Annotated in this window: 210 protein-coding genes and 2 pseudogenes (2 of these 212 cut by a window edge); 109 read left to right on the forward strand and 103 right to left on the reverse strand. The window is 71.8% G+C overall.

Annotated features, from left to right (window positions below; translation table 11 throughout):
* Positions 1 to 1,655, reverse strand: partial view of an ATP-binding protein gene (locus ABZ404_RS09030; RefSeq protein WP_358832113.1) — the 5' portion only. 349 nt of this gene lie to the left of the window's left edge; 1,655 of the gene's 2,004 nt are visible here — the first part of the coding sequence; its start codon is at positions 1,653 to 1,655; its stop codon lies off the left edge, out of view.
* Positions 1,656 to 2,112: 457 nt separating this feature from the next.
* Between ABZ404_RS09030 and ABZ404_RS09035 the strand changes: the two genes are divergently transcribed.
* Both ABZ404_RS09035 and ABZ404_RS09040 read left to right on the forward strand, forming a co-directional pair.
* Positions 2,113 to 3,249 carry an NAD(P)/FAD-dependent oxidoreductase gene (locus ABZ404_RS09035; RefSeq protein WP_358832112.1) on the forward strand — a complete coding sequence of 379 codons (1,137 nt, stop codon included), beginning with the start codon at positions 2,113 to 2,115 and terminating at the stop codon, positions 3,247 to 3,249.
* A gap of 217 nt (positions 3,250 to 3,466) precedes the next feature.
* The gene (locus ABZ404_RS09040; protein WP_358832111.1) at positions 3,467 to 3,973 is read left to right on the forward strand and encodes a MarR family transcriptional regulator; all 507 of its coding nucleotides are present in this window, start codon (positions 3,467 to 3,469) and stop codon (positions 3,971 to 3,973) included.
* Positions 3,974 to 4,004: 31 nt separating this feature from the next.
* Here ABZ404_RS09040 and ABZ404_RS09045 read toward each other — a convergent pair whose 3' ends face one another.
* From ABZ404_RS09045 to ABZ404_RS09070, 6 genes are all read right to left on the reverse strand, one after another.
* Entirely contained in the window at positions 4,005 to 5,813 is a 1,809-nt protein-coding gene (locus ABZ404_RS09045; protein ID WP_358832110.1) for a GAF domain-containing SpoIIE family protein phosphatase, read from the reverse strand.
* Entirely contained in the window at positions 5,810 to 6,880 is a 1,071-nt protein-coding gene (locus tag ABZ404_RS09050; RefSeq protein ID WP_358832109.1) for an ATP-binding SpoIIE family protein phosphatase, read from the reverse strand. Before ABZ404_RS09050 ends, ABZ404_RS09045 begins: the two co-directional genes overlap by 4 nt.
* Positions 6,877 to 7,326 (reverse strand): anti-sigma regulatory factor, encoded by a 450-nt coding sequence (locus ABZ404_RS09055; protein WP_358832108.1) that lies wholly within the window; start codon positions 7,324 to 7,326, stop codon positions 6,877 to 6,879. Before ABZ404_RS09055 ends, ABZ404_RS09050 begins: the two co-directional genes overlap by 4 nt.
* Positions 7,323 to 7,730 (reverse strand): STAS domain-containing protein, encoded by a 408-nt coding sequence (locus ABZ404_RS09060; RefSeq protein ID WP_358832107.1) that lies wholly within the window; start codon positions 7,728 to 7,730, stop codon positions 7,323 to 7,325. Before ABZ404_RS09060 ends, ABZ404_RS09055 begins: the two co-directional genes overlap by 4 nt.
* Positions 7,727 to 8,626, reverse strand: coding sequence for an STAS domain-containing protein (locus ABZ404_RS09065; protein ID WP_358832106.1), 900 nt, complete (start codon positions 8,624 to 8,626; stop codon positions 7,727 to 7,729). The genes ABZ404_RS09060 and ABZ404_RS09065 overlap by 4 nt, the downstream gene beginning before the upstream one ends.
* A gap of 145 nt (positions 8,627 to 8,771) precedes the next feature.
* Entirely contained in the window at positions 8,772 to 9,926 is a 1,155-nt protein-coding gene (locus ABZ404_RS09070) for a PP2C family protein-serine/threonine phosphatase (protein WP_358832105.1), read from the reverse strand.
* Positions 9,927 to 10,085: 159 nt separating this feature from the next.
* Here ABZ404_RS09070 and ABZ404_RS09075 point away from each other — a divergent pair, with 159 nt between their 5' ends.
* Together ABZ404_RS09075 and ABZ404_RS09080 are read left to right on the forward strand one after the other, a co-directional pair.
* Positions 10,086 to 10,571, forward strand: coding sequence for a MarR family transcriptional regulator (locus tag ABZ404_RS09075; RefSeq protein ID WP_358832104.1), 486 nt, complete (start codon positions 10,086 to 10,088; stop codon positions 10,569 to 10,571).
* A 421-nt stretch (positions 10,572 to 10,992) separates the two neighbouring features.
* Positions 10,993 to 11,457, forward strand: a complete 465-nt coding sequence (locus ABZ404_RS09080) for a hypothetical protein (protein ID WP_358832103.1) — start codon at positions 10,993 to 10,995, stop codon at positions 11,455 to 11,457.
* A 76-nt stretch (positions 11,458 to 11,533) separates the two neighbouring features.
* Here the strand turns inward: ABZ404_RS09080 and ABZ404_RS09085 are convergent, their stop codons facing one another.
* A complete protein-coding gene (locus ABZ404_RS09085; RefSeq protein WP_358832102.1) occupies positions 11,534 to 11,956 on the reverse strand; it encodes a MarR family transcriptional regulator in 423 nt (140 codons plus the stop codon).
* Between the two features lie 179 nt (positions 11,957 to 12,135).
* Between ABZ404_RS09085 and eno the strand changes: the two genes are divergently transcribed.
* The gene (eno, locus tag ABZ404_RS09090; protein ID WP_358832101.1) at positions 12,136 to 13,413 is read left to right on the forward strand and encodes a phosphopyruvate hydratase; all 1,278 of its coding nucleotides are present in this window, start codon (positions 12,136 to 12,138) and stop codon (positions 13,411 to 13,413) included.
* A gap of 106 nt (positions 13,414 to 13,519) precedes the next feature.
* Here eno and ABZ404_RS09095 read toward each other — a convergent pair whose 3' ends face one another.
* Both ABZ404_RS09095 and ABZ404_RS09100 read right to left on the reverse strand, forming a co-directional pair.
* Positions 13,520 to 13,693 (reverse strand): CsbD family protein, encoded by a 174-nt coding sequence (locus ABZ404_RS09095; RefSeq protein ID WP_358832100.1) that lies wholly within the window; start codon positions 13,691 to 13,693, stop codon positions 13,520 to 13,522.
* Positions 13,694 to 13,864: 171 nt separating this feature from the next.
* On the reverse strand, positions 13,865 to 15,763 hold the full coding sequence (locus tag ABZ404_RS09100) for an NAD-binding lipoprotein (protein WP_358832099.1): 1,899 nt from the start codon (positions 15,761 to 15,763) through the stop codon (positions 13,865 to 13,867).
* Positions 15,764 to 16,065: 302 nt separating this feature from the next.
* Here ABZ404_RS09100 and ABZ404_RS09105 point away from each other — a divergent pair, with 302 nt between their 5' ends.
* Positions 16,066 to 18,060 carry an FAD-dependent oxidoreductase gene (locus ABZ404_RS09105; protein ID WP_358832098.1) on the forward strand — a complete coding sequence of 665 codons (1,995 nt, stop codon included), beginning with the start codon at positions 16,066 to 16,068 and terminating at the stop codon, positions 18,058 to 18,060.
* Between the two features lie 36 nt (positions 18,061 to 18,096).
* Here the strand turns inward: ABZ404_RS09105 and ABZ404_RS09110 are convergent, their stop codons facing one another.
* Positions 18,097 to 18,777, reverse strand: a complete 681-nt coding sequence (locus tag ABZ404_RS09110) for an adenosylcobinamide amidohydrolase (protein ID WP_358832097.1) — start codon at positions 18,775 to 18,777, stop codon at positions 18,097 to 18,099.
* Between the two features lie 106 nt (positions 18,778 to 18,883).
* Positions 18,884 to 19,705: an NmrA family NAD(P)-binding protein gene (locus ABZ404_RS09115; RefSeq protein ID WP_358832096.1), complete on the reverse strand. Its 822-nt coding sequence runs from the start codon at positions 19,703 to 19,705 to the stop codon at positions 18,884 to 18,886.
* A gap of 88 nt (positions 19,706 to 19,793) precedes the next feature.
* On the opposite strand from ABZ404_RS09115, the gene ABZ404_RS09120 reads away from it, so the two are divergent.
* A complete protein-coding gene (locus ABZ404_RS09120; protein ID WP_358832095.1) occupies positions 19,794 to 20,216 on the forward strand; it encodes a helix-turn-helix domain-containing protein in 423 nt (140 codons plus the stop codon).
* A 40-nt stretch (positions 20,217 to 20,256) separates the two neighbouring features.
* Here ABZ404_RS09120 and ABZ404_RS09125 read toward each other — a convergent pair whose 3' ends face one another.
* On the reverse strand, positions 20,257 to 20,835 hold the full coding sequence (locus ABZ404_RS09125; RefSeq protein WP_358832094.1) for an NIPSNAP family protein: 579 nt from the start codon (positions 20,833 to 20,835) through the stop codon (positions 20,257 to 20,259).
* Positions 20,832 to 21,317, reverse strand: a complete 486-nt coding sequence (locus ABZ404_RS09130; protein ID WP_358832093.1) for a hypothetical protein — start codon at positions 21,315 to 21,317, stop codon at positions 20,832 to 20,834. The genes ABZ404_RS09125 and ABZ404_RS09130 overlap by 4 nt, the downstream gene beginning before the upstream one ends.
* A 63-nt stretch (positions 21,318 to 21,380) precedes the next feature.
* Here ABZ404_RS09130 and ABZ404_RS09135 point away from each other — a divergent pair, with 63 nt between their 5' ends.
* From ABZ404_RS09135 to ABZ404_RS09145, 3 genes are all read left to right on the forward strand, one after another.
* Complete coding sequence (locus ABZ404_RS09135; protein ID WP_358832092.1) at positions 21,381 to 22,310, forward strand: YafY family protein; 930 nt, start codon at positions 21,381 to 21,383, stop codon at positions 22,308 to 22,310.
* A 177-nt stretch (positions 22,311 to 22,487) separates the two neighbouring features.
* Positions 22,488 to 22,739 (forward strand): hypothetical protein, encoded by a 252-nt coding sequence (locus ABZ404_RS09140; protein ID WP_358832091.1) that lies wholly within the window; start codon positions 22,488 to 22,490, stop codon positions 22,737 to 22,739.
* Between the two features lie 663 nt (positions 22,740 to 23,402).
* Entirely contained in the window at positions 23,403 to 23,867 is a 465-nt protein-coding gene (locus ABZ404_RS09145) for a hypothetical protein (protein WP_358832090.1), read from the forward strand.
* Here the strand turns inward: ABZ404_RS09145 and ABZ404_RS09150 are convergent.
* The 3 genes from ABZ404_RS09150 to ABZ404_RS09160 all read right to left on the reverse strand — a co-directional run bounded on the left by ABZ404_RS09150 (position 23,782) and on the right by ABZ404_RS09160 (position 26,245).
* Positions 23,782 to 24,540, reverse strand: a complete 759-nt coding sequence (locus ABZ404_RS09150; protein WP_358832089.1) for a hypothetical protein — start codon at positions 24,538 to 24,540, stop codon at positions 23,782 to 23,784. The two genes, ABZ404_RS09145 and ABZ404_RS09150, sit on opposite strands and share 86 nt — an antisense overlap.
* A gap of 227 nt (positions 24,541 to 24,767) precedes the next feature.
* A complete protein-coding gene (locus ABZ404_RS09155) occupies positions 24,768 to 25,625 on the reverse strand; it encodes an alpha/beta hydrolase (RefSeq protein ID WP_358832088.1) in 858 nt (285 codons plus the stop codon).
* Positions 25,622 to 26,245 carry a TetR/AcrR family transcriptional regulator gene (locus tag ABZ404_RS09160; protein ID WP_358832087.1) on the reverse strand — a complete coding sequence of 208 codons (624 nt, stop codon included), beginning with the start codon at positions 26,243 to 26,245 and terminating at the stop codon, positions 25,622 to 25,624. The genes ABZ404_RS09155 and ABZ404_RS09160 overlap by 4 nt, the downstream gene beginning before the upstream one ends.
* 155 nt (positions 26,246 to 26,400) lie before the next feature.
* Between ABZ404_RS09160 and ABZ404_RS09165 the strand changes: the two genes are divergently transcribed.
* On the forward strand, positions 26,401 to 27,072 hold the full coding sequence (locus ABZ404_RS09165; protein WP_358832086.1) for a GNAT family N-acetyltransferase: 672 nt from the start codon (positions 26,401 to 26,403) through the stop codon (positions 27,070 to 27,072).
* Here ABZ404_RS09165 and ABZ404_RS09170 read toward each other — a convergent pair.
* On the reverse strand, positions 27,029 to 27,355 hold the full coding sequence (locus tag ABZ404_RS09170) for a MerR family transcriptional regulator (RefSeq protein ID WP_358832085.1): 327 nt from the start codon (positions 27,353 to 27,355) through the stop codon (positions 27,029 to 27,031). The genes ABZ404_RS09165 and ABZ404_RS09170 overlap by 44 nt on opposite strands.
* Positions 27,356 to 28,098: 743 nt before the next feature.
* On the opposite strand from ABZ404_RS09170, the gene ABZ404_RS09175 reads away from it, so the two are divergent.
* Complete coding sequence (locus ABZ404_RS09175) at positions 28,099 to 28,536, forward strand: Hsp20/alpha crystallin family protein (RefSeq protein ID WP_358832084.1); 438 nt, start codon at positions 28,099 to 28,101, stop codon at positions 28,534 to 28,536.
* 99 nt (positions 28,537 to 28,635) lie between these two features.
* Positions 28,636 to 29,043: a DUF2267 domain-containing protein gene (locus ABZ404_RS09180; RefSeq protein WP_358832128.1), complete on the forward strand. Its 408-nt coding sequence runs from the start codon at positions 28,636 to 28,638 to the stop codon at positions 29,041 to 29,043.
* A 76-nt stretch (positions 29,044 to 29,119) separates the two neighbouring features.
* On the opposite strand, the gene ABZ404_RS09185 is transcribed toward ABZ404_RS09180, so the two are convergent.
* The 3 genes from ABZ404_RS09185 to ABZ404_RS09195 are packed head-to-tail and all read right to left on the reverse strand — an operon-like array spanning position 29,120 to position 30,692.
* A complete protein-coding gene (locus ABZ404_RS09185; RefSeq protein ID WP_358832083.1) occupies positions 29,120 to 29,539 on the reverse strand; it encodes an arsenate reductase ArsC in 420 nt (139 codons plus the stop codon).
* Positions 29,539 to 30,309 (reverse strand): aquaporin, encoded by a 771-nt coding sequence (locus tag ABZ404_RS09190; RefSeq protein WP_358832127.1) that lies wholly within the window; start codon positions 30,307 to 30,309, stop codon positions 29,539 to 29,541. The genes ABZ404_RS09185 and ABZ404_RS09190 overlap by 1 nt, the downstream gene beginning before the upstream one ends.
* Positions 30,310 to 30,311: 2 nt before the next feature.
* The gene (locus tag ABZ404_RS09195) at positions 30,312 to 30,692 is read right to left on the reverse strand and encodes a metalloregulator ArsR/SmtB family transcription factor (RefSeq protein ID WP_358832082.1); all 381 of its coding nucleotides are present in this window, start codon (positions 30,690 to 30,692) and stop codon (positions 30,312 to 30,314) included.
* 91 nt (positions 30,693 to 30,783) lie between these two features.
* Between ABZ404_RS09195 and ABZ404_RS09200 the strand changes: the two genes are divergently transcribed.
* From ABZ404_RS09200 to ABZ404_RS09215, 4 genes are all read left to right on the forward strand, one after another.
* Positions 30,784 to 31,290: an ArsI/CadI family heavy metal resistance metalloenzyme gene (locus ABZ404_RS09200; protein WP_358832081.1), complete on the forward strand. Its 507-nt coding sequence runs from the start codon at positions 30,784 to 30,786 to the stop codon at positions 31,288 to 31,290.
* Positions 31,291 to 31,727: 437 nt separating this feature from the next.
* The gene (locus ABZ404_RS09205) at positions 31,728 to 33,878 is read left to right on the forward strand and encodes a glycoside hydrolase family 9 protein (RefSeq protein ID WP_358832080.1); all 2,151 of its coding nucleotides are present in this window, start codon (positions 31,728 to 31,730) and stop codon (positions 33,876 to 33,878) included.
* A 198-nt stretch (positions 33,879 to 34,076) separates the two neighbouring features.
* Positions 34,077 to 35,378, forward strand: a complete 1,302-nt coding sequence (locus ABZ404_RS09210) for an MFS transporter (protein ID WP_358836402.1) — start codon at positions 34,077 to 34,079, stop codon at positions 35,376 to 35,378.
* 138 nt (positions 35,379 to 35,516) lie between these two features.
* On the forward strand, positions 35,517 to 36,071 hold the full coding sequence (locus ABZ404_RS09215) for a DM13 domain-containing protein (RefSeq protein ID WP_358836401.1): 555 nt from the start codon (positions 35,517 to 35,519) through the stop codon (positions 36,069 to 36,071).
* A 117-nt stretch (positions 36,072 to 36,188) separates the two neighbouring features.
* On the opposite strand, the gene ABZ404_RS09220 is transcribed toward ABZ404_RS09215, so the two are convergent.
* Positions 36,189 to 37,178, reverse strand: coding sequence for a magnesium and cobalt transport protein CorA (locus tag ABZ404_RS09220; RefSeq protein WP_358836400.1), 990 nt, complete (start codon positions 37,176 to 37,178; stop codon positions 36,189 to 36,191).
* A gap of 127 nt (positions 37,179 to 37,305) precedes the next feature.
* Positions 37,306 to 37,752 carry an ATP-binding protein gene (locus ABZ404_RS09225; protein WP_358836399.1) on the reverse strand — a complete coding sequence of 149 codons (447 nt, stop codon included), beginning with the start codon at positions 37,750 to 37,752 and terminating at the stop codon, positions 37,306 to 37,308.
* A 218-nt stretch (positions 37,753 to 37,970) separates the two neighbouring features.
* On the opposite strand from ABZ404_RS09225, the gene ABZ404_RS09230 reads away from it, so the two are divergent.
* From ABZ404_RS09230 to ABZ404_RS09265, 8 genes are all read left to right on the forward strand, one after another.
* Positions 37,971 to 38,336: an STAS domain-containing protein gene (locus tag ABZ404_RS09230; RefSeq protein ID WP_358836398.1), complete on the forward strand. Its 366-nt coding sequence runs from the start codon at positions 37,971 to 37,973 to the stop codon at positions 38,334 to 38,336.
* Positions 38,337 to 38,413: 77 nt separating this feature from the next.
* Positions 38,414 to 39,475, forward strand: a complete 1,062-nt coding sequence (locus ABZ404_RS09235) for a YihY/virulence factor BrkB family protein (protein ID WP_358836397.1) — start codon at positions 38,414 to 38,416, stop codon at positions 39,473 to 39,475.
* A gap of 55 nt (positions 39,476 to 39,530) precedes the next feature.
* On the forward strand, positions 39,531 to 40,082 hold the full coding sequence (locus ABZ404_RS09240) for a phosphatase PAP2 family protein (protein ID WP_358836396.1): 552 nt from the start codon (positions 39,531 to 39,533) through the stop codon (positions 40,080 to 40,082).
* 346 nt (positions 40,083 to 40,428) lie between these two features.
* Complete coding sequence (locus ABZ404_RS09245) at positions 40,429 to 40,905, forward strand: hypothetical protein (protein ID WP_358836395.1); 477 nt, start codon at positions 40,429 to 40,431, stop codon at positions 40,903 to 40,905.
* A 603-nt stretch (positions 40,906 to 41,508) separates the two neighbouring features.
* Positions 41,509 to 42,372 (forward strand): SGNH/GDSL hydrolase family protein, encoded by an 864-nt coding sequence (locus ABZ404_RS09250; RefSeq protein WP_358836394.1) that lies wholly within the window; start codon positions 41,509 to 41,511, stop codon positions 42,370 to 42,372.
* A 468-nt stretch (positions 42,373 to 42,840) separates the two neighbouring features.
* Complete coding sequence (gene rph / locus ABZ404_RS09255; RefSeq protein WP_358990298.1) at positions 42,841 to 45,438, forward strand: rifamycin-inactivating phosphotransferase; 2,598 nt, start codon at positions 42,841 to 42,843, stop codon at positions 45,436 to 45,438.
* A 152-nt stretch (positions 45,439 to 45,590) separates the two neighbouring features.
* Complete coding sequence (locus ABZ404_RS09260) at positions 45,591 to 46,244, forward strand: lipoprotein (protein ID WP_358835003.1); 654 nt, start codon at positions 45,591 to 45,593, stop codon at positions 46,242 to 46,244.
* A gap of 161 nt (positions 46,245 to 46,405) precedes the next feature.
* Complete coding sequence (locus ABZ404_RS09265; RefSeq protein WP_358835002.1) at positions 46,406 to 46,792, forward strand: VOC family protein; 387 nt, start codon at positions 46,406 to 46,408, stop codon at positions 46,790 to 46,792.
* A gap of 129 nt (positions 46,793 to 46,921) precedes the next feature.
* Here the strand turns inward: ABZ404_RS09265 and ABZ404_RS09270 are convergent, their stop codons facing one another.
* On the reverse strand, positions 46,922 to 47,668 hold the full coding sequence (locus ABZ404_RS09270; RefSeq protein WP_358835001.1) for a ZIP family zinc transporter: 747 nt from the start codon (positions 47,666 to 47,668) through the stop codon (positions 46,922 to 46,924).
* A gap of 306 nt (positions 47,669 to 47,974) precedes the next feature.
* Here ABZ404_RS09270 and ABZ404_RS09275 point away from each other — a divergent pair, with 306 nt between their 5' ends.
* The 3 genes from ABZ404_RS09275 to ABZ404_RS09285 all read left to right on the forward strand — a co-directional run bounded on the left by ABZ404_RS09275 (position 47,975) and on the right by ABZ404_RS09285 (position 52,122).
* Entirely contained in the window at positions 47,975 to 48,412 is a 438-nt protein-coding gene (locus tag ABZ404_RS09275) for an ATP-binding protein (protein WP_358835000.1), read from the forward strand.
* Positions 48,413 to 48,733: 321 nt separating this feature from the next.
* On the forward strand, positions 48,734 to 49,030 hold the full coding sequence (locus ABZ404_RS09280; protein WP_358834999.1) for a trypco2 family protein: 297 nt from the start codon (positions 48,734 to 48,736) through the stop codon (positions 49,028 to 49,030).
* A gap of 53 nt (positions 49,031 to 49,083) precedes the next feature.
* A complete protein-coding gene (locus tag ABZ404_RS09285; RefSeq protein WP_358834998.1) occupies positions 49,084 to 52,122 on the forward strand; it encodes a tetratricopeptide repeat protein in 3,039 nt (1,012 codons plus the stop codon).
* Between the two features lie 48 nt (positions 52,123 to 52,170).
* On the opposite strand, the gene ABZ404_RS09290 is transcribed toward ABZ404_RS09285, so the two are convergent.
* Positions 52,171 to 52,494 (reverse strand): 4a-hydroxytetrahydrobiopterin dehydratase, encoded by a 324-nt coding sequence (locus ABZ404_RS09290; RefSeq protein ID WP_358834997.1) that lies wholly within the window; start codon positions 52,492 to 52,494, stop codon positions 52,171 to 52,173.
* A gap of 208 nt (positions 52,495 to 52,702) precedes the next feature.
* On the opposite strand from ABZ404_RS09290, the gene ABZ404_RS09295 reads away from it, so the two are divergent.
* From ABZ404_RS09295 to gap, 13 genes are all read left to right on the forward strand, one after another.
* Positions 52,703 to 53,188, forward strand: a complete 486-nt coding sequence (locus tag ABZ404_RS09295) for a hypothetical protein (protein ID WP_358834996.1) — start codon at positions 52,703 to 52,705, stop codon at positions 53,186 to 53,188.
* On the forward strand, positions 53,182 to 53,517 hold the full coding sequence (locus tag ABZ404_RS09300; protein WP_358834995.1) for a hypothetical protein: 336 nt from the start codon (positions 53,182 to 53,184) through the stop codon (positions 53,515 to 53,517). Before ABZ404_RS09295 ends, ABZ404_RS09300 begins: the two co-directional genes overlap by 7 nt.
* Positions 53,518 to 53,524: 7 nt before the next feature.
* Positions 53,525 to 53,863, forward strand: coding sequence for a DUF4288 domain-containing protein (locus ABZ404_RS09305; protein ID WP_358834994.1), 339 nt, complete (start codon positions 53,525 to 53,527; stop codon positions 53,861 to 53,863).
* A 174-nt stretch (positions 53,864 to 54,037) separates the two neighbouring features.
* Positions 54,038 to 55,027, forward strand: a complete 990-nt coding sequence (locus ABZ404_RS09310; RefSeq protein ID WP_358834993.1) for an esterase family protein — start codon at positions 54,038 to 54,040, stop codon at positions 55,025 to 55,027.
* Between the two features lie 14 nt (positions 55,028 to 55,041).
* A complete protein-coding gene (locus tag ABZ404_RS09315; RefSeq protein WP_358834992.1) occupies positions 55,042 to 56,586 on the forward strand; it encodes a peptidoglycan DD-metalloendopeptidase family protein in 1,545 nt (514 codons plus the stop codon).
* 11 nt (positions 56,587 to 56,597) lie between these two features.
* Entirely contained in the window at positions 56,598 to 58,064 is a 1,467-nt protein-coding gene (locus tag ABZ404_RS09320; protein WP_358834991.1) for a transglycosylase SLT domain-containing protein, read from the forward strand.
* Positions 58,065 to 58,094: 30 nt separating this feature from the next.
* Entirely contained in the window at positions 58,095 to 60,104 is a 2,010-nt protein-coding gene (locus ABZ404_RS09325) for a family 43 glycosylhydrolase (RefSeq protein ID WP_358990302.1), read from the forward strand.
* A gap of 162 nt (positions 60,105 to 60,266) precedes the next feature.
* Complete coding sequence (locus tag ABZ404_RS09330; RefSeq protein WP_358834989.1) at positions 60,267 to 61,046, forward strand: serine/threonine protein kinase; 780 nt, start codon at positions 60,267 to 60,269, stop codon at positions 61,044 to 61,046.
* A gap of 9 nt (positions 61,047 to 61,055) precedes the next feature.
* On the forward strand, positions 61,056 to 62,510 hold the full coding sequence (locus tag ABZ404_RS09335; protein WP_358990305.1) for a serine/threonine-protein kinase: 1,455 nt from the start codon (positions 61,056 to 61,058) through the stop codon (positions 62,508 to 62,510).
* A gap of 83 nt (positions 62,511 to 62,593) precedes the next feature.
* On the forward strand, positions 62,594 to 63,016 hold the full coding sequence (locus tag ABZ404_RS09340) for a DUF6003 family protein (RefSeq protein WP_358837491.1): 423 nt from the start codon (positions 62,594 to 62,596) through the stop codon (positions 63,014 to 63,016).
* Between the two features lie 179 nt (positions 63,017 to 63,195).
* Entirely contained in the window at positions 63,196 to 64,005 is an 810-nt protein-coding gene (locus tag ABZ404_RS09345) for an SDR family oxidoreductase (protein WP_358837490.1), read from the forward strand.
* A gap of 207 nt (positions 64,006 to 64,212) precedes the next feature.
* Complete coding sequence (locus tag ABZ404_RS09350) at positions 64,213 to 65,172, forward strand: helix-turn-helix domain-containing protein (protein WP_358837489.1); 960 nt, start codon at positions 64,213 to 64,215, stop codon at positions 65,170 to 65,172.
* A gap of 139 nt (positions 65,173 to 65,311) precedes the next feature.
* Positions 65,312 to 66,310 (forward strand): type I glyceraldehyde-3-phosphate dehydrogenase, encoded by a 999-nt coding sequence (gap, locus tag ABZ404_RS09355; RefSeq protein WP_358837488.1) that lies wholly within the window; start codon positions 65,312 to 65,314, stop codon positions 66,308 to 66,310.
* Positions 66,311 to 66,401: 91 nt separating this feature from the next.
* Here gap and ABZ404_RS09360 read toward each other — a convergent pair whose 3' ends face one another.
* Entirely contained in the window at positions 66,402 to 67,199 is a 798-nt protein-coding gene (locus tag ABZ404_RS09360) for a UbiA family prenyltransferase (RefSeq protein ID WP_358831623.1), read from the reverse strand.
* A gap of 304 nt (positions 67,200 to 67,503) precedes the next feature.
* Between ABZ404_RS09360 and ABZ404_RS09365 the strand changes: the two genes are divergently transcribed.
* Together ABZ404_RS09365 and ABZ404_RS09370 are read left to right on the forward strand one after the other, a co-directional pair.
* A complete protein-coding gene (locus ABZ404_RS09365; RefSeq protein ID WP_358831622.1) occupies positions 67,504 to 68,040 on the forward strand; it encodes an isoprenylcysteine carboxyl methyltransferase family protein in 537 nt (178 codons plus the stop codon).
* On the forward strand, positions 68,037 to 69,065 hold the full coding sequence (locus ABZ404_RS09370; protein ID WP_358831621.1) for an NAD(P)/FAD-dependent oxidoreductase: 1,029 nt from the start codon (positions 68,037 to 68,039) through the stop codon (positions 69,063 to 69,065). The genes ABZ404_RS09365 and ABZ404_RS09370 overlap by 4 nt, the downstream gene beginning before the upstream one ends.
* Before the next feature lie 9 nt (positions 69,066 to 69,074).
* On the opposite strand, the gene ABZ404_RS09375 is transcribed toward ABZ404_RS09370, so the two are convergent.
* The 4 genes from ABZ404_RS09375 to ctaD form a co-directional block, all read right to left on the reverse strand.
* Entirely contained in the window at positions 69,075 to 69,794 is a 720-nt protein-coding gene (locus tag ABZ404_RS09375; protein WP_358831620.1) for a DUF2071 domain-containing protein, read from the reverse strand.
* A gap of 155 nt (positions 69,795 to 69,949) precedes the next feature.
* Entirely contained in the window at positions 69,950 to 70,543 is a 594-nt protein-coding gene (locus tag ABZ404_RS09380) for a hemerythrin domain-containing protein (protein WP_358831619.1), read from the reverse strand.
* A gap of 10 nt (positions 70,544 to 70,553) precedes the next feature.
* Positions 70,554 to 71,753: a hypothetical protein gene (locus ABZ404_RS09385; RefSeq protein WP_358831618.1), complete on the reverse strand. Its 1,200-nt coding sequence runs from the start codon at positions 71,751 to 71,753 to the stop codon at positions 70,554 to 70,556.
* Positions 71,754 to 71,864: 111 nt separating this feature from the next.
* Positions 71,865 to 73,589 carry a cytochrome c oxidase subunit I gene (gene ctaD, locus ABZ404_RS09390; protein WP_358831617.1) on the reverse strand — a complete coding sequence of 575 codons (1,725 nt, stop codon included), beginning with the start codon at positions 73,587 to 73,589 and terminating at the stop codon, positions 71,865 to 71,867.
* 287 nt (positions 73,590 to 73,876) lie between these two features.
* On the opposite strand from ctaD, the gene ABZ404_RS09395 reads away from it, so the two are divergent.
* Complete coding sequence (locus tag ABZ404_RS09395; RefSeq protein ID WP_358831616.1) at positions 73,877 to 74,350, forward strand: DUF1360 domain-containing protein; 474 nt, start codon at positions 73,877 to 73,879, stop codon at positions 74,348 to 74,350.
* A 32-nt stretch (positions 74,351 to 74,382) separates the two neighbouring features.
* On the opposite strand, the gene ABZ404_RS09400 is transcribed toward ABZ404_RS09395, so the two are convergent.
* Both ABZ404_RS09400 and ABZ404_RS09405 read right to left on the reverse strand, forming a co-directional pair.
* A complete protein-coding gene (locus ABZ404_RS09400; protein WP_358831615.1) occupies positions 74,383 to 74,832 on the reverse strand; it encodes a DUF6098 family protein in 450 nt (149 codons plus the stop codon).
* Positions 74,833 to 74,852: 20 nt separating this feature from the next.
* On the reverse strand, positions 74,853 to 75,080 hold the full coding sequence (locus ABZ404_RS09405) for a DUF5133 domain-containing protein (protein WP_358831614.1): 228 nt from the start codon (positions 75,078 to 75,080) through the stop codon (positions 74,853 to 74,855).
* A gap of 285 nt (positions 75,081 to 75,365) precedes the next feature.
* On the opposite strand from ABZ404_RS09405, the gene ABZ404_RS09410 reads away from it, so the two are divergent.
* Complete coding sequence (locus ABZ404_RS09410; protein WP_358831613.1) at positions 75,366 to 75,818, forward strand: SRPBCC family protein; 453 nt, start codon at positions 75,366 to 75,368, stop codon at positions 75,816 to 75,818.
* Positions 75,811 to 77,400, forward strand: a complete 1,590-nt coding sequence (locus ABZ404_RS09415) for an NAD(P)/FAD-dependent oxidoreductase (protein WP_358831612.1) — start codon at positions 75,811 to 75,813, stop codon at positions 77,398 to 77,400. The genes ABZ404_RS09410 and ABZ404_RS09415 overlap by 8 nt, the downstream gene beginning before the upstream one ends.
* A 34-nt stretch (positions 77,401 to 77,434) precedes the next feature.
* On the opposite strand, the gene ABZ404_RS09420 is transcribed toward ABZ404_RS09415, so the two are convergent.
* The gene (locus ABZ404_RS09420) at positions 77,435 to 77,980 is read right to left on the reverse strand and encodes a hypothetical protein (protein WP_358831611.1); all 546 of its coding nucleotides are present in this window, start codon (positions 77,978 to 77,980) and stop codon (positions 77,435 to 77,437) included.
* Positions 77,981 to 78,153: 173 nt separating this feature from the next.
* Between ABZ404_RS09420 and ABZ404_RS09425 the strand changes: the two genes are divergently transcribed.
* From ABZ404_RS09425 to ABZ404_RS09435, 3 genes are all read left to right on the forward strand, one after another.
* A complete protein-coding gene (locus tag ABZ404_RS09425) occupies positions 78,154 to 78,528 on the forward strand; it encodes a PadR family transcriptional regulator (RefSeq protein WP_358831610.1) in 375 nt (124 codons plus the stop codon).
* Positions 78,525 to 79,583, forward strand: a complete 1,059-nt coding sequence (locus tag ABZ404_RS09430; protein WP_358831609.1) for a hypothetical protein — start codon at positions 78,525 to 78,527, stop codon at positions 79,581 to 79,583. The genes ABZ404_RS09425 and ABZ404_RS09430 overlap by 4 nt, the downstream gene beginning before the upstream one ends.
* 124 nt (positions 79,584 to 79,707) lie before the next feature.
* A complete protein-coding gene (locus ABZ404_RS09435; protein WP_358831608.1) occupies positions 79,708 to 80,241 on the forward strand; it encodes a phospholipase A2 in 534 nt (177 codons plus the stop codon).
* A gap of 50 nt (positions 80,242 to 80,291) precedes the next feature.
* On the opposite strand, the gene ABZ404_RS09440 is transcribed toward ABZ404_RS09435, so the two are convergent.
* From ABZ404_RS09440 to ABZ404_RS09540, 21 genes are all read right to left on the reverse strand, one after another.
* Positions 80,292 to 83,849, reverse strand: a complete 3,558-nt coding sequence (locus tag ABZ404_RS09440; protein ID WP_358831607.1) for a glycosyltransferase — start codon at positions 83,847 to 83,849, stop codon at positions 80,292 to 80,294.
* 120 nt (positions 83,850 to 83,969) lie between these two features.
* On the reverse strand, positions 83,970 to 84,584 hold the full coding sequence (locus ABZ404_RS09445; protein WP_358831606.1) for a dihydrofolate reductase family protein: 615 nt from the start codon (positions 84,582 to 84,584) through the stop codon (positions 83,970 to 83,972).
* A gap of 123 nt (positions 84,585 to 84,707) precedes the next feature.
* Complete coding sequence (locus tag ABZ404_RS09450) at positions 84,708 to 85,079, reverse strand: phosphopantetheine-binding protein (protein WP_358831605.1); 372 nt, start codon at positions 85,077 to 85,079, stop codon at positions 84,708 to 84,710.
* A 218-nt stretch (positions 85,080 to 85,297) separates the two neighbouring features.
* Positions 85,298 to 88,540 carry an amino acid adenylation domain-containing protein gene (locus tag ABZ404_RS09455; RefSeq protein WP_358831604.1) on the reverse strand — a complete coding sequence of 1,081 codons (3,243 nt, stop codon included), beginning with the start codon at positions 88,538 to 88,540 and terminating at the stop codon, positions 85,298 to 85,300.
* On the reverse strand, positions 88,537 to 89,583 hold the full coding sequence (locus ABZ404_RS09460; RefSeq protein WP_358831603.1) for an alcohol dehydrogenase catalytic domain-containing protein: 1,047 nt from the start codon (positions 89,581 to 89,583) through the stop codon (positions 88,537 to 88,539). Before ABZ404_RS09460 ends, ABZ404_RS09455 begins: the two co-directional genes overlap by 4 nt.
* On the reverse strand, positions 89,580 to 90,950 hold the full coding sequence (locus ABZ404_RS09465; RefSeq protein WP_358831602.1) for a condensation domain-containing protein: 1,371 nt from the start codon (positions 90,948 to 90,950) through the stop codon (positions 89,580 to 89,582). Before ABZ404_RS09465 ends, ABZ404_RS09460 begins: the two co-directional genes overlap by 4 nt.
* Positions 90,947 to 91,762, reverse strand: a complete 816-nt coding sequence (locus tag ABZ404_RS09470; protein ID WP_358831601.1) for a methyltransferase domain-containing protein — start codon at positions 91,760 to 91,762, stop codon at positions 90,947 to 90,949. Before ABZ404_RS09470 ends, ABZ404_RS09465 begins: the two co-directional genes overlap by 4 nt.
* Before the next feature lie 7 nt (positions 91,763 to 91,769).
* Entirely contained in the window at positions 91,770 to 92,633 is an 864-nt protein-coding gene (locus tag ABZ404_RS09475) for an amidohydrolase family protein (protein WP_358831600.1), read from the reverse strand.
* Positions 92,630 to 94,552, reverse strand: a complete 1,923-nt coding sequence (locus ABZ404_RS09480; RefSeq protein ID WP_358831599.1) for a beta-galactosidase trimerization domain-containing protein — start codon at positions 94,550 to 94,552, stop codon at positions 92,630 to 92,632. The genes ABZ404_RS09475 and ABZ404_RS09480 overlap by 4 nt, the downstream gene beginning before the upstream one ends.
* Positions 94,534 to 95,685 (reverse strand): DegT/DnrJ/EryC1/StrS aminotransferase family protein, encoded by a 1,152-nt coding sequence (locus ABZ404_RS09485; RefSeq protein ID WP_358831598.1) that lies wholly within the window; start codon positions 95,683 to 95,685, stop codon positions 94,534 to 94,536. The genes ABZ404_RS09480 and ABZ404_RS09485 overlap by 19 nt, the downstream gene beginning before the upstream one ends.
* On the reverse strand, positions 95,682 to 96,440 hold the full coding sequence (locus tag ABZ404_RS09490; RefSeq protein ID WP_358831597.1) for a nucleotidyltransferase family protein: 759 nt from the start codon (positions 96,438 to 96,440) through the stop codon (positions 95,682 to 95,684). The genes ABZ404_RS09485 and ABZ404_RS09490 overlap by 4 nt, the downstream gene beginning before the upstream one ends.
* A gap of 14 nt (positions 96,441 to 96,454) precedes the next feature.
* Positions 96,455 to 97,495 carry a glycosyltransferase family 4 protein gene (locus tag ABZ404_RS09495; protein WP_358990308.1) on the reverse strand — a complete coding sequence of 347 codons (1,041 nt, stop codon included), beginning with the start codon at positions 97,493 to 97,495 and terminating at the stop codon, positions 96,455 to 96,457.
* Positions 97,496 to 97,515: 20 nt separating this feature from the next.
* On the reverse strand, positions 97,516 to 98,508 hold the full coding sequence (locus tag ABZ404_RS09500; protein ID WP_358831595.1) for an NAD-dependent epimerase/dehydratase family protein: 993 nt from the start codon (positions 98,506 to 98,508) through the stop codon (positions 97,516 to 97,518).
* Positions 98,501 to 99,814, reverse strand: a complete 1,314-nt coding sequence (locus tag ABZ404_RS09505) for a nucleotide sugar dehydrogenase (protein WP_358831594.1) — start codon at positions 99,812 to 99,814, stop codon at positions 98,501 to 98,503. The genes ABZ404_RS09500 and ABZ404_RS09505 overlap by 8 nt, the downstream gene beginning before the upstream one ends.
* Positions 99,815 to 99,860: 46 nt before the next feature.
* Positions 99,861 to 100,994, reverse strand: coding sequence for a hypothetical protein (locus ABZ404_RS09510; RefSeq protein ID WP_358831593.1), 1,134 nt, complete (start codon positions 100,992 to 100,994; stop codon positions 99,861 to 99,863).
* Between the two features lie 23 nt (positions 100,995 to 101,017).
* Complete coding sequence (locus ABZ404_RS09515) at positions 101,018 to 101,809, reverse strand: creatininase family protein (RefSeq protein ID WP_358831592.1); 792 nt, start codon at positions 101,807 to 101,809, stop codon at positions 101,018 to 101,020.
* Complete coding sequence (locus ABZ404_RS09520) at positions 101,772 to 102,731, reverse strand: glutamate synthase-related protein (RefSeq protein ID WP_358831591.1); 960 nt, start codon at positions 102,729 to 102,731, stop codon at positions 101,772 to 101,774. The genes ABZ404_RS09515 and ABZ404_RS09520 overlap by 38 nt, the downstream gene beginning before the upstream one ends.
* Entirely contained in the window at positions 102,728 to 103,276 is a 549-nt protein-coding gene (locus tag ABZ404_RS09525; RefSeq protein WP_358831590.1) for a nucleoside 2-deoxyribosyltransferase, read from the reverse strand. Before ABZ404_RS09525 ends, ABZ404_RS09520 begins: the two co-directional genes overlap by 4 nt.
* Positions 103,273 to 104,679 (reverse strand): aldehyde dehydrogenase family protein, encoded by a 1,407-nt coding sequence (locus ABZ404_RS09530; protein ID WP_358831589.1) that lies wholly within the window; start codon positions 104,677 to 104,679, stop codon positions 103,273 to 103,275. The genes ABZ404_RS09525 and ABZ404_RS09530 overlap by 4 nt, the downstream gene beginning before the upstream one ends.
* A gap of 132 nt (positions 104,680 to 104,811) precedes the next feature.
* Complete coding sequence (locus ABZ404_RS09535) at positions 104,812 to 106,167, reverse strand: condensation domain-containing protein (RefSeq protein ID WP_358990311.1); 1,356 nt, start codon at positions 106,165 to 106,167, stop codon at positions 104,812 to 104,814.
* Positions 106,168 to 106,477: 310 nt separating this feature from the next.
* Positions 106,478 to 107,302 carry a LuxR C-terminal-related transcriptional regulator gene (locus ABZ404_RS09540; protein WP_358831588.1) on the reverse strand — a complete coding sequence of 275 codons (825 nt, stop codon included), beginning with the start codon at positions 107,300 to 107,302 and terminating at the stop codon, positions 106,478 to 106,480.
* 593 nt (positions 107,303 to 107,895) lie between these two features.
* Here ABZ404_RS09540 and ABZ404_RS09545 point away from each other — a divergent pair.
* The 4 genes from ABZ404_RS09545 to ABZ404_RS09560 all read left to right on the forward strand — a co-directional run bounded on the left by ABZ404_RS09545 (position 107,896) and on the right by ABZ404_RS09560 (position 113,804).
* Positions 107,896 to 109,746, forward strand: coding sequence for an ABC transporter ATP-binding protein (locus ABZ404_RS09545; protein WP_358831587.1), 1,851 nt, complete (start codon positions 107,896 to 107,898; stop codon positions 109,744 to 109,746).
* Positions 109,746 to 111,626 (forward strand): ABC transporter ATP-binding protein, encoded by a 1,881-nt coding sequence (locus ABZ404_RS09550; RefSeq protein ID WP_358831586.1) that lies wholly within the window; start codon positions 109,746 to 109,748, stop codon positions 111,624 to 111,626. Before ABZ404_RS09545 ends, ABZ404_RS09550 begins: the two co-directional genes overlap by 1 nt.
* Complete coding sequence (locus ABZ404_RS09555) at positions 111,610 to 113,166, forward strand: class I adenylate-forming enzyme family protein (protein ID WP_358831585.1); 1,557 nt, start codon at positions 111,610 to 111,612, stop codon at positions 113,164 to 113,166. Before ABZ404_RS09550 ends, ABZ404_RS09555 begins: the two co-directional genes overlap by 17 nt.
* 137 nt (positions 113,167 to 113,303) lie before the next feature.
* The gene (locus ABZ404_RS09560) at positions 113,304 to 113,804 is read left to right on the forward strand and encodes a VOC family protein (protein ID WP_358831584.1); all 501 of its coding nucleotides are present in this window, start codon (positions 113,304 to 113,306) and stop codon (positions 113,802 to 113,804) included.
* 21 nt (positions 113,805 to 113,825) lie between these two features.
* Here ABZ404_RS09560 and ABZ404_RS09565 read toward each other — a convergent pair whose 3' ends face one another.
* The 5 genes and pseudogenes from ABZ404_RS09565 to ABZ404_RS09585 all read right to left on the reverse strand — a co-directional run bounded on the left by ABZ404_RS09565 (position 113,826) and on the right by ABZ404_RS09585 (position 117,513).
* Positions 113,826 to 114,254 (reverse strand): DUF3592 domain-containing protein, encoded by a 429-nt coding sequence (locus ABZ404_RS09565; RefSeq protein ID WP_358831583.1) that lies wholly within the window; start codon positions 114,252 to 114,254, stop codon positions 113,826 to 113,828.
* A 131-nt stretch (positions 114,255 to 114,385) separates the two neighbouring features.
* Positions 114,386 to 115,299 (reverse strand): annotated as a pseudogene (locus ABZ404_RS09570) (aminoglycoside phosphotransferase family protein).
* Between the two features lie 137 nt (positions 115,300 to 115,436).
* Positions 115,437 to 115,994: a GNAT family N-acetyltransferase gene (locus ABZ404_RS09575; RefSeq protein ID WP_358831582.1), complete on the reverse strand. Its 558-nt coding sequence runs from the start codon at positions 115,992 to 115,994 to the stop codon at positions 115,437 to 115,439.
* A 254-nt stretch (positions 115,995 to 116,248) separates the two neighbouring features.
* The gene (locus tag ABZ404_RS09580; protein ID WP_358831581.1) at positions 116,249 to 117,286 is read right to left on the reverse strand and encodes a serine hydrolase domain-containing protein; all 1,038 of its coding nucleotides are present in this window, start codon (positions 117,284 to 117,286) and stop codon (positions 116,249 to 116,251) included.
* On the reverse strand, positions 117,283 to 117,513 hold the full coding sequence (locus ABZ404_RS09585) for a hypothetical protein (RefSeq protein WP_358831580.1): 231 nt from the start codon (positions 117,511 to 117,513) through the stop codon (positions 117,283 to 117,285). The genes ABZ404_RS09580 and ABZ404_RS09585 overlap by 4 nt, the downstream gene beginning before the upstream one ends.
* A 192-nt stretch (positions 117,514 to 117,705) precedes the next feature.
* On the opposite strand from ABZ404_RS09585, the gene ABZ404_RS09590 reads away from it, so the two are divergent.
* Entirely contained in the window at positions 117,706 to 118,515 is an 810-nt protein-coding gene (locus ABZ404_RS09590) for an alpha/beta hydrolase (RefSeq protein ID WP_358831579.1), read from the forward strand.
* A gap of 64 nt (positions 118,516 to 118,579) precedes the next feature.
* Here ABZ404_RS09590 and ABZ404_RS09595 read toward each other — a convergent pair whose 3' ends face one another.
* A complete protein-coding gene (locus ABZ404_RS09595) occupies positions 118,580 to 119,410 on the reverse strand; it encodes a rhomboid family intramembrane serine protease (RefSeq protein WP_358831578.1) in 831 nt (276 codons plus the stop codon).
* Positions 119,411 to 119,686: 276 nt separating this feature from the next.
* Between ABZ404_RS09595 and ABZ404_RS09600 the strand changes: the two genes are divergently transcribed.
* The 4 genes from ABZ404_RS09600 to ABZ404_RS09615 all read left to right on the forward strand — a co-directional run bounded on the left by ABZ404_RS09600 (position 119,687) and on the right by ABZ404_RS09615 (position 123,276).
* A complete protein-coding gene (locus ABZ404_RS09600; RefSeq protein ID WP_358831577.1) occupies positions 119,687 to 120,217 on the forward strand; it encodes a hypothetical protein in 531 nt (176 codons plus the stop codon).
* A 185-nt stretch (positions 120,218 to 120,402) separates the two neighbouring features.
* Entirely contained in the window at positions 120,403 to 121,746 is a 1,344-nt protein-coding gene (locus tag ABZ404_RS09605) for a polysaccharide lyase family 1 protein (protein WP_358831576.1), read from the forward strand.
* Positions 121,747 to 121,942: 196 nt separating this feature from the next.
* The gene (locus tag ABZ404_RS09610; RefSeq protein ID WP_358831575.1) at positions 121,943 to 122,467 is read left to right on the forward strand and encodes a SigE family RNA polymerase sigma factor; all 525 of its coding nucleotides are present in this window, start codon (positions 121,943 to 121,945) and stop codon (positions 122,465 to 122,467) included.
* On the forward strand, positions 122,467 to 123,276 hold the full coding sequence (locus ABZ404_RS09615) for a hypothetical protein (protein ID WP_358990314.1): 810 nt from the start codon (positions 122,467 to 122,469) through the stop codon (positions 123,274 to 123,276). Before ABZ404_RS09610 ends, ABZ404_RS09615 begins: the two co-directional genes overlap by 1 nt.
* A gap of 123 nt (positions 123,277 to 123,399) precedes the next feature.
* On the opposite strand, the gene ABZ404_RS09620 is transcribed toward ABZ404_RS09615, so the two are convergent.
* The 4 genes from ABZ404_RS09620 to ABZ404_RS09635 all read right to left on the reverse strand — a co-directional run bounded on the left by ABZ404_RS09620 (position 123,400) and on the right by ABZ404_RS09635 (position 129,444).
* Positions 123,400 to 125,475, reverse strand: coding sequence for a pectinesterase family protein (locus ABZ404_RS09620; protein WP_358831573.1), 2,076 nt, complete (start codon positions 125,473 to 125,475; stop codon positions 123,400 to 123,402).
* A 95-nt stretch (positions 125,476 to 125,570) separates the two neighbouring features.
* On the reverse strand, positions 125,571 to 126,971 hold the full coding sequence (locus tag ABZ404_RS09625) for an amino acid permease (protein ID WP_358831572.1): 1,401 nt from the start codon (positions 126,969 to 126,971) through the stop codon (positions 125,571 to 125,573).
* Positions 126,972 to 127,137: 166 nt separating this feature from the next.
* Positions 127,138 to 128,589 (reverse strand): amidase, encoded by a 1,452-nt coding sequence (locus ABZ404_RS09630; RefSeq protein WP_358831571.1) that lies wholly within the window; start codon positions 128,587 to 128,589, stop codon positions 127,138 to 127,140.
* 81 nt (positions 128,590 to 128,670) lie between these two features.
* Positions 128,671 to 129,444, reverse strand: coding sequence for a polysaccharide deacetylase family protein (locus tag ABZ404_RS09635; protein WP_358831570.1), 774 nt, complete (start codon positions 129,442 to 129,444; stop codon positions 128,671 to 128,673).
* Between the two features lie 507 nt (positions 129,445 to 129,951).
* Here ABZ404_RS09635 and ABZ404_RS09640 point away from each other — a divergent pair.
* A complete protein-coding gene (locus tag ABZ404_RS09640; protein WP_358831569.1) occupies positions 129,952 to 131,601 on the forward strand; it encodes a SpoIIE family protein phosphatase in 1,650 nt (549 codons plus the stop codon).
* A gap of 37 nt (positions 131,602 to 131,638) precedes the next feature.
* Here ABZ404_RS09640 and ABZ404_RS09645 read toward each other — a convergent pair whose 3' ends face one another.
* Positions 131,639 to 132,667, reverse strand: a complete 1,029-nt coding sequence (locus tag ABZ404_RS09645) for an NlpC/P60 family protein (protein ID WP_358831568.1) — start codon at positions 132,665 to 132,667, stop codon at positions 131,639 to 131,641.
* Positions 132,668 to 133,035: 368 nt separating this feature from the next.
* Here ABZ404_RS09645 and ABZ404_RS09650 point away from each other — a divergent pair, with 368 nt between their 5' ends.
* The 3 genes from ABZ404_RS09650 to ABZ404_RS09660 all read left to right on the forward strand — a co-directional run bounded on the left by ABZ404_RS09650 (position 133,036) and on the right by ABZ404_RS09660 (position 136,095).
* Positions 133,036 to 133,488 (forward strand): hypothetical protein, encoded by a 453-nt coding sequence (locus tag ABZ404_RS09650; RefSeq protein WP_358831567.1) that lies wholly within the window; start codon positions 133,036 to 133,038, stop codon positions 133,486 to 133,488.
* A gap of 67 nt (positions 133,489 to 133,555) precedes the next feature.
* The gene (locus ABZ404_RS09655) at positions 133,556 to 135,556 is read left to right on the forward strand and encodes a DUF6571 family protein (RefSeq protein ID WP_358831566.1); all 2,001 of its coding nucleotides are present in this window, start codon (positions 133,556 to 133,558) and stop codon (positions 135,554 to 135,556) included.
* Complete coding sequence (locus tag ABZ404_RS09660) at positions 135,553 to 136,095, forward strand: hypothetical protein (protein WP_358831565.1); 543 nt, start codon at positions 135,553 to 135,555, stop codon at positions 136,093 to 136,095. Before ABZ404_RS09655 ends, ABZ404_RS09660 begins: the two co-directional genes overlap by 4 nt.
* 31 nt (positions 136,096 to 136,126) lie before the next feature.
* Here the strand turns inward: ABZ404_RS09660 and ABZ404_RS09665 are convergent, their stop codons facing one another.
* A complete protein-coding gene (locus ABZ404_RS09665) occupies positions 136,127 to 136,399 on the reverse strand; it encodes a hypothetical protein (protein ID WP_358831564.1) in 273 nt (90 codons plus the stop codon).
* Positions 136,399 to 136,632, reverse strand: a complete 234-nt coding sequence (locus ABZ404_RS09670) for a hypothetical protein (protein WP_358831563.1) — start codon at positions 136,630 to 136,632, stop codon at positions 136,399 to 136,401. The genes ABZ404_RS09665 and ABZ404_RS09670 overlap by 1 nt, the downstream gene beginning before the upstream one ends.
* Positions 136,633 to 136,795: 163 nt before the next feature.
* On the opposite strand from ABZ404_RS09670, the gene ABZ404_RS09675 reads away from it, so the two are divergent.
* Positions 136,796 to 137,056, forward strand: coding sequence for a hypothetical protein (locus ABZ404_RS09675; RefSeq protein WP_358831562.1), 261 nt, complete (start codon positions 136,796 to 136,798; stop codon positions 137,054 to 137,056).
* Positions 137,057 to 137,179: 123 nt separating this feature from the next.
* A complete protein-coding gene (locus ABZ404_RS09680) occupies positions 137,180 to 137,668 on the forward strand; it encodes a hypothetical protein (protein ID WP_358831624.1) in 489 nt (162 codons plus the stop codon).
* Between the two features lie 56 nt (positions 137,669 to 137,724).
* Here ABZ404_RS09680 and bla read toward each other — a convergent pair whose 3' ends face one another.
* Positions 137,725 to 138,657: a class A beta-lactamase gene (bla, locus tag ABZ404_RS09685; RefSeq protein WP_358831561.1), complete on the reverse strand. Its 933-nt coding sequence runs from the start codon at positions 138,655 to 138,657 to the stop codon at positions 137,725 to 137,727.
* Between the two features lie 350 nt (positions 138,658 to 139,007).
* Between bla and ABZ404_RS09690 the strand changes: the two genes are divergently transcribed.
* Complete coding sequence (locus ABZ404_RS09690) at positions 139,008 to 139,697, forward strand: antibiotic biosynthesis monooxygenase family protein (RefSeq protein WP_358831560.1); 690 nt, start codon at positions 139,008 to 139,010, stop codon at positions 139,695 to 139,697.
* A gap of 258 nt (positions 139,698 to 139,955) precedes the next feature.
* Here ABZ404_RS09690 and ABZ404_RS09695 read toward each other — a convergent pair whose 3' ends face one another.
* A complete protein-coding gene (locus tag ABZ404_RS09695; protein ID WP_358831559.1) occupies positions 139,956 to 140,819 on the reverse strand; it encodes a LysR family transcriptional regulator in 864 nt (287 codons plus the stop codon).
* A gap of 161 nt (positions 140,820 to 140,980) precedes the next feature.
* Here ABZ404_RS09695 and ABZ404_RS09700 point away from each other — a divergent pair, with 161 nt between their 5' ends.
* Positions 140,981 to 141,580: a short chain dehydrogenase gene (locus tag ABZ404_RS09700; protein WP_358831558.1), complete on the forward strand. Its 600-nt coding sequence runs from the start codon at positions 140,981 to 140,983 to the stop codon at positions 141,578 to 141,580.
* 227 nt (positions 141,581 to 141,807) lie between these two features.
* Here the strand turns inward: ABZ404_RS09700 and lanL are convergent, their stop codons facing one another.
* The gene (gene lanL / locus ABZ404_RS09705) at positions 141,808 to 144,564 is read right to left on the reverse strand and encodes a class IV lanthionine synthetase LanL (RefSeq protein ID WP_358990317.1); all 2,757 of its coding nucleotides are present in this window, start codon (positions 144,562 to 144,564) and stop codon (positions 141,808 to 141,810) included.
* A 12-nt stretch (positions 144,565 to 144,576) separates the two neighbouring features.
* Positions 144,577 to 144,738, reverse strand: a complete 162-nt coding sequence (locus ABZ404_RS09710; RefSeq protein ID WP_358830830.1) for an SflA family class IV lanthipeptide — start codon at positions 144,736 to 144,738, stop codon at positions 144,577 to 144,579.
* A gap of 253 nt (positions 144,739 to 144,991) precedes the next feature.
* Between ABZ404_RS09710 and ABZ404_RS09715 the strand changes: the two genes are divergently transcribed.
* Positions 144,992 to 146,302, forward strand: coding sequence for an MFS transporter (locus ABZ404_RS09715; protein ID WP_358830831.1), 1,311 nt, complete (start codon positions 144,992 to 144,994; stop codon positions 146,300 to 146,302).
* A gap of 146 nt (positions 146,303 to 146,448) precedes the next feature.
* Positions 146,449 to 147,348 carry an NAD-dependent protein deacetylase gene (locus ABZ404_RS09720; RefSeq protein ID WP_358830832.1) on the forward strand — a complete coding sequence of 300 codons (900 nt, stop codon included), beginning with the start codon at positions 146,449 to 146,451 and terminating at the stop codon, positions 147,346 to 147,348.
* Between the two features lie 58 nt (positions 147,349 to 147,406).
* Here the strand turns inward: ABZ404_RS09720 and ABZ404_RS09725 are convergent, their stop codons facing one another.
* The 4 genes from ABZ404_RS09725 to ABZ404_RS09740 all read right to left on the reverse strand — a co-directional run bounded on the left by ABZ404_RS09725 (position 147,407) and on the right by ABZ404_RS09740 (position 149,241).
* Positions 147,407 to 147,790, reverse strand: coding sequence for a tautomerase family protein (locus tag ABZ404_RS09725; RefSeq protein WP_358830833.1), 384 nt, complete (start codon positions 147,788 to 147,790; stop codon positions 147,407 to 147,409).
* Between the two features lie 182 nt (positions 147,791 to 147,972).
* Positions 147,973 to 148,707, reverse strand: coding sequence for a VOC family protein (locus ABZ404_RS09730; protein ID WP_358830834.1), 735 nt, complete (start codon positions 148,705 to 148,707; stop codon positions 147,973 to 147,975).
* Between the two features lie 127 nt (positions 148,708 to 148,834).
* Positions 148,835 to 149,041 (reverse strand): hypothetical protein, encoded by a 207-nt coding sequence (locus ABZ404_RS09735; RefSeq protein WP_358830835.1) that lies wholly within the window; start codon positions 149,039 to 149,041, stop codon positions 148,835 to 148,837.
* Complete coding sequence (locus tag ABZ404_RS09740; protein WP_358830836.1) at positions 149,038 to 149,241, reverse strand: hypothetical protein; 204 nt, start codon at positions 149,239 to 149,241, stop codon at positions 149,038 to 149,040. Before ABZ404_RS09740 ends, ABZ404_RS09735 begins: the two co-directional genes overlap by 4 nt.
* 60 nt (positions 149,242 to 149,301) lie before the next feature.
* On the opposite strand from ABZ404_RS09740, the gene ABZ404_RS09745 reads away from it, so the two are divergent.
* Positions 149,302 to 149,529, forward strand: coding sequence for a hypothetical protein (locus tag ABZ404_RS09745; protein WP_358830837.1), 228 nt, complete (start codon positions 149,302 to 149,304; stop codon positions 149,527 to 149,529).
* A gap of 220 nt (positions 149,530 to 149,749) precedes the next feature.
* Here ABZ404_RS09745 and ABZ404_RS09750 read toward each other — a convergent pair whose 3' ends face one another.
* The 6 genes from ABZ404_RS09750 to ABZ404_RS09775 form a co-directional block, all read right to left on the reverse strand.
* On the reverse strand, positions 149,750 to 150,166 hold the full coding sequence (locus ABZ404_RS09750; protein ID WP_358830838.1) for a hypothetical protein: 417 nt from the start codon (positions 150,164 to 150,166) through the stop codon (positions 149,750 to 149,752).
* A gap of 283 nt (positions 150,167 to 150,449) precedes the next feature.
* Entirely contained in the window at positions 150,450 to 152,975 is a 2,526-nt protein-coding gene (locus tag ABZ404_RS09755) for a collagenase (RefSeq protein WP_358830839.1), read from the reverse strand.
* 409 nt (positions 152,976 to 153,384) lie between these two features.
* A complete protein-coding gene (locus ABZ404_RS09760; RefSeq protein WP_358830840.1) occupies positions 153,385 to 153,948 on the reverse strand; it encodes a CGNR zinc finger domain-containing protein in 564 nt (187 codons plus the stop codon).
* A gap of 67 nt (positions 153,949 to 154,015) precedes the next feature.
* A complete protein-coding gene (locus ABZ404_RS09765; protein WP_358830841.1) occupies positions 154,016 to 154,210 on the reverse strand; it encodes a hypothetical protein in 195 nt (64 codons plus the stop codon).
* A gap of 233 nt (positions 154,211 to 154,443) precedes the next feature.
* Positions 154,444 to 155,196 (reverse strand): VOC family protein, encoded by a 753-nt coding sequence (locus ABZ404_RS09770; protein WP_358830938.1) that lies wholly within the window; start codon positions 155,194 to 155,196, stop codon positions 154,444 to 154,446.
* A 199-nt stretch (positions 155,197 to 155,395) separates the two neighbouring features.
* Positions 155,396 to 156,328: a hypothetical protein gene (locus tag ABZ404_RS09775; protein WP_358830842.1), complete on the reverse strand. Its 933-nt coding sequence runs from the start codon at positions 156,326 to 156,328 to the stop codon at positions 155,396 to 155,398.
* 283 nt (positions 156,329 to 156,611) lie between these two features.
* On the opposite strand from ABZ404_RS09775, the gene ABZ404_RS09780 reads away from it, so the two are divergent.
* Both ABZ404_RS09780 and ABZ404_RS09785 read left to right on the forward strand, forming a co-directional pair.
* The gene (locus tag ABZ404_RS09780; protein WP_358830843.1) at positions 156,612 to 158,750 is read left to right on the forward strand and encodes a M4 family metallopeptidase; all 2,139 of its coding nucleotides are present in this window, start codon (positions 156,612 to 156,614) and stop codon (positions 158,748 to 158,750) included.
* Between the two features lie 228 nt (positions 158,751 to 158,978).
* Positions 158,979 to 159,626 (forward strand): anthrone oxygenase family protein, encoded by a 648-nt coding sequence (locus tag ABZ404_RS09785; RefSeq protein ID WP_358830844.1) that lies wholly within the window; start codon positions 158,979 to 158,981, stop codon positions 159,624 to 159,626.
* 119 nt (positions 159,627 to 159,745) lie between these two features.
* Here the strand turns inward: ABZ404_RS09785 and ABZ404_RS09790 are convergent, their stop codons facing one another.
* Positions 159,746 to 160,786: a vWA domain-containing protein gene (locus tag ABZ404_RS09790; protein WP_358830845.1), complete on the reverse strand. Its 1,041-nt coding sequence runs from the start codon at positions 160,784 to 160,786 to the stop codon at positions 159,746 to 159,748.
* 104 nt (positions 160,787 to 160,890) lie between these two features.
* Entirely contained in the window at positions 160,891 to 162,735 is a 1,845-nt protein-coding gene (locus ABZ404_RS09795; protein ID WP_358830846.1) for a sugar-binding protein, read from the reverse strand.
* 204 nt (positions 162,736 to 162,939) lie between these two features.
* Here ABZ404_RS09795 and ABZ404_RS09800 point away from each other — a divergent pair, with 204 nt between their 5' ends.
* Positions 162,940 to 163,551, forward strand: a complete 612-nt coding sequence (locus tag ABZ404_RS09800) for a hypothetical protein (protein ID WP_358830847.1) — start codon at positions 162,940 to 162,942, stop codon at positions 163,549 to 163,551.
* A gap of 225 nt (positions 163,552 to 163,776) precedes the next feature.
* Here ABZ404_RS09800 and ABZ404_RS09805 read toward each other — a convergent pair whose 3' ends face one another.
* Entirely contained in the window at positions 163,777 to 164,781 is a 1,005-nt protein-coding gene (locus ABZ404_RS09805) for a DUF3068 domain-containing protein (RefSeq protein WP_358830848.1), read from the reverse strand.
* A gap of 187 nt (positions 164,782 to 164,968) precedes the next feature.
* On the opposite strand from ABZ404_RS09805, the gene ABZ404_RS09810 reads away from it, so the two are divergent.
* The 8 genes from ABZ404_RS09810 to ABZ404_RS09845 all read left to right on the forward strand — a co-directional run bounded on the left by ABZ404_RS09810 (position 164,969) and on the right by ABZ404_RS09845 (position 172,510).
* Positions 164,969 to 165,133 (forward strand): hypothetical protein, encoded by a 165-nt coding sequence (locus ABZ404_RS09810; protein WP_358830849.1) that lies wholly within the window; start codon positions 164,969 to 164,971, stop codon positions 165,131 to 165,133.
* A gap of 47 nt (positions 165,134 to 165,180) precedes the next feature.
* Positions 165,181 to 166,353, forward strand: a complete 1,173-nt coding sequence (locus ABZ404_RS09815; protein WP_358830850.1) for a helix-turn-helix domain-containing protein — start codon at positions 165,181 to 165,183, stop codon at positions 166,351 to 166,353.
* A 103-nt stretch (positions 166,354 to 166,456) separates the two neighbouring features.
* Positions 166,457 to 167,500 carry a YihY/virulence factor BrkB family protein gene (locus ABZ404_RS09820; protein ID WP_358830851.1) on the forward strand — a complete coding sequence of 348 codons (1,044 nt, stop codon included), beginning with the start codon at positions 166,457 to 166,459 and terminating at the stop codon, positions 167,498 to 167,500.
* Between the two features lie 433 nt (positions 167,501 to 167,933).
* Positions 167,934 to 168,044: a keywimysin-related RiPP gene (locus ABZ404_RS09825; protein ID WP_358830852.1), complete on the forward strand. Its 111-nt coding sequence runs from the start codon at positions 167,934 to 167,936 to the stop codon at positions 168,042 to 168,044.
* Positions 168,045 to 168,071: 27 nt separating this feature from the next.
* Positions 168,072 to 169,928 (forward strand): lasso peptide isopeptide bond-forming cyclase, encoded by a 1,857-nt coding sequence (locus ABZ404_RS09830; protein WP_358830853.1) that lies wholly within the window; start codon positions 168,072 to 168,074, stop codon positions 169,926 to 169,928.
* 25 nt (positions 169,929 to 169,953) lie between these two features.
* The gene (locus ABZ404_RS09835) at positions 169,954 to 170,208 is read left to right on the forward strand and encodes a lasso peptide biosynthesis PqqD family chaperone (protein ID WP_358830854.1); all 255 of its coding nucleotides are present in this window, start codon (positions 169,954 to 169,956) and stop codon (positions 170,206 to 170,208) included.
* A complete protein-coding gene (locus ABZ404_RS09840) occupies positions 170,205 to 170,639 on the forward strand; it encodes a lasso peptide biosynthesis B2 protein (protein ID WP_358830855.1) in 435 nt (144 codons plus the stop codon). Before ABZ404_RS09835 ends, ABZ404_RS09840 begins: the two co-directional genes overlap by 4 nt.
* Entirely contained in the window at positions 170,636 to 172,510 is a 1,875-nt protein-coding gene (locus tag ABZ404_RS09845) for an ABC transporter ATP-binding protein (protein WP_358830856.1), read from the forward strand. The genes ABZ404_RS09840 and ABZ404_RS09845 overlap by 4 nt, the downstream gene beginning before the upstream one ends.
* 64 nt (positions 172,511 to 172,574) lie before the next feature.
* On the opposite strand, the gene ligD is transcribed toward ABZ404_RS09845, so the two are convergent.
* Positions 172,575 to 173,486, reverse strand: a complete 912-nt coding sequence (gene ligD, locus ABZ404_RS09850; RefSeq protein WP_358830857.1) for a non-homologous end-joining DNA ligase — start codon at positions 173,484 to 173,486, stop codon at positions 172,575 to 172,577.
* 73 nt (positions 173,487 to 173,559) lie between these two features.
* Entirely contained in the window at positions 173,560 to 174,198 is a 639-nt protein-coding gene (locus ABZ404_RS09855) for a DNA polymerase ligase N-terminal domain-containing protein (protein ID WP_358830858.1), read from the reverse strand.
* 372 nt (positions 174,199 to 174,570) lie between these two features.
* Here ABZ404_RS09855 and ABZ404_RS09860 point away from each other — a divergent pair, with 372 nt between their 5' ends.
* Both ABZ404_RS09860 and ABZ404_RS09865 read left to right on the forward strand, forming a co-directional pair.
* Entirely contained in the window at positions 174,571 to 176,076 is a 1,506-nt protein-coding gene (locus tag ABZ404_RS09860; protein WP_358830859.1) for a PHB depolymerase family esterase, read from the forward strand.
* A gap of 101 nt (positions 176,077 to 176,177) precedes the next feature.
* Positions 176,178 to 177,479 carry a MalY/PatB family protein gene (locus tag ABZ404_RS09865; RefSeq protein ID WP_358830860.1) on the forward strand — a complete coding sequence of 434 codons (1,302 nt, stop codon included), beginning with the start codon at positions 176,178 to 176,180 and terminating at the stop codon, positions 177,477 to 177,479.
* Positions 177,480 to 177,512: 33 nt separating this feature from the next.
* Here the strand turns inward: ABZ404_RS09865 and ABZ404_RS09870 are convergent, their stop codons facing one another.
* On the reverse strand, positions 177,513 to 177,635 hold the full coding sequence (locus ABZ404_RS09870; RefSeq protein WP_358830861.1) for a hypothetical protein: 123 nt from the start codon (positions 177,633 to 177,635) through the stop codon (positions 177,513 to 177,515).
* A gap of 204 nt (positions 177,636 to 177,839) precedes the next feature.
* Here ABZ404_RS09870 and ABZ404_RS09875 point away from each other — a divergent pair, with 204 nt between their 5' ends.
* Both ABZ404_RS09875 and ABZ404_RS09880 read left to right on the forward strand, forming a co-directional pair.
* On the forward strand, positions 177,840 to 178,619 hold the full coding sequence (locus ABZ404_RS09875; protein ID WP_358830862.1) for a methyltransferase domain-containing protein: 780 nt from the start codon (positions 177,840 to 177,842) through the stop codon (positions 178,617 to 178,619).
* A 146-nt stretch (positions 178,620 to 178,765) separates the two neighbouring features.
* A complete protein-coding gene (locus ABZ404_RS09880) occupies positions 178,766 to 179,230 on the forward strand; it encodes a hypothetical protein (RefSeq protein WP_358830863.1) in 465 nt (154 codons plus the stop codon).
* Between the two features lie 95 nt (positions 179,231 to 179,325).
* Here the strand turns inward: ABZ404_RS09880 and ABZ404_RS09885 are convergent, their stop codons facing one another.
* Entirely contained in the window at positions 179,326 to 180,234 is a 909-nt protein-coding gene (locus ABZ404_RS09885; RefSeq protein ID WP_358830864.1) for a hypothetical protein, read from the reverse strand.
* Positions 180,235 to 180,708: 474 nt separating this feature from the next.
* On the opposite strand from ABZ404_RS09885, the gene ABZ404_RS09890 reads away from it, so the two are divergent.
* Complete coding sequence (locus ABZ404_RS09890) at positions 180,709 to 181,470, forward strand: class I SAM-dependent methyltransferase (protein ID WP_358830939.1); 762 nt, start codon at positions 180,709 to 180,711, stop codon at positions 181,468 to 181,470.
* A 40-nt stretch (positions 181,471 to 181,510) separates the two neighbouring features.
* On the opposite strand, the gene ABZ404_RS09895 is transcribed toward ABZ404_RS09890, so the two are convergent.
* Positions 181,511 to 182,140 carry a LysE family translocator gene (locus ABZ404_RS09895; RefSeq protein ID WP_358830865.1) on the reverse strand — a complete coding sequence of 210 codons (630 nt, stop codon included), beginning with the start codon at positions 182,138 to 182,140 and terminating at the stop codon, positions 181,511 to 181,513.
* 111 nt (positions 182,141 to 182,251) lie between these two features.
* Here ABZ404_RS09895 and ABZ404_RS09900 point away from each other — a divergent pair, with 111 nt between their 5' ends.
* Entirely contained in the window at positions 182,252 to 182,704 is a 453-nt protein-coding gene (locus tag ABZ404_RS09900; RefSeq protein ID WP_358830866.1) for an Lrp/AsnC family transcriptional regulator, read from the forward strand.
* A 41-nt stretch (positions 182,705 to 182,745) separates the two neighbouring features.
* Here the strand turns inward: ABZ404_RS09900 and ABZ404_RS09905 are convergent, their stop codons facing one another.
* Positions 182,746 to 185,490 (reverse strand): discoidin domain-containing protein, encoded by a 2,745-nt coding sequence (locus ABZ404_RS09905; RefSeq protein WP_358830867.1) that lies wholly within the window; start codon positions 185,488 to 185,490, stop codon positions 182,746 to 182,748.
* A gap of 241 nt (positions 185,491 to 185,731) precedes the next feature.
* Between ABZ404_RS09905 and ABZ404_RS09910 the strand changes: the two genes are divergently transcribed.
* Entirely contained in the window at positions 185,732 to 186,517 is a 786-nt protein-coding gene (locus ABZ404_RS09910) for a maleylpyruvate isomerase family mycothiol-dependent enzyme (protein ID WP_358830868.1), read from the forward strand.
* 112 nt (positions 186,518 to 186,629) lie between these two features.
* Here ABZ404_RS09910 and ABZ404_RS09915 read toward each other — a convergent pair whose 3' ends face one another.
* A complete protein-coding gene (locus ABZ404_RS09915; protein ID WP_358830869.1) occupies positions 186,630 to 187,298 on the reverse strand; it encodes an O-methyltransferase in 669 nt (222 codons plus the stop codon).
* A gap of 98 nt (positions 187,299 to 187,396) precedes the next feature.
* Positions 187,397 to 188,176 (reverse strand): NAD(P)H-dependent oxidoreductase, encoded by a 780-nt coding sequence (locus ABZ404_RS09920; protein WP_358830870.1) that lies wholly within the window; start codon positions 188,174 to 188,176, stop codon positions 187,397 to 187,399.
* A gap of 159 nt (positions 188,177 to 188,335) precedes the next feature.
* On the opposite strand from ABZ404_RS09920, the gene ABZ404_RS09925 reads away from it, so the two are divergent.
* Complete coding sequence (locus ABZ404_RS09925; RefSeq protein ID WP_358830871.1) at positions 188,336 to 189,205, forward strand: helix-turn-helix transcriptional regulator; 870 nt, start codon at positions 188,336 to 188,338, stop codon at positions 189,203 to 189,205.
* 131 nt (positions 189,206 to 189,336) lie between these two features.
* Here the strand turns inward: ABZ404_RS09925 and ABZ404_RS09930 are convergent, their stop codons facing one another.
* Positions 189,337 to 189,555 carry a hypothetical protein gene (locus ABZ404_RS09930; protein ID WP_358830872.1) on the reverse strand — a complete coding sequence of 73 codons (219 nt, stop codon included), beginning with the start codon at positions 189,553 to 189,555 and terminating at the stop codon, positions 189,337 to 189,339.
* Between the two features lie 166 nt (positions 189,556 to 189,721).
* Here ABZ404_RS09930 and ABZ404_RS09935 point away from each other — a divergent pair, with 166 nt between their 5' ends.
* The 5 genes from ABZ404_RS09935 (at position 189,722) to ABZ404_RS09955 (ending at position 193,822) form a co-directional block, all read left to right on the forward strand.
* Positions 189,722 to 190,267: a sigma-70 family RNA polymerase sigma factor gene (locus ABZ404_RS09935; protein ID WP_358830873.1), complete on the forward strand. Its 546-nt coding sequence runs from the start codon at positions 189,722 to 189,724 to the stop codon at positions 190,265 to 190,267.
* Between the two features lie 21 nt (positions 190,268 to 190,288).
* The gene (locus ABZ404_RS09940; RefSeq protein WP_358830874.1) at positions 190,289 to 191,041 is read left to right on the forward strand and encodes a hypothetical protein; all 753 of its coding nucleotides are present in this window, start codon (positions 190,289 to 190,291) and stop codon (positions 191,039 to 191,041) included.
* A gap of 88 nt (positions 191,042 to 191,129) precedes the next feature.
* Positions 191,130 to 192,161 (forward strand): ROK family protein, encoded by a 1,032-nt coding sequence (locus ABZ404_RS09945; protein ID WP_358830875.1) that lies wholly within the window; start codon positions 191,130 to 191,132, stop codon positions 192,159 to 192,161.
* A gap of 18 nt (positions 192,162 to 192,179) precedes the next feature.
* Positions 192,180 to 193,148: an ROK family protein gene (locus tag ABZ404_RS09950; RefSeq protein ID WP_358830876.1), complete on the forward strand. Its 969-nt coding sequence runs from the start codon at positions 192,180 to 192,182 to the stop codon at positions 193,146 to 193,148.
* A 206-nt stretch (positions 193,149 to 193,354) separates the two neighbouring features.
* Positions 193,355 to 193,822, forward strand: coding sequence for a hypothetical protein (locus ABZ404_RS09955; RefSeq protein ID WP_358830877.1), 468 nt, complete (start codon positions 193,355 to 193,357; stop codon positions 193,820 to 193,822).
* A gap of 141 nt (positions 193,823 to 193,963) precedes the next feature.
* Here ABZ404_RS09955 and ABZ404_RS09960 read toward each other — a convergent pair whose 3' ends face one another.
* Positions 193,964 to 195,376, reverse strand: a complete 1,413-nt coding sequence (locus ABZ404_RS09960) for a family 2B encapsulin nanocompartment shell protein (protein WP_358830878.1) — start codon at positions 195,374 to 195,376, stop codon at positions 193,964 to 193,966.
* Between the two features lie 684 nt (positions 195,377 to 196,060).
* Between ABZ404_RS09960 and ABZ404_RS09965 the strand changes: the two genes are divergently transcribed.
* The gene (locus ABZ404_RS09965) at positions 196,061 to 197,347 is read left to right on the forward strand and encodes a family 2 encapsulin nanocompartment cargo protein terpene cyclase (protein WP_358830879.1); all 1,287 of its coding nucleotides are present in this window, start codon (positions 196,061 to 196,063) and stop codon (positions 197,345 to 197,347) included.
* A gap of 15 nt (positions 197,348 to 197,362) precedes the next feature.
* Positions 197,363 to 198,238 carry a geranyl diphosphate 2-C-methyltransferase gene (locus ABZ404_RS09970; RefSeq protein ID WP_358830880.1) on the forward strand — a complete coding sequence of 292 codons (876 nt, stop codon included), beginning with the start codon at positions 197,363 to 197,365 and terminating at the stop codon, positions 198,236 to 198,238.
* Between the two features lie 96 nt (positions 198,239 to 198,334).
* Here the strand turns inward: ABZ404_RS09970 and ABZ404_RS09975 are convergent, their stop codons facing one another.
* Both ABZ404_RS09975 and ABZ404_RS09980 read right to left on the reverse strand, forming a co-directional pair.
* Positions 198,335 to 199,234 (reverse strand): methyltransferase domain-containing protein, encoded by a 900-nt coding sequence (locus ABZ404_RS09975; protein ID WP_358830881.1) that lies wholly within the window; start codon positions 199,232 to 199,234, stop codon positions 198,335 to 198,337.
* A 307-nt stretch (positions 199,235 to 199,541) separates the two neighbouring features.
* Complete coding sequence (locus ABZ404_RS09980; RefSeq protein ID WP_358830882.1) at positions 199,542 to 200,492, reverse strand: MerR family transcriptional regulator; 951 nt, start codon at positions 200,490 to 200,492, stop codon at positions 199,542 to 199,544.
* Positions 200,493 to 200,630: 138 nt separating this feature from the next.
* On the opposite strand from ABZ404_RS09980, the gene ABZ404_RS09985 reads away from it, so the two are divergent.
* A complete protein-coding gene (locus tag ABZ404_RS09985) occupies positions 200,631 to 202,154 on the forward strand; it encodes an alpha/beta fold hydrolase (protein ID WP_358830883.1) in 1,524 nt (507 codons plus the stop codon).
* A gap of 107 nt (positions 202,155 to 202,261) precedes the next feature.
* Here ABZ404_RS09985 and ABZ404_RS09990 read toward each other — a convergent pair.
* A pseudogene (locus ABZ404_RS09990) lies at positions 202,262 to 204,070 on the reverse strand (glycoside hydrolase family 3 protein); the annotation flags it as partial.
* A gap of 549 nt (positions 204,071 to 204,619) precedes the next feature.
* The gene (locus ABZ404_RS09995) at positions 204,620 to 205,450 is read right to left on the reverse strand and encodes a LysR family transcriptional regulator (protein WP_358830884.1); all 831 of its coding nucleotides are present in this window, start codon (positions 205,448 to 205,450) and stop codon (positions 204,620 to 204,622) included.
* A 138-nt stretch (positions 205,451 to 205,588) separates the two neighbouring features.
* Between ABZ404_RS09995 and ABZ404_RS10000 the strand changes: the two genes are divergently transcribed.
* Positions 205,589 to 206,284 (forward strand): SDR family NAD(P)-dependent oxidoreductase, encoded by a 696-nt coding sequence (locus ABZ404_RS10000; protein WP_358830885.1) that lies wholly within the window; start codon positions 205,589 to 205,591, stop codon positions 206,282 to 206,284.
* Positions 206,285 to 206,333: 49 nt separating this feature from the next.
* Here ABZ404_RS10000 and ABZ404_RS10005 read toward each other — a convergent pair whose 3' ends face one another.
* Positions 206,334 to 208,724: a phosphoketolase family protein gene (locus tag ABZ404_RS10005; RefSeq protein ID WP_358830886.1), complete on the reverse strand. Its 2,391-nt coding sequence runs from the start codon at positions 208,722 to 208,724 to the stop codon at positions 206,334 to 206,336.
* A 472-nt stretch (positions 208,725 to 209,196) separates the two neighbouring features.
* Here ABZ404_RS10005 and ABZ404_RS10010 point away from each other — a divergent pair, with 472 nt between their 5' ends.
* Positions 209,197 to 209,661, forward strand: coding sequence for a cyclic nucleotide-binding domain-containing protein (locus ABZ404_RS10010; protein ID WP_358830887.1), 465 nt, complete (start codon positions 209,197 to 209,199; stop codon positions 209,659 to 209,661).
* 43 nt (positions 209,662 to 209,704) lie between these two features.
* Here the strand turns inward: ABZ404_RS10010 and ABZ404_RS10015 are convergent, their stop codons facing one another.
* From ABZ404_RS10015 to ABZ404_RS10025, 3 genes are all read right to left on the reverse strand, one after another.
* A complete protein-coding gene (locus tag ABZ404_RS10015) occupies positions 209,705 to 210,277 on the reverse strand; it encodes a dihydrofolate reductase family protein (protein ID WP_358830888.1) in 573 nt (190 codons plus the stop codon).
* A 254-nt stretch (positions 210,278 to 210,531) separates the two neighbouring features.
* The gene (locus ABZ404_RS10020) at positions 210,532 to 211,374 is read right to left on the reverse strand and encodes a pectate lyase (RefSeq protein WP_358830889.1); all 843 of its coding nucleotides are present in this window, start codon (positions 211,372 to 211,374) and stop codon (positions 210,532 to 210,534) included.
* 59 nt (positions 211,375 to 211,433) lie between these two features.
* Positions 211,434 to 212,432, reverse strand: a complete 999-nt coding sequence (locus tag ABZ404_RS10025) for a polysaccharide lyase family 1 protein (RefSeq protein ID WP_358830890.1) — start codon at positions 212,430 to 212,432, stop codon at positions 211,434 to 211,436.
* 374 nt (positions 212,433 to 212,806) lie between these two features.
* Between ABZ404_RS10025 and ABZ404_RS10030 the strand changes: the two genes are divergently transcribed.
* The 11 genes from ABZ404_RS10030 (at position 212,807) to ABZ404_RS10080 (ending at position 225,236) form a co-directional block, all read left to right on the forward strand.
* Positions 212,807 to 213,460: a GntR family transcriptional regulator gene (locus tag ABZ404_RS10030; RefSeq protein ID WP_358830891.1), complete on the forward strand. Its 654-nt coding sequence runs from the start codon at positions 212,807 to 212,809 to the stop codon at positions 213,458 to 213,460.
* A complete protein-coding gene (locus ABZ404_RS10035; RefSeq protein WP_358830892.1) occupies positions 213,457 to 214,383 on the forward strand; it encodes a dihydrodipicolinate synthase family protein in 927 nt (308 codons plus the stop codon). The genes ABZ404_RS10030 and ABZ404_RS10035 overlap by 4 nt, the downstream gene beginning before the upstream one ends.
* A complete protein-coding gene (araD, locus tag ABZ404_RS10040) occupies positions 214,380 to 216,146 on the forward strand; it encodes an L-arabinonate dehydratase (protein WP_358830893.1) in 1,767 nt (588 codons plus the stop codon). Before ABZ404_RS10035 ends, araD begins: the two co-directional genes overlap by 4 nt.
* A gap of 104 nt (positions 216,147 to 216,250) precedes the next feature.
* The gene (locus ABZ404_RS10045) at positions 216,251 to 217,195 is read left to right on the forward strand and encodes a sugar ABC transporter permease (RefSeq protein WP_358830894.1); all 945 of its coding nucleotides are present in this window, start codon (positions 216,251 to 216,253) and stop codon (positions 217,193 to 217,195) included.
* 32 nt (positions 217,196 to 217,227) lie between these two features.
* A complete protein-coding gene (locus ABZ404_RS10050) occupies positions 217,228 to 218,097 on the forward strand; it encodes a carbohydrate ABC transporter permease (protein WP_358830940.1) in 870 nt (289 codons plus the stop codon).
* A complete protein-coding gene (locus ABZ404_RS10055; RefSeq protein WP_358830895.1) occupies positions 218,094 to 219,296 on the forward strand; it encodes a Gfo/Idh/MocA family oxidoreductase in 1,203 nt (400 codons plus the stop codon). Before ABZ404_RS10050 ends, ABZ404_RS10055 begins: the two co-directional genes overlap by 4 nt.
* Entirely contained in the window at positions 219,293 to 220,165 is an 873-nt protein-coding gene (locus ABZ404_RS10060) for a PmoA family protein (protein WP_358830896.1), read from the forward strand. The genes ABZ404_RS10055 and ABZ404_RS10060 overlap by 4 nt, the downstream gene beginning before the upstream one ends.
* The gene (locus tag ABZ404_RS10065; protein WP_358830897.1) at positions 220,162 to 221,700 is read left to right on the forward strand and encodes a family 43 glycosylhydrolase; all 1,539 of its coding nucleotides are present in this window, start codon (positions 220,162 to 220,164) and stop codon (positions 221,698 to 221,700) included. Before ABZ404_RS10060 ends, ABZ404_RS10065 begins: the two co-directional genes overlap by 4 nt.
* Positions 221,701 to 221,735: 35 nt before the next feature.
* Positions 221,736 to 223,091 carry a sugar ABC transporter substrate-binding protein gene (locus tag ABZ404_RS10070; protein ID WP_358830898.1) on the forward strand — a complete coding sequence of 452 codons (1,356 nt, stop codon included), beginning with the start codon at positions 221,736 to 221,738 and terminating at the stop codon, positions 223,089 to 223,091.
* Positions 223,088 to 223,897: a rhamnogalacturonan acetylesterase gene (locus tag ABZ404_RS10075; RefSeq protein ID WP_358830899.1), complete on the forward strand. Its 810-nt coding sequence runs from the start codon at positions 223,088 to 223,090 to the stop codon at positions 223,895 to 223,897. The genes ABZ404_RS10070 and ABZ404_RS10075 overlap by 4 nt, the downstream gene beginning before the upstream one ends.
* 28 nt (positions 223,898 to 223,925) lie before the next feature.
* Positions 223,926 to 225,236, forward strand: a complete 1,311-nt coding sequence (locus tag ABZ404_RS10080; protein WP_358830900.1) for a pectate lyase — start codon at positions 223,926 to 223,928, stop codon at positions 225,234 to 225,236.
* A gap of 78 nt (positions 225,237 to 225,314) precedes the next feature.
* On the opposite strand, the gene ABZ404_RS10085 is transcribed toward ABZ404_RS10080, so the two are convergent.
* On the reverse strand, positions 225,315 to 225,863 hold the 3' portion of the coding sequence (locus tag ABZ404_RS10085; RefSeq protein ID WP_358830901.1) for a glycoside hydrolase family 48 protein. 2,370 nt of this gene lie beyond the right edge of the window; 549 of the gene's 2,919 nt are visible here — the last part of the coding sequence; the start codon falls outside the window, past its right edge; the stop codon is at positions 225,315 to 225,317.

Genomic DNA, 225,863 nt, shown 5'->3' on the forward strand with positions numbered 1-225,863 from the left:
CAGAGTTGGGCGCACCACTGCTCGGGGGTGTCCTGCTCGAAGGCCGCGTCCAGGTGGGCCGAGGCAGCGGGCAGGTCGCCGGCGGCCAGGGCGTGGTAGGCCGCCAGGTCCGGCTCGCCCCGTGCCTCCGCCTCCGCGCGCAGCCCGGTGTGCAGGGCGGCCGGGTCCGCCACGGTGTTCAGGAGCAGGCGGCGCAGGAGGGGGTGCGGGGTGCCCGGGGGGCCGTCGGTGAGCGGGGCGCCGGTGTCGAGGTGCATGGTGCGCAGCCGGTCCCTGGTGAAGGCGTGGAACTCCTGGCCGAGGTGGGCCCTGGCCTCGATCTCGGACTGCAGCCAGTGGGCGACGGTGGCCTGGGCGAGGTCCGGTGCGGCGGCGGCCCTGGCCAGTGCGCCGCGCAGCCCCTGCGGCGGGTCGATGGGCAGCAGCCGGTCCAGGAGGGCGGTGCTGAACTGGCCCATCGGCTCCAGGATGCGGCGCAGCCGTTCCTCCCAGGGCTCCGTGGGCTCGCCCCCGTGCAGCGCGGCCAGGACACGGGCGGTCGCCTCGGGCTGCCCGCGGGTGATCTCGTATACCGCCCAGCCGAGCCACCGCGCTCCCGCGTGGCTGCGGGGCGGGGGCGCGGTGGCGGACTGGAAGACGTCCTTGGCCTGCTGCTCCACCTCGCCGCGGGTCAGGTCGCGCAGCCGGCCGATCCGCAGACCGGCCGTCACCTCCTGCGGGGCGAAGGCCGTGCCCGGCGGCCAGGGGACCGGATAGCCGTCGGCCGCGTACTGCCAACCGAAGTCGACGTCCTGAAGCGCCTTCGGGTAGCTGCCCGCCATGGCCACGGTGACCAGCGGGTCGTGGTCGGTGGTCCGGCGCTCCTGGACGAGCAGGCGCAGCACCTCGCCGCCGAGTTGGTTGTCGGCGTTGTCCAGCAGGACCAGGCAGCGGACCGCCCATCCCTTCCTGGTGTAGCAGCGGCGCAGTTCCTGGAGGAAGAGGCCGCAGACGATGCGTTCGGTGGTGGCTCGGTCCTCCGGGGCGGTGCCGTGGTAGGCGTGGTTGAGCTCGACGAGGATGTCCAGGGCCGAGGCGACGGCGGAGGCCCGCCGGATCCGGGAGAGCCTGCGGAGCATCTGGCCGTGCCGCAGCACCCGTTCGATGGTGGGCAGCACCCGGAACAGTTCCGTGAACGGGGACGGCAGCCCGGCCATGGACCCCGCCGCCTGGCCGACCTGGATGATGTGGGGCAGCCAGGCCGACGGCGGCCCGGACAGCTCCTGAGCCAGCTGCCGGCGGGCCACCGCCCGGTCCTGGGTGTCGAGTTCGAGTGCGAGCGCCGCGCACATCAGGTGGAAGGCGGGCAGGGATATGCGCGGTACGTGCTTCTTGCGCGGCTCGAGGCCATAGGCGAGCGCCCGCAGGACGTCGACCGGCCGCTGCTCGTGGCGGGCCAGTTCGGCCAGGTCGAGCCGGACCACCGGGCCCGCCGCCGCCCAGGTGCCGAGCGCCCGGAGCAGGGTCGTCTTGCCGCTGCCACGCGGGCCGAGCAGCAGCGTGACCGGGTGCTGCTCGGCCGCGCGGCCGCCGCCCTCGCCGGGCAGCAACTGCGCCTCGACATACCCCTGCACCAGCCGGTCGCGCTCGGACTGCCCCGCCCACTCCCGCGGCATCGGCCCCCCCTACCCCACGGTTGGGTACCACCACGGTGTGGTACCAGCGGAGGATCAATATCCCTGGGGCGTATGGGGGTTGCAAGGGCTGCCGGTAATTCCGGACGAACGGGAGAGGGAGACCGGTCGCGCCCGGTGCCTTCCTGCGGGGCAGCCGGCCGGGGGGTAGTGGGGCGGCCGGTCGTAGGGTAGGGGAGGCGGGGCGGTCAGTCCTTGGTAGCGACTTCTTCACCCGTGGTGGTGACTCATTGGGGTGAGCGACTGCCGGCGCCCGTCGATGCCCTGTCGGTGCCGTGTCGGTGGTTTGTCGATGGCCGGGGGGACATTTGGTCGTGGCCGGCGCCTGGCCACGACGACATCGGCGCCGGCAGCTCGACTTCCCGACTCCCTGGAGCGGTTGGCCCGGTATGACCGACCGGGCGCACGCCCCGGAGTCCACGCTCACGGAGGACCCCAGATGACCACCGACATCACCATCATCGGCGCCGGACTCGGCGGCCTCACGCTCGCCCGCGTCCTGCATGTCCACGGGATACCGGCCACGGTCTACGAGGCGGAGCCCTCCCCGGCCGCGCGCTCGCAGGGCGGCATGCTCGACATCCACGACTACAACGGACAACTCGCTCTCCAAGCCGCCTCCTTGATGGACGAGTTCAGCGCGATCATCATCGAAGGCCGGCAGGCGATGAGGGTCCTCGAACCGGACGGGACCGTCGTGCTGGACCAGGCCGACGACGGCACAGGGGGACGTCCCGAGGTGCAGCGCGGTGAACTGCGCCAGATCCTGCTCGACTCGCTCCCGCCCGGCACCGTCCGGTGGGGGCGGAAGGTCACCGGCAGCCGCACCCGCGGCGACGGGCGTCACGAGGTGACGTTCACCGACGGCACCACGGTGGTCAGCGGTCTGCTGGTCGGCGCGGACGGCGCCTGGTCACGGATCCGGCCGCTGCTCTCCTCCGCCACGCCCGAGTACATCGGCAAGTCGGTCGTCGAGACCTACCTGTTCCACGCCGACACCCGCCACCCCACAGCCGCCAGAACCGTCGGTGGCGGCGCGATGATCGCGCACGCGCCGGGCCGGGAGATCTTCGCCCACCGGGAGAAGGACGACACCCTGCACGCCTACGTGGGGGTGTCCGAACCGCAGGAGTGGTTCGCCGCCGTCGACTTCACCGATGCCGCCGCGGCCACCGCACGTATCGCACAGGAATTCGACGGCTGGGCGCCGGAGCTCACCTCACTGATCACCGACAGCGACACCGCGCCCGTCCTGCGGCCCCTCTACGCACTGCCGACCGGGCACCGGTGGGAGCGGGTGCCCGGGGTGACCCTCCTCGGTGACGCCGCACACCTCTCGGCCCCGAACGGCGAAGGCGCCAACGTGGCCATGCTCGACGGTGCCGAACTCGCCGAAGCCCTCGCCGTACATCCCGACGACATCGAGACCGCGCTCACCGTGTACGAACGGGCTCTGTTTCGCCGCAGCGCCGAGGCGGGCCGCTTCACACACGCCGAAGGAAACGCGAGTGACGCCGACCACAACGCGGTCGGCGACCTGATCGCCGCCTACACCCGGGAGGGTCAGACCCCGTGACTCCTGTGCCGCGGCCGCCCCGCGCGTCGGGCGGACCGGCGTCGGCCGGGCCACGGCTCTGCCCGCGTTATCGCACGCCCGCCCGGGGTAGGTGAGGATCGCTGGGCAAAAGAGGCAGAGATCCGCCCCGAGGCGGCTTGCGCGTCGGTGCTTCGGGTAGGGCGTCTGAATGAGCGGGACATCCGCGCAGCCCGGAGATTACTGAAAGAGACGCGTTGTGACCCATCTCGGCGGCCCCGGCGACGACGCTGCGAAGGGAGCGGACGACGGCGCTGATGCCGTCGCCCGGGACATCGCTGATGCCGTGGACCAGCTGACCAGCCTGTGGTCACTGGCCGCCCACGAGGCTCCCGTACGGCTGTCCCTGCACCAGTTGCGGGCCCTGCGCGTCCTCCAGGCGGCCCCGGAGCTGAACCTGACGGGGCTGGCGGACCGGCTGGACATAGGGCTGCCCACCGCCAGCCGCCTCTGCGACCGGTTGGAGGCGGCCGGCCTGCTGGAGCGGACGCTTCATCCGCACAGCCGTCGCGAGGTACGGCTGAGCCTCACCCCGCACGGCGGACACGTGTTGCGGGACGTGGCCGACCGGCGGATCCAGGCGCTGGTGGACGCGCTGGAGCAGATGACCCGCGCCGAACGTCTGGCCCTCAGTCGCGGACTGCGTGCCTTCCTCGCCGTACGGGACGTCACACGGGCGCGCCCGGACGATTCGGAGCACGCCTAGCCGAGCACGGAAGGCGCTGGTGCGCCGGGGCTCACCAGCGTCCGCCCTCCCCGCCGGCGGCTTCCACGCCGGCGGGCCGTGTGCGGGGTGCGGGCACTGCGCAGCCCATGGCCGCCGGCCCGTCGACACGGGTGTGGCACAGCAGCAGGCATACGTCGTCGTCGCGTTCGGAGTCGCGCAGCATCGGCTCCAGCAGGGTTTCGGCCGCCGCGTCCAGGTCCTGTCGCAGGTCCGTGGGGGCCAGCGAGGCCAGGGCCCGGGTGAGACGGTCGATGCCGACGTCGATGCCCGCGCTGCGCCGCTCGACCAGCCCGTCCGTGTACAGGGCGAGCGTCGAGCCGGGCGGCAGGTGGGCGGTGTGGTCCTGGTACTCGTACGCCATCGGGATACCGAGCATGATCCCGGGGCGGGAGTCCAGGATCCGTACCGACCCGTCGGGGGCGCGCACGACCGGGGGCGGGTGTCCGGCGGCGGCCCACACGATGTGGGGGTCGCCGGGGCGGAAACGGACGACGGCGGCCGTGGCGTACAGCTCGGGCTGTAGGTGGCGGAGCATGCCGTGCAGCCGGGTGAGGATCCGGCCGGGCCCGTCGCCTTCGAAGGCGTAGGCGCGCAGGGCGGTGCGCAGCTGCCCCATCATGACGGCCGCGCGCAGACCGTGGCCGGTGACGTCGCCGATGACGGCCAGCAGACTGCCGTCGGGCTGGAGGAAGGCGTCGTACCAGTCGCCGCCGATGTTCAGGCCGTGGGTGGCGGGCAGATAGCGGGCGGCGAGGTGGAGGTGGGAGCCGGCGGGCAGGTCGGTGAGCTGGGCGCGCTGGAGTGCTTCGGCGGTGTCGCGGTGCTGTTCGTAGCGGCGGGCGTTGTCCAGGGCGGTCGCGGTGCGGCGGGCGAGTTCGACGAGCATGACGCTCTCGTCGGGTGCGAAGCGGCGGTCGGCGGTAAGGATGAGCACGCCCAGGAGCCGGCGCGCGGTGAGGGGGATGCACAGCACCGCCTGGGCGGGGGCCAGGGCCGAGGGCGGCAGGTCGTCTACGCCGGGCAGGGCGCCGGGGTGGGCGGCGGCGTGTTGCGGCCGGCCGGTGCGGGCCGCGGCGACCGCGGCGGCCGGGTGGTGGTCGTGGTGCGGGGTGTGCTCGTCCTCGTCGAAGAGCCAGACGTCGACGCGGGCGGCGTAGCCGGGGACGAGCAGGTCGGGCAGGCGGCCCAGGATGTCCTCGTGGTCGAGGGAGGCGGTCACGGCGTCGCTGGCGTCGGCCAGGAACGTCAGCAGGCGTCGGGCGTTCTCCGCCTCCGCCCGGGCGGCCTGTTCGGCGGCCAGGAGGTCCTTCTGGACGAGGGCCGCGGCCTCCAGGTCGGCGTGGATCGCCACGACGCCCTGATTGGTCTGGTGCAGTTCCTCGCGGTGGAAGGCGAGCAGGCTCTCCGCCTCCTCCAGCCGGTCCAGGAGAGCGGCGGTGTCCTCGTCGGAGGCCAGGACCGCCTCGGCGAAGGCGTCGTCGTCCAGGGACGTGGGGTGCGCGTGGGAGAGGCGCGGGGTTTCGGCGCAGTCGAGCGAGCGCTGCCAGGGCGCGCCGTCGCCCTGCTGGTGACCGGCCGGACGGAGCGTGATCCGCAGGCGCGGCCGGTGCCCGGGCGCGGGCCGCGGTGCCTGGACGAGCAGTTCCCAGACACCGCCCTGGCCGAGGCAGTGGCGCAGGTGGGCGGCGAGGTCGGTCAGGAAGCGCGCACGCCGGAGCGGGGGCGCGCCGGCGTCCACCGCCAGGCGGGCCAGTGCCACCCGGGCGCGGGCCGCGTCCTGGGCCGAGGTGATCTTCCAGAGGTCAGTGGTGTCGGTCATGGTCGCCTGTCCGGCGGTCGGGGGGCCAGTACGGCCACGCTGGTGTCGTCGCGCAAGGGGCTGGCGGCGCTGCCGGCGTCCCGCAGGATGGCCGCGGCCACCACCGCCGGGTCGTGGGTGAGCAGGTGGGGGTCGTGCGGCGGTGTCCAGCGGCTGGGCAGACCGTCGCTGTGCAGGACGAGGAGGCTGTCGGGCTGCCACGGCACCTGGTGTACGGGCACGGTGGCCGGGCGCTGGGCGCCGACGATGCCGGGACGGGACAGGAGCGGGCGCCAGGTGCCCGCGGTGTACAGGCGGGCGCCGATGTTGCCGATCCCGGCGAAGGACAACTGGAGCTGGTCCAGGTCCAGTCGGGCCACCGCGACGGCCGCGCCGCGGGTGGGTCGCAGCGCGGTGTCCAGGCGGCGCAGGAGGTCGGCGGGCGGCAGATGGGCGCTCGTGCGCAGTTCCCGGGTCGCGGTGGTGGAGGCCCGTGCGGCTTCGGGGCCGTGGCCGAGCCCGTCGGCGAGCAGCAGGGTCAGATGCGTGTCGGAGCGTGCCCAGTGCCAGGCGTCGCCGGAGCAATCCGCCTCCGCCAGGGGGACGTTGATCCCGCCCGCCCTCAGCCGGAGTGCACGCCGGTCGTCCTCCGGGGGCGTCGGCCGGGGCAGGTCGCCGATCCGGGCGACCGCGACCGTCCCGCGTCCGGGGGTGCTGTGCAGGTCGAAGTCGTCGGATATGCGCCGGCACGTGCCCAGTCCGGCACCGAGGGACGACGGGCTGGTGGTGTGGCCGTCGGCCAGGGCGGCCGCGACGTCGGGGATGCCCCGGCCATGGTCCAGGGACACCATCTGTACCAGGGGTTCGCCCGGCGCTGCCGAGGTGTCCACGCCGTCGACCACGCTGATCGTGATGCGGCCGCCGCCCGCGTGCTTGAGGAGGTTGGTCGCCAGCTCGGTGGCCACCAGGGCGGCGGCCGCGGTGCGGCGCGGCGCGAGCCCCGCCCGGGCGCAGGCGGCCTCGGCGGCGACCCGTACGTCCCGCACCCGGGTCGAGTCCTGCACGGGGATGTCCCACACCCGGCTCATTCCGGTCCCGTCCGCGGCCGGGCCATGGGCGTGGCCCAGGCGATGACGGTGACGGTGGTGCCCTGGCCCGGGCGGCTGTCGATGGTGAACTCCTGCACGAGGCGTTTGGCTCCGCTCAGCCCCAGGCCCAGGCCGCCGCCGGAGGTGTAGCCGTCGGTCATCGCCTGTTCCAGGTCGCGGATGCCGGGTCCGGAGTCGGAGAAGGTCACCCGCAGCCCGCGTACGGGACCGCCGGTCAGCGGGGTCACCTCCGCGTGGCCGCCGCCCCCGTGGATGAGGGTGTTGCGGGCCAGCTCACTGGCCGCGGTCACCAGCTTGGTCTGCTGCACGAGTCCGAAGCCGAGTTCGGCCGCCGCCTGCCGCACCTCCTGCCTGACCCAGGCCAGGTCCGCGTCCGAGCCGATCGGCAGGCAGGTGGTGCCGGTGTGGCGGGAGGCGTGCGTCACGCGTCCTCCCCCACGGGCAGGGCGGTCGCCGGGTCGTGCCCCAGCAGGGCCAGGGCGCGCTCGACGTCCAGGGCGGTCGCCAGACCGGGCAGGGTCAGTCCGAGCTCGACCAGCGTGATGGCCACGGCGGGACGCATCCCCGCCAGCACGGTCCGCGCCGCGAGGAGGCGGGCGCTGGAGGCGATCTCGGCCAGGACCCGGCCCAGGAACGAGTCGACGAACTCCACTCCGGACAGGTCGATCACCACGCCGGTCACCGGACTGCGGGCGATGCGCTCGGTGAGGTCGTGCTGGAGCTGCTCGGCCGCCCCGTCGTACAGCTCGCCGTGGAGCGTGACCAGGAGGAGACTGCCCAGAGCCAGGACCGGCACCTGAGCCGAGGAGCCCACGGGCGGTCCGTTCATCGCAGGCTCGCTCCACCGGGTGTGCCGCCGCTGACGGCGACGCCCTGTTGGCGCAGCGCGTAGGCCAGCGCGTCGGCGAGGGTGGCGTGGGTGACGACGGTGCCGAGGTCGATGCCGAGGTGGACGATGGTCTGCGCGATGGCCGGCCGGATACCGGACACCAGGCATTCGGCGCCCATCAGGCGGGCCGCCGCCACCGTCTTCATCAGGTGCTGGGCCACCAGGGAGTCGACGGTGGCCACGCCGGTGATGTCGAGGATGGCGTACCGGGCCCGCTGCGCGACGATGGCGTCCAGCAGGTTCTCCATCACGACCTGGCTGCGCGCGCTGTCGAGGGTCCCGATCAGCGGAACCGCGACGACGCTCTCCCACAACTGGATGACGGGCGTGGCGACTTCCATCAGCTGCTGGCGCTGCCGCTCGATCAGCTCCTGCCCGGAGCTGAGGGCCGTCTCCATCACCACCAGGCGCAGTGTGCCCATGAGTACGGCCAGCGCCAGCGCGCACTGCTGCGCCTCTTCGCCGGAGGGATCCTCGAACTCCTCGCGCAGCAGGGCGGCGACGGGGTCACGCAGCGCCGCGACCTCGTCGGCGATCTGCGCGGCGGTGGCTCCCGTACGCGTCAGGGAGGCGGCCATCCGCTGGAGCTGTTCGCGTACGGAGTCGAAGCCGGGCGCCATGATGTCCTCCAGGCGCCGGGAGGCGGCCACCGTGGACAGCGCGTCCACGACGGCCTTGCCCGCTTCCACGGCCTCGTCACGGGACAGGGTGAACACCGTGCGGAACAGGGCCGCGTCGGCCCACCGCTGGGCGATCTGCTCCTGCCGGCGCTCGAGGAAGTCGGCTGTCTGCTTCGCCGCCGACTCCTGGGCCGCGTCCTGTTCCGACACCCGCATACGTCTCCTTCGTGCTCCGGGGCTCTTCGGCCCGCCGCACGGCAGACCTTCCGACAATTGTTGCCGCATGACAAACATTAGCGGCGGGGTGCGGCGCGAACAACCGTGTGATCGCCGCCGGCCGCGCCCGGCCGGGAGAGCCCGGTCACGTCGACCGCCCCCGCCAGTCCAGACAGATCACCAGCGCGTCGTCGTTCGGCGTGGGGTCGCCGCGGTAGCCGGCCAACTCGCGCAGGATGGCCCGGGGTACCTCGGCCGCCGGCAGCAGACGGGTCGCCGTGATCGCCCGGGAGAGGGCAGCACTCCCGTACGTCTCACCGGCCGGCGAGGCGACCGAGTACACCCCGTCACTCACGAAGATGAACCGGTCCCCCGGCTCGGCCCGGAAATCCTGGGCCACATAGTCGGTCTCCTCGAACATGCCCAGCGGAAGCTGCGCCTCGAACTGGACACGTTCCACCACCCCGTCGCGCAGCCGCAGCATCTGCGGCGAACCGGCGTCCACCACCCGCGCCCGGCCCGTGGCGAGGTCGAAGTCGAACATGAGCACCGACAGGTAGCAGCGCCCCCGGTAGTGGGCGTAGACCGCCTGGTCGGCGAGGGCGGCCTGGTCGGCGAGCGCGATCCCCGCCCGCCGGGCGTTGCGCAGGGCGTTGACGGCGAGGTTCGTCAGCAGGGAGGCCTCTATCCCCTCCCCCATGCCGTTGGAGACGTACAACATGAACCGGTCGGCCGTCGCCGACCAGTCGAAGTTGTCGCCGAAGATCCCGTACGCCGGCTCCAACTGCGCACCCAGCTCGTACTCAGGGCGCGCGCAGGACCGGCCCGGCAGGAGCTGCCACTGCATCTCCGCGGCCAGGGTGAGCCGGTCCTTGCGCCGCGCCTGCAAGTACAGATCGGTGTCCCGCTCGGCGACGATCACCTCGTGCCCGAGCATCTCCGCGATCTGCGTCAGCTCCGTCAGGCAGTCGGCGACCGGCTCCCGGCTCGCGTACGCCACCGTCAGCACCCCGAGCCGGTCGCCGCGCACGGTGACGGGCAGGTGCACCCGCACCGGGCCGCCGTCCGGCCCCTCGATGAAGGGCTCCTGGGCGCCGAAGGCCCGGCCGGCCGGGCTGTTGTACACCGACACCGGCGCCAGGGTGTGCGGAAGCACAGACACCGGCTGGAGCACCGACAGGCCGTAGTCGGCCATGAAGAGCTCGACGGAGTCCGCCGCGTACTGCTCGATCAGCACACGACGGACAGCGTCGAGCACCTCGTGGGGCGCCGCCGTGCGCAAAGCACGCTCTGCTGCCATATATCTGTTCACGATGGAAATCACCAATCCTTTACCGGAAGGTCATGTACCGCTCTCAAGCGGCGTAGCCGTCCGGTTCGACCACGCCGGTAGTGCCACGGCATCCGCGCCGACGCCCGCGCCTAGTAGGCTGGCAGCCGTCCCAGTGCCTGCGAGAGTGTGACCGTGACCGACTTCCGCCCCCGCCCCGTGCCGAACGAGGTCGCGCGCGTGACCTCCACGGCCGCGGAGCTGCTGGAAGTCCTGTGGGGCAGAGCCTCCACGGCACCGGCGTCCGCGTCCCAGCTGCGCGTCCTGCTCATCCTGGAGCACAACAGCGGCATCAACCTGCGCACCCTCGCCGACTTCCTGGCCTCCACCCCGCCCTCGACGAGCCGCCTGTGCGACCGTCTCCAGGCCGCGGGCTTCGTGGAGCGCGAAGTGAGCTCGGTCGACCGGCGCGAGGTGCGCCTGCACCTCAGCGGCCGGGGCCAGGCCTTCATCACCGATCTGCGGGCCCGCCGGGAACAAGCCGTACAGGCAGTCCTCGAACAGATGCCGATCGCCGAGCGGGCCGCACTGCTGCGGGGTCTGGAGGCGTTCTGCGTCGCAGCGGAGGCGCAGATGCACGACGGCTCCGCGGACTCCGACAGCCGCACGGCCTGAGCGCCGTAGGGCAGCGCGACATCCCTGATCACCGCCGACTGCCGACGATCAGCGCACGGAACGGCGTCCGCCCACCGGAACATTCCAGGTCCTTTCCCGTGCACGGTCCGCACGGCCTCTTGGTTGCCTTCCTCCACAGTTGCCAGAAGGCAACTATTCACTCTCCGCCACTCTCTCACACGGCGTTCGTGTACCCCCTGTCGCCACACGCCTTACCCCCTGTGGGCAAGATCTCGTGGCGAGACGGGGGGCGCGAAGGTGCGCCAGGCGCACAACAACGGCGCGGACCAGGCCTGTTGCGCGGCCCGGTGACCGACTGCGCCGTGCGTCTTGTCCGCGTGGCCGACGGCTGCCATCGTCGGAACCGGCACCGCCCGGCATCAGGGCCCGGGTGGGGAGAAACGGGGGAAACGAGATGAAGATGCCCGAAAGGCGGAAGCCGAGGCCGAGGGCGTTCGTGCTGGGGATCCTCGTGGTGCTCGCGAGCCTGCTGCAAGCACCCGCGGCGTCCGCGAGCGACACCGCGGCCGCTCCTCCGGGCTACGGCGGACCGTTCAGCTCCTGCCCCGGCCAGACATGGAAGACGGTGACCCTGCGTAACGGAACCAGGGAGCTGGGGTACATGCAGATCTGGTACTCCGGCAGCTACAAGGGAGGCACCTACTGTGCACGGGCTGGCGAGTCGATCTCCGGCGCGCACCACATGGAGATCGTCGTCCGCCGCGGGGACTGGCAGACGTCCTGGTCCGACTCGGGCACCTACAACGACTATGCCGGGTACATCGACGTGTACGGCGCCGCGACCAAGTGCGTCCACTTCTTCGGACGGGTCACGGTGAACGGGGTGAACTACGAGCGGACTTGGCTGACCCCCGAGTGCCTGTGACGCCGGCCGCCGGGGACGCCCGCCAGCCGCGCGCCCCGCGCCACCAGGCCGCTTGCCGCCCGGTACGCGGGCTCCCCTAGTGCGCCGCGAGCCTCTCCACCAGCCCGACCGCCCGCGCCAGTGCCTCCCGCTCCTCCGCCGTCAGCTCCGCCTCGATCGCCCGCGCGAGCCAGTCCGCCCGACGCCCCCGCGCCTCCGCCAGCAGCGCCTCACCCGCGGAGGAGAGCTCGACCAGACTCTTGCGGCCGTCGGTGGGGTGCGCGCGGCGCGTGATCATCCCCTGCTCCATGAGCAGTCCGACGGCCCGGGCCATGGACTGCGGGCGCACCCGCTGATCCGCCGCCAGTTCGCTGGTCGTCATCGCACCGCTGCGGTCCAGCGCACCGAGAACGGCCACCTGGCCGAGCGGCATCTGGTCCTCGAGCTTCACGCGCCGCGTGAGCTTGCCGATCGCGGTGCGCAGTTCGGCCGCGACGGCAGTGGATTCCGGAAGGGGCATACCCGATTTTACCGCAGCCCGGCTGCGCAGTCTTCCTGCACACCTGAACTGAACAGCACAACTGCACAGGGAGACTGAACAGCCAAACTGCACAGCACTGCTGTAGAGTCGCGGATGCCGGGTTCAGCGCCACCGTCGCCGCAGCCGAACCCCGGCACGCGACAACGGGAAGGCTCCCCATGACCGCCATCACCTCCGTCACCGGCCGCCGCGTCCTCGACAGCAGGGGCAACCCCACCGTCGAGGTGGACGTGGAACTGGCGGACGGATCCATCGGCCGCGCCGCGGTCCCCTCCGGCGCTTCGACCGGCGCCCGCGAGGCCGTCGAACTCCGCGACGGCGACCCGGCCCGCTGGCACGGCAAGGGCGTCGACCGCGCGGTGCACCACGTCAACACGGAACTCGCGGAGGCCGTCACCGGACGCGAGGCCGAGGACCAGGCCGGGCTCGACGCGGCCCTCGTCACCACGGACGGCACCCCCACCAAGTCCCGGCTCGGCGCCAACGCGCTCCTCGGGGTGTCCCTGGCCGCCGCCAAGGCCGCCGCCGCGGCCCACCGCCTGCCGCTCTACCGCTACCTCGGCGGCTCCGGCGCGCGGCTGCTGCCCGTACCGATGATGAACATCGTCAACGGGGGTGCCCACGCCGACAATCCGCTGGACTTCCAGGAGTTCATGATCGCCCCGATCGGCGCGGAGACCTTCGCCGAGGCCGTACGAATGGGGTCCGAGATCTTCCACACCCTGCGGCGCGACCTGCTGGCCGCCGGGCACTCCACGGGAGTGGGCGACGAGGGTGGTTTCGCCCCCGCCCTGCGCACCGCGGAGGAAGCCCTCGACTTCGTGGTGACCGCCGTCGAGCGCACGGGATACCGGCCCGGGACGGACATCGGACTGGTCATGGATCCGGCGTCCTCCGAGTTCTTCCGCGACGGCGTCTACGACTACACCGGGGAAGGAGTGCGGCGTACGCCCGCCGAGCACGCCGACTACCTGGTCAAGCTGATCGACGCCTATCCGATCGTGTCGATCGAGGACCCGATGGCCGAGGACGACCTGGCGGGGTGGCGGGACCTGACCGCGCGGGTCGGTGCGCGCTGCCAGCTCACCGGTGACGACGTGTTCTGCACGAACGAGACCCTCCTTCGCGAGGGCATCGCCTCCGGCGTCGCCAACTCGGTCCTGGTCAAGGTCAACCAGATCGGCACCCTCACGGAGGCTCTGGCCACCGTCGACGCCGCCCACCGGGCCGGCTACACCGTCGTCATGTCGCACCGCTCGGGCGAGACGGAGGACACCACGATCGCCGACCTCGCGGTGGCCACCGGGTGCGGCCAGATCAAGACCGGCTCCCTGTCCCGCTCCGACCGCACCGCCAAGTACAACCAGCTCATCCGTATCGAGGAGCAGTTGGGCGGCGGTGCCCAGTATGCGGGCGCGGAGGCGCTGCGCCGCTAGCGACGGGGAACGCGACCCGGCCCCCGGCCCCGCGAGGGGGTCGGGGGCCGGGCGCTACAAGAGACGCCTGCCGTGCGGCCGTGCAACCGTCCGGCGGTCTGGCCGTTTAGTGGCGGAACGCGTCCTTCGTCTTCTCCTTGGCCTGGCGGGCATCGCCCTTGGCCTGGTCGGCACGGCCTTCGGCGGTCATGCGTTCGTTGCCGACCGCGCGGCCGAGAGCCTCCTTGGCCTTGCCCTTGGCCTGCTCGACGTGCGCCTTGGTCTTCTGCTCGCCCGACATCGGGGACCTCCTCGTAAAGTACCGGTTTGGTCGTGACAGGCTCCTGCTCGCTTCCTCCGGCCTCAAACCCCTGGGGTGGGAGGGACGGATGACAGCCACCCGCGGCGCCCGGCCGCGGGCGCGGTGACTGTCTCTGAGCGCCCGCAGGCCGAAGCCCGTCGACGGCGTCCGTCACTCCTTGCTGACGACGACCACTTCGTCCCTGGCCCCCCAGGAGCGCCGCTCGTCCTTGGGCGGGTTGATCCGCACGCCGTACCCCAGACGCGTCGACGAGCCGTCGTGGCTCCGGTATCCGATGGCGCATTCACCGCGCAGCCGTGCCGCCGCCACGACGGTGGCGAAGGACGTCTCCAGGCCCGGCCGTACGTAGTCGGGGGCCGGCCGCAGGCGTACCCCGGTGCCGTCGGCGGAGAACAGTTCCTCGAACACCGCTGCCAGATGCCGGTTCTGGGAGATCTGCGCCATGAGCAGGCCGATGAGCTTGCCGCTGATGATCACATCGGCGCCGGGGTTGATGGGTGCCAGCGCGCGGTTGCGGTCGTCGACCAGTTCGGTGACGACCGGCAGTTCGCGTCCGGTGATTTCCTCCAACTGCCGCAGCAGCAGAAGCGTCACGAGCGTACGGTTGTCGGGGTCGTCCGGCGGCGCTCCCGGGGCGGGGTCCTGGCCGAGCACGATGATGCTGTCGTAGGAGTGGACGTCCAGGCGTTCCAGGGTTTCGGGACGGGTGATGTCCGCGTCGTGCAGGGCCACGGTCAGATTGGTGCCGCTGCGCGCGTCTGCCTCGTCCACCTGCCGGGCTGTCGCTCCGCCGCCCCCGGTCACCACGTCGATGGCCGATCCGGGCCGGGCACAGCGGCGCAGTTGCTCGACCAGGAGCGGCGCTCGGCGGTTCCAGCCCAGCAGGAGCACCCGCTCCGCTCGTGCGGGTGTCGACGGGCCGGAGGCGATCGCCGCCTCCTCGACCGAACGCGCGCAGTCGTCCAGCACGGTCGTGTCGTCGTCACGGGAGATGACGATGAGCAGGTCGTCGGGAGCGAGCGGCGTCTGCGGGGGCGGATTCAGCAGCGGGGTGTTGTCTCGTATGACCCCGACGACGCTTGACGTCCGGAAGGACAGCAGTGCGTCGCCGAACGTGCGGCCGGTGAGGCTGGGCTCGTCGACCAGGTAGAACTCGTCGCCGGCGAAGTCGATGAGTTCCTGGTGGACGAGGGAGAGCCCGGGGCGGCGGGCGGCCTGGACGATCAGCCGGGCGGTGATGGTGTCGCTCTCCAGGACGACGCCGTCCGGCCCGGCGGCCAGACGGGCGGCCAGGCGGTACCGGTCGTCCCGGACGGCGGCGACGACGGGTGGACGGGTCTTCTCCCCGGCCAGGGCGGCCCTGAGTGCCAGCAGTGTCTTGACCACCTCGGGGTCCGCTTCGGGTTCGTCATGGGGCAGCACCAGCACGACGTCGGCCGTGACCGCGCTCGTCAGGGCGAGCACCGCCGGGTCGGTGGGTGGACCGCTGCGGCAGATCAGCCGCGTATGCCCGAAGGGGCCCACCTTCGTCTTCAGGGCCTCCTCCATCGCGCTCTTGTCCCGGTCGGCGAGCACCACCACGGCCGCACGCCGCTGGTTCGCGTTGGCCGCCACCAGCTCACTCACCACGGTGAACACCTGCTCCGACCACCCGAGGACCACGGCGTGCCCCTGTTCGAGCACGGTGGAACGGCCCCGTCGCAGCGCGTTGAGCCGTTCCGTGAGGGTCGCCGTGATCAGGCTGACGAGGGTCGAGACGTACAGCAGGGCGACCAGGGCGAGCAGCACCGACAGGGCCACCCGCAGCGGCCTGCCCGTGGCGCCCCCCAGCCGCAGCGTCTCCCCGGTGACATGCCACACCTGCACCAGCCGGTCCTTCAGGGACGCCGGCGCGTGCGGGTCGGTCCACACCATGACCGCGCTGGCGGGGACGACGATGGCCAGACACAGCACGGCCATCCAGCCGACCAGGGCGACGGCGCCGCGGGTCAGCGTGCTGTCGAACCAGTACCGGGCCCGTTCCGCCAGCCGCGTACGCCGCTGCGCCACGCTTGTCCCTCCGTCGCCCCGCTCTCTCGGGCGGCCGTCTCGGCGCCGGGTACGGGATGCGCCGCGCGGGCTCGCTGGAGAGGGCGGATGTGGATATGCCTATGGCAGTGTGCGGGATCGATCGCGGCGGCGGCCCCGGATCGCTCGGCATTCACCCCTTCGGGTCTGCGGACCGGCCCTCCGGCCTCTCCCTTGACGGGCCGGCTGCCGCGACGTCAGGCTTTGTCGCCGCGTCGCTCCTTCGAGTCAATGCCGCTGTATGTGCGGGTCACCGGCCACGACAGCCGTTACAAATGGGCGCCATGACTGAAGATCACGCGGTGCGCTCAGAGGGCGGTCTCTCCCGGCGGAGCTTCGCGGCGGTGGCCGGCACGGCCACGGTCGCGACGGCCCTCACCGGCTCGGCCGCCGCGGCCCCGCCGACAGCGGACACTCCGGCCCGGGGCCATGGCGCCGACTTCGAGCGGTGCCTCGCCGTCGCTCGCGCCCTGCTCGTCCTGGACTCCGACGACCACCCTCTCGTCCCGCGCTACCAGCACGTCCTCCGTGAGGGCCTGCCCGCTCAGCGGCGCACCGGCCCCAAGAACGTCCTGGTCGTCGGCGCCGGGCCCGCCGGGCTGGTCACCGCCTGGCTGCTGAAGCGGGCGGGGCACCGGGTGACCATCCTGGAGGCCAACGGCAACCGCGTCGGCGGACGCGTCAAGACCTTCCGCACGGGCGGCCACGAACACGCCGAGCAGCCCTTCGCCGATCCCCGCCAGTACGCCGAGGCGGGCGCGATGCGCCTGCCCGGCAGCCACACGCTGGTGATGGAGCTGATCGACCGGTTCGGCCTGAAGAAGCGCCCGTTCCACTACGTCGACATCGACCACGAGGGGCGTCCCGCCAACCGCACCTGGATCCACGTCAACGGCATCCGTATGCGGCGCGCCGACTACGCCCGCGCGCCCCGGCGCATCAACCGGTCCTTCGGCGTCCCCCAGGCGCACTGGGACACCCCCGCCGCGGCCATCCTGCGCTCCGTACTCGACCCGGTGCGCAACGAGTTCAGCTACCTCGGCCGTGACGGCAAGCGCGTCGAGAAGCCGCTCCCGGAGCGGTTGCGGGGCTGGGCGCGCGTGGTGCAGCGGTTCGGCGACTGGTCGATGTTCCGCTTCCTGACCGAGCACGCGGGCTTCGACGAGCGGACCATCGACCTGATCGGCACCGTGGAGAACCTCACCTCACGGCTGCCGCTGTCCTTCATCCACAGTTTCATCGGCTCCTCCCTGATCAGCCCCGACACACCCTTCTACGAGCTGGAGGGCGGCACGGCCGTACTGCCGGACGCCCTTCTGAAGCGCGTGCGCGACGACGTGCGGTTCGACCGCCGGGTCACGCGCATCGAGTACCACCACGCCGACCGTTCCTCGCCGGACGCCGGGCACGTGCGGGGCAAGGGCCCGCGGGTGTGGATGGACACCGTGTCCGAGGGCCGCGACGGTCCCGTCGTCCGCGAGCAGTTCACCGCGGACGCCGCCGTGGTCACGGTGCCGTTCGCCGGACTGCGCCACGTGCAGATCGACCCGCCCATGTCGTACGCCAAACGCCGCGCGGTCTGCGAACTCCACTACGACAGCGCGACCAAGGTCCTGCTGGAGTTCAGCCGCCGGTGGTGGGAGTTCGACGAGGCCGACTGGAAGCGCGAGCTGCGCGCGATCGATGCCGGCCTGTACGACGACTACCGCACCGGCCGCGCCGTCGCGGACGGCAGTCTGCTCGGCGCCCACCCCTCCGTCCCCGGCGGCCACATCACCGCGGACCAGCGCACCCACTACGCCGCCAACCGCGCGGTGGTGCGGGACCAGCCGGAGGCGGTCGACGTCGTGGGCGGCGGCTCGGTGTCGGACAACGCCAACCGCTTCATGTTCCACCCCTCCCACCCGGTCCCCCACAGCGCCGGAGGGGTGGTCCTGGCCTCCTACAGCTGGTCGGACGACGCACGGCGCTGGGACGCCCTGGACGACGAGGCGCGCTACCCGTACGCCCTGTGCGGTCTCCAGCAGGTCTACGGGCAGCGCATCGAGGTCTTCTACACCGGCGCGGGCCGTACGCAGAGCTGGGCGCGCGACCCGTACGCCTTCGGCGAGGCGTCCGTGCTCCTGCCCGGGCAGCACACGGAGTTGCTGCCCTGCATCCCCCTGCCCGAAGGGCCGTTGCACTTCGCCGGGGACCACACGTCCGTCAAGCCGGCCTGGATCGAGGGAGCCGTGGAGTCCGCCGTGCGTGCCTCCTTGGAGGTCCACACCGGGGGATGACGGCAGGCTCGTGCCTGCCGGGCGCAGGTCCCGCGCTCATGGCATCGGTGCGGCGGCCCCGCGTACGGCTTGGTGGACAGCGCGGGCCAGGCGGGCGCCCCACAGTGAGCGCGGGCCGGCGAAGGCGTGCACCTCCGCCCCGTCCACGGGCGACCGGGCGGCGACGCACACGGCGTCCGTGGGGGTGCCCGAGCAGTCGTAGCCGGTGTCGAGCAGGGCCTGCACCTTGGCTTCGGTGGCCGTGGCCACGGCGTTGACCAGCGCCGCGTCGGTCATGGCCACCGGAAGCGCGACCACGATGTTGATCGTGCCGGGCCGCGGGGTCACGGCTGGGGCCGGCGTCGCCGCGGCCGCCCAGCCGCGTACTCCGAGGCCCGCGGTGGCCACCGCGTCCACCCCCTCGTCGTCCCCGTGACCGTACGCCCGGACGTCGGCGGCCGTCATCAGCCCGACCCCCGGCCCGCGGGCGCCCGCCTGATGGGCCAGCTCGGCGAGGTGGCGGTCGGGGTCGCGGCGCCGATAGCCGTGGGACACCTGGGCGTTGAGGACCCAGGAGCGTTCCCCGATACCGCCGCCGAGCACCGCGCTGCTGATCATCCGCCAGCCGTCACCGGCCCGCCACAGCAGGCCGTGCAGTCGTTCACCGTCCTCGAAGCGGGACAGCTGCCGCACCGGCAGGGCTCCGGCGGCGGGTCGTGGCGGAACAACGGCGGTCACGGACGCGTACTCCTCACGGGGGCGGAAACCGCTTGATCGTACGTGGCCCTGCCCACGCCGCCCCGGGCCAGGGGCAGGGGCGGGTGCCGCCGTGCCGTCGGCGCCGCTACACGCTCAGGTGCGGCCTGGCAGCGGACGCGGCCGCGTGAGCCGTCGTCAGTGGATTGCGGGGCGCTCGGCCGAGGAGATCGGTGAGGTCGGGTGCGGTGCCGTCCAGGAAGCCGTGCCGGATACTGGTGGCGATCGAGGCGAGCATCGGCGGCTGGAACGGCAGCAGCCCCGGCGTGTCCTCAAGGAGCCTGCGCCGGTACTCGCCGAGGCTGATGGGCCTGTGGGTGACGCCGAGCGCGTCGGCCACCTGCCCGGCCGTGATCGGCGTGCCGACGAGGTCGTGGACGCGTCCGCGATGGGGCGTAGGGTCCGACGCCACAACCGCCGCGGCCTCCGCCAGGTCCTCGCGCGCTACCGCGGCCAGGGCGCCGTCCCCGAACGCGGACTCCACACCGTCACCGGCCCACATCAGCAAACCGCCGAAGAGTTCGGCGTACAGGCCGTTGCGCAGGATCGTCCACGGCAAGCCGCTCTGCCGCACCAGGTGTTCGGTCGCGCGGTGCGCGAGAGCGAAACCGAGGTGGTCGCCGGCGGTGGTCAGGCTCGTGTAGACGACGTGGCCGACGCCGTCACGCACGGCGGCGTCCAGGACCGCCGCGTGCCGGGCGACGACCTGGTCGTCCTCTCCGTAACCGGCGGAGACGAGCACCAGAGTCGACACTCCGGTGAGGTCGAGGCCGGCCCGGTCGTCGAAGTCCACACGCCGCATGCCCTCGCCCGGCACCCGGCTGCCGCCCACCGCGAGAGCGCCACGGGTGTGCAACGCCGCGAGCGTGGCCGAGCCGAGGTTCCCGTTCGCTCCGGTCACCAAAATCATGATCGATCACAGTCTTCCGTCGTCGTGCCCACCAGTGACTACGCTTGATCCTCGGACGCACGCCAACCGGCCACAAGAAGGCAGTTCGATGTCACTCACGCACACCGGGGTAACCACCACCGCCGCCGAACTCGACCCGTGCGGAAGCGAAGACCACCCCGACTGCGGCATCCGCGATCTCCTGGACCGCATCGGTGACAAGTGGTCGGTGCTCGTGATCGTCGAACTCGCCGGCGGGCCGCGTCGCTTCCGTGAACTCCAGCGCGCCATCGACGGCATCTCCCAGCGCATGCTCACCCTCACCGTGCGCAGGCTCGAACGCGACGGTCTTGTGCTGCGCACCGTGTACCCCACGGTCCCGGCCCAGGTCGACTACCGTCTGACCGAGACCGGGGCGGGCCTGACCCACCTGGTCAAGGCGCTCGCCGACTGGTCCCTCGCCCACCGCCCCGTCATCGCCGAGGCTCGGCACGCCTACGACCAGGCGCATCCCGACCACGACATCCACTGAGGCGGGCAGGTGTCCCCCGGACCCGGTGCGTGGGGGTTCCTCACCCCGCCCGTCGCATGACGGCGTACGGCCAGGGCCGCACGGGTTCCAGCCGCAGCCGCCGGACCGGCCAGGGCGGGGTCTCGGCCGGGCCGAACCAGACCCGGACGTCCTCCCTAACCCGGACGGGCAACAGGGGGTAGTCGTTCTCGGCGTGCTCCGTGCGGTGCAGTGCGTGACCCGGTTCCAGACGCAGGGCCGCGTACGTGTCGAAGGCAGCCGGGTCGGACGGGTGGCAGATGGTCGCGACCACCTCGCTGGTGTCCGGCGGCGGGGCGAAACCGGGGCCGCGCAGCAGCAGGACGTCATCACTGTCGATCATGGTGGCGTTGGCCGCGTCACGGTGCTCCCGCCAGACGGGGCCGGTGTAGAACGCCTCCAGTGCGCGTCGGCGGTGCGCCATGTCGGGGAAGGCACGCAGCCACACGAAACGGTCCGGGTCGTCGAGGTCGCGGAATCGGCCGCCCACGGTGATGCCGACCGCCTGCTGACCGGTCACGAAGGCGCGCTCGAACAGCTCGATCAGGGTCTCCCGGGTGCCGGGACGCAGGGTGTACTGCCGAAGCTCGACGATGCTCATACGGCGCTCGCTCCGGTGCGGGTGAAGTCCATCGTCCAGTTGAGCTCCCAGGTGCGGCCGTCGTCCGCGGAGAACTCCTGCTCCCAGCGGGCGGTGTCCGGGCCGAGGCGGTACCAGGTGAAGTGCACTCCGATCGGACGGCCGTCGTAGGTGTCCTCGCCGTGGAAGTCACCGCGGTCGCCGGTGAAGCCACCCACCACCGGAGGATCGAGCCGGCCGGTCCGGCTGTCGGACCAGTGGATCGACCAGTGCTCCGTCTCGCGGTCGAACAGCCGCAGGGTCACGCCCTGGCGTCCGAGGGTGGGGAAGGTGATCTCGTCGATGTTGCCGGCGCCCCCGAACAGGGGCCGGACCACCGCGTGGCCGGGGAACTCCGTCCAGGTGGCCGGGCCCGTGCCGAGCGGTGCGGTGAGACGGCGGTTGGCCACGTCCCAGGTGCCGTGCAGGAAGTCGAAGTCTTGTGGGAAGCCGAAGTGGTTCATACGCGCAGGCTAGGGACGCTCCCCTGACATCCAGTGTCAGTGGATACGGGAATACTGAGCCGTATGCGCGCGAGCCGGTTGGTCACCCTGCTTCTCCTGCTCCAGAACCGGGGCCGGATGACGGCCCGGCAACTGGCCGAGGAGCTGGAGGTCTCCGTCCGTACGGTCTACCGGGACGTCGAGGCGCTCGGCGCCGCCGGTATTCCGCTGTACGGCGAGGCCGGGCACGCCGGCGGTTACCGGCTGGTCGACGGCTACCGGACCCGGCTCACCGGACTGACCGCGGACGAGGCGCAGGCCGCGTTCCTCGCCGCGCTCCCCGGCACCGCCGCCGAGCTCGGTCTCGGCGAGGCACTCGCCACCGCCCAGCTCAAACTGCGGGCCGCCCTCCCGGCGGAGCTGCGCGAACACGCCGGGCGGATCCAGGAGCGGTTCCTGCTCGACGCCCCCGGCTGGTACGGCGACGGGGACCGCACGCCTCACCTGGCGGCGGTCGCCACCTCGGTGTGGACGCGGCGGGCCGTGGTCCTGCGGTACCGGCGCTGGCGGGCGCCGGAGGAGATCGAGCGACGGGTGGAGCCGTACGGACTCGTCCTCAAGGCGGGCCGCTGGTATCTGGTCGCCGCCGGGCCGTCCGGGATCCGCACCTACCGGGTCGACCAGATCGACGAACTGCGGCCGCTGGAGGAGGAGTTCACCGTCCCGGACGGGTTCGACCTGGCCGCGCACTGGAAGGGCTACCTGGCCGACTTCCGCGCCCGGCTGCACACCGGGGAGGCCCTGGTGCGGCTCACCGGGGAGGGAGCCCGACGCCTCGGTGTCACGCCCGGGGAGGGCGAGTGGACCCAGGCCCGGGTACCCATCGAATCCCTGGACCACGCCCACCAGGAGTTCCTGCGGCTGGGCACCGATGTCGAGGTCCTCGCTCCGGAAGAACTCCGCGACCGTGTCGCCGAGACGGTACGCGCCCTGGCCGCCCGCTACACGCGGTGAATCCCCCTGCGGACACGTGCGCGGGGGTGTCGCCGCGAGGCTCGGCACGGAGTCACCCGGCTCGGGGTGGGATGCGGGGCGGGGGCAGCGGTGTGAGACTCGAATGGCTTCCGCATCCTTCCCTCGAGGTCTGACCGAGAGTGAGCGACCCGCGTGGACCGACCGACATTGCAGTCCGTGCCGGGTGAGCGCCTGGCGGACCTGCCGCAGCTCCAGGGGCTCGACGAGAGAACGCGCCGGGACATGAAGGTCGTCGCCGCCGTACTGCCGTTCAAGGTCAACCGCTATGTCCTCGAAGAACTGATCGACTGGGACAGGGTCCCCGACGATCCCCTCTACCGGCTCACCTTCCCCCACCGGGACATGCTTCCCCCCCGCGATGTTCAACGAAATGGACATGCTCCAGGCGTCCGGGGCGACGAGCCGTGACCTCCGCGAGGTCGCGCTCAAGCTGCGACGCCAGCTCAACCCCCATCCGTCCGGCCAGATCGAGTACAACATCCCGACGCTGGACGGGCGGCCCGTCCCGGGCCTCCAGCACAAGTACCGGCACACCGTCCTGCTCTTCCCCGCGGCGGGGCAGACCTGTCACGCCTACTGCGGGTACTGCTTCCGCTGGGCCCAGTTCGTCGGGGTGCCCGAATGGAAGCAGAGTCTGCGCCAGGCCGAGGACTCCGGGGCGTATCTGCGGGCACACCCCGAGGTGTCGGACGTCCTCATCACCGGCGGCGACCCCATGATCATGTCCGCCGACCGACTGCGCACCACCATCGCGCCCCTGCTCGCGCCGGACCTCGCCCACCTGCAGAACATCCGGATCGGCACCAAGGCACTCAGCTACTGGCCCTACCGCTTCCTGACGGACCGGGACGCCGACGACGTCCTGCGTCTGCTGGAAGAGTGCGTCGCGGTCGGACGCTCGGTCTCCGTCATGGCCCACTTCTCCCACACCAGGGAGCTGGGCACCGCCGCCGCACGCGAGGCCGTCGCCCGCATCCGGGCGACCGGCGCGGTGGTACGCGCCCAGGCACCTCTCGTCCGGTACGTCAACGACGACCCGGACGCCTGGGCGGACATGTGGCGGGAGATGGTGTGGGGATTCAGCCGTACTACATGTTCGTCGAGCGCGACACGGGCGCCGAGAACTACTTCGCCGTACCCCTGGCGCGGGCCGTGGACATCTACCATTCCGCGGTCCGCAAGGTGTCCGGGCTCGCCCGCACGGCCCGCGGACCCGTCATGTCCGCGACTCCCGGGAAGGTCCACCTCACGGGCGAGGCATCCGTCCAGGGCGAGCGGGTGTTCGTCTGCCAGTTCCTGCAAGCCCGCGACGAGACGATGCTCGGGCGCCCCTTCTTCGCCCGGTGGAACGCGGAGGCGACCTGGTTCGAGCAGCTCCGTCCGGCCTTCGACGGCGACCGTTCCCCTTCGGCACGGACCCGGTTGCGCACGGCCCCGGCGGAACAGGCGGTCAGCGCAGGAGATCCGGATAGCGCGCGAGTGCCTCCTGATAGGCATCCGGGCCGACGCTCACCCCGCCGCCGTAAGGGTGGTTGAGGGCCAGTACGAGGTAGATCATGTAGCCGAAGCCGGCGGCCCCGAATCCGAGCAACACGTAGTGGACCTTGGTGACGGGGTGGCCGAAGAACGCGATGACGGCGAGGGTGGCGACACCCGCGCCGATCATGAGGGACAGGATCGGCAGGGGCACCTGCGCGTCCTTCTCCGCCAGGCGCTCACGCCGTGCCACGTACACCTCCCGAAGTCGCTGGTTCACTTCCGACTTGGCCGCCCGGGCGTCGCGGTCCGGGCCGGCACTGCGGTAGACGTAGGACCGCAGCATGTCCAGCCCCCGCACGGTGGCCGGGTCCGCCCGGCCCTCACTCATCGCCGGCCACTCCGCGCTGATGACCGAACGGGTGTACCCGACGAGTTCCCGGCGGACCCGGTCGCGGTCCGCGGCCGGCAGCCCTTGTGCGGCGAAGTAGGCGTCCTTGAGGGCACTCGCCTCGGAGAGGCCGGCCTTCCGGGCGGCGGTCAGTTCCGACTGGGCGTTCACGGCGAGGAAGGCGAAGGAGAACACGAAGAGGCCGCTGATGGCCCCGATGGCCATCTCGACCCCCTTCGGTAGATCGGTGGTTTTTTTATCGCTTCTTCGCGACATGAGATAAGCGGTCAGAACGACCGAGAACGCGGCAACGAGCATGACCAGCAGGGAATTGAGGAGCACAGGGGGCATTATTCAGGCGCGGCGTGTCCAGTACGGCGCGACGCGACCTGGGAAGAAACGGTTACAGAAGTCCCCCCGAAGAAAGGCCCTTTGGCCTCTTCTTCGGCTTCTCCGGTTTCCTCTTCTTGGGCTTCCTGGGCTTCTTCGGCTCCTCGGCGGATCGCGCCGGCGCGGGTCCGGCTGCCGGCCGCGCTCTCACGGGCACCTACCGCGTACGCGCGCCCAGCTCACCCGACCTCGTCCAGGAACGGGACGATCGCGTCGATGAAGTGCTCGTTCCGGTCGCCGACCACCATGTGTCCCGCGCCGGCCACCTCGACGCACCGCGCCCGGGGAACCCTCGCGCAGAACTCCTGGGCGACGTCTTCGCGCACCAGGTCACTGATCCCGCCGCGCACCAGCAGGATCGGCACGTCGGCGTGGCGCGCGGCGTCGAGGAGGCGGTCCGCCATGCCCGGCGGGTCCATCCGGCCCGCGAAACTGTCCAGCAGGCGCGGGTCCCAGTGCCAGAACCAGCGATCGCCCTGGCGGCGCAGGTACGTCCGCAGCCCTTCACCCGCATCCCGACGCGGGCGGTGCGGCGCAGGCGAGGAGAGGGCCGCGGCCGCTTCCCGCACGCTGGCGAAGCCCTCGGGGCGACGGCGCATGAGTTCGACGACGCGCCGGATCCCGCGCGGGTCCGGCCGATGGGCGACGTCGACGAGTACCAGAGCGCGGATCGCCGCCTCGGGTGCCTCCCCGGCGGCGAGCAGCGAGCCCAGACCGCCGAGCGAAGCTCCGACCAGCACCGGCCGCGCGTCGAGTTGGGCAACCAGCGCACGGACGTCGTCGGCGAACAGGCGGAGGTCGTAGTCACCGTCGGGCGACCATGCGCTGGCACCGTGTCCGCGCAGGTCGGGGGCGACGACGCGCCATCCCAGCGCGGCAAGCCGGGGGCCGGTCCGACGCCAGGCGTGTCGCGTCTGGCCGCCCGCGTGCAGCAGGACGAGCGGCGGTGAAGCCGCCTCGCCCCATTCGTCCGCCACGAGCCGGATCCCGCCGTGGCCAAGGAAGCCGCACTCGCGTGGCAGAGCGTCGGCGGTCATAGCGCGGCCCGGTCGCGCAGCGGCGTGAGCAACTGGTCGCGATGGGGATCCGCGGCCGCCGCGGCGAGGGCGACGTCCAGTGCGAACAGGGCACGCGCCAGGAACCGGTCATCGTCGATCAGGGCCGCCACCCACTGGTGCAGCGCGCCGACGCACGCGGTGGCGACGACGGTGGCCAAGCCGTCGGTGTCGACGTCGGCGCGGAGAAGTCCCTGGGTCCGCGCGTCCGCCAGGGCCCGGCGGAGCTGGGTCAGCGGGCTGCGGGCGAACACGAGGCCGCTTGCCTCCCATTCGCGCACCAGGCGGCGCGATACGACGGGGTCGGCCACGAAGAGTTGGACGGTCGACCGGACGACGTCCTGCGGGCCGCAGATCCCCAACTCCCCCAGGCGGCACTCCAGTTCGTCCATGAAGCCGGTGGCGAGTGCCTCCCAGATCTTGTCGCGGGGGCCGATCAGGTTGTACACCGTGGCCGGGGCGACCCCCGCCCGCTCGGCGATCCGCTCCGTACTGAGCGCCGACTCCGGGCTCTCGCGCAGGAGCTGGCGCGTCGCCTCAAGGATGCGGATCCGTCGCTGGGCCTTGTGGTGCTCGCGCAGTCCCCCGTCGGCTGGCCGCATACGCGCGCCCCTCTCCTGGGAAGTTAGAGAGCCCTCTAAATTTAGGCGTGCCCCCAGGGACGGTCAAGCGGCGACGTCACCGGGGTCGATACCCGTGTCCGCGGAGACCGTTAAGCAGTGGACAGCCGCCCAGCGCTGGGCGAGCATCTCCCGCGATGAACAACCAACCTCTCCCCAGCCCCAAGCGCGTCCGCTTCGTGGAACTCAACGCCAAGGCACTGCGGGCGCTTGCGGACGGGGACCTCCCCGCTGCCGACGCCGAGGCCGGGGTCGCCCTCGACGAGCACTTCATCAGCGACCGGGCCCGCTGGATCTTCGGCTACCGCGCCGACCAACTCCTCAGGGAACCCTCCGCCGCGCCGTGGATCACCCGTGCCGTGGTGTCCGAGCCGGACGGGACCGTCGTGGGCGACGCGGGGTTCCACGGTCCGCCGGACGCGGCCGGAATGATCGAGGTCGGCTACACCGTGGTGCCCAGGTTCCGGCGCCGGGGCTACGCCCGGGCCATGCTGACGGCGCTGCTCCAGCGGGCGGCCGCCGAACCCTGTGTCACGACCGTGCGCGCCAGGATCGGCTCCGACAACGCGGCTTCCCTGGCCACCATCGCGGGGTTCGGCTTCACGCGCGTCGGCGAGCAGGGAAACGAGAGCGACGGACTCACGATCGTCTTCGAAGTCCCGGCGGACGCGATACCCACCGGGCACCCCCGGCCGCCTCGGCGGGGCGTGACCCGCCCGGCCCGGCACCGGGGACAGCTCTTCGGCCTCGCGGAATCGGGCCTGCCTACGGGTTCGTCGATTCGGCGGCGCGGCGGTATTCGGCGTTGATGCGCTGGGCTTCTTCGAGCTGGTCCTCAAGGATGACGATGCGACAGGCGGCCTCGATGGGCGTGCCCTGGTCGACGAGTTCACGCGCGCGGGCCGCGATGCGCAGCTGATAGCGGGAGTAGCGGCGGTGGCCGCCGGCGGAGCGGAGCGGCGTGATGAGCCGGGCTTCGCCGATGGCGCGGAGGAAGCCCTGGGTGGTGCCGATCATCTCGGCGGCCCGGCCCATGGTGTAGGCCGGATAGTCGTCGTCGTCGAGACGACTGTTGGAGTCCTCTACTGTCATTTGCACCTCTCTGTGGCACGCGTTGAGGGGCCCTGGTGCCATATGGCACCAGGGCCCCGAAGGAACTGCTACACCATCTGCCGGCCCTGGTACTGCGCCGGCCTTCTGTTTCCGCCGTTCCGACCCGGTTGCTGTCGGAGATGCGGGGATCGCGGTTGCTTGACCGGAGACCACCTCACTATCGATGTCCTGCGGTACCCGGGCTCAGCCATCCGCCCGGGCGATCCTGATGGCGCTGGGCTCCTCCGTCCTTCCCTCTGGGATCAATCACTTGCGTACTGCTGGTACTGCTACTTCGGTACTGCTTACTGCGGTACTGCTGGTGGCGGCCCCTGATCACTGCGGGCCACCCGGTCCGATGGTCAGTCCCGTCACCGTCCTGCACCTGCTCTGGCTTCGGAACTCCACCACCGCACCGTCCTGCGAACTACGGGTACTGCTGCCCGGCAGTTCGTCTCTGCCGGGCCTTGTCGATCTGAGCTACAAGAGAAACCATAGCCACACCAGCACCCAATGTCTACTCCGGCCGACATAGATTTTCTTGCGTTCGACGGGCGAGCTATCGGCCTCGAACACGGCAGGGCCCCGCGCTGGTCAGCGGCGCCGCTCCCGCCGCCCCCACCTCCCCCACATCGTCATCCTTTCGACGACGACATGTTTGTCATCCATTGGATGACGTGCTACAACAGAGGTGTTGAAGCGCATTGGCGGGTACAGCCCGAACCTTCTGGAGGTGTTTCACGATGTTGATGCGCACCGACCCCTTCCGTGAACTCGACCGCCTCGCCCAGCAGCTGACCGGCACAGGCACCGGTACCTGGACGCGACCTGCCGCGATGGCGATGGACGCCTACCGCGAGGGCGACGAGTACGTGGTGGCCTTCGACCTTCCGGGCGTCAGCGCGGAGGCGATCGACATCGACGTCGAGCGGAACATGCTGACCGTCAAGGCCGAGCGCCGCCCCGTCGCCAAGGCCGAGAACGTGCAGATGGAACTGTCGGAGCGGCCGCTGGGTGTCTTCTCCCGTCAGCTCGTCCTCGCCGACACGCTCGACACCGAGCGCATCAAGGCGGACTACGAGGCCGGCGTGCTGACCCTGCGCATCCCGATCGCCGAACGCGCCAAGCCCCGCAAGATCACCATCAGCGGGGACTCCTCCCGCAAGGAGATCTCCGGCTGAACACGGCGACCTGAGCCGAACAGCGGCGCGGGACGGGCACCTGATCTCCCCCCTCCGCCCGTCCTGCGCTCTCCTCAGTCCAGAGAGGCGGTGGCTGACGTGTCCCTGCGAAGGGAAGCGTTCCTCGACCAGGTGAAGGAACGCGGCGAGTACAAGAACGTCCAGGAAGCCGAACGGGCGGCCCGCGTCGTTCTCGCCCTGCTAGGGGCCCACCTCGTCGGCCGGGTCCGTGCCGAGCTGGCCGCGTGTCTGCCGGAAGCCTTCGCCCTGATCCTCCTGAACCCGTTGCAGAGCGCCGAACCGCTCTCGCCCGAACGGTTCGTACGCGCCACGGCGGCCTGGATCGAAGGGGCTACCGAGACGACCGCCACCTGGGACGTCAGCGCCGTCCTGAGCACTGCCGCCGACGCGGCGGGCGACCAGCTCATGGAGCAGATCCTGCTCCAGTTGCCGGCCGGCTACGACCTTCTCTTCGGCCGCCCCCAGGCCGGCACCGCACATGCATGAGCCCGCACATTCATGAGCCCATCCCCGGCGTTTTCCTGCCGCCGCGGAGCGATGCGTAGGCCGGGGCCGGTGCTCGTCACGCCGTCGTCTCGATGCCGAGGTCCGCGAGGAGGACGCGGACGCGCCGCTCGATCTCGTCGCGGATCGGGCGGACCGCCGCGACGCCCTGGCCGGCCGGGTCGTCGAGCTGCCAGTCGAGGTACCGCTTGCCGGGAAAGTACGGGCAGGCGTCGCCGCAGCCCATGGTGATCACCACGTCCGAGGACCGCACCGCCTCGGTGGTGAGGATCTTGGGGGTCCGGTCCGAGAGATCGATGCCGACCTCCTTCATGGCCTCCAGCACGGCCGGGTTCACCGCGTCGGCGGGGGCCGATCCGGCGGAGCGGACCTGGACGCGGTCCGCGCCGAGGTGGGTGAGGAAGGCGGCGGCCATCTGGGACCGTCCGGCGTTGTGCACGCAGACGAACAGCACGGAGGGTACGTCGGAGGTGCTCATCAGGTCAGCGCGCTTTCTTCGGCGGAGGGGGTGGGGATGGAGGTCTGCCGTCCGTCGTGGGGGACGACCACCTCGTCCTCGCTCGCGGGGGCCGTGCGGCCGAAACAGAGCGCGACCAGGCCCAGACCGACGGCGGCTCCGACGAGTTGGGCGGCGAGGAACGGCAGCACGGACGCGGGGGCGATGCCGACGAAGGTGTCGGTGAACGCCCTGCCGACCGTCACGGCCGGGTTGGCGAAGCTCGTGGAGGACGTGAACCAGTACGCCGCTCCGATGTACGAGGCGACCAGCAGCGGTGCCTGGTGTGCGCGGCCCGCGCGGGCCAGGCCGAAGACGAGCCAGACCAGCCCGGCGGTGGCCACGACCTCGCCCAGCCAGAGGTGTCCGGCCGACCGGTCGTGGGTGGAGAAACGCACCAGCGGCTCGGCGAACATGGCGTCGGCCAGCATCGCACCGGCGATCGCACCGGCGATCTGGGCGGGTACGTAGGCGATGACGTCGCGCAGCGGGGTGGCCTCGCCCCCGGCGCGGCGACCGGTGACCCAGGCCGCGAGGCTGACCACCGGGTTGAAGTGCGCTCCCGACACCGGCCCGAGCAGGGCGATCAGCACTCCGAGGCCGAAGACGGTGGCCAGAGAGTTGGCCAGCAGTCGCACCCCGATGTCGTGGGTAAGCGCGGTGGCCTGGATCCCGGAGCCGACCACCACCGCGACCAGCGCTGCCGTGCCGAGCGCCTCGGCGGCCACCCGCCACCCCAGCGGCGCGGGCACGCTCACGCCGGAACCGCCGAGGACGCGACGGGGATCTGGAGCAGGGCGGACAGCTTCGCCAGGGCCTCGGGCAGCACCCAGTAGTACACCCAGGTCCCCCGCCGCTCGCAGCCGACCAGGCCGGCCTCGCGGAGCACCTTCAGATGGTGGGAGATCGTCGGCTGGGACACGTCGAACGGGCCCGCGAGGTCGCACACGCACGCCTCGCCGCCCTCATGGGAGGCGATCAGCGACAGCAGCCGCAGCCGGACCGGGTCCGACAACGCCTTGAACATCCGCGACAGCTCGGCCGCGGTCTCCTCCCCCAGCGGCTCGCGGACCATCGGGGCGCAGCACGCCTCGTCGTCCTGGCGGAGCACTGGAAGACCAGCTTGTTTCGACATGCCTCTATGTTGACAGCCATCTAATCCGGTGACAACCTCGCATATATCGACAGACGTCGATACAAGCAGTTCTCACGGATGGGAAACCGCCATGTCCCGTGTTCAGCTCGCCCTCCGCGTCGCCGACCTGGAAGGCTCGGTCGCCTTCTACACCAAGCTCTTCGGGACCGCCCCGGCCAAGCGCCGCGAGGGATACGCCAACTTCGCCATCGCCGAGCCCCCGCTCAAGCTCGTCCTCATCGAGGGCGAGAGAGGCGAGGACACCCGCCTGGACCACCTCGGTGTCGAGGTGACGTCGACCGACGAGGTCACCGCGGCCGCCGGGCGGCTCAAGGACGCGGGCCTGGCGACCTGCGAGGAGAACGACACCTCATGCTGCTACGCCGTGCAGGACAAGGTGTGGGTCACCGGTCCCGGCAAGGAGCCGTGGGAGGTCTACGTCGTCAAGGCCGACGCCGACACCCGGGAGAAGGCCCGCACCGCCCCGGACGCCTGCTGCGGCACCACCGCCTGCTGCACCCCCGACGAGCAGGCCCTCGACCCGGCCCGGACTCCCGCCGAGGCGAAGAGCGCCGCCGGGTGCGCGTGCGCCGACTGAACCCGACCCGGCCCCGCCGTCCGCTCCGCCGTCCGTTCCGAGCCGGGGCCGCCGCGATGCGGTCGTGTGCCCGCCCGTGGGGTACGACGACCGACGCCCCGCCCTGACCGCTTGAGCCGTTGCCCGCCTCCGGAAGTGTCCCGGGGGCGGGCAACGGCACAAGTGCGGCCGCTCGCGAGGGCCTCGGCCGTACCGCTCCTCAACTCGCGCACATATCCTCACCTGTTGACGACTGCCCCTCGCCTCATTACTGTCCGCCTCGAAATCCCCGAATCATCGACCGATGTTCGATATTTCGCCGCGTGGGAGCGCTCCCGCTCCGTGCCCTCCCGGAAAGGACCCTCCGCGGACCGTCACGTCACCTCCCCCGGCGCACGCCCCGCTCACCCGGCCCACTCCACCCGTCTGACCACCCACCGACCTCCCAGGAGCCGCTCATGCCCCCCACTCCGTTGTCCGGCCGGGCCAGAAGTCTCGCCGCCGCCCTGCTGGCAGGCTGCCTCCTCGGCGGCGGCGTCCTGGCCACACCCGCCGCGTCGGCCCCCTCCGCGGCCGCTACGACGGCCGTCCGCGTCAACCAGGTCGGCTACCTGCCGGACGGACCCAAACGCGCCACCGTCGTCACCACCGCGGCCCAGCCCCTCACCTGGCAGCTGCGCGACGCGTCCGGGACCGTGGTCGCCTCCGGAGCCACCACCCCGCGCGGCGCGGACGCCCCCTCAGGGCAGTCCGTCCACGTAGCCGACTTCTCCTCGTATCAGGGGACGGGCTCGGGATACGTCCTGTCGGTGGACGGCAGCAGCAGCGTGCCCTTCGACGTCCGCGCCGGCCTCTACGACGGGCTGCGCTCCGACTCGATGGCCTTCTTCTACCACCAGCGCAGCGGCATCGCCATCGACGCCTCCCTCGTGGGCTCCGCCTACGCGCGCCCGGCCGGGCACCTGAACGTGGCGCCCAACAAGGGCGATGTCTCGGTCCCCTGCCAAGCGGGGGTGTGCGACTACACCCAGGACGTCAGGGGCGGCTGGTACGACGCGGGCGACCACGGCAAGTACGTGGTCAACGGCGGTATTTCCACCTGGCTGGTCGTCGGCTCCTTCGAGCGCGCCAAGCGGGCGGGCACGGATGCGGCACTGGGCGACTCGACCCTGCGCGTCCCCGAGCGCGGCAACGGTGTTCCGGACGTCCTGGACGAGGCGCGCTGGGAGCTCGACTTCCTGATGCGGATGCAGGTGCCCGCGGGCAAGCCGTACGCGGGCATGGCGTTCCACAAGGTCCATGACGCGGCCTGGACCGGGATGCCGACCCGGCCCGACCAGGACGCCCAGCCCCGCGAGCTGCACCGGCCCTCCACCGCGGCGACCCTGAACCTGGCGGCGGCCGGGGCGCAGTGTGCCCGGGTCTTCCGGCCCTACGACGCCGCGTTCGCCGACCGCTGCCTCTCCGCGGCCCGCCGCGCCTGGGCCGCCGCCCAGGCCAACCCGGCCCTGCTCGCCCCGGATTCGGACAGTACGGGAGGTGGCGCCTACGGCGACGCGCAGGTCGGCGACGAGTTCTACTGGGCGGCCGCCGAGCTGTACGCCACGACCGGCGAGAGCACCTTCCGGGACGCGGTGACGTCCTCGTCCTGGCACACCTCGGCCGCCGCCTTCTCGCCCTACGGCTTCGGCTGGGCGGACACCGCCGCGCTCGGCCGGCTCACCCTGGCCACGGTGCCCAACGGGCTGCCCGCCTCGGATCTGGCTCGCGTACGCGCGTCGGTGACCGCGGCCGCCGACAGCCATCTGTCCAGGATGGGCGCCCAGGGTTACGCGGTGCCGGTCCCGGCGGACGGGTACTTCTGGGGCTCGAACAGCGAGGTCGCGGACAACGCGATCATCCTGGCCGTCGCCGGGGAGCTGACGGGCGACGCCCGCTACCGCACCGGCGCGCTGGAGGCGATGGACTATCTGCTCGGCCGCAACGCCCTCGGCCAGTCCTACGTGTCCGGCTATGGGGAGACGTCCTCGCAGAACCAGCACCACCGCTTCTGGGCGCACCAGTTGGACGCCTCGCTGCCGCACCCCCCGGCCGGGTCGCTCGCGGGTGGCCCCGACAGCGCGCTCCAGGACCCGGTGGCCCAGGCGAAACTCCCGGGCTGCGCGCCCGCCGCGTGCTACATCGACGACATCGGCTCGTACTCCACCAATGAGGTGGCGGTCAACTGGAACGCCCCGCTGGCCTGGCTCGCCGCCTACGCCGCCGAGGGGGAGTCCTCCGGTGAACCGCCCACCGCGGCCTGTGCCGTGACGTACAAGGTGGACAGCGTGTGGAACACCGGCTTCACGGCGACGGTCACCGTCAAGAACACGGGTCCGGCCACCGTGAACGGCTGGCAGCTCACCTGGACCTACCCGGGCGGCCAGCGGACCACGGGAGCCTGGAACGCGACCGTGACCCAGAGCGGCACCTCCGTCAGCGCCCGCGACGCCGGCTGGAACCGGACGATCGCGCCCGGCGCCACGGCGAGCTTCGGAGTCCAGGGGACGTACACCGGAACCAACCCGTCCCCCGCCGGCTTCACCCTCAACGGGAGCGCCTGCACCTGAGCCACCGTCACCGGGGCCATCAGGGTCCGGACCCTGCGATCCCGGGCGGCCCCGCCGGACCACCGGCGGGGCCGCACTCCGCAGGGACATCGGTACATCCTTTGGATTGACCGGCACTTGGTGGCTGCGCGCCGGCGCGTGTACGGCCCCCGGACCATCACAGAGGGGGCCCGGCGGGGCCGCTGTTAGCCTCAGCGCATGATCGAGAAGAGCGGCGCGCCACGGATATCCAGTCTGCTGTCGCCCGACGGTCCCCAGCGCGCTCTCATCATCGCCGCCTTCGTCAGCCGGGTGGGCAACGGGCTGTTCAACACCGCCGCGGTGCTCTACTTCACGCTGGTGGTGCACCTGCCCGCCGCGCGGGTCGGCGCCGGTCTGACGATCGCCGGGCTGGTCGGGCTGCTGGCCGGGATCCCGGCGGGGAACCTGGCCGACCGGTACGGGCCGCGCACGGTCTGGCTGGCGGCCCTCGCGATGCAGGCCGTGACGATGGCCGCGTTCGTCTTCATCCACGGCTGGCTCACGTTCACGCTCATCGCCACCCTGGACCGGCTGGCGGCGACCGCGAGCGGCGCCGCGGGCGGCGCGCTCGTCGCCCGCGCCGGCGGTGAACGCCCGGCCGCCTTCCGGGCGAAACTCCGTACGTTCGTCAACCTCGGCGTCGTTCTGGGCACCCTCGGCGCCGCCTTCGCCGTCTCGGTCGACACGCGCTCGGCCTACACCGTGCTCATCCTCGCCAACGCCGCCAGCTTCGCGTGTGCCGGACTCATCGCCGTGGCCGGTGTCCCCGACTACCGACCACTCCCCCGGCCCAAGGAGCACCACCGCGTGGCCGTGTTGTCCGACCGGCCGTACGTCACCTTCGTCGCGCTCTACGGCGCGATGGGTTTGCAGTACCAGACCGTGTCGCTGCTGCTGCCGATCTGGCTCTCCGCCCACACCAACGCGCCCCGCTGGACCGTGGCCGCAGTGTACGCGGTCAACAGCGGCGTGTGCGTGCTGCTCCAGAGCAGGATCGGCTCCCGGGTGGAGACAGCGCGCCAGGGCGGCCGGGCGTTCCGTCTCGCGGGGTTGTTCTTCCTGGTCAGCTGCCCCCTGATGGCGCTGACCGCCGACGTCCCGGCCTGGATCGCACCGGGCCTCGCCGTCCTCGCCGTCGTCGTGCACAGCCTCGGAGAGGTGTGGGAGTCCTCGGGCGGCTACGCCCTCGGCTTCGGTCTCGCCCCCGACCACGCACAGGGCCAGTACCAGGGCCTGTTCGGCGTCGGCTTCGACGCCGGGCAGGCCCTGGCCCCGGTCGTCCTCACCACGGCGGTCCTGGGCCTGGGGCACGCGGGGTGGCTGCTGCTCGGCGTGTTCTTCATGGCGCTGGGCGCGGCGGGCCCGCCGGTAGCCGCATGGGCGGAACGCACCCGCCGCCCTGCCCACGACACGGCCGACCACGCGGCCGACGTGACACACGGGCGCCCCGAGGAGACCCCGCTTCCCGACACCGCCTGATCACGCCGTCAGGGCCGTGGGGCGCGGGAGGGGTGACCCGGTGGCCGTAAGACTTTCGTCATACGGATCCGGGAGCGCCACGTGTCCGTCCAGCCGTCCTATGGGGGCAGGGACACATCGGCGAGGTGGAGGCATGACATGGAGCGCGTACGCAAGGCGTTCGGCAGGCCGTGGTTCATCACCGTCCTGCTCTGCGGAGTGGTGGCGGTGGGGGCGGGGCTCTTCTGGTTCCAGCCGTGGAAGCTGTGGGTGGACGAGACCGTGCGCGAGCAGATCCCCGTCGCCGCCTCCGCGCCGCCCTCGACGCCGGTCGTCGGCGGAACCCCCGCGCCGAGCAGGCCGCAGGACCTGGCCAGGGGGGAGCTGGTCAGCCACGAGCACGAGACGAGCGGGTCGGTGCGCGTCCTGCGCCTCCCGGACGGGACCCGCATCCTGCGGTTGATGGACCTGGACACGAGCAACGGGCCCGATCTGCGGGTCTGGCTCACCGACGCGGAGGTGAAGCCGGGCAAGGACGGCTGGCGCGCCTTCGACGACGGCCGGCACGTCAGCCTGGGCAAGCTCAAGGGCAACAAGGGCGACCAGAACTACACGCTCCCCGCCGACCTCGACCTGGACCGGTACCGCAGTGTCACCATCTGGTGCGACCGTTTCGACGTGTCCTTCGGGGCCGCCGAACTGGCCCGCGCCTGAACCCGTACGCCGGTACGGGTGACGGCCGGAGCCAGGGGTGCACAGCCGGCAAGGAGGCCCGCCCCCTCCCCTCTGACGGCTCCTGTGCGGACCGCCGGCGCCGGTCGCCCGCGACCGTCACAGCCAGCCGTTGCGGCGGAAGGCCCGGTACAGCGACCCCGCGCCCACGGCCATCAGGGCGAGCGCGGACGGGTAGCCGTAGCGCCAGTCCAGTTCGGGCATGTGGGCGAAGTTCATGCCGTAGACACCGGCGACCATGGTGGGGATGGCGAGAATGGCCGCCCACGCGCTGATGCGGCGCATGTCGTCGTTCTGCCAGGTGCCCACCTTCGCCAGATGGGCGTCCAGGACGGAGGCGAGCAGGTCGTCCAGGGCGCGCACTTCGGTGTCGGTGCGGGTGAGGTGGTCGACCACGTCACGGAAGTACGGCACGATCTGCGGCGGCCACTCCTCCCGTGCCGTGAGGAAGGGCCGTACCACCGGCACGAGCGGCTGGATCGCGTCGCGGAACTCCACCACTTCACGCTTGAGCGAGTAGATCCGCTCCGTCAGATCGTCGCGGGCGGGTGAGAAGACACACCGCTCCAACTCGGTGAGGTCCGTGCGTACTTGGGCGGCGGCCTCGGCGTAGGCGTCGACGACCACATCGGTCACCGCGTGCAGGACACCGACCGGCCCGGACTCCCGCATACGGGGCTGCTCCGCGAGCCTGCGCGCCGCCTCCTCGGTGGGGTCGCTCGCCCCGTGCCGTACGGTCAGCGCGAAGGACGGCCCGATGAAGATCATCACTTCGCCGGTCTCCACGTCCGCGGTCCGCTCGACAAACCACAGCGTCTTCACCGCGACCGCCAGCACATCACCGTAGCGTTCCTGCTTGGGGTGCTGGTGGGCCTGGACCGCGTCCTCGACGGCCAGAGGGTGCAGCTTCAGATAGTGGCCCAGCCGCTCCAGCTCCTCCTCGCGGGGCTCGTCCACGCGTATCCAGGCGAACTCCCGCGGTTTCAGCGCGGCAACGCGGTCGAGGACGGCCTCGCATCCCGTGTCCACCTGTCGGCAGTCCAGCCGCTCGCACTCACCCGTCTGCTCCTGATAGATCACGCATTCCATGCCCTCTCGCATGCTTCGGCCGCCGCATTCCATGCTTCCCGGAGGGCAAAGACCCACTGACCCGACCCGGTACAGGTGGGCCAAACCGTCACCGGACCTTCGCGCCGGACGGCCTAGCCGGCCGGAGTCAGGGCCGGTGGGGGCCGGCCGCACCGCCGTCCGGATCGTCCAGGAGCGCCACGCTGGCGGTGATGCGCTTGCCGACCGGCTCGCGCCGCGCCTCGAAGCCCTGGGCCACCGCCATGACGATCTCCAAGCCGTGCTGGCCCACCCGGCCGGCGTCGGCGGCCCGGGCCACCGGCAGCACCGGGTCGCTGTCCCAGACCACGACCTCCACCACCGTGCCGGTGACGCGCAGATCGAGGAGCACCGGGCCGGGAGCGTACTTGCGGGCGTTGGTGACGAGTTCGCTGACGACGAGCTGCGTGAGGTCCATCGCGCGCGCCGAGACGGGGATCCCCCGCTCGCTCCGGAGCCGGGCGAGGAAGTCCGCCGCGAAGTGGCGGGCTTCGGCGATACAGGCGCCGTCGCCCTCCAGCGCCGCCGAGACCTGCCAAGGCTCCGGATGCCGCACTATGGGACCCTCCCCGCCGAGAGGGACCGACTCCACCCCCACCACTTGTGTCCCCCGTCCATACGCCCGCGCGTACCCGCAACCCCTCTTTGTACACCTGTGACCTCCCGTCGGCACAGCATCGCTGTCGAGGACGTCCCCGTAGGATCCAGACCAGGCCGACAGGCAGCCGCCGACGAGGTCACCGACCGAAGCCACCGAGCGTTGTGGAGACAAGCGTGACCGACAAGAAGGACACCGTGGAGCCGGACGGTTTGGCGATCACCTCCGCGACCGTCGACGACGTCGAGGTCATCACCGTCAGCGGGGAGATCGACTACCACACCTGCGAGTTCCTCCGCCAGGCCCTCCGCTTCCCCGCGAGCACGGGCGTCCCACGGATGGTGGTGGATCTCAGCGGGGTGACGTTCATGGACTCCAGCGGCATCAACATCCTCATCTCCGCGCGCTCCGCGATCTGCGGCGCCAACGGCTGGCTGCGTCTGGCCGGTGCCACCGGATCCGTCCTGCGCACCCTGCAACTCGTCGGACTCGACACGATCATCGACTGCTACTCCACCGTCCGCGAGGCCGTCGACGCCTGACCCCACGCACCGGGACGTGACCCCGCGCGCGGGGACGGCGATGACATGAGCAGGGCGCGGAGGGGTATCCGGGGCCCATGACGAAGCTCCATCTCCCCGGACGGAAAGCGCGCCACGACAGCGACGCGGCGAAAGAACACGACATCACGCCCGAGGAGGCCGGGCCCGGACCGGAGGTGGAGCGTCGCGCGCCGGACACGCCGACGAAGCTGCCCAAGCGGGCCTGGGGTGCGGTACTCAAGGGTGCGCTGCGGGAGTTCAAGGACGATGAGCTGAGCGACCGCGCGGCGGCCCTGACGTACTACGGGGTGCTGTCGCTGTTCCCGGCGCTGCTGGTCCTCGTGTCGCTGCTGGGCATCACCGGCAAGTCGGCGACCGACTCGGTGCTCGAGAACATCAAGAAGTTCGCGCCCGGCTCGGCCAGGGACATCATCACTCAGGCCGTGGTGCAGTTGCAGGGCAACGCCGGTGTCGGCTCCCTCATGGCGATCGTCGGTCTCGTCCTGGCCGTGTGGTCGGCCTCCGGCTATGTGGCCGCGTTCATCCGCGCCGCGAACGCCGTCTACGACATGCCCGAGGGCCGCCCGGTGTGGAAGATCCTTCCGATCCGGGTCGGAGTGACGGTCGTGCTGATGGTGCTGGCCGTCGCCAGCGCGCTGATCGTCGTGTTCACCGGTGGCGTGGCCCACCAGGCGGGCACCGCGCTGGGCATCGGGGACTCCGCGCTGACGGCGTGGTCGATCGCCAAGTGGCCCGTGCTCGTCCTCCTGGTCACGATCATGATCGCGATCCTGTACTGGGCCACCCCGAACGCGAAGGTGAGGGGGCTCAAGTGGATCACCCCGGGCAGCTTCCTCGCCCTGGTCATCTGGATGATCGCCTCCGCCGGATTCGCGTTCTACGTCGCCAACTTCGCCAGCTACAACAAGACCTACGGCACCATGGCCGGTGTCATCGTGTTCCTCCTCTGGCTGTGGATCACCAATCTGGCCATCCTGCTGGGGCTGGAGTTCGACGCCGAGACCGCCCGTCAGCGGGCCATCGCCGGTGGCCTGCCGCCCGAGGCCGAGCCGTACACGGAACCCCGTGACACCAGGACGTGGGACGAGGAGGACCGTCGCCGCCTCGGCGAGGCGTGACCCGCCAATCGGCGATCTTGGGTGTACGTCGATGACCTCGGGATACTTGTCGTTCATGAGGTATTTCGTGGGGTTGCGCGACGCTGAGCGATCGCTGACCAAGAAGACGGCTACCGGCATTCCTCCCCGCGTCGGCAAGATGCTCTCCGTGGTGGAGGAGACGGCGGAGAGTACGAAACTGTGGTGCGGCACCGCCGTGGCGATGGCGGCGCTGGGCGGATGGCGCGGCCGCAGGGCGGCGGCCGCCGGTCTGACCGCCCTGGTGGTGGCACAGGTGGTCTCGAACGGCGTGTGCAAGCAGGTGGCGGGCCGGCCCCGGCCGCCCAAGGACTGGTTCCCGCACGACGAGGTCCACGACCGCCCCGACTCCTCGTCCTTCCCCTCCGGCCACACCGCCGCCGCGGTGGCGTTCACCGCCGCCGTGGCACCCCGGTGGCCCGCCGTCGGCGCGGCGTGCGCGGTGCCCGCCGCCCTGGTGGCGGTCGAGCGGGTGCAGAGCGGCGCCCACTACCCCAGCGACGTGGTCGCCGGGGCGGCGGTCGGACTTGCCAGCGCCTGGGCGACCCGCCGCTCCCTGCGGTTGATCCTGCGCCACTGGCTGTTCTAGGCCGCGGCGGGTCGCCGGGAGGGGTCAGTAGCGGCCGCCACCAGGCGCCGGGAGGGGTCAGCGGCGGCCGTCACCAGCCCGGGCCGCAGGCCGCGGTCTCTCGCCGGAGCAGCTTCCCCGCGGCGCCGCGGGGAGGCTGCTCCGGACAGACCGATCCAGCCATCTGCCCTCCTCGATGACCCCGTGTGGCGAGAAGCCGATGCTCAGCTCGAACAGTGCTGGGACAGGCTCAGGTCGCTCTACCTTCACCTCGACGGCGGGCACCGGGACAGGGGAATACTCCGAGGATCGATTCCCGGCCAGGGCCCGGAGGGGTACGTCGGTGAGGTCTGGGCACACGAACTCCATGCAGCGACACGCGCGTCCCACGAGCCCCCTGTTCGGTTCGGCCGGAACGGCTCACTCCTCGCCGTCCGGTCCGGCTGGCGCCAAGCACGCGCGCCCCAGCCGGCTCACCGCCCGGCTGCAACGCCGGATCCTCGCCTACAGCGCGATCGATTTCCTGTCCACGCACATCCCCGGCACGGCGGACTCCGACGAAGAGTGCCTGCTCCTCGTCCACGTCCGCCAGGTCGTCGGGCAGGTCCGCTACCGGATCTGCTCCCCCTGCGCGCAGGGTGTCATCACCGCTGTCGCCATCAACGAGCCGTTCGACAACACGGGACTGGACACCCGGGCGCTCTCGCATCTGCGGGCACGCAACCCGGATGTCGCCTGGCACAGCACATCGGACTCGGGCGTCACGCGCGATCTCCTGCTCCGCATGCGCATCCCCGCCACCACCTCCCTCACCCCCTGCCCGCACGCCCCGAACACCGCCTGAAGCGGCACGGCCAAGCGCCTGACGGGACCGCACCCGGCCCCCCGTGGCCGGGGGCTTCGCGCTGCCCCTGCAATGTGCCGCGTCGGTGCGGCAGGGCCCGGTGCGCGGCACCCGTGCGGTGACGCGGCGTCATGCTCTGTTCCGGGGGCCGGTGTGCCGTACAGCCGGTGGCGGGTTTCCCGCGACGGAGGTCCGGCTGCGCGCCCACGGGGCAACGGGTGGGCGTCAACTGGCCCTCGTGGTCATGGAATTGAGGGTTCCCGGGGGTTCTCGGTTGAATCACCTGTCCGCGCCATCCGGGCCGGTGCCAGGCGGGCCGAGGCCCGCCCCGTCGCCCAGGACTCAGCGGGCCCCCTACCGGCCGGGCCACAGAAACCGCTGTCACGCTTGTTGACCCCGAGCCGACGATGGCCCACATTACCTATCAGTAGTAACCGGCGGTAATCTCGCCTCCGCTACCGCCCGGCCGTCGGCGTACACACCACGGCCCCGCCGCCCCGCCCACCCCCTGCTCCGCTTGCTCAAGCCGCTTCTTTCTCATGAAGCCCGGCCGCGTTCGACGCGACCTCCCCCACTCGCACCGCTCCTGAGAAGAGAGAGCACATGACCAAGCTCGTTTCTGTCATGACTGCGTCAGCCATGGCGGGGGCACTCGCCGCCGCTTTCACCGGTGCCACCGCCCACGCCGCCTCGCCGCTCGACTACGTCGCCCTGGGTGACAGCTACAGCGCCGGTTCGGGCGTCCTGCCCATCGACGCCGGCAACCTCCTGTGTCTGCGCTCCACCGCGAACTACCCCCACGTCCTCGCCTCCCGGACCGGCAGCCACCTCAAGGACGTGACCTGCGGCGCGGCCCAGACCAAGGACTTCACCGCCTCCCAATACCCGGGCGTGGCACCCCAGTTGGACGCGCTGAGCGCCGACACCGACCTGGTGACCTTCACGATGGGTGGCAACGACAACAACACCTTCATCAACGCCGTTACGGCCTGCGGAACGGTCGGCATCCTGAGCGGGGGGAAGGGCAGCCCCTGCAAGGACAAGAACGGCACCGCCTTCCAGGACCAGATCGACGCGAACACCTATCCCGCGCTGAAGAAGGCCTTGCAGAACATCCGCGCCAAGTCGCCCGGGGCCCGCGTGGCGGCGCTGGGCTACCCCTGGATCATGCCCGCCACCGCCGATCCGTCCTGCTTCGTGAAGCTCCCGATCGCCGCCGGGGACGTGCCGTACCTGCGCGACATCCAGCAGCACCTCAACGACGCCGTGCGGCGCGCGGCCCAGGAGACCGGGGCCACCTATCTGGACTTCTCCGAGGCGTCCGAGGGGCACGACGCCTGCAAGGCCGCCGGCACCCGTTGGATCGAGCCGCTCCTGTTCGGACAGAACATCGTCCCCGTGCACCCCAACGCGCTGGGAGAGCAGCGCATGGCCGAGCGCACGATGAGTGTGCTGCGACTCGGCTGAGCGCCACGGCCGTCCGCAGAGCCACGGCACCAGGCACGCCCGCTGTGCGCAGGCCCCCGACCGGATGATCGCCCGGTCGGGGGCCTGCGGCGTCCGGGCGGGCGCGTACGGCACCGGGCTCGTCGGCGCCTCCACGGCCGGGAAACGACAAAGGCAAGGAGCGCTGTATCTCCTTGCCACTATCAAGATATAGCGCGTCGGGGGGCTTGCCGCAAGGCCCAGGGCGTATCGCACAATCGTCGGCCAAGGCCACAACCTGCGGAATTGAGGGCACGACGTGCGTGTGTTGTTGTCGAGGTCCGGCGGACCCGGTGACGTCGGTGCGAGGGTGGGACCGGCCGGACGGCCGCGGGACGGGCAGCCCGGAACGAGAACGTGCCTGACAAGGAATACGACAGACCCGCAAACACCGGTGGTCGGATCGGCCCGTGCGGGGCGACGCGGCACGGCTGCCTGGAAGGTATCGCGATGAACGAGCAGTACGTGTGGGATCTCCAAGCGGCCGACGAGACGCAGGGCGCGATCGTCGGCGGCAAGGGAGCGCATCTGGGCGGGCTCTCGCGGCTCGAAGGCATCCGGGTGCCCGGGGGCTTCTGCGTGACGACGGACGCCTTCCGTCGGATCATGACGGAGGCGCCGTCGATCCCGGCGCAGCTCGAGCAGTTGTCACACTTGGGCCCGGACGACCGGGAGGCGACCCGTACGCTCAGCGCGGAGCTCCGCCGGACCATCGAGGGCGTCACCATCCCCGGCGATCTCGCGGCGGAGATCACCGGCGCGCTCGCCCGGTTCGGCGAGCGGTCCGCGTACGCCGTACGCTCCAGCGCGACGGCCGAGGACCTGCCGACGGCCTCTTTCGCCGGCCAGCAGGACACCTACCTGAACGTCGTAGGACCGGAGGCGGTCCTCCAGCACATCAGCCGGTGCTGGGCCTCCCTGTTCACCGAGCGGGCCGTCGTCTACCGCCAGCGCAACGGCATCGACCACCGTACGGTCCACATGGCCGTCGTCGTGCAGCGGATGGTCTTCCCGGACGCGTCCGGCATCCTGTTCACGGCCGATCCCGTCACGGGCAACCGGAAGGTCGCCACCGTCGACGCCGGCTTCGGCCTCGGTGAGGCGCTGGTCTCCGGTCTGGTGAACCCGGACGTCTTCACAGTGCGCGACGGGGAGATCATCGCCAGGACGATCGCCGCCAAACAGCGCGCCCTGTACGCCCTGCCGGCCGGCGGAACCCAGGAGGTCGTCCTCGACTCCCGGCAGCAGGAGCAACCCGCGCTGACGGATGCTCAGGCCCTGCGGCTCGTCCAGCTCGGGCGGCGCGTCGAAGCACACTTCGGCTGCCCGCAGGACATCGAGTGGTGCCTGGCCGACGGCGACTTCCTCGTCGTCCAGAGCCGCCCGATCACGACACTGTTCCCCATCCCCGAGGCCGACGACGAGGACAACCACCTCTACGTCTCGGTCGGGCATCAGCAGATGATGACCGATCCCATGACGCCGCTGGGGCTCTCGGTGTGGCGTCTGACGGCGATGGCGACGATGCAGGAGGCCGGGGGAAGGCTCTTCGTCGACGTCACCCGGCGCCTGGCCTCGCCCGCGAGCCGCGCCGCGCTCCTGGACCTCATGGGCCGGGGCGATCCGCTGGTCCGGGACGCGCTGGAGACCGTACTCGACCGTGACGACTTCGTCCCCTCGCTCCCCGACGCGGACCCCGGCGGGCCGCCGGCCGGCGGCCCGCCCGCCGCGATCGAGACCGATCCGGCCCTCGTCACCGAGCTGGTCGAGCGCAGTGAGGCGTCCATCGAGGCCCTGCGGCGCGACATCCGCACCAGGACGGGACCTGAGCTGTTCGACTTCCTGCTGGAGGCCTTCGAGGAGCACAAGCGGGTCCTCAGCGACCGGCTGAGCATGCAGGTGATCATGGCGGGGATGGAGGCCACCTGGTGGCTCAACGACCAGCTGCGGGAGTGGCTGGGCGAGAAGAACGCGGCCGACACCCTTACCCTGTCCGCGCCCGGCAACATCACCTCGGAGATGGGGCTGGCGCTGCTGGACGTCGCGGACGTGATCCGCCCCCGGCCCGAGGTGGTGGCGTTCCTCCAGGGTGTCGAGGACGAGGACTTCCTCGACGAGCTGGCGAAACTGCCGGGCGGGGCCGAGGCGCGCGACGCCATCGAGGCCTACCTCGACCGGTACGGGATGCGCTGCGTCGGCGAGATCGACATCACGAGGCCGCGTTGGCGCGAACGCCCCACCACGCTCGTGCCCGTCATCCTGGACAACGTACGGAACGCCGAGCCGGGCGCCGCCGCACGGCGCTTCGAGCACGGCCGGCAAGAGGCGCTGAAGAAGGAACAGGACGTGCTGTCCCGCTTGCGGGCCCTGCCGGACGGTGACCGGAAGGCCGACGAGACCAAGCGGATGATCGACCGCGTCCGCACCTTCATCGGCTACCGCGAGTACCCCAAGTACGGCATCATCAGCCGCTACTTCCTCTACAAGCAGGCCCTGATGGCGGAAGCCGATCGCCTCGTGCGGGCCGGCGTGATCTCCGACAGGGAGGACGTCTTCTACCTCACGTTCCAGGAGTTCCACGACGCCGTACGCACCCTTCAGGTGGACGCCGGGCTCGTCCGGCGGCGCAGGGAGGCGTTCCAGTCGTACCACGCGCTCACTCCGCCCCGGGTGCTGACCTCGGACGGCGAGACCCTCAACGGGGCTTACCGGCGCGACGACGTGCCGCCCGGTGCCCTGGTCGGCCTCCCCGTCTCGGCCGGCACCGTCGAGGGGCGGGCCCGCGTCATCCTCGACATGGCCCGGGCCGACCTCGAAGCGGGCGACATCCTGGTGACGTCCTACACGGACCCCAGTTGGTCGCCCCTGTTCGTCGGCATCACGGGCCTCGTGACGGAGGTGGGCGGTCTGATGACCCATGGCGCGGTCATCGCGCGGGAGTACGGTCTGCCCGCCGTCGTGGGCGTGGAGCGGGCCACCCAGCTGATCCGGGACGGACAGCGCATCCGCGTGCACGGAACCGACGGGTACGTCGAAATCCTTTCGTGAACGACCCGAGGGGGAAACCGGCTCCGCCTTCTCGGGCGATGTGATGCCGACAGCGGCCGCCCCCTCCCCGCGCGGTGGCCGCTGTCGGGGTCGGCTAATCTCCCCAGGGCGGCCGATCAGCCGTTTCCGGCAAACGCAGCAAAGGACTTGTCGTGCGGCATGGGATACGCGGGGCGGCCGTGACCGCACTGGCGGCAGTACTGCTGACGGGGTGCGGCGGGGAGAAGGAGTCCTCGGGCAGGCCCACGGCCTCCCCCACGGGAGGGTCCTCGACAGGATCCCAGAAGGCGTCCGGCGCGCCGGTGGCCGAGGGCCGCACCACGGTGGGGGCCGCCGGATCGGCGTGCCGACTGCCCGTGTCCTTCTCCACCGCCGACAACTGGAAGGCGAAGGCGTTCACGCTGGACGGTACGGAGTTCGACGCCCTCGCCAAGCAGGGCCCGTTCACCATGGCCTGCGAGATCGACGCCAAGCCCGCCGGGAACATCGGCTTCCTGCGCGCCTGGACCAGCGACCTCAAGGGCGGCACCCCGCGCGCCGCCCTGGAGGCCTTCGTCCGCGCCGAGAAGAACGCGCGCAAGGCCACGTATACCGAGATCAAGGCGGGCTCGCTGCCCGCCGCCGAGGTGGTGTACGAGACGTACAGCGAGCTCATGGAGGAGTCGAAGCAGGAGCACGCCCTGGCCGTCACGACCGCGGGCGGTGCCGTGGTCCTGCACCTGGGCGGCATCGACTCCGACGAGCACAAGGAAATGCTCCCCGCCTACGAACTGGCGAAGAGGAGCCTGCGGGTCATCGCCCCGTAGCGGTCCGCGCTCGTTGCCGTCCACCGGTGACGACGTGCTCCCGCACTCCATGGCGCGCCTCTGCGAGCCCGGGGACCGAACCCCCTAGCTTGACGGGTCTACCGACCTGCCCGAGCACACCGTGACCCGAGGGCTCACGCCTCACGCGCCGGAGAGCACCCATGAAGATCCACCTCACCAGTGTCTTCGTCGACGACCAGGAGCAGGCCTTGCGCTTCTACACCGACGTGCTGGGCTTCGTGAAGAAGCACGACATCCCGATGGGTCCGGCCCGGTGGCTGACCGTGGTCTCGCCGGAGGAGCCCGAGGGGACGGAACTCCTGCTGGAACCGTCCGAACACCCCGCGGTGCCGCCGTACAAGACCGCGTTGGTCCGGGACGGCATCCCGGCCGCCTCCTTCGCTGTGGAGGACGTACGGGCGGAGTTCGAGCGGCTGCGTGGGCTCGGGGTGCGGTTCACGCAGGAGCCGATGGAGATGGACACGGTGACCCTGGCGGTACTGGACGACACCTGCGGCAACCTCATCCAGATCGCGCAGACCTCGTAGGACGGATCGATGCATCCCTGAGTGGGGCCAGGGCAGAGGGCCGGGGGGGGTAACCGCCCACCACGTGATGAACCCCGGTGGCCGTGTCTTCACCTGCCCGCGTCTTCGCTTGCCCCCGCTCGTGTGACCTCAGGACCGCGAGAGCGTGAAGGCGGCGAGGAACCCCAGGACCGTGGTGAGGCCGGCGAGCACATGGGCGTCCTCGAACGCCTCCGGGATCATCGTGTCCGCGATCATGGCCAGGATGGCCCCGGCGGCCACCGCGGTGATCATCGCCATCACGGTGTCGGACGCCCCGCCCAGGAGGGTGTAGCCGGCCAGCGCGGCCAGGCCCGAGATCAGCGCGATCGCCGTCCACAACCCGAAGACGTAGCCGCGCCCGCGCCCGGCCTGCTTCATCCCCGCCGCGCTCGCCATCCCCTCGGGCAGGTTGCTGAGGAAGACCGCGACGACCGTGGCCGTCCCCACGCTGCCCCCGCCCAGCAGGCTGGTGCCGATGACGACCGACTCGGGTACGCCGTCCAGGAGCGCGCCCAGAGCGATGGCACCGCCCGAGCCGGGCTGCTCGCCTTCGGTGGGCTGCTGAGAGCCCGACCTCTTGCGGTGGCGGGCGCCCCTCGCGGCGAGCACCACGTTCGCCAGGGAGTACACGCCCGCGCCGACCAGCGCGCCGAGTGCTGTCGGCGCGAGACCGCCCTGCTCGTCGGCCTCGGCGATCAGATCGTAGGAGACCGCCGAGATCAGTACGCCGCTGCCGAAGGCCATCACCAGAGCGACCCACCGGGCGGGCACCCGGAACAGCGAGCCCGCCGCCGCGCCGATCAGCAGCGCGCTCCCGGCGAGCAGCCCCCATCCCCCAGCAACCAGCGCTCCCACCGTGTCCTCCTTCGCCCCTGCTGTGCCGTGGGGCGCCCTTACCCGGGAAATGGACTGCGACGCCCGGCGGCACGGCGGCCTCCGGGTTCGGCGGAGAGCCGAGGGGGGCGGCGATCGGTCCAGGAGGGAGGGCGGGAGCCCTGGAAAGGGCCGGGTCGGTGATTACGTTGTGTGGCGGGTGAGGAGCGAAAAGTAGCCGGATTGCGATGGTGTTTCGGGGGTAACGGCCTCGTACTGGGATCGACTTCAGGACGCGAGGCTGACCGGATGGACCGAGCTGGACAGGGCACGAGCTTGCAGCCCTTGATGGAACGTTCGATATCGGTGTCGGCCGCGTTCGAAAGCAGCGAGGACATCGCGGCTGCCCGCTCCATGGCCAGGGACTTCCTGGTGGAGGTGCAGACCGTGCACGGGCTACCGGTGTCGAAGCGGGCCATGGGCATGGTCCAGCTGGTGGTGAGCGAGCTGGTGACCAACGCCCGTAAATACGCGCCGGGGCCCTGTCTGCTGACGTTGGAAATCAGCCAGGGGGCCGTGGAGGTGACGGTGTGGGACAGCAGCACGACGCTGCCGCTGATCCTGCCGCCGGACCCGACCCGGGTGGGCCAGCACGGGCTGGAGATCGTCATGGCGGTGTGCCGCAGCTTCGAGGTGCACCGGGAACCGGTGGGCAAGCGCGTCAGGACGGCCGTCGTCCTGGCCGACGATCCGGGTGGAGACGCGGCCGGACGCCAGGTCATGTGACGCGCCGCCGAGGCCGCCCGCAGCGAGTGGACAGCGCTCGTGCGGCGGCGGCGGACGCGGTGAACACGGGCCTCGCCCCCCATCCCGGACCTCCCATTCCGGATCTCCCGGACCGCCCGGAGCAGTGCCGACGCTCGGCCCCCAGGTTCCGGGATCCCGTCACGTCCCCCGGCACCCCGCCGCACATCACCCTCTCGACCTGAGCACTCCCGGGCCATCGTTCCTTCGGGAGGTCCGTCGAAGGCCCGCCCCGAGCTGGCGGGTTCGCGGGCCGGTGCGGCAGGATGCGTCCGCAGTGATCGTGAGCGACGGGGGCGCGGGATGACGACGGACGGCAACGAAATCACCGAGGCGATCGAGCAGTTGCGTACGCAGCTGGCTCAGGCGCAGGAGTACGGGAAGGACGCGCGGCTCCAATTCCGTATCACCGAGGTGGAGATGGAGTTCCTCGTCGAGGTACGCAAGGACGCCGGCGGGTCGGGGGGCGTGCGCCTGGGGGTGGTCAAGCTCGGCGCCGACGCGAAGGTGTCGCAGGGCACGACCCATCGGCTGCGCCTCAAGCTCGATGTGCGCGACACCCTGACCGGTGATCCCGCCTCCGTCTCCGACCGGCGATGACGGCCCCGCGGACCGAAGGCGCCGACGGCGAGGGGCCGTTGCACCCGGGGCTCGTGGCGGTCACCGCAGGCCCGGCCGACGCCGAGGGGCGCAAGGAGTTCTCGTCCGGGCGCCTGCTCGCGCCCGCGCTGGTCCTCACCTCCCGCCACGGGGTGGCGTTCCCCGACGGCCGGCACCGGCCCGACATCACCGTCAGGGCCGTCGTCGGAGGGCGAGGGGCCGTGCGCCTCACCGACCCCGTGCCGTGCACCGTCCTCTGGCAGGGGGACGCCGGGCTCGACGCGGCACTGCTGCGCGTCGGCGCCGACGGCTTCCCCGAACCCCTCGGCGTTCCCGAGCCGCGCTGGGCCGAGGTGACCGGGACCGAACCGGTCGCCGTCGCCGTGACCGGTATGTCGGCCGCCGCGGCACGCAGCACGGGCGACGGCACGGAGACCGAGACGGTACGCGGTGTGCTGGACCCGCTCACGTACACGCGCAGCGACCGTTACGCCATCGACGTGTCGACCGCCTGGCCGGCCGGCTGGGACCAGTGGTCGGGCATGTCCGGCAGCGCGGTCGTCCACAAGAGCGGCGCGCTGCTGGGTGTCGTCGCCTGGAGCGACCGGCCTTACGAGGGGCGGCGGCTGACGGCCGTTCCGGTCCGGGCGCTGCTCGCGGACCCCGGGTTCCGTGAAGCGGTGCGGGAACTGACCGGCCAGGACCCGCTGGTGCGCGCGCTGGATCCGGAGCGTCCGGCCGGGTCGGCCCGGCTGTCCTCCGCCCAGGGGCCGGCGGGGGCGGTGCGCACCACCCTCAAGGCGCCGCCCCGCCAGATCGTGGACCGGGTCGCGGAGCGCCGGCGGCTGCCCGAGCTGGTCGCCGGGAGCATCACGGGGCGGCCGGAGCTGGTGCACGCCATCGTCGGGATGCCGGGGGTCGGCAAGTCCGCCCTGGCCCGGCACCTGGCCCACCAGCTCGCCGCCGACTTCCCCGACGCGCAGTTCGAACTCGACCTGTACGGCCACACCCCCGACCGTGCGCCGCTCGACGCGCAGGCCGCGATGGAGGCGCTGCTGACCTGGGCGGGCATCCGCGGCGACGACGCGCCGACACTGGACGCGAAGGCCGCGCTGTGGCGGAACTGGCTGCACGGCAGGCGCGGTCTGCTGCTGCTCGACAACGCGGCATCGCTCGACCAGGTGTCCTGCCTGCTTCCCGGCGACGACAGCAGTCTCGTCCTGATCACCAGCCGGATCGCGCTCCACGACCCCGACCGCATCACGCTCACCGCGCTCGACGTGCTGCCCGCCGACGAAGCGGTACGGCTGCTGGCGTCGGGCGCCGGACTGGCCAGCGAGGAGGCGGCCGATCCCGCTCTGGAGGAGATCTGCCGGGCCTGCGGATTCCTGCCGCTGGCCGTGCAGGCGGTCGCCGCCCGGCTGCGCTTCGAGGAGCCGGAGGAACTGCTGCTGGCCATGCGGGAGACGGACTCGCCGCTCCTTGAGGTGCCGGACGCCGACCGGCGGGTGGGCGCGGCGTTCGCGGTGTCCTGGCAGGCACTGGAGGCGGCGGACCCGGTGCAGGCGGGCCTGTTGCGGGTACTGGCCATGCATCCGGGTTCCGAACTGGAGGTGGAGGCGTGCGCGGCGATGACCGGGATGGCGGTGCGCGAGTGCCGCCGTCGTATGGCCGACCTGGCGGAGAGACATCTGTTGCAGCGCCACGGCCGGGGGCGCTTCGGCTTCCACGACCTGTTCCTCGCGTACGCCCGGAGTCTGGCTGTGGCGCGGGAGCCGCAGGAGCGCTGGGACGAGGTCCTCGACCGGCTCTTCACCCACCAGGCGAGCCGAGGCGAGGCGGCGCGGGAGTCGCTGGTCACCGGAACGGGCGAGCCGGGTGCCGCACGGGCCTGGCTGGAGGCCGAGCGCGGCAATCTGATCGCGGTGACGGTGGCCGCCGTGGAACGCCGTTCTCCGCACGCCCGGCGTCTCGCCGCGCTGGCGCACTCCGTCCTGGGCGGGCTCGGCGCCACCACCGAACTCGCCCGGATCTGGGTCACCATGAGGGACGCCGCCATGGCTGACCACGACCGGCCCAGCCTGGCCGACGCCCTGCGAGGCCTGGCCGACACGGAACGCACCCGCGGCGATCTGGTGGCCGCGCGGGACAACTACCGGGCCGCTCACGAGTTGTACGAGGCTCTCGACGACCGGCGGGGTCAGGCGGACGCCCTGTGGGGCCTCGCCGAGACCGAACGCGCCCGCAGCCACTACGACGACGCCCGCGAGCTCTTCACCGGCGCGCTGCGCGGCTACGAGGAGCTGGACGACCGGGCGGGCCGTGCCGACGCGCTCTGGGGTCTGGCCAACGTCAGTGTCTCGCAGGGCCGTTACGACACGGCCACCGACGCGTTCCGCCAGGCCCGTGAGCTGTACTCCGCGCTCACCGACCGCCGGGGCGAGGCACAGGCGCTGCGGGGCCTGGCCGACATCGCGCGCAACCGGGGCCGGGGCGTGGAGGCGTACGAGGGCTACCGCGCCGCTCTGGTGACGTACGAGGAGATCGGCGACCTGCGCGGGCAGGCGCAGGCGCTGCGGGGACTGGGGCATGTGGCGCGCGTCGACGGCCGCCACGACGAGGCCGCCGACCTCTTCGTGCGGGCCCGTGACCTGTCCCGCCGCATCGGCGACCGGCGCGGGGAGGCCGACATGCTGCGCGGGCTCGGCGACGTGCAGCGTCTGCGGGGCCACTACGCGCAGGCCCGTGAGACGCTGTCCCGCTCCGCCGCCGTCCACCGCGAGCTGGGCAACGCGGGCGGCCTGGGCTTCACGCTGCGCGCGCTCGGCGACACCGAACGCGCCGACGGCCGCCCGGACCGGGCGCGCGCCGCCTACGACGAGGCGCGCGCCGCCTTCAAGCGCGTGGGCTCCCGCCGGGGCCTCGCCGACATCCTGTGCGCCCTGGGCGGCGTCCTGCCCCGCCCCGATGAGGCCCGGGCGGCGTACGCCGAGGCGCTCGCCCTCTACGAGCAACTCGGCGCGGACATCGCGGCGGCGGCCTGCCGCGAGCGGCTGACGGCACTCGACGGGGAGGCGCGCACGGAGCAGTGACGGCTTGCGGGGGCGACGCCCGGCGTCCGCGCCCCGCAGCACGCCCCCTCAGTCGTCGAGGGGCTCCGCCTCGTGCGCGGCGGCGATGGAGTCGATGCGGGCGGCGAGGTTGAAGTCGGCCGCGGTGAGCCGGTGGCCGGCGTCGCGCGTGGTGATGGTGAACCGCACCGAGTCCCAGCGCAGATCGATGTCCGCGTGATGGCCGATCAGGCGCTCGACGTCCGCGACATGGACGATCAGCGCGACTCCCCCGTGGTAGCGGATCGCGAAGGTCCGGGTGATCTGCTCGCCTGTTCGGCGCCAGCCGGGCACGTGCCGCAGGGCGGCTTCGATCGCCGCCTCCGACAAGGGCTCGGGCCTGCTCCCGGCCATGTCCGCTCCCCTCGCTCACGGGCGCCGGGACCCCGTCGAGGCCCCGGCCGACCGGGGCATAGTGCCATGCCTGCCCAGGATCAGCCAAAGGGAGTACACGGGCGGGACTGGTGCCGCATGGTCACGTGAAGTAGCTTGACGGTCACTCCCCGTGCGCTACCGCGTCTGCACGCGGGCCCCGAGCGCGCAGAGAACAGAAAGGCACTCCATGCAGCACCGGCACCGCATGCGGAACCTCTCCCGTACTTGTGTCCTCGCCTTCGCGGGTCTCCTGGCGACGGCCACCTCGTCCGCATGGCCCGTGTCCGCCGCCCCCGCGCCCGCCGCGGCCGCCCCGACCGTCCGGGCCGCCGACTGCCGCGGCGTCGGCACGGCGTTCAACGACCGGCTGCTCCCCGGACAGTGCCTGCGCAACGGGGGCTACCGGCTGGAGATGCAGTACGACGGCAATCTGGTCCTGTACTCGGGCGGGCGGGCGTGCTGGGCGAGCGGTACGGACGGGACGGACGGTGTGTACGCGAAGTTCTCCGGGGACTGGAAGCTCGACTCGCCGTATATGACGCTGGAGTCGCAGTTCGGCGAGTTGCGGAAATACCGGGGCAAGTACACCTACCTGCACAAGACCGGCGGCGACGTCAGCCTCAACAACAAGGGTGAAGTGTGGATCGCGTACGCGAAGATGGTCGGATGCTGACATCGGCCGGCGGGCAGGTACGGGTGCGCCGGGGAGTCTCCCGGGCGGTGGCCGCGGCGGCCGTCTTCGCGGTCGCCTTGCTGGGCGGCGTCCCTTCCACGGCGACCGCCGTGACGAGTACGCCGGTCACCGCGGCGGACGCCTGCGCCGCCAACGACAACCTCGGGGAGATCGCCAACAACTTCATCTCGCGCTGCCGCAAGGCCTCCATCCGGCAGGTGTTCCCCGGGCAGCACTACGGGGACTCCCTCGGGCGCATCAAGGACTGCGGAGACAGCTCCTGCAAGACGGCCTGGAAGCTGTTGAACGACAACCGGTTCAAGAAGTAGGCGGAAGATGAGCGGAGCGTGGAGCCTTTACGTCGCCGTCCTGCTGTGCGAGGCGTCGACCACGGCCGACGGCCAGGCTCCGCTCTACCAGGAGAACTTCGTCCTGCTGCGGGCGCGGGACGAGGGCGAGGCCCGGGACAAGGCGCTGGCCCACGGCAGGCGCCTGGAGACGAGCTACCAGAACGAGCTCGGCGACACCGTCTCCTGGAGACTGCTCCACGTGGTGGACGTCAGCGAGGTCGGGGAGACCGACCTCGCCGACGGCTCCGAGGTCTACACCCGGCACTTCAGGAACTACGCCGCCTACCGGTCCTTCGAGCCGCTGCTGTCGGGAGAAGACCTCTGACCCGCTGACACGCCCCGAACGGGTGCGGACCTGCCGCCCTACCCCGGACGAGCCGCTCCTGTCAGTCCGTAACCTTCCCGATTCTCCGCGCGCGGTGCGCGTCACTACCCTCCGAAGCGCCTGTCACACAGCGGTCGGTCCCCACCGCCGCCGCGCTTCCCCCAGGAGGTCCCGTTGACCGCGCACCACCCCACCCGCAGGAGCATCCTCAAGTCCGCCGGCGGGATCACCGCCGCCATGGCGCTCGGCGCCGGAGGCGTGCTCGCGGCGGCCACGACGGCCGCCGCGGCCGACGACGGCTTCGGGCTGCACATCGTGGACCGCAACGAGAGCGACCCGAGGATGTGGTACTTCCGCTTCCAGACCGAAGCCATCGGCTGGAACCCGGCTGTCAACGTGCTGCTGCCCGACGACTACCACTGGAGCGGCCGTACCTACCCGGTCCTCTACCTCTTCCACGGCGGCGGAACGGACCAGGACTTCATCACCTTCGACCGCGAGGGCGTCCGCCAGTGGACCGCCGGGAAGCCGATCATCGTCGTCATGCCCGACGGCGGCCACGCCGGCTGGTACTCCAACCCCGTCAGCTCCAACGTCGGCCCCCGCAACTGGGAGCACTTCCACATCGGTCAACTGCTTCCCTGGGTCGAGGCCAACTTCCGTACGTTCGCCGAGTACGACGGCCGGGCCGTGGCCGGGTTCTCCATGGGCGGCTTCGGCGCGCTGAAGTACGCCGCCAAGTACTACGGCCACTTCGCGTCCGTCAGCGCCCACTCCGGACCCGCCAGTCTGCGCCGTGACGGCGGCCTCGTCGTGCACTGGGCCAACGTCTCCGCCGCGGCCCTCGACCTGGGTGGCGGCACCATCTACGGCGCCCCGCTGTGGGACGAGGCCCGGGTGAGTGCCGACAACCCGGTCCAGCGGATCGAGAGCTACCGCAACAAGCGGGTGTTCCTCGTCGCCGGCACCAGCCCGGACCCGGTCAACTGGTTCGACACCGTCAACGAGACCCAGGTGCTCGCCGGACAGCGGGAGTTCCGCAGTCTGCTGGACCGGGCGGGGATCCCTCACGAGTCCTACGAGGTACCCGGCGGCCACTTCATCCGCCACGACCTGATGCAGCGCGACATCGACGGCATCATCGACCGCCTGCGCAAGGCGTGACAGGAGACCGTCCCATGCCGCTCACCTCATCCGCGCGGCGCGCGGCGCGCCCAGGGCTCGCGACCGTCGCGGCGCTGCTGCTCGGCCTGCTGGCCCCGGCTCCCTCCGCGGGCGCGGCCGAGACCGGCGCGCGACCGGCCGCCCGGGTCGCCGGCTTCGCCGCCGCCTGCCCGACGACCGGCTTCATCTCCCAGTACTACAGCTCCGGCCACAACGGCATCGACATCGCCAACGCCACCGGCACCCCGATCTACGCGGTCGGCGACGGCGACGTGACGATCTCCGGGTACGAGCCGGGCTACGGCCAGTGGATCCGCGTCCAGCACCCCGACGGCACCATCACCGAGTACGGCCACATGTACGAGCGGGACGTCCAGGTGGGCGACCACGTGGTGGCCGGGCAGCAGATCGCCCTCATGGGCAGCGAGGGCGAGGCCACCGGCCCGCACCTGCATCTGCGGGTCTGGACGGACCCGAGCGCGAGCGTGGGGACCGACCCCGTCCCGTATCTGGCGGAGCGCGGCATCGACATGCCCTGTACGCCGGGCACCGGCCCGCATCCCAAGCCGCTGGAGTATCCGGCGGAGTCGGGCCGGGTGGTATCGGCCCGCTCGGCGGACGGCCGGCTTGAGGTCTTCGCGGCCGGAGCCGACGGCGTCCACCACGCCTGGCAGACAGGCGTCAACGGCGCCTGGTCCGAGTGGGAGCCGCTGGGCGGACCCGGTGGCGCCGAACTCGCCATCGGGTCGAACGCCGACGGCCGCCTGGAAGTCTTCGCCATCAACGGCGACGTCTTCCAGCACCGCTACCAGCTCTCCCCCTCGGGTGGCTGGTCCGGCTGGGAGACCTTCGGCGGCGGCGGCCGCGACATCGCCGTCGGCGCCAACGGCGACGGACGGCTCGAAGTCTTCGCCTCCGGACCCGTGGGAGTGTTCCACCGCTACCAGAACGCGCCGAACAGCGGCTGGTCGGAGTGGGAGAACACCGGCGGCGGCCCCGCCAACAGCCGCGTGGAGATGGAAAAGTCACCCGACGGGCGCCTCGAAGCCTTCGCGCTCAACGGCGATGTCTTCCAGCACCAGTACCAGACGGCCGTCAGCGGCGGCTGGTCCGGCTGGGAGGACTTCGGCGGGGGCGGTCACGACCTGACCGTGGACCACAACCAGGACGGACGCCTGGAGGTCTTCGCCTCCGGACCCGCCGGAGTGTTCCACAAGTACCAGACCGACCGGGCCAGTTGGTCCGGGTGGGAATCGACCGGCGGTCCCGCCGACTCACAGCTGACCAGCCAGCCGACCGCCGACGGCCGGGTGGAGGTCTTCGCCATCAACGGCAGCGTCGCCCAGCACCTGTGGCAGACCGGGGTGAACGCCCCGTACAGCCCATGGGACACCTTCGGCGGCGGCGGTACGGAGGTCACCGCGGTGGCCAACGCGGACGGACGCATCGAGGTCTTCGGCACGAGCCGCGCCGGCGTCCACCACAAGTGGCAGACGGGCTTCGCGACCTGGTCCGAATGGGCCTGGCTCAACACCACACCCGGCCCCGCCGTCAATTGAGGAGACAGCAGGTGAGAACCGTGCAGCGCGCTCACCGCGCACCCCGTCGCGCCATCCTGGCGAGCTTCGCCTCGCTCCTGCTCGGGGCGGGCGTCCTGGTGGGCGCCTCGCCCGCGTACGCCGCGCCGAGCGATCTGTGCGCCCAGGTCGGCTACAACGCCGGTTTCCGCGGGGAGAGCCTGGTGACCGCCATCGCGGTCGCCCTCGCCGAGTCCAGCTGCGACCCGACGGCGACCAACGTCCAGAACAACCAGCCCCCCTCCACCGACCGGGGCCTGTGGCAGATCAACGACCACTGGCACCGGGAGGTGGACGACACCTGCGCGTTCGACCCCCAGTGCAACGCCAACGCGGCCTTCCGGATCTCCTCCGAGGGCACCGACTGGCGGCAGTGGTCCACCTACAACGCGGGCGCGCATCTGCGCCACATGGGCGAGGCGCGGGCCGCGGTGGACCGGCTGGGCCACCACGAGCCCGGGCCGAGCCCGCTGGTGTATCCGGCGGAGTCGGGGCGGGTGGTGTCGGCCCGTTCGGCGGACGGCCGCCTTGAGGTCTTCGCGGCCGGAGCCGACGGCGTCCACCACGCCTGGCAGACAGGCGTCAACGGCGCCTGGTCCGAGTGGGAGCCGCTGGGCGGGCCCGGTGGCGCGGAACTGGCCATCGGGTCGAACGCCGACGGCCGCCTGGAGATGTTCGCGATCAACGGTGACGTCTTCCAGCACCGCTACCAGCTCTCGCCCTCGGGCGGCTGGTCGGGCTGGGAGACCTTCGGCGGCGGCGGCCGGGACATCGCGGTCGGCGCCAACGGCGACGGACGTCTGGAGGTCTTCGCGTCCGGGCCGGCCGGGGTGTTCCACAAGTACCAGAACGCCCCGAACAGCGGCTGGTCGGAGTGGGAGTCCGCGGGAGGCGGCCCGGCCAACAGCAGGATCGAGATGGAGAAGTCCTCCGACGGGCGCCTGGAAGTCTTCGCGATCAACGGGGACGTGTTCCAGCACCAGTACCAGACGGCCGTCAGCGGTGGCTGGTCCGGCTGGGAGGACTTCGGCGGGGGCGGTCACGACCTGACCGTGGACCACAACCAGGACGGACGCCTGGAGGTCTTCGCCTCCGGACCCGCCGGAGTGTTCCACAAGTACCAGACCGACCGGGCCAGTTGGTCGGGGTGGGAGTCCACCGGCGGCCCCGCCGACTCCCAGATCAGCAGCGAACGTTCACCCGACGGCCGGGTGGAGGTCTTCGCCATCAACGGCAGCGTCGCGCAGCACCTGTGGCAGACCGGGGTGAACGCCCCGTACGGCCAGTGGGACACGTTCGGCGGCGGCGGTACGGAAGTCACCGCGGCCACCAACGCCGACGGTCGCATCGAGGTGTTCGGAACAAGCCACGCCGGCGTCCATCACAAGTGGCAGACCGGTGTGTCGACCTGGTCCGAGTGGGCCTGGCTCAACACCGGTCCCGGACCCGCCGTCAACTGACCGCCCGAACGGTCCCCCCGGAGAAGAGCCATGGATCCGATCAGCAGGCGGGGCCTGCTGCGTACGGCCGGAGCGGGAGCCCTCGTGCTCCCGCTCGCGGCCCGTACCACCCCCTCCGCCTCCGCCGTCCCCGCCGACGTCCCGCCCCACCAGTGGATCGACGCCGGCCCCTTCGTCCCCGTCCACGACCCGTCCACACCCGGCCGGCGCCGCTACCTCAACGACCACACCCTGATCCGCAAGGACGGCCGCTGGCACCTGTTCGCCATAGTCGGCGACAGCGCGGCGCCCGGCGAGGCCCCGGACAGCGGCGCCGAGACCGCCTTCGCCCATGCCTCCGCGCCCGAGCTCCACGGCCCGTGGACCAGCCACCCCGACGCCCTGACCGTCGATCCCGGCTACTACGGCGAACAGCACCTGTGGGCACCGCACGTCATCGAGGCCGCGGGCACCTACTGGATGTTCTACGCCGCGGGCGGCAGCGCCGGCGCCGCCATCAACCTGGCCACCTCCACCGACCTGTTCAGCTGGACCCGCGTGCCGTCGGGACCGCTGTTCCGGGGCCGGGCGGCCCGCGACCCCATGGTGGTGCGGATCGGCGGCGACTGGGTCATGTACTACACCGAGCTCTCCGCCGACGGCCACCACCTCGTCTGCCTGTGCCGCTCGGCCGACCTGCTGCACTGGAGCGCGTCCGCCACCGCGTTCACCGACGACAGCACCGCCGCCCAGGGCGTGTCGGTCACCGAATCGCCGTTCGTCGTCGAACGCGACGGCTGGTTCTACCTGTTCATCGGGCCGCGCGGCGGTTACGAGGGAACCGACGTGCTGGCCTCCCGTGACCCCGCGCGCTTCACCCTCGACGGATACGCGGGCCACGTCCCCGGCCACGCCGTCGAACCGGTCACCGACGGGCGGGACTGGTACGCGAGTGCGGCGGGATGGTTCCGCCACGGATTGCGCATCGCGCCGCTGGCCTGGCAGGACACACCGCCGGTGTGGTCGAGCCCGGACCGTCCGGTGGCCGCGCTCGACGTACGCGGCCGTTTGACGGTGTTCGCCCTCGACGCGGCCGACCGCTCGATGCTGCGACGCGTCCAGCTCGACCCGGACACCGACAGCTGGTCGGCATGGGAGCTGTTCGGCGGGCCGGCCGGGGCGGTGCCCACGCTCGGCCGGAACACCAACGGCCGCCTCGAGGTGTTCTCGCTCGCCCCGGGCGGCGCCGACCTGCACCACAGGGTGCAGCGCTCCGACGGCGACTGGGAGGAGTGGGAGGAGTTCGGCGGGCCGGCCGGCGCCGCGCCCGCCGTGGCCCTCGGCGCCGACGGCAGGCTGGAGGTGTTCGCCCCGAGCCCGGGCGGTGTCCTGATCGCCCGCCGCCGCCAGACGTCGCCCGGCGCCCGGACCTGGGATCCCTGGGACGCGGGGTTCGGCGGGCCCGTCGGAGCGCCGCCCGTCGTCGGCGTCAACGCCGACGGACGCCTGGAGGTCTTCGCGCTCACGCGCGGCGGCACGGCGATCCTGCACCGCTGGCAGCGGACACCGGGCGGCGACTGGTCCCCGTGGGACCGCTTCGGTACGGCGGCCGGCGCGGCCCCGCGGGTGGGCCGCGACGGGAGCGGCAGGATGACCGTCGCCGCGATCGCCCCGTCCGGCGTGGCGGCCTTCCAGCGGCGCCAGTCGGTCCCCAGCGGCGGCTGGGACGACTGGCAGGCGCTGTCCGGCTGGTCGGCGGCGGCTCCGCTGCTGGTCCCCGGCGCCGACGGCCGCCTCGAATGCCTCGCCCTCGCCCCCGGCGGCGAGCGTCTCACCCACCGCTGGCAGCTCTCCCCCGGCGGCGCCTGGGCCACCGGCGCGGACATCGCCGAGGCCGGACTCGCGCTCGCCGCCACCCCGTCCGCGGCGGCCGACGCGACCGGCCGGCTGCACCTGTTCGCGGTCACCGAGGACGGCCGGATGCGCACCCGCGTCCAGGAGCGGCCGAGCGGCGGCTGGCGTCCCTGGACCGCCTTCGGCACTCCCCTCATCGCTCCCTGACGTCGTCCGCGACCACCCTCCCCCTATCACCCCCCTGATCGTTCCGGCCCGTGACGGAAGCGCCCCGAAGTGGCGCAAGCCACGCGGTGAAACGCCGTGGACAGACGGTAACGTTCCCTGTGTCGGACAACGGGGACGGTCGGCACGCGGGACGGGGGAGCGGTGAGCGGGATAGTCATCCATCTGCCGGAGGAGGGCGGCGACGACGCGGTGACCTTGCGGCTGGGCCCCGGGGAGCGCGTCCGCTTCGGGCGCGGTTCGGCCCGTACACCCGTCGAACTCCGCCTCGCCGACGAGTCGGTGTCCCGCCTCGCGGGGGAGATCCGGGCGACGGACGACCACTGGCAGCTGAGCAACCTCAGCGCCACCCACGGCTATCTGGTGGAGAACCCGGAAGGCGCGGGCGAGTACCTGCGTGTGCCCCCGCGCCGCGTCGGGGCCCCCATCCCCTTCGAGTTCGCCCGGGTGGTCCTGCCGTCCCGCCGTGAAACCCCGCTCTCCTTCCAGGTGTTCGCGCCCGACCACGTCTATCTGGACCCGCACGCGCTCGGCGGCGGCTCCTGGGAGAGCCGGACGCTCACCGCGTACTCCCTGGACGAGAGCGCCACGTACTTCCTGGTGCTTGTCGCGCTCTGCGAGCCCTGGCTGCGCGACCGGTCACCGGTGGCCGTGCCGACCACCCCGCAGATCGTCGAACGGCTCGCCGGTCATGGGTCCGGCGCGGGTCTGACGGCCCGCGCGGTCAGTTCGCACATCGACTACCTCGCCGACGAGAAGCTGCGCATCGCCGCGACCACGGCCCCCGAGGGCGCCGACCGCGCGGGCCGCCGCAACGGCAAGCGCGAGGCCGTCGTCGCCCTCGCCCTGAAGTTCGGGATCGTACGGGAGGAGCACCTCGCCCTGTTACCCCCGCGCACCGAGCCCGCCGAGCGCGGACGGTAGGACGCGGTGATGGTGCGGAGCAGGGCGCTTCCGGCGGACAGCGGTGAGCCGGAACTCCTGCCGGCGGGCCACCGGATCGGCTCCTGGATCGTCGGCGAGCCCATCGGTGCGGGCGCCTGGGCCACGGTCTACGCCGGGCAGACCGCGGACGGGCCCGGCACCCGCGCCGGGAACGGTGGGGAACAGGCCACGGGCGAGCCGGCGGACCACGAGGTCGCCCTCAAGGTCATGCCGACCGCCGGACTCGCGCCCCGCCAGGCGCGCAGCGTGGCCGAGGCCGCCCGACGGGAACTGGAACTGGGCCGTGAGGCGGGCCGTCCCCGGCTCGTCCGGCTCCTGGACTCCGTGGTCCTCAGCGCCCCCGAACGGCCGTCCCTCGACGGGGCGATCGTCCTCGTCATGGAGCGGGCCCGGTGCAGTCTGCGCGAACTGCTCGCGGCCCCGGTCACGGAGGCCGAGGGCGCCCGGCTCGTCACGGGCATCTGCGAGGGCCTGGAACAGATGCACCGCGGCGGCTGGGTGCACGCCGACCTCAAGCCCGAGAACATCCTCATCGGCCGGGACGGCGAAGTGCGCCTGTCGGACTTCGGGTTCGCCATCGAGCTCACCGGCACCCACGGCTGGACGGCCCCGATGGGCACCCTGGACTACCTGCCGCCCGAACGGTGGCGCGAACCGCTCGCGGAGCGCGGCATCCAGATGCGTCCCAGCGCCGACATCTGGGCGCTCGGCATCATCATCCACGAGGTGTTCGCCCAGGGCGCCTACCCCTTCCCCGGCGCCACCCCGACCGCGCGCGGTGCGGCCGTACAGGAGTACGCGGAGGGTCGCGCGGCGTTACGGATGGACGGCGCACTCCCGGAGTTCTGGCGGGACCTCGCCGCCGACTGCCTGGCCCCCACCCACGCGGACCGCGCTCCCCACACCGCCGAAAGCCTCCTCGAACGCATCCGCGCCCATACCGTCGAGGACGGCACCCGGAGCCCCCGCGCCGCACTCCCCCGCCGCTCCCGCGTCCGGCGCCGTCTGCGCCGGGCCGTCCTGCTCGCCGTCACCGGCTGCGCGGCGGCGGGCGCCGCACTCTGGGCGTACGCGGCGGGCGGCAGCGGCTCCGACCAAGGGCCCGCCCGCGTCAGGGTGTTCAACGCCGAGCGGGGCTGCCAGGACCGCGCGGACCGCGAACGCCAGTGCAGCCTCGGCCTCGCGATCGACCCCCTGCGCCCCTACACCGCCGACAACGTCGTGCCCACCCGGGTGTGGCACGGCGACGTCCTGGACGCGGAATGCCAGTTGCCGCAGGGGCTGCCGGTCATCGACGAGGAGGACCTGACCTCCACCCTCTGGTTCCGGGTCCGTCTGCCGGGCACCGGGACCGCCGCGGCGCGGCCCGCGACCGCGTGGCTGCCCGCCGTCCGTACGAAGGACCGCCCCTCCCTCCCCCACTGCGCCGCGCCCACCCGGTGAACACCCTGGCGGTAAAGAGGCGGACACCGTGGGGCGTTAGCATCGTGCGAGGTTGTGTCCGTTAGAGAAAGCGATTGCCCGCGATGGCCGACGACGCCTACCTCTTCCTCCTTCCCGAGCGTCACCCCCGGCTGGGGGCGGCCCTGGCCGCCGTCGGAGAGCTCGAGTGCTCACAGACGCCGGCCGTCCACGGCTGGCTCCAGGCCCACGGGGTCTCCGCCTCCTCCGAGCACGTCCGGATCCTGCCGGCCGGGTCGGAGGCGTTCATCCCGGAGGAGGCCGAACGCCTGCCGGTTCCGCTGAGCGAGGAGGAGACCGTACGGGTCCAGCAGGAGTGCGCGCCCCAGTCCGTGACGGAACTGGAGACCGAGCTGCTGGAGTTCCGCGAGACGACCGAGGACTGGGAGGCACTCGTCCACCGGGCCCTGACCGCGGGCGTACCGGCTTCGCGCATCGCGCAGCTGACCGGCCTCGACCCGCGGGACATCGCGCATCTGACCGTGTGAGTCTCCTAAAAAGCGCTTCGCCCCGGATGGTGCGGTACGCCGCCCGGGGCGCCGCGCCGAGGTGGGACGGCCTCGGCCTCGCCCTTCGGCAGGGTGCCGCGTTTGCCCCGTATGCCTGCCGGGTACAGCGTTGCGTCACGTGAGAAGTGAGGCCGCAGCACGACCACGAGGAGATCCGCATGTCCGCCCCCACTTCGCCCGCGCCCAAGGCCGCCCTGGTCACCGGATCCGACTCCGGGATCGGCCGCGCCACCGCCGTCCGTCTGGCCGAGGCGGGTCTGGACGTCGCCATCACCTGGCACAGCGACGAGACGGGCGCCCAGGAGACCGCCGACGAGGTCCGCGCCACCGGCCGCCGGGCGGTGGTGGGCCGCATGGACCTCACCCGGCTGCCGGACGCCCTCGACACGATGGACGACCTGTGCGCGCGACTCGGCCGCCTGGACGTCCTGGTGAACAACGCCGGCACGGGCACGGCCACGCCGTTCCTCGACCTCAGCGAGCACGATCTGCGCCGCGTCCTGGACGTGGACCTGGTGGGCCCGTTCCTGTGCGGGCAGAAGGCCGCCCGGCGGATGATCGAGCAGGGTGACGGGGGCCGGATCATCAACGTGACCTCGGTGCACGAGCACCAGCCACGGGTGGGGGCCGCCCCCTACTGCGCAGCCAAGGGCGGCCTCGGGCTGCTCACCCAGACCATGGCCCTCGAACTGGCCGAGCACGGCATCACGGTGAACGCGGTCGCCCCGGGCGAGATCGCCACCCCGATGACCGGCCAGGAGGACGCGGACGTGCACGCCACGCACCGCCCCGGCGTTCCGCTCGGCCGCCCCGGCGACGCCCGGGAGGTCGCCGCCGTCATCGCCTTCCTCGCCGGGCCCGACGCCTCGTACGTCACCGGCGCGTCCTACAGCGTCGACGGCGGCATGCTCCGGATGGGCCCGATGGCCGGCTCCCACCTCACCGGCGACGACTGGCGCCGCCCCTGAGCGGCGCGACCACGCGTCAGGGGGCGCGGGGTGCATGCGAGAGGGGCGCGGGGTGCGCACCGCGCGCTCCCGTCAACGGCGCCGGGACAACCCGCGCTTCCACGCGCCCCCGCAAGCCCTTCGGGCCATCTGCGCCATCCGCGCGCGGTTGTCGCGCCGAGGGACGCGAGGGACGGCCGGTGGCGACCACCCTCGTACGCTTGTCCCGTGCCACCCTCCTCCCCGCTGCGGCGCGTCGCCGTCCTCGTGCTCGAAGGCGCCAAGCCGCTCGATGTCGGCATTCCCGCGCAGGTGTTCACGACCCGCGCCAGCATGCCGTACGAAGTGCGGGTGTGCGGGGCCGCGCCCGGACTCGTGACCGGCGGCGACGGGCTGTCCTACTCCGTCGCCCACGGCCTCGACGCGCTCGCGTGGGCCGATCTCGTCTTTGTCCCCGGCTACCGGTTCCCGGGCCGTGCGGACCCGCCGCGGGACGTCCTCGACGCGCTGGTCGCCGCCCACAGCCGGGGCGCGCGGCTCGCCGCGATCTCCACGGGAGCCTTCGCGCTCGCCGCCACCGGACTGCTCGACGGCAGGCGCGCCACCACGCACTGGCACTACACCCGGGCCCTCGCCGAGAAGCACCCGCGGGTACGGGTCGACGAGAACGTGCTGTTCGTGGACGAGGGCAGGGTGCTCACCTCGGCGGGTGCCGCCTCCGGGATCGACCTGTGCCTGCACATCCTGCGCGGCGACCTCGGTGTGGCCGCGTCCAACCACGCGGCCCGGCGCCTGGTCGCGGCCCCGTACCGCAGCGGCGGGCAGGCACAGTACGTGCCGCGCAGTGTGCCCGAGCCGCTGGGCGAGCGGTTCGCCGCCACCCGGGAGTGGGCGCTGCGCCACCTGGACGAACCCCTCACCCTGGAGGCGCTGGCCCGGCACGCGGCGGTGTCGGCGCGGACGTTCTCGCGGCGCTTCGCCGAGGACACCGGGTACACGCCGATGCAGTGGGTCATGCGTGCCCGTATCGACAGGGCGCGTGAGCTGCTGGAGCGTTCGGAGCGGGGCGTCGAGCAGATCGCGACGGACGTGGGACTGGGGACGGGCGCGAATCTGCGGCTGCACTTCCAGCGCGTGCTCGGCACCACGCCCACCGAGTACCGGCGGACCTTCACCCGCGGGCAGTAGGACGCCTGGCCTCGCGGACCCACTGGGCTCTCCCCACCGCGCGATGGCGGGATCCTTGCGAACCATGGCGCTCACGCCACTGCCACCGCCGTCCCTGCCGAGCGAGGCTGGGGGCGAACCGAAGGGACGGACATCACTCATGACTCGTATCGCCATCAACGGATTCGGCCGTATCGGACGCAACGTGCTGCGCGCGCTGCTCGAACGCGACAGTGATCTGGAGGTCGTCGCCGTCAACGACCTCACCGAGCCCGCCGCCCTCGCGCGGCTGCTCGCCTTCGACTCGACGTCCGGCCGGCTCGGCCGCCCGGTGACCGTGGACGGGGACACGCTCGTCGTCGACGGCCGCCGCATCAAGGTGTTGGCCGAGCGCGAGCCCGCCTCCCTGCCGTGGGCCGAGCTGAACGTGGACCTCGTACTGGAGGCGACGGGCCGCTTCACCTCCGCCAAGACCGCCCGGGCGCACCTGGACGCGGGCGCGAGGAAGGTCCTGGTCAGCGCGCCGTCCGAAGGGGCCGACGTCACCCTCGCGTTCGGCGTCAACACCGACGCGTACGACCCCGAGACGCACACGATCGTCTCCAACGCCTCCTGCACCACGAACGCGCTCGCCCCGCTTGCCTCGGTACTCGACGAACTCGCCGGGATCGAGCACGGGTTCATGACGACCGTGCACGCGTACACCCAGGAGCAGAACCTCCAGGACGGCCCGCACCGCGACCCCCGCCGCGCCCGCGCCGCCGGGGTCAACATCGTGCCGACCACGACGGGTGCGGCCAAGGCGATCGGCCATGTCCTGCCCAACCTCGACGGCAAGCTGTCGGGCGACTCGATCCGGGTGCCGGTCCCGGTGGGTTCGATCGTCGAGCTGAACACGACCGTCGCCCGTGACGTGACGCGCGAGGACGTGCTGGCCGCCTACCGCGCGGCGGCCGAGGGGCCGCTGGCGGGCGTGCTGGAGTACTCGGACGACCCGCTGGTGTCGTCGGACATCACCGGCAACCCGGCCTCCTCGATCTTCGACTCGGCCCTCACCCGCGTGGACGGCCGCCACATCAAGGTGGTCGCCTGGTACGACAACGAGTGGGGCTTCTCCCACCGTGTGATCGACACACTGGAGCTGCTCGCCCGGCCGTGACGTACGGCGGTTGACGGTCCGGACCGGGGCGCCCGACGCCCGGTCCGGACCGTCCGCCGTCACCGGTGGCGGTCCCCACGGCCGGTCGCGGTCACGGCCAGGCCGGTCCGGTGAGCGGCCCGCCTCCCGCCAGCACCAACAGGGCCGCGTCGACCCCGGCCATGGCCAGGACGACGACGAACGGCACCCGGCCGTGTGCCAGAGCGGACGGCCCGGCCACCGCCACGAGGCAGAGCGCGAGGGTCACCGCGATGGCGCCCGCTCCCACCGGAGCCACCCGGCCGGTCGGCCCCACCGTCAGCACCACACAGGACGCCAGGGCCAGGACCGCGGCGGCCGCCACCGCTCCACGGCGGCCGATCCGCTGCGGCAGCCCGCGCACCCCGCCCTCGATGTCGTCCTCCATATCGGGCAGCACGTTGGCGAAGTGGGCGCTGGTGCCGAGGAGCGCCGCCGCGACCGTGAGCCACAGCGGTGGCCAGGGGCGGCCCGGCAGAGTCAGCGTCAGGAAGGCCGGGAGCAGGCCGAAGGCGAGAGCGTACGGAAGCCAGGACAGGGCGGTCCGTTTGAGCCACAGGTTGTAGGTCCACGCGGCGCCGACACAGACGAGGTGCACCGCCCCGGCCAGAAGTCCGCAGGCCAGCGACAGGGCGACGCACACCAGCAGGGCGGCCCAGGCCGCCCTGCCCACCGTGGCCGGCCGTACGGCCCCCGTGACCAGGGGCTTGTCCCGACGGGCGGCGGCCCGGTCACGCCGCAGGTCCAGCCGGTCGTTGCACCAGCCGACCGACAACTGCCCCGCGGCGACCGCGGCGACCGCCCGGGCCCCGGAGGCGGAGTCCGACCCGAACGCGGCGGCCAGCAGCGCCGCGAGAAGCGTCACCCCCACGGTCGGCAGCGGATGACACGCCCTCAGAAGGCCTGCGCCGACCGAGTGTTCCGCGGGCCCCGGCGCGGCCGGGCCGACGAGGCGGGAGTTTCCTTCATCGGTGGTGGAGGGCATCGCACCACGCTAGGCGACGGCGCGCCCACGAGCGCCGGGTTGAGGGCACCGGCGCCGTGCTGTCCCTATGTTGGAGCAATGACCCGCGTCCTTGCGGTGAGTACGGTCTTCCCGCCGCACCGCACCGTGCAGCACGAGATCACCGAAGACCACGTCCCCGAACGCGTCCTTCCGGGCTGGTGAGTCTCCTGTGACGCCGTACACCGTACTGATCCTGCTGGTCGTCGCCGAGCGGTTCGCCGAGCTGGCCGTGGCGCGCCGCAACGGCGCCTGGAGCCGGGCCCGGGGCGGCCGGGAGTACGGCCGCGGGCACTATCCGGTGATGGTCGGGCTGCACACGCTGTTCCTCCTCGGCTGCCTCGTGGAGCCCTGGGCGGCGGACCGGCCGTTCCTGCCCTGGCTCGGCCTGCCCGCTCTCGCCCTCGCGCTGGCCGCGCAGGCGCTGCGCTGGTGGTGCATCGCCGCGCTCGGCCCCCGCTGGCACACCCGTGTACTGATCGTCCCCGGTCTCGCGCTGATCTCCTCGGGCCCCTACCGGTATCTGCGGCACCCCAACTACGTGGCCGTCGTCGTCGAAGGCGTCGCACTGCCCCTGGTGCACACCGCCTGGCTGACCGCCCTGGCCTTCACCGTGCTGAACGCCGTGCTGCTGACCGTGCGCATCCGCTGTGAGAGTGCGGCGCTGGCGCCGTCGCGTGCTCTGCCCGGCCCCGGTGCAGCGTCGTGATCGACCTCCTGATCGTCGGCGGCGGCCCGGCAGGGCTTGCCGCCGCCATCCACGCCGTGCGACGCGGCTTCGACGTCGTGGTGGCCGAGCCGCGTCCCTCGCCCGTCGACAAGGCGTGCGGCGAGGGCTTGATGCCGTCAGGGGTGGACGCGCTGCACACCCTCGGCGTGCGTGCGCCCGGCAGGCCCCTCCACGGCATCCGCTACCTCGACGCCACCGGAGGCCGGCACGCCGAGGCGCGATTCCCCTCAAGCCCCGGACTCGGCATCCGCCGGACCGTGCTGCACGAGGCGCTCAGCGCCCGGGCCGCCGAGCTCGGCGTTCCCGTCATCCCGCACCGCGTCCGCCGGGTGACCCAGTCCGACACGTATGTGACGGCCGACGGCATCACCGCCCGCTACCTCGTGGCGGCCGACGGACTGCACTCCCCCACCCGCCGGGCGCTCGGCCTGACCGTCCGCCCGCCCGCCCGGCGGGGCACCCTCCGGTACGGTCTGCGGCGCCACTACACCGTCGAGCCGTGGGCCGATGTGGTCGAGGTGTACTGGTCCGCCGACTGCGAGGCCTACGTCACCCCGCTCGGCCCCCGGCAGGTCGGCGTCGCCATCCTCACCTCGCGCCAACTGCCCTACGACGAGCAGCTGGCCCACTTCCCCCTCCTGGCCGAGCGCCTCCTCACGGCCGACAGGACAGCGGTCAGGGGCGCCGGGCCGCTGCTCCAGCGGGCTCGTTCCCGGGTGGCGGGCCGTGTGCTGTTCGTGGGGGACGCCGCGGGGTACGTTGACGCGTTGACGGGCGAGGGGCTGACGCTGGCGCTGACGGCGGCGGACGCCCTCGTACGCTGCCTGCACGAGGGCCGCCCGCAGGCGTACGAACACGCCTGGTGCCGCCTGTCCCGCAGCTACCGTCTCCTGACCCACTCCCTCCTGTGGGTCAGGAACCAGCCCCGCCTGGCGCCCCTGGTCACCCCGGCGGCCGCCCGGTTCCCCCGGCTCTTCCAGGGCGCCGTACGCCTGCTCGCCTGACCGTCGCCGTCAGGACACCGGGCGGGGAGGGCCGAGGCGGACGGGCCCCACCCCCGGGGACAGGTGCACGAGCGCGACGGGACCCGGGTCGGGAAGGCCGGCGGCAGCGGTCAGCGTCTGGCGCAGCTCCCTGAGCGTCCCGTGCCGCAGCATCCAGGGTTCATGGTGCACCGGGGTGAGCCACAACCGGCCCGCGCGCCGGGAGAAGGCGCCCCACCGCGAGGTGAGCCACTCGTCGAGCGGGGAGAGCTCCCCGACGGGCTCGCCCGCACCGGTGCGCAGCCGGTATCCGACGCCCCGCGTGCCCCGGCGGCGACCGGTGTAGAGCGTGTCGGCGCCCTGTTCCCGCACCGTCAGCGTCGCGAGCCGGTAGGGCACGCCGATCGCCCGCGCCGCCAGCATGTGGGGGGCGGTGACGTCGAGGGAGAAGAACCACAGCCCGCTGCGCCCGTCCGGCAGCCGTACGTACGTCCGCAGGTTGGTCTCGGGGAAGGCGGAGGGAGGCAGCGGCACGACCCCGAGGCCGCGCACGGACGCCATCGTGAACGGCGTCAGACTGACCCAGGCGCGGTCCTCGAAGCGGTCCACGAGCAGTCCGGCCGGCAGCAGGCGCTGGACGGCGTCGGCCTCGTACCGCCAGTGCGCCATCGCGAGCCGCTTCCACCGCATGGTCAAGACCGGGAGGGCGACCGGCTCGGGAACGCGCGGGGGCGGCGCAGTCGTCAACACTTCTCCAGGCTCGCGAACCGGTCCAGGGGACGCAATCGGACGTAATCCGGCCGCCAGGGGCCCCTTGACCTCAGGTCTCCGGTCAGGGGCCCCATGCTCCGCTTCGCCGCCCCTCACCACCGGCAGCGACACGGCCGCTGTGCCGAACGGGCGGTTCAGCCGTCCTTGCCCATGGCCTTGCGGACGGCGTCCTTGGTGCGGTCCATCAACGCGGCGACGGGCCCCAGGGCCAGGTTGGCCCCGCGTGACTCCACCCCGGGGTGGGGCCGGGTGGGCGCCAGGGCCTCGGCGGCCTTGACCGCCTTGGCCATCGCGGCCAGCTGGGTGACGTCGGTGCTGCGGCGGAGGTGGGTGAACTCGTAGCGCTCCTCCGCGCGTGCGTGTTCCTGGACGTCCTTGCGCAGCTTCAGGAGCCGCGGCATGAACTTCGGGTCGTCGGTGTCGTGGTCGTCCAGGGCCGACAGCACCTCCTTGGCCGCCTTCTCCTCGGCGAGCCGGTCCTCCACGATCTGCTTGCCGCCGACGATCGCGCCCCGGAGGAAGGGGTGGACGACCTCCTCCTCCGCCGTCTCGTGCACCGCGAGCAGACGCACCAGTCGGCGGAACGCTTCGCGGCGCTCTTCTCCCTTGCCGGCTTCGACCTCGTCGAACAGATGGCGAATGTCGCCGTGCTGACGCATCAGCAACGACACCACGTCGGTGTCGGGTGCGTGGTCGTCTCCCGCGTGCGGGGTGGTGAGCTCACTCATCCGCGGTGCCTCACTTCTCGCGCTGGGAGGGGTCGGGGTGCTCGCCCTCGGTCCGGAGGCGGTACTCGCGGCCGAACATCGCGTCGTGCTCGACCATGACGCGATCGCTCGGGGGCGCCTCGCCGCCGTGGACGCGCTCCTGCATCTGCTCGAACCGCTCGTGGGCCTCGCGCACATATCCCGCGCCCAGTGTCGTCAGGTCCATCTGGGTGTCCAGCAGCTCACGCAGATAGGCCTTGTTCGGCTCGAAGGTCAGGACGTTCGGCAGCTCGGGTGCCAGCACCGACTCGGGGTCGCGGCCGTCGTGCCGGCGCATCAGGTCGCAGGCGATGTGCAGATGCTCCAGCTCCATGTTGAGATGCAGCTCCCAGATCGCCTTGACCCTGGGGTCGCTCTCCTGCTCCATGAACGAGTAGTAGAGGTAGCACTCGTTGTACTCGTGGTTGACCAACTGCTCCCACCACGTCTCGCCCGGATCGACGAGCGACTCGTAGTGCGTGACGTGCTCCTCCTCGATGAGTCCGATCTCCTGGTAGAGCTGCCGCGCGATCGGCTCCATGTAGGTGGGGCCGGTGTTCATGTAGAAGTTCATCGTCTGCTGCTCCGCGGACATGATCGTCAGCGCGTGCAGCTTCGACAGCGGGTTCGTCTCGTCCTTGACATAGGGGTCGCGGACGTTGTCGTACGGGTCGCGGTGGTGGAACCGCGTCGGCCTGCCGGGCATGACCTCGGTCAGACCGTCCACGATCGCTTCCGCCTTGCGGTGCTCGATCATCTCGTACAGGTTGGCGTACCGGTACAGATGGTCGAAGTCCTCCAGCACACCGAACTGGTACGCCTGGCGCAGATACGGGTCGGGTTCCATCCGTGCCACCCACGCCGTCAGGTCGACCGCCACCTGCTCGTAGGCGATGGTCGTCTCCAGCACCGAGGACACGCCCGGCAGCAGCCAGTTGACGACCTTCTGCTGCTGCGCCTCGATGTAACGGGTCCCGGCCAGCTGCCGCTTCACCTCCGGGTCCACCGTGTTGCGGGCCAGTTGGTGGCTGAACATGATCGCTTCGACCTCGATGCCGTTCATGGTGATGATGCGGCAGCGGGTGTACGGGTCGCAGTGGTCGGGGTCGATCGGCTTGACGTCCAGCTCACGCCAACTGCGTAGCTGACGGTCCAGCGGGATGCCGCGGTGTTCGAGCGGGTTGAAAGTCACTCCGGCCCTCCTCGTCGTGGGCGAGTGGGCGAAGTACCCCCGAGGCCGCGCTCCATGTCCGCCCGCGACGGGAGTCGGCGCGGACTCCCGTCAACGGCGTGTTTCCACCCCTTACTCGGTGGGGCCCGGGCCGGCCGGGTGCTGGACGGCGGCGTCGTCGTCGATGATGTCGCGCCCGGTGTGGCGCGCCGGGTCCAGGGCGGTGATCTCCGGATGGTGCAGGTCGAAGGCGGGGGACTCGGAGCGGACCCGGGGCAGGGTGGAGAAGTTGTGCCGCGGCGGCGGACAGGACGTGGCCCACTCCAGGGACCGGCCGAATCCCCACGGGTCGTCCATCATGACGCGCGGCGCGTATTTCGCCGTCTTCCACACGTTGTAGAAGAACGGAAGCGTGGAGGCGCCGAGCAGGAACGCGCCGATCGAGGAGAGCGTGTTGAGCGCGGTGAAGCCGTCGGCGGCCAGATAGTCGGCGTAGCGGCGTGGCATTCCTTCCGCGCCGAGCCAGTGCTGCACGAGGAAGGTGAGGTGGAAGCCGACGAACAGGGTCCAGAAGTGAATCTTCCCGAGCCGTTCGTCGAGGAGTTTGCCCGTGAATTTCGGCCACCAGAAGTAGAAACCGGCGAAGGTGGCGAAGACGACCGTGCCGAAGACCACGTAGTGGAAATGGGCCACGACGAAGTACGAGTCGGTGACGTGGAAGTCCATCGGCGGGGAGGCCAGGATGATGCCGGTGAGGCCGCCGAAGAGGAACGTGACGAGGAATCCGATGGACCACAGCATCGGTGTCTCGAATGACAGCGATCCGTTCCACATGGTGCCGATCCAGTTGAAGAACTTCACTCCGGTGGGAACGGCGATCAGGAAGGTCATGAAGGAGAAGAACGGCAGAAGTACGGCCTGGGTGGCGAACATGTGGTGGGCCCACACGGTCACGGAGAGCCCGGCGATCGAGACGGTGGCGCCGACCAGTCCGATGTAGCCGAAAATGGGTTTGCGGGAGAACACCGGGATGATCTCGGTGATGATGCCGAAGAACGGCAGCGCGATGATGTAGACCTCCGGATGCCCGAAGAACCAGAACAGGTGCTGCCACAGGACGGCACCGCCGTTCTCCGCGTTGAACACTTGTGCGCCGAAACGCCGGTCGGCCTCCAGCACCAGGAGCGCCGCCGCGAGCACGGGGAAGGCGAACAGGACGAGCACCGAGGTCAGCAGGACGTTCCAGGTGAAGATCGGCATCCGGAACATGGTCATGCCGGGCATCCGCATACAGATGATGGTCGTCACGAAGTTGACCGACCCGAGGATCGTCCCGAATCCGGAGAGCGCCAGACCCATGATCCACATATCGCCGCCCACGAACGGGGTGCGCTCACCGCCGCTGAGCGGCGTATAGGCGGTCCAGCCGAAGTCGGCGGCTCCCTCCGAGGTGAGCAGGCTGCCCACGACGATCAGCCCGCCGAAAAGAAACAGCCAGAACGCGAGCATGTTCAGCCGTGGGAACGCCACATCGGGTGCGCCGATCTGCAAAGGCATGATCGCGTTGGCGAACCCCGCGAAGGTCGGGGTCGCGAAGAAGAGCAGCATGATCGTGCCGTGCAGGGTGAACACCTGGTTGTACTGCTCACTGGAAACGATCTGCAAGCCGGGGCGGGCCAGCTCCGCGCGCAGCACCAGCGCCATGACCCCGCCGATCAGGAAGAACCCGAAGGACGCGATCAGATAGAGATGACCGATCTTCTTGTGGTCCGTGGTGGTCAGCCACGAAACCAGCACCTGTCCGCGCGTACGGCCCTTGACCGGGACCGGCGCGACGGACTCGGTTGAAGTCCCCATGGATGCTTCCTTTGGTCGGATCTGCCGCCTGGGTGCTTTGGCGCAGGCGTCAGTACCCACCGAGACGGGTCCTACGCCCGGCCTACAGGTGTACTACGGAAAGTGACCGAAACGAAGACTTCGCCCCACGGATAACTCAGTTGGCTCTCACCCGTGCGCATACCGTGGGGGTCACCTCCCAGGAGGGGCGTGTGGGGAATCGAACCGGGTACACGGCATGTGCGCGTGTCACATGGCCCGCGTTTTCACGATCGAGTTGCCCACCGGGCGGAAGTAGGCGGCGTTCGATGGGAAAAATCGAGGGTCTGCGGTCCCACAGCGGCCATCTGGGTGCTCTGGTGGCGTGGGGCGGATACACAGCCGGCTGGGCCGTCCTGCTGCGGCGCCGGGGACGGCCGCTGCCGGTCTCCCCCGAGCCCTGGGACGTCCTGCTCACCGCGGCGGCGACGTTCCGGCTCAGCCGGCTGATCGGCAAGGCGACGGTCACCCGGCCGCTGCGCGCCCCCTTCACCGAGGTGGACGGGGCCGGGGCACCCGGCGAGCTGAACGAGACCCCGAGCGAGGAACCCGGTCGGCAGACCATCGGCGAGCTGCTCAGCTGCCCGTTCTGCCTGAGCGTGTGGATCGTGACCACCTTCACCGGCGCCAAGGGGATCTGGCCCCGGGCCACGCGCACGGTCACCGGGGGGCTGACCGCGCTGGCCGCGGCGGATGCACTTCAGTTCGCGCACTCGGCCCTCGTCCAGCAGACCGAGGAGTGACGTCCCCGGCCGCTGGGGACTGTGGGGGACTCCTAGTTCGCGATGTCGCGGTCCAGGGGTCCCCAACGGCCGGGCAAATGCCTGATGATGTCCACGGCTTCGGTGACGACGTCGTCGGTGATCCAGGCGAGCGGCTCCACGTCGACGACCAGCGGTTCGTTGTCCGGGCCCCGGCCCACCTCCCGGCCGCGCAGGACCCACGGCCGGGTGGCGGGGTCCTTCACCGCCGGCAGGTGGCAGTAGTCGTACAGACGTCGGGCGACCCATACGCGAGCGGGACGCCTCCCCCACCACTCCTCGACGCCCAATGCGCTGGCGGACAGGCCCGGTAGCTGGATACCGGTCAGGTCATCCGTGCTGGAGACGCTGGTGAGGTCCCACTCGGGCCCCCGCGACCAGCGCACGTAGAGGTCCTGCCGGTCGGCCACCAGTGAGGTGACGGCATCCAGGCCGGAGAGGGTGGGCAGAGACACGACGTCCATGACGAGCCGGCGGGACCGGTTCAGCCGGCGAGCGCGAAGTCGCCCTCGGTACGGGCGCCGCTCATCCGGCGGTGCGCCGCGGCCAGAGCGGCCTCGATGTCGCGGGTCCCCGTGGACACGCACAGGGTGTAGGTGACGTCCTCGATGCGCCGCCCCACCTCGGCCGAAGCCTCCTGCGCATACAGGGTCCGCAGCGTCTCGTACCGCTCGACCAGGTCCTTCAGTACCGCGGGGTGCGCCATCAGCATGGGGGCCTCTCCTTACCAGAGCCACGGAAGGTGTACGGAGGTATGTTCGATGTCACGCATGTGCCCCGGAACGCACGGGGTAACCGTGCGGCAGTCGACACCCGTTTGCACCAACTGCTCGACCTCCTCCACACAGTGCATGGAAGCCCGAATCGCGGCAACCGGACCTGGTGAACACGCCTCGGCTCCCCTCCCCCCGCACGGCCAGGCACCGTCGGTCCGGCGGTCGCAGAGCTTCCCCAGGTGTTTCACTGGCCGAAGATCCCCTCGTGGAAGGACTCCCTCATGGCCGTCCGTCACCGGCTGGTCCGACGTCCCCCGCAGGCGGTATGGGACGTGCTGTGCGATCCGAGGCTCTACGGCGAGTGGGTGGTGGGGCCCTCCCACTCCACACCGCTCGACGACACCTGGCCGAAGACCGGGTCGCGGCTGAGCTTCACCCTGAAGCTCGGCCCGTGGTCGACCAAGGGCGTGACGGTCGTCCGCCACCAGGAACCGGCCAAGGAGCTGGAGCTGGAGGCGGTGGTCGAGACCCTGGGCACGGCGAGGATCCTGCTCCAGCTGCGGCCCTGGGGCGAGGAGACCCTGGTCGTCTGCGACGAGCACCCCCTGCACGGCCTCGGCGGCACCTTCCACAATCCCGTGGTCGAAGCGGTGCTCCAGCTCCGCCACCGGGGCATGCTGGGCCGTCTTGCCGCGCTCGTGGAGAAGAACCACGCCCCCGCAAGCCATGCCTGACGCCGTGGTGATCGGCGCCGGTCCCAACGGGCTGGTGGCCGCCAACCTGCTGGTCGACGCCGGGTGGAGCGTGGAGGTCCTGGAGGCGCAGAGCGAGCCGGGCGGCGCGGTCCGCAGCGACCGAGGTGTCCACCCCGACTACGTCTCGGACCTCTTCAGCGCCTTCTATCCCCTGGCCGCCGCCTCCCCGGTGCTCGCCCGCCTCGACCTCGCCGCCGAGGGCCTGCGCTGGAGCCACGCCCCGCGCGTCCTGGCCCACCCCCTCGGCGACGGCCGGTGTGCCGTGCTGGAGCGGCGGGCGCAGGACACCTGCGCCGGTCTGGCGGAGTTCGCCGCGGAGGACGCGGACGCCTGGCGGGACATGTACGCGATGTGGCGCCGGGTGGGGCCCGATCTCGTACGGACCCTGTTCACGCCGTTCCCGCCGGTCCGCTCCGGGCTGCGGCTGGCCGCGCGGCTGCGGGGTCCTGGCGGTCTGCGGCTCGCCCGCAACCTCGCCCTTCCCGTACGCAGGCTGGGAGAGGAGGAGTTCCGGGGCGAGGGCGGCCGGCTGCTGCTGGCGGGGAACGCCCTGCACGCGGATCTGGGGCCGGAGGCCGCGGGGAGCGGCGGGTTCGGCTGGCTGATGTCGATGCTGGCGCAGAGCCACGGCTTCCCGGTGCCCGTCGGAGGGGCCGGAGCCCTCACCGGCGCGCTCGTACGCCGTCTTACGCGCCGCGGTGGTGTGCTGCACTGCGGGGAGCGCGTGGAGACCGTCGTGGTGCGCGGCGGGACGGCGGTGGGCGTCAGGACGGCCGCCGGGGAGGCGATCGGCGTGCGCCGGGCGGTGCTGGCCGATGTCTCGGCGCCGGCGCTGTACCGGGATCTGGTGGGCGAGGAGCACCTGCCGTCCCGGCTGCTGCGGGACCTGGAGCGCTTCCAGTGGGACTTCGCGACCTTCAAGGTCGACTGGGCGCTGTCCGGGCCCGTGCCCTGGACGGCGCCGCAGGCCGCCGGGGCCGGGACGGTCCACCTCAGCGACGGCGTCGACGCCCTGACGCGGTTCGCCTGCCAGCTCGCGGTCGGACAGGTGCCGGACGAACCCTTCGCCCTGTTCGGCCAGATGACCACGGCGGACCCCAGCCGCTCCCCCGCGGGCACGGAGTCGGCGTGGGCCTACACCCACCTGCCGCAGCACATCACCGGCGACGCCGGGCCCGACGGCATCACCGGCCGCTGGGACGCCCACGAGCAGGAGGCCATGGCGGACCGGATCGAGGCCCAGGTGGAACGCTTCGCCCCCGGCTTCCGCTCCCTCGTCCGCGCCCGCCGGATCCTGGCGCCCCCCACGCTCCAGGCCATGAACGAGAACCTCCACAACGGGGCCATCAACAACGGCACCACCGCCCTGCACCAGCAGGCCATCTTCCGGCCGGTCCCCGGAACCGGCCGCCCGGAGACGCCCGTCAAGCGGCTGTACCTCGCCTCCGCGGCCGCCCATCCCGGCGGTGGGGTGCATGGTGCCCCGGGCGCGAACGCGGCGCGTGCCGCGTTGCGGCCCGAGGCTCTGCGCACTCTGCTCCATCGCGCGCAGCTTCTGTGAACCGCCCGTCGCGGCGCGGTGCCCGTGGCACGTCCTAGAGCCAGCCGGCGCGCACGCTGGTGGCGGACGGGCCCGTGCCGGTGGGCGGGCGGCCGAGTTCGCCGGACCACACGCGCTCCAGGAGACGGCGGACGGTGTCCGTGATCTCGGGTGCCGCGGTGCGCAGGGCGTCCGCGTCGGCCGCGGGGATGTCGTCGGAGGCGATGCCTGTCTCCTTCAACAGGGCCGGCAGGTCGGTGAGTTTGCCGGTCAGCCACGCCAGCGGGTCGCGGGTCAGCTCCTCGACGAAGACCCGGGGTCCGGGGTCCCAGTCGGTGAAGCCGGGGTGGTGGTGCGTGCGGTCGAAGGTGTGCGGGGCGGCGTGCGCGTCCTGGAGGAGGTCCACCCGCCACAGGGGGCGGCCGACGGTGATGGGGCGTGCGGCGTAGAGGGATCCGGGCGGCTCGCCCCCTTCGAGGACGCGCAGTTCCAGCCGCACCCCGCGCTCGGGGGACTCCTGCCCCGGCAGCGGTGCGGGATCGACGAAGTACAGGTCGCCCACGACGACGCCGAGCCGTTCGAAGCCGAATGCGTACAACATGTCAACCGACCCCCACGAGTGGCTGCCCGACACCTGCGTCCGTGCACTGCCGAGCCTAGGGCGCGTTCGGCGGCGTCAACAACGCCGGAGTCAGCCGCGTTACGGGCAGGGAAGCTCTTCCCATTCTTCGACTATTCTCATAATCCAACTAGTCGGGGTGCTGGGGAGGGACCATGCCGGACGTCCAAGCCGTGTGGCTGCGCGCGTCGTTGCCGCTGTGCCTGCTCGGCCTGCTGGCCACCGAGGGCGAGAGCTACGGCTACGCGCTCATCCAGCGCCTCGGCGAGGCCGGGCTCGGGGGCCTCAAGGCGGCCACCCTCTACCCGGCACTCGGCAGGCTGGAGGAAGAGGGCGCGGTCGAGGTGCGATGGAGTGCCGGAGACGGCGGGCCGGGGCGGAAGTACTACCGCCTCACCCCCGCCGGGCACAGCCGACTCGCCCAGGAGTACCGGTCCTGGCGCGCCCTGGACGACGTGGTGAGCGCGCTGGCCGGGGGCCGCTCTCCCGCAACGACGGCACCCGCGAATCAGGAGAGTGAGCGCCGATGACGCGCGGTACCGAGCAGGGACAGGTGTGGACGCGTCAGGACGACGAGCGCTGGGCGGCGCAGTTCGAGCTCGCGCTGATCGGCCGCCACAACCCGCCGCGCGGGCTGGCGGACGAGGTCCTCGTCGAGGTGCGGGAGATCGCACAGGAGGCGGGCCGGCCCGTACGGGACGTGGTCGGTGAGCCGGACGCGTACGCCGACACGGTCGCGGCGGAGCGCATCAGCGAGACGCGGCGCAGCGCCGACGGCCTGGACGGGTGCGCGCCGGGCGGCCGGTTCACGGCCGGACTGATCATGGCGGCCGTTCAGACGGTGCTGTTCGGCATCCTGCTCTGGGTGAGCGACGGTTTCTGGCTCACGGCGGGGTGGCCCGAACTCGCGGGCGGGACGCTGCTGGTGGTGCTGTCCGTGGCGGTGTCCGGGGTGCTGCCCGAGCTGCGGGCCGCCGCGCGGCCACGGGCCTGGCGCGTCGCGCTGGGCGCCGTCTGCGTCCTCGTCGTGACGGCCGCCACCCTGTTCACCTCGGTCCCCTCCGAGCCGCTGGCCGAGGTGCCCGCGCCCGCGTTGCTCGGCGTCGGGGCCCTGCTGGCCGTCGCGGGTTTCCGGCTCTCCGACGAGCGGGCCGCACGCTGGTTCCTCGGGCGGCGCGCGGCGGCCGAGCCGGTCGATGACGAGGCCTGGCTGGCGCGCCTGGAGACGCTGCTCCGAGGACGGCACGGCTACCGGCCCGCCGCGGCGGCCCGCTGCCGGGAGGAGGCCCGGGACCATCTGCGGACGTCCGGGGGCAGCGCGGCCGACGAGTTCGGACCGGTCGAGGTCTACGCGTTGCGGCTGGCCGACACCCCGGGGCGCGCGGGACGCGCGGCACGCGCCCGGCTGATCCCGACCCTGGCCATGTGCGCGCTGAGTGTCGGATGGGTGTACGACCTGCTCGCCCACCCGGAGCCCGGCTCGGTGTGGTTCTGGCTCAAGGCCGCCCTGGTGCTGCCGGCCCTGTGGGTGTACGCCTCGGCGCTGCTCCAGATCCGTACGGCTCTGCGCGACCGGTCCGCGTAGGGGCGACGACGGCGGGAGACAGGCCCGGCTGCGTAACCACCCACTGCGGTCACGCACAGCTACCATCAGCTACGCCAGGTAGCCACCTGTCACTCCCCGTACCCGCACCCCGGACAGGACCCGTATGAGACCCCCCACCCCACGCCGCGCCGCGTCCCGCTTCCTCACCGGGCTCGCCCTCTGCGGGTCGCTCCTGCTCGGCGCCGTCCCGAATGCCGCTCCCGCGGCGGCCGCGACCGACACCCCGCCCGGCGCGGCACTCCAGGAGAGACCGGCCACGTACCCCGAAAAGGTGCGCAAGCGGGCCGACTTCCTTCAGTCGCGGAACTACCGCGAGTTCCCCACCTACGCCCGGCACCACGAGAGGCCCTTCGACTGGCGCACCGACGGCTGCTCACCCCCCACCCCCCGCCTGTGGGCGCAGGTCTTCCACGACGCGTGCGTCATCCACGACTTCGGCTACCGCAACTACGGCGGACAGCGGCTGCGTCTGGACCCCACCGAGGGCCGGCGCAGGCACGTCGACGACCGCTTCTACGAGGAGATGCTCCGGATCTGCGTCGACCACCCGGACGCTCTCGCCAACTGCACCGGCACGGCCCGGCTGATGTACCAGGTCGTACGGCAGTACGGAGGCCCCGCGTTCTACGGTGCGTAGGCGGGTTGAGGGGGCCGCGGTCCGCGACCGGCTCCCGCGAAGAGGTCACGTCACCCGGTCCGGGGCGGGACCTCGGCCAGGACCCGGCGGGCGGCGGCTTCCCAGGTGACCGCCGCGGCGAGGCGATCGCGCACGCCATGCATCCTCTCGAACGCCTCGTCACGGCCGGTCAGGCACTTCTCGATCCGCGCCGCCCATTCCCGGCTGTCCTCCTCGAAGTCGCCGGTGACGGGAACGATCAGGTGGTCGGCGTCGGCGCGGAGTTGCTCGCGCAGGAGCTGCGCTAGTCCGCTCTGGTCGCTGACGAGCACCGGTACGCCCCGCAGGACGGCCTCCTGTCCGACCAGGCCGAAGGCCTCGGAGCGGGACGGCATCACCACCAGTCCGGCACGCAGCATGTCGGACTCCAGTTTGCGCGGGTCGGCGGAGTAGGGGCGTACCACCACGCGCAGGCCGGGGCAGCCCGACCAGTCCCGGATGAGCTGCTGCTGTTCGTCGGCCTTCTCCGGCGGCGCGCCGCGCACGAGCAGTTCGATGGGCTCCCCCGCCGTCCTGGACCGCAGTTCGTGCACGATCCCGCAGGCCCGGGCCGCGAGGTCGACGCCCTTGAGCCGGACGTCCTCGGTACGGCCGACGAACAGGACCTTGCGCAGCCCGTCCGGCGGGGGCCTGCGGCGGGCGAAGGCGGTCGACGGCGCACCGGGCAGTCCAGTGGACAGGGGCGAGTCGAAGCCCGGGTCCAGGCGCAGCGGTTCGGGCACTCCGGCGTCCCACAGCTCGTTGATGAAACGGCGTTGCAGAGCGGGGCCGACCGTGACCACCCGGTGAGCCGTCGCCCCCAGCTCGCGCTCGATCTCGGTGCGCTCCTCCGCCTGCCGGGCGCGGTCGACGCCGTCACCCAGCTTGTGCCATTCGATCTCGTCCGGAGCCATATGGACGAAGTGCAGCCTGCGGGCCTGCGGGAAGAAGTCCTCCGTGAGGTGGGCGGCAGCCGGTCCGGTGATACGGGCGTGTCCGATGACCAGGTCGGGCAGGACGCCGTGCGGGAGGGCGACCCGACGGGTGAGCCGGCCGTACTCCGGGGCCCCCGGCGCGCCCGGGTGGGTGAGCAGGGTGACGCCCTTCTCCTTGGCGTCGGTCACCTCCGAGGCGTCGGCGTCCAGCACGATGCAGAAGACCTGGGCGCCGGCCGTCGCCATCGCCACGCACAAATGCCGGTTGAAGGTGCTCAGGCCCCCGCGCCCCGAGGACCACTCGGTGGCGACGACCAGGACGCGGGGCCGCTCCGACAGGACCTGCGCGGCGGCGAGTTCACCGGCGTCCACCGGGTCGAAGTCGAAGGCGTCGTCCTCGGCCACGCGGGCATCGATGTACACCTCCTCATCGGTCTCGCGGGCGCCGGTACCCACGTCCTCGTCCGTGCTCATGCCCTCGTCGGCAGCGTCGTCGACGCCCAGGTCCTCGTCCGCCGTCGTCTCGAGCCGGGTGCCGGCGCCCAGGTCCTGGTCCCGGGGCGTCGGGGCCGCAAGGTCGTCGGCGCCGCTGTCCGCGAGCGCGCGCAGCAGCGGTCCGGGCACCGCGTGGCGCAGGTAGGTGCTGTCCAGCACCAGTTCGCCGAGGATCCGGCCCGCCGCCGCGTGGGCGGCGAGGTGTTCGAGGATGTACGGGTCCGCGGCGGCCCAGTCGCGCTGCCCGTCGGCCGTGCGCGGCACCAGGCTGACCAGTCCCCGGGTCATGCGCCGGTGCTGGTCCCGCTCGTCGGCGGAGGCCCGCAGGTACTCGATGAGCGCGACGTGGAAGAGCCTGTGGGCCGGGGTGCCGTCGGGCCGGGTGCCGGTGACCACGAGGTCGGCCGCCCGGTCGCGGAACCGGCGAAGCTCCTCGGGCGCGCACACCTCGCCGGTGAGGGCCTGCACGAGGGGCGCCCACAGTCCGTACGGAAGGCCCGTTCCCTGCGCGTAGGCGAGCGGCGCCAGGAGGCGCCGCGTGCGGGCCTCGTCGGGGCCGAGCCGCTGGAGCAGCCTCCGGAACAGCGCGGCGAGGTCCCCCGCGTCCGGCGGTACGGTCTCGGCCGTCAGCGCACCCGCCGCCAGCAGGTGCAGCATCAGGAAGGAGTGCTCCACCTGGCCGGTTACGTTCTCCCCGAGCTCCGCGAGGACCTCCCCGGCCCGGCCGGGGTCCCGGGCCAGGCGGTGGGCGACCTGGTGCAGCGCGTCCTCGTCGCGGTACTGGGGCGCGTCGAGGTCGAGGACCTCGACGTCCTCACCCAGTGACGCGAGGCGTTCCGCGCGGGTCGCGACGAGGAGCCGCACCGCGGGTACGCGCCCGAGCGCGCGCACGAAGTGGGCGAGCGTGTCGTCGTACGAGGACGGCGCGATCTCGTCGAGTCCGTCGAGGACGATGACCACGGGGTCGGTCCGCGCACGCAACGCCTCCAGTACGTCCCACGCGCCCGCCCCCGAGCGCCGGCCCAGAGCGGTGGACAACTGGTCGCAGAGAGACCGTAGCCCGCTGACACCGTGACCGCTGAGCGGAATGACGGCCAGCCCCGGCGGCGGCAGCGTCTCGGGCGCGGTGTTCATCCTGGCCGGACTGTCGGGGTCGGTCAGCGCCAGGAAGCGTCCGAGCAGGGCGGACTTGCCGGCGCCCGGCGCCCCGAGGACCACCAGCGGGGGCACCGCGGCGCCGGGCGCCGCCCTCACCCAGGAGGCGATCCGCGCCAGGGCCTCGGTCCGCCCCACGAAGAAGTCACCGGGTTCGGCGGCGTGCGCGACGCCACGGCCGCGCGGCTCGAAGTGGTCGCGGTACTTGTGCCGCAACCGGGCCACACCTACAGGATCGAGGGCGTCGCGCGGCAGATCCGGTACGTAGTGGGGGTTCGGGAAGATGGAGTCCGCTCCCCCGGTCCCGTATCCGGCGTATCGAGGCTCCTCACCCGACGTCCCGTGGGACACGAGGTGGTGGCGCATGTCCTCGAACACTTGGGTGACGGGGAGGTAGCGCTGCCGCATCCCGACGTTCGCGTGGGTGAGCGCGTACGTCCAGGAGGCCGCCAGGGACCCGGAGTCGTCGGCGGCGTCCCGCCGGTGCGACACCCAGTGGTAGGTGAGGTACGGAAGCCGCGTGCGGAGGTGCGGCATGGACCATCCGGCCGCGGCGGGGTCACCCTCCGGCGCCGTGCACACGTCGAAAACGGTCAGGGCGCTTCCCACACCGCTCTCGGCGACCAGGGCGGCGAGGTCGTCGGCGGTCGACGTCGTGAACGCGGACCCCGGTTCGTTGTCCGACGCGAGCAGACGCAGACGTTGGCCGTCCCCGGCGCCGTGGCCGTTGAAGTACAGGACCAGCGCGTCGTCCGGTCCCAGCCGGGCCTCTCGCGTCCAGCGCGCCAGGCCGGACCACAGCTGCTGGGTGGTGGGCGAGGTTCCCAGTCCGGACAGGACACGCTCGTACCCGAAGTCCGCGAGCACGTCGGCCACATGCTCCGCGTCCGCCGCGGCGCGCGGCAGGTCCGGCAGACGGGGTGACCGGTAGTGGGCGACGCCGATGGCCAGCAGGTAGCGGCGCCCCGTGTCCGTGCCCCGGGGGCCCGCTTCGCCTCGACTCACGTCCGATCCCCTCGCTCCGGCCAACGGGCGATGCGGGTCCGACCCTAGGGCAAACAGGCCGGCCGCCGGGGCACTTCACCGGGAACTCGTGCGGTGCGGGCGGTCCTCGCGGTCCTCCCGTCAGAGGACGTCGTAGGTCAGATGGGTCGCGGTCGATGTGGCGATCGCGCTCCGCCGCACCAGGGAGCGCGGCGTTCCCCCGGTGAACAGGGGCGTCCCGGCCCCCAGCACGACGGGGGCGAGATGCAGCGACAGGACGTCGACCAGGCCGGCCTCGAACGCCGAGGCGACCGTGGCTCCGCCGCCCATGAGGACGACGTCGAGGTCCCTGCCGCCGACCACCGACGCGGCCTCGGCGCGCTCGCGCGCGGCGGCGACGGCGTCGGACAGACCGGTAGTGACGAACGTCCAGTCGAGGTTGCTCGTCCGCACCGACGGAGGGCGCGTGCTCGTCACCACGACGAACGCGGGCTTGCCGACCTCGCCCGCCCCGTAGCCGGTCGTGTCGTCCCAGCCGTTCGGGCCGTCGACCACGTCGAAGAGGCGGCGGCCCAGGACGACGGCGCCCGAGCGGGCGGTCGCCTCGGTGAGGAGCCGGCGGTCGTCGGGATCGTCGGAGAACGCCCAGAGGTGCAGGGCCTCGCCGCCGGTGCCCAGACCGTTGTCCGGGCCTGGGTCGGGGCCGGTGACGAAGCCGTCGAGGGAGACCGAGATGTCAGCGATGATGCGCGTCATACCGGGTAGACCCGGGCCGCCGCCGGAACTCATCGCTTGCGGGGTGCGGGGCGATGAGGACTTCGGACTCGGCACCCGGGATCGGCCCGCGGGCACGGGCTCGGCGGGCCGCCCCGGTGACTGTCAGGTGTGTGCCGGGCCATCGGCCGACGCGGACAGCAGGCACTCCGCCTGGGCCAGGGCCGTGGGATCCTCGAAGAGACGGTTGAGCAGCGCGCCCTCCAGCTCCGCCGCCTCGAACTCGTCGAGGCCGCGCTCCTCCAGCAGCCTGCCGATGGCCTGGAGCGCGAGCAGCGAGTAGCCGCCGAGCTCGAAGAAGTCGCTGCGGCGGACGTCGATGGTTTCGGCGTCGATCTGGAGGAGTTCGGCCCAGATCCGGCGGACCGACTCGGCCTCCCGGACCGCCGCGGCTTCGGATGTCGGGGGCGCTTCGCCGTTACGCGCGGTCGCGGCGGCCGGGGATGCGGTGGTGCGGGCGGTCGATTCTGTGGACACGTCTCCCCCAGGGGGTCGGATGGGTCTGTGCGGGTCGGGGCCGCCGCCTGGCGGGCCGGCGGTGCCGGTGTGAGGACCGCAACCGGTGGGCGGCCCTCGAAGGGGACTGGTTGGAGCAGAGGGGCTTCCGCGCGCTACGGGGCGCGCGCTCGCGCCGCGTTTCTCCCCGTCACCGGATTCGTCACCGGATTCGTCGCCGGTCTCGTCGCCGGTCGCATTCACACCACCGTTTCCGGTCGGTCCGCGAAGGTCTCCAGCAGGGCCCGGAACGCCGCGGTGTGGCGGTGCGCGGTCGTCTCGTCGTACAGCGCGAGGTCGTAGGCGAGGTCGATGGTGTGGCCGCCGTTCCGGTCCTCCTCGACCATGACGGTGACGTCGAACTTGGCGAAGGGCACGGCGACCTCCACGGGTGTCACGCTCAGGCCGTGCAGGCGCGGGGCGGGGGCGGACGCGCCACCCTGGCAGAACACCATCTGGAACACCGGGTTGTGCCGGGCATCGCGTGGTGGGCCCAGATGCGCCACGATGTGCTCGAACGGGACGTCCTGTGCGGCCACCGCGCCCAGGACCGTCTCGCGCACCCGCCGTACGAGATCGCGGAAGGTCGTCCCCTCGGGCACCCGCGTGCGCAGCGGAACGGTGTGGGTGAACAGACCGATCAGGTCGGCGGTGTCCGGGCTGTCGCGGCCCGCCAGCAGCGTTCCCACCACGATGTCCCGGGTACCGGAGCCGCGGTGGACGAGCGCGGTGAAGGCGGCGAGGAGCACCATGAACGGGGTCGCTCCCTCCTCCGCGGCCAGCTCCCGCAGCCGCGCCGCCGAGGCGGCCGGGACCGTGAACGGGCAGCGCACGGTGCCCTGCCGGCCCGTGGACCGGCCGCCCGGCAGCCGGGTGACGGGCGGAGCGCCCTCCAACTGCCGCTTCCAGTAGGCCCGCTGCTCGCGCGTCCGGTGCTCGGTGTCCGGATCACCGACGGCCGGCCGCGGCGGGCGCTGCGGCGGGGACGGCAGGGACGGCAGCGCCGCGGGGACTCCGGTCGCGGCCTCGTCGTGAAAGGCGGCCAGGTCCCGGAAGAGCACGTCCATCGACCAGCCGTCGAAGACGATGTGGTGCAGGACCAGCATCAGGACGTGGTCGTCTGCGGCGACCTTCAGCAGGTGCGCGCGGATCAGGGGGCCGCGCCTCAGATCGAAGGGCTGCACCGCCAGCTCCTGGAGCTCACCTTCCAGTTCGCTTGCGGAGCGGTCGCTCAGGTCCCGGTCGACGAGGGAGAACGCCTCGGCCGTGGCGGGCGGCGCCACCCGCTGCACCGGTTGGCCGGCTGCCGTGCCTATGGTGGTGCGCAGGGCGGCGTGCCGTTCCACCGTCCGTCGCAGGGCCTGCACGAGGTGGCCGGCGTCGAGTGGGCCCCGCAGCCGCAGCGCGACCGGCTCGTGGTACGCGGCGCTCGCCGGATCCCGGCGGTGGTGCAGCCACATACGCCACTGCGCCGACGACAGCGGCGCCTCCTCGCCCGCGTCCGCCGCCTCGCCCGCCTCGTCCGCGCGAGTACCGTGGCGCAGGCGCGCGATCACCTCGGCCATGGCCCGTACGGTCGGCGCGTCGAACACGGTCCGCTGCCGTACGTCGGCTCCCAGGACCTCCCGCAGCCGGGCCGCCAGGCGGGTGGCGGTGAGGGAGTCGCCGCCCCGGTCGAAGAGGCTGTCGTCGACGCCGACCGACGGTACGTCGAGGACCCACGCCCAGAGCGCGGCGAGGGCCGCCTCCAGCGCGGTGCGCGGTGTGCCGTCGGGCGACGGGGCCCGGTCGCCGTCCCAGGGCATGGCCCGCAGTGTCTGACGGTCCACCTTGCCGTGGGGCGTACGCGGCAGTTCGGGCAGGGCCGTCAGGCGGGCGGGGACGAGCGCGGGCGGGAGCGTCGCGCGCAGATGGGCGCGCAGTCCGGGCTCGTCGCGCTCCTTGTGCCACACCACGCACGCGCACAGTTGCTCGTCCCCGCGCGCGGTGGTGCGGGCCAGCACGGCGCTCTCGGTGACGCCCGGGTAGCGGCCGATCATCGTCTCGATCTCGCCCGGCTCGATGCGTACGCCCCGCAGGGTGATCTGGTGGTCGACGCGCCCCAGGAACTCGATGTTGCCGTCGGCGCGCTGCCGGGCGAGGTCGCCCGTGCGGTACATGCGCGCATCGGGCCGGTCGGTGAACGGGTCGGGCAGGAAGCGCTCGGCGGTGAGCGCGGGCTGCCCGACATAGCCGCGCGCCAGGGTGTCTCCGGCGAGGTGCAGCTCGCCGGGCTCGCCCGGGGTGACCGGGCGGCCCTCCGGGTCGAGGATGTGGACGCGTACTCCGGGCAGCGGTGTGCCGATGGGCAGGCGTGGCCAGGTGCGCAACTCGTCCGGGGAGACGTCGGGTTCGTACAGGATCTGGGAGACCGTGCCCTCGGTGGCGCCGTACTCGTGCACCAGGCGCACCCCGGTGGCCAGCCAGTCCGCCGCCCGGTCGGGGGCGGCCTGCTCGCTGCCCACCACGAGCAGCCGCAGCGAGGCGGGCGGGCGCAGGGTGCCGTCCCGGCTCAGCTCGCGCAGCCACTCGTACCACAGGGTGGGGGTGAGCTGGAGGACGGTGACGGCGTATCTGTCCACGGCGGCGAGCAGTCCCGCGCTGTCGGCGAGGGTGTCGTCGGGGTCCATGACCAGGCAGGCTCCCGCGGCCCAGGTGGAGAACATCTCCTCGGCGGCCACGGAGAAGCCGGGGGAGGCGAACTGCAGGACGCGGTCCTCGGGGCCGAGGTCCAGCCGGCGGCCGATCCGCACGGCGAGGTTGGCGAGCGGCCCGTGTTCGAGGCCCACGGGTTTGGGCCGGCCGGTGGAGCCCGAGGTGTACGCGACCCACGCGAGGCGGCGCGCGAGGGGCGGGTGAGGGGGCGTCCCGGCCTCGCCGGACAGCCGTGGCGCGGTGTCCCGTGGCGGACGGATGCCCAGCTCCGACAGGGCCGGGGGGCGCTCGTCGGCTCGCGCGGCCGGGTCGGTGTCCTCCGAGTCCACGTACAGGACGGTCGCCGGGTGCGGGCCCAGGCCCGGCGCCAGTGCGCGCCGGCTCAGGACCAGCGGGGCGCCCGCGTCGCGTACGGCCTGTGCCAGCCGGGTGGGCGGATGGGCGGGGTCCAGCGGGACGCAGGCACCCCCCGCCTTGAGCACCGCGAGGCAGGCCACCGCGAGGGCGGGTGAGCGCGTCAGGTGCACGCCCACCGGGACCTCGGGGCCCACTCCGTGGTGGCGCAGACGGCGGGCGAGCTGCTCGGCCTGCCGGTCCAGTCGCGCGTAGCTGAGGCGTTCGGTCCCGTACAGCACGGCGTCGGCGTCCGGGGTGCGCGCCGCGCGCTCCTCGACGAGATGGTGTACGGCACGGGTGAGCGGATCGGGGGCGGTCGGAGGGGCCGGTGGGAGGAGGGGGTGGGTGGTCATGGGACGAGTACCACCTTGAGGGCTTCGCCCGCGTCGAACAGCCGGAACGCCTCGGGGGCTTCGGCGAGCGGCAGGCGGTGGGTGATGACGAAGGAGGGGTCGAGGCGGTCCTGGCGGACGAGTTCCATCAGCGGCTCGCGGGTGGCGATGGGGTCGCCGACGGCGAACCGCAGGGTCACCTCCTTGGCGAAGGCGGTGACCGTCGGCAGGGGCATGGCCGTGGACGCGTGGGCGCCGACCGCGCACACGACCCCGCGCGGCCGCACGATCTCCAGGGCGCTCAGCAGGGCGGCGTCCGTGCCGACCGCCTCCAGCACGGCGTCGGCGCCGCGTCCCCGGGTCAGCTCGCGGACCTGCCGCGGGAGGTCGCCGCCGGGGGCCAGGGTCCGGGCGCCGCGTTCGGCGGCCGCCTTGCGGCGGGCGGCGACGGGGTCGACGGCGAGGACGCGGGCGGCGCCCAGCAGCCTGGCGGCCTCGGCGGCCAGCAGGCCGACCGCCCCGCAGCCGATCACCGCGACGGTGTCGCCGGGCCTGACCTCGCCGCCGAGGGCGCAGGCGTACCCGGTGGCCAGTGCGTCGCCGATGAGCAGCGCGCGCTCGTCGCCGACGTCGTCGGGGATCGGGTGCAGGACGGTGTCGGCGAAGGGGACGCGGACGGACTCGGCGTGGCCGCCCGCGACCGGGTGCTCGCCCACGACCGTGTCGTAGCCGAACAGGCCCACCCGCTCGCACTGGTAGTGCGCGCCCTGCCGGCACCACCAGCAGCGGCCGCAGGCGATGATGTCCGAGGCGAGGACCCGCTGGCCCACCCGCAGGCCGCGCACCTCGGGGCCGACGGCCTCCACGACTCCGGTGAACTCGTGGCCGGTGACGGTGCCCGGGGTGAAGGAGGCGATCTCGCCCCGGTAGGGATGCAGGTCGGTGCCGCAGATCGCGCTGGTGACGACCCGTACCACCGCGTCGTCCGGGGCCTCGACGCGCGGGGGCGGCACGTCGTCGGCGAGGACCACCCGGTGGGGGCCGTGCCACTGCAAAGCCCTCATACGGGCGTCTCCTTCGCGTCGTCGGGGCGGACGGACCCGGCCCTGCGGGAGGCCTCCGCCGGGCGGGTGGCCTCCTCCAGCTCCCGGCGCAGCGCGTCGAGCAGATGGCGGACCGCCTCGCGGGTGTACCGGGCCGGGTTGTAGATCATCAGGGCGCGCAGACCGCCGTCCTCGGTGTAGAAGCCGAGGTCGAGGTCGAAGGGCGAATAGGGGTCGTGGTTGACCAACGTGGTCTCCAGGCCCGGCAGTCGGGGCATGACCTCGGGGGTGGTCTGGAAGGAGACGCACACGTTGATCACCGGGTGGGGCCCGGGGCGGCGCAGGCCCAGCTCCGCCACCAGGCGTTCGAAGGGCAGGTCGCGGTTGAGGTAGGTGCCGAGGAGGGTGTCGCGTACCTGGGGCAGCAGCTCGTGGAACCCGGCGTCCTCGGTGACGCGGGCGCGGATGGGCAGCATGTTGACGAACAGGCCGACGGTCTTCTCGAACTCGGGTCTGCTGCGGAAGCCGCCCCGGGTGCCGACCAGGATGTCGTCCCCCGGCACGTGGCGGCGCAGCACCCGCGTGAAAGCGGTCAGCAGCAGCATGTACAGGGTGACGTGTTCGCGGCGGCCGAGGGCGCGCAGCCCGTCGTAGAGCGGCTGCGGGAAGACCTCCCACTCGGTCGCGCAGGAGGTGTGCGGGACCGGCGCGGTGGTGCGGGCCAGGGCGAGTTCGGGCAGGGGGGTGACACCGGCGAGGGCCCGGCGCCAGTGGGCGACCTGCCGGGCGTACGCGGGGCTCTCCAGCCAGCGCTCCTGCCAGTCGACGAAGTCCGCGTAGTGGGTACGGACGGGCTCCAGGGGTGTGCGCACGCCGGCCACCCGCCGGGCATAGAGCTGTTCCAGCTCGCGCAGGACGACCATCCACCACGACCAGGCGTCGCAGACGAGGTGGTGCAGGGTGAGGCGAAAGACGTGGTCGTGCGGGGCGAGCCGGATCAGCGTGGCCCGCACCAGCGGTCCCGCGGCGAGGTCGATGGGACGGCCGAGCTCGGCGCGCAGGAGCCGTTCGGCGCGCCGGTGGCGCTGGTCGGGGGGCAGGTACGCCAGGTCGATCCTGGCCAGCGGCACCCGCGCGTCGGGGACGACGTACTGGCGGGGTGCCCCGTCCACCACGGTGAAGCGGGTGCGCAGCGCGTCGTGGCGGCGCACCACGTCCTCGACGGCGGCGTGCAGGGCGCGCACGTCCACCTCGCCGGTCAGGCGGAAGGTCATCGGTTCGGCGTACAGGGTGCTCCCCGCGCGCCGTTCCAGGAACCACATGCCCAGTTGGGCGTGGGACAGCGGTCCGGTGGCGGCGGCCACCGTGCGCCGGGTCGCCGCGATCACCGCTGCCTCGTGCCGTGGACGAAGAGCCAGCGCCGTGGCACCTGGCGCAGTCCCAGGTCGCGGAAGACGGTGTGCAGGGCGGCGGTCAGCGCCCGGGAGCCGAGCTCGACGTCCGTCAGCCCGGTGGCGCCCTCGACGAAGACCGAGTACCCGCACAGGGCCTGCCAGTCCTCCAGGGTCCATGGGTAGACGTCCTCCTCGGAGGTGACGGAGACGAAGCCCGCCTCGGTCATGAGGGCTTCGTGGTCGGCAGGGGTGAGCGTCTCCAGCGCGACGGGGGCCTCGCGCTCCAGGACGAGGTCGCCGCCGTGGCCGCGCAGCCAGGTGCGGGTGGCGTGCAGCCACGCGGCGTAGAAGCGGCGGCTCTCGGGCAGCACGGCGCCCTCGTAGAACAGGGTGTTTAGGGCGAGCCGGCCGCCGGGTGCGAGCAGATCGTGGCAGCCGCGCAGCACCGAGGGGCGTTCGGCGCGGGGGATCTGGTGCATGACGTTGCTGAGGACCACGGCGTCCACCGGGCCGACGACGGCGCCCACGTCCTGGGCCCGGCCGGTGACGAAGCGGGCCCGGGGGTTGTCGCGCAGCCGTTCCTCGGCCAGGGCCAGTTCATGGGCGGAGGGGTCGATGCCCACGACGGAGCCGAGCTGCGGGAAGCGTTCGAGCAGCAGCTCGGTGGCCCGGCCGGAGCCGCAGCCGACGTCGGCGACGACGCTGCCCGGGGCGCACGCGCACAGGTCGACGAGCCGCTGGGTCACGTCCCCGTACAGGGGGCGGCGTGACATGGCGTCGAATTCGTATCCCTGGATGAAGGCCACCGTCTCCTCATTTCTGGGTCAGTCGTGCGGCGGTGCCGCCCATGACCGCCCGGTGTTCGTCTGGTGTCAGCGGGGCGCTGTCCGACGGCCACGGCGTGGCGTCGGTGGTGAGCCGGGCCATGCGGGCCACGGCGGCGGACATGGTGGCGAAGGGGAAGTCGGTACCCCAGAGCAGGCGGTCCAGGACTCCCCGTGCGCGGGCGTGGGCGAGCGCGGCGGCCACGGTGGGGGGCGACTGGTAGGAGCCGAAGATCGACAGGTCCGCGTAGAGGTGGGGGTGCCGGGCCAGCAGGTCGATGCAGGGGGTCGTCCACGGGGTGCCCAGGTGCGCCAGGATCAGGCGCAGCCGGGGGAACCGCCGTGCGACGGGTTCCAGCAGCAGGGGGGAGAAGAAGCGGGGGTCGGCGTTCTTCGCGGGGGTGTAGCCGGTGTGGACGAGGACCGGGATGTCCAGCTCCTGGGCCACCTCGTACACGTCGAACCAGCGGGGGTCCGCCGGGGACATCCGCAGGTAACAGGGGGCGGTCTTCAGTCCGCGCAGGCCCAGTTCGGTCACGGCGTGCCGCAGTTCCTCGGCGGCGCCGGGCCGGCCGGCGTCGACGGAGGCGAAGCCGGTGAACCGCTGCGGGTGACGGGCGCACAGCTCGGCGACGAAGGTGTTCGGCACCGAGAACCCCTCGACGCGCCGTACGTCGAAGGCAAGCAGGAAGGCGTGGTCGACCCCGGCGGCGTCCATCTCGGCGAGGAGCTTGTCCTCCGGGGCGGACAGCGCCTCGGGAGGCAGTCCGGTGGTGGCCATCATCTGGTCGGCGAACCGGGCGGTGAAGTGGCGGTAGTACTCGCCGGCGTGGACGTGGGCGTCGATGATCACGGCTGTCCGTCCTCTCCGGCGCCGGAGTCGGCACCGGCGTGCAGGGGCGGCTCGCCCGGCCGGCGAACGAGCGCGACACCCTTGGGCTCCAGGCTCAGGTGGCGTACCGCCCGAGGGTCACCGGAAGGGGACGTGCCGTACACGGTCGTCGTCACGGGTGCGGTGGAGTGGTTGACGACCACGGCGCAGCGTTCGTCGCCGCGTGCCAGGACGGTGGTCTCCACCAGCGGCTCGTCGGCGAACACCTCCAGCCGTATCCCCTCCTTCTCCGCGATCGCCGCGTACAGCCGGTGCCAGGGTGTCTCCTCCAGCCGGTAGGGGGCGTTGAGGAGCGCTTCCAGCGGGGCGTTGAGGAAGTAGGCGACACCGCTGCCCCGCTGCTGCCGGGTGAGGGCGGGCGTGCCGTTGGGGTAGCGGGCGAGGGTCTCGGCGATCGTGCTGTCGACCACCGGGATCCGCCCGGCGGGCCAGTGCACCGGGAAGGGGGTGTCGGCCCAGGTGAAGCGGTCCTGTTCGGCCGGGTCGAGGGTGAAGTCCCGGATGTGCACGCCGAAGAGCTCCTCAAGCCCCGCCGGGCCCAGCACATCGCCGGTGGAGTACAGCAGGACCCCGCCCGCGACCGTGTACTCGCCCAGCCGTCGTTGCGCGGCCAGCGGCAGCGGTTGGACCGAGGGGCAGATCACCATCGCGTACCGCTCCAGGTCCTCGGTCCCGATGAACTCGTAGGGCAGGTGGGCCTGTTGGAGCAGGCAGTGCGTGTAGAAGGCGGCGGCCTCGGTGTCCGCCTCCGCCGCCAGGTATCCGCCGTCGTGGTCCGGGGCCCGCTCCGGCAGGAACACCCCCACCGGGGCCGTTACGGGACGGAACCCGGCGAGTTCCCCGCTCACCCGGCGCGCGAAGCCGCGGAAGGCGTCCATGGCGGGCTTCTCGCGGCCGTCCATGTCCAGCAGTCCCACGAAGCGTTCGCCGGGGCGCAGCGCGTACGGCTTGCTCTCGGAGGTGAAGTCCTGCCAGCACCACACCACGATGCCGACGGCCCCGGCGGCGAAGGCGCTGTGGGCCGCGGCACGCAGATAGCGGGCGGCGGTGGCCTCGTCGCACCCGTAACTGCCCATCTCGTCGACGAGCACCGGGGCGTGGACCCGCCCGCGCCGCACCAGGTAGGGCAGATAGGCGGTGGCCTTGGCGGCGGCGGCCGACTCGATGTGGAAGGGGGTCCACAGCGGGAAGCCATGCAGGGCCACCAGGTCCAGCGGCCGGGCGTGCTCGGGCCGGAAGGCGTGGTCGCCGAAGACCGCCGAGCCCTCGTTGGCCTGGAGGACCAGGGCCCCCGGATCGGCCGCCCGGATCGCGTCGGCGAGACCGGCCCACCACGCCCGTACCTCGTGCGCGTCCAGTGAGCCGGACGCGGCCGGGTCGACGTGCGGGATCTCGTCGCCGATGTCGTAGGCGAGGATGTTGGGGGCGTGGCGCAGCGCGCCCGCGATGTGGGCGACGAAGGCGCGCTGCCGCTCGGCCATCGCCGGATCGCGCCACAGGTCCCGGCCGCCTCGCCACGGCGGGTCGAAGAGCTGTCCGTTCATCCAGATGGTCAGCAGGGAGGGCAGGCACAGCAGCTTGTGCCGGTGCGCGAGATCGGCGAGTTCGCGCAGCCGTTCGGTCATCCTCGGGTCGTAGACGCCCTCGGCGGGTTCGAAGTCGGCCCAGAAGACGAAGATCCGCACGGTGTTGAAGCCGAGCGCGGCCATGCGCGCGAAGTCGGCGTCGAGGACGTCGGGGTCCCAGTCCCGCCAGAAGTCGCAGCCCGCCCGCGAGGGGAAGTAGTTGACGCCCAGGCAGAACAGGGGGTGCCCGTCGCGGTGCAGCACCCCTTCGACGAGGCGGGTGCCGCCGTCCGGGCTCACCGCTCCGGCGCCCATGTCCGGCTCACCGCCTCGGCCACCCGACGGACGTCCTGGAGCTCGATGGCGCCGTGCAGGGGCAGCGACAGTTGGCGGGCGGCGACGCTCTCGGTGACCGGGAGGCTGCCGGGGCGGGTGCCGTAGCGCTCGCGGTAGGCGGTGAACAGGTGGGTGGGCGGATAGTGGACACCGCTCTGGACCCCGGCCGCCCGCAGCCCCGTCTGAAGGTCCTCCCGGTCGAGGCCGTCGGGCAGCACGACCGGGAACAGGTGGTGTGCGCCCTCCTCCACCGGCCGGTCCGCGTAGGGCACTTCCAGACCGGGCAGCCCGGACAGCAGCTCACGATAGGTCCGCACCGCTTCCTGGCGCACCACGCGGCGCTCCGCCAGCGCCCCCAGCTGGACGCGTCCGAGTGCGCAGGCGATCTCGGTGGGCCGGTAGTTGAGGCCGAATCCGTCCACGTCGTAACCCGAGGGGCCGCCGCGGTGGCGCTGCTCGGCCCCCACGGTCAGCGCGTGCGAACGCAGCCGTCTGACGCGGGCGAGCACCTCGGGGTCGCGGGCGACGACGGCGCCACCCTCCCCCATGGAGAGGTTCTTGGTCGCGAAGAAGCTGTAGCAGCCGATGTCACCGACCGTGCCGAGGACGCCGTACGCGCTCTTGGTGGCCGGGGCGTGCGCGGCGTCCTCGATGAGGGCCAGACCGTGCCGCCGGGCCAGCGCGGTCAGGGCCGGCAGGTCCGCCGCGTGGCCGCCGTAGTGCACGGCCACCACGGCCCGGGTGCGGGGGGTGATCCGGGCGGCCACGTCCGCCGGGTCCACGCCCAGGTCATGGGCGCCCTTCACCTCGGCGAACACCGGGGTGGCCCCACACAGGGCGACCACGGCGGCGGCCGAGACGAAGCTCAGCGACGGCAGGACCACCTCGTCGCCGGGGCCGATCCCCAGCGCGAGGACGGCCAGGTGCAGCGCCGCGGTGCCGCTGCTGACGGCGACCGCGTCCTCGACCTCCAGTGCGGCCGCGTAGCGCTCCTCGAAGTCCTGGGTCACCCGGCCCACGGACAGCCAGTTGGCGCGCAGGACCTCGGCGACGGCGCGGGCCTCGGCCTCGCCGGTGCTCGGGGCGTACAGGGGGATCTTCCAGTCGGTCATCCGCGCACCGCCTCCTGCGTGGAGTCCGCACCGGGGCCGCGCTGTGACAGGGCGCCGAGATAGCGCGCCCGGTCGGCGCGCAGGGCGGCGTCGGCGGCGGCGAGCTGTGCGGGGGTGCCGATGTCGTGCCAGGCGGCGTCGAAGACATGGCCCTCGACGCGGGCGCCCCGGTCGGCGGCGTCGGTGAGCAGCGCGGGCATGTCGTAGCGGGTACGCGGGGGCAGCAGGCGCGGGACCGAGGGTTCCAGGACGTAGATGCCGGTGCTGGCCAGGAAGCTCATGCGCGGCTTCTCCCGGAAGCGGGCCACCCGGTTCTCGCCGTCGACCTCCACCACGCCGTGGGCGAGGTCGACATGGCGCGGTACCAGGGCGATCGTCGCGGCCGCCTCGGACTTCTTGTGCCGCCTCCACAGGTCGGCGAAGTCGATGTCGGTGAGCAGGTCCGCGTTCATCACCAGCGTGGAGTCCTCCAGGGGAGGGAGCAGGCCCAGCGGTCCGGCGGTCCCCAGTGGCTCGTGCTCCAGGGAGAACCGCAGGTCCAGACCCGCCCAGCCGGGCCCGTCGAAGCTGGCCTCGATCAGTTGGGCGCGGTAGCCGAGGGAGAGCGTGACCTGGGTGAAGCCGGCGCTCTGGAGCTGTCGGAGGATGATGTGCAGGATCGGGGTGCCGTCGACCTCGATGAGGGGTTTGGGGACGGTGAAGGTGGCGGGCCGCAGGCGCCGCCCCTCGCCGCCGGCCAGTATCACTGCTTTCACGGGACTTCCTCCGCTCAACTCCGGGCCGGGACCAGTTCGGTGTAGACGCGGTGCACCTGTGCGGCGACGGCGTCCCAGGTGAGTTCGCGGCGGGCCCTGGCGTGGCCCGCGCGCCCCATCCGCTCCCGTTCGGCCGGGTCGGCGAGCAGGCGGCTCACCGCGTCCGCCACCGGCCGGGCGGCGGCGGGGACGATCAGCCCGTCCCGGCCGTCGGCGATCACTTCCGCGCTGCCCATGAACGCGGAGCCGATCACCGGCTTTCCGCACATCCACGCCTCCACGAACACCAGCGGGAAGACGTCGACCGTCGAGGGAAGGCAGACCAGGTCGCTCGCCATGAGGGCGCTGCGTTTGGTGTCCTCGTCCACCCGGTCCAGTTCGGTGATACGGGGATCGGCGTGGGCGGCGAACCGCTGCGCGCAGTCCTCGTCCCAGCGCGGGCCGAGGAAGGCGAAGTGCGCCTCGGGGTGGCGTGCCCACACGTGCCGTGCCGCCTCCAGCAGCACCGTGTACCCCTTGGAGCGCATCTTGCGGCCGAGGAAGAGCACCAGCGGCCCGGTGATGCCGTGCGCGGCACGGAAGCCCTCCGGGTCGGCGGTGCCCGGCAGGTGCGCCCCCTGCCCGATGCGGTGCAGGACGGAGTCGGCCACGCCGTCGGCGCGCAGCATCTCGCGTTCGGCGTCGGTCAGGACGAACACGGCGTCCGCCCGGCGGCAGCCCTCCACCACGGCCGCCCGGTCGGGCCACACGTCCGGGGCCGAGGCCGGTGTCACGGCGAAGGGGACGCCCCAGGCCCGGGCGAGGCGCAGACCGGCGCGGATGTTCTCGGGCTGGAAAGCGTCGACGGCGTGCACCAGGTCCGCCGCGCGCGCCCGGCCGTCCCCGGCCGGCAGCGGCTCGACGCCGATTCCCGCGGCCGTCATGAGCCGCGCGTCCTCGGGGTCGCCCTCGCCGCCGTACAGACCCACGCTCAGCCCCCGGCGGCTCATGGCCACGGCGAGGGAGCGGGTCATCAGCTCGCCGCCCGCGCGGGCGGGGAAGTATCCCTGGTGCACGTAGCGCACCCGTAGGCCCTTCACTGCCCGGCCCCACGGGTGGCGAGGTCGTGCGCGTACCAGGCGTAGGTGCGGCGCAGACCCTCGCGCAGGTCGACCGCGGGGCGGTAGCCGGTGAGTTCGCGCAGCCGGGTCAGGTCGGGCAGGCGGCGCTGCGGGGACAGGGGCGGCGCGGGGTGGGCGGCGATGCGGGGGGTGCGCCCGGCCGTCTCGAAGACCATCCGGGCGAGGTCGTCCATGCGGACCTCCTCGCTGTCGTTGCCGATGTTGACGAGCAGGGTCTCCTTCGTGGGCAGACCGGCCAGCGCGACGAGCGCGGCGACCGCGTCGTCGACGTGGCAGAAGGCCCGCGTCTGGTCGCCGCCGTAGACGGCGAAGGGGTCGGCGCCGGCGAGGACGCGTTCGATGAACTGGGGGATGACGTGGTCGTAGCCCATGCGCGGCCCGTACACGTTGTGGAAGCGCACCATGCGCAGGGCGAAGCCGTGGACACCGGCGTAGGTGCGGCACAGCAGCTCTCCGGCGATCTTGCTGAAGCCGTACGAGGAGCGGGGCACCTCGGGGTCGGGGACCAGCAGGGGGACGTCCTCGCCGGTGGGCAGCGCGGCGAGCCCGGCGGCGACGCTTCCCGCGTACGCCTCGCTGGAGGAGGCGAAGCAGAAGGTGGCGCCGGATGTCCCGGGCCGCCCGGTGAACCAGTCGAGGACGTGCACGGTGGACAGGAGGTTGGTCCTGAGCACCCGCTGGGGTTCCTCGTTGGAGTGGACGACACCGACGACGGCCGCCAGGTGGTGGACGGTGTCGAAGTCGTCGGGCAGGAGGGTGTCGGGGATGGGGGTGGTCAGGTCGTGCTCGACGAGGGTGACGCGGTCGAGCAGGGAGTCGAGCAGCGTGTCGCGCCGGCCCCTGCTGAAGTCGTCGAGGAGGGTGACGTCGTGGTGGGAGGCGAGTTCCGCGGCCAGGTGCAGCCCGATGAACCCCGCTCCCCCGGTGATCAGGATCTTCTCAGGCACTGCCGAGCCTCATTGTCTTCGTCGTCGGCGGGAGCACCCGCCAGGCGTCGTACACCAGCGCGGGCGGGCTCATCCGGGCGATGAGCTCGTCGGCGGGCAGCGCGCCGTACCGGGCGTGGTCGTTGAGCAGGATGGCGGCGTGGGCGCCGGTGAAACCGTCGGTGAGGGTGACGGAGGGCACCCCCAGGGCCTCGATGCGTTCGGGCGGTACCACGAAGTCGTGCCCGACCACCCGGGCGACCTTGTCGCGCAGGAACTCCAGGAGCGGCACGGAGGGGGCGCCGCGCATGTCGTCCGTCTCGGGCCGGCCCTTGTAGGCGAACCCGGAGACCAGGACGGTGGACTCCCGCGGGTCCTGGCCCGCCCGGCGCAGCGCGTCGAGCACGCGCTCGCCGACCTGTTGGGGCAGGGACTCGTTGAGGGTGCGGGCCGCCATGACCATCCGCGGGGTGTGGCCGTGGCGGGCCAGGGAGTGGTTCAGCAGGTAGGGGTCCTTGGTGAGGCAGCTGCCGCCGACGAAGCCCGGCTTGCTCAGATCGGGGCGGGGGTAGTCCGCGTTGGCGGAGTTGATGACCTCCATGGCGTCCAGGCCGAGCTTCTCCGCCATGAGGGCGATCTCGTTGCCGAAGCCGTAGATGAGGTCGGTGTGGCAGTTGTTGACGAGTTTGACCAGTTCGGCGGCTTCGAGTGAGGAGACGGGGACGACGCGCCCGCTGATGGTGGTGAAGAACCCCGCCGCCAGCTTGGTCGCCTCCTCGTCCAGGCCGCCGACGATCTGCGGCAGGGACAGCAGCTCCGTCAGCGCCTGGCCCTGGATGGTGCGTTCGGGGCAGAAGGCGAGCAGCGGCTCGGGTATGCGGCGGGCCAGGGCCGGCAGGACCAGTTCGCGGGTGGTGCCGACGGGAACGGTACTGCGCACGATCACCAGGGTGTTCTCGTCCGCCCCCGCCGCGACGGCCTCGGCGGCGGCCGACAGGTGGCCGAGTTCGGGCGTCGTGCCCCCGGGCGTGATGGGTGTGCCGACGCAGATGACGACGACGGGTGGCAGCCGGTGCCCGCTGATGTCGGCCGTGACCGCGAGCGTGCCGTCACCGGCTCCGCGTGCGATCAGCTCGGCGACGCCGGGCTCCGCCAGTTGGAGGCGCCCTTGTGCCAGGGTGCCCGCGACCGCCGGGTCGCTCTCGTAGCCGAGCACCCGCTTGCCGGTGGACAGGAGGGCGGCGGCGAGGGTGACGCCGACGTATCCCATCCCCACGACGCAGACGTCGAACGGGGTGAAGTCCTCGTGATCGGTGCGCGATTGCATGTACGTACCCCCTGGGCGCGACTTGGGAAGGTCCGGGTCGAGGCGGTCAGCCCACGACCCAGTAGGTCTTTTCGGGCCGTCCGCCCAACTGCCGTTTCTGGTCGTCGAGGCCCTTGACCTCGGATCCGCCCGCGTCGACCTCGCGGATGCCGTGGTCCATCAGCTTCTTGAACACGGTCAGCCAGATGTACTGCGGTATGGCGGTGAATCCGGTGGCGTCCTTGAACAGCCCGCTCAGCCGGTCCGCGAAGCGCATCGACATCGTGCAGTACAGCGACGCCCGGTCCGGGGCGGTGCGCTCGCCCGCGAAGAACATCACCGGCACCTCCTCGCCGCCACTGTGCGCCAGGACGCCGAGGTAGGCGAAGTAGTCCTTTTCGTTGCGGCCGCCCGGCCGCTGGGTGACGATCGCGGTGTAGTCCTCGGGGGTGGAACCGACGACCTCGCCCTGCGCGCGGCGGGCCTCGAAGTAGCCCTCGACGACGGACCTGGCCATCTTCGCCTCGTCGGGGCCGTATCCGTAGGGGCGTATGCGGAGTTCCAGGTGGTCGTTGCGGGCGAGGAAGTTCTCGAAGCGCCGGTAGGCGAGCCGGTTCTTGTTCCTGTGCCGCCGGTTGCCCTCTCCCTCCAGGTTCTTCACCACCAGGCCGCCCTCGTCGTCCGCCGCCAGCAGCTCCTCCAGGCGGTAGACCCGGTTGGGGTACGTCTCGTCCTCCTCCGGGGCCTCGGGGTGCCACGGGTCGCTGGTCACCGGGTCGAAGCCGGCCGCGAGGAACAGCGCGTGGTCGCGCGGCGAGAGGTGACGGACGTATACGGAGGTCCGGGCCAGGCCCGCCTCGCGCGTCGCGGAGATGAACGACTTGACCGCGGTGATGCGGTCCTCCCCCTTGGGCGCGACGATGTGCAGGTGCTTGCGCTCGTCGTGCTCCTTGCTGAAGTAGCCGACGCCGAAGAGGTTCTGCCCGTCGTGGAAGACCATCCCGTTGGGATGGCGGGTGCTGGTGCCCCGCAGGTTGTATCCGTTGGTGTAGAGCATGAGCCCGAGCTGCCCCACCGCGAAGGATCCGTCCTTGAAGTTCTGGATGGCCTCGAAACACTCCTCCACGGGCCGGAGTTTGTCGCCGAAGAGGCTTTGCAGGCGGGCTTCGAAGGCGTCGCGTTCGGTCGTCGGCAGGCGCATGGATCCCCTTCCGCTGGAATTCGTCACTCGCTTGCGCGCCGCTCGGTGCGCGGGGACGGGCCGTCCGCGAGGGTCCGCGCCACACCGTCCATCACGTGCCAGAACAGCTCCTCCCCCAGTGCGCCGCTGGCGCCCGAGGTCGTGGTGAGCACCCCTTGGGTGGACATGCGGTCCGCGTCGACGGGGTGGCGGTACACCCCGGCGGCGGGCGGGGTGGGGTGGTCCACGCGTACCGGGCGCACCACCTCGGGACGCAGGTACATCATGAGACTGGTCTCGGTCACCCCGGCGTGTTCGGCGTGCCAGCCCGGGAACTCGGGGAGCCGCTTGCGCAGCCACTCCTCCTCCACCAGGCTCCACCAGCTGAAGGCGACGATCTCGGTGGCGGGAAAGGTGCGCGCCGGGTCGAGTCCGTCGATCGCCTCGAACAGCAGGGCCTCGTTCTCGTAGTGCCCGTTGACCACCACCAGACGGGCCGGGGCGAGCCGGGCCAGTCCCCGCAGGCACTGGGCGACGTAGTCGATGAACGTTCCCCCGTCGATGTGGACGGTGCCGGGGAAGCGCAGTCCCCCACCGCTGTGCGGCAGCGATCTGGCGGACAGCGGCTGCCCCGGGAAGAGCACCCCGTCGACGTCCGCCACCAGTTGCCGGGCGAGCGCGTCGGGGATGTCGTAGTCCACGGACAGCGGCAGATGGGGGCCGTGCTGCTCCAGGCCGCCCACCGGCCACACCAGGGTGGCGCCGCTGAGCGCGTCGGGCGCTTCGGGGCTGGTCAGATCACCGTACGCCGTGACGTTCGTGGTCCGCTGCCGCACGCGCCTCACCTCTTCCGCCGTCAAGTGCCCGCCCCACCACGTCGGCGAGGGTTCCGCCGCGTGCGCCGAGCCAGGTGTCGAAACCCCGGCGGATCTCCGCCAGGGTCTGGTGCATCCGTGTGTGCAGCGCCGTGTAGACCTGTACGGCGTCGGCGCCGACGGTGAGGTACTCCGCCACGTCGGTGCCGCTGCGCACCCCGCCGCTGCCCATCACCGGAACGGAGAGGCCGCCGCGCCGCAGCTCGTAGATCGCGGCGAGTACCAGCGGTTTGATCCCGGGCCCCGAGTAGCCGAAGGGGCGGCCCAGGAGTACTTCGCCGGTGTCGGCGGAGACCGCGAGCCCGGCGATGGTGTCGCTGAGGGTGATCGCGTCGGCGCCCGCCTCCACCGCGGCGGCGACGCGCTCGCCGACCTGCTCCCCCACCGCCAGTTTCACGCTGAAGGGCAGTGCGGTGGCCCGGCGCACCGCGCCGGTGTAGTCGGCGACCCGCTGGGCGCTGTCGGTCAGTCCGCCGTCCTCGTTCAGACACGAGATGCCGAGTTCCAGGGCGCGGCAGCCGGTGTCGGCGACCCGGGCGGCCAGGTCCGCCAGCGCGGCGGGTGAGTCGGCGTGCAGGGAGGCGATGACCGGCAGGTCGTCCTCGGCGAACCGGCCGAGCATGGCGCACCAGGCGTCGAGGCCGCGCCGTGAGTACGTGGTGCTGTTGATCATCCCGGTGGGCAGGTGGAGCAGGCGCTCGTCGCCGCCGGGCAGCGGTCCTGGGTGAATGGTCTTGGTGACCACGGCGCCGGCGCCGCCGGACAGCAGCCGGCGGATGTTGCGCTCCTGGTCGGTGAGCAGGCCGGAGCCGACGACGAGGGGGCTCAGGAGCCGTAGCCCGAGGACCTCGGTGGCCGACGCGGTGTGCTCGACGGTCGTCACGGCGTGACCACCGCGTCGCGGCCGACCTTGCCCAGCCGCAGCAGCAGTTCGCCGGGGCCGCCGCGGCGCAGCTCGGCCAGGTCGACGTGGCCGACGTCGGCCACGGACGGCAGCCCGCGCAGCAGATGACTGGCCGCGGCCGGGACCGGCAGGGCGGTCACCATGACGATGGGGCGGCCCAGCGCCGAGGCCCAGCCCAGTTCGATGTGGGTGCCGTCGGTGCGCATCAGACCGCCGTCGGCGTCCGTCGGCAGGACGGGGACGAACACGTCGCAGCGGCGCATCCACTCCAGGTCCCGTGCGCTGACGTCCTCCGGTGAGTAGAGCGGTGTCTCCAGGCCGAACTTCTCCACGACATGGGCGGAGAAGACGGTGGCCCCGGCCTCCGCCACCGCGGTGACGATGGTCTGGAGCGTCTCGCGCAACGGCCGGTGGAAGCTGTTGTGCCCCAGCGCGTACTGGATGGGGCCGCCGACGAACACACGCAGCCCCGACAGATCGACCAGGCCGGTGCCGGGGTCGCCGCCGGAAACGGTATCGCTCATGCCTTCCCCTCATCTTTCCCGCGGAGCGCGAGGTGGTGGATGGTGATCTGGGTGTATTCCAAGAGGCCCCACGGTCCGTACTCGACGCCCGTGCCCGAGTGGCGGTGGCCGCCGAACGGCACGTCGTGCCGGAGGTCGCCGTGGGTGTTGATCCACACCGTTCCGCAGTGCAGCCGCCGTGCCACCGCGGCGCCCCGCTCCGGGTCGCCCCACAGGGAACAGCCCAGGCCGTAGGGTGACGCGTTGACACGGGCCGTCACGGCGTCGAGGTCGTCGTAGGGGATCACGGGGATCACCGGACCGAACTGCTCCTCCTCTTCGAGGCGCGTTCCCTCGGGCAGGTCCGTGACGACGGTGGGTGGATAGAAGTGGCCGGCCCGTTCCAGGGCGCGGCCGCCGGTGACGAGCCGCGCGCCGCGGCGCACCGCGTCGTCCACCAGCCCGGCCACGTGCCCGAGTTGGTCTCCGCTGACCAACGGTCCGAGTTCGGTCGCGGCGTCGAGGCCGTCACCGACGACTGCGGCCTCGGCCAGCGCGGCCAGCGCCGCGGTGAGCGGGGCGTGCTGCTCGCGCGGAACGTAGACGCGTTTGACCGCGGCGCAGAACTGCCCGCTGTTGACCATCGCCCGCTCGAACAGGGCGTGTGCCAGGGCCTGTACGTCCGTACCGGGCAGCACGACGGCCGGGTCGTTGCCGCCGAGTTCGAGGACGGTCCGTTTGAAGTCGGCGGCGGCGGAGCGGGCGATGGCGCGGCCGGCGGTGATCGAGCCGGTGAAGGAGATCAGCCGGACCGCGGGGTGTGCGGTAAGCCGGGCTCCCAGCGCGGCGTCGCCGCTGATCACCCGCAGGACGTCGGGCGGCAGGACCCGGCCCAGCGCCTCGCCCATGAGCAGACTGGAGAGCGGTGTGGCGGGCGAGGGTTTGAGGACGACCGTGTTGCCCGCGAGGAGCGCCGGGGCGATCTTGCACACGGCCAGCAGGACGGGGTAGTTGGACGGCGCGATCGCCGCGACGACGCCGTGCGGCACCCGCTCCAGGGTGACCCGGGCCGCGGGTTCGTCCACGATGCGGTCCGGGCCCAGGGTGAGCTCAGCGGTGTGGGCGAACCAGTCGGCGGCGAGGCGGACTTCGGCGTGTGCGTGCCGCAGCGGTTTGCCCTGTTCCCGGGTCAGCAGGTCCGCCATGGCGTCCTCGGCGTCCCGCAGCGCGTCCCGGCAGGCGAGCAGGTGCCGGCGGCGGCTCTCCAGCGGCAGCGCCGCCCATCCGGGAAACGCCCGGGCCACGTCGGCGACGACCGCGTCGAGTTCGGCGGCCGTGCAGCGGGGGGCGTGGGCGAAGACCGTGCCGTGCGCGGGGTTCTCCACGCCCATGGCGGTCTCGCTTGCCCGTACTTCCGTGAACACAGTCGACTCCCCCGTCACCCGGTGCCGCGGTGGCGCGCACCCTGATCGGACAGGTCCCAGTCTCACCATGCGCAAGTGCCTGAGGCATCCTCCGCTTTGGGGCATGCCCGTTCGGCTACGGCCAAGATCCGGTCACCCCCTGGCGGCCGTCCGCGGTGGCCGTACGGCGGCCGGCCGCTGCTCCCGATCGAGCGGGGGCCAGGGGCGTTCGGGCTGCTCGGCGCAGTCCACGAGGAGCCGTTCGAGCCGCCGCAGGAAGGCGTGCACCTCCTCGGGCGGCAGGACGTCCGTCTCGGCACACAGCACGAATCTCAGCCATCCGGGATCGGTGTCGACGACGACCAGGAAGAAGGTCTCGGCCTCCTCGAAGTCGGAGGGGGCGACGACGGTACGGGCCAGGGCGGCGCGTATGTCCGGCGCGGACGCCGTCTCACCCAGGGTCCGCAGATCGTGGTCGGTGCGGATGTCGTTGAAGCAGCAGGACAGATGGAGCGGCTCGCCCCTGCCACGCCCTTCGGCCCCAATCAGCTCGTTCGCCGCGTCGGGGTCGAACAGGCCGTTGGCGTACGCGAGGGTGCCGGCGGCGAAGGCGCGCCGGGCGACGGTCCGCACGTCGTCCGCGCGCAGGTCGAGGGTGGTGAGGACCTCCTGGTGGAGGTTGGCCACGGTGTGCTGGAGGGCGGGGTGCGTACGGTTGGCGGCCAGCAGCCGCAGGGCGCAGACCGGTTGTCCGGAGCGGGCGCCGAGCAGGAGCGCGACCGCCGTGAGGAGCACCGCGGAGGTGCTCACCCGCCACTGCCCGGCCAGGGCGCGGACGGCCAGGAAGGCGGCCGAGGAGTCCATGGCCGCGCTGTAGCGGTCCGGGCGGCCGGGCCCTCGCGGGGCGGGGCGGCCGGGGAACATCGTCAGGGGGGCGCTCGCCAGGTGCTGCCGCCAGTGCGTGTGGGCGCGGGCCAGCAGGGCACGGCCCTGCGGGGAGCGCTCGAAGGCGGCCTGTTCGACCGGCTGGCGTGTGTCGGCGGGCGGCGGGGCCGCGGTGCGGGCGGTCCGCGCGGCCAGCAGGGTCAGGGCTTCCTCGGCGAGGGTACGCATGGACATGAGGTCCGCGGCGAGGTGCGAGACGCAGAAGGCCGCCAGCACGGGCACGTGGTCGGTGACGACGATCAGCACCCGCAGCGGCGGCCCGTTCCGCAGGTCGAACGTCCGGTCCCGCATCCGCCGTCGCCAGGCGTCGTGGACGAATTGCGCGCTCCGGCCCGGCCCGGTGGCGCATATCTGCGCCTCAAAGGAACCCGACCGTTCGACCCGCTGGACGAGGCTTCCGTCCGCGCCACGGAAAAAAGCCGTGCGCAGGGACTCGTGTCGGGTGACGAGTTCTCCGCACACGGCGAGAGCGTCTTCCACGGTTCCTTCACCGGGAAGAAAGACCTCTTGACAGAAATCGTAGAAGGAGGCGTCGGGCATTTCACGGCGGATCAGGTCCCACATGTGCCGCTGCGCACAGGTCGCCGGTGCCTCCACTGCACGGCGGCCGTAAAAGGGGACTTCACGTGTCTCGAATTTTTCCACGGCAGGATTTCCTCCGGTCGACGCCCCAGGGCTTTCGCGCTTTCACGCTAGCCGGGGAATCCCGGGAGGAAGACCTGCCCATTCGGGCATGGCCGGACGGGCAGGGCGCCGGGCCAGGGCGGTGTGTCCGCCGCCGTCGGCGCGGCCCGCGCCGGTGCCTTTCGTCAGCAGTGGCGGTTGTCAGCGGTACCCGTCTGTCAGCAGTACGCGTCGTCAGTGGTGCCCGTGGTCAGCGGTGCCGGTCGTCCAGGAGGCGTGCTCCGGGGTCCGCCTCCTCAGCGGCGAGGCGCCCGGCGGGGACCGGGAGGCGGACATCGGCTCCGCCCCCGGCGAGCTGGACCCGTACGACGCGGCGGTCCGTGGTGGTCTGGCCCGGCCGGACCGTACGGATCAGGCCGGCGTGGATGGCCAGAACGACGGCGGCGGTCCGGTTCGGCGCGCCCAGTTTGAGCAGCAGACTGGCCACGAGCCGTTTGACGCCGTGGCTGGTGATGTCCAGGCGCCGGGCCATCTGTTTGTTGCTCAGTCCCTCGGCGAGCAGGAGCAACGCCTCCGTCTCACGGGCGGTGACAGCGATGTCACGCCGTCCGTGCGGAGGACGGGTGGCGCCGGCGCGGTCCATCAGGGCGCGGGCGAGCGGGGCGGGCATGGGCACTTCCCCCGCGGCCATGCGGCGCAGGGTGTTGTCCACGGCCGCCGCGCTCAGACCTCTTTGCATCAGGAACCCGTCGGGCGCCGGTGGTCCGGTCAGCATCGCCTCGTCCGGATCGGCGTGGCTCAACAGCACCAGCGTGCTCGGCAGAGGGGAGCGGAATTCGTCAAGCAGGTCGGCATGGGCGTCGTAGTCGGTCTTGGCGACGACGAACACGTCGACCCGGCCGGAGCCGAGCACCTGGCGTGCCTCGCGCCGGTCGGCGCAGTGCCGGGCCTCGCGCACGAGGGCGGCCCCGGACAGGGCGGCCTGCAACTCCTGGCGCGCCACGCGGTCGTGGACAAGAGTCGCGACGACCAGCTGTCGCGACGGGGTGGGGGGTTTGCATGCTAAATCGCTCACCGTACTCCTCCGGATCAAGGCTGTAAGTGGGCATTCCCCGGACACGGTGACCGTATGCGTCCGGACTAATTCGCTTCCGTCGACTCCTGTCGCGAATTTGCCTTGACTATAACAACAGGGACTCGGGGGAACCAGTACCATCCGGCCAATTGCCCCAGCTATGAGCCATCATCCGATTTTACAGACCAACAAAGTTAATAAACCGAACAAAACACAGCATCCGGGACATGGCGTGGACATGACCGCCACACATGACCGCCACGGTCGGGATTTCGAACTTTCCCGGCCACGCGCCCACCCGGCCGCCGGTTTCGTTTTTCCGAAAAAACAGCTAACTTCCCCTCCTGACGCACCTGTTACCCGCCCGGCTCCCGCCTGCCCGAAAGGCACTCCGGAGGAGCCGGAAAAAAAACCGGAAGCCCGCCCGGAAACCGCCGGGCCGGCGCGCGTCGTGGCGTCACATTCCGCTGGGCAATTCGCGCGCCGAGGAACAGCGCGGGGACCGGCCCGGGGAACAACCCCAGGAACAAAGGGAGCACCGAACCGTTGACCGCCCACCCCGCCGGCTCCGTGACACCGCACGGGAGAGACCGATGACGACCGAGACCGCCGAGCAGACCCGCCCCGCGTCCGCACCGGCGCCGGCCACCGGACCCGAGATGGGCGTGGGCCCCTGGCTCCGCCTGCACATGCGTCACTTCCGTCGGCACATCGCCGTCCATCTGGCCGGAAGCCTGCTCTGGCAGACCCTCACCGCGGCCCTCCCCCTTGTCATCGGGCTGGCCTTCGACGCCGTACTGAAGACGAACGGCCAGGACCCGGACCTCGGGGCCCTGCACGTCGTGTGCGCCGTGCTGCTCGGGCTGGTCCTCGTGCGGGGCGTCTGCGGCATCGCCTCCACCTACGCCCTGGAGGCCTTCGCCAGCGGCCTGGAACGCGACGCGCGGGCGGGGGTGTTCGCCAGCATGCTCCGCAAGAAGCAGGGCTTCTTCAACCGGCACCGCACCGGCGACCTGTCCACCCGCGCCACCGGCGACGCCGAGGCCCTCGGGCTCATGGTGTCGCCGGGATTCGACATGACGCTGGACATGGCGCTCAACACCCTCATCCCGCTGGTCTTCATCGCGGCCGTCGACTGGCGGCTCCTGCTCTTCCCCGGCATCTTCGTCGTCCTGTTCGTCGTCGCCCTCATGGACCACGGGCGCCGGCTGGAACCTGTCTCCGACCTCGCCCGCGAGGAGTTCGGCGCGATGTCCGCGCAGGCCGCCGAGAGCATCACCGGGATCGAGGCGGTCGAGGCGACCGACGGAGCCGCACGCGAGCAGGACCGGTTCCGCACGGCCGCCGCCGCCTACCGGGACGCGGCCGTGCGCCAGGCACACGTCCAGGCCCTGTCGTTCCCCCCGCTGCTGCTGGCCGTGGCCACCGCCGGCACCCTGCTGCACGCCGTCCTCCTGCTGCGCGACGGCTCACTCAGCGTCGGCCAACTGGTCGCGGTCCTGGGCCTGATGAGCAGTCTGCGGGCCCCGACCCAGCTCGCCTCCTTCAGCATCGGGCTCATCTTCTTCGGCTTCTCCGGAGCACAGCGCATCCTGGAGATCATCAACGACCGGGCGGGAGAGGACGAGGAGGGCGGCCGGCACACGGCGGTCATCAGCGGCGAAGTCGTCTTCGACCACGTCACCTTCGCCTACGGCGACGGCAAGCCCGTGCTGCACGACATCTCCTTCCGCGCCGCCCCCGGCACCACCGTCGCGGTCGTCGGCGCCACCGGCAGCGGCAAGTCCACGCTCCTGCACCTGCTCAACCGCACCTATGTGCCCAACGAGGGACAGGTCCTGGTCGACGGTGTGCCCACCACCGCCTGGGACCCGCAGGCGCTGCGCGGCCAGGTCGCGGTGGTCGAGCAGGACGTGGTCCTGTTCTCCCGCACCATCGCCGAGAACCTCGCCTTCGGCGCGGCGCCCGGCACCGGCCGGGCGAAGCTGGAGGAGGCGGCCCGCACCGCCCAGGCACACGACTTCGTCATGGCGAGCGAGCACGGTTACGACACGGTGCTGGGCGAGCGCGGCATCACCCTCTCCGGCGGCCAGCGCCAACGCCTGGCCATCGCGCGCGCGTTGGTGACCGATCCGCGCATCCTCGCCGTGGACGACGCGACCAGCGCCGTCGACAGCGTGACCGAGCACGAACTGCAGCTCGCGATGCGGCGCGCCGCCACGGGCCGCACCACCTTCCTCGTCACCCCCCGGCTCTCCCGCATCCGCGCCGCCGACCACATCGTCGTCCTCGACGCCGGCCGGGTCGTCGGCCAGGGCACCCACGAACACCTGCTGCGCACCTGCGCGCTGTACCGCACCATCTTCGCGCCGTACACGGCCCACGACGCGAAGGGAACCACCACCGCCCCGGTCCCGGCCGGAGCAGAGGAAGGAACCGGCTGATGGCACTCCTGGAAGGCATCGAGGCGGGTGCCGAGGACACCTACGACCGCCACTACGGCGACCGACAGCTGCTGCGCCGCATCACCCCCTACTTCCGGGGCCGCGGCGGCGCGGTGGCCTTCGTCACCGCGGCCGTGGTGGTGGCCGCGGCCGCGGGCAGCGCCGTACCGGTCCTGCTGGCCCGTACCGTCGACTCGGCCCTCGACGACGACACCCGCTCCGCGATGGCGCTGCTGGCCGCGGCCGTGCTCCTGGCCGGCGCGGCCGCCTGGCTGTTCACCGTCCTCCAGCAGCGCCTCACCGGCACGCTGGTCGGCGACGCGGTGCTGAAACTGCGGGAGGACGTCTTCGCCGCGGCCATGCGCCAGGACCTCGCGTTCTACGACACCCACCCCACCGGCCTGGTGGTCAGCCGTGTCACCAACGACACCCAGACGTTCGGGGCGCTGCTCTCCCTGGTCCTCTCCCTCATCGGCCAGGTCCTGGTGGTCCTGCTGATCCTGACGGCCCTGTTCGTGATCAATGTGCCGCTGGCCCTGCTCACCACCGTGGTCGCCGCCCTGATCGTCGCGGTCAGCCTCGCCTTCAGGACACGCGCGCGCACCGCCTCCACCCGCCAGCAGCAGGCTCTCGCCGAGGTCAGCGGCTTCGTCCAGGAGACCTTGCGCGGGATCACCGTGGCCCGCAACCACCGCGGCGAGGCTGCGGCCGAAGCGGGGCTGCGGACGGTCAACGACCGCTGGTACCGGGCGAGTGTGCGCCTCAACCGCCTCTTCAGCGGCATCTTCCCGCTGCTCATCTCCCTGACGGGCCTCGGCACCGCGGCGGTCGTGCTGGTCGGCGGCCACAACGTCGCCTCCGGCGACCTCTCGGCCGGTGAATGGGTCCTCTTCCTGGAGGCCCTGGCCCTCTTCTGGTCACCGGTCGCCGCCATCGCCTCCTTCTGGCAGCAGCTCCAGCAGGGCCTCTCGGCCGGAGAGCGGATCTTCGCGCTGATCGACCGGGAACCGGCCGTCCACCAGAGCGCCCACCTGCCCCCGCCCCGTCTGCGCGGCGCGCTCGAACTGCGCGGCGTCAGCTTCCGCTACACGCCCGAGCACCCTGTGCTGCACGGCGTCAACCTGAGCGTGGCGGCCGGGGAGACCGTCGCGCTGGTCGGTCACACGGGGGCGGGCAAGTCCAGCCTGGTGCGTCTGCTGACCCGCTCGTACGACTTCCAGGAGGGCAGCCTCCTCGCCGACGGCCAGGACGTGCGCACCTTCGACCTGGCGCGGTACCGGCGGTGCCTCGGCGTGGTCACCCAGACACCCTTCCTCTTCTCCGGCACCGTCGCGGAGAACATCGCGCTGGGCCGACCGGGCGCCGACCGCGCGGAGATCGAGGCCGCAGCCCGCGCGGTGGCCTCCGGCGCCTGGCTGCGGCAACTGCCCGACGGCCTGGACACACCCACCGACGAGGGCGGGCGCAACCTGTCGACCGGCCAGCGGCAGATCGTGGCGCTGGCCCGCGTCTTCCTCCAGGACGCCCCGATCTTCATCCTCGACGAGGCCACCGCCAGCGTCGACCCGCTCACCGAGGCCCAGATCCAGGAAGGGCTCGACGCGCTCTCGGCGGGACGCACCACGATCGTCGTGGCGCACCGGCTCCCCACCGTCCGCAAGGCCGACCGCATCGTCGTCGTCGACGGCGGGCGGCTGGTCGAGCAGGGCGACCACGCGACGCTCATGCGGCGAAACGGCGCCTACAGCCGCCTCTACCGGCAGTACTTCCACCACCAGCACCCCGACCACGACCCGGCCGACGAACCGTACGGCGACGAACGGGCTCCGGTCGGCGCGGGGACGCACACAGCGGAGGCCAGCGATGCCGTCGACCACTGATCCCACGGAATCCCCCGCCACGCCGTGGGAGCTCGTCGAGCGCGCCGCGCGCCTCTCCCCCGCGGCCACCGCCGTACGCCAGGGGACGCGGACGCTCACCTTCGGCGAACTCGCCGACCGCGTCCGGACCGCCGCCCACCGGCTGCGCACACGCCTGCCGGCCGACGGCGAGGGAACCGTGGGCCTGCTCTTCGAGAACACCCTGGAGGGCACCGTGGCCTTCCTGGGCGCGCTGCGCGCGGGCGTCCCCCTCACGCCGCTCGAACCCGACAGCACCGAGTCCGGCCTCCTCGGCGTCCACCGGGACCTCGGGCCCCTCCACCTCATCGGCCACCAAGCCAGGTTCCGCACGCTCGCAGGTGCCGCGTCACCGGACCGGTGGCAGGGCGGGGTCCTCGTCGACGTGCGTGAACTGACCGCCCCGGCCGACGCGACGGCCCGTCCGGCATCGCTGCCCGCGCCGCCGCCCGACGCCCCCGCGCTCTACCAGTACACCTCCGGCTCCACCGGCGAGCCGAGGGCCGCCGTGCACTCCCAGCGCGACCTGGTCAGCGGCGGCGCCGTCTACGCCCACACCTACGCCGTCACCCCCGCCGACCGCCTGCTCGCGGCCGTGCCCCTGCTGCACTCCTTCGGCATGGTCGCCGCGCTCACCACCGCGCTGCACGCCCGCGCCGAGCTCGTCCTGCTCGGCCGGTTCACCCCCGCAGAGATGGTGCGGACCATGCACGGGCGCGCCTGCACCATCGTGGTGGGGACCCCGCTGGCGTACGACCTGGCGGCCCGTTCCGCGGCCTCCTGGCGCGAGACGTCCCGCCCGGGCGAGACCGTACGGCTGTGTCTGTCCTCCGGGGCGGCCCTGCCCCCGGAGGTGGCGGACCGCTTCACCGAGCACTGCGGCCCGGCCGTCCAGCAGGTCTACGGCAGCACCGAGGCAGGTGTCATCGCCGCCCAGGTCCCCCAGCCGGACGGCAGGGCCGACGCCGGTGTGGGAAAGCCGGTGCGGGGGGTGCGGATCCGCCTCGTGGACGAGGCGGACCGGCCCGTCCCCCCGGGCGGCACGGGCGCGCTGCTGGTGCGCACCCCCGCGATGTTCACCCGCTATCTGGGTCACCCGGGCGCTTCCGAGCGGACCTTCCGCGACGGCTGGTACGTCACCGGCGACCTGGCGCGGCTCGACGGAGAGGGCCGGCTGCACCTGGTGGGCCGCAAGGACTCCTTCGTGAACGTCGGCGGCAAGAAGGTCAATCCCTTGGAGGTCGAAGCGGTCCTGCTGGCCCACCCGGGCGTCGCCGAGGCCGTGGTCTGGGGCGAGCCCGTGGAGGGGCAGGCCAGCGAACGCGTACGGGCCGCCGTCGTACCGCGCTCCCCGCTCAGCACCGCCGCGATCACCGCGCACTGCCGGGACCGGCTCCTTGCCCACCAGGTGCCCGCGACGATCGCCTGTGTGGCATCCCTGCCCAAAACCTCGCTGGGGAAGATCCGGCGCGCGGCCGTGGCCGCGACCGCCCCCGCGCCGCACCGGGACGAGCACGCCTGACCCCGCCCGACCCGCCGACGCGTTTCGGCCGTACGCGCGCCCACGGCACCGGAGGTGTTTACTTGAAGTCTCACATTGTTTTATCGTCACACCCGAGGCCGCCACCCCGTGCCTCGCCGTCCCTCAGGGAGAACCCCATGCCGGTACGCCGCCTCAACCACGCGGTGCTCTACGTACGCGACGTCGCGCGGGCCGTCGAGTTCTACACGAACGTCTTCGGCTTCCACCTCGACGTCGACATCCCGGGCCGCGCCGCGTTCCTCAGCGCCGAGGGCACCCTCAACGACCACGACCTGGGCCTGTTCTCCGTCGGCCCGGACGCGCCCGGGCCCGAACAGGGCCGTGTCGGCCTCTACCACCTGGCCTGGGAGGTGGGCACACTCGGCGAGCTCGTCGAGATCGCCGACAAGCTCGACAAGCGCGGCGCCATGGTCGGCGCCACCGACCACCTGGTGTCGAAGTCCCTCTACGCCAAGGACCCCGACGGCAACGAGTTCGAGATCATGTGGCGCGTACCGCGTGAGGACTGGCCGGACGCGTCCGAGAAGGCCCGCCTGGGCGCGCTCGACCTCGAAGAGTCGCTCAGGCGCTGGGGCCCGGACCTCAGGACGGGTGCGGCGGCCGGCTCCGCGACCTGACGGGACATGCCCTGCCCGAGTTCAGAGAGAGCAGAGCCACCCGATCAGGACGGTGATCACCGTCCCCGCCGTCATCACGGCCCCCAGCACGGCGAACAGCCGGTCGACGGCCGTCGAGTCCCAGCCCTCGATCTCGAACCGGGCGGGCGTCCGCGGATCGTAGCGAACCGTGACGTTCGCGCCCACCCGGAAACGGTTCTCGACGCGCCCCCGACCGAACCGGGCGGAGTGCTCGCAGGCGCGCCCGTCCTCGGTCGTCCAGGCGGCGACCGGGTGGTAGAACTTGCCGCTGTCCTCGGTGCGCGCGAGCTCGTGGCGGACGATCCGGCCCTTGGCGGTGACACCGCGCAGACGCAGCACCTTGGCGCGGCGGAGCCCGTATACGCCGAGGCTGAGGAAACACACGCCGAGCGCCAGCGGGATGAGGGCGGCGAACCATTCGCGTTGCATATGTGACGTGACGCCTGAGCTGGGGTTTTGGTTGCAGGGAAGCACGGGGGGATGAGGGAACGCTCACGCCTCCGCCGTGGTTTCCCCTCTCCTGACCCGACGGCGCAGGACCGGAGGAGCGAGGGGTCCCGTCATGGACGCGCTGTCGCGACGAGACGACCCAACGCGGCGCGCGCGGGCGGCCCCCAGGTGGGTTTGCCTCCGGGGCGGCCCCGTACGCCGGCCTCGCCGATGAGACCGCAGCCGAGCGCCTTCAACACCGCCCAGCCACGCGCGCGGCGCCGCGTGGCCGCGTCCGCGGCCGGCTGATAGGCCTCGTAGAAGCGGTCGAGGGAGCCGTCCGGCAGCAGTATCCACGCCCGGCGAGATCGCAGGCGGGGTCTCCCGCGAAGAGGTCGCCGAAGTCGATGACACCGCAGAACGTGCCGTGCTCGGTGAGGACGTTGGCCGGGTGCAGATCGCCGTGAAGCCAGAGCGCCGGCCCCGTCCACTCGGGTGCCGCGACGGCGTCGTCCCAGACGGCCTGGACGGCGTCCGGGTCGGGGACCAGCCCCAACTCGGTGGCCGAGGCCAGCGCATGGGCGAACCCCTCGGCCTGCCCGGTCAGCGGCCCGCCACGGTCACGACCGACCGGTGCCCCGTCGGGGGCAGGGCGGTGAAGCGCCGTCAGAAACCCGGCCAGGGCGTCCGCCGCCCCCGCGTGTGTGGCGGGGGCGCGGTCCGCCGGTGTTCCCGGCACCCAGGTGGTGACGATCCACGGCCGCGGGAACCGGTCGGTCGGCTCGCCGAGGTACTGCGGCACGGGGACCGGCAGAGGAAGGTGCGGGGCGAGTGCGGGCAGCCAGGCGTGCTCCTTGCGCAGCAACTCGTCCGCGGACCGCGTGGCCCAGGGCAGACGGACGGCGAGGTCGTCGCCGACCCGCCACAGCTGGTTGTCCCAACCGCGCGCGCCGAGCCGGACGGGGCGACCGGCCAGGTCGGGGTGCTGATCGCGCAGCAGATCCCGGACCAGCTCCGCGGTGACGTCGATCGGGGGATGACTCATGCGGCGCCACGATAGCCGGAGGCCCAGGCACCGTTCCCCGTGCCTGATCCCGGTGCCCGATCCCGTGCCCCACCGGGCGAGGACGACATGCCCGATGGGCACGGGCCGGCGGCTGGGTGTGCCGCCGGCCCGAGGGGTCAGCCCCTGTTGTGGCCGGGCGGTGTGGTCAGCCGGAAACGGGCCACGCCGTCACCGGGCTCGGCGGCGGTGGTGTCGTACCGCTCGAATCCGGCTTTCTCCAGGACGCGGACGGAGGCGGGGTTGGACAGTTCCACCCCGGCGACCACGGTGTGGACGCCGGGTGCGGTGAGGGCGAACGCGGCGAGCGCCCGGGTGGCCTCGGTGGCGTAGCCCCGGCCCTGCCGGGAAGCGACGACGCCGTACCCGATTTCGAGGATTCCCTCGGCGGGCGGCCAGAACAGGCCGAGCGAGCCGACGACGAGGCCGCTGTCCCGTTCGGCGATCAACCGGTGGCCGTACACACCGAGCCAGGCCGGGTTGTCGTCGAAGAGGGCCGCGATGACGCGGTCGCCGTCGGCGGGGAAGTCCTCGGCCCAGTCGGCCGGACGGGCGGTCCCGCTCAGAACGGCCGCGGCCTCGGCCGTGGTCCAGCTGCGCAGCACCAGCCGGTCGGTGGTGAGCTCGTCGAGGTCATGGGAGGTGGCGAAATGCACGGGTGTCTCCTGGTGGGTCATGGTGGACGACCCGTCCCGCGGAGCGTCAGCGGGCGGACCGGAAAAGGGCATGCCGAGAAAGGCCGTTGACGGCCATATTCATCAACCCCCCGAGTCCGGCTCCGCGTTCGTGCGCCATCCGCGCCGACGCGACCGTAACAGACGTTCGCCGGGGGCGCCCCGGCCGTGCGGATGCAGGCCGTCTCCTCCACGGGGTCGTTTCGCCCCGAGGACCCGAGGAGGTGTCTGGGCCTTAGGCCGTGGGCTGCCCCCGGTCAGGCGCCCGTGACGGCCGGTACGGGATCCGGACCGGGGGCGGAGTTGATGATCTGGGTGAGCAGGTCGAGGCCGGGACGGTCCACGGACCGGGCGTTGGCGTTGAGAATGACGACTGCCGCACGCTGTTCGGGAGCTATGGCCAGCAAGCTGCGGTAGCCCCCCGTGCCGCCGGTGTGGAAGAGGACCCGGTGCCGGCCGCGGGGCAGGTTGGCCGAGATCCAGCCGGGGTGGACGGCGGTTCTGGCATTGACGCGGTGGGCGGTCGCGTGGGTGAGAGCGATGGCTTCGGCGAGTTCTCCGGGTGCGGCGCCCATCTGGGCGCGGGCCAGCGTGAGCAGGTCCGGCACGGTCGAGTGCAGGCCGCCGGCGCCGGCGAGGGCGGCCAGGTGCCAGGGCGGGCGGGGGCGTCCGGTGCGGGAGTGGCCGGCGGCCAGTCGTGCGGTGCGCCCGGGGTCGAGGACCACGTGCGTGTCGGCCATGCCGAGGGGCCGGCAGATCTCGGCCTGGATGAGCGCGTCGTAGTCGGTGCCGGTGTGGCGCGCCAGGACGAACCCGAGCAGTCCGGCCCCCATGTTGGAGTAGCGGAAGCGGGTACCGGGCACCGACCGCAGACGGGTGCGCCGCAGCCCGTCCAGCAGGAGCTCGCCCGTGCAGCCGACGTAGGGATCCGACCGGAACAGGCCTCGCGGCAGCAGGCCCTTGGGCAACCGGGGCAGGCCCGAAGTGTGGCAGGCCAGATGGACCAGCCTGATGGTCTCACCGCCGCGTTGCGGAGCCGTGATGTCACGGGGCAGCAGCTCGCGAAGCGGCTGGTCCAGCTCCACGGCGCCCCGCACGGCGAGCCGGGCAAGGGCCAGAGCGGTGAACGTCTTGGTGACGGAACCGATTTCGAAGAGCGTGCCGGGGTCCGCGCCGTGCACCGCGGACTGCCCGCCCCGGACGGCACCCACCACGACGGCACCCCGCTGCCTGGCGCCGAGCCGCTCCGCCGTACGCCGTGTCAGATCATCGAGGAGCGACGGCACGCGCGTCACGCCTCGGTCCGGCCGAAGAGGCGTCGGCCGCCGTACTTCTTGTGGACGGCCTGCTTCGAGACTCCCAGCGCCTCGGCGATCTGCGTCCACGTCGTTCCCGCCACCCGCGCCCGGTGGACGAGAACCTCCTCCTGCCCTTCCAGGCGGCGGCGCAGCGCGGCCGCCTCGCGCAGGGCTGCGACGGGATCGGCGTTCTCGGTGATCGACGAAATATCCACTCCGGTCATGAGTCAACTTTAGTTGACTTCTCTTCGAGTCGTCAACCTAGGTTGACCGCGCTGGTGAGGGGCCCGGAGTTGGCGCAATCGAAGGCCGGTTACGGATCACCCGGCCCCTGCCGACCCTCGGCCGCCGGTCCGGCCCAGGAACAGCCGCGGGAAACAGTCGCGGGAACCGCACGGCACGTTCAGTGTGGAGGTATGAGCGAAAGTCTGGACCTGCGCAGGGCGGGCCCGGCGAACGCGGCGCGCCGGGTGCTGCTGGTGCCGGGCGGGATGTGCACCGCGGAGTTCTTCGCGGACGTGATGGCCCAGCCGGTGATGGCCGAGGCGGGGCTGGGCATGGTGGCGGCCACCTTGCCGGGGTTCGGCCGGACCACACCGCCCGCCGACCTGTCGATGGAGCATTACGCACGCCTGATGGGCGAGCTGGCGGCCGCCGAGGGCTGCCAGGTGGTCGTCGGGCACAGTCTGGGCGCCAATGTCGCGATCGAGATGGCCGCGCTCGGTGTCGTCCCGGGCCCCCTGGTCCTCCTGTCGCCGACGTTCTCCCGGGCGGACGAGGCCAAGTTCCTCGGTGTCCTGGACCAGGTGGGACGGGTGCCCGCTCTGGGCCCGCTGGCTTGGACGGCCATGCTCAAGGCGGTGCCCCCGATGATGAAGAAGGAAATGCTGAAGGGAGGCATCCCGGAGGACCGCGCGGAGAAACTGGCGGCGGACCTGGGCAACAACGATCCGGTGTTCTGCCGCCGCGTCACCCGGCACTACTACGAATACCTTGACCGCCACCCCTCCCTGGTGGCCCGTCTGCACGCGTCCGGTACGCGCTCCTGGGTGGTACGCGGCGACCGCGACGACATCGGCCTCAGGGACGAGGAGCGCCGCCAACTGGAGGCGAGCCCGGAGATCACGATGGTGACGGTCCCGGACGCGGGTCACGCCCTCCTGGTGGAACAGCCGGCAAGAGTGGCCGAAGTGATCGTCGGGGCGACGGAGACCGTCCAGATCTGACCTTCGCCCTCACAAGCCGCCGGCCGGGAGCCGTGGGCCGCCTCGCTGCCGGTGAACGCGCCTCTCACCCGCCGTACGCCCGACGGTGGCGCGAGCGCCTGCCCCACAGGATCCCCTCGGGCTCGGGCGGCGGAACCGTCCCCGGCTTCAGCGGCAACGCGAGGACCATGCCCGTCACGAAGCCGACCACGTGCGCGAGATACGCCACGGACCCCGCGTCGGAGACACCTCCTCCGTAGGAGTAGAGGGCCTGAAGCGCGAACCAGAACCCCAGCACCGTCCACGCGGGCAGCCGGAGCGGCAGGAAGACCAGAAACGGGACGAGCACCCAGACCCTGGCGGTGGGGTAGAGGACCAGATAGGCGCCCAGTACGCCCGCGATCGCCCCCGACGCGCCGATCAACGGGGCGGACGAGGACGCGTTGACGAGCGCGAATCCGTAGGCCGCCGCGTACCCGCACACGAGGTAGAACAGCGCGTACCGGACGTGCCCCAGCCGGTCCTCGATGTTGTTCCCGAAGATCCACAGGAACAGCATGTTGCCGAGCAGATGCAGCCAGCTTCCGTGCAGGAACATCGCCGTCAGCACCGACAGCGCCGGCTCCTTGGTGTAATCCGCGGGGCCGACCACACACCCGGGGCCCGCCGGACCCACCCCGGTCTGCCCCGTGGCCACCAACGCGGGCAGGCGACCGTGGACCAGTTCCCGCGGTACGGCCGCCCAGTGATCCAGGAACGCCTGCAAGTGGCACAGCTGGGACAGGCTGTCACCCCCGGCCAGCGAGCCGGCCATACCGGGCGTCCGCAGGAACACCACGAGGTTCGCCGCCACCAGCGCGTACGTCACCCAGGGAGTACGCCGGACCGGGTTGATGTCATGAACCGGTATCACCACCTGACCGGCCTCCTCTCCGCCGACGGAACCCAGGTACCCCCGCTGTCCACCGTCACGCGGCACCCGATTTCCCGCGCCGCCGCGACCCCGGGCCGGCCTGGCCGGAAGCCCCGCTCCCGCCGGCGGCCGAGGGTGTCGAGCGGTACTCCCCCGGGTACCCGTGACGCGCCCGGACAGCCCCGGCACGGTCGGAGCAGAGCGGTACGGCTGTCACCGCGCGCGGGACGGCCGAACGGCCTCGCTCCGGCCGCGCACCGCACCGAAGGGAACGACCCGATGACCACCCGCGCACCGCGCTCGCGTCAGGCACACAGCAAAGGCACAGGCTCCGACCTGCTCGCCATCTACCTCAACGACCATCTGCTCGGTGCCACCGTCGGCGTCGAGCGGGCGCACTACCTCGCCGAGCAATGCACGGACCCGGAGGTCACGAAGAGCCTCGGGCCCATCGCGAAGGAGATCGCCGAGGACCGCAGGAGTCTGGTGGACATCATGCGGCGGCTCGACATCCCCATCCGCCGCTACAAGGTCTACGCGGGGCGGCTGGCCGAACGGGTGGGACGGCTGAAGAGCAACGGTAGCCTGGTGCGCCGTTCGCCCCTCACCACCATGGTGGAACTGGAGTTCCTCCGGCTGGGAGTCGAGGGCAAGGCCGCCTGCTGGCAGACCCTGCGGGAGCTGACCGACACCGAGGAGCGTCTCGACGCCCAGCACCTCGACGTCCTGGCCGACCGTGCCGTACGCCAGCTGACCAATCTGGAAGAGCTGCGCCGCCGCCAGGCCAGGAAGGTCTTCGCCGACAAGTGAACACGTGACGCCCGAAGGTGAGGGGGAAGGGCGGAGCAACGGGCGGTCTCCGGCCGGGGCCGACGGGGTGTGACCCAGATCCCACGGTTTTCCTCCATCCACCGGCAACCCCGGGGCCCGCGGCGGCAACTGAGGGGGCGACAGAGCAGTACTCCGCTCCACCTCCGCACAAGGATCACCACCCGATGACCCCTTCCTCGCACCGCCGCCGCCTCCCCGCCCGCCGCCGTGTCGCCCTGCTCGGCACCGGACTCGTCACCGCGGCGGGCCTCGGCTTCCTGCCGTTCGCCATGCGCGCCGACGCGGGAGCCGTCGACCTCGCACACGCCGGTCTGGCCGCCAAGGACGGCTGGGCGTCGAGCGGCTCCGGCACCACCGGCGGACAGGCCGCCGACAAGGCCCACGACATCACCGTCACCACCCGGGCCGAACTGGTCAAGGCGCTCCGCGCGGGCCCGTCCGGCGCCCCGAGGATCATCCGGGTGAAGGGCCGCATCAACGCCAACACCGACGACCAGGGCCGCCCGTTGACCTGCGCCGACTACGCCAAGGGCACGGGCTATTCGCTCGCCGCCTACCTCAAGGCCTACGACCCCTCGGTCTGGGGACGGTCCAAGCAGCCGTCCGGCGCCCAGGAGTCCGCCCGCGCGGCGGCGCAGGCGCGGCAGGCGGAGCGGGTCGGCATCGCCGTGCCGTCGAACACCACCATCATCGGCGTGCCCGGCACCGACGCGGGCATCAACGGCGGCAGCCTGCTGGTCCAGAAGGTGGACAACGTCATCATCCGCAACCTGACCTTCGCCGACACCCGCGACTGCTTCCCCCAGTGGGACCCCAAGGACGGCTCGGAGGGCAACTGGAACTCCAACTACGACGCCGTCACCCTGCGGGGGGCGACGCACGTGTGGGCCGACCACAACTCGTTCACCGACAGCCCGCACTTCGACGCGTCGAACCCGCGCTACTACGGCCGCGAGTACCAGGTCCACGACGGAGCCCTCGACATCACCAACGCCTCGGACCTGGTGACCGTCTCGTACAACCGCTTCACCGACCACGACAAGACGATGCTCATCGGCAGCAGCGACAAGGACACGAAGCTGCGCGTCACCCTGCACCACAACGTCTTCCAGGGCATCGTGCAGCGGGCGCCGCTGGCCCGGGTCGGCCAGGTCCACCTCTACAACAACCACTTCGACACCACCGCGCGCAACGGCTACGCGCACAGCTACAGCGTGAACGCGCGCGCGGGCGTCCAGATCGTGGGGCAGAACAACTTCTGGACCCTGGCCTCGGGCCGCAAGACCTCCCAGCTCCTGTCGGGCGACGGGACGGGCGCGTTCGCCGGCAGCGGCAACATGGTCAACGGGGCGGTCACCGACCTCGTCGCCGTCCACAACGCCGCCAACAGCAAGAAGATCAAGGCCACGGTGGCGTGGAAGCCCGCGCTGTCCGCGGGACTGGAGTCGTCCGCGGCGAACCTGCCCGCTTCCCTTGCCGCCCGCGCGGGTTCGGGTGTCCTGAAGTGATCCGCCGCCCCGGTGCTTGGGTGGGTCGACGCCGCCCGGACACCGGGGCGGGCCGGGGAAGAGAGAGCGGCCCCTGTATGACATGGAAAGAGCTGACCGAATGCTTGGTATGCTCACCGGCCCCGTCACCAACGACGGGCACGAACACCGGCGCTGGCTCGGGCCGGACACGGGCACACCCCACGGAGACTCCGCCATGGCTCTTGATGACGCGTCCGCGGAGTTCCATGACTTCTTCGAGCGTCACCACGCGGAGCTGGCCCGTCTCGCCCGTCTGTTGACCGGTGAAGCGGACACCGCCGACGACCTGGCCGCCGACGCCTTCGTCGCGCTCTGGCACCGCTGGGACCGCGTCCGGGGCGCCGACCACCCGGTGGCGTACGCGCGGGGCGTGGTCACCAACATGGCCCGCGCCCGCATCCGCGCCCTCACCCGCGAACGGCGCCGCGTCCACCTCTTCTGGGCGGCCCTCCCCGGCCGCGCGCAGCACCCCGACGTGGATGCCGTCGTGGACGTGCGCCGCGCGCTGGCGCGGCTGCCGTTCCGCAAGCGTGCCTGCGTCGTGCTGCGCCACGCCCTGGACCTGTCGGAGAAGGACACCGCCCTCGCCCTCGGGACGTCCGTCGGTACGGTGAAGAGCCAGACCTCCAAGGGTATGGCCGAGCTGCAGCGCATCCTCGGGGCGCAGGCCGCCGAGGAACTGAGCGGAACGAGGAACTGATGGAGGACCTGAAGCGCCGGCTGCGGGAAGCGGCGGCCGCTCACGAGCCCGACCGGGAGGGCATGCTGTCCCGTGTCCACCAGGGCATCTCCCACAGTCCCCGTCCCCGCCGCCGGGCGGCCGTGCCGCTGTCCTGGCCCCGTGTCACCCTCGCCACCCTCGCCTCGACCGCGGCGCTCGTGGCGGGCGGATTCGCGATCGCCGCCACCGTCCACGGCGGCGGCTCCGGGCAGGAGGTGGCCACGGTCCCGGCGGCGCCCTCGCACCCGTCCGCGACGGACCGGACCCCCGGCCCCGCGCACCCGTCCGCGACGGACCGTGCCCCGGACCCCTCGCACCCGTCCGCGACGGACCGGGCCCCCGACCCCTCCCCCCCGGCCGGCGCCCCTCCCCGTTCGCAGGACGGGCCGCTGCGGTCCGAGGGTGCCGTCGACCCGCACGCCAACGCCTACTGGGCGCAGAGCAACCTCACCTTCCATACCGGTGTGGCCCTGCGCGCGCTGACGGTGGAGGTCCGCATCGCCCAGACCGGCGGTGTGGCCTCCACCGGCGCGTGGCGGACCCTGCCCACGGACGACTTCACCCTGACCACCGTCGACAAGGGTGGCGCCCTCACCTACCGGTGGACCCTCAAGCCGGGCCGGACCGTCCCGCCCGGCCAGCACGTCTTCGCCGTGCAGTACAACCACGCCCAGGGCCCGCGAGCGGCGACGGCCGATGTCTACACCGCCTCGGCCACGACGGCCGAGGGGCAGCGGTACACCGTCACGGGCCGGTTCCGCGCGGCCCCCCGCGCAGCGGCGGGCTGACACCGCGCCGCACCACCGCGTGCCCGCGCGACACGGAGGGGCCCGAGAAGCCGGAGAAGCCGGGGAGCCCGGCAGTCGCGCGAGGGCGCGTCTGCCGGGCTCCTTCCTTCTCTTCCTGGCGGTCTACGGAGTCCAGTCCCCCAGCCAGTCCGAGACCTGCTGGTCCGCGGCCTGGGCGTCGGTCAGGTGGGGCCGGTCGGCGCTCTTGGGACCGGCGCCGGGACCGGTGTTCATGTATTCGGCGAAGCGGTCCTCCTTCCAGGAGAAACCGCCCATGTCGCTCCAGGGAGCGCGCTTGATCGCGGCGCTGAGGGTGGAGTTGCGGACGGTGGCCTGGGGGTCGACGGTCTTGTCGCCGCCGGGGTGCCAGTTCCGGCCGAGGGAGAAGGAGGCGGCGGCCACGTCACCGTTGACCGTGGTGCGGTTGATGAGGATGCCGTGGCGGCCCGCCGGGGTGCTCGGGGCGGTGATGTACCCGGCCGAACTGCCGTTCCAGCGCTTCTTGAGGGTGATGACCGACTGGTCGACCACGGCGGTGGAACGGCCGAAGATGAAGTCGACGTTGCCGACGATGTAGGAGCGGGTGATGTACACGCGGCCGGGCTTGTCCTTCGCCGCGGTCTCCATCTCCAGGGTGTCCTGGTCACCGGTGACGATGAGGCCGTTCAGCACGATCCGGTCCCCGGTCGTGAGCAGGGCGACGGCCTGGTGGTCCTTGAGGGACTGGTGCGAGGCCTCGTCGAAGTCGTTGGAGACGGTCAGGTTGCGCATCTGGGAGTCGTCCGAGCGGATGGCGACGGTGGCGCTGCCCGGAGTGCCGTAGGTGCCCGACCCGTCCGGCTTCCGCATACCGGCCGCGTTGCCGTACACGATCACCGTGTCCTTGCGGCTCGTGCCCGAGCCCTGGATGGTGACGTGCGGCTTGTTCGCCGGCACGTCGACCGTCTCGCGGTACGTACCCGGCTTGACCGAGATGACGACGCGGGAGGAGTTGCCGACGGGCACGGCGTCCACCGCGGCCTGGACCGTTTTGTACTGGCCCGTGTTGTCCTTGGCGACGGTGAGCGTCTTGGTGGCGTTGGCGGTGGTGTTGGCGGCAGCGGCGTTGGCGGCGGCCGCCTTGCCCCAGGAACTGCGCGGTCCGGCCCCGGACTTCACAAGCGCGGGCACGTCGACGGCCGCGTCCGGGGTGTAGCGGTAGTACGTCTTCGGGTCGAAGGCCGCACCGCCGCCGCTCTCGTTGCGCCCGCTCGTGCCCGAGAAGAGGTTGCCGCGCTGGACGAGGGCGGCGCCGGAGTCCCTGGTCACCGGGTTGTTCATGCCCTGGAAGTAGGAGTTCTCCAGCACCATCCGCGTCTTGCCGCGGGCGTAGTTGCCGTAGGCGGACTTGATGGCCGTGCCGGGGACGTCCTCCAGGAAGTTGTTGTAGAGGTGCGCGTGGGCGGCGTTGTCCGTCGAGGGGTTGCGCTGCTCGGTCTCGCGGATCCAGTTGTGGTGGATCGTGATGTCGGTGACGACGTTCGGGGTCCACCCGATCCCGAAGGCCTTGTTGGCGTTGCTGAGCCGGTTCCAGGACACCGTCACGTAGGTGCTGTCCTTGCGGACGTCGATCAGACCGTCGGCGGTGTGCCGCAGGTCGTTGTGGTCGATCCACACATGGTGGGCGCCGTCCATCTGGACGGCGTCGAAGTCGTGCGCCTTGTCGTTCCAGACACCCTGGTAGGAGTCCCTGATCGTCAGGTTGCGGATGATGACGTTGTGCACGCCCTGGCCGAGGAAGAAGCCACCGCCGACGATGTGCCCCAGCGACCCGGAGCCGATGATCGTCTTGTGCGAGGCGACCTTGATCTCCTTGCCGACGGGGGCCATGTTGATCGTGCCGGCGACGACGATGACGTACGGGTCCGGGGCGGTGGCGTACTTCTCCAGATCGGCGAGCGTCTTGACGGTGACGGTCTTGCCGTCGCGGCCGCCGTAGGTGCCGTTCTGACCGAGTGCGTTGACGGAGGCGAACCCGTCGGCGGCGGCGGTGGCCCACGTGGGAGCCTCCGCGGCCGCGGCCTTCTCCTCGTCGCCCAGTCCCAGTCCGAACACGGATCCGTACGCCAGCACGCCGGAGGCGGCCAGTGCCAGGGGCACGCCGATGGCCAGGGCCTTGTGCGGTCTGCGATGACGGGACGCGCGGCGGGTCGAACTCATATGCGGTTTCCGTTCCTTGAAGAGGGAGGATCGGTTTCTGGTTGCCGCCGGAGTTCGTATGGTTGCCGCGCTTCCCGAAAAAACCTCGCCATTACTCAGCGCGCCGTGGCCGCCCGCTGGCGCACATATCCGACCGCGGCCAGCGCGAGGGCGAGACCGCCGGTGAAGTACACCTGCACCCGCGTTCCGGAGTCGACGGCCATGAGGACCAGCACGCCCACCACCGCGGCGAGGGCCACCCAGGTCAGATACGGGAATCCCCACATGCGGACCGCGAGCCTCTCGGGGGCCTCGCGCTCCAGGCGGCGGCGCAGCACCAGTTGGGACACCGCGATGAAGCCCCACACGATCAGGACGACGCCGCCGACCATGTTGAGCAGCCAGGCGAAGACCGTGGTGGGCCACCAGTACGACAGGAGTACGGCGAAGAAGCCGAACGCGCACGACGCGAGGACGGCGTGGCGCGGGACCCGGCCGGAGAGCCTGCCCAGGAAGGCGGGGCCCTGGCCGCGCGCGACCAGCGAGTAGGCCATGCGTGAGGAGCCGTAGATGTTGGCGTTCATCGCGGACAGCAGCGCGACGAGGATGACCGCCTCCATGATGCGCGCGCCGCCGGGAACGCCGAGCCGGTCCAGGACGGCCGCGTACGGGCCGGACCCGGTGACCGCCGGGTCGTGCCACGGGATCAGGGTGACGATCGCCAGCATGGAGCCCACGTAGACGATGGCGATCCGCCACATGGTCGTCCTCACGGCCCTGGCCACGCCGCGCACCGGGTCGTCGGACTCGGCGGCCGCGATGGTCACCGTCTCCAGGCCGCCGTAGGCGACGACCGAGGCGAGCAGTCCGACGAGCAGTCCACTGACGCCGGTGGGCAGGAATCCGCCGTCGTGCAGGAGGTGGGCCGTGCCGGGGGAATCGGTGCCGGGCAGCAGGCCCAGGACCGCCAGCGCGCACAGGACGAGGAAGAGCGCGATGGCACCGATCTTGAGGGCGGCGAACCAGAACTCGAACTCGCCGAAGTTCGACACGGCACCCAGGTTGGCGCCGCAGAACAGCGCCATGAAGACCAGCACCCACAGCCAGGACGGGGTGCCGGGGAACCAGCCCTGCATGATGTGGGCGGCGCCGATCGCCTCGATCCCGACGCCCACGACGAGCAGGGTCCAGAACATCCATCCGGCCGTGAACCCGGCCCACGGGCCGATCGCGCGGTCGGCGTGTACGGAGAACGACCCGGAGGCCGGATCGGCCGCGGACATCTCGCCGAGCATGCGCATCACGCACATGACCAGCACGCCCGACAGCGCGTAGGCCAGCACGATCGACGGCCCGGCAGCGGCGATCCCGGCGCCCGAGCCCACGAAGAGCCCGGCCCCGATGACACCGCCGAGGGCGATCATCGAAAGGTGCCGCTGCTTGAGCCCGTTCGCGAGCGGTGTGTCCTGCTGGTGCCCTTCCTGGTGCGGGGACGGGGAGGTGAGGGTCCGGCTCATCACGGTAAGGCCTGTCCAATTGCTGAGATCGAGGTACGCCCGATTGTGAGACGACTACGCGATCTTCTGTCTGGTCTGTCCGTTATCCGGGAATGTTCCTCACCGAGCGTGACCGGGCCCGTACGCCCTTACGAGCCGCCGCACCCCGCACCAACCGGTCGGCTTGCTACCGCGGTGCCCGGAAGCCGCCGATCTCCCGCTCCAGCAGTTCGGCCAGCCGCAGCGGGGTGCGGTCCTCGAACATCGGGCCGACGAGCTGTACTCCGACGGGCAGCCCCTCGGGGGATCGGCCCGCCGGTACGGCGGTGGCGGGCAGGCCGGGCATGGTCGCCACAGCGGCCCAGACGAGCTGGTCCAGGTACGGGTAGTCGACGCCGTCGATGTCGAGCCGGCGTTCGAGCGAGTCGGGGGTGTGGTCGTGCGGGAACGCGGGGGTGGGCGTGATCGGGCACACCACCGCGTCGAACTCCGCGAAGAGCCGTCGCCAGCCGTGGCGGTGGAGTTCGCGACGGTTGTTCGCCTCCATCCAGTCGCGGTGACTGGACGCCATCGCGCGCAGCCGCGCCGCGTCCAGGCTCTGGTCCTCCGCCCCCAGCCCGGCGGCGCGGACGCGCAACTGCTCGTACACCTCGACGGGGAAGCGCGCGGCGGCGCCGGAGAACATCAACTGCGTGTAGACCATCGCGTTCTCGGCCAGGTCCGGCAGCAGCGGACTGTGCCGCTCGACGCGGGCGCCGGCCCCCGCCAGCGCGTCCGCCACCCGGTTCACGCCCGCCCGGACCGCGGACCCGGTGGGGATGAGCGGGTGCTCCTCCAGCACCAGCACCCGGAAGTCGCCTAGCCGCTCATGGCGGGCGGGCGGCAGGGCCACGTCGTACGCCACACCGAACGTCAGCGGGTCCGGGCCGGCCATGACGTCGAGCAGGAGCGCGAGGTCGCGGGCGGTGCGGGCCATGGGGCCGACGACGGCGAGGTCGTGGACGACCGGCAGGGCGGGAGCGGGCGGCGGGGTCATACCGCGGTCGGCCACCAGTCCGAGCGACGGCTTGTGCGCGTAGACGCCGCAGAAGTGCGCGGGGGTGCGCAGCGAACCGCCGATGTCGGAGCCGATGGACAGCGGGCCGAACCCGGCCGCGAGGGCCGCGGCGGATCCGCCGGAGGAGCCGCCCGCCGTACGGCCGCGGTCCCAGGGGTTGTTGGTGGTGCCGTAGATCTCGTTGAAGGACTGCACGTCCTGGAGCCCCACGGGCACGTTGGTCTTGCCGAGCACCACCGCACCCGCCGCCTTGAGCCGCGACACCTGTACCGCGTCCTCGTCCGGCAAAAAGTCCCGGTGGTGCGGCATGCCCCAGGTCGTGGGCAGCCCGGCGATGTTGTAGGACTCCTTGACCGTCACCGGGACGCCGAGCAGCGGGCGGTCCTCGCCGCGGGCCCGCGCCTGGTCGGCGGCGCGCGCGGCGGTCCGGGCACGGTCGAAGTCGGGTACGCATATCGCGTTGATGGTCTTGTCGTCCCGCTCGATGCGGGTGATCGCGTCGTCGGTCAGTTCCGCCGAGGTCACGTCACCGGCACGCAGGGCGGCGGTGAGTTCTTCGGCCGTCGCATAGGTCCACTCCATGCAATCGACCGTACCGGCCCCCCTGTGAGGGCATGAAATACCGGTTCGTACAACAGATTTGGGGTCCGGGTCGTGTGTCTCTCAGTGCACCGGGAAGCCGAACGAGTACCCCTGCCCCTTGAGCCGGGGGAGGATGCGGCGCAGGGCCTGGACCGTCTGGGTGCGGTCGCCGCCCGCGTCGTGGAAGAGGAGCGTGGGGCCGTTGTGCAGTTCCCGTTCGACGGTGGCGACGATGGCGTTCGTACCAGGACGCTCGAAGTCCTTGCTGTCCACGTTCCAGCCGAGCGGGCGCATGCCCCGGGACGCGGCGAGCTCGCGGCTGTAGGGGGTGAAGGCCCCACCGGGCGCCCGGTAGTACATCGGCCGGACGCCGCCGGACGCTTTGGTGATCATGCGTTCGGCGTCGAGGATCTGCTGCGACTGGTAGGCCTGCGACTTCTTGTCCATGCCGGTGTTGTGCGACACCGAGTGGTCGCAGAGGCGGTGCCCGGCCGCGACGACCTTCTTCACGAGGTCGGGATGGGCCTGCGCCTGGGTGCCCACCATGCAGAAGGTCGCCTTCACCCCGTACTCGCGCAGCACGTCGAGTACCTGCGGGGTCCAGCGGGGGTCGGGGCCGTCGTCGATGGTGATGTTGACGCCGCGCGCCCCCGCCTCCGAGGAGTGGGCGATGGTCGTCGCGACCCGCTTGGCCTCGCTCGTCGGCGTGGCGGAGGCGGACACCTTGGGGGACGGTTCGTCCGCTGGGCCGGCCTGGGCCGTCCACACCGAGGCGCCGGTGGCGAGCACCGTCACCCCGATCGCCGCCCCGATCATCTTGCCGTACCAAGCCCGCCCGCCGCCGTGCCGTGCCATGTCCGCCCCTTTACGCAGTCCTTCGCCTACCGCGGTCGCCTTGCGACCATCTGGCAGGACGAGGAACTGAGGTTAAGGGATGCGTCCGTTACGGATCACGGACATTTCCGGGATGGATCGCGGACAACTCCTCATGAACAGCGGTACACAACAAGCTAATTGACCTGAATTGTCAGGATTTGACCAGGTTCTTCCGGCAGCATCGGCGCCGCCCTCATCGCCGCGGCCGGGCCGGCTGCCGCTCCGGCGCGTTCGGGAATTCACCCCGGCGGGCCGTACCACAACCGGACGGGGGCCGCGCTCCCGCCAGTGAAGCCGGTCACCTCCGCGCCCCCCGGACGGCACCCCCCGGGCTTCGTTTCGCCGGGGAAACCGCGTAACCTCCTCGCATCCCGGGACCGCGGGCTCGGGGCGACCCACCCGGCGCCCGGGCGGCCGCCGTCCGGGACGGCCGGCAGATGATCCGTAGTGTCGGGAGCAGGTCCTGCGGCGTGCCATGCTCGTTGCATGAAGGACCACGAGGAGCTGGTGGTGGCGGGGGCGAGCGGCTTCGGCGCGGCGGGCGGCGACCCCGTCTTCGCGCTGCGCCGCTACGCGGTTCCCGGCGCACCGGCTGCCGGGGACGACGCGGCGCCCGCCGCGCGGTTCTCCGCCGTGCAGCAGGTGCTCGACGGCCTGCCCGGTTCGGCGATCTTCCTGCTGCCGGTGTACGGGGACGACGGAGAGGTCGCCGACTTCCGGATCATGGCGGCGGCGCCCGAATCGATCGACATCGGAGCTCGCCGCGGCAAGGAACTGGTCGGGCTGAGCGTCCTGGAGACCTACCCGAGCGTGGCCGGTACCGACCTGTGGCTGGGGTACCTCCAAGCCCTGCGGAGCGGCGTCCGCTACGAGGGCGACCCCTTCGAGTACGAAGAGGTCCTCGCCGGCATACCGCGCCTGTCCCGCTTCTCCGTCCGGGCGGCTGCCTGCCAGGACGGCCTGATCGTCTCCTGGGTCCGTCTCGACAGCGGGGAGCGCGAGCAGCGCCGCCTCACGGTGATGCAGCGGCTGGGCCGGATGGGCTGGGCGGACTGGGACCTCTCCCAGAACGTGATCACCTGGTCCGACGAGGTCTACGCCATGTTCGGCCGGGACCGGCCCACGGAGCCCATGACGCTGGAGGACCTGGCCGCCCAGATCGTCGCCGAGGACCGTCCGGCCCTGGCCAGGACCGTGCGGCTGCTGACGCGCAAGGGCCGGCCCGCCGACCACACCTTCCGGATCACCACGCCCGGCGGGGAGACCCGGCACGTCCGGATCGTCGCGGAGGCCGAGCTGGACGTGGAGGAGAACCCCGTGGAGGTCCACGGGTTCTTCCAGGACCGCACCCCCGAGAAGCGGACCCAGCAGCAGCTCCTGGAGCACCAGCAGGCCGCCCTGGCCCAGCAGAGCCTCCTGACCGCCGAGCGCGACCTCGCGGGGCGCCTCCAGCACGCCCTGCTGCCCCTGCCACAGCAGTCCCTGCGCCTGGCGGGGCTCACGGTGGAGGTGGCGTACCAGCCCCTCCAGGAAGGGCTGAACGTCGGAGGCGACTGGTACAGCGCCATCGAGCTGCCCGACGGGAGCGCCCTGCTGGTCATCGGTGACGTCGCCGGCCACGGGCTGGACGCGGTCGCCACCATGGCGCAGCTGCGCTTCACCGCCAAGGGCATGGCGATCACCGGTATGCCCCTGGCGGCGATCCTCACCCGGCTCAACACCCTGCTGCTGCACACGTCCGAGCGGAACTTCGGCACGGCCACCATGATCATGGCCCACTTCGATCCCGCGCTGTCGCAGCTGACCTGGGTACAGGCCGGCCATCTGCCGCCCCTGCTGCTGCGCGAGGGGCGGGCGAGCTATCTGCCCGCCCCCCACGGCATCCTCCTGGGCGCGACGGCAACGCCCCGTTACGAGGCGTCCACGCTGCGTCTGTTCCCCGGCGACCATCTGCTGCTGTACACCGACGGCCTGGTCGAGAAGCCGGGCGAGGACCTGGCCGAGGGGCTGGCCCGGCTGGTGCGCGCCGCGGCGGCCGGCAGCGGCAGCCCCCGCGTCCTGGACGGCATCCTGGACACCCTGGTCACTCCCGAGGGCCGCCGCGACGACATCTGCGCCCTGCACATCGCCTTGTGAGGGGCCCGGCTCACAGCGGGCCCGGCACGTGGACCGGTCAGATCCTGCGGGCGCCGTAGAAGCTGCCGAGGTAGCTCATCTTCTCGTAACGGACGAAGGCTCCGGGCTTGGGGGCGTGCAGCACCATGCCGTTGCCCGCGTAGATGCCGACGTGCAGGAGGTTGTTGAAGAAGACCAGGTCGCCGGGGGCGAGCTGGCTGAAGGCGACCGGGCTGCCGTCGTTGATCTGCGTGTACGTGACGCGCGATATGTGGACGTTCACCTGGGCGAAGGCCCACTGGGTCAGACCCGAGCAGTCGTAGGAGTCGGGGCCTTCGTGGCCGGACTGGTACGGCTTGCCGATCTGCGTCGCGGCGGCCTGGAGGGCGGCGTAACCGCGCCCGGAACCCGGCTTCTCCCGGCCCAGGTCCACGCGCGCGCCCGCGTCACGGCTGGCGCGGTTCTCGTCCTGCTGGATCCTGGCGCGCTCGGCGGTGGTCAGGGTGTTGAGGAGCTTCTGCGCCTCGGCGAGCTTGCCCTGGAAGGACTGCTTCTTCTCACTGGCTGTCCTGCGGACGTCCGCGAGGGCGGCGAGCTTGCGCGTGGCCTCCGCGCGCTTCTGCGCCAGGGCCCGCTGCTTGGACTGGATGGTCTGGAGGGCCTCGGCCTGCCTCCCGCCCAACTGGTCGATCGCGGAGGCCTTGTCGAGGTAGCTGTCCGGGTCGGCGGAGAGGAAGAGGGCGACGGAGGGGTCGATACCGCCGGTACGGTACTGGGCGCTGGCGAGCGAACCGATGCCGTTGCGCAGGACGTTGAGCTCGGCCTGGCCGCGGGCCACCTGGTCCTGGAGGGCCGTCACCTCCTTCTGGAGGGCGGTCTGCTTCTCGTTGGCCCCGTTGTACTCCTCGGTGGCCTTCTCCGCCTGGTGGTAGAGCTCGTCGACCTTCGACTTCACCTCGTCCTTGCTCGGCTTGGCCGGCGCGGCGTCGGCGGTCTGGGAGCTGAGCGCGACGGCCGCGGCGGCGGTCGCGGTGAGCACGCTGACGCGGGCGCGGCTCGGATTCCTGGGACGGCGGTGGGACCCCACGGTAGGCAGCTCCTTCTTCCTCAGAGCCGCCGAACTGCGCAGACATGGCGGCCGCTTCGCCGGCACCCCGATTGGGTGAACGATCGCGCGAAGGTTCGAGACATGACCCTAGTGACCGAGTTGTGATCTGTTCAAATCCTCGTGTGCAAAATCTGGATCACCGGGCACATTTTTCCCACATTTCACACACCTGCTACAGGACGGGGCGGGCCCGTCGCTCAAGGGCCGGGTGGACGAGGCGTGTTGAGAACCGCTTCCGGGAGTCCGTACCCGAACCGAGTTTTTGCCGAGACTTCCGGCCGGCGTCCGTAGGATGCGGCCAGATCTTCTCGATCGACGGACACTCGGACACTCAGACGGGGGAAAGCGTGTCGTTCGAACAGGAGTGGACGCAGCTGAAGAGCACCGCTGCGCAGAAGCAGGACGCCTCGCGGACGCGGCTCGACCACGTCCCCGACGACGAAGGCCGGGGAACCGGTTCGCCCCAGGGCGACCTCGTGGTGAGCCGGCACGACCTGGCGGCCGTCGGAGACGAGGCGTTCAAGCTCTACCAACGGCTCGACACCGACGGCGACCACGCCAAGCGGAGCACCACCGCCGCCGCGGCCGCGATGAAGGCCGACTTCGCGCTCGGAGCCGCTCTCGCCACCGTCGCCGAACACTGGAACAACCAGGTCGACAGCCTGCTCCAGGCCTGCGCCCACATCTCCAACCACCTCGACTACACCCAGAACGCGCACGCGGGCGACGAGTACCACATCGTCACCAGCCTCAGCGCGCTGGACCTCGACCGTGCCTTCGGGGAAGGGAAGCAGGGCTGATGGAACTGGACGCTCTCCGATTCGGGAACCTCACCCCCTCGGCACGGCCGTCTCCGACTGGACGGCGATGATCAGCAAACTGGAGTCGCTGCGGACGGACGCCCACGACCAGCTGGACGGCAGGTCCCGGAAGGCAGACTGGGCGGGGGTGAACGCCACGGTCACCCGGCAGTTCATCACCCGGACCGCCAAGGAGTTCGGAGACGCCGTCACCGAGGCGACCTCCATCCGCAACATCCTCCAGGACACGTACCACGAACTCCTCGACTGGCAGCAGAAGCTCAACGAGGCCGTCGAGCACGGGCTCAAGAACAACCTGACCGTGGTGGGGACCGGCAACGGCGGGTTCACCGTCACCATGAACATCCACCCGGACCGGGCCGCCAAGGGCACCACCGTGCCCGGGCACTCCGTGGCCGACATGGAGAACCTCCGCGACGAGGTCCAGCGCATCCTCAGCAAGGCCACCGAGAGCGACAACAGCGCCGCGCAGGTACTGAACGCCCTCATGGGCCAGACACCACTCGGCTTCTCCGACGCCTCCTACGGCGACCGGGACACGGCGGCGAAGGCGCTCAAGGACGCCGAGAACCTGGCGAACCTCGTCAAGAACAAGGGGGACGACATGACCCCCGTGGAGTTCGACGACCTCACCCGACAGCTCGGCGCGTACAAGGACGACCCGCTGTTCCAGGAGAAGTTCGCCACCACCCTCGGCCCGCGCGGCGTCCTCGACTTCTGGGCGGACCTCTCCGACCCGTCCGACGGGGGCGCACTCCAGCGCGCCCGCCTCAACCACTTGGGCGACCTCCAGACGAACCTCGGCCTCACCCTGGCCGGAGCCACCCGGACCGACAGCCCCGCGATGCGCCAGTGGGAGCAGGACATGGTCGGTCTGGGCGGCCAGCAGATCACGACGCGGGGCACCCGGGTGTACGGCTTCCAGCTGATGAGCAATCTGCTGCGGAGCGGCGACTACGCGGACACCTTCCTCACCACCTACGGCAACGCCCTCGTCTCCACCGAGAAGAGGATGAAGCTGCCCGACCACTACTGGAACGGGACCACGGGCGGCCCCGTGATGCCGAAGATGAACTTCCTGGGGGACGAGTTCGGGCGCGACCCCATGACCGGCTTCATGACCGCCCTGTCCAGGTCCCCCGGCGCGGCGACCCAGTTCTTCACCGCGACCGTCCCGCAGGACAACGCCGAGTACGTCCTCAACGGCCGCCACACCTTCGACGACACACCGCTCGACCACGGTGACGCCAACCAGTCCAGGGACGCCACCGGCAAGGCCCTGATCGCGGCGGCGACCGGAGTCGACCCGAACGACCCGAACGCCCGGCCGGTGGACCACACCCCCGAGCACCGCCAGGTCCTCGACCGGTCACTCAAGTACCTGGCGGCCGCCGGTGACGACTTCGCGCCCGAGTTCCGCGACGACATGGCGATCGTCCTCGGCAACCACGCCGACGAGGTCCACTACTCGATGAGCGCGCTCGCCAACGACCCCGGCGACCCCAAACTGCTCGACCGCGGTCAGCTCCTGGAGGTCACCAAACAGATCTCGCGCGACCAGGACTCGTACGGGAAGCTCAACGACTTCATGAACCAGGAAATGGTGCGGGACATCTACACCGACCACCCCAAGGACCCGCACGAGACGCTCCAGCGGGCCGGCCAGACCACCGGCTTCCTGGAGGAGGCCCGCTACCAGGCGCTCAAGACCGACAAGCACGACCCGTCCTGGGACGCCAAGTGGATGTACCACGGCTTCGGCGCGGCGGTGAACTTCATCCCCGGCGTCGGCGACATCGCGCAGCGCGGCGTCGACGCGCTGACCTACCAGTGGCAGCTCGACGAGCAGGCCCGTATCAACCACGAGATCCAGCGGCAGAACGGCCAGGTGTTCACCGGCCGGGAGGGCCAGCTCAAGGCCCTGGCCGAGCAGTGGGACAGGGTCAACCCCGACAGCGGCAAGAACGCGTACACGCTGACCAGTGAGGCCGGCACCGCCGCGCTCAACGGCAACGCGGCGGCCCAGGGCCTGGCGGGCGACCAGTGACCCGTACGCACCGCGCCCTGTCCCTCGCCACCGCACTCTGTGCCTCGCTCTGCGTCCTCGCCGGCTGCTCCTCCTCCGACGGCTACACCACGCCGGACGCCCTCTGCGGTGTGCCGGTGGGGTCGGGGCCGTTGGCCGCGCTCCTGCCGGACGGGCGGAAGCTGGAGCAGTCGCCGAAGCACATCGACGCGGCGACCTCCGTCTGCTCCCTCAGCGTGGACGGGAAGCCCGCGCTGTACCTCACGGACGACGTGACCGACACCGGGGTGGACCCGGCCGCCGTGCAGCGCGACGTCCTGCTGCGGATGGGCAACCCGCGGAAGGTCTCCGTCGGGGACGACGCCCGGGTGGCGGACAGGGGCGGGATCGCGGTCGGCGTCTGCGCCCAGCAGGGCAGACGGCAGAAGTTCGTGACCCTCGTCGACCTCACCTCGGAGCATGTGGTGCCGAAGCGGACCGCCGACCGCCGCAAGGCGCTGGAGGAGTTCCTGCGCGCGTATCTGCCGAAGGCGATGGAGGCGAAGGGCTGCCGAAGGTGAGGAACGGGCCGCGTCCCGGAACCGGTCGGGACTAGATCTCGACGTACGCGACGACCACCACGGTCTTGAGGGCGGTCACGTAGTACAGGACGCGCACGGCTTCGACCTCGTCGACGTACTGCCGCAGTCGGGGACCGGCGCTGCCGCCCGGGAGCGGCTCGCCGAGGTCGGGGTCGACGGAGATGACGACCAGGGCACGGTCGATGGCATGCACCTCGGCCTCGCTGGTGGTGTTCTCCACCTGCTTGGCGGCGGCGTCGGAGAAGGCGATGCGGGCGCGGCGCGGGCCGTGGCGCGGGGCCATCAGGCGGAGCCCGGACGCTGGGCGGCGAGGCGGGTCAGGAGCGCCTCGCGCAGCTCCTCCCAAGGCGTACAGCCCTCGACCGGTGGCAGCCCGTTCTCCGCGATGTCCTCCAGGACGGCGGCGAGCTGATCGGCGGTGGCGCGGGCCTTGGCCGCGTACGCGCGCACCGCGTCGGCGGCCGCGGGCTCCAACTGCTGCCGTGCGGCGGTACCGGGGGCCGACTGTTCGCTCATCAAGGGCTCCAGAGGCGCGGAACGGGCCGTTCTCACGCACCACGGTAGCGCCGGAGGCGGGGGATCCGGGTCCGCTCCGGTGGAGCGGCGCCGAGGGCTTGTGGGACCGCGAAGGCAGGCGGCATGCTACCGATTTCGTTCGAGGTTCAACCGAGGGGGGCCCATGAAGGTTGACGAGATGGTCACCAAGCTCCGGCTGAGAGCCCGTCAGCAGCGGTCGTCCGGGCGCACTGTCTACTCGGTGGCGGTTCCCGTGGAGCCCGACGTGATGACCAGCCCGTCCGAGGGCTGGGTGCTGGACTCGGTCTCGCAGGCGATCCAGGCCGTCGAGGAGGAGGGCTGGCAGCTGGACCGCGTGAGTGCCTACGCCTGGTCCGTTCGCGAGTTCCCGAGCGAGAGGGTCCTGCTGGTGTTCCGGCGGTGACACCCGAGGGGGGCTGGGCAGCTCGGGCGAGGAGGGGGCGTGCGGCGCGCAGCGCGCCGGGAGGGCTGAGGCCCGTGGGGGTTGGTGGGCACAGGCGTACGGCAGAATTCCTTCGTGGAGTCCATGGAGATCCTGGCCGCACTGGATGCGGCGGTGACGGAACTGGCCACGCCGATGCGGGTGTACGTGGCGGCCGGACGGTTCACCGAGCCGAGCCCCGACCTGCCGGAGTTGGCGCACCGGATCCGGGCGCTGCTGGCAACGGTCGCGGCCGACGAGGCGTGGCAGCGCTTCCTGCCCCGGTACGCCCCGCCGTCCGCGGCGGAGATCTGCGCCTGTCTGGAGCCCGTGGAGACGCACGAGGCCGCCGCGTTCCTGGCCCGGCTCGCGGCCGTCGACCTGGTGTGGCCCGACCACCGGCACCTGCCCGCCGGCGCCGCCGAGCGCGCGGCGGACCGGGTGGTGTCCCTGCTGGGCCACGACGGCAGTTGGTGGACGAACCATGACGCCGCATGCGGCGCCGTGAACGGTCTCACCCCACTGTTCGACAGCCTGCTCGCCGGGACGGACGGCGAGCACTTCGCCCTGGCCCTCCAGATCGCCGACGACTGAACGAACAGGCCCGGCCCGGTGGGAGCGGTCGCCGGTCCGGCGCACCCGCCTGTCGTCTACGCGATCGCTCGGGAAACCGCCTCCGCCGCTTCCGCGATCAGCTTGTTGTCGTAGTCGGCGTCCCTGGCAGCGCGGTTCGACACGATCGCCATGACGATGGGCGCGCTGTCGGGGGGCCACACCACCGCGATGTCGTTGCGGATGCCGTAGACACCGCCCGCACCGGTCTTGTCCCCGACCGCCCAGTCCTTGGGGACTCCGGCGCGGATGAGCTCGCCCCCGGTGGTGTTGGTCCGCAGCCACCGCGTCAACTGGGCGCGCTCGGCCGTACGGAGACGGTCGCCGAGGACGAAGGCGCGCAGGTCCTGGGCGAGTGCGCGGGGCGTCGTCGTGTCCCGTACCGCGCCCGGGGTCCACTGGTTCAGGTCCGGCTCTCGGCGTTCGACGCGGGTCACCGTGTCCCCCGCCTCCCGCAGGACACGCTCCAGGCCCTTGGGTCCGCCGAGCGCGTCGAGGAGGAGGTTCCCGGCCGTGTTGTCGCTGTAGCGGACGGCGGCGTCGCACAGTTCGCCCAGCGTCATCCCGGTGTCCACGTGCTTCTCGGTGACGGGCGAGTTGGCCACGAGGTCGTCCTTGGAGTACCTGATCACCTTGCTCATACCGTCGAGGGAGTACTTCCGCAGGACGGCTCCCGCGGCGAGGGCCTTGAACGTGGAGGCGTAGGCGAACCGTTCGCCGTCGCGGTACGAGACCTCACGTCCGTCGCCGGTGTTCACCGCGTAGACGCCCAGCCGGGCTCCGTACTTGCGCTCCAGGGCCTTGAACTCGGCGAGGGGCGGCTTCGTGCTGGTCTGCGGCCGTGGAGCCGCGGTGGGATGCGTCGAAGGCGGCGACGCCTTGCCGTCGGCCTGGGCGCAGGCCACCAGGGGCAGGGTGGCGAGCAGGGCGAACCCGCCCAGGGCGGCGCGTCGTGCGCGTGAGTACTGCATGCTCCAACCTCCAAGTGCCGGGAAAGGCCGTGCGCGTCAGGAACGACGGGCACATGCGGCGATCCTCCCCGGGCCACCCGGCCGTGCTTGATCGCGGCACGGCGGTGGGAGCGGTGGCAAAGGTCACTTCTGGCACCCGGCACCTTGCGCTCCCCTGCCGAGGAGGGAGCGCGAGTCCCTGGATCAGCCGGTCTCTCCCGGCCGCCGCGTGGTCCGGCCAGTGTGGTCACCGTCGCCGAGACACGGCGTCACGGGAGTGAGTGGGAGGGGCGGGCGCCGGCCCACCGGAGCCAAGGCCTGGTGGCGCCCCATTGCCTCCCACCGCACCACCTCACAGGAGGGGAAGAAGAATGCCCAGGATCTCTGCCGAGGACAAGAACCTCACCGTCCTCAACATTTTCACCACCGACGCCCCGGAGAAGCAGGAGGGTCTGCTCGGCGCGATGCGCGAGATCGTCGACGCCGCGGCCTACCCGGGCTGGATGTCCTCCACCGTGCACGCCGGTGTAGACAAGCCGGGCACGGCCAACTTCATCCAGTGGCGCAGCCGCGCCGACCTGGAGGACCGTTACAACGCCGAGGAGTTCGAGCACCGTACGCTCCCGCTCTTCGGCGAGCTGACCACCTCGATCCGCCTCCTCCAGAACGAGATCGTCCACTCCCGGTCCGCGTCCGGCGAGCCGGTCGACATCTCCCCCGCACGCGGCGACCACACCGTCATCGCGGTGTTCGGCGTGGCGGAGAAGAACCAGGACGCCCTGGTGGACGCGCTCGGCCCGTCGATGGACTTCCTCGGGGACGTTCCCGGTTTCGTGTCGCACACCGTCCTCAAGGGCATCGCCGCCCGCGGCTTCGAGGGCTCCTTCGTGGTCTCCTACTCCCAGTGGGAGAACAAGGAGGCCTGGGACGCCTACCAGGCCGTCCCGCAGGACAGCAAGTCCGCCGCCCGCCAGAAAGCGGAGCAGCGGACGGCCTCGCTCCTGACGTCGGTGGACTCCAACACCTACCGGGTCGTCCACACCCGCGCCGCCGGCCAGTGACGAGGCGTCGGACAGCGCCCGCGCGCGGGTAACCGCGGACCGTGCGGGGAGTACGCGCCGGACCAACACCGCGCACGCCCGGTTCCCCCACAGGAGCCGGGCGTCGCGTGTTCCGCGCTTCTCCGCTGTCGCCGCTCTCCCCGTACGGCCGTGGTGGTCTGGGGCAGGCCGAGATCGGCGGCGCCGGCCGCCGCCGGCGACGCCGGTACACGGGCCGGACGCCGACGATAGCCCGGCGAGCCGCCCCCTGCCATAAGGCTAGGCGCTGACCACATCCCGTACCGCCGCGAGGAACTCCTCCGTCCGCGGGTGCGTCGGGTGGGACGGGCGGGCGAGGTAGACCGTGGTGGGGGGCGCGTCGGCGAGCGCGACGAAACGCACCCCGGGGTGGCCGTAGCTCTCCGCCGTACTCACCGCCCCCACGCCGAACGCGCCGCCGGTGGCGATGAGGTTGAGCCACTCGTCGACGTTCTGCACCTCGACCGTGCGGTGCGGGCGCTGGTCCGGGGGCCACAGATCCACCGAGCCGGTGCCTGCGTCCGGCCACAGGGCGAGCGGGAGGGGCGGCCCGGAGGTGAGCTCCGCCAGCCGCACCCGGTCGCGGCCCGCGAGCGGGTGGTCGTCGGGCACGGCGGCGACCCGGTCCTCGGTGTAGAGGGCTTCGGTACGGATACGGGGGTCGGCGGGGACGGTCCGCAGCACCGCCACGTCCGTGTCACCCGTGGCCAGACCCGCGGTGCTGTTGTCCTGGCGGACCACTTCGAGGGGTGCGTGCGGGTGCCCCTGTCGCCACGTCCGCAGCAGCGGTACGGTCTGCTGCCCGAGGACCGCGCAGGTGTAGCCCAGGCGCAGCGGCCGGTCCACGGCCCGGGTGTCGGCCAGGGCCGCGTCGACGTGCGCGAGGATGGCGCGCCCGTGCCCGAGGAGGGTCGTGCCCGCCTCGGTGAGGTCCAGGTGCCGGGAGGAGCGGTCGACCAGGCTGACTCCCACGCGCGCCTCCAGCTGGGCGAGCGTGCGGGAGAGCGCGGGCTGCGTCATGTGCAGCCGGGCGGCCGCGGCGGTGACCGTACCCGCCTCCGCGATGGCGGCGAGGGCTCTGAGGTGCCGCAGTTCGACGTCCATGCCTGTAGAGCATAGTCCCTGCCCAGATGGCATTTCCGCACGGCGAGCGCGACCCGTAGCGTCGGGGTCGCCGGGTGATCGCCCGGCTTCCCTCCCGGGGCCCTCCCCCGGGGCCGCCCGGTACATCCCGGGCGTTCGTTTTCAGGCATGGACGGTGAGTTGTGAGGATTCTTCTGGTCGGCGCGGCCGGCACGCTGGGCTCCGCGGTACACAAGGCGCTCGCGGAGCGCGGCCACGAGGTGATCGGCGTCGGCCGTACGGGCGGGGACCTGGTCGCCGACGTCACCGACCCGCAGGCCGTGGCCCGGCTGTACGAGCAGGCCGGGCCGCTGGACGCGGTGGCCGTCGCCGCGGGCGACGCCGTGTTCAAGCCGCTGGCCGAGCTGAGCGCCGACGACTTCGCGGCGACGCTGCGCGGCAAGACGCTCAGCCAGATCGAACTCGTGCGTCAAGGCGTCCGGCACGTGGCTCCGACCGGGTCGTTCTCGCTGATCAGCGGGATCCTCACGGAGCAGCCGATCGTCGCGGGAGCGGCCGCGTCCACCGCCAACGGCGCGGTCGAGGCGTTCGTACGCGCCGCCGCGATCGAGCTCGCGCCGCAGCGGATCAACGCGGTCAGCCCGACGGTGGTCGAGGAGTCCCTGCCCGCTTACGGACCGTTCTTCGCGGGGATGGAGGCCGTTCCCGCGGCGCGCGCCGCCACGGCGTATGTCCGCTCCATCGAAGGGGCGCAGACGGGACAGATATACCGCGTGCACTAGGGAGCCGGCGGCGGGCGAAGGCCGGCCGGGCGGGCGGCGGCTGCTCCGGGCGGCAGGACGGCTGCTCCGGGCGGCCCTCCGGGGGGCCGCCTGCCGCAGGCCGGTCGACAGGACAGTCACGGGCCTCCCCTGTGCGGGCCCCGGACCGGCGGCCCCCGGCCCCCGGACCGGCGGCCCGGGGCCCGTCCCCCCGCACCGCCTCCGCTCGTGTGCCGGAGCCGGCGAACTCAGCGTCCCGGCACTGCCTGCCCGCCCTCCGGTGTGCCGTCGCTCCACAGGCGCGGGCCTCCGTGGTCGCGCAGGCGGCGCAGGAAGGACAGGACGCCCGCGCTGCCCGTGGCCCACCCCGGCCCCGTCGCGGCCAGGGTGTTGTCGGGGAACAGCGGGCGCCGAGGACTGCCGCCACTGCGGCACAGGATGAGGGCCAGCACCTCCTCGGCGGCGTGGTGCAGCGCGTCGTCGCCGGTGGCGGCCGCGGCGTCGATGAGCAGTTCGCCGACGCCTGCCAGTCCGCAGCACTGCGACACCGGGCTCATCCGGGGTGCCAGCTCGCGGCACACCCAGGCGCACCGCACCCCCAGGTCGGTCAGGTACGGGTCGTGCTCATGGCCTCCCGCCTCGATCAGCAGGGTGCCGATCCCGGCGAGTCCACGGCACCAGGAACCGTAGCGCCGGTGCGCCTCGGGGCGGCCCGCCAGCTTCAGCAAGTGCGGTGTCTCAGCGGCCAGTTCGGCCAGTCCCGCGCGGGCGACCGCGCCGGTGTCCGGGTCGCCGGTGAAGCGGTGGTAGGCGTGCAGGAAGTGCAGGACGCCCGCTCGGCCGTGGGCGAAGCCGAAGGGGAAGGCAGCCTCGGACGCCGCCGCCGAACGCTGTGGTCGCGGTCGCTCCCGTCCGGCCTCCGCGGCGAGCAGGGTGAGGGCGCACTCCCCCGCCGCGGCCAGGTGTGCGTCGGCCTCCTCGATACGCCCCGCCGCGTACGCGTGCCGTGCCAGCACCAGCAGCCCCGTCCCCGCGCCCGCCGCGCCACCGATCTGATCGCCGGAATCGTCGTAGGGGCGGGAGTCGGCGGGGTCACCCAACGCCCGCTCAGTGCCGGTTAATTGGGCGGCGGCGTCCAGGAACAGGTCAACGCCAGTACGGCCGGTGTGCAGGGCGGTGGTCAGCGTGGGCAGGGCGGTGTGGCGGGCGGTGCGCCGGGCGAGGCCCTCCACGGCCTCGACGACGCCAGGACGCTCCCGGTGGTGCAGCAGTTCCAGACCGACGCCTGCCGCGCCGTCGTACAGGGTGAGCCCGAAATGCAGCTGCCCGGAGCGGGGTTGCCGCCCTGCGGGCAGTTCGGCGGCGGCACTCACGCAGACCGCGACGGTGTGCGCGATGAGGTCGTCCAGGAGGCCGTGGGTGATCCTGGGTGGTGAGGGGAGGTGCTGCCCGGTGGTCACGGGGTGCCGCTGCCCGCGCCAGTGGTGTGCGCGGACCCCACGGCGTACCGGGTCGGGATCGAGGAGTCCGGCGACGAGTTCGCGGACCGGCCGGTGCGGCGCTTCCGGCAGTACGGCGGCCAGACAGGCGAGGGTGCGGTCCCGGTTCACGTTGTCGTCGCGGTCGACGATCACCGGGTCCATACCGGTCAGGGCGAAGTACAGGGTCGCGCCGAGCGCGTACAGGTCGTCGGCGGGGCCGGGCAGCTCACCCGCGCGGTACACCGGCATCGAGTAGCCCGGCGTGGCACCGGCGGGCCGGTCCCCGTGGAGGGCGCTGACGCCGAAGTCCACGAGGTACGCGGTGCCATCCTCCGCGAGCACCACGTTGGACGGTTTGAGGTCGCCCACCACGACACCCCGGGCGTGCACCGCTTCGAGCACGGCCAGAAGACGACGTGCGAGCACGGATATCTCGCGGCCGGGTGCGGGAGCGCCGACCGCTCGGGGGCCGGCGGGTCCGACGGCGGACGCGTACGGCCCGTGGCCGAGCACATCGCGGCGGAGGTCGCGGGGCCCGCAGTCGGTGATGACCAGGTACTCGTCATCACCGTGCCGAAGGTGGTCGCGCACCAGGGGGACGCCGTCGACGCCCGCCAGTGCCGCCAGGACGGTGTGTTCGTGCCGCAGGCGACCGCGGGCGTCCACACCGTCCGGTCCCTCACCGACGTGGGCCCTGGCCTGTTTGACGATGACGCGCTCGCCGGACGCGTCGTCCACGGCGCGGTAGACGTCCCCGTGAGGGGAGCGGGCGACACCCGTGGTGAGCCGGTACCGTCCGCCGATCAAGGGGGCGGGACGGGTCGGGGGCGGTGGGGCGGTCCGGAACGGGTCGGTGGCCCACGGGGGTTGGCGGTACCGGGTGCCGGCGCGCCCCCGGAAGCGCTCTCCGTCGGGGCCCGTCATGACGAGTGCGGCGTCGTCGGTGCCCGTGGCCCGGAACGGTCCGTAACGGTAGTGGACGGGGGCGTCGGAGCGGATCTGCCGGTCGCTGAGCACCCGTGGCCCTGTGCGGCCGGCCAGGACCTCGGCCAGTTCACGGCCGAGCGCCGCCGCGTCCCGGGGTCGCGGATAGACGGTCACGGCCTTCCCGACGAGCGCGGCATCGAGGGCTCCACTGTTCATGAGGCCCAGGGTCGCCGCGTCGCGGGCGAATTTCGCATCGCATGGATAGCGCAGCAGTACGGGGACGATCAGGTCCGCGACCGGGGACAGGTCCTCCGCGCGGGCGGATATGTGGAACTTCCAGCCATGGGCCGGGAGTTCGGCCTCCTTGGAGCGGGGTGCGAACAGGTAGAGCCACTGATCGTCGGCGACGAGTCGCCGCTCACTTCCGGCCAGCAGCTTCCCGAGGTGCTCATCGAGGCTCTGCTCAGGGGCCGGCCCACCGGGCCCCGGCGCCGGAGCCGCCTGCCCGCGCGCCACTCCCTCGGGCCCCGGGCGGTGTGCGCCGGTGGCGGCCGCCCCGGCCCCGTCCTCACCGGCCCGGGCCGGTCCGGCCGCCACCGCGCTCCTCGCCTAGTCGCAAGCGAAGCGGGTCGTCGCCGTCACCCAGGGGTCCGCCAGACACGCCTGGAGGCCGCGGGAGGGGTCCGTCTGCTCCTCGAAGGTGATCTCTTCTTCCTCCACAGCCACGTCGAGCGGGCCGGCGTCGCGGATTTCCAGTGCCACAGGGCTCATGACGATCCTTTCTGTGCGCAAAAAGGGAAGGTTCGGTGGAGAGATTGTCAAGCGCATGCCAGTTTCACCGAAGTCGAACGGCGGGGCAAGAGGCCGGACTTGAAAGGACGTGAGAGGTACGGCAATCGGACGCCCCACCCGGCGGGGCACGGCGGAGTCCGGCCACGGGCGGCGGATCGCGCGGGCGGAAGCGCCTCATCACGTCGTCCGGAACGCTGGATACTGGCCATTGGTCCAGTCCAATATAGGGACGGTGACCACCGCGCAGACGCAGGACCCGACGCTCCGGACCGAACCGGCCACCACCCGCCCCCTGTTGTGGGACCGGCGCTTCACGCTCTACTTCACCGCCCGCTCCGTCTCACTGGTCGGCGACGCGATGATGCCGGTCGCCACGGCACTCGCGGTCGGCGCCGTGTACGGGGTGTCGGGCGTGGGCTACGTCCTCGGCACCTGGACCGGGACGTTCGTCCTCCTGGTCCTGTTCGGCGGCGTGTTCGCCGACCGGTTCGGCGCGCGCCGGATGATGGTCGGCGCCGATCTGGCGAGGGTGCTCACCCAAGGGACGCTGGCGGCGGCGTTCTTCGTCGGGACACCGCCCTTCTGGCTGCTGCTGTCCATGGCGGCCCTCGCCGGTGCGGCCGTCGCGATGTTCCTGCCGGGGGTGAACGGGATGGTCCCGCTGGTCGCCCGGGACCCGCAGCGGGCCAACGGCACGCTCAAGGTCGCCGACGCCCTCGCCCACCTGCTCGGACCGACGCTGGCCGGAGTGCTCATCACGCTGACGGGCGCCGGTACCGTGTACACCATCGACGCCGGGACCTTCCTGCTCAGCGCCGTGTGCCTGGCCCTCGTCCCGCTCACCCCGGCCGGCGACCCCGCGAAGACGCCGGCCGTCACCGACTCCCCCGCCCGGACCGGCCGTTCGCTCCGGCGCGAACTCCACCAGGGATGGCAGGAGTTCCGCGCCCGCACCTGGATGTGGGCGGTGATCCTGATCTGGGTGGGCTACGGCGTCCTGCTCTTCGGCCCCCTCGTACCGCTCGGCTCGGCGCTGATCAGCGCACGGCATGGTGCGAACACGTATGGCCTTGCGGTGTCGTTCCTCGGCCTCGGAACGGTCGTCGGCGGTCTGCTGGCCCTGCGGCTGCGCCCCGCCCGGCCGTTGGCCGCCGGGGCGGCGGCGATGGTGCTGTACACGGCGCTGCCGCTCTGCGTGGCACTCGGCGCGGACCTGCCCGTCCTGCTCGCGGGCCATGTCCTGGGCGGCGGTGCCTGGGCGTTCTGGTCGGTGATGTGGGCGACCAGTGTGCAGACCCACACCCCGCCCGTGGTGCTGAACCGCGTCACGGCGTACGAGCAGGCGGGTTCGGTGTCCGGTATGGCGCTCGGCCAGATGCTGGCGGGCCCGGCCGCCGCCCTGGTCGCCCCGGAGCGGTTGCTGCTGGTGTCGGCGGGCGCCTGCCTGGCGGGCTGCGTGGCGCTCTTCGCGATCCCGGCGATCCGCACTCTGGGCCGCGCTCCGGCGGACGGGCGCGCGCCCGGGGAGGCGGGCGGGCAGTGAGTGCCCCCGCTCAACCGCGGTCAGTCCTGGCCGAGGTCACCGAGGTCACCGAGGTCACCGAGGTCACCGATGCCCCGGGCAACGCGGCTCGCCCCCGACAGCACCGGTCCGCGCCGGATGCCCCGCCCGTTTCGTACGCTTGCGGCATGCGCATGCGACCCACGCTGAGCTGGACCCCCGACACCGGCCTCCCGCCCGGCACCACCGACCTGGGGCCGGTCGCCGACGCGCTGAGCGCCGGCGGCGTGGTGGTGCTCAGCGGAGCCGGGCTCTCCACGGAGTCGGGCATCCCCGACTACCGGGGCGAGGGCGGAAGCCTCAGCCGGCACACGCCGATGACGTACCAGGACTTCACCGGCGGCCCCCAGGCCCGGCGCCGGTACTGGGCGCGCAGCCACCTCGGGTGGCGCACCTTCGGCCGCGCGCGGCCCAGCGCCGGACATCGGGCCGTGGCCGCGTTCGGGCGCCAAGGCCTGCTCAACGGTGTGATCACCCAGAACGTCGACGGTCTGCACCAGGCCGCCGGCAGCGAGGACGTGGTCGAGCTCCACGGCGGCCTCGACCGCGTCGTCTGTCTCTCCTGCGGCGACGTCAGCCCGCGCCGGGAGCTGGCCCGGCGGCTGGAGGAGGCCAACCCAAACTTCGCGCCGGTGGCCGCCGGGATCAACCCCGACGGCGACGCCGACGTGACCGACGCGCAGGTCGCGGGCTTCCACGTGGTGCCCTGTACCGTCTGCGGCGGCATCCTCAAACCGGACGTGGTGTTCTTCGGCGAGACCGTCCCCGCCCAGCGGGTCGCGCGCTGCCGCGCACTGGTCGCCGGGGCGACGTCCCTGCTGGTCCTCGGCTCCTCGCTGACGGTGATGTCCGGGCTGCGTTTCGTACGCCAGGCGGCCCAGGCCGGCACCCCCGTCGTGATCATCAACCGTGACCCCACCCGCGGCGACCAGCACGCCGTCACCCGGATCACGCTCCCTCTGGGAACGGCCCTCACCACTGTCGCCGAGGACCTGGGCATCCCGGTGGACGATCCGATGGCTACCTGAGGGGGCTTTGCTGCCCTTGCCCGGGGCGTACGCCGCGCGGCCGTCGGGGATACCGGGCCTAGGCGACGTACTGGGCCTCGCCGTTGCCCAGGGACCAGTCGGCGTCGGTGTTCTCGTTCAGCACCACGAACACGTTGCGGGGTTCCGTTCCGGCGTATTCCTGGGCCAGTTCGGCGATGCGCCGGTAGAGCACCTGCTTCTGCGCCGCCGGACGTCCTTCGCGCAGGGTGATCGACACATAGACGATGCCGTCGTCCCGCCGCACGCCGAGGTAGGTGCCGTGCCGCAGGACGCCGCTACGCCCGTCGTGGGCCGTCAGGATCTGGAACCGGTCGTCGTCCGGAAAGCCCATGACCTCCCCCAAAGCCTCGTGCACCGCCCGCCCCAAAGCCGTCAGCCGCTGGGCGTCCTGGCCCAGCACATCGATGCGTACGAGCGGCATACGTCCTCCTGATAAGGGGATCGACACGGTCCGTCCTGATCGTACATACTAGTAGGTACAGAAGGGGCGGAGGCTCGCCCGGCCGGAGAACGACCACTCCCCGTGCGGCAGAACGCGCCCGCCTCCCGCGAACCGCAGTCCGCCGGAAACGGGCGCGCCCAGGCCCCCCGACAGCCGACCCCCTACCGCGCCCTCCGCAGGACGAACTCATTGCCGTCCGGGTCGAGCATCAGCGTTTGGCCCCCGTCGGGCCCGCCGGTAGCGGCCGCGGCCTCGGGGCGCGTCGCGCCGAGCGCGGTCAGGCGGTCCACCTCCGCCTGCCAGTCGGCGTCCACGGGGAGCGTCAGCTCGAAGTACAGCCGGTTCGTACCGGTCTTCGGTGCCACCGGCGGGCCGCCCCAGGTGAGTTTCGTGCCGCCGTTCGGTGACTGGACGGCGGTCTCCTCGTCCTGGTCCCAGACCAGTGGCCACCGCAGCGCCCGGCTCCAGAAGTAGCCGACCTCCCGGGTCCCGTCGCAGGCCAGCGCTCCGATGACGCCGGTGCCGGCGAGGAACGCGTTGCCCGCCTCGATCACACAGAACTCGTTGCCGTCGGGATCGGCGAGCACCACATGGCCCTCTTCCGGGAGCTGGCCCACATCGATGTGTTTTCCGCCGAGGTCCAGCGCTCGGGCCACCGTCTGCCGCTGGTCTTCCGGAGAAGTGCTCGTCAGGTCGAAGTGGGCCCGGTTCTGCCCGATCTTCGGCTCCTGGCTCGGCAGGAAACGGATGCGGAACCCGGTGGGATCGGGGGGCACGACCGCGACGCCGTCGCCCGGATCATCGGTCGCCTCCCAGCCCAGGACCCCGGACCAGAACCGCGCGAGGTCCGAGGGTCGCGTCGCGTTGAAGCAGATCGCGGACAGGTGACTGCTCATACCCCGTGCATCTCCGTTCCCTGACGGTGGACACGGCGCCTCACCCGCGCCGCGAGCCGCAGCCTAGGGGCGGCCGCGCGGCTTCCGCATCCGGATTTCCGCTCACCCGCCCCGCCCGGTCCGGCGCCTAACGGTCGCCGGGGGTGTCGGGGCCGCTGCCCAGCGGGCGGCGGCCTCCACCGCGTACGGGGCCGGGCTTCGGTGGCGGGAGCGGGACACCGGCGGCGGGCGCGCCCTCGACGGCCGTGCCGTCATCGCCAGGCTCGTCGGTACGGGACTGCTCGTCGTCGGCCGTGCGGGGACCGGTGCCCAGGGGGCGGCGCGGGGTGCTCACGGGGTCGAGTCTTCCAGGGGCGCGGGGTTCAATACGCCCCGAGCCCGGAGATCGTCGACATCGGGGAGGTGGGCCTGGTCCAGCGGGCCGGTGTCGAGGTCGGCCTGGGTGGCGCTCAGCCGGGGACGGGGCTCGGCGGGCTGCGCCGGGGGCTGAGGAGCCTGGGGGCCGGTACCGAGGGGGCGACGGGTCGGAGTCACGGCGGGAGTATCCCACCTGCGCTTTTGCCTGCCAATTCGAACACGCGGTCTAATACGGCCATGGCGACCTTCCCCTTCCCCCGTGATCTCGTGATGGCCCAGGTGGCGTGGTACGACGCGTACCGACGGCTGACCGACCCCGCGCCGGGTGGGACGGCGGTCGCCCGGCGCAGACTCCAGCGGCTCTCCGTCCTGATCGCCGCCCATCCGCACTGGGGCCCGGAGGGGCCGTCGCCCGCGGCCCGGATGGCCCTGCGCGAGCACGCTCGGCGTGAGGCACGCCCGTAGCCGGCCGGGCGGGGCGGCGACGAGGCGTCTGCGGGACCTCGTACCCCCCTCGCCGACCAGGACCGTAGGGGCGGCCGCGAAGGCGGGGAAGGCGAGGGGCCCCCGGTCGGCATCCCTGCCGACCGGGGGGCGCTCCCGTCGTGCGCGGTGGTGCACCGGCCGTCGGCATGCTCGTGGTGGTCCACCGGCCGTCGGCATGACCGCACGAGACGGAAGGAGGTCAGCGGACGCCCACGCTGAACACCGGCGAGGCGGTGCTCCCGTTGACGATGCGCAGGTCGTTCTTGCCCTTCAGCCCCAGCATGACGCCCAGCGAGTAGGTGCCCTTGGACTTCAGCGGGGTCATCGCGGGCAGGGTGACCCACCGCTTGCCCTGCTTCTGCTGGAGGACCATCTTGCTGCCGGGCTTCACACCGGTCGCGGTGCCGGTGACCCGGAACAGATGCCAGGCCTTCACCGAGGTGACCGAGGAGTGGGTGGTGATGACGCGGGCCTTCGCGGTGGCCGTCTGCGCGACGGAGGCGCCGGCCGCGCCCGAGGTGGTGGCGGAGGCGACGGTTCCCGCGAGAACGATGGACGCCGCACTGACGACGCCCACGGCAGCGATGCCCAGGGAGTGCCGCTTGGTGATGGCCATGAAGATCCCTCTCAGTCGAAAAGCCCCGGATCTCACGCTTCAGCGAGTCGGGTCTGTTTGCTCGCTTCTTACCTGATGGGATGCTTTTCATCCTGAATGTCTTGTCCTGCGCGTGTCACCGTCCGACCGCAGCAGTCCCTTGGCCTCCCCGGGCCGTCCCCACCCCCGCCGACCACCCCACCGCGCGATCCCCACTCCCCCATCAGGGTGTGGCCTCATGCCGCCCCCGATGGACGGGTCGAGGAGAGGGGGCGACCGTCCGGGCCGCCCCCTCCGGACGGGATCAGTAGGCCGTGGTGACCGTGACGCCGCTGAACGCCGTCTGCGCGTACAGACTGACGTACCGGTATCCGGCCGTGGTGTTGGTGACGGTGATGCTCTCGGTGTTGCCCGCGTTCACCGAGCGGGCGGTGTACGCCGACGGTCCCGCCCAGGTGGTGGGGCTGTAGTAGAGGTCGGCGTTGCCCGTGCCTCCGGCGGTGGTGATGCGGAGCGTGACGGTGCCGGCCGGCATGTACAGATACAGGTAGTCCAGGTCGCCCGCCTTCGCGGAGCGGCCGGGGCGGGAGCAGTTACGGCCGAGGACGCGGCTGTCGGCGTTCGTGCAGACCGGCAGGGCGCCACTGAGCGTCACGGGCTTGCTGCTGGTGGAGGTCAGGCCCTTGGCGTCGGTCACGGTCAGGGAGATCGTGTACGTGCCGGGGGCGGTGTAGGTCTTCGACGGGTTGGCCGCCGTGGACGTGGTGCCGTCACCGAAGTTCCACGAGCGTGTGGTGATGGTGCTGCCGGTGTCGGTGGACCGGTCCGTGAGGCTCACGGTCAGGCCGGAGACGGTCGCGTCGAAGGCGGCGGTGGGGCCGCTTCCCGTGCTGCCGCAGGCTCCGGCGGCACACGCGTCGAGCCAGGTGGCGAAGTCGGCGTCATAGCGGGTGCCGATGCCGGTGTGGTACACCGCGTATCCCCCGGTGTAGTCACCGGCGCGGAACCTGGCGAGCATGTTCTGCACGTCGGCGGGGTGTTTCTCGATCATGTAGCGGACGGCAAGGTAACCCCACGGATAGGTGCGCGACAGATCCGAGTTGAGGTAGGTGCTCTCCCACAAGGTGCTCAGCGCGTAGGTGTGCCGGGCGGCGTCGGCGATGGCCTCGGTGTCGGGCAGACCGCGGTAGCTGTACGAGACATACTCCGCGAAGCCCTCGACCCACCAGATGTCCGGCACGGCCTCGCCCGCCTCGAAGTCGCCGGCCATGTCGTAGCGCCCGTCGAGGTAGTGGGTGTACTCGTGGTTGAGATTCCAGATGTCGCCGGGGAAGCCGTCGTTCACGCTCTTCACGTACGAGAGGAAACGGGCCTGGTTGGCCGGGTCGGAGGGGTTGCCCTCCAGGTACTCTCCCCCGTTGTCGGTGCTGTTGCCGAAGATCCAGCCGGAGTAGGTCCGGTAGTCCTTGGGGCTGGCGAACGTGACGACCTCGATGTTCGTGTTGTGGTCGTCGGCGACGGGGCCGTTGTCCTTGACGATGCTGTGGAAGTACGCGTCCTGGCCCTGGAGGCTGGTGCAGGCCGCGGTGAGGGCCGCGTTGGTCAGGGACTGGGCGCGGAAGGTGTGGGCGGCGTCGCACCGGTAGGTGAGGGGCAGCGCGGCGGCGGTGAGCCGGCCGACGAAGTCGCAGGTCCCGTAGTACGCGCACTGGGCCCGGTCGTAGGTGTCCGTCATGGCGGCGACGCCCACCCACAGGGGGGCCGTCGCGCCCGTGATGGCCGAGTCGCCGAGCAGCCCCTTGGCCAGCGGCCGCACCTTGGCCTGGAGCGCCGGGGTGTCGAGGAAGCGCGCGGTCTCGGTGCCCGCGTTGGAGGCGAGGAAGTACCAGGTGTCGTTCAGCTTGTCGCGATGGTTGTGCGCGAAGGCGCCGAGCGTGTCGATGAGGCTCGCGTCGGCGGTCACGGCCTTCAGGAACGCGGGGTTCCAGTGGCCGCGGAAGATCGGGGTGAACACGTTGTTGACCGCGTTGTCCATGCTCCAGTACGCGTCGTATGAGCTGTTGTAGCCGTTGAGCACCCTCTGATACGTCTTCAGATAGCGGGCCTGGGCGTCGGCGCTGTCCGTCAGGATGATGACCTCCCCCAGGACGTCGCCGTTGGCGGAGCTGACGTCCATGAAGTGCGGGGACGCGAAGAAGGTGTCCAGTGCTGCCCCGGTCGCCGAGGAGAGGGCCGTACCGTACGGCCCGACGTCCGAGGCGTGGTTGAACTGCACGTAGTACCCGGCGCGCAGGAACAGCACGAGCTGCCATACGTGGGCGGAGTTGTCGCCGGGGTAGGTCCGCGCCGCGTTCTGGAACGCGTTGGCGATGGTGACCATCTGCGCCTCGCGGAACGCGTTGCGGGCGTCGGTGCCGGTGAGGGCGAACAGGGTGTTCACGCAGTCCGTGGTCGACGCCTGGACGAACGCCACCAGGGCCGATCCGCTGCGGCTGCCGAAGTCACCCGGGGTACAGGAGGCCGCGGTCAGGCCTTCGGTGCCGTTCGGCTTCGACGAGGTGGTGCGGGACGGGACCGGGGTCTGCGGCGGCCGGTGCTCGGCGTCGATCGGGGTGCGGCGCTCGTCGGCGCGGTCGGACACGGCCGCCTTCGATCCGACCGGCGGCGGGGCGGTGTGTGCCGTGGTCGCGGGTCGCGGGGCCGACCCTCGCTGCTCGGCCGCGGCGGCGTGACCGGCCGGGGTGAGCACGGCTATCGAGAGACACAGCGCGAGCGCGAGTATGAGCAGGCCGCCAAGACTTCGTCTTGGTCCGGCTGTTGGGGTCTTCACGTGCCGCCTCCCAGCGGAGTGAAAGCCGCGCTGCCACGCGCGGCGGTGGGGGGGGTTTGCCGTGGGCCGCCGGGACCTCCTCCGGGCCGCCCCCATACGTACGGGCGTCTCGGCGCAGGCTCGGATGACCCACGGGCCGTGCTGTTCCGTTGGCTTGAACGCGACATGCGGTGGTCGCAGCCAGAAAAATTGCACATGTCACATGGCTTGGGAAGGGAGCGCGGGTAAAGCAGCCGCAATTCCCGGCAGTTGTGAACACCGGACGCGCCCCGGGGCACCGGACACCCCTTCGGGGAGGCCTAGTTGACGCCAAGAAACCCGTTCTGGCCAACTGGCTTGTTTCAGCCCTCGATTACGGGGGGGCGTCGTGCTGGGCCGTATCGGCCGCGCGTGGGGGCGGCAGGTCCGGTCAGGGGGCCGGGGCGGGGGTGGTGGTCTTCTTGCGGGCGCGGTAGGCCGCCGCCTTGATCTTGTTGCCGCAGGATTCCATCCCGCACCACTGCCGGCGCATGCCCCGCGAGCGGTCGATGTAGGTGCGGGTGCACTCCGGGTTGCCGCACTCCTTGAGCAGGGGTACGTCCGGCCCGTTGAGGAGTTCAATGGCGTGGCGGGCCACCAGGGAGAGAGCTTCCTCCGGTGTTGCCTGCGTCCATCGACCAGCGGGGGTGAGCTGGGGCACGGCCGACGGTTCGCGTGCCGCGTTGTTGAGAACCGTCAGCGCCGCACCGTCGTAGTCCTCCGCGAGCCTGCGGGCGGTGACCAGCTGGTACACGGCTTCCCGTACGGTGATCGCCTCCTCGACGTCGGCCTCCCGGCAGGGGGAGACCGCGTCGACGAGGCCGGACTCCACGTACCACGCGCTCAGCCTGTCCGGGGCGGCGAACATCTCGAAGCGCAGCGAACGGCGCGCTCGGAGTGTGGCGACGAAGTCGAGCGCCGGGTTCCCGCAGACGAAGACGTGATCGAGGTTCACATCACCACTTTGACAGGTGATGCTCCGGCCACGCAAGCTCGCGTCGGCCGCCGGGAACGCGGGCCGCTCACAGGCCGAGGTCGACGGCGAGGCAGGAGAAGGACCTCCACGAGGCCTCGGAGTTGAAGGCGTGCGGGGTGGGGTCGACCGGCGTGGCCGCCTTCTCCTCGACCATGTCCTCCTGGCGGATCCGGTCGGGCAGGCTGCCGAACCGTGCTCGGCGCAGGGCTGCCGTGTTGTCCGTGGCGGGCGTGCTCTCCATGGCTGGACTCCGTTCGCTCACGCGTGCCGACGATCTGCGATGAGCATGACTGTGACACACGGCGCGTCACCCGTCAAACCAGTGACGGACACAGGGTCGCGCTCACCTGCCGTCGGGCTTCGCACACGAGTCGAAGACAGGCAAGGCAAGGCACGACACGGCACGGCACGGCACGGCACGGCACGGCACGGCAGGGCCCGGTCGCCGCAGCTCGGGCAACCGGGCCCGCGGGGCTATTCCGGTTGCTCCTGCGTGTTGGCCTTGATCACGGCGAACCTGCCGCCCTGCGGGTCCGCGAGCACCGCCATGCGGCCCGCGGCCATGTCGAAGGCGGGGGCCAGCACCGATCCGCCCCCGCGCACGGCGGCGGCCTGGACGCTGTCGACGTCGTCCACGCCGAAGTACGGCATCCAGTGCGGGGGCACCCCCGGCGGGAGAGCCGCGAGGTCCATCATTCCGCCGATCGTGCGCCCGCCGACCTTGAACTCGATGTAGCCCTCGGCGCCCGGCAGCTGCGTGGGCACGGCCTCCAGGGGCAGGACGGACCCGTAGAAGTCGGCGGCGGCGCTGGTGTCACCCGTGTTCAGCTCGTTCCAGATGAGGGCGCCGTGCTCGTTGACGATGCCCGCGCCGTCGAAGGTGTCGGCCTGCCACAGGCCGACGACGGCACCGGCCGGATCGGTGATGAGGGCCATTCTGCCGAGGTCCATGACGTCCTGCGGGCCCATCACCACCGAGCCGCCGGCGTCGGTGACGGCTTTGAGCGCGGCGTCGACGGAGTCGGTGGCCAGATACGTCGTCCACGCGGTCGGCGGCATCGGGTCGGGCACGGTGCCGTCCGGGTTCATCGCCTTCATGATCCCGGCGACGGGCTTGCCCTTGAGGAGGCATACCGAGTAGCCGCCGGTCTCCGGCGGGCCGATCTCGCCCTGCCAGCCGAAGAGGTCGCAGTAGAAGTCGAGGGCGGCCTGCTGGTCGGGGACCATCAGGTCGACCCAGCAAGGGGTGCCGGGCTTGTACGGGCCGGTTTTGTCGGGCACGGATGCCTCCGGAGGGGTTTGGTGGGGTCGGACGGGGCGTTCTGTACCCGACTCCCGAACCCCCAACCGAGCCGAACGGATGAACGGTGGCGGTGGAGTGCCGTGGGCTCACAAGACCTACCGGCCGGGTCGCCCCGTCACTGCCTCACTCCCATTCCCACCGCATCGCCTGAAACCCCGGACCCGGGTCCTCCACGGTGAACGCGGCGCGGCCGGAGGCGCTGATCCAGACCTGTTCGGCGGGGTGCATGGGGCCGCCGGCGGTGGTGCCCGAGTAGCGGTGGCAGCGGACCGGGACGGCGTCGGGGTGGAACTGCACTTCGAGGGTGTAGAGCCGGGCGGGCGCGCGGAAGCCGGTGCCGACCTCGCTGGTGCGGGCACCGGTGGTCGAGAAGGCGTAGGTGTACTCGATCACGTCGGTCTCCCCTTTGGTGAGGACCCGGTCGAGGAGCAGTTCCGCGACGGACAGCGGTACGGAAGTATCCGAACGTACCCGCCCTTTACGGGCATTGCGGATGCCGACGATCTCGGGCAGGTCGCGTTGCGGGTCGTCGCCCCTGCTGATCAGCACCAGCCGGTCCACCCGCTCGCGTTCGGCGCGCAGCACCATCGTGACGGTCAGCCGTCGCTCGGCGCCGTTCTCGTCGATCTCGTACCGGTCGTGCACGGCGAGCCGGGCCAGGCCGTCGTCGGTGGAGCCCATCGCGTCGAGGAGGCCGGGCAGGCTCTTGTACTGCTGCCACAGGTGCTCCGTGTCCAGGGTCTGCGGCGCGCGGTTGACCCAGCGTCCGCGCGGGCGCTGCGGGCCGAGCAGGGAGACCAGGGAGTCGGTGGGCAGGCCGAGCAGTTCCTCCAGGAGCCGTACGGCCTGACGGGACTGGGGGCGTTCCGGGCGGCTGCGGCCACGCCGCCAGTAGCTGAGCGTGGTCACGCTGACGGCGACCCCGCGGGCCGCGAGCCGGTGCTGGATGCGTTCCAGGCTGAGACCACTGGCGCGCACGGCACAGTCGAGCGCGGTCTCGAACGGGCCGTGGCGCAGGGCGTCGGCCAGTTCGGGCAGGGGGGCTTGAGTGGGCACAGGTGATCCGTCCTGCATGCCGTGCGGGGTTATCACATGCTAGCGACTTCCAGCCAAACGACGGGTGACGCAGGTCACGATCTGAACAGTCTTGACCAAGGCCCCGGTTGCGCCCGGCCGGGCACCGACCGTTCGGTCAGGCTTGCGCACGGCCGCCCATCAGGGCAGGAAACAGCGGGGACACATCCCCGTTACTTGTCATGCTCGTTTCACAGGGATCCTTATTAAACAGTATTGGCATCTCATTGCCCCGGAGACCCAAATCCCGCCATTCTCCGGCCTCATGAAACGATCTGTGTTCGTCGGCACGCTGTCCCTCGCGGTCAGCGGCCTTCTGATAGCCGGCGCGGGTACCCCCGCCTCCGCCGCCAAGGGCCCCCGCGCCGTCTCGCCGAAGGTGAGCAAGGCGCAGGCCCTGCGGGATGCCACCGCCGAGGTCGCCGCCAGCCCCCACGTGGTCCGGGCCGGCGTCCACGACACCTTCCTGTCGCACGACGTGACCGTCGACAAGGACGGCACCCGCCACGTCCACCTGGACCGCCGCTACCAGGGCCTGCCGGTCCTGGGCGGTGACGTCATCGTGCACTCGGCCCCCAACGGCGAGCTGCGCTCGACCTCGCTCACCCTCAAGGCGCCGCTGTCGCTCTCGGTGACGCCGAAGGTCACCAAGCAGCGCGCGGTGGCCGTGGCCGTGGCGACGTTCAAGGGCACCAGGAAGGGCAGCAAGGCCGACCTCGTCGTCGACGCGACGGCGGCCACGCCGACGCTCGCCTGGCAGGTCGTCGTCGACGGCACCGCCCCCGACGGCTCGCCCAGCCACGTCCACACGCTGGTCGACGCGACGACCGGCAAGGCCGGGAAGTCCTGGAACACCTTCCACAGCACGGTCGTCCCGGGCACCACCGTCAACGCGCCGCAGACCACGGCCGTCGCCGGTGCCGCCGCCTCGGGAACCGGCCACGGCTACCAGGTCGGCGACGTCACGCTGGGCACCAGCAGCATCTCCGGTGGCTTCGAGCTCAAGGACCCGACCCGCGGTAACGGGGAGACGCGGGACGCCCAGAACAAGACCGTCACCAACGACTCGCCGCCGGCCGGCTGGGGCGTCGCCTTCACCGACACGGACAACGTGTGGGGCAACGGCACCCTCAGCGACCGCGCCACGGTCGCCGTGGACGCCCACTACGGCATCCAGGCCACCTGGGACTACTACAAGAACGTCCACGGCCGCAACGGCATCAAGAACGACGGTGTCGGCGCCCGCTCCTTCGTCCACTACGGCAGCAACTACGACAACGCCGGCTGGGACGACGACAGCTTCAGCATGATCTACGGCGACGGCGCCGTCGGCCAGAAGCCCTTCACCGAGCTCGACGTGGCCGGCCACGAGATGAGCCACGGCGTCACCGCCGCCACCGCGGGCCTGAACTACTTCGGTGACGCGGGCGGCATGAACGAGTCCACCTCGGACATCTTCGGCACCCTGGTCGAGTTCAACGCCAACAGCCCGGCGGACAAGCCCGACTACCTCATCGGCGAGAAGATCAGCACCACGCCGCTGCGGTACATGGACGACCCGAAGAAGGACGGCGTCTCCCAGAGCTGCTGGACCAGCAACACCAAGAACCTGGACCCGCACTACTCGTCCGGCGTCGGCAACCACTGGTTCTACCTGATGGCGGTCGGTTCCGGCTCCTCCAGCTACGGCAACAGCCCCACCTGCGACGGCGGCACGGTCACCGGCCTCGGCAACGACGCCACCGGCAAGATCTGGTACCGCGCGCTCACCACGTACCTGACGGCCGCCTCCACCTACGCCGACGCCCGTACCGCGACCATCAAGGCCGCGACCGACCTGTACGGCGCCAGCAGCACCCAGTGCACCACCGTGGAGAAGGCGTGGAGCGGCGTCGCCGTCGCCCCGACCGCCACCACCTGCGGCGGTGGGACCACGCAGCCGCCGAGCGGCTCCAACCTGCTGCTCAACCCCGGCTTCGAGTCGGGCGCGACCAAGTGGACCGCGTCCTCCGGTGCCATCACCAACGACACCGGCGCCACCGCGCACGGCGGCTCGTACTACGCCTGGCTGGACGGCTACGGCTCCTCCCACACCGACACCGTCTCCCAGTCGGTGACGATCCCGGCGACGGCCGTGGCCCCGAAGCTCTCCTTCTGGCTCGCGATCGACACCAAGGAGACCGGCAGCACCGCCTACGACACCCTCAAGGCGCAGGTCGTCTCCGGCACCACGACGACCACCCTGGCGACGTACTCCAACACCACCCCGAGCGGCTACGTCCAGCGCACCCTCGACCTGTCCGCCTTCAAGGGCAAGACGGTCACCATCAAGTTCACGGGCGTCGAGGACTCCTCGGCGGCCACCAGCTTCCTGATCGACGACACCTCGGTCACGACCGGCTGATCCGGAGCGCCCCACGGCGCAGGCCCTGATCAACGGCCCGGACGGGATGCCCCCAACGCCCCGTCCGGGCCGTTTCACGTCTGGAGGACCGCGTATGCGGCTGAGCGTCCGGGCCATGGTCGCCCCGGGGCCCTCCGCGATGAGATGACCAGGTCACCCGGTGGACGGGTCACCACGGTCAGAGCGCCGTGCGAAAGCCACGCGGAGGGTCTTATGAGTCACCCGGAGATGTTTCCCAGCACCGGCGCGTCAGACCAGGTGACCGACGAGGTGTCCGTACGGGCGTCGAGCGGCCCGCCGCAGGCGCACCCCCGCTCCCCCGAGCCCCCCGCACACCCGTCGCACCCCCCGCGGGACGGCCAGGACCGGTTGACGGGGTTGCTCCTGGGCGCGGCCGCCGTGGCGATGGGGCTGATGGCGGGGCTCTTCTTCGCCTTCGACGTCTCGGTGATGCCGGGCCTGGCCAGGGGCGACGACCGTACGTATGCCACGGCCATGCGGAACATCAACGCCGTCATCGACGGCAGCGGCCCGTTCGTCCTGGTCTTCCTGGGCACGCCGGCGGTCACCGCGTGGGCGGCGTTCCGTGCCTTCCGCAAGGGGCAGCGGGCGATGGGGTGGTGGCTCCTGGCGGCGACCCTGTGCTACCTGGCCGTGCTGGCGCTGACCATGGGGATCAACATCCCCCTCAACAACGAACTGGCCGACCTGGGCCGCCCGGGGCCCTCCACCGACTATTCGGTGATCAGGGATTTCAAGGGCACGTGGGAGACGGCCAACATCTTCCGCACCCTTCTCTGCCTCGGCGCCCTGAGCGGTATCGTGCGCGCCCTGCTGCTGCACGGCCGCGCCACGGCCCGGCCCGGCACCCGCTGAGGCTTCCCGCAGACACAGACGGGCTGCTGCCCGGTGCGGTGGTGGCCCGAACTCCCGGGGGAGCTCGGGCCGTCGGCCGGTCGGGCAGGGGTGTGGGCGCCGGGGAGCCCGGCCGGGCGTCAGATCATCAGCAGGAGCCGCGTGTGCGGCACCAGCTTCCGGTTGACGCTGGTGCTCTGCACGAAGATGGTGAACTCGTCGTTGTGGTCGGGCTTCACGCGCGCCTCCGCGTCCGGCAGACCGAGCAGGGCCCGGGCCTCCGGACCCGTGTACACCCGGTCCGTCTTCTTCTCCAGCACCGCGATCCGCTTGCGCGCCTGGATCTTCTCCGACTTGCTCAGCTGGTAGAACGCGCCACCCGTACGGTAGGTGTGTCCGCACTCGATGACCCAGTCCCGTATCGCCGCCTCGCGGGCCACCGGGATGAGCTGGTACGTGGAGGGGTCCACCGGGGTGAGGCCGGCTGCCTCGATGGTGTCCTTGTTGACCGCGTCGGCGCCCGTGGAGAACACCGCCCGCGAACCCCGGATGCCCTGGGCGCGGCCCACCATGAAGTTCTCGGTGGCCTGCTGGATGACCTGCCCGGCCTCCTCGAGGCCCCGGGTGCTGGTGGCGTCCCAGATGGCGATGTTGTCCTTGGGGAAGCCGCATTGCATGGCCTCGCGCTTGCCCATCTGGTCCGGCACCAGAACGGCCAGCGTCCAGTTGTCCTGCTGCGTCCGCATCATCTCGGCGACGGCCTTCACCAGGGCGCGCGGATCCCGGCCGGCGGCCTCGGGGCCGCGATGGCTCGCGTTCTCCTGGCCGTCGGTCAGCACGAACGTCAAGAAGCTGTGGTCGCCGTACAGTTGCGCCGTCTGTGCCAGCTCCGCCTGTGACTTCAGGGCGGCGGCCAGCAGAGCCGTCATCCCCCCGACCCGGTACAACTCCTTCAAGGACGGCATGCGCAGCACGTCCTTGTCGTAGATGACACACTCGACCTTGTCCGCGAACACGTACACCGTGACGCGGGTCTCCTGCTCCAACTCCCTTGAGCGGCGCGCGAGATACGCGATCTGCTGGTCGGCGACCTCGACGACCTTGCCGCTCAGGTGCGACATGGACGAGCTGGCGTCCAGCACGAGAGCGACGTGGTTGATGTAGTTCTGGTTTCCGGACATGACGAGTCCCCCCTCTTTCGCGGATTCGATACGTCGATCCTCCCACCCACCACTGACAATCGATCTTGGTCCGGGCTCGGGGACGGGCCCCCGGGGTCGGCCCCTCAGCGCACTCGGCCCGCGTGGCGGGGGCCTCCGGCGAGGGGGACGCCGGTGCGCCGGGCCTGTTCCACGGATGCCGGGGAGTCGGCGCTGCGGGCCGCCTCCTGGGGAATCCGGGCGCGCTGAGCCGGGCGGTCCGGGGGCGCGAGGTATCCGGGCAGGCGCAGGGTGCCCCAGACATAGGGGTCGGCCTGGGCGCTGCCGAAGGGCGACCAGGCCAGACGGGTCTGACCGGTCCGGTCCGCCGTGTCGGAGTCGTAGAGGAGGACGTTGACGGCGAGGTGTTCGGGGTCGACGGGGGCGGGCAGGACGGCGAGCGGGATCCTGACCTCGACCTCGTAGCCCCGGTAGGGGTCGGTCACCCGGGAGGCGACGGCCATGCCCGGGGCGGTGCTGCTCGCGGGTCCCTGGCGGTTGTCCGCGTCGCGCTCCGCGCAGGGGCCCCCACCGCCCCGCGTAAAGGGCAGAACGCCGGTTTTGAAGGTGGTCGAGGTGTCGTCGGCGTTGCCTCGCGGGTCGAGGCCGATCTCGACGGCGTCGGTCCGCCAGTGGCGCTTGCAGTCGGTGGTGGCGTCCAGGGCGTAGCCCTGCACGTCGTCCGTGACGCGGATCAGTACATAGAGGTCGTCGGCCCACCGCGAGAAGCGGACCTCTGCCGAGCAGTCCCTGTCGTCGGCGCACCGCTCGCCCTCCCAGTGGGTGAGGCGCGAGGCCGGGCCGGGGTACTCGCCCGGGCCGGACCTGCCGTCCACCACGGGAGCCCGGGCCGGCACGGGCGCGCTGGTGGAGGGGGTGGCCGGATAGGCGGGCTGGGCGTCGTTGGCGAGCCACGGCATCCGCATCCGCCGCGCCCAGGCGCGGAAGTCGGCGTACAGCGGGCGCAGGCCCGGCTGGTCACGGGTGACGGGGGTCTGTGGGGTACGGCTGTCGGCCAGGACGGTCAGCCACTCGCAGGGCAGTTTCCGCCGGGGGGTCTCGACCGTCGCCGGCAGGGTGGCGAAGCCCTGGGTGACGTACTCGCGGGTGGCGTCCCGCTCGATCTGGGCCCACGTCCTGCCATGCCCGCGGCGCGAGGTGATCCCGGTCCACACACCGATGACGGGAAGGCCGGTGTGCGGGTCCCGCGCCCGGTGGCCGGCGCACCTCTCCCCCACCGGCCCCGGGAAACCGCTGTTCTGGGCGAGCAGGCGGGACGGCTTCCAGGCCCGGTACTTCTCCCGGGTGATCTGCTCGGGAAAGGCCTTCGGGTCACCGGCGATCCGGAACGCCTCGACGGCGAGACGCGCCGCCTCCTGGTGGCCGCCGTGCTGGCGGAACGGACGCGGGTCCATGACCACCACCTCCCGCGGGGTGGTCGCCCGGATCAGCCGCACGAGACGCGCGAGGGTGTCCGTCGGCGGTTGCGGCGACGGGCTCCAGACGGTGGCGGTGAGGGGAGCGGACAGCGTGTACCAGAAATCGGGCTTGTCGAGATAGAAGACGTTGCGGATGCCGGCTTTCCGTACCGCCTTGCGTTCCTCGTCCTCGCGGATCATGCCGAGCGCGGCGCCCTCCTGGGTGCCGACAGCGTTACCGCCGCCCTCGCCCCGCGTGAGGGTGACCACGCCCGTGCTCAGCCCGCGTCGCTCCCGCCATTGTCCGAAAGTGGCCAGCAGCGGGGACTCGTCGTCCGGATGGGCTCCCACGAACAGGACGTCGGTGTGCGCCGGGTCCGTCCGGCCGGAGGCGGTGGCCGTCGGCGGCGGAACCGCGCGCGCCGTGTCCGCGCCCAGCGGCAGCACACTTCCCACCACACCGAGGGCCGTGCACCCCGCCCACAACACCTGTCGGAGCCTCGATCGCAGCACGGCCGCCCCTCTCTTCCCGCTCAGTGTGCGGCGGGCGGTCACGCATGTCACCGGCGACCGCATGTCTCCGGCCAGCCTGCCGGACGGCGGCCGCCTCTTCCCGTAAGGCGCGCGGCGCTTCCCGGTGGCCGGTGGGCCCTGTCGGGCGCCTATGCTGGAGCACCCCCTCCCGGCCTCGCGGCCCGCTCAAGGAAAGAACCACAGTTGACCCCGTACTCCCTCGCGTTCTACGTGGACGTGATCACGTCCGGGACCGTGCTCGGCGCCAAGCCGACGGACAGTCCCGACCAGGTCACCGCGATCCTCGGCCCCGATTTCGCCGAGAACTCCTTCGACGACCAGAGCATGTGGCGGGACTACGGAATGGTCGAGTTCTTCTGGGGCCGGGAATCGCGCCACCACCCGTGGGAGGGCCACCACTTCACCTTGCAGGTGCACCGCCTCTCCCTTCTGGGCGGCGGCATCGTCAACGGGAGGATTCGCGAGCGGTACGGCCGCTTCGACCGCCACCTGCGCTTCGGGAAACTGGAACGGCTCCTCGCCAACCGAGGCGTCCCCCTGGAGGACGTGCCGGACTCCAACGCCCCGGCGTACACGCTGCATTGGCAGCCGACCTCCGAGGTGTCCGTCCTCGCGTCCGCGACGCGCTGGGAGGGAAAGGGGCGGCATGGCGGTGAACGGCCGGGAGACGTGACGGCCATCGCTTCCTCCATGACCGCTGAGCAGGTGGCCTGGTACAGGGCGCATTACGGCTCCCGGAGCACCACCACCCCGCCGTCCGGGGCGCGCCGCGCGAGCACGCCGGTGCGGAAGTAGCCATCAGGGGTGGAGGAGCGGGCGTTGTGGTCGGGTGCCCGGTAGCAGCCCCGCAGGGTGGAGGGGCCGCGCACGAGGAGTCGCCCGGCTCTCCGTCGCCGGTGTCTGTACGTACGGGGAAGCCGTCGCGGGGTTCGGGATTGGGTGTGGGGTGCCGGGCCGGGGTGTGGTGTGCTGGGTGAGGTACGGAGGGCCAGTTTCCGTGGTCGCCCGCCGATCGGCTACTCACCCGGATGACGAATCACGCTCCTGCGCGGCCGACGGGTCAGCACTTTCCGCCAACCGGCGCGGCCGCCGCCACCGCAGTGCCATCAGACCCGTGCCGGCCACGGCGAGGACAGCGCCCGTACCACCGGCGGCCAGGGGCAGGACGGTGCCCACAAGGAGCAGCTTGCGGCCGTCCTCGCGCGCCAGGTCCACCTGTTGCCGTTGGGTGGCCGGGGTGAATTCCAGCTCGTCGCCCCGTAGGAGCGTCACCGCGTCCGTGCCTTGCCCGGGCCCGCGCAGCGTCACCCTCGGCGAGGTCACGGCGTCCAGCACGCGGCCGGTGCGACGGTCGACGATCAGGTCGATGCCCGGGTTGGCGTACCACTGCTCGGCCTGGACCGGCCGGGGCCCCGGGAGGCCGACCAGCGGGGCGGGCACCGGGCGTGTTCCGATCCGGGTGGGTGCCACGGTCCCGGTGTAGCGGTAGCCCTGGTGGCCGAGGACCTCGCGGGTGCCGGCGTAGCGCAGGGGTATGGCGGCGGCCAGGGTGGCGTCCCACCAGCGGTAGGTGCCTTTGCGCAGGTCGAAGGGGAATTTCAGGTAGGCGTCGCCTTCGTGGGGCGGCCGCGACTCGGCGCAGCAGTGCACGGGGGCGTTGGTGCGGCGGTCGGTGACCCAGCGTTCGGTGCTCCACTGGAGCGACTTGTGCGGGTCCGCCAGGGGCAGGGTGCGCGGGGTGTCGACCGTCGTCGAGATGTCCCAGACCGCGCGGCCGCTGCGTTCGCTTTCGGCCACGTCGCCGAGGACGTGCCGGGTGATGGTGATCGTCTGGTCGTGCCGGACGGCGAGCGAACCGGCGTCGAAGTAGCTTCCCCTGCCGGTGGAGACGGTGGTGGTGTGCACGTCGATGGGGGTGCGTTTGACGTGGGGTGTGACGTACCAGGCGAACAGGGGCGCCAGGGTCAGCAGGAAGGCGCCTGCCGCGAGGAGGGCGAGTGCCGGACGGGAGGGTTGTCGGCGCATGGGGGTGCCTCCGGGGAGGGTGAGGGGATCGCCGGGGTGCGGTGCGCGTTCACCAAGGGGTGCCGTGGACGGCACCGTATGGGCGGGGAACCGTAGAGCGGTTCTTGACGTAGTGTCAATGTCGGCTTCATGCTTGGCAGTTGCCGAACCGGGATGGTGCGCCGCCAGTTGGAAGGGGCCCCGCGCCATGCCCAGAATCCTCACCGCCGCCCTGGTCGTCGCCCTCGCCGCCGTGCTCGCGGTCGCGGTGGCCTTCGGCGTCGTCGCCCTGCTCGACGTCACACCGAAGCAGCCTCACGACCCGTTGGCCACCTTCCCCACGGGACCCCTCACTCCCACGGCGACTCCCTAGGGGTGACCGTGCCGGAGTCCGCCTGGCGGAAGGTGCCAAGGTCACAGGTGCGCGAGTTCGCGGCGGCGGCGCGCGGGGAGGTGCCCGGTCTCGCCGAGGCGATCCTGCGCCAGATCCGCCGCGAGTACCCCGCGCTGCCGCTGAACCGCGACGAGTCGGGCGAGCCCCTGGCGCTCGTCGGTGTGCGGGCGGCTCTGGAGCAGTTCATCGCCGGGATGGCAGACGGCCACGACCGTCCGTTCGAACTTCCCTACGTCTTTCAGGAGTTCGGCCGTGGACAGGTCCTCAGCGGCCGCAGCCTCGACTCGCTCCAGGCCATGTACCGGCTGGGTGTGCGGCTAGCCTGGCGGCGCCTGGCCGAGATCGGCGACGAGCTGGGCATTCCCGCCCCCGCCATGTACGAGCTCGCCGGGTCCGGCTTCGAGTACCTCGACGGCCTGGTCGCGGAGACCATGCGCGGGTACGCCGAAGCGGCGGCACGCCAGGCCAGCGAGCGCCTGCGGCTGCAGCGCCGGTTGCTGGACCTGCTGCTCACCGAGCGCGTGGCCACCGACCGGCCCGGGCTGCTGGCCGAACGCGCGGCCCGGATCGGCTGGCCCCTGCCCCGCCGGGTGGCCGTCGCCGTACTCCTGCGTCCGGCGCGCGAGGCCGTGGCCCCGGCCGTCGGCCATGACGTCCTGGTCGACATGGAGCACGAGCAGCCCCGCATGGTCGTCCCCGATCCGGACACGGCCGGGCGCCCCGAACTGCTGCGCCGTGCCACCGCCGGGTGGTCCGGCGCGCTCGGTCCCGCCGTGCCGACGGCCCACGCGGCGAGGTCGCTGCGCTGGGCGACCGTGGCCGTCCAGCTCATCGAGTCGGGCCTGCTGCCGGGCGGGGAGGTGGTGCGGTGCACGGACCACGCCGAAGCGCTGCTCCTGCTCCCGGCGGCGGAACTCCTGGGCGACCTCGACCGGCGCCGTCTGGCCCCCTTGGCCCACTGCGGTACGGCCCACGCCCGCCACCTCGCGCAGACGCTGCTGAGCTGGCTCGAAACCCGGGGCGGCGCCACCGAGACCGCGGCGAGGCTCGGTGTGCACCCGCAGACGGTACGGTACCGGCTGCGCCAGATCAGGGAGCTGTGGGGCGACGCGGTCACCGATCCCGATCTGCGCTTCGAGCTGGAACTGGTCCTCAGGGCCCGACGCCTGCGCGGCGAACTCGCCCCACCCGACACCTGAACACCTCACGCCACCCCTTCGCGAAGGCCGGGCGGGGCACGTCCGTGCCGGTCAAGAAGGTGCCGAACCGTGAGTCGCGCCCGCCCCGGGGTATCCGCCCCGCATGGCGAGCTGGCAGCTTCACGGGCGACAGGACCACGGCAGCGACGACGCGGCACCGCGGGAGGCCGGCTGCGGTCCGGAGGTGGAGGAGGCGGCGCCGGACACCCCGACGAAACTGCCGAAGCGCGCGTGGCGCGCCGTGCTCAAAGGCAGTCTGCGGGAGTTCAAGGACGACGAGCTCAGCGACCGCGCGGCGGCGCTCACCTATTACAGCGTGCTGTCCCTGTTTCCGGCGATGCTCGTCCTGGTCTCGCTGCTCGGCATCACCGGCCGGTCGACCACCGACAAGGTCCTGCACAACCTCCAGCGGTTCGCTCCCGGCTCTGCCCGGGACCTCCTCACCGACGCGGTGCGGAAGCTCCAGGACAGCGCGGGCCTCGGCTCGGTGATGGCTGTCGTCGGCCTCGTCCTCGCGGTGTGGTCGGCGTCGGGCTACGTCGCCGCGTTCATCCGCGCCGCGAACGCGGTCTACGAGATGCCCGAGGGCCGGCCCATGTGGAAGATCCTTCCCGTCCGGCTCGGGCTGACCGTCGTCCTGATGCTCCTCGCGCTCGTCAGCGCGCTGATCGTGGTGTTCACCGGCGGCGTGGCCCGCCATGTGGGCACCGCACTCGGCGTCGGGAATGCCGGACTGACGGTGTGGTCGGTCGCCAAGTGGCCCGTGCTGGCCGCTCTGGTCACCCTCATGATCGCGCTCCTGTACTGGGCGGCCCCGAACACCAAGTCCCAGGGCCTCAAGTGGGTCACCCCGGGCAGTCTTCTTGCCCTGCTGATCTGGATGACCGCCTCCGGCGCGTTCGCGTTCTACGTCGCCAACCTCGCTTCGTACAACAAGACCTACGGCGCCATGGCGGGCGTGATCGTCTTCCTGGTGTGGCTGTGGATCACCAACCTGGCGATCCTGCTGGGGCTTGAGGTCGACGCGGAGATCGTGCGCCAGCGGGCGATCGCCGGGGGCATGCCGCCGGACGAGGAGCCGTACGCGCGGCCGCGCGACACCAGCACGTGGGACGCGGAGGACCGGCGTCACCTGCGCAACGCCTGACACCGCAACCCCACCTGAGCGCCCCACCGGTCCGCCCGCCGCCGCCGGGCGGACCGTGCGCCATGCCGGAAGCGGGGGCGCACAATGGCCGGGCGCAGTACGGCAAAGGCGCGCGACGGCACCATGAGAGCCCCTTTACGAGAAAGCGCCGCGGTGGTGCGCCCCATTCCATCGTTGGACACGAGCTCACCAAGCGTGCTGATGGAATCGTTCCGCTCACCGCGCGAAAGAGAACGCGTACCTGTTGCACATCGGCCATGGTCCGGACCGGAAATGCACTTGCATTCTCTTCGCAGCCCGACGGTCGGATAATCATATAACGTTCGGCGTCCTTGCCTTCCCCGGCTGACCTGCGGATACCTTGGGACCTGGCCGCCTCCCGGCTCTCCGGGGGGTGGTGACGTTCAGTCAGCGAAAATGAGAAGGAGTCGTCATGAAGAAGGCGTACGAAGCTCCGACGCTCGTCCGACTGGGTTCTTTCCGGAAGGAGACGGGACTCCTGCAGTTCCGCGGGAACGACCGCCTCATCCTCAGCAAGAACTGACGGTCGACGGTACGTCCATTCGACGTCATGACTGACACGCACGCGAGTGCGAGTCCGGGCCGCGGCGACGCACACTTCGTGGTCCTTCCGGACCGCGAGGACGCGGCCGCCGCGGCCCGCCTCTTCACTCGCCCCGGAACCCGTACCCTGCCCCACGCCTCGGGACGTCCCTGGCTGATCGGCCGATGGCACGACGACGAGATCGTGACCGCCCAGGCGGGATCGACAGCCCTCGCCGCCGTCGGCTGCTGCCCGCTCGACGCCCCCCGACTGCGCCGCCACGCCGCCCAGTTGCGCGACCTCACCCGGCTCGACGCGCTGGCCCGCTCCACCCCGGGAAGCTTCCACCTGGTGGCCGCGCTCGACGGCCGCCTCCGCGTCCAGGGCACCGCCTCCGGACTGCGGCTCGTCTTCCACGCGGAGATCGACGGCGTACGTGTCGCCGCCACCCGGGCCGACATCCTCGCCACCGCCCTCGGCCGGGACCCGGACGTGGAACAGGTGGCGGTCAGGCTGCTGTGGCCGGTCCCCCATCCCTTGCAGGAGGCACCGCTGTGGAAGGGCGTCACCGCGGTACCCCCGCAGGACGCCCTCGTCGTCGCGGCGGACGGCCGGTCGACCCGCCACTCGCGCTGGTGGACACCGCCCGAGCCGGTGCGCGCGCTCACCGCCGGCGCGGCCCTGGCCCGCGACGCGCTCGCTGAGGCCGTCCAGGCCCGTACCCAAGCCGGCGGCACGGTCAGCTGCGACCTGTCGGGAGGGCTGGACTCCACGTCCATCTGCTTCCTCGCCGACCGCTCGCCCGCCCACGTCGTGGCCAGCACCTGGCCCGGACGCGATCCCGCCGACACCGATCTGCACTGGGCCCGGCAGGCCGCCCGGTTCCTGCCCGAGGTCGAACACGTCGTCTGGGACGCCGAGGCCTCACCCCTCGTCTACACCGATCTGCTCACCATCGACGACCTGCTCGACGAGCCGACCATCGGCGTCATGGACCGCTCCCGCGTGCTGCACCACCTGCCCGCCATGGCCGAGCGGGGCAGCCGTCTGCATCTGACCGGCATCGGCGGCGACCATGTCGCCTGGTGCTCCGAGGCGTATTACCACCGCCTCCTGCGCACCCGCCCGCTCTTCGCCGCCCGCCAGCTCCGGGGCTTCCGCGCCCTGTGGCAGTGGCCGCTCGGCGGGATGGCACGCACCCTGAGCGACTCACGTCCCTACGGGAAGTGGCTTCGGGACTCGGTCGGGCATCTGCGCGACCCCCTTCCCACCACCGTCACCGGCGCGCTCGGCTGGGGCGGGGAGCCCCGCCTGTTCGACTGGGTGACACCCGAGGGCGAGCGGCTGGCCGCGGGGGCGCTGCGCGACGCCGCCCAGGACGCGCGGCCCCTGCACCGCGACCGCGGGCTGCACGCCGATCTGGAACAGATCCGCTCCTGCACCCGCATCATCCGCCAGTGGGACGCGATGGCCGCCAGGGCCGGTGTCCCGATGGCGTCGCCGTTCCTGGACGACCGCGTCATCGAGGCGTTCCTGTCGGTCCGGCCCAGTGAACGCGTGTCGCCCTGGCAGTACAAACCGCTGCTGGCCGCCGCCATGCGGGACGTCGTCCCCGAGGTGTGCCTGCGGCGCAGCAACAAGGCCGCGGCCTCCATGGACGCCTCCAACGGGCTGCGCGAGCACCGCGCCGACCTGCTCGCCCTGTGGGAGGACTCGCGGCTGGAACGCCTCGGTCTGGTGAACGGCGACGCGCTGCGCGACCTCGCGCAGCGGCCCGCCACCCCCGGACTGCGGCAGGCCATCCTCTACTCCACCATCGCCGCCGAGGTGTGGCTGCGCGGGCTGCCGCACGCCGCGAAGGCCGGGGCCACCACCTCCCTCTGACCCCCGAGCGAAAGGTAGACACACCATGGCACTGCGGTTCGCCGCCGACATCTCGACCGCGCAGACCGACTACGGAACGGTCCTCCTCAACGAACGCAGCGGCCAGTACTGGGAGTTGAACCCCACCGCCACACTGATCATCGAGACACTCCTCGCGGGCAAGGACGAGACGGCGGCGGCCGACGCGGTCGTCGCCGAGTTCGACATCGACCGCGAACGGGCACGGCGGGACGTCACCCAGCTGGTCGGCGAACTGCGCGCCTCGGGGCTGGCCGCATGACCACACCCAGCGCGCTCGAACGCCCCGCCGATGTGCCCTTCGTACGGAAGCTCGGCGCGCGGCTGGTCCTGATCCCCGCCGTCGTGCTCTCCCTCCTGCCGCCCCGCCGCATCCGCCGCGTCCTGAACGTGCTGCGCCGGGGCGCCGCGCCCGCGACGGCCACCCAGGCGAAGAACGCGCGAGACGCGGTGTGCGCCGTGAGCCTGCGCTGTGCCGGCCCCCGCGGGTGCCTGCCGCGGTCCCTGGGCGCCGCGCTGCTGTGCCGGCTGGGCGGCACCTGGCCGACCTGGTGCACGGGGGCACGTGTCGTACCGCCCTTCACCGCCCACGCCTGGATCGAGGCCGACGGGCACCCCATCGACGAAGGAGTGCCCGACGACTACTTCACCCGGCTGATGGCGGTCACCCCGGTGGGCCGGCGCACCCGATGACTCGCCCCCACGGACAGGGCCCCGACCGGACGACGCGGGGCGCGATCGCCACCATGTTCCGGCTCACCGCCGGGCACCGCGGCGCCATGGCCGTCGCCACGGCCCTGACGCTGGCGGGCTCGGCGCTGGGGCTGGCCCAGCCGCTCGTCGCCAAACGCATCGTGGACGCGAGCGGTGCGGACGCGGCCTTCTGGTCGACGCTGGCGCTGCTCGGCGCGCTGTTCCTCCTGGAAGCGGTCACCGGGGCCGTGGGCCGGTACCTGCTGGAACGCATGGGCGAGGGCATCGTGTGCCGTCTGCGGCACGGCCTGGTCCGGCAGTTGCTCCGGCTGGAGATGAAGGAGTACGACCGCCACCGCAGCGGCGACCTCATCTCCCGGGTCACCGCCGACACCACCCTGCTGCGGGAGGTGGTGGCCCAGGCACTGGTCGACCTGGGCACGGGCGCCGTCGCGGCGGCGGGCGCGATCGCCCTGATGATGTGGCTGGACCCGCTGCTGCTTCTGCTGGTCACCCTCACGGTGGCCGGCGCCGCGGTGATCGTCGCCTCCCTGCTGAAAGGCATCAGGGCCGCCTCCGAGCACATGCAGAACGCGGTCGGCGCCATCGCCGCCGAACTGGAGCGCGCGCTGGGCGCGTTGCCGATGGTGCGGGTGCACCGGGCGGAGGACCGCGAGGCGGCACGGATCGGCGAGCGCGTCGACGACGCCTACCGCGCCGGAGTAAGGACCGCGCAGCTCGCCTCGGTGATGAGCCCCGCCGTCGAACTGGCCGTCCAGGGCTCCTTCCTGCTCGTCCTGGTCATCGGCGGCCTGCGGGTGAACGGTCACACCGGCTCGCTCGGCGACCTGGTCGCCTTCCTGCTGTACGCCTCGTATCTGGTCCTGCCCCTGTCGTCGGTCTTTCGGGCCGTCGGACTCATCCAGCGCGGCATGGGCGCCTACCAGCGGGTGGCGGAGGCCCACAGCCTCCCCGCCGAACCGGAACAGGGCCCGCCGCCCGCCCACTCCCGCCCCGCGTCACCGGCCGCACCCGCCACCCGGCGTCCCACGGCGGCCCTCGCCCTCCAGGACGTCCACTTCGGCTACCAGCCGGACCGGCCCGTGCTGCGCGGGGTCACCTTCACCGTCCCCCACCACCAGCAGGTCGCCCTGGTCGGACGGTCGGGAGCGGGCAAGAGCACCCTCTTCGCGCTCATCGCACGGTTCTACGAACCCGACGCGGGGACCCTCTCCTTCGACGGCCGGCAGGCGACCGAGCTGAGCCGCGACCGGTGCCGGGCGCACATCGCCGTCGTCGACCAGAACACCCACGTCGTCCACGGCACCCTGCGCGACAACATCACGTACGCGGTACCGCACGCGGCGGACGCCGAGATCCACCGCGTCATCGAACTCGCCCAGCTCGAAGGAGTGGTCCGGCGCCTGCCCGGCGGCCTGTCCGGTGTCCTCGGCGAGCGCGGAGCGACGCTCTCCGCCGGGGAACGGCAGCGCGTCGCCCTGGCCCGCGCCCTGCTCGCCCGGCCCTCCCTGCTGCTGCTCGACGAACCGACCTCGCACCTCGACGCCATCAACGAGGCCGCGCTCACGGCGGTCATGCGGGAAGCCGCCCAGGAGTGCGCGCTGCTGGTCATCGCGCACCGGCTGTCCACCGTCCGCCACGCGGACCGCATCGTCGTCCTGGAGGGCGGCCGGGCCATCGCCTGCGGGCGCCACGAGGACCTGCTCACCTCCAGCCCCGCCTACCGCGAACTCGCCGCCGGACAGATGCTCACCCCCGGCGCGCCCCTGCCCTCCGCCGTACGGAACAGCGTCCCGCAGGTGTACGCCGACGCCGCCGACCCCCGCACCGGACACGTGGGCACCGACTGACGGTCGCGGCCCCAGACGGTGACGGTGACGGTTCGCGGCCCCTGACGGTGCCGGTCGTGGCCCCTCACGTCCCCTGGTGCAGCGCCGCGAGGCGTTTGCGGGCCGTGCGCAGGGAACGGCCGCGCGGGGCGTTCCGCCAGGGGTCGTCCTTGCGGAGCCGGTCGACGTCCGAGAGCGTCCAGCGACGCGCGCTCAGGCCCGGGTCGTCCAGGTCTTCCCAGGCCAGCGGCGCCGCGACCGGGGCGCCGGGAAGGGCTCGTACGGCGTAGGGAACGACCGCGGTCTGGGCGTAGCCGTTGCGCTGGACGTCCAGGTAGAGGCGGTCTCCCCGGGACTGCTTGCGGGCCTGGGTCGTCAGGTGGTCGCGGTGGCGGGCCGCGAGCACTTCGGCGGCGTCCCGGGCGAACGCGCGGACCTCGTCGAAGGACGCGCTCCGGTCCAGCGGCACCGTGACGTGCAGACCGCGCGAGCCGGTGGTCATCAGCGTCGCGGGAAGCTCCAACTCCTCCAGCAGCTCGCGGGTCCACCGGGCCGCCTCCCGCACGGGAGCGAAGTCGTCACCGTGCGGGTCGAGGTCGAAGACGAGCCGGTCCGGGTGGTCGGCGCGGTCGGCCCGGGACAGGAAGCGGTGGACCGTCACGCAGGCCTGGTTGGCGAGGTAGACCAGGGTCGCGGTGTCGTCGCAGACCGTATAGGTGACGGTGCCGTCCTCCTTGGGCAGCTCCGCGCGATGGATCCAGTCGGGAAAGTGCTCCGAGACCTCCTTCTGCATGAAGGCCGGTCCGTCGATGCCGTCCGGGTGGCGTTCCAGCATGAGCGGGCGTCCCCGCAGGTGCGGCAGCATGCGCCGGGACACCGCGCGGTAGTAGTCGACCAGGTCGGCCTTGGTGAGGCCGTCCTCGGGGAACAGCACCTTCTCGGGCCGGCTGATCTCCACCGTGTGGCCGCCCACGCGGATGCTCTTGGTCGTGGTCATCGCGTGCTCCCGCCGGGTCGTTCCCGGATCCTCGTCGGTGTACGGCGTGCGTGTGCGGGGGCGGGCGCGGTGCTCATCCGCCGTCACCGCTCGCCTCAACCGCCTCGGCCGCGACTTGGCGGAGGGTGTGGCCGGTGCGCGCCGAGCGGGCGCGGTGGGGGTCGGGGGTGCCGGCGCCGGAGGCCCGTTCGTCGGCGCGCTTCACCAGCAGCCATGCCTCGCGTTCACCGCGGTCACCGCGCATGCGGGTGAGCGAGTAACCGCCGTGCAGCTTGCGGCCGTCCAGCCAGAACGAGGCGTGGCCGCGCTCCAGCGCCGTACCGAAGTCGAGCTCCGCGCCCCCGCGGTCGGTCGAGAGGTTCCGGTAGGTCCCCTCGTCCCAGATGATCACCGTGCCGCCTCCGTACTCGCCTGCCGCGATGACGCCCTCGAACTCCCGGTACTCCAGCGGGTGGTCCTCGGTCGGCATCGCCAGCCGCTTGTCGTGCGGATCGGTGGACGGCCCCTTGGGCACCGCCCACGACTTGAGGACGCCGCCGACCTCCAGACGGAAGTCGAAGTGCATGGCGGTCGCCTCATGGATCTGCACCACGAACACGGGCCGCCGGGTCTCCGCCCCGTCACCGGCGCCCTTGGGCTCGGTGGTCCTGGAGAAGTCGCGTCGGCGGTGGTACTCCGCCAGCGCGTCCGTCGATGCGTCCGTCGGTCTCATGGCCACCTCCTGACGGCGGACGTCGGTGCGGTACCGGCCGTGTCGCGTGCGGTCGCTCGCCCGGCCTCCGAGGGGGCGGCTACCCCGTCGCCCCGCCGGTACCCGCCTCAGCGGCCACCGCCCGCTCTGCCATTCTCCGGCTCCTCGGCGCACGCCGCAGACCGGGAGACCTCTCCCCCATTACGCAGAGTAGCGACGCGTCCCTCCGACGCCCCTCCCGAGCGGGCCGTCTCAGGAATCCCACCGTCCGCCCGCAATGGCGACGTGCGCCACGTGAGGACCGCCCACTGTGTCGTGGCCCCACGTCGAAACGGCCGATGGCCGCTCCCACACTGGCGGAACCTGCCCCCCACCCGCATCTGGAGCCTTCCTATGCGCGTCCTCAAGCGCCTCCGCGTCAGAACCCTGCTCGTGGCGGCCACGGCGGCACTCGCCCTCGCCGTGAGCCAGGTCCCCGGCGCCGTCGCGGCCGTCCCCTCCCCCACCCCGGGATCCCTGCCACCCCTGACCATCAACTCGGCCTACGTGTCGGGGGTTTCGTCCGGAGGGTTCCTCGCCAACCAACTGCACGTCGCGCACTCCGAGATCTTCAAAGGCGTCGGGATCTTCTCGGCGGGAGCGTACGACTGCTCCCAGGGCACCCTCTCCACCGCGCTGTACGGCTGCATGGACACGCTCCTGCCGCGCAAGAGCCCCGCACAACTGGAGCAGGAGACCCGTGACCGGGCGGCGTCCGGCGGCGTCGACGCGGTCACGCATCTGTCCGGCGCCCGCGTCTGGCTCTCCCATGGCGCCTCCGACCAGACCGTGGACCGCGCGGTGAACGACGACCTCGCGGCGTATTACCGCGACCTCGGGGCCGACGTCGTCTACGACACCGCGTCCAGGGCCGGACACGCCTGGGTCAGCCCACTCGGCGAGGTGTCCTGCACCTCCACGGCCGCCCCTTACATGAACAACTGCGGCGGCGATCCCGAGAAGGACATGCTCACCCACCTCTTCGGCTCGGTGCGGCCCGCCACCACCTCCGCGCTGACCGGCCGGCTCGTCCGGTTCGACCAGAACGCCTACGCCCCCGGTGGCAGCGCGTCCGCGATCAGCATGGGCAACGAGGGCTTCGCCTACATCCCGCAGTCCTGCGCGACGGGTGCGTCCTGCCGGCTGATGGTCGCCCTGCACGGCTGCTACCAGTACTACGGGCTCATCGGTGACACGTTCATGGCCGAGGCCAACCTGAACGAGTACGCCGACACGAACAGCATGGTCGTCCTGTACCCGCAGGCCACCACCGCGAGCGACAACCCGCGCGGCTGCTGGAACTGGTGGGCGTACGGCGGCGACACCCACTACGCCGAGAAGGGCGGGCGGCAGATCACCGCGATCACGAACATGGTCAACGCCATCGCCGAGGCCCCCGCGACACCGTCCCTCCCCGCCCCGACCGGCCTCACCACCACCGGTGCCGGCACCAACACGATCGCGTTGGCCTGGAACCCGGTCGCGGGCGCCGCCTCGTACGACGTCTACCGCGACGGCGGCAGGGCCAACACCGTCCCGGTCGCCGGCACGACCTACACCGACAGCGGTCTGGCCCCCGGCACCACCCACACCTACACCGTCGCCGCCGTCGACGGTTCCGGCGCCATGGGGGCGCGTTCGGCCCCGGTGACGGCGACGACCACGCCGTCCACCACACCGCTGCCGAACTGCTGGACCACCGATAACGTCGCGCACAACCTGGCGGGCCGGTCGTACTTCATCGGTGACAGGAGCTACGCGATCGGCACCGGCCAGTACATGGGCCCGCACACCTCCACGGCCCTCAGCAGCCTGCACCTGCGCTCACCCGGCTCCTGGGAGGTCGTACCGCACTGCTGAGGTCGTCCACGGCCGGTGCGCACCCGAGGCCGGCCGTCGCGAGCGCGGCGGCCGGCCTTTCGTGGCCCCGGCACTTGCGCCGAGATCGCGACGGCGGTCCAATGCTGAAGATGACTGCTGTCGGTGGGCGCGGCTCCCAGGACGCCGGGGCCGAAGAAGAGGCGAACCCCCTGGAGGAGCTCTCGCTCGATCAGCTCCGCCGGCGCGGGAGCATGAAGTGGCGAACCTACCCCGCCGACGTCCTGCCCCTGTGGGTGGCGGAGATGGACGTGCCGCTGGCGCCGCCGGTCGCCGAGGCGCTGCGCGAGGCCATCGACACCGGGGACACCGGCTACCCGGCCGGAACCGCGTTCGCCGAGGCGCTGGCCGGTTTCGCCTCGCGGCGCTGGAAGTGGGACGGCGTCGCCGTCGACCGCACCGCCATGATCCCCGACGTCATGATGGGCGCGGTCCAGGTGCTGCGGCTGATCACCGACCCCGGCGACCCGGTCGTCGTCAACTCCCCGGTGTACGCGCCCTTCTACGCCTTCATCACCCACGACGACCGCCGGGTCGTGGAAGCACCGCTCGGGCGGGATCTGCGGATCAGCATGGAGACGCTGGAGGAGGCGTTCCGGCGCGCCCGGGAGCGGAGTGGCCGGGGGAAGATCGGCTACCTCCTCGGCAATCCGCACAACCCCACCGGAACGGTTCACACCGCCGAGGAACTCACCGCCGTGGCGGAGCTGGCCCGGCGTTACGGAGTCCGGGTCGTCGCCGACGAGATCCACGCGCCACTCGTCCTGCCCGGCGCCGCGTTCACGCCCTACCTGAGCCTGCCCGGGGCCGAGGACGCCTTCTCCCTCATGTCGGCCACCAAGGGCTGGAACCTCGCCGGGATCAAGGCGGCGCTCGCCGTGGCCGGACCCGAGGCGGCCGCCGACCTGCGCCGCATCCCCGAGGAGGTCCACCACGGCGCGAGCTTCCTGGGCGTCATCGCCCACACGGCGGCCTACCGCCACGGGGAGCCGTGGCTCGACGCGCTGCTGAGAGGACTCGACGCGAACCGGACCCTGCTGGGCCGGCTCATCGAGGAACACCTGCCGGGGATCGGGTACGCCAGGCCGGAGGGCACCTATCTGGCCTGGCTCGACTGCCGTTCCCTCGGCCCGGCCCCGGAAGCAGAGCCCGCGGACCGCACGGACCCCCCAGACCTCACGGACGCCCCGGACCTCGCGGTCGTCACCGACCTGGCGGGCCCGGCCCGGCTGTTCCTGGACCACGCCGGGGTGGCTCTCTCCTCCGGTCACATCTTCGGCACGGGAGGGGCCGGGCACGTCCGCCTGAACTTCGCGACCTCACGGTCCGTCCTGACCGAGGCGGTCACCCGCATGGGCCACGCTGCGGCCCACCACACCTACTGACCGCGACGGCCAGGCCCGGACGACACCCGGCGGTCAACAACCGTATCGCGCCGGGATGATGGCGACGCCGGAGGAGTTCGTACGGACCACGGTCGAGCGCGAGGGGGTGCCGGGCGCGGCGTGGCTCGCCGGACTGCCGAAGCTTGTGAGGGACATGCTGGCGCACGGGAAGTGCGTGCCCCGAACCAGCCCGACAGCCTCGTCCACGGACCTCCCGCAACATCCTCTGCGCCAGCGGGGTTGCTCACGCGGGGCGCGTAGGCCTCCCCCCGCGTTCGCCGGACGGCCGCCCCGTCAGGTTGACGACGGGACCGCTCACCTGGGCGTACGGGAGAGGCCGTAGGGTGCTCCCTCGTGCCCGTGCTCGAGATTTCCGATCTGATCACCTCGGTGGATCCGCACTCCGGCCGCCGGCTCCCGGTGTCGCGTGCGGAGGTCGTCCGCCTGCTCGACGAGGCCGGCGACAAGCGCGCCGCCCGCATCGTCGCCGGTCTGCCCACGGACCGGGAAGGAGTGCTGGACCCGCACGCCGTGGACCGTCTGCTGGTCGGCGTGCACACCGAGCTCCAACGGCTCAGCGAGGAGCTCAGGATCGGCGAACGCCTCCTCCACCTGCTCGGCCCGCTCTTCGACGCGATCCGGGACACCCACGGGCGGCCGGACCGGTTCCGTCTGGTCGACGTCGGCTGCGGCCTCGGCTACGCCGTTCGCTGGCTGGCCGCCACGAACGCGCTGGGCCCGGACGTCGACCTGGTCGGAGTCGATCTCGACGCCGCGCTCGTCACCGAGGCCGACCGCCTGGCCCGCGCCGAAGGACTCGACTGCCGCTTCCTCCACGCGAACGCCTTCGCCCTGCCCGAGGCGGCAACCGTGTACATCTCCACCGGCGTGCTGCACCACTTCCGCGGCCCCGCCCTCATGGAGTTCTTCCGCTCCCAGGCCGCCTCCCCCGCCCAGGCCTTCTGCCACTTCGACATCGCCGCGACCCGTATCGCACCCCTCGGAGCCTGGATCTTCCACCGTGCCCGGATGCGCCACCCGCTCGGCCGCCACGACGGTGTCGCCTCCGCGCTGCGCGCCCACAGCGACGAAACACTGCTGCGCGCCGCCGATGTGCCCGGGATGACACCGCTGCTGTAAGAGCCGCGCGGCACGGCCAACCCGTTCTGTACGACCCTGCGCCCGATCATCGGCGTGCGCCCGCATCTGGAGGAGCCGTTCCGCCGGTCCCTCGGACGTGCCGCGCGCCGGCTCGTCGGCGCCGGCCACCTCCTCGGGTCCGCCCGATGACGCCCGCCGTGCCGCTCGCCCTGCTCGGCCTCGTCGACGCGGCCTTCAGCGGCTTCCGTGCCTATGCGGGCCGCGATGCCCGCATCCGCAAACACCGGCCGACGGGCCGAGCCGCCCTGCGCGGCCTGGCGGTGGGTGCTGTCCTGCTCCTCGCTCCCGCTCTGACCGCGGGCCTCCTCCTTCTGGCAGCGCCGGACGCGGCACGGACGTACGACGCACTCACCGCCGGCGGGATCGGCTATCTCCTCCCGCTCACCGCCTACGCCACCGCCGTCGTGCTGTCCCTCGCCGCCTACTTCGTCCTACCGTTCCGCGTCAGCACGCTCGCCATGGTCGTCGGCCTCGGCCCCCTGACCTCCTTCGCCCGCTCACCGTCGCCGCCGCGTGCCTGGGTGCCCTGGTCAACGGCGGCGGAGGGGCCGCGCTGCTGGTCGGCGCGATCGCGGGCGCGGCCGTGCTGAGCGTGGAACCCGTGGTGCACCGCCGGTGGTACCGCCAGGTCCTCGGGGCGTAGTCCCGCCCGGAGTGGCGCGAGACCGAGCCACCCCCGCAGGCGTCAGACGCCACCCTCGATGAGCGTCCAGCCCGACGACACCTGGGCCAGCGCGCCGACGTTGGCGTAGCGGCCGTGGGACAGTGTCGACGTCCACGCGGTGCCGTCATCCTTGTAGAAGAACAGGCTGTCCGAGGTACGGCCCGTCTTCTCCCAGATGCCGGACGTGCCGACCTTGTTGAAGTCGATGCCCGAGCCGTTGGTCGCCCTGGACACGCGGGCCTCCAGTTCGTCATCGGCCCTCGCCAGGGACAGTACGGAGTCCTTGGTCGCGGTCAGCTCCCCGAGGAAGTCGTCCCTCGGGATAGCGCCCTTGTCCCGGTAGACGCCACCCGTGAGGGTCCCGTAACCCACGTTGCTCCAGGGGGAGTCGCCCGATCCGTGTCGGGCCGCGGAGATCAGGGTGTCGCAGGAGGCGGCCATGGTCCCCCAGCCCGTGCTGAAGTTGTCGTACACGCGCACCTGCCGGAAGGCGCCGTGCTGCAGGGTGCCCGTGACGCCGTGGCCGGTGTCCCCGTTGTAGAAGATCACGGAGTCGCCGGACGCCTTCACGAAGGTCCAGTCCGTGGAGAAGTTGTCGTAGGACTGGGTGCGGTGGTAGCGCCCGCCCTGGAGGGTGCCGACCTCCCCGGCCCCGGTGTCCTTGTTGTAGAGCACCAGTGTGTCGCGGCTCGCCGCGCCGTGCGTGTACCCGGTCGGGAGGTCGAACTCCGCCTTCTGCTGCCAATGGCCACCGGAAAGGGTGCCCGTGGCGGCCGAGCCGCTGTCGGCGTTGTAGAAGAGCATCGAGCTGCTCGGCCTCGTCTGGTCGCAGTACGACGAGGTGGCGCTCGCGGGTGACACCGGGCCGGTCAGCAGGACGGCCGTGGCGGACGTGACCGCGGCGAGCGCGGCCAGCAGGGTTTTCCTCATGGTTTTCCCCTTTTCCTCGCACCGGGGTGTACGCGGCTTCGGGGCACGAGCGGCCGCCCTTCGGGGCGCACCGGGACCCCCGCGCCACAGCCATGCAGGTTTGAGAAGGAAGAGGGACGTAGGCGCACGCCGGCCGGACATACTCGCGCGCGTCGCCGCCCCGCCTCCGCGACATCCTGCGTCCGCGTCGGTCGCCATCGGCCTCTCGGCGCTGCCGAGCCCGTGCCCGCCGCGCTCGTACGCAGACGTCCTTTCCCATCGTGCGCCGCCCGGCCCCGCCGCGCATCTCGGGGGTACGGGCGTGGAGCGCTCTTCCCTTGATGTTGGTTGATACGAGGTCCACCCACCCAACTTCTCTGTGTCATCTGCCAGTACGGCCCCCGGACCAGCCGGGAGCAGACTTCAGCCACGACCGCGAGCCCGGTGATCCTCCGGTTTTGGAGGGCCGGCGTGGCCGCGTACAAGACGATCCACATGAGGGGACGGCACGTGAGCGCGCAGCAGCAGTACGACGAGATCGGTGAGGCGTTCGAGGGGTTCAAGTCCCTGCCGTTGATCCGTTACGGGGAGGTGCCGAGCGTCCTCGGCATGGTCGGGGACGTACGCGGCAAGTCGGTTCTGGACCTGGCGTGCGGCACGGGTTTCTACAGCAGGGAGCTGAAGCGGCGCGGCGCCGCGGAGGTTTTCGGCGTCGACATCTCGGGCGAGATGATCGCCGTCGCGCAGAGGATCGAGCGAAGCGAACCGCTGGGCGTACGCTACGAGGTCGGCGACGTGGCCGAACTGCCCGCGCTGGAGCGACGTTTCGATCTGGCTCTGGGCGTGCAGTGCCTCAACTACGCCAGGGACATCGCGGAGATGGAGCGGATGTGCCGCCGCGTCCACCGGAACCTGGTGGCGGGAGGAACGTTCTACGTGTTCTGCCAGAAGCCCGACTACCGGTTCGGCAACCCTCCGCTGGACAAGTACGGGTTCCGCTGCGAGCCCACCGGCGAGGAGAGCGAGACGGGTCCGCGGGTGCGCGTCACCGCTCTCCTCGACCCCGAGCCGGTCAGCATCCTCGCCTCGGCCCCGCGCCGCGAGGTCTACGAGCAGTCTCTGCGGGCGGCCGGGTTCAGCGAGGTGGAGTGGGTGCCGTTGCAGATCTCCGAAGCCGGCGTCCGTGAGTTCGGCGAGGACTTCTGGGCGGACCTCCTCGCGAACCCGCCGCTGGAGATGCTGCGCTGCCGCGCCTGACCGGTTCGGCGGCAGTGTGCCGCCCTCTGCCCCCGTCTCCTCAGCCGATGACGCACTCCGCCAGCAGCAGTCCGCCGATCCCGAGCATCATGGCCCCGGAGACACGCGTGACCGCCCGTGCCGCCGAGGGCCGTGTCCTCAGCACGGTCCGCGCGAGCACACCGACGGAGAGGTAGACCACGGCGCAGGCGGTGAGGTGGAGGGCGCTGAGCAGCCCGGTCTGCGCGGCGACCGGCCACCCCGTGCCGGGGTCGAGGAACTGCGGGAACAGCGAGAAGTACAGCAGCAGCGCCTTTGGGTTCAGCCCGCTGATTCCGGCTCCCCGGAGCATGACCTGCGTAGACGTACGGGAGGAGTCCGCGGTCTGCCCGGAGGGGGCGGAGGGGAGGGTGGCGGGCCGGCGCAGCACGCCCCAGCCCAGCCACAGCAGATAGCCCGCGCCGGCGCCGGTCAGACCGGTGAGCACGCTGGGTGAACTCGCGACGATCACGGCCAGGCCCGCGACGGCGAGAAGCGCGTACACCGCGTGTCCGGCTATCAGACCGGCGACGGCCGGCACGACCGACCGGTCGCGCATGCCCGCGGATATCGCGTACGCCCAGTCCGCGCCTGGGGTGAACACCAGCAGCAGGTCTACAGCCAGGAATGCCGCCAGTGTGGCCGTGCTCATCGATCAGTCCCTCTCACGTGCTTCGGTACGTGAGGAAGGCTAGGCGGGAGGGGCGCGAAAGTGTTCCCGCATTTGGCTCATGATCGCGCCTTTCGGGGGAGAATCTTCTCCATGGACGCCTTGGACCGGAAGATTCTTACCGAGCTGCAGCTCGACGGGCGACTGACCGTCACCGAGCTCGCCGCCCGCGTACAGCTCAGCGTCTCCCCCTGCCACCGCCGGCTGCGGGACCTCGAACGCGAGGGTGCCATCCGCGGCTACCGGGCGGTGGTGGAGCCGGCGGCCGTGGGTCTGGACTTCGAAGCCCTCGTCTTCGCCACGCTGCGCTGGGAGGACGCCGACACCGTCACCGCCTTCGAGGAGGCGGTGACGGCGATTCCGCACGTCATCCAGGCCCAGCGGCTGTTCGGCGAGCCCGACTACCTGCTACGGGTGGCCACCACCGACCTCAGCGCCTTCCAGCAGCTCTACGACCAGCAGCTCGCGCGGATGCCGGGAGTGCAGCGGCTGACCTCGACCCTGGTCATGAAGAACGTCGTGGACCTTCGCCCGCTGCCGGAGTGACACGGTCCCCACCCGGAGTAGCACGGTCCGCGCGATCGGCATCAACCGAGCCGTGTCCCGGCGGTCACCGTCAGCTCCGCGATGCCCGGGTGCTCCTTCGCCTTCGGGTCACCCTGCACGGTGACCCGTACGTACCGCGCCGGGCGTACGTCGTCCCGCACCGCGCGCCTCCAGTGCCGGCCGTCGAGGGACAGCTCGATGGTGTACGCGGTGGGCCTGGTGGTCGTCCAGGTGGGAGTGACGTTCTTGACGCGGACGGGCCTGGCGAGGTCCGTCGTGAGCCGGCCGGTCGCGCCGTCCGGGACCCAGGCCGTGGCCGTGTTGCCGTCCACCGCGGCGCCCGCGTACATACCGGGCTGCTGCGAGGAGGCCGTGGCGGTGGTGCAGCGGGCCGCGTTGGTGGTCGGGGTGAGGTCGGGGCGGCGGGTCTTGAGGACGGCCGGGGCGCCCTTGCTGACGACCTGCTCGCCCTGCGGGGTGTCGAGCGTCATGGGCGCACCGGCGGTGAGGCGCACGGTGGTGCGGTGGGCGCCGAGCTCGATGTCGTACGTGCGTCCCTGCCAGGTCAGACCGCGCAGGGTGACGCCGCGCTCCAGCTGCGGCGGCAGCATCGGGTCGAGGTGCAGCCGGTTCTCCCGCATCCGCATGCCGGTCAGGCCGTTGGTGAACACCTGGAGGAAGCCGCCCTTGCCGGTGAGGAAGTCGTGGGCGGGCGAGCCGGCCAGGGGGTCCTCGGCACCCGCCTTGTCACCGCGCGCCTCCGAGAACTGGGCGAAGGGGCCGCGGACGAACGGCTTGATGGAACGCTCCAGATAGGTGTACGTGGAGCAGCCCGGCTCACCGATCCCGGCGGCGTCGATGGCGTGCACCGAGTCCGTCATGGCCGGGCCGTCCGGGTCGGTGCGCTGCGCGTAGTAGTCGAGGGTGGCGGCGTCGGCGCCCTTCGGCATCGGCCATTCCAGCGGGTACATGAGCAGGACGGTGTCGGCCTGCTTGATGGTGCTGCCACGGTAGCCGTCGTACTGCTGGAAGACCTTGCCGCGTGCGTCGTAGGGGATCCGGATGCGGTCGGCGATCGTGTTCCACGCGGCGGGGGCGTGCTCGCCGAGCAGTTCGGCGGCGCGGGCGGCGTGGCGCAGGGCGGTGACGGCTCCCGCGTTGGTGAAGACCGCGTCGTCGACGCCGTTGCTGTATTCGTCGGGGCCGGCCGTGTCCTTGATGGAGTAGCTGCCGTCCGGGTTGCGGCTGACGCGGCCCGCCCAGAACTCGGCGATGCCCCGCAGCACCGGCCAGCCGCGCTCGCGCAGCCAGCGCGTGTCCTTGGTGGCGAGGTAGTACTGCCAGGTGGCCAGGGAGATGTCGGACTGGAGGTGGATCTGGGTGCGGCAGTGCGGCGGGTCCACGCTGTGGCACTCCTGCGCCAGATTGCCCGAACTCCCGCTGTTCCAGGGGTAGAACAGCCCCTGGTAGCCGAACGTGCGGGCGTTCTCGCGCGCACCCGCGCGGGTCCGGTAGCGGTAGTCGACCACGGACCTGGCGAGCTCGGGCCGGGTGGCGAGCAGGGCCGGGTACATCCAGGTCTCGGCGTCCCAGAAGATGAGGCCCGCGTAGTTGTCGCTGGTCAGTCCGGCCGGGGCGATGCTGTTGGCCGCGCCTTCGCGGGTGTTGGCGAGCAGCCCGTACTGGGCGGAGCGCACCCACTCCTGCATGTCGGGCTGCCCGGACACCTCGATGTCGCCGCGCCACAGGCGCGACCAGGCGGCGGTGTGGGAGCGCAGCAGGGCATCCCAGCCACGCCCGGCGGCGCGCTGCGAGGCGGTGGTGGCGTCGCGGCGCGGGGCGCGGGAGGTGAGCGCCGTGTCGACGCCGACGTACTTGGTGACGTCGTAGGACCTCCCGCTGCGGACCGGCAGGGTCAGCGCCTGCTGTGCGGTCATCTCCTTGGGGGGCGCGGCATGTTGGGCGGCGGCGGCGTGTATCCCGCGTCCGGCCCGCAGGGTCGAGGCGACGGCACCGTCCACGTTCGTACCGTCCGTACGGAACGCGACATCCATGGTGGGTCCGGTACGGCCGTCGGGTGAACCGCCGGTCCGGTCGCCGCCACCGGTCTGCCGGACGCGCCGCGCGCCTCGGCCGTCCAGCAGGTCGGTGACGGTCGCCTCGCCGCTCCAGTGCGGGGTCATGCTCATCCGTACGGCGCCGACGTGCGGGTCGGTGCGGTCGGTGAGGACTTCGTAGACGAGGTCGGTGCGGCGGCCGTCGGCGGCCGTCCACGTCAGCGAGGTACGGACCACGCCGCAGTGGAGGAGGAGCGACTGGCGGTAGTGGGAGATCCGACCGGACGGTGTCGAAGAGTTGAAGGTATCCGCCCCCGATCCGCCGGTGCTGAGCGTGAGTCCCGTCCAGGTGGGCAGGGCGGCGACGGCCTGCCGGTCACCGGCGGTCCGCTGATTGTGCGCGTACAGGCCGGACACGAGGGAGCCGTCGTAGCGCGGGGTGAACAGCGGCCAGCCGGTCTTGGCCTCGCTGTCGGCGTATCCGGCGCCGTTGGGAGGCACGCGCTGGCCCAGGTAGCCGTTGCCGACGAAGGCGTGATGGGTGTCGGCCGCGTCGATCCGGGTGGCGTCGAGAGTCCAGCCGTCGCCGGTCCGGCAGGTCGCATCCGCGGGGGCGGGGTTCCGCGCGGTCTGCGAGGCCGCCGCCGGGGCGGAGGTGACGAGGGATCCGGCCAGCAGCACCGCGGTCAGTCGGGCGGCACGGGGCCGCGCACCGAGGGAGTACGTCATTGTTCTCCGTCACTCTGGTTCGCCTGCGAGGTCCTGGGACCATAAATTTCCTGAACGATGCGCGTCAATAGATGTGCATTATCGGTGAAGTATTGAAGGAATGAGTGGACGTGCGAGGTGTGGCTCGGCGGGATGGGCACCCGTCACCCGGCCGCACGTGGTCGCTCCCCTCTCCCCCGCCTGACGTGCCGGCCGCGAAATTCGCTGTCCAGACACCGGAACACAGTGATAGACACCCGGGGTGCACAAGAATCTCGATTTCTCTGACCTGCTGCGTTTGATCGACGACCGGTCGACGGCCTTCCGTGCCGCGCTCGCCGCCGCCCCCAGCCTCGACGCTCCGGTACCGACCTGCCCGGGGTGGACGTTGTTCGATCTGGCGCAGCACCTGGGCGACGGACGCCACGCCTGGGCCGCCACCGTCGCCGCCGGGCCCACCGCCACGGCCAAGGCGGCACCGGAAAGCCCCGCCGCGCCCCGCGAGCGCGCGGCCCTGCTGGAGTGGTACACCGACTCGTCCCGGCAGCTGGTGGACGCCCTGCGGCAGGCCGGCCCGGACCGCGGCTGCTGGACGTGGTGGGAGGACTCGCAGTCGCCGAACACCTGTGGTGCGGTGGCCCGGCACCAGCTCCAGCAGGTGGCGGTACACACCTACGACGCCCAGGCCGCTTTCGGCACCCCGCTGCCGCTGCCGGAGGAGGTGGCACTCGACGGGGTCGACGAGTTCCTCCACACCTGCTGCGCCACGACGAGCGCCTGGCCGCACGAGCCCGCCGTGGTCGAATACCACGCCACCGAAGGCCGGTCCTGGCACCTCTCGCTCTCCGCCGAGGGCGCGCGCGTCACCCCCCTCACCGCGCCCGCCACTGCGGCGAACACCGCCTCGGACCGGGCCTACGCCTCCGCCCGGGGTACGGCCGGCGAGCTGGTCCTGGCCCTGTACGGCCGTATACCCATGGGCTCCCTGGAGGTCGAGGGCGACCCCCGCATCTTCGACCAGCTCCAGGAGTGGGACCCCAGCGCGTAGGACGTGACGGTACGTCACCTCGGTTGTCCGGACGGCGTGTCCGCAAAACCGGGGCGGCGGGCCGAGGCCGTGGAGTCGTCGGCCGGCCTCGGCCGCGGGGCCGCCCGCCGCGTCAGCCGGTGACGAGGGCGAGCGTGAAGCCGTCGTACCCCTTGGAGCCGACGGTCTGCACGGTGGTGGCGGTGAGGCGCGGATGGGCGGCGATGAGCTCGGTGAAGCGGCGCACGCCCTGGACGCGGGGGTCGGTGCTGGCCGGGTCGGTGACCGCACCCTCGCGGACGACGTTGTCGCCGACGATGACGCTGCCCGGGCGCGTCAACTTCAGGGCCCACTTAAGGTAGTCGGGGTTGGAGGGCTTGTCGGCGTCGATGAAGACGAGGTCGAACGGCCCGGCGCCCTCCCGCGCGAGGAGGGGGAGCGAGTCGAGGGCCTTGCCGACGCGCAGGTCGACGACGTGGCCGAGTCCCGCGCGCGTGATGTTGGCGGCGGCCACGGAGGCGTACCGCTGGTCGGCCTCCAACGTCACCAGGCGCCCGCCCTCCGGGAGGGCCCGGGCGAGCCAGATGGTGCTGTACCCGCCGAGCGTGCCGATCTCCAGCACCGTACGCGCGCCCCGGATCCTGGCGATCAGATGGAGCAACTTGCCCTGGTTGGGCGCGACCTGATGGGGCGGCAGGCCCGCGTCGTCACTTTCCGTCGCGGCTGCGAGCAGGGGCTCGTCCTCGTCCACGAGGAGGCGGTTGAAGTACTCGTCGACGGCTGTCCAGGTCTGCTGAGACATGGTGGGTTCCCTTTCAGCTCCAGGTAAGTTTCCTCAAGGAACTTACTAGGAGGGCTTCTTCGGCCGCCAACGGAATTCACCGGTCCCCCGAGCCCGGCTCACCCCCGCACATGCAACCCGAACCCACTGCGCCCCGCCCCCTCCAGCCCCTCGCGCAACCGTGCCGCCGGAATTTCGTAGTCGCCGCCGTTCTGCGGGCGGTACGGGACGGGGGTGGTGTCCTCCAGGGTCAGCAGCCTCTTCCTCCACTGCTCGGCCGCGTCCGCGAACACCTCGGGAGACATCCGTACCGTGCGGTACAGCACGAACGGGGGCAGCACCTCCATGCCGGGGTGGTAGAGGATGCCGTGCTGGATGGGGTACAGCAGGTCGTCGATCGGGCCGTTGATGCCGCGGTCGGAGTAGTGGGACTCGGGGCCGCCTACCGTCACGGACAGCATGGCGCGCTTGCCCTGGAGGGCTCCCTCGCCGAAGCGGTCGCCGTACCGCGTCTCGTTGTGCTCGCCCACGCCGTAACCGAAGCCGTAGGTGAACACCCGGTCCACCCACCCCTTGAGGATCGCGGGCATCGTGTACCACCACAGCGGGAACTGGAGGATCACGGTGTCCGCCCACCACAGCTTCTCCTGCTCGGCCCGGATGTCGGCGCTCAGCGCACCGGACTCGTAGGCACGGCCGGAATCGTGGACCACATCCAGCGGGCTGGACGCCTCGGCGCCGAAGTCGTCGGCGGCGACCGTCGGATTCCAGCGCATCGCGTACAGATCACTCACCCGCACCTCGTGCCCCGCACCGGTCAGCGTGTCCACCGCGATGTCGGTGAGCGCGCCGTTCAGTGACTGGCGCTCGGGGTGGGCGTGCACGATGAAGACCTTCATATCCGCTCCTTGTGTTGAGGGGAGTGCGACAGGGGTTGTCGTGGGTTCGATCTTCATCGGTGCCGGCCGCGCTGTTCAGGGGCGCCGTCTCCGTAGGCCGGGACTTCCTGGTACCGGCAGGGCCACCCACCGGGCGGACACGGCCGGGATACTGGAGCGATGGACGATCTCGCTGACTTCCTGCGCACACGGCGTTCCCGGGTCCTTCCCGCGAGCGTCGGCATCCCCACCGATGCGCGGCGCCGGGTGAGCGGACTGCGGCGCGAGGAGGTCGCGCACCTGTCGGGCGTGAGCGTCGACTACTACGTACGCCTGGAGCAGGGGCGGGCGCGCCAGCCTTCCGTACAGGTACTCGACGCGCTCGCACGGGCGCTCGGTCTGGATGACGTGGAGCGCGAGCATCTGCACCGGCTCGGCCGTCGACCGGCGCACCCTCCCCGGCGGGCGTCAGGGACGGGGTTGCGCCCCGAACTGCTGCGGGTGCTGGAGCTCGTCTCGGACGCGCCCGCGATCCTCATCGACCACCGCCTGACGATACTGGCCGCCAACCGGCTCGCCGATCTGCTCTACGGGCGGCGCGCCGAGGGGCTGAACATCGCCCGGCACGTCTTCCTTTCCGAGGAGGGGCGCAGCCTGTTCGCCGACTGGGAGGGCTGCACCCTCGACATCGTCGGCCATCTGCGCCTGTCCGCCGGCCGCCACCCCGACGACCCCGAGCTGGCCTCTCTGATCGGCGAACTCGCCATGCGCAGCGAACGCTTCCGCTGCCTGTGGGCACGGGCCGACGTCCGCACCCGAACGCATGGCCGCAAGGCGTACAACCATCCTTCGGTCGGCTACCTGGAACTGCACCAGGAGAACTTCGCCCTCCCGGACGCCATGGGCACCGAACTGATCGTGCAGTCGGCCGCCACCGGCACCGCCGCCCACGACAACCTCCGCCTGCTCGCCAGCCTCGGCGCCACCGGCGACCCCGCCCCGGCGCGCCTCCGCCACGAGCCGCGAGGCGCCACGGGCCCGGCCGACTGAGCGGCCACCGCACGCGCTGCTAGCCCTCAACTCCCCTGGTCCCGCTCCCCCCCGCGCCGGGGGCGGTGCCTGCCGACCGCCTTCATCGGCCCGCACCACCCTCGGCCCCGGCCCTCCCCCGCGGGGGGGATCTAGCGTCCGAGCACCACGTAGAGCCCCGCCAACAGCGTCGCCAACAGAGCGCCGCAGAGCGTGACCGTCACGGACGACGTGAGCAGATAGATCCCGCCGACACTGGCCGTCACACCGTTCACGAGGGCCACCACCTCGGCGGGCCGAGGGGGCCTGCCCGTGGCCCGCGCGCCGGCCTCGACCCGGCGCTTCGGCCTCTCGGTCGTCTTGCGCTGCATGATGTTCCGCCTCCTCTCCCCTTACTGCTCAACAGGCCGACGAGCAACGGAAGTTGTGCAATTCCGGCCACAGGGAAAAGGTCTTGGGAAAGCGCGTCCGCGCTTTGCACGGATTCGCCCCGTCGGCCGCCCTATAGACGTAACCGACGTCCCAGGGGGTGGCCGCGTGAGCCAGGAAGAGAATCCGGAGCCGCATCCCTCCGCACCGGACGGCTTCGACACCTTCTACCGCACCCACTACGCCGGCATCGTGCGCGCCCTGCGCAAGGGCGGCGTGCCGTGGGAGGAGGCCGAGGACGCGGTGCAGGAGGCGATGCGCCAGATGCTGGCCAAGTGGCCCTCCGGCTACGTACGCCCCGCAGCCTGGGTCCGCAAGGCGGCGTGGAGTGCCTTCTACTCGAAGGTGGGCCGCGACCGCAGGCGGCGGGAGCTGGAGACGGTCAACGCCCTGCGGGACACCCGGGGGACCGCGCCGCAGGCGGAGGCCGACCCGGACGAGAAGACCCGCGTACTGCTGCGGCTCGCCGGTCTGCCGCCCCGGCAGCGCGAGGTGCTGGCGCTGTACTACGACGGCTTCTCCATCGGCGAGATCACGGACCAGCTGGGCTGCAAGCCGGACACCGCACGCAGCAATCTGCGCCATGCCAAGGAAGCCCTGCGCAAGGCGCTGGAACAGGAACTGGGGCCGGAGACCGGCCCCGACGGCATCTGACGAAAGCAGAAGGAGGTCCCCGTGTCCAAGAACGAAAAGCGGAATACCGCGGCCCGCCGAGTCCCCGCCAAGGATCGTCAGGGGCGCCGGGACCCCGCACGCGACGTGCACCCGGCCTTCCAGCGCTACCTGCGCGCGGTCGACGAGGAGGTGAGCCGCAACCTCACCGGCGAGGAGGTCGACCGGCGGCTGGTCCACCTGCTGCGGGCCCACGCCGCGGAACCCCTGGCCGCGCCGCCCGAGGACACCGACACGGCCCTGCTGGAACCGCGCGCGGCCTGGGCCGCCTTCGGCCGGCGCGCCGTGGTGCTGTGGCTCACGGTGGTCAGCACGGTGGGCGACCCCCGGCTGCGGCTGACCGGCGACGCCATCGACGAGATCACCGTCGAGACGGTCGCCAGGGCGCTGAGCAGCCTGCGCGACGAGTCCCCGCAACCCGAGCTGATCCCGGCTCCCCAGGACGCCTCCACCACGGTGCGGACGGTGTTCCTGAGCGAGTGCGTGCGTCATCTGCCGTATGTGCACGAGTGCCACTGGCTGATGAGCGAGGACACACCGTTCGACGGGCTCGACGACCAGTCCGGCACCCTGATCGTGCCCGTGCTGTGGCAGTGCGCGACCAAGGGCCGCGCCCACACCCTGCACCGGCTCGGCCTGGACCGGTCGGGGCACGTGGACCGCGAGAGGCGCGACATCCTCAAGCTGACGCCCGCCGCGATCCGCTCCGCCGCCGCGCGCTACCCGGACGCGGTCGATCCCGCGTCGCTCCTCTGAACCCGCTGCCCCGTCCCGTTACGCAGTTTTCCGCACGCCGTCGCGCACGCCCTTCCGACCAGGACATACGGCCATGAACGATCCGCACGTGCAACAGATACTGCGCCGCTCCTACGAACTCGACCACGGCTACTACGCGGTGGGCGTGGAGCTGCTGCCCTACAAGCTGGTGGGTGTGATGGCCCAGACCGACGGCAGAGTGACGGCCAGGGCCCACAAGAACCTCACCGGGATGGAACCGCAGGACGTGGTCGGGCACATCGCCGAGCTGACCGCCCATCTGGTGGCGGACGCGCTCGGCAGCAGCTTCCCCCGCCGCCGGATCTGTCTGGGCGTCCAGCTCGGCGGGCCGGTGGACACAGGGACCGGGCTGGTGCGGCGCTACGCCAACCCTCCCGACGACCACGGCAAGGACAAACCCCCGCCCTACGCGTGGGTGGACTATCCGCTGGGCACCGCGCTGCGGGCCGCCACCGGCTGCGTCACCTCGGTGGACAACGACGCGCACGCCTTCGCCGCCTACGAGCAGCGTTTCGGTGTGGGCACGGACAGTCCCACCTTCGGTGTCGTCCTGATCCGGGACGGGGTGGGCGCGGGCATCGTCGTCGAGCACGAACGCCTGTCCATTCCGCTGGAGTTCGGGCATCTGCGCATCTCCCGGCGCGGACGTCTGTGCGACTGCGGGATGCGCGGCTGCGTCGAGAGCCAGGCCGGTGCCCGGGCGCTCACGGCCGTGGTCAGGGAGCGCACCGGCTGTCAGCGCGACGGCCTGGAGGGCGCGATCGGCCTCGCCGAGAGCGCCGAGCCGCAGGCCGTGCCGGCGCTCGGCGCCTTCCGCAGCGCGGGCGCCGCGATCGCCTTCGGAATGGGCCAGCTGCTCAGTCTCTTCGGCCCCCGCCAGATGGTGGTGTACGCGGCCCGGGACCTGATCACCGCGGGGCCCGGCCGGCTCGCGGCCAACGCCTTCCTGCACGAACTCCGGCGCTTCCCCGCGTACGCCTTCCTGGCGTACCGGGAGTGCCAGCTGGTCACCAAACCGCTGCAACCCGTCCTGGGCGCGCACGGCGCTGCCCTGATCGCCCTCCAGAACTGTTTCGGCGTCCGTCTCCGTTCCCGCTAGGCCCCTAGGAGCTCACCCATGGCCCTCCCTCGTTACGCCATCGGACTCGACGTCGGCGGCACCAAGATCGCGGCCGGTGTGACGGACGCACACGGCGAGGTGATCACCAAACTCGAACCGCGCCCATGCCCCGCGGCCGAACAGGACGCCGTGCTCACCGCCGTCCTCGACGTGATCGAGGAGCTGAGAAGCCTGCACGGCCCCGCCACCGACGACGGCGGTATCGCCGCGATCGGCGTCGGGGCCGCGGGGCTCGTCGACTGGCCGCAGGGCCGGATCCGTACTGCCCCCAACTCCGGCTACCGCGATGTGCCCCTGCGCGCGCTCCTGCAGGCCGCGACCGGGCTGCCCACGGTCGTCGACAACGATGCCAACACCGCCTGCTGGGCCGAATACCGCCTCGGGCACCGCGCCTCGTACATGGCGTTCCTCACCGTCGGCACCGGCGTCGGCGGCGGTGTCGTCCTCGCCGACCGGCTGTTTCGCGGGAGCTCCGGCATCGGTACGGAGATCGGTCACATGATCGTCGATCCGTACGGGTCGGAGCGGTGCGGCTGCGGAACCGTGGGCTGCCTGGAGTCCCTCGCCTCCGGAACGGCCCTCGGCCGCTACGGCGCCGCGGCCGCCGCGCTGGATCCGGGCGGAACGCTGGCCACCCTCGCCGGGGGCGCCTCCCGGGTCACCGGGGAGACCGTCTCGACCGCCGCGGTCCAGGACGACCCGACGGCGCTCGCCCAGTTGGAGCGGCTCGGCCACTGGCTCGGCATCGGTATCGCCACCCTCGTCAACCTGTTCGATCTCCAGTTGATCGTGCTCGGCGGCGGAGCCGCCCAGGCCGGCGACCCCTTGCTGAAACCTGTCCGTACGAGCTTCGAACACTTCGTCACCGCACGCTCCCACCGCGATCTGCCGGACATCGTCCCCGCCCGGCTGGGCACGGACGCCGGATGGATCGGGGCAGCCCTGCTGGCACTCGAACGGCGGTAGCCGCGACGGGCCCGTACCTCCGCCGGGCCGGGGTGCCCATCGGCCCCGCTCACACCCGAACGGTGGTCTCGGCGGGGTGACGCTACGCATTCGGCGTAGGAGCGGTGGCCGCGGTGGTGGTCGTGGCGCACGGTGTGGTTGAGGAAGTGCGGCGTCATGCCTGTCTCCCTGATCCTCCGCCCTCTCGAACAGGAGAACCGTCTCTGATGCGTGCCACATGGACCGCTGCCGCCCTGACCGCAGCGCTCGCCCTCACCCCGGTCGCCTCCGCCGCTGCCGCCGTCCCGCGTCCCGGCTCCGACGCCCCGCAGCCGGTCGCGGCCCCGGCCCTGCCCATGGATCCGCCCGCGTCGGCGCTTCCGACGGGACCGGTGACGGATCCGGCGCCCCTGGGGAAGACACAGACCCCGCTGGCACCGCAGCTCGCGGCGCCCGCCGACGACGGTGGCGCCGGTGGGCTGGTGTCGATCGTGACCGGTCTGGTGAAGACCCTTCAGAACGTCCTGTCCGGCCTCCTCGGCGGACTGTCGTCGGCCAAGCCCCCCGCGGCGCAGAGCGCGCTCACCGAGCAGGCCACGACGACCCAGCTGGTCCCCGCGGCGACGCTGGTGGAGCTCCGCAAGACGGTCGACGCCCTCCAGGCCGCCGAGAACGCCGCCCGTTCGGCTCACTGACCACCCGAGGTCCGCGTCCGGGGCGGAGCCGCCGCCGCTCCGGACACGGCGCCCGTCGCGGCGCCGCGCGCGGGCGGTCCGGAAGCGATCCCGGCCCAGGCATGACGGGCCGGGATTGACGCGTCCGGGCCGGAGGCGGCGTCAGCGCCAGCGGCTCACTTCCACGTTCTCCAGGACACCGAGGGCGTCCGGGACGAGGATCGCCGCGGAGTAGTAGGCGGTGACCAGGTACGAGATGATCGCCTGCTCGTCGATCCCCATGAACCGCACCGACAGGCTCGGCTCGATCTCGTCCGGAATCCCCTCCTGCCGCAGACCGATCACCCCCTGCTCGTCCTCACCCGTACGCATGCAGAGGATCGAGGTGGTGCGCTGGGGAGAGACGGGGATCTTGCCGCACGGGAAGATGGGCACACCGCGCCAGGCGGGGATCCGGTGGCCGTTGACGTCGATCGATTCCGGGACCAGGCCGCGTTTGTTGCACTCGCGGCCGAAGGCGGCGATGGCCTTGGGGTGGGCGAGGAAGAACTTGTTGCCGCGTCGGCGCGAGAGCAGTTCGTCCATGTCGTCGGGGCTGGGCACGCCGTCGTGCGGCTGGATCCGCTGCCCGTAGTCGCAGTTGGCGAGGAGCCCGAACTCGCGGTTGTTGACGAGCTCGTCCTCCTGGCGCTCGCGCAGCGCCTCGACCGTGAGCCGCAACTGCTGCTCGGTCTGGTTCATCGGCTGGTTGTACAGGTCCGCGACCCGGCTGTGGACCTTCAACACCGTCTGCGCGACCGAGAGTTCGTACTCGCGCGGCGCGCCCTCGTAGTCCACGTACGTGTGCGGGATGACCGCCTCGCCGACATGACCGGCCGACAGGTCGATCGCCGCCTCGCCATACTTGTTGGTCCGCTGCTCCGGGATCGCCGCGAAGGCGGTCAGGTGGTCGCCCAGCGAGGTGGCGCGCTCGGCGAGGTTGAGCACGTCCGCGCGGCTCAGCGTGAGCACGGTGCAGGCCGTCGCCGCCCGGACCGTGGCGTCCCAGGTGGCGTCGCCCGAGACCAGGGCCTGCTCACCCAGGTACGCCCCGTCGGCCAGGACGCCGAGCACCGCCTCGCTGCCGTAGGGTCCGGGGCCGACGCGCTCCACCCGGCCGTGGGCCAGCAGGTACACCGTGTCCACCGGGTCCCCGGCGGTGGCGAGGACCTCCCCGGCCGCGTACTCGCGCTGCTCGCAGCGGTTCGCCAGCTCCCCCAGCGCCGCCTCGTCCTCGAACCGGCGCAGCGCCGGCAGCTCTCCCAGCTCGGCGGGGATGACCTCGACCCGCCCGCCGGTCTGCACGAAGGTGACCTGTCCGTCGCCCACCGAGTAGCTCAGTCGCCGGTTGACCCGGTACGTACCACCCTTCACCTGCACCCACGGCAGCATGCGCAGCAGCCACCGGGAGCTGATCTCCTGCATCTGGGGAACGGACTTGGTGGTGGTCGCCAGATTCCGCGCGGCGGCGGTACCGAGACTTTGTTGCTCGCGTTCCCGGTCCACCGACTCCTGCGGACTTGCATCAACCGACATGAGGGTCCTTCCTTCGAACGGAAAACAGTCACGGACAGCCTGACCGTAAGGAAGGGAGTTCGCTACTACACGAAAGAGTTAAAGGGTTCGCCTAACACGATTGAATGGAACGGTATTTGGCCATTCTTCGGGCGACCCGGCACAACCCATGGGCGGGGAATCCGCGAGATTCCGGCAAATCCCGGTGACCCGATCTCGCTCTCCCCCTTCCTATCGGCGCACTCACTGCCGTATCGCCGGGTCACGGATACGCCGACGACACATCCCCGCTCTGCCCAACAGGGCCCGACGGGTGCGGAGTCGGCGTCCTCACCGGGCCGGAACCGCAGGTCCGCGCACCTGCGCGCACGCCAAACCCCTTGACGGCAGTGTCACCACATCGAATGACAACGAGCCTTCCCGGCACGCCGGTTCGCCGAACCGTCCTACGCTCGTTCCCGGATCTGGAAGGAAGCCTTCCAGCCGTCCTCTTTGTCTTCTCTTTCCCGCGATGAAGGACGTGAACGGGCAATCCGAGCGCACACGATCCGCTCACCGCCCATACCGAGGAAATGACCTGACGGTCCCCGCTGTTTCACGCGCTGGTGACCCATGCACTCACCACTGACCGCCCGGCCTTCCGGGCGCCATCCGTATGTTCGCACCCGTCCACCCCCAGCAGTCCACCCACCCAAGGAGTCATGGATGCCCGGTCCCCCGCTCTACTCGGTGCCGACAGTGGGCCCCCAGGCCGTGGTACCGCCCGCCGCACCCGGTGAGACACCTCCCGAGCCGGTCGACTGCCGGGAGGACGTCGGGGCCCGCGTCCAGGACTCCGCCGCGCGAGCGGACACGGTGACGCCGCACACCCCTGACACCGGGACGGTGTGCGAGGACGAGGCGCGCGGCGATCCCGCACCAACCGGCGAGGCGTGGGAACGGGTGCTCAGCGGGCCGAACGGCCTCGGCACCGCCGCCCTGCACCTCGCGCGGCGCGCGCAGCCACCACCACCGTGCCGGGAGATCCCGGGCCTCTACTACCACCCGGTGCCCGAGCCCGACGCGGCGCGAGTCGCGGAGGTCAGCCGCCGGATCAAGGACTGGGCGGTCGACGAGGTCGAGCTGTACCCGCCGGAGTGGGAAGACCAGTTCGACGGGTTCTCCCTGGGCAGATACATGGTCGCCTGCCACCCCGACGCCCCCACCATCGACCACCTGATGATCGCCACGCGGCTGATGGCCGCGGAGAACGCGGTCGACGACTGCTACTGCGAGGACCACGGGGGCTCGCCGGTCGGACTCGGCGGACGCCTCCTCCTGGCACACACCGCGCTCGACCCCCTGCACACCACGCGGGAGTACCAGGCGCCCTGGACGGAGTCACTGCACAGCGACGCCCCGCGGCGGGCCTACCGCTCGGCGATGGACTACTTCCTCCAGGCCGCCAGCGCCTCCCAGGCCGACCGGTACCGGCACGACATGGCCCGGCTGCACCTGGGCTACCTCGCCGAGGCCGCCTGGGCGCAGACGGAGTACGTGCCCGAGGTGTGGGAGTACCTGGCGATGCGGCAGTTCAACAACTTCCGCCCCTGCCCCACCATCACCGACACCGTCGGCGGCTACGAACTGCCCGCGGACCTGCACGCCCAGCCGGCCATGCAGCGGGTCATCGCCCTCGCCTCCAATGCGACCACCATCGTCAACGACCTCTACTCGTACACCAAGGAACTCGCCGCCCCCGGGCGGCACATGAACCTGCCCGTGGTGCTGGCCGAGCACGAGAACCTGGACGAGCGCAACGCGTACCTCAAGGCCATCGAGATCCACAACGATCTGATGCACGCCTACGAGGCCGAGGCCGCCGCCCTGGCTCTCGCCTGCCCCGCCCCCCAGGTCACCCGCTTCCTGCGCGGTGTGGCGGCGTGGGTCGACGGCAACCACCACTGGCACCAGACCAACACCTACCGCTACGGCCTGCCCGACTTCTGGTAAACAAGGAGACCCATCGTGCCCAAGACAGCCGAACCCGCCACGACCGCGGCCATCCCCCACCCGGCGACCCCCTACCAGGGAGACATCGCCCGCTACTGGGACCACGAGGCGCGTCCGGTGAACCTGCGCCTCGGCGACGTGGACGGCCTGTACCACCACCACTACGGCATCGGGGCCGTCGACGAATCCGCGCTCGCCCACCCCCAGGACACCGACCGCGAGGCGAAATTCATCGCCGAGCTGCACCGGCTGGAGTCCGCGCAGGCGGACCTGCTCCTGGACCACCTCGGCCCCGTCCAGCCGGACGCGCTGCTGGTGGACGCCGGCTGCGGCCGCGGTGGCTCCATGGTGATGGCGCACCAGCGCTTCGGCTGCTCGGTCCAGGGTGTCACCCTCTCCACCAAGCAGGCCGACTTCGCCAACCGGCGCGCCCACGAGCTCGGCATCGACGCGTCCGTCCGCGCCCACGTCTGCAACATGCTCGACATGCCGTTCACGAACGGGCAGGCGGCGGCCTCCTGGAACAACGAGTCGAGCATGTACGTCGACCTGCACGACCTCTTCGCCGAACACGCCCGCATCCTCGCCCCCGGCGGCCGGTATGTGACGATCACCGGGTGCTGGAACCCCGTCTACGGGCAGCCCTCGAAGTGGGTGTCCCAGATCAACGCGCACTTCGAGTGCAACATCCACTCACGCCGTGAATACCTGCGGGCCATGGCCGACAACCGCCTCGTCCCCCAGACGATCACCGACCTGACACCGGCGACTCTGCCGTACTGGGAGTTGCGCGCCACGTCCTCCCTGACCACGGGCATCGAGGAGGCGTTCCTCAACTCCTACAAGGACGGTTCCTTCCAGTACCTCCTGATCGCGGCCGACCGCGTCTGACCGGCCGAGCACCCACCGGGCCCCCGGCCCCGCGGAGGGCGGGCATACGCACCAGCTGCCGGCTGCCCGCCCTCATGAGGGACCCAGGGAATGGCCTCACCGCACCAGCGTGATCCGCTGGCGTCCGTCCCGTACGGTGACGCGGTATTCGACCTCGGTGTAGGCGGGCCACGGCCCCGTCACCGTCGGCCAGCCGAGGTCGGTGTAGGGGAGTTCGTCGCGTTGCCCGCGCGTCTTCATGAAGGCGACGCCCGTCACGAGCCGGCCCTGGGCGCCGCCTTCGCCGTCGGCGACGAGGCGCAGCAGGGCGTCGTGGCCGAACGGACCGTTGAGCGGGGTGATGACGACGGCGCCGGGGGCGGCCTGGTCGAGCCAGGGCTGCGGGACGCGGCGCACCGCGGCGGTCGAGATGATTCTCGTGTAGGGGCCTCGCTGGGGATGGCCCTGTTCCCCGTCCGCGCAGACGACGGTCGGCCGCAGTCCCAGTCGGGCGAGCCGGTCCCGGGCGAGATCGGCGAGTTCCCGGTCTATCTCCACCGTGACGAGCCGGTCGGGCGGCACTCTCTGGGCCAGCACGGCGGTGCTGTAGCCGGTGCCGGTGCCGATCTCCAGGGCTGTGTCGCCGGGGCCGGGGTCGAGGTAGTGGAGCATGTCGACGACGACCGCCGGGCACGAGGCGGCCGAGGTGAACGGCTCCCGGGTCGGGCCGTCCTGCGGTCGTACGCGCCCGTCGGCGACCTGGGTGATGAGGGACGCCTGCGCCGTGTAGACGGCCCGCAGCCACGAACGGGGCCGCCGCGTACGGTCGATGACCGGGTGCAGTCCGTCCTCGCGCGGGTAGGGCCACCACACCTGGTCGGGGACGAAGTGCTCGCGCGGCACCGCGAGGAACGCGGCCCGCAGCCACGGCCGTCCATGGAAGTGGCCGCATTCCTTCCCGTCGAGTTCGGCCGCGCAGCGTGCGCGCAGCTCCTGCGGGTCGACCCGGCTCGTCATGCCGGGGTATCCGTCTAGTCCTCCTCCGGCGGGGCGGGTTCGGGCTCGGGAGCGGGGTTGCCGGGGTCACCCGGTGAGCTGTGCGGCCCGCCCACCTGACCGTCCGAGTCCTGACGACTGCCCATGAGCACCTCCTGCCGGGGTGACGGCCAACTCGGTGCCGAGGCCGTCTTGTTACGCGGACGGTACCTTGGTACGGGGACGGTTTTCCAGGCAGCCCTTCACGAACAGGGCAGCGTCTGGTACGAGAGTGGCACCGCCCGGCACGGACGCGGCGCGGCCCGGCACGAACGCGGCCGCGAGTGGCTCAGGCCGCCGCCTCGGCCGCCTGCGCGGTCAGCGCCGCGAGCAGCCAGTCGTGTGTCACGCCGGGGGTGGGTACGGGTCGGCCGTCCTCGGGGCCGGTCACCTCGGCCACCAGTTCCCAGTACCGGTCGATCCGCGGGTCCGCCGCGAGCCAGGGCCCCAGCGTGCGCCGGAAGCCGGGAGTGTCACGGGTGCGCCGGGAGGCCGCGTAGGCCGCGACGAAGCAGTCCAGCGCTTCCCCCGCGCGCGGCGCGCGCCCCCGCCGCACCTGCGCGCCCGCCAGCTCGTACGCCTCGGCCAGACCCGCGTACAGCACGTCCGGGCGGAAGTCCGGTGAGGAGGTGTGGGCCGCGGGCTGGCAGGATTCGCCCGCGACGCACGGCCGGGTCACGAAGGCGTTGAGCCGGGCGAAGGCGAGGACCTGGGCGGGCGCGGGGTCGTCGGGCGGTGCCGGGACCGCCACCTCCAGGAACGCCGAACGGGCGCGGGCCGGCATCCGGGGCGGCAGCCAGGCGCGCCAGAACCGCGCGAGCGGGTCCGTGCTCGGCGGGGCGGCGACCGCGCCCAGCAGCCGCAGCCGGTCGGCACGCTCGTGCGGCGCGCACTCCTGGACCAGCCGCAGCCCCGCCTCGCGCCACCGCAACGCCCTCATGCGGTCGCCCAGTTCACGCAGCTGCCCCGTGACGGCCGCCTCCAGCGCCACCCCGCCCGTACCGTCGTCCTCGTCGAGGATCCGCCGTACCTCGGGCAGCGGCAGGTCCAGCGCGCGCAGCGAGCGGATCAGCCGCAGCCGGTCCAGCGCCGCCGGGCCGTACCGGCGGTGTCCGCCCGCGCTGCGAGAGGCCTCCGGCAGCAGGCCGCGGTCGGAATAGAAGCGGACGGTCTTGACGGTGACGCCGACGTGCTCGGCGAGCTCGCCGATGCTCCACAGGCCGTCGCGGGAAAGCGGCACTTGAACCTCCCTCAGGGGGAGTTCCTACCGTACCGGTGAGCGCGGACGGCCGATCAAGGACCACGGGGGTGCCGTCCGCGCGTGACCGCACGGACCGCCGCGTACGGGGGCTTCCGGCAAGAGGGAGAGGAAAGATCCATGACCGCGTTCATCCTGGTGTCCAGTACGTTCACCGGCGGTTACGTGTGGGAGGAGACGGCGGCGCGGCTGCGCGCGGCGGGCGCCGAGGTGCACGCGCCCACCCTCACCGGGCTCGGTGAGCACCGCGAGGCCGCCGGTCCCGGCACGGACCTGGAGACGCACATCGCCGATGTGCTCGCGGTGATCGACCGCGTGGCCGGGGACCGGGACCTCGTGCTCGTCGGCCACGCGTACGGCATCCACCCCGTGCTCGGCGCCGCCGACCGGCGTGCCGGGCGCGTCACACGGATCGTGTACGTGGACGCGGGCATGCCGATGGACGGGCTGCCGGCCCTGGCCTCCGTACCCGACCAGGCACTGCGCGAGGAGCTGGCGAAGCTCGCCGAACAGGGCGGCGAGGCGGCCACCGGGACGCTCCCCGCCCCGGCCGACGCCGTCGCGTGGCGGCGGTGGGGCAGCACCGCCGGAGTCTCCGGGCGGGCGCTGGAGCGGCTGACCCGGCTCGCCGCGCCGCAACCGCTCGGCACCCTGCTGCAACCCCTCCGTCTGACGGGCGCGGTGGCGGCCGTGCCGACCAGCGCCGTGCTGTGCAGCGGCAACGGCGGCGGCATCGAGCTGCTCCAGAGCATGGTGAACATGGGCCACTCCGCCCTTCAGGCCCTGGTCGACCCCCGGGTGTCGTTCTTCGAGCTGCCCACCGGGCACTGGCCGATGCTCTCCTGCCCCGGCGAGCTGGCCGACGCGCTGCTGGCGGCGGCCGCGGGCGAGGGTCACCGGCTGACGCCTGCCGACGAACTCCCCTCGTATCTTCGGCCGTTTCCCCTGGCGGTGCCCGAGGTGCCGCGCGAGAGGAAAGGGCACGTCGACCTGTACGTACCCGAGGCCACGGGGGCGGGGCCGCTGCCCGCGGTGCTGTTCGTCCACGGCGGCCCGGTGCCCGCCGACGTCAGGCCCACCCCGCGCGACTGGCCGGTCTTCGCCGGCTACGCGCGCCTCGCGGCGGGTCGGGGAGTGGTGGGCGCGGTGCTGGACCACCGGCTGCACGACGTCGGCGACTACCCGCTCGCGGCGGCGGACGTCGCGGCGGCGGTGGAGGCGGTACGGGCCGACCCCCGGGTCGACGCGGACCGTGTCGCCCTGTGGTTCTTCTCGGGCGGCGGCCCGCTCTCCGCGCCCTGGCTGGGAGCGCGCCCGGCGTGGCTGCGCTGCCTGGCGGCCACCTATCCGGTCCTGGCTCCCCTGCCGAACTGGGGCCTCGGCGAGGGCCGCTTCCACCCGGTGGAGGCCCTGCCCGACGCGGGCGACCTGCCCATCGTGCTGACCCGGGTGGGCCTGGAGATGGCGGAGATCGCCGCGACCGTCGAGGAGTTCCTGGCCGCCGCCGAGGACTGCGGTGCCGACGTGGAGGTGGTCGATGTCCCTCACGGCCACCACGGCTTCGAGACGCGGCTGCCCGGCGAGGAGGCGCGGGCGGCGATCGACCGGGCGATGGGCTCGGTGCTGGCCCATCTGCGGGCCTGACGGCCCGGCCTCGCCATCGCGTCGAAGGCACCGGCCGCGCCCCCAGAGGGGCGCGGCCGGCTTCGAGGAGGCGGGGCGGGTGCTTCGCCGCGTCGAGGTCAGTGCCTGGTGGTCAGGCCGTATCCGTAGGGGAACAGCGGGTCGTAGTCCGCGTCACCGACGTTGATCGGCTCCTGGGCCTCGCTGCGGGGCCAGGTGACGGGGAGCTTGCCGGTGAAGGGGCGCTTGCCGAACAGGACGTCGGCGACCCCGTCGCCCTCGCTGCCCGGGAGCCAGGACATGACGAAGGCGTCCACCTTGGGCAGCTGGTCGGTGATGATCTGCGGGCGCCCGGCGACGTCGAGGACGAGGCACGTCTTGATCGCGGAGCAGACGCGGTCGATGTTCGCCCGGTCCTTGGCGGAGAGGTTCAGGGTGTTGCCGCCCTTGCCGACGTCACCGACACCCTCCGCGTAGGGGGTTTCCCCGACGACGACGATGCCGACGTCGTGTCCTGCCATGGGCGCGCTGGCGTCGGCGCTGTAGGTGACGTTCTCGGCCTCGCGCTGGATGCCCCGCAGGATGGTGGTGCCCGGGAAGGCGGTGTTGCCGGACTGGCCCTGCCAGGTCACGGTCCAGCCGCCGGCCTGGTTGCCGAGGTCGTCGGCGTTGACTCCGGCCACGTACAGGTTCTGGGACGGCCTGAGCGGCAGGGTGTGGTGGTCGTTCTTCAGCAGCACCTGGGACTCCGCCACGGCGCGACGGGCCACCGCCCGGTGCTCGGGGGAACCGATGGTGTCGATGTTGGCCCGGTCGGTGTACGGGTGCTCGAACAGGCCGAGCCGGAACTTCGCCCGCAGGATGCGCGCCACCGCGTCGTCGATGCGGGACATCCGGACGCGGCCGGCCTCGACCTCGGCGGTGAGGGCCTGCTCGAACTGCGGGGCGTTGTACGGCTGCATGAACATGTCCATGCCCGCGTTGACGGAGGTGCGGACCTGGGTGGCGAAGTCGCCCGGCAGCTGGGTGATGGCGTCCCAGTCGCTGATGAGGAACCCTTCGAAGCCGATCTTCCGCTTCAGGACGTCGGTGAGCAGCTCCTTGCTGGCGCTCATCTTGACCGGCTTGCTGCCGGGCACGTCGGTCCACTGGACGGACGAGTACGACGGCATGACGCTGCCCACGTCGTGGACCTGGACGGCGGTGACGTAGGGCGCCAGGTCGACGGCGGCGAAGCGCCGGTGGCTGGTGACGGTGGTTCCCTGGTCGATGGTGTAGTCGTTGGTGGTGGAGGTCCCGTACGTGGTGTCGCCGTCACCGGCGTAGTGCTTGACGGTGGCCAGCACCCGGTCGGGCCGGGCCAGGTCCTTCGGACGGGTGCCCTGGAAGCCGTCGATGGCGCTTTCCATCCGCTGCACCAGGGCGGGGTCCTCGCCGAAGCTCTCGTAGGTACGGCCCCACCGGTCGTCGCGGGCCACGCACACACACGGCGCGAACACCCACTGCGGGCCGGTGGCCCGGGTCTCGGTGGCCGTGATGTGCTCCTCCTCGGCCACCAGCCGGGCGTTGCGCGTGGCGCCCATGCCGATGTTGTGCGGGAAGATCGTCGCGCCGACCAGGTTGCCGTTCCCGTGGACGGAGTCGATCCCGTACAGCAGGGGGATGTGCAGCCGGGTCGCGAGGGCGTGCCGCTGATAACCGTCGACCATGTCCGCCCAGGCCTCGGGCGTGTTGGGCGTGGGCGTGGAGCCGCCGCCGGACAGCAGTGAGCCGAGGTTGAGGTCGGTGATGCGGGTGGGCTCGGCGTCGACCGAGCCGCGTTCGGCCTGCGTCATCTGGCCGATCTTCTCCGCTGTCGTCATCCGGCCCAGAAGGTCGGAGACCCGGCGGGCCACCGGCAGCTCCGGGTCGAGGTACGGCAGCGCCCGGCCGTGGGAGGCGGTGGCAGCGGAGTCCGGGGCGGCCAGGGCCGGCGCCGCCGGGACCGCGGTGGCGACGAGGGCGGCGGCGGTGAGCAGGAGACCTGCCGTACGTCGTCGACGAGCGGTGCGGGGGTGCGGCGCGGGGCCGCGCAGACGCTGACGTGTCACGTGATGCTCCTTGGGTGTGGCCGCTGCGACGGTGTCATCCAACTGCGGTTTGGGAGCGCTCCCGGAAAGCGGCTACGGCGAGGCCCGACTCCGTTCGGCAGGGATGACGGGGCCGGGCTTCACAGGCCGCTCTCCGATACATCTGATACATCCGGTACAGAAGAATCAGTACGGCGACACGCGAGCCGCTTCCGCTCACCTACGCCGCAATAAATGAAGCCAGCGGCTCTGATTGCCTGTCAAGCGGTGTGCATGCGTTCACTTATCGAAGCGAAAGCGGGGCGTCGGCCCGCTGGACAACGGCGGACACCGACGGACCACTGGGCTGTACGACAAACCGCGGGGCGGTACGACGCCCTGCACGGCAAACGACGGCGCCCGCCATCAATTCACCTGTCAAACGCCGACCGCGCTCCCGGCCTGTCGGCGCAGTTCCGCCGTGGCGATGTCCAGGAAGTCCGCCACGGGATACGCGCCGTCGTCCTCCCGGACGGCCAGACAGGTCGGGACGGGCACGGCGTCCATGACGGGCACGTAGACGAGGTCCGGGCGGGAGTAGGAGTGGGTGATGCTGACCGGGACGAGGGCGATGCCCTGGCCGGAGGCGACGAGCTCGAACTTCTCGTCCAGCGAGGCCGTCCGCCGCGACTTGACGTCGAGGACCGGCTCGTCTTCCAGATCGGCCGACGTGAGGGCACGGCGATCCGCAAGCGGGTGCGTCGCCGGAAGGCACGCGACCTTGGTCTCGTGGCCGATGGGGACGGTACGCAGCCCGGTGTCGTCGAAGGGGCCCCGCAGATACGCCACGTGCGCCCGGCCGTCGCGAAGCGGGGCGTCGCGCTCCTGCCAGTGCAGCGGAAGCACGTCGATCTCGACCTCCGGGTGGTTCGCGGTGAACACCCGGATGGCATGCGAGACCTGGAGCCCGGCCGAGAAGGCGACGACGAGCCGCTGCTCGCCGCGCTGGGCCTCGCGTACGCGGTGCAGCGCCCCCTCCACCACCGTCGAGATCCGTGACGCCTCGTCATACAGGCGCTCGCCCGCGCGAGTCAGCTCGACGCTTCGCGTGGAGCGCGTGAAGAGCGGGCACCCCAGCTCCTGCTCGAACGCGCGGATCTGCCGACTGAGGACGGGCTGCGCGATGAACAGCGCCTGGGCGGCCCGGCCGAAGTGCCGGTGCTCGGCCACCGCGACGAAGTAGCGGAGCTTGCGCAGATCCAGATCCATGCCGTCACGGTATCAATCGGGTCCGAAGGGTATTGGACGCCCGCCCGGACCGCTTCGAGACTTGCGGGGTGGTCGCTCCCCGACCATCCCCGACCATCCCCCGCCATCCCTGGCCTGGCCTGACCACCGAGGAATCACATGAACGACACCCGCAGGACCGCTCTCATCGTCGGCGCGTCACGGACGCTGGGCCTGGGGCTCGCCGCCGAGTTCCTCCGTCGCGGCTGGGACGTCATCGGCACGGTCCGCGGCAGCGGGCGCACCGGGCTCCATGACCTGGCCGAGGACTCCGGGGGACGGCTCACCGTCGAGTCGCTGGAGATGACCGAGCCGGAGCAGATCGCGGCCCTGCGCGACCGGCTGGAGGGGCGCACCCTCGACCTGCTCTTCGTCAACGCCGCCATCACCCGCGGCGACCTCCCGATCGGCGAGGTGCCGACGGAGATGTTCACCGAGGTCATGAGCACCAACGCGCTCGGCCCGATGCGCGTGGTGGAGACCCTGGGCCCGCTCGTCGCGCCGACGGGCACCATCGGTGTCATGTCCTCCGACCAGGGGAGCATCTCCCTCAACACCAGGGGCGGCCAGGACCTGTACCGCGCGAGCAAGTCCGCGCTGAACCAGCTGATGCGCTGCTACGCCGCCCGCCGTGCCGACGACACGCGGACGCTGCTGCTCATGGACCCGGGCTGGGTCCGTACCGACCTCGGCGGACCCGACGCCGAGCTCAGCGTCGAGGAGAGCGTCCCCGGCGTGGCGGAGACGATCGAGCGCCGGCAGGGCAAGCCCGGCCTCCACTTCCTCGATCACCAGGGGCAGGTCGTGCCCTGGTAGCGCGGAGGCCGGTCGTCGCCGTGACCGCGCGCACGAGGTCGCACCGGCGTCAGGCGTTCCACGTCCACTCCGCGACCTCCGGCAGGTCGGTGCCGTGCTCGCGGATCCAGGCGTGGTGGCGGGTGCGCGCATCGGCCATCGACTGACGTACGGCGGCGGCGCGCACCGCGAGGCCCGGGACGCGGTCGATGACGTCCATGACCAGGCGGTAGCGGTCCAGGTCGTTGCGGACCACCATGTCGAACGGCGTGGTCGTGGTCCCGGACTCCTTGTAGCCGCGCACGTGCAGGTTCTGGTGGCCGTTGCGGCGGTACGCGAGGCGGTGGATCAGCCACGGATAGCCGTGATAGGCGAAGACCACCGGCTTGTCCTGGGTGAACAGCCCGTCGTACTCGAAGTCGCTCATCCCGTGCGGGTGTTCCTCGCGCGGGAGCAGCCGGGTCATGTCGACCACGTTGACGACGCGGACGGCGAGGTCCGGCAGGTGACGGCGCAGCAGTTGGGCCGCGGCCAGCACCTCCTGGGTGGGGACGTCCCCGGCGCAGGCGAGGACGACGTCCGGCTCGCCGCCGTTCTCCGTGCCCGCCCACTCCCAGGTTCCCGCTCCCCGGGCGCAGTGGGCGCGGGCGGCCTCCATGGAAAGCCAGTCGAAGCAGGGCTGCTTGCCCGCGACGACCACGTTGACGTAGTCGCGGCTGCGCAGCACGTGGTCGGCGACGGAGAGGAGGGTGTTGGCGTCCGGCGGCAGGTAGACCCGGACGACTTCGGGGCTCTTGTTGAGGACGTGGTCGACGAAGCCGGGGTCCTGGTGGGAGAAGCCGTTGTGGTCCTGGCGCCACACGTGCGAGGTCAGCAGGTAGTTGAGGGAGGCGATGGGGGCGCGCCAAGGCAGCTCGCGCGATGTCCTGAGCCATTTGATGTGCTGGTTGACCATCGAGTCGACGATGTGCACGAACGCCTCGTAGCAGGAGAACAGCCCGTGCCGGCCGGTCAGCAGATAGCCCTCCAGCCATCCCTGGCAGGTGTGTTCCGAGAGGATCTCCAGGACCCGGCCGTCGTGTTCGAGGTGTTCGTCGACCGGCAGGTACTCGGCCTGCCACGCCTTGCCGCTGACGTCGAAGACGGCCTGGAGCCGGTTGGAGGCGGTCTCGTCCGGTCCGACCAGCCGGAAGTCGCGGCGGTCGCCGGTGTCCTTCATCACCCGGGCGAGGAGGTCGCCGAGGATACGGGTCGGCTCGTGCAGCGTCGTGCCCGGCTTGTCCACGGGTACGGCGAAGTCGTCGAGCGGGGCGACGGGGAGGTCCCGCAGCAGGAGCCCGCCGTTGGCGTACCGCGTGGCGCCGAGGCGCCGGGCACCGTCGGGGAGGCAGGCGAGCACGTCGGCGACCGGGTGCCCCTCCGGGCCGAAGAGCTCCTCGGGCCGGTACGAACGCAGCCAGCTCTCCAGTTGCCGCAGGTGGTCGGGGTTCTCGCGGACGCCGGCCAGCGGGACCTGGTGGGCGCGCCAGGTCCCCTCGACGGGTACGCCGTCGACCTCGGCCGGGCCGGTCCAGCCCTTGGGCGTACGCAGGACGATCACCGGCCAGTGCACGCGCTCGGCGGCGCCCTCCTCGCGGGCGGCCCGCTGCGCCGAGGCGATCCGGTCCAGGGCGTCGTCGAGAGCGCGGGCCATGGCCCGGTGCACCTGGAGGGGGTCGTCGCCGCTCACATGGACGGGTTCGTGCCCGTACCCGCGCAGCAGCGCGTCGAGTTCCTCCTCCGGGAGGCGGGCCAGCACCGTCGGATTGGCGATCTTGTAGCCGTTGAGGTGGAGAATCGGGAGCACCGCGCCGTCGTGCACCGGGTCGAGGAACTTGTTGGAGTGCCAGGAGGCGGCCAGCGGTCCGGTCTCCGCCTCGCCGTCGCCGATCACACAGGCGACCAGCAGGTTGGGATGGTCGAAGGCGGCCCCGTACGCGTGGGAGAGCGAGTAGCCGAGCTCGCCGCCCTCATGGATGGAACCGGGCGTCTCGGGGGCGACGTGGCTGGGCACCCCTCCGGGGAAGGAGAACTGCCGGAACAGCCGCGCCATCCCCTCCCCGTCGCGCGGCACGTCCGGATAGGTCTCGCTGTAGCTGCCCTCCAGCCAGGCGTTGGCCAGCACGGAAGGGCCGCCGTGCCCGGGCCCCCACACGCACAGCGCGTCGAGCCCGCGCGCCTTGATCACCCGGTTGAGGTGGGTGTACACGAGGTTGAGACCGGGCGAGGTGCCCCAGTGGCCCAGCAGCCGGGGCTTGATGTGCTCGGGCTTCAGCGGCTCGGTGAGCAGCGGGTTGGCCAACAGGTAGATCTGGCCCGCCGCAAGGTAGTTCGCGGCGCGCCAGTGGGCGTCCAGGGTGCGCAGCTCGTCGTCGGAGAGTCCGGAAAGTACCGTGGCGTCCTGGGGTTCGACCTGGGTCATGAGCGGGGCTCCAGAAGTCGTCGGGACGGGTCATCGGCGGTGGAGGCGGCAGGCTGCGCCGACACGCTGGTCCACACCGCCATCGGCGAGGGCCCCGTACGTCGTGGAGGGCGACGACGAGCGCCGGGCACGCCTGAACACGATCGCGCACCTGCTGCCCTCCGTTCCCTGCGAGGAGACGGCGCCGCCGGTCCTGCGACTGCCGCCACGCACGGCCTCGACCGGCCACGCGAGCCCGCCGAGTACCCCGCGGGCCGGCGCCTCCGGCCACGCCGCGGCCTCTGTACGGGCCGTTCTCCACCTTCCCGGATTCCGGCGGCGTCCGCGAGGGGCCGATCGGGCAGGTTCCCCCACCGACCCCCTCACCCTACGTGATGACGTAATGACTCTCCGGGAGCGACTGCCGCTGCCCCGCGCGGACGCGGCGGCGGCGGGGCCACACTGGAAAGGACCACGGACAGGGAGGCCGTCCATGAGCAATCCGACCTCGATCACCACCGCGCTTCCGGTCGAGTACCGCGAACGCCTCATGAGCATCGCCCGCGAGATCAACTTCTCCGCGGGGGTGCGGCTCTTCAACGAGGGCGGTCACGCCGACCGGTTCTGGATCGTGCGCTCCGGCACCGTGACGCTCGACATGCACGTACCCGGCAGACGCCCGGCCGTGATCGGACAGCTCGGCTCCGGCGAGCTGGTGGGCTGGTCGTGGATGTTCCGCCCGTACGTGTGGCAGCTGGGCGCCGAGGCGATGACGCCGGTGCGCACGTACGAGTTCGACGCGGCGGCCGTACGGGCGATGATGGACGCCGACATCGCGCTCTCCGCCGCGGTCGGAGCATGGGTGGGCCGCGTGCTCGCCCACCGCCTGCACGCGGCCCGCATCCGGCTGCTCGATCTTTACGCGCCGCACGGCAGTGGCAGCGACAGCTTGCTGTGACCGCCCACCGCCCGGGCGACCGCGCCCGCGGCCCGGAATCCGGTCAGCGGACCACGTCGAACACGTTCTTCTGCAGTCCGTTGGCGTACGCCTCGTGCTCCACCAGCTTCAGCTTCTGCGCGTCCTTGTCGGTGGCGCTGAAGAGCCGCTTGCCCGCGCCGAGCAGGAGCGGGAAGACAAGCAGGTGGTAGCGGTCGATCAGGCCGGCGTCCGAGAGGCTGTGGTTGAGCGTGGCACTGCCGTGGATGATGATCGGGCCGCCGTCGGTCGCCTTCAGCGCGGCGACCTCGTCGACGGAGCGCAGGATCGTGGTCTCGCCCCAGTTGGACACCAGGTCGTCCTCGGTGAGCGTGGTGGAGACGACGTACTTCGGCATCACCTTGTAGTCCGCGAAGTCCTCCATGCCGGGCCACACCGCGCTGAAGGCCTCGTAGCTGGTGCGGCCCATCATCATCGCGGTGGCCTCCTTCTGCTCCTGCCCCTTGATCTCGAACGCCTCGGGCAGGAACTCGACGTTCTTGTAGGTCCACCCGGAGTTGCGGTAGCCGGGCTCGCCACCGGGCGCTTCCACGACGCCGTCGAGTGAGATGAAGGCCGTGCTGATCAGGGTGCGCATATGAGGTTCCTCGATGTTCGCGGTGTCTGCGGTGTCTGCGGTGTGTGGCCGTCTGATGCTGAACAGGTCAGGTCGTCACGCGCACGGACCGCACTCACGGTCCCGGCGCGCACCGGCCATGATCTCTGACTGCGTACTGCGGGGAAACTCATCGGCCGAGGTGTCTTCTTCCTTCCCTCCATCCGAGCACGGGGGTGCCGCCGCCCGGACCGATCCGTGCCGGGCGGCGGCTGAGCAACTGACGGGGCGATCTCTCAGCTGTAGGTGATGTCGGAGGCCGAGTAGCGGCAGTAGGTGCCGTCCGGGCCGCTGCCGAGCACCTTCGGCTCGGCCCCCGTGTTGTTGCCCTCGTAGCGCACGCACGGTTTGATCTTCTTGCCGCTGTCGCCGTGGACGCGGACACCGCGCAGGGTGGCGCTGTCCCCGTAGTTGCTGTTGATGCCGACCAGTGCCTTGCCGGGCGCGGTCGCGTCCACGTTGTCGACGACCACCTTGCGCCGGTACTGGGTGGAGCAGTTGCCGCAACTGCGCACGAGCTTGCCGAAGTCGACGACCTGGAACCCGCCGGTCACGGTGAGGGTGCCGGCGCCGTTGAACTGGAAGACCTTGTCGGAGGCCTTCCTCGCGCCGCCGCCCTCGACGCGGTAGACGGCCGAGGAGGACTTGCCCTTGAAGGTGGCGGCGTCCTCGCCGACGTCCTCCCACCACACGTTCTTGAGCGTGCAGGTGCCCAGGCAGTGGATGCCGTCGGCGGCGGGCGCGCCGATGACGACGTTGGACAGGACGGCACCGTCCTTGAGCTGGAACAACGGTGACTGGTTCTCGTTCTGGCCGCCGTCGCCGAGGTCACCGCTGCCGTAGAAGCGCTGCGTCTTCCCGTCGTACGCGCCGGAGACCTCGATGGTGGCCGGGACGGGCTTGCTCGTGGTGGGGGTCGGCCAGGCGGCCGTGGAGGTGGTTGCCGGAGTGGCCGCGTTCGCCGCTCCGGTGAAGGCGCCCGTGAGGATCGCGGTGGCCGCCAGGCCGAAGGCGGCGGCGCCCGCGCCGAGGACCGCCCGCCGGGGGCGCCGCGAGCCGGTCCGTGCTGGTGAAGTCATGTCCTGTCTCCTTCTGTTGCCGTGGCCCTTTGCCCTTGTCGTCGCCGTGCCCGCGGACCTCAGAGCCTTCCGGCCCCGGCTCCGGCGGTCACCGACGCGACGACGGACGAGGCGGGTTCGGCGGTGTACGCGTAGGGCGCGGTGGTGAAGGAACCCGTTCGGGAGACCTCCAGGGCGGCGCCGCCGAGGTCGTTGCCCCGGAGGTTGGCGTAGCCGTCGGTGCTGCTGTCCCGGTTGGTGGTCACCGCGACCTTCGTGGAGCGGAAGACGTTGTTCTCGACGAGCATCTGCGCGCCCATCCGGGAGTGGACGGCGGTGTCGGCGCCCTCGACGTAGTTGTCGTAGAAGTGCCCGGTGCCGAACCGCAGACTGGGGATGCGCGAGTTGACGTTGCTGAAGTGGTTGTGGTGGTACGTCACCCGCAGGTGCCCGGTGTCCTCGGAGGCGTTCTTGTCGCTGTGGCCGACGAGGGAGCCCTTGTAGTGGTTCTTGAAGGTGTTCCAGGAGACGGTGACGTAGTCGGAGGCGTGGGTGATGTCGACCAGTCCGTCGTAGTAGTCCTTGCCGTGGTCGCGGTCCGAGGAGAAGGTGTTGTGGTCGATCCATACCTTCGTCGACTTCTGCACGGTGATGGCGTCGGCCGGCGCCACGGGCTTGGTGATGTTGAGATTGCGGATGACGACGTTGGTCTCCTGCTTCACGCGCAGGCCGCCGCCGGTGAAGCCGGAGGCGGAACCGACGCCGAGGACCGTGGTGTTGGAGCCCACGTCGACCTGCCCGCTGAGCGGGATCAGACCGCTGACCTTGACGACCTTGGCGTTGTCGCCGGTGACGGCGGTCTTGAAGGCGGCGAGGGTGGACACGGTGACCGGTGCCGCCGCCCCACCGCCGGAGGTGCCCGCGCCGAAACCGACGGGGGTGGTCTCGGCGGCGGGTCCGGCAGGTGCCGTACCTACGGCGCCCGCGGACTGGGGCAGCCCGGCCAGTGCCGTGGCGGCGACGGCGGTCGCGGCCAGAAGAAGGGTGCGGGGACGCTGGTGGGGGGTGTGCGTGCGCATGCGGGTGAGTCCCTTCGGGTCGGGATGCGGGGGCCCGTCGATACGGGCGTGTGGGGGTGGAGCCCGACTGCTCAGCGGTGCACGGAGTTCCGTGTGCGTTCAGTGGATGGAACGTCGTTCGCATAGCTGATGCACTCTGATCGCGGCCACGTACGGCAACTGCCGTTCTCTTGCCGCGTCCGACGCGGACCGGCGACCGGGGTCACACTGATGAATGGAACGTAGAGGGAAAGCGCTTTCTCGTCAACGCCCCGGCGGGATCTCGTGCCGGTACGTCAGATCCGTTGACGCGCCGCGGAATCGGCTCTACTTTCGTCGCGTCGTACCTGATGCGTCATATATGAGACGCGATACGTGACAGTCGAGAGGCGCGCATGACCTCTGTGCCCACACCCATCCCCTCCCGGACCCAGTTCGTGCTGGAAGCCGTCAAACACCGCATCCTCACCGGGCAGTTGGCCCCCGGCCAGGCCCTCGTGGAGGTCGAGCTCGCCGCGCACTACGGAGTGTCCAAGACGCCCGTACGCGAGGCACTCAAGACGCTGGCCGGCACCGGGCTGGTCGTGATGAACCAGTACAAGGGCGTCACGGTGCGCATGGTGGACGCGGACATGGCGCGCGAGGTGTACGACGTACGCCTGCTCCTCGAACCGGAGGCGCTGCGCCGCACCGTCCGCGGCGCCGCGGACCTGCACACCGCCCGTGAGGCCCTGGAGCGCGCCGACACCGCGGCGGACACCGCCGAACGCTCCCTGGCCAACCGGGAGTTCCACCGCGCGCTGTATCTGCCGTGCGGCAACCCGCTGCTCGCACGGATGCTGGACGAGGTGCGCGACCAGGCCGCGCTGGTCTCCGCGGTCGCCTGGGCCGCCGACCCGTCCTGGGAGCAGGAGGCGGCGGAGCACCGGGAGATCCTGCGGCTCGCCCTGGCCGGCGACGCGGACGGCGCCTCCCGTGCCCTGCACGCCCACATCGCGTCCTTCGTCGAACGGGCCTTCCCGCGGGCCCAGGAAGAAGACCCGATATGACGACGCCGTACGCCTCCCTGCGCGGCGCCCTCGCCGATGTCGTGGCGATCCCCGTGACCCCGTTCGCCGAGGACGGCTCCGTCGATCACGACGCCCACCGCGCGCTGCTGCGCAGGCTCCTGGACGACGGAGTCAGGACGCTCACCCCGAACGGCAACACGGGGGAGTTCTACGCCCTCACCCCCCGCGAGCGCAGGACCGTGGTCGAGCTGACCGTCTCCGAGGCCGGTGGGCGGGCGGCGATCGTCGTCGGTGTGGGCCACGACGTGCCGACCGCCGTCGAGGCCGCCCGGCACGCCCGGGAGGCGGGCGCGGACATGCTGATGGTGCATCAGCCCGTGCACCCCTATGTCGCCGCCGCAGGCTGGGTCGACTACCACCGGGCCATCGCGGAAGCCGTCCCCGAGCTGGGGATCGTGCCGTACATCCGCAACGCGCGCCTGGCGGGCGAGCACATGGCGGCGCTGGGCGAGGCCTGTCCGAACGTGATCGGGGTGAAGTACGCGGTGCCGGACGCGGCGCGGTTCGCCGCCTTCGCCCGCGACGCCGGACTGGAGCGCTTCGTGTGGGTGGCCGGTCTGGCCGAGCCGTACGCACCCTCCTACTTCTCCGCCGGGGCGACCGGATTCACCTCCGGCCTGGTCAATGTCGCGCCCAAGATCTCCCTGACCATGCTCGAAGCACTGCGGTCGGGCGACTATCCGGCTGCCATGCGGGTGTGGGAGCAGATCCGCCGCTTCGAGGAGCTGCGTGCCGCCGACTCCTCGGCCAACAACGTGACCGTGGTCAAGGAGGCGCTGGCCGTGCTCGGTCTGTGCCACCGCCACGTGCGCTCCCCCAGCAGACCGCTGGACGCGGCCGGGCGCGCCGAGGTCGCCGCCATCGTCGAGGGATGGGGCGCGGTCGCGGGGTGGGGCGTATGAGTCCCGCCGCGTCCACGCCCTCCTCCGCCCCGCGGCCCAACCGCCGCGCCCCCGAGGAGCTGCGCAGCCACCAGTGGTACGGCACCGACGGCCTGCGCTCCTTCAGCCACCGCGCCCGCACCCGCCAGCTCGGCTATCTGCCCGAGGAGCACCTGGGCAAGCCGGTCATCGCGATCCTCAACACCTGGTCCGACATCAACCCCTGCCACGTCCACCTGCGCGATCGCGCACAGGCCGTCAAGCGCGGTGTGTGGCAGGCCGGGGGCTTCCCGCTCGAGTTCCCGGTGTCCACCCTGTCGGAGACCTTCCAGAAACCCACCCCGATGCTCTACCGCAACCTCCTCGCCATGGAGACCGAGGAACTGCTGCGCTCGTATCCGGTGGACGGGGCGGTGCTGATGGGCGGCTGCGACAAGTCCACGCCCGCGCTGCTGATGGGGGCGGTCTCCGTCGACCTGCCCGCGGTGTTCGTGCCCGCCGGGCCGATGCTGCCCGGACACTGGCGGGGCGAGGTCCTCGGCTCCGGTACGGACATGTGGAAGTACTGGGACGACAAGCGGGCCGGGCTGATCGGCGACTGCGAGCTGGCGGGCCTGGAGAACGGTCTGGCCCGCTCCCCCGGCCACTGCATGACGATGGGCACCGCCTCCACCCTCACCGCGGCGGCCGAGGCCCTGGGGGTGACGGTGCCCGGCGCCTCCTCCATTCCCGCCGTCGCCTCCGAGCACGACCGCATGGCCGCCGCCTCGGGGCTGCGGATCGTCCAACTGGTCCACGACGACCGGCGGTTGTCGGCGATCCTCACGGAGGACGCCTTCCTGGACGCGGTGACCACGGTCCTCGCGCTGGGCGGCTCCACCAACGCCGTGATCCATCTGATCGCGATGGCCCGGCGGGCGGGCGTCGGGCTGACCCTCGACGACTTCGACCGCATCGCGCGGACGGTTCCGGTGCTCGCCAACGTACGGCCCGGCGGCGACACCTACCTCATGGAGGACTTCCACTTCGCGGGCGGCCTGCCCGCGCTGCTCTCCCGGATCACCGACCTGCTCCACCTGGACCGTCCGACCGTCGCGTACGACACCCTGCGCGAGCAGCTCACCGCCGCCGAGGTCCACCACGACGACGTCATCAGGCCCCGCGGCAACCCCGTCGCGGCCGAGGGCGGGCTCGCGGTGCTGCGCGGCAACCTGTGTCCGGACGGCGCCGTCATCAAACACATCGCCTGCGAGCAGCGCCTGCTCAAGCACACCGGTCCGGCGGTCGTCTTCAACGACTACCGCGAGCTCCAGCGCACCATCAACGACCCGTCGCTCGGCATCACGGCCGACAGCGTCCTGGTGCTGCGCGGCGCGGGCCCCAAGGGCGGCCCCGGTATGCCCGAGTACGGCATGCTGCCGATCCCCGACCATCTGCTCAAGCAGGGAGTGCGGGACATGGTGCGGATCTCCGATGCCCGGATGAGCGGCACCTCGTACGGGGCGTGCGTCCTGCACATCGCGCCCGAGTCGTACGTGGGCGGCCCGCTCGCGCTCGTCCGCACCGGCGACCTCATCACCCTCGACGTCGCGGCCCGCAGCCTCCACCTCGACGTGACGGACGAGGAGCTGGCCCGTCGGCGGGCCGCGTGGACGCCGCCGCCCGCCCGGTTCGAGCGGGGCTACGGGGCCTTGTACACCGACCAGATCACGCAGGCCGACACCGGCTGCGACTTCGCCTTCCTCGCCCGGCCCGGCACGGTGCCGGATCCGTACGCCGGCTGAACCGGCCACCACCCTCACCCCAGTCCACCCCCCTCTCTTTTGTTCGCCATGTCGAACAACGTGCGGCAAGCGCTTTCCCGCACACGCCCGAACGGAGACCCGTCATGGCCCAAGCCGCCACCGCCGTGGCCAAGCCACCACCGAAGCGGTCCGGCGCCGCCCATCGCACCGGAGCCACCCCGCGTACCCTGCCCTACCTGCTCATCGCGCCGGCCGCTCTGCTGATGCTGGGCTTCATCGCCTATCCCGTGCTCAGCGTCTTCTACTACAGCCTGCAGAACTTCAACCCATCCAAACCGTGGCGCAACGGCTTCGCGGGATTCGACAACTTCACCAAGGCGTTCACCGACGACCCCGAGTTCTGGCACACCCTCGGGTTCAGCCTCCAGTGGGTCGTCGTCCAAGTGGTGCTGCAACTGCTGCTGGGCCTGGGACTCGCGCTGATCGTCAACCAGACGTTCGTGGGCCGCGCGCTCTCCCGCGCGCTCGTCTTCTCCCCGTGGGCGGTCTCCGGGGTGCTCACCTCGTCCATCTGGATGCTCATCTACAACTCCCAGACGGGCATCACCCGTTACCTCGCCGACGCGGGCGCCGGCACGTACGGCACGTCCTGGCTCTCCGACACGACCACCGTCTTCCCGGCCGTCGTCACCGCCGAACTGTGGCGCGGGGTGCCGTTCTTCGCGATCCTCATCCTCGCCGACCTCCAGTCCGTGTCGAAGGACCTGTACGAGGCCGCCGAGGTCGACGGCGCCGGGCGGCTGCGCCAGTTCTTCCACATCACCCTGCCGCATCTGAAGGACGCCATCATCCTGTCCACCCTGCTGCGGGCGGTGTGGGAGTTCAACAACGTGGACCTGCTCTACACCCTCACCGGCGGCGGTCCGGCGGGCGAGACCACCACGCTGCCGCTGCGCATCGCCTCGATCGCCGTCGACTCGCACGACTTCGGCTACGCCTCCGCACTGACCTCCATCGCCTTCGTCATCCTCCTGTTCTTCTCGATGGTCTATCTGCGGCTCAGCAAGTTCGGAGGGCAGGAGAAGTGATCACCGAGGAAGCCGGGACGCGGACCACCCCCATGACCCCGGCCCGTACGCCGGTCCACCCCCAGGACGCCGGGGCCGTGAAGCGCCGCGCCTGGGACGAGGTGCCCCGCTGGCAGATCTACCTTCCGCTGGGCCTGTACCTCCTGTTCACCCTCGTTCCCTTCTACTGGATGCTGCTCTTCGCGTTCCGGCCCACCGGCTCCACCTCGCTCGCGCCCTGGCCGCTGACGCTGGAGCACTTCGACAAGGTGTGGAACGAACGCAGCTTCGCGCTCTTCTTCAAGAACAGTCTGATCGTCGGCTTGGTGTCGATGCTGCTGACGACGGTCGTCGCGCTCGCCGGTGGCTATGCCCTCGCCCGCTTCGACTTCGCGGTCAAACGCGGGTTCATGCTGGCGCTGCTGTGCTCGCAGTTCATCCCGGGCGCGCTGATGCTGGTACCACTGTTCCAGATCTTCGCCGATCTGCGGATGATCAACTCGCTGGGCAGTGTCATCATCGCCGAAGCCGTCTTCCAGCTCCCCCTCTCGATGATCCTGATCAGCGGTTTCATCAAGAACGTGCCGTACTCGCTGGAAGAGGCGGCCTGGGTCGACGGCTGCGGTCGCTTCCGCGCCTTCTGCGCGGTGGTCCTTCCGCTGCTGCGTCCCGGTCTGATCGCCGTCGGCTCCTTCGCCTTCGTCCACAGCTGGAACCACTTCCTCTTCGCGCTGATGTTCCTCAGCAACCAGGACAAGCAGACGATCCCGGTCGGCCTCGCCACCTTGATGGGCGCCGACAGTGTGGACCTGGGCGCACTCGCCGCCGGCGGTGTCATCTCGGCCCTCCCCGTCGTCCTGGTCTTCGCCTTCATCCAGAAGTGGCTGGTCACCGGGTTCAGCGCCGGGGCGGTGAAGGGATGAGCCCCCTGCGCGAACCCGTCCCCGTCGTCCTCGCCGGTGCGCGCGGCCACGGAAGCAGGCACCTGGAGAACATCCGCCGCCTCGCCCGCCGCGGCCGGGTACGCCTCGCCGGGGTCTGCGAACTCACCCCCCTGACCCCCGCGGAGCTCGACGGCTTCGCCACCCCCGAGCAGTCCGGCGACTTCGCGGCCCTGCTCGCCTCCACCGGCGCCCGCGTCGCCCTCGTCAGCACCCCCATCCAGACCCACACCGACCTGGCCCTGATCGCCGCCGAGCACGGCACCCACCTGCTCCTGGAGAAACCGCCCGCCCCCTCGTACGCACAGTTCCAGCGGATCCGCGACGCCGTCACCACGGCCGGTACCGCCGCGCAGATCGGCTTCCAGTCGCTCGGCTCCCATGCCGTCGGCGCAATCCGCGACCTGATCGCGGACGGCACGATCGGCGACCTCCTCGGCATCGGCGCGGCGGGCGCCTGGGCGCGGGACGAGGCGTACTTCCGCCGTGCGCCCTGGGCCGGACACCGGCGGCTGCACGGTTGCGACGTCGTCGACGGCGTGCTGACCAACCCCCTGGCACACGCCGTCGCCACCGCGCTCGCCCTCGACGGCTCGACCCGCGCCGAGGACATCGCCGCGATCCGCACGGAGCTGTTCCGCGCCCATGACATCGAGGCCGACGACACCTCGTACGTGGACATCACCACCGTGGCGGGGCGGCACATCACCGTCGCCGCGACCCTGTGCGCCGAGCGTCCCGGTGAGCCGTACGTCGTCGCGCACGGCAGCCGGGGCCGCATCACCTTCTGGTACAAGCAGGACCGCGTCCTGGTGCAACGCGCGGGGCACGGGCCCGTGGAGTCGTTCCACGGGCGCACCGACCTCCTCGACAACCTCCTGGACCACCTGGAAGGCCGTGCCGCGCTCCTGGTGCCGCCGGAGTCGACGGCCGCCTTCATGAAGGTGGTCGAAGCGGTCCGTACGGCACCGGATCCGGCGCCGCTGCCGCCCGGGGCGTGGAGCCGCGCGACGGACGGGGCCGGAGCCGTACGCCGTGTCGTGCACGGCATCGACACGCTGGTCGCCGCCTCCGCCGACACGCTCAAGGGCTACAGCGCGCTCGGCGCGCCCTGGGCGGCCACGTCGGTCGCGTCACAGCGGGGTTGGCCGCAGGCCGGGAGCGGGGTGAGCGCGTCATGAAAGCCCGCACTTCCGCCGAGGCGGCCTCCTCCCCCGCGTCGGTGCCGCTGAGCGTTGCCGACCACACCGTCGCGCGCTACACCCTCCACGCGCAGGACGAGCGGCGTATGTCCCCGCGTCCGTTCCTCCACCCGGTCACCACCCTCGCGGGCACGCCCGTCACCGAGTACCGGCCCGCCGACCACCGGCACCATGCCGGTGTCTCGGTCGCCGTGCCGGACGTGGAGGGCCACAACTTCTGGGGCGGACGCACCTTCGTACGCGGTCGGGGACCCACCGAACTCGACAACCACGGCGTCCAGCGGCACGAGGGTTTCGCGGCGTGCCGCCCCGACGGTTTCGTGGCGGACCTGCGGTGGCGGGCAGGCGACCGCGATGTGCTGCGCGAGCGCCGCACGGTCTCCGTGGCCGGCCTGTCCCCCACCGCTTGGGCGCTGGACTTCACGTTCCGCCTGACCAACCCCACCCCCACCCCCCTCACCCTCGGCAGTCCGGCAACCAACGGCCGCCCCGGTGCCGCCTACGGAGGTTTCTTCTGGCGTGCCCCCAAGGCGCGGTCGGCTCCCGAGGTGTTCACGGCCGGTTCCACCGGCGAGGCCGCCGCACACGGCCGGTCCGCCGACTGGCTGGCGCTGGCGGGCGAGGGCTGGACACTCGTCTTCGCGGGCGGCACCGCCGAGACCCGGCGCGACCCCTGGTTCGTGCGCGCCACCGAGTATCCGGGCGTCGGGTCGTCCCTCGCGGCGTCGCGGCGGCTCGCCCTCGCGCCCGGGGCCTCGCTGGTACGCCGGGTGGTCACCGTCGTCGCGGACGGGCGGCTGCGTCCGGACGAGGCCCGGGCGCTGGTCACCAAGGCGGTGCGCGCATGACGTCGCCGCACACGACCTACCGCAACCCGGTCCTCGATGCCGACTGGTCGGACCCCGATGTCGTCCGCGTCAGCGACGACTTCTATCTGACCGCTTCCAGCTTCGGGCGCGCACCGGGACTGCCGCTGCTGCACTCGCGCGACCTGGTCCACTGGAGGCTGATCGGGCACGCCCTCGACCGGCTCGTACCGGAGGAGGCGTTCGCCGTGCCCCGCCACGACTGCGGGGTGTGGGCGCCGTCGATCCGTCACCACGACGGCCTCTTCTGGATCTTCTGGGGCGACCCGGACCACGGCATCCACCACGTCAACGCGCCCGACATCAGGGGCCCTTGGAGCCGGCCCCACCTCATCAAGGCGGGCAAGGGGCTCATCGACCCGTGTCCGCTGTGGGACGAGGACACCGGGGAGGCGTTCCTCGTGCACGCCTGGGCGAAGTCACGCTCCGGCATCAAGAACCGCCTCACCGGCCACCGGATGAGCCCCGACGGTGCCGAACTGCTCGACGACGGCGAGGTGCTGGTCGACGGCGACCGCCTCCCGGGCTGGTTCACCGTCGAAGGCCCGAAGGTGTACCGCCACGACGGCTGGTTCTGGATCTTCGCGCCCGCCGGGGGTGTGGAGAACGGCTGGCAGGGCGTCTTCCGCTCGCGTTCCTTCCTGGGCCCGTACGAGGAGCGAGTCGTCCTCGAACAGGGGGACACACCGGTGAACGGGCCGCACCAGGGCGGCTGGGTCCGCACCGCCTCCGGCGAGGACTGGTTCCTGCACTTCCAGCAACGCGGGGCCTACGGGCGGGTCGTCCACCTCCAGCCGATGCGCTGGGACGAGGGCGGCTGGCCGGTGCTCGGCGCCCGGGGCACCCCCGTCCTCACCCACGCACGGCCCGCCCTGCCCCCGCAGCCGCCGTCCGCACCCGCCACCGACGACCTGTTCCCCGGCGGCCGCTTCGGGCTCCAGTGGCAGTGGACCGCCAACCCCCGGCCAGGATGGGCCGTCAGCCACAGCCAGGACGGGCTCCGGCTCGCCTGTGTGCGCTCCCCCGACGTCCATGACCTGCGGCTGCTGCCGCACCTGCTCACCCAGCGCCTTCCGCTGTCCTGTCGCACGGTCGACGTGGACCTCCGGCTGGACGCCACCGGGCCGGGCTCACGGGCCGGGCTCGCTGTCGTCGGTGACGCCTACACCTGGATCGGTCTGGAGCGCGGCGCCGACGGTACGGCGTCCCTCGTCCACCGGTTCGCCGAGACCACGGCGAGCGGGCCGGAGCGCGATGCCGCGCCGCCGCGCCCGGCGCCGTCCGCCTCGGTCCGGCTGCGCGTCGAAGTCGGCGAGGGGGCGCGCTGCCGGCTGCTCGCGGACACCGGAGACGGGTTCCGGCCCTCGGGCCAGGTCTTCACCGCCACACCCTGGCGCTGGGTGGGCGCCCTCCTGGGGCTGTTCGCCGGGGCGCCCCCGGGCCGGGGGCCCACCGGCACGGCCCTGTTCACCCACTTCCGGATCAACGGCCGACCGCACGAGCACCACCGCCCCTGAATCCTCCGCAGCGTTCAGCAGAAATGAGCCGATCCATGGACATCAGCACCGGCCGCACCAGAGGCCGACACGCCACCACCGCCTTCGCCCTCGCCGCCGTCCTCGCCCTGACCGCCACCGCCTGCGGTGACGACGGCGGTGGCGCGGGAGGCGGCAAGGGCGAGGAGGGGACCGGAAAGGGCGAGATCACTTTCTGGGACAACAACACGGCTGTCCGCCGGGACATCTGGATGGAGATCATCAAGGACTTCGAGAAGAAGTACCCCGACATCAAGGTCAACTACGTCGGCATTCCCGCCGCGTCCGTCCAGTCCAAGTACGACACCGCCATCCAGGGCGGCGGCCTGCCCGACGTCGGCGGGGTCGGCGCCGCGATGCTCGCGGGGATCGTGGGGCAGAACGCCCTGGAGCCGGTGGGCGACCGCGTCACGGCGAGCACGGCCCTCAACGGCAAGCTGAACGCGGGCATGGTCGAGTCGGTGAAGGCGGCCGGCGGCAGGAAGGACCTGTACACCGTGCCCACCTCCGCCAGCAACGGCGTGCTGTACTACCGCACCGACCTGTTCAAGGAGGCAGGGCTGGAGGCGCCCACCACCTGGGCGAAGTTCTACGAGGCGGCGGCGAAGCTCACCGACAGCGGCAGGAACCAGTTCGGCTACACCATCCGCGGCGGCGCGGGCTCCATCGCCCAGGCGCTGGACGCGATGTACGGCCAGAGCGGCATCACCTCGTTCTGGGACGCCTCCGGCACGAAGACGACGGTCGACGACCCCAGGAACGTCCAGGCGCTGGAGAAGTACGCCGCCCTCTACAAGAAGGCCACGCCGTCGGCGGACGTGAACAACGACTTCACCAAGATGGTCGCCCAGTGGGACAGCGGCCGCATCGGCATGCTCAACCACAACCTCGGCTCCTACAAGGACCATGTGAAGGCGCTCGGCACCGACAAGTTCCGCGGACTGCCCAACCCGACGACGGACAGCGGCGCCCGCGTACAGGTCTCCAACCCCGTCGACGGGCTCGGCCTGTTCAAGGCGAGCAAGAACAAGAAGGCCGCCTGGACCTTCATCGAGTTCGCCGCGTCGCACGAGTCCAACAGCAAGTGGAACGAGTCGGCGGGCGCCATCCCCGCCAACACCGAGGCCGCCAAGGACCCCTGGGTCCAGAAGGCCGAGCCGACCCGGCTCGCCGCGGAGGCCCTCACCGGAGGGAGCACCACCATCGTGCAGCTGCCGTACTACCTGCCCGACTGGAACACCATCTCCAAGACGGCCAACGAGCCCGCCTTCCAGAAGGTCCTCCTCGGCAAGACGTCCGCGAAGGACTTCCTGGACTCCCTGGCCGACCAGCTCGACAAGGCGCAGGCCGAGTGGAAGAAGCAGAGCCAGTGACGGCCGCCGGACTCGGCCGCCGCGGTGTCCTCGCCGCCGCCGGGACGCTCGCCCTCGCGGCCGCGACCGGAACCGCCGCCCACGCGACCCCGGGAGCCACGCGCCGTATGCCGACCCTCCATATCGCCGGTGACTCCACGGCCGCCCAGAAGTACGCGGACGCGGCCCCCGAGACCGGCTGGGGCATGGCCCTGCCGTTCTTCCTGCACACGGGCCTGCGCGTCGCCAACCACGCCGTGAACGGCCGCAGTTCCAAGAGCTTCCTCGCCGAGGGCCGCCTCAGCGCGATCCTCAAGGTGATCCGGCCCGGCGACCTCCTGCTCGTCCAGTTCGGCCACAACGACGAGAAGCGCGACGACCCCACCCGCTACACGGAACCCTGGTCCACCTACCAGGATTGTCTGCGGAGTTACGTGGACGGGGCGCGAGCCCACGGGGCGCGGCCGGTGCTGCTGACCTCCGTGGAGCGCCGCAAGTTCGACGCAGAGGGCACCGCCCGCCCCACCCACGGCGACTATCCGGCCGCGATGCGGGCCCTCGCCCGGCAGACGGGCACCCCTCTCCTCGACATCCAGGCGCTGTCGCTTGCGCTGTGGCAGCGGCTGGGGGCGGAGGAGACGAAGAAGTACTTCAACTGGACCGCCACCGAGCAGGACAACACCCACTTCAACCCGCCGGGTGCGATCGCCGTGGCGCGTCTGGTGGCCCGGCGACTGCGCGATCAGCACCTGCTGGCGGCCGGTGACCTGCGCCGCCTGGACGACGCGATCCCCTCGTCGTGGATCACCTGGCCGACGGCCCCCTGACCCGTACCGCCCTCGCGAGGAGAACCGTATGACACACACATCCCAGAGGCGATCCCACCGCGTGGCCGCGACGGCCGCCTGCGCGGGGCTGGTGCTCGCCCTGACGTCCGCCGCGGGCTCCGCCCACGCCCACGGCCGCGACCCGGGGCGCCGGACCCTGCCCGCGGGCGACGGCTGGGGGTCGACCGGCTCCGGCACCACCGGCGGCGCCCGGGCCGACGCCGCACACGTCTCCACCGTCACCACCTGGGACGAGCTGAAGACCGCGCTCCGGAACGGCGGCGACAGCCCGAAGATCATCCGGGTCCGGGGCACACTGAACGCCACCGCCGACGGCTGTGCCGCCTTCGCGGCCGAGGGGTACGACTTCGCCCGGTACCTCGCCGACTACGACCCCGCGGTCTGGGGCCACGACGAACCGGTCAGCGGCCCGCAGGAGGACTTGCGCGCCGCCTCGGCCGCCCGTCAGAAGCCGGCCATCACCGCCGATGTGCCCTCCAACACCACGCTTATCGGTGTGGGCGCGCACGCGGGGATCGTCGGTGGCAGCCTGCAGATCAAGGGCGTGGACAACGTCATCGTCCGCAACCTGACCCTGGAGAGCCCCCTCGACTGCTTCCCCCAGTGGGACCCCACCGACGACAACGGGACGGGTGCCTGGAACTCCGAGTACGACAGCGCCGTCGTCCACGGCTCCACCCACGTATGGATGGACCACAACACCTTCACCGACGGCGCCCACCCCGACAGCACCCTGCCCACCTACTTCGGCAAGATCTACGAGCAGCACGACGGCGAGCTCGACATCGCCAAGGGCGCCGACCGGGTGACGGTCTCCTGGAACGCCTTCGAGGAGCACGACAAGACCCTCATGATCGGCAACAGTGACGGCGCCGCCGCCACCGACGCGGGCAGACTCAAGGTCACGCTCCACCACAACCTGTTCGCCGGGATCGTCGAGCGCGCCCCGCGCGTCCGCTTCGGCCAGGTCGACGCGTACAACAACCTGTACACCGTCACCGAGAAGCAGAAGTACCAGTACGCCTTCGGCATCGGCCACCAGTCCCAACTCGTCGCGGAGAAGAACGCGTTCACGCTTCCGGCCGGGGTGTCCGCCGCGAACATCCTCAAGAAGTGGAGCGACGCGCCGGTCACCGCCGACGGCAACTACGTCAACGGCCGCCCGGTCGATCTGATCGCCGTCCACAACGCGCGGCTGCCCGACGAGGCGCTGCGCTCCGGCGCCGGGTGGACGCCCACCCTGCGCACCCGGGTGGACGACCCGCGCGCCCTGCCCGGCCTCGTCGGCAGGCGGGCGGGTGCCGGGAGGCTCGGCTGATCCGCTCGCACATAAGGGGGCCCCGGTCCGTCCGGCGGGGCAGGCGGGACGGACCGGGGCCACGGAGCTGTCATCCGGCTATTCGAGCAGCTCCGCGTAGGCGCCCATGGCCATCGCGATGTCGGCCTGGGCCCAGAACCGGTGGTAGGTGAAGACCGGGGCGGCGCCGCCCGCGAGATAGGTCTCGATCTTCGACCAGGCCGGGTCGTTCTTGTAGAAGGAGCGCAGGGAGGTGAAGGTCGACGCGGAGTCGATCCTGTCGCCGTTGGGCATGGTCCCGCTCCAGCCGCTCGGCACGTACACCGGGTCGGCGAACCGCTTGTAGTCGGTACGGGTCTCGGGCACGGCGATCCCGAGCGCGTCCTGGTTGTGGTCCCACATCCCGTCGATCAGCTTCTTCGCCATCGTCTTCGCCGCCGCGTTGCCGGACTTGGCGCCGTAGTAGGTCAGGGTCTTGGCGTAGGCGGCGGCGACACCCACGTCGTCGGTGTAGTCGGCGACGGTGACGTGCAGGCCCGCGTTGGCCCCGGGGGAGGCCGCGTTCCAGGTGTCGGGCTTGCCGGACCACTGGAGGGTGGCCGGGATGCGGTAGGTGCCGTCGGGGTTGACGGTCGTCTTGGACAGCGC

Origin of the sequence: Streptomyces sp. NPDC005878, assembly GCF_040629815.1 — a bacterium.
In the GTDB taxonomy this organism is placed as follows: Bacteria; Actinomycetota; Actinomycetes; order Streptomycetales; family Streptomycetaceae; genus Streptomyces.

Coding starts and splice junctions, on each gene's coding strand:
- ABZ404_RS09380 (WP_358831619.1), bottom strand. CDS start 70,543: ATGAGTGAGCTCACCACCCCGCACGCGGGAGACGACCACGCACCCGAC.
- ABZ404_RS09780 (WP_358830843.1), top strand. CDS start 156,612: ATGAAACGATCTGTGTTCGTCGGCACGCTGTCCCTCGCGGTCAGCGGC.
- ABZ404_RS09070 (WP_358832105.1), bottom strand. CDS start 9,926: ATGGCAGCAGAGCGTGCTTTGCGCACGGCGGCGCCCCACGAGGTGCTC.
- ABZ404_RS09620 (WP_358831573.1), bottom strand. CDS start 125,475: ATGAGTTCGACCCGCCGCGCGTCCCGTCATCGCAGACCGCACAAGGCC.
- ABZ404_RS09105 (WP_358832098.1), top strand. CDS start 16,066: ATGACTGAAGATCACGCGGTGCGCTCAGAGGGCGGTCTCTCCCGGCGG.
- ABZ404_RS09095 (WP_358832100.1), bottom strand. CDS start 13,693: ATGTCGGGCGAGCAGAAGACCAAGGCGCACGTCGAGCAGGCCAAGGGC.
- ABZ404_RS09325 (WP_358990302.1), top strand. CDS start 58,095: ATGGATCCGATCAGCAGGCGGGGCCTGCTGCGTACGGCCGGAGCGGGA.
- ABZ404_RS09870 (WP_358830861.1), bottom strand. CDS start 177,635: ATGTCCCTCACAAGCTTCGGCAGTCCGGCGAGCCACGCCGCGCCCGGC.
- ABZ404_RS09655 (WP_358831566.1), top strand. CDS start 133,556: ATGATCAGCAAACTGGAGTCGCTGCGGACGGACGCCCACGACCAGCTG.
- ABZ404_RS09825 (WP_358830852.1), top strand. CDS start 167,934: ATGAAGAAGGCGTACGAAGCTCCGACGCTCGTCCGACTGGGTTCTTTC.
- ABZ404_RS09750 (WP_358830838.1), bottom strand. CDS start 150,166: ATGGCCATCACCAAGCGGCACTCCCTGGGCATCGCTGCCGTGGGCGTC.
- araD (WP_358830893.1), top strand. CDS start 214,380: ATGAGTCCCGCCGCGTCCACGCCCTCCTCCGCCCCGCGGCCCAACCGC.
- ABZ404_RS09050 (WP_358832109.1), bottom strand. CDS start 6,880: ATGAGCCGGGTGTGGGACATCCCCGTGCAGGACTCGACCCGGGTGCGG.
- ABZ404_RS10005 (WP_358830886.1), bottom strand. CDS start 208,724: ATGACCCAGGTCGAACCCCAGGACGCCACGGTACTTTCCGGACTCTCC.
- ABZ404_RS09510 (WP_358831593.1), bottom strand. CDS start 100,994: ATGCGCCTGCCGACGACCGAACGCGACGCCTTCGAAGCCCGCCTGCAA.
- ABZ404_RS09790 (WP_358830845.1), bottom strand. CDS start 160,786: ATGTCCGGAAACCAGAACTACATCAACCACGTCGCTCTCGTGCTGGAC.
- ABZ404_RS09065 (WP_358832106.1), bottom strand. CDS start 8,626: ATGCGGGTGTCGGAACAGGACGCGGCCCAGGAGTCGGCGGCGAAGCAG.
- ligD (WP_358830857.1), bottom strand. CDS start 173,486: ATGACCACGACCAAGAGCATCCGCGTGGGCGGCCACACGGTGGAGATC.
- ABZ404_RS10035 (WP_358830892.1), top strand. CDS start 213,457: ATGACGACGCCGTACGCCTCCCTGCGCGGCGCCCTCGCCGATGTCGTG.
- ABZ404_RS09535 (WP_358990311.1), bottom strand. CDS start 106,167: ATGTGGGACCTGATCCGCCGTGAAATGCCCGACGCCTCCTTCTACGAT.
- ABZ404_RS10050 (WP_358830940.1), top strand. CDS start 217,228: ATGACCCCGGCCCGTACGCCGGTCCACCCCCAGGACGCCGGGGCCGTG.
- ABZ404_RS09960 (WP_358830878.1), bottom strand. CDS start 195,376: ATGTCGGTTGATGCAAGTCCGCAGGAGTCGGTGGACCGGGAACGCGAG.
- ABZ404_RS09965 (WP_358830879.1), top strand. CDS start 196,061: ATGCCCGGTCCCCCGCTCTACTCGGTGCCGACAGTGGGCCCCCAGGCC.
- ABZ404_RS09855 (WP_358830858.1), bottom strand. CDS start 174,198: ATGAGACCGACGGACGCATCGACGGACGCGCTGGCGGAGTACCACCGC.
- ABZ404_RS09405 (WP_358831614.1), bottom strand. CDS start 75,080: ATGCTGATGGCGCACCCCGCGGTACTGAAGGACCTGGTCGAGCGGTAC.
- ABZ404_RS09460 (WP_358831603.1), bottom strand. CDS start 89,583: ATGAGGGCTTTGCAGTGGCACGGCCCCCACCGGGTGGTCCTCGCCGAC.
- ABZ404_RS09160 (WP_358832087.1), bottom strand. CDS start 26,245: ATGCGGCCAGCCGACGGGGGACTGCGCGAGCACCACAAGGCCCAGCGA.
- ABZ404_RS09885 (WP_358830864.1), bottom strand. CDS start 180,234: ATGAGGAAAACCCTGCTGGCCGCGCTCGCCGCGGTCACGTCCGCCACG.
- ABZ404_RS09630 (WP_358831571.1), bottom strand. CDS start 128,589: ATGGAGTGGACCTATGCGACGGCCGAAGAACTCACCGCCGCCCTGCGT.
- ABZ404_RS09395 (WP_358831616.1), top strand. CDS start 73,877: ATGGGAAAAATCGAGGGTCTGCGGTCCCACAGCGGCCATCTGGGTGCT.
- ABZ404_RS09115 (WP_358832096.1), bottom strand. CDS start 19,705: ATGATTTTGGTGACCGGAGCGAACGGGAACCTCGGCTCGGCCACGCTC.
- ABZ404_RS09720 (WP_358830832.1), top strand. CDS start 146,449: ATGCGCATGCGACCCACGCTGAGCTGGACCCCCGACACCGGCCTCCCG.
- ABZ404_RS09275 (WP_358835000.1), top strand. CDS start 47,975: ATGGAACGTTCGATATCGGTGTCGGCCGCGTTCGAAAGCAGCGAGGAC.
- ABZ404_RS09220 (WP_358836400.1), bottom strand. CDS start 37,178: ATGGAATGCGTGATCTATCAGGAGCAGACGGGTGAGTGCGAGCGGCTG.
- ABZ404_RS09080 (WP_358832103.1), top strand. CDS start 10,993: ATGCCCGAAAGGCGGAAGCCGAGGCCGAGGGCGTTCGTGCTGGGGATC.
- ABZ404_RS09555 (WP_358831585.1), top strand. CDS start 111,610: ATGCCGTCGACCACTGATCCCACGGAATCCCCCGCCACGCCGTGGGAG.
- ABZ404_RS09765 (WP_358830841.1), bottom strand. CDS start 154,210: ATGGAGAGCACGCCCGCCACGGACAACACGGCAGCCCTGCGCCGAGCA.
- ABZ404_RS09670 (WP_358831563.1), bottom strand. CDS start 136,632: ATGAGCGAACAGTCGGCCCCCGGTACCGCCGCACGGCAGCAGTTGGAG.
- ABZ404_RS09835 (WP_358830854.1), top strand. CDS start 169,954: ATGGCACTGCGGTTCGCCGCCGACATCTCGACCGCGCAGACCGACTAC.
- ABZ404_RS09215 (WP_358836401.1), top strand. CDS start 35,517: ATGGAGCGCGTACGCAAGGCGTTCGGCAGGCCGTGGTTCATCACCGTC.
- ABZ404_RS09635 (WP_358831570.1), bottom strand. CDS start 129,444: ATGGCACGGCACGGCGGCGGGCGGGCTTGGTACGGCAAGATGATCGGG.
- ABZ404_RS09525 (WP_358831590.1), bottom strand. CDS start 103,276: ATGAGCGATACCGTTTCCGGCGGCGACCCCGGCACCGGCCTGGTCGAT.
- ABZ404_RS09880 (WP_358830863.1), top strand. CDS start 178,766: ATGACGCCCGCCGTGCCGCTCGCCCTGCTCGGCCTCGTCGACGCGGCC.
- ABZ404_RS09785 (WP_358830844.1), top strand. CDS start 158,979: ATGTTTCCCAGCACCGGCGCGTCAGACCAGGTGACCGACGAGGTGTCC.
- ABZ404_RS10030 (WP_358830891.1), top strand. CDS start 212,807: ATGACCTCTGTGCCCACACCCATCCCCTCCCGGACCCAGTTCGTGCTG.
- ABZ404_RS09805 (WP_358830848.1), bottom strand. CDS start 164,781: ATGCGCCGACAACCCTCCCGTCCGGCACTCGCCCTCCTCGCGGCAGGC.
- ABZ404_RS10065 (WP_358830897.1), top strand. CDS start 220,162: ATGACGTCGCCGCACACGACCTACCGCAACCCGGTCCTCGATGCCGAC.
- ABZ404_RS09665 (WP_358831564.1), bottom strand. CDS start 136,399: ATGGCCCCGCGCCACGGCCCGCGCCGCGCCCGCATCGCCTTCTCCGAC.
- ABZ404_RS09300 (WP_358834995.1), top strand. CDS start 53,182: ATGCTGACATCGGCCGGCGGGCAGGTACGGGTGCGCCGGGGAGTCTCC.
- ABZ404_RS09235 (WP_358836397.1), top strand. CDS start 38,414: ATGACGAAGCTCCATCTCCCCGGACGGAAAGCGCGCCACGACAGCGAC.
- ABZ404_RS09900 (WP_358830866.1), top strand. CDS start 182,252: ATGGACGCCTTGGACCGGAAGATTCTTACCGAGCTGCAGCTCGACGGG.
- ABZ404_RS09505 (WP_358831594.1), bottom strand. CDS start 99,814: ATGCAATCGCGCACCGATCACGAGGACTTCACCCCGTTCGACGTCTGC.
- ABZ404_RS09170 (WP_358832085.1), bottom strand. CDS start 27,355: ATGACAGTAGAGGACTCCAACAGTCGTCTCGACGACGACGACTATCCG.
- ABZ404_RS09590 (WP_358831579.1), top strand. CDS start 117,706: ATGAGCGAAAGTCTGGACCTGCGCAGGGCGGGCCCGGCGAACGCGGCG.
- ABZ404_RS09485 (WP_358831598.1), bottom strand. CDS start 95,685: ATGACCGACTGGAAGATCCCCCTGTACGCCCCGAGCACCGGCGAGGCC.
- ABZ404_RS09240 (WP_358836396.1), top strand. CDS start 39,531: ATGAGGTATTTCGTGGGGTTGCGCGACGCTGAGCGATCGCTGACCAAG.
- ABZ404_RS09135 (WP_358832092.1), top strand. CDS start 21,381: ATGCGCGCGAGCCGGTTGGTCACCCTGCTTCTCCTGCTCCAGAACCGG.
- ABZ404_RS09695 (WP_358831559.1), bottom strand. CDS start 140,819: ATGGACGTCGAACTGCGGCACCTCAGAGCCCTCGCCGCCATCGCGGAG.
- ABZ404_RS09400 (WP_358831615.1), bottom strand. CDS start 74,832: ATGGACGTCGTGTCTCTGCCCACCCTCTCCGGCCTGGATGCCGTCACC.
- ABZ404_RS09205 (WP_358832080.1), top strand. CDS start 31,728: ATGCCCCCCACTCCGTTGTCCGGCCGGGCCAGAAGTCTCGCCGCCGCC.
- ABZ404_RS09280 (WP_358834999.1), top strand. CDS start 48,734: ATGACGACGGACGGCAACGAAATCACCGAGGCGATCGAGCAGTTGCGT.
- ABZ404_RS09730 (WP_358830834.1), bottom strand. CDS start 148,707: ATGAGCAGTCACCTGTCCGCGATCTGCTTCAACGCGACGCGACCCTCG.
- ABZ404_RS09830 (WP_358830853.1), top strand. CDS start 168,072: ATGACTGACACGCACGCGAGTGCGAGTCCGGGCCGCGGCGACGCACAC.
- ABZ404_RS09315 (WP_358834992.1), top strand. CDS start 55,042: ATGCCGCTCACCTCATCCGCGCGGCGCGCGGCGCGCCCAGGGCTCGCG.
- ABZ404_RS09480 (WP_358831599.1), bottom strand. CDS start 94,552: ATGGGCGCCGGAGCGGTGAGCCCGGACGGCGGCACCCGCCTCGTCGAA.
- ABZ404_RS09675 (WP_358831562.1), top strand. CDS start 136,796: ATGAAGGTTGACGAGATGGTCACCAAGCTCCGGCTGAGAGCCCGTCAG.
- ABZ404_RS10055 (WP_358830895.1), top strand. CDS start 218,094: ATGAGCCCCCTGCGCGAACCCGTCCCCGTCGTCCTCGCCGGTGCGCGC.
- ABZ404_RS09625 (WP_358831572.1), bottom strand. CDS start 126,971: ATGAGCCGGACCCTCACCTCCCCGTCCCCGCACCAGGAAGGGCACCAG.
- ABZ404_RS09340 (WP_358837491.1), top strand. CDS start 62,594: ATGGCCGACGACGCCTACCTCTTCCTCCTTCCCGAGCGTCACCCCCGG.
- ABZ404_RS09435 (WP_358831608.1), top strand. CDS start 79,708: ATGAGACCCCCCACCCCACGCCGCGCCGCGTCCCGCTTCCTCACCGGG.
- ABZ404_RS09605 (WP_358831576.1), top strand. CDS start 120,403: ATGACCCCTTCCTCGCACCGCCGCCGCCTCCCCGCCCGCCGCCGTGTC.
- ABZ404_RS09770 (WP_358830938.1), bottom strand. CDS start 155,196: ATGGTCCCCGACCAGCAGGCCGCCCTCGACTTCTACTGCGACCTCTTC.
- ABZ404_RS10070 (WP_358830898.1), top strand. CDS start 221,736: ATGGACATCAGCACCGGCCGCACCAGAGGCCGACACGCCACCACCGCC.
- eno (WP_358832101.1), top strand. CDS start 12,136: ATGACCGCCATCACCTCCGTCACCGGCCGCCGCGTCCTCGACAGCAGG.
- ABZ404_RS09575 (WP_358831582.1), bottom strand. CDS start 115,994: ATGACCCACCAGGAGACACCCGTGCATTTCGCCACCTCCCATGACCTC.
- ABZ404_RS09125 (WP_358832094.1), bottom strand. CDS start 20,835: ATGAGCATCGTCGAGCTTCGGCAGTACACCCTGCGTCCCGGCACCCGG.
- ABZ404_RS09845 (WP_358830856.1), top strand. CDS start 170,636: ATGACTCGCCCCCACGGACAGGGCCCCGACCGGACGACGCGGGGCGCG.
- ctaD (WP_358831617.1), bottom strand. CDS start 73,589: ATGGGGACTTCAACCGAGTCCGTCGCGCCGGTCCCGGTCAAGGGCCGT.
- ABZ404_RS09920 (WP_358830870.1), bottom strand. CDS start 188,176: ATGAAGGTCTTCATCGTGCACGCCCACCCCGAGCGCCAGTCACTGAAC.
- ABZ404_RS09600 (WP_358831577.1), top strand. CDS start 119,687: ATGACCACCCGCGCACCGCGCTCGCGTCAGGCACACAGCAAAGGCACA.
- ABZ404_RS09345 (WP_358837490.1), top strand. CDS start 63,196: ATGTCCGCCCCCACTTCGCCCGCGCCCAAGGCCGCCCTGGTCACCGGA.
- ABZ404_RS09860 (WP_358830859.1), top strand. CDS start 174,571: ATGCGCGTCCTCAAGCGCCTCCGCGTCAGAACCCTGCTCGTGGCGGCC.
- ABZ404_RS09810 (WP_358830849.1), top strand. CDS start 164,969: ATGCCCAGAATCCTCACCGCCGCCCTGGTCGTCGCCCTCGCCGCCGTG.
- ABZ404_RS09120 (WP_358832095.1), top strand. CDS start 19,794: ATGTCACTCACGCACACCGGGGTAACCACCACCGCCGCCGAACTCGAC.
- ABZ404_RS09890 (WP_358830939.1), top strand. CDS start 180,709: ATGAGGGGACGGCACGTGAGCGCGCAGCAGCAGTACGACGAGATCGGT.
- ABZ404_RS09545 (WP_358831587.1), top strand. CDS start 107,896: ATGACGACCGAGACCGCCGAGCAGACCCGCCCCGCGTCCGCACCGGCG.
- ABZ404_RS09245 (WP_358836395.1), top strand. CDS start 40,429: ATGCAGCGACACGCGCGTCCCACGAGCCCCCTGTTCGGTTCGGCCGGA.
- ABZ404_RS09995 (WP_358830884.1), bottom strand. CDS start 205,450: ATGGATCTGGATCTGCGCAAGCTCCGCTACTTCGTCGCGGTGGCCGAG.
- ABZ404_RS09305 (WP_358834994.1), top strand. CDS start 53,525: ATGAGCGGAGCGTGGAGCCTTTACGTCGCCGTCCTGCTGTGCGAGGCG.
- ABZ404_RS09585 (WP_358831580.1), bottom strand. CDS start 117,513: ATGACCGGAGTGGATATTTCGTCGATCACCGAGAACGCCGATCCCGTC.
- ABZ404_RS09820 (WP_358830851.1), top strand. CDS start 166,457: ATGGCGAGCTGGCAGCTTCACGGGCGACAGGACCACGGCAGCGACGAC.
- ABZ404_RS09610 (WP_358831575.1), top strand. CDS start 121,943: ATGGCTCTTGATGACGCGTCCGCGGAGTTCCATGACTTCTTCGAGCGT.
- ABZ404_RS10025 (WP_358830890.1), bottom strand. CDS start 212,432: ATGCGCACGCACACCCCCCACCAGCGTCCCCGCACCCTTCTTCTGGCC.
- ABZ404_RS09415 (WP_358831612.1), top strand. CDS start 75,811: ATGCCTGACGCCGTGGTGATCGGCGCCGGTCCCAACGGGCTGGTGGCC.
- ABZ404_RS09615 (WP_358990314.1), top strand. CDS start 122,467: ATGGAGGACCTGAAGCGCCGGCTGCGGGAAGCGGCGGCCGCTCACGAG.
- ABZ404_RS09895 (WP_358830865.1), bottom strand. CDS start 182,140: ATGAGCACGGCCACACTGGCGGCATTCCTGGCTGTAGACCTGCTGCTG.
- ABZ404_RS09550 (WP_358831586.1), top strand. CDS start 109,746: ATGGCACTCCTGGAAGGCATCGAGGCGGGTGCCGAGGACACCTACGAC.
- ABZ404_RS09335 (WP_358990305.1), top strand. CDS start 61,056: ATGGTGCGGAGCAGGGCGCTTCCGGCGGACAGCGGTGAGCCGGAACTC.
- ABZ404_RS10000 (WP_358830885.1), top strand. CDS start 205,589: ATGAACGACACCCGCAGGACCGCTCTCATCGTCGGCGCGTCACGGACG.
- ABZ404_RS09725 (WP_358830833.1), bottom strand. CDS start 147,790: ATGCCGCTCGTACGCATCGATGTGCTGGGCCAGGACGCCCAGCGGCTG.
- ABZ404_RS09425 (WP_358831610.1), top strand. CDS start 78,154: ATGCCGGACGTCCAAGCCGTGTGGCTGCGCGCGTCGTTGCCGCTGTGC.
- ABZ404_RS09130 (WP_358832093.1), bottom strand. CDS start 21,317: ATGAACCACTTCGGCTTCCCACAAGACTTCGACTTCCTGCACGGCACC.
- ABZ404_RS09985 (WP_358830883.1), top strand. CDS start 200,631: ATGACCGCGTTCATCCTGGTGTCCAGTACGTTCACCGGCGGTTACGTG.
- ABZ404_RS10020 (WP_358830889.1), bottom strand. CDS start 211,374: ATGACTTCACCAGCACGGACCGGCTCGCGGCGCCCCCGGCGGGCGGTC.
- rph (WP_358990298.1), top strand. CDS start 42,841: ATGAACGAGCAGTACGTGTGGGATCTCCAAGCGGCCGACGAGACGCAG.
- ABZ404_RS09925 (WP_358830871.1), top strand. CDS start 188,336: ATGGACGATCTCGCTGACTTCCTGCGCACACGGCGTTCCCGGGTCCTT.
- ABZ404_RS09295 (WP_358834996.1), top strand. CDS start 52,703: ATGCAGCACCGGCACCGCATGCGGAACCTCTCCCGTACTTGTGTCCTC.
- ABZ404_RS09035 (WP_358832112.1), top strand. CDS start 2,113: ATGACCACCGACATCACCATCATCGGCGCCGGACTCGGCGGCCTCACG.
- ABZ404_RS09950 (WP_358830876.1), top strand. CDS start 192,180: ATGGCCCTCCCTCGTTACGCCATCGGACTCGACGTCGGCGGCACCAAG.
- ABZ404_RS09955 (WP_358830877.1), top strand. CDS start 193,355: ATGCGTGCCACATGGACCGCTGCCGCCCTGACCGCAGCGCTCGCCCTC.
- ABZ404_RS09445 (WP_358831606.1), bottom strand. CDS start 84,584: ATGACGCGCATCATCGCTGACATCTCGGTCTCCCTCGACGGCTTCGTC.
- ABZ404_RS09410 (WP_358831613.1), top strand. CDS start 75,366: ATGGCCGTCCGTCACCGGCTGGTCCGACGTCCCCCGCAGGCGGTATGG.
- ABZ404_RS09690 (WP_358831560.1), top strand. CDS start 139,008: ATGCCCAGGATCTCTGCCGAGGACAAGAACCTCACCGTCCTCAACATT.
- ABZ404_RS09175 (WP_358832084.1), top strand. CDS start 28,099: ATGTTGATGCGCACCGACCCCTTCCGTGAACTCGACCGCCTCGCCCAG.
- ABZ404_RS10010 (WP_358830887.1), top strand. CDS start 209,197: ATGAGCAATCCGACCTCGATCACCACCGCGCTTCCGGTCGAGTACCGC.
- ABZ404_RS09060 (WP_358832107.1), bottom strand. CDS start 7,730: ATGAACGGACCGCCCGTGGGCTCCTCGGCTCAGGTGCCGGTCCTGGCT.
- ABZ404_RS10060 (WP_358830896.1), top strand. CDS start 219,293: ATGAAAGCCCGCACTTCCGCCGAGGCGGCCTCCTCCCCCGCGTCGGTG.
- ABZ404_RS10015 (WP_358830888.1), bottom strand. CDS start 210,277: ATGCGCACCCTGATCAGCACGGCCTTCATCTCACTCGACGGCGTCGTG.
- ABZ404_RS10045 (WP_358830894.1), top strand. CDS start 216,251: ATGGCCCAAGCCGCCACCGCCGTGGCCAAGCCACCACCGAAGCGGTCC.
- ABZ404_RS09560 (WP_358831584.1), top strand. CDS start 113,304: ATGCCGGTACGCCGCCTCAACCACGCGGTGCTCTACGTACGCGACGTC.
- ABZ404_RS09930 (WP_358830872.1), bottom strand. CDS start 189,555: ATGCAGCGCAAGACGACCGAGAGGCCGAAGCGCCGGGTCGAGGCCGGC.
- ABZ404_RS09745 (WP_358830837.1), top strand. CDS start 149,302: ATGGCGACCTTCCCCTTCCCCCGTGATCTCGTGATGGCCCAGGTGGCG.
- ABZ404_RS09195 (WP_358832082.1), bottom strand. CDS start 30,692: ATGTCGAAACAAGCTGGTCTTCCAGTGCTCCGCCAGGACGACGAGGCG.
- ABZ404_RS09185 (WP_358832083.1), bottom strand. CDS start 29,539: ATGAGCACCTCCGACGTACCCTCCGTGCTGTTCGTCTGCGTGCACAAC.
- ABZ404_RS09865 (WP_358830860.1), top strand. CDS start 176,178: ATGCTGAAGATGACTGCTGTCGGTGGGCGCGGCTCCCAGGACGCCGGG.
- ABZ404_RS10080 (WP_358830900.1), top strand. CDS start 223,926: ATGACACACACATCCCAGAGGCGATCCCACCGCGTGGCCGCGACGGCC.
- ABZ404_RS09975 (WP_358830881.1), bottom strand. CDS start 199,234: ATGACGAGCCGGGTCGACCCGCAGGAGCTGCGCGCACGCTGCGCGGCC.
- ABZ404_RS09455 (WP_358831604.1), bottom strand. CDS start 88,540: ATGACCACCCACCCCCTCCTCCCACCGGCCCCTCCGACCGCCCCCGAT.
- ABZ404_RS09210 (WP_358836402.1), top strand. CDS start 34,077: ATGATCGAGAAGAGCGGCGCGCCACGGATATCCAGTCTGCTGTCGCCC.
- ABZ404_RS09250 (WP_358836394.1), top strand. CDS start 41,509: ATGACCAAGCTCGTTTCTGTCATGACTGCGTCAGCCATGGCGGGGGCA.
- bla (WP_358831561.1), bottom strand. CDS start 138,657: ATGCAGTACTCACGCGCACGACGCGCCGCCCTGGGCGGGTTCGCCCTG.
- ABZ404_RS09430 (WP_358831609.1), top strand. CDS start 78,525: ATGACGCGCGGTACCGAGCAGGGACAGGTGTGGACGCGTCAGGACGAC.
- ABZ404_RS09680 (WP_358831624.1), top strand. CDS start 137,180: ATGGAGATCCTGGCCGCACTGGATGCGGCGGTGACGGAACTGGCCACG.
- gap (WP_358837488.1), top strand. CDS start 65,312: ATGACTCGTATCGCCATCAACGGATTCGGCCGTATCGGACGCAACGTG.
- ABZ404_RS09165 (WP_358832086.1), top strand. CDS start 26,401: ATGAACAACCAACCTCTCCCCAGCCCCAAGCGCGTCCGCTTCGTGGAA.
- ABZ404_RS09905 (WP_358830867.1), bottom strand. CDS start 185,490: ATGACGTACTCCCTCGGTGCGCGGCCCCGTGCCGCCCGACTGACCGCG.
- ABZ404_RS09420 (WP_358831611.1), bottom strand. CDS start 77,980: ATGTTGTACGCATTCGGCTTCGAACGGCTCGGCGTCGTCGTGGGCGAC.
- ABZ404_RS09155 (WP_358832088.1), bottom strand. CDS start 25,625: ATGACCGCCGACGCTCTGCCACGCGAGTGCGGCTTCCTTGGCCACGGC.
- ABZ404_RS09200 (WP_358832081.1), top strand. CDS start 30,784: ATGTCCCGTGTTCAGCTCGCCCTCCGCGTCGCCGACCTGGAAGGCTCG.
- ABZ404_RS09085 (WP_358832102.1), bottom strand. CDS start 11,956: ATGCCCCTTCCGGAATCCACTGCCGTCGCGGCCGAACTGCGCACCGCG.
- ABZ404_RS09710 (WP_358830830.1), bottom strand. CDS start 144,738: ATGAGCCCTGTGGCACTGGAAATCCGCGACGCCGGCCCGCTCGACGTG.
- ABZ404_RS09565 (WP_358831583.1), bottom strand. CDS start 114,254: ATGCAACGCGAATGGTTCGCCGCCCTCATCCCGCTGGCGCTCGGCGTG.
- ABZ404_RS09045 (WP_358832110.1), bottom strand. CDS start 5,813: ATGACCGACACCACTGACCTCTGGAAGATCACCTCGGCCCAGGACGCG.
- ABZ404_RS09915 (WP_358830869.1), bottom strand. CDS start 187,298: ATGTCTCAGCAGACCTGGACAGCCGTCGACGAGTACTTCAACCGCCTC.
- ABZ404_RS09265 (WP_358835002.1), top strand. CDS start 46,406: ATGAAGATCCACCTCACCAGTGTCTTCGTCGACGACCAGGAGCAGGCC.
- ABZ404_RS09640 (WP_358831569.1), top strand. CDS start 129,952: ATGAAGGACCACGAGGAGCTGGTGGTGGCGGGGGCGAGCGGCTTCGGC.
- ABZ404_RS09290 (WP_358834997.1), bottom strand. CDS start 52,494: ATGGCCGGGAGCAGGCCCGAGCCCTTGTCGGAGGCGGCGATCGAAGCC.
- ABZ404_RS09840 (WP_358830855.1), top strand. CDS start 170,205: ATGACCACACCCAGCGCGCTCGAACGCCCCGCCGATGTGCCCTTCGTA.